This window comes from Pseudomonas sp. Y24-6 (assembly GCF_020295325.1).
GTDB classification, from domain to species: domain Bacteria; phylum Pseudomonadota; class Gammaproteobacteria; order Pseudomonadales; family Pseudomonadaceae; genus Aquipseudomonas; species Aquipseudomonas gregormendelii.
In genome coordinates this window covers 1-230,686 of the sequence record NZ_JACBXG010000004.1, presented here as the reverse complement: position 1 = coordinate 230,686, position 230,686 = coordinate 1, and the positions used below count along the sequence as shown (strand labels likewise).

Sequence of the window (230,686 nt, the reverse complement as noted above, 5' to 3'; positions counted from 1 at the left end):
AGTCCTTCCGCTACCGGCGGCCTGGATGAGCCGGTTGCAGACGAACATCGCGATCCCGCTCATTCTCACGTTCGGCATCGTGCAAATCGACGTCCATAGCGCCATGGCCAGCCTTGGCTGGGGGCAGCTGGCAGCATTGCTGGTGTTGCCGATAGCCAGCAAATTGCTGGGCAACTGGCTGGGCCTGGGCTGGGCCGGTGCTTCGTTTGAAGGCGCCAGTCGCTGGCGCGAAAGCGTCCTGCTGAATATTCGCGGTTTGAGCGAGATCGTCTTTCTCAACCTGCTGCTGCAACAACATCTCATCAGCCCGGCGCTGTATTTTGCGCTGATGCTGATGGGACTGATCGCGACATTGCTGCCGGCACTGGTCGGCATGCACCGAATCCCCATGAACATCGCCGCCCCGGCAAGGAACCCCCATGCCAACAGTTGAAACGGAATGTCGCCAGGTGGTTGTCATCGGCGCAGGCCCTTCGGGTGCCATCGCCGCCGCTTTGCTTAAACGCAAAGGGCATGATGTGCTGATGATCGAGCGTCAGCATTTCCCGAGGTTTTCCATTGGCGAAAGCCTGCTGTCCCACTGCCTGGACTTCGTCGAGGAAGCGGGCATGCTCGATGCAGTAAACGCCGCCGGTTTCCAACTGAAAACCGGTGCGGCCTTCGCCTGGGGCGAGCAGTACAGCACGTTCGATTTTGGCGACACCTTCAGCAACGGCAAACCGACCACCTTCCAGGTGCTGCGTGCCGATTTCGACAAGCTGCTGGCGGACCAGGCAGCGCTGCAAGGCGTCGAAATCCGCTACGGTGAAACCATCGTCAGCGTGGTGCCCGACCTGGCCAAACCGCAGCTCGGCGTGCTGCGCGAAGATGGCAGCGAGTACCGCATAGAAGCCCAATTCATACTCGATGCCAGCGGCTACGGGCGGGTCCTGCCGCGCCTGCTCGACCTCGAAGCGCCGTCGAACTTTCCGGTGCGCCAGGCCGTGTTCACCCATGTCGAAGACCATATCGACAATCCGGCCTTCGATCGCAGCAAAATCCTCGTCACCACCCATCCCACCCAGCGCGACATCTGGTTCTGGACCATCCCGTTCAGCAATGGCCGGTGCTCTGTGGGCGTGGTCGCGGCGGCGGAACATTTCGCGGGGCGCGCGGACAATCTGGACGACTGCCTGCGTGGTTTTATCGCCGAAACCCCAAGCCTGTCGGCCGTGCTCGACAACGCAGTCTGGGACACCCCCGCGCGCACCATCGGTGGTTATTCGGCCAACGTCAAATCCCTGCACGGGCCCGGCTTCGCGCTGCTGGGTAACGCCGCCGAGTTCCTGGACCCGGTGTTTTCCTCCGGCGTGACCATTGCCATGCGCTCGGCGAGCATGGCCACTGCGGTACTGCATCGCCAACTGCAGGGTGAAAATGTCGACTGGGAAAGCGAGTTCGCCGTCCCGCTCAAGCGTGGCGTCGATACGTTTCGCTGCTACGTGGAAGGCTGGTATGCCGGAACCTTCCAGGACGTGATCTACCATCCGGGCAGTTCACCGGACATTCGCCGCATGATCAGCGCGATCCTCGCCGGTTATGCCTGGGACGAACGCAACCCGTTCGTCGCCGAACCCAAACGCCGGCTGCGGATGCTCTCGGAACTGTGCGCAAGGGACGCCACATGAGTTTCCTGAGCGACAATTACGTCGAGGAAACCCGCTTCGGTTTCTGGTTCCTGCGCAGCCACACCTGGCAGCACCACGTGTTGCGGGTGGCGATCAATGACCTGCGCAGCCTGTTCAGCGAACCACCACCCGCTCATCCCGTGCTGCTCGATGCCGGTTGTGGCCAGGGTAAGTCGTTCCAGCTGTTGCACCAGACCTTTGCACCACAACGCCTGACTGGCCTGGATGCCGACCCTCACAGTCTCGAACTCAGCCGTGAAGAAGCCGCTCGCCAGTGCATCGAAGTGGAATTGATCGGCAGTGACTGCGCGAGCATTCAACTGCCGGACGCCAGTGTCGACCTGTTGTTCTGTCACCAGACGTTCCATCATCTGGTAGAGCAGGACCTGGCCCTGGCCGAGTTCTATCGGGTATTGAAACCTGGAGGGTATCTGCTGTTCGCCGAATCCACCGAGGCTTACATTGATACCTGGGTGATTCGCTGGTTGTTTCGCCATCCCATGCATGTGCAAAAAAGTGCCGCCGGGTATCTGCAGATGATTCGCCAACAGGGTTTCGAGTTCGGCCCGCAGAACGTGTCCTACCCCTACCTGTGGTGGAGTCGCGCCAGGGATTTCGGCCTGCTGGAGCGCCTGGGCCTGCACCGGCCAAAAGCCGTCGGTGAGCGGGAAGAAACCCTGGTCAATGTGGTTGCGCGCAAACCGCTTGAAGGTGCCGTTTGATGAGTATTTTCAACACCGCGCAATTCACCTCCTGCAGGCTGGCTCCCACATGTTTGCTGCTCGGTACACTGCTGCTGAGCGCCTGCACCAGCCGGGCGCCGCTGCCCGAGCAAACGCCTGACCTGGCACTGCCCATGCAACTGCATATCCAGCGCCTGCAAGCCGACCAGCGCCTGGACTGGGTGCTGGTGATCCAGCGCGAAGGGCCGGGCATTCGCTGGTCGATGATGGACCTGCTGGGCATTCCCCAGGCCCGGCAGAAACTGGTCGACGGCGCCTGGCACGCCGACGGCCTGCTGCCACCCAATGCCGAAGCGCGGGAACTGTTCGCCGCGTTGCTGTTTGCGCTGACCCCCAGGGATCAATTGCAAGGCAACTACCCGACCGCCTGGCAACACGGTACGCAACGGTCATTGCCCGAGCGTTGGGACGTGCGCTACAGGCAACCGCAAAACTTCGATCTGACCCTGCCCAAAGGTCCGAAATACCAGGTCACGCCCCTGAGCGGGGACACGCCATGACTGCCTATTTAAACGCCCTAGGGGTGATTTGCGCCCTGGGCCGGGGCAAGGAGGAGGTCAGCCGCAACCTGTTTGCCGGCGACTGCTCCGGAATGCGCGACGAAGCCGGCTGGATTGTCGATCGTACGGTGCCGGTGGCGGCTGTGCGCGGCGAACTCGCGGCCATCCCTGTCGAACTCGCGGAGCAAGCCAGCCGCAACAATCAGCTGCTGCTGGAAGCCGCCCTGCAGATTCGCGAGGACATTGACCAGGCGATTGCGACCTACGGCCGCCATCGCATTGGCGTGGTCCTGGGCACCAGCACTTCAGGCATAGACGAAGCCAGCCGCGGCCTGGCCCATTACATTCGCGAGGACGTGTTTCCCGCTGACTACAACTACCAGCAACAGGAACTCGGCGCGCCGGCGAATTTCCTCGCCGACTGGCTGCAAACCAGCGGTCCGGCCTATGTCATCTCTACCGCGTGCACCTCCAGTGCCCGGGCACTGATGAGCGCCCAGCGCCTGTTGAACATGGGGTTGTGCGATGCGGTGCTGTGCGGCGGAGTCGACAGCCTGTGCAAACTGACCCTCAACGGTTTCTCTGCGCTGGAGGCCGTGTCCGGTCAGCGCTGCAACCCCTTTTCAGTCAATCGCAACGGCATCAACATCGGCGAAGCGGCCGTACTGTTCCTGATGACCAGACAGCCCGGCGGCAGCCCGTCGATTGCGCTGCTGGGCAGCGGTGCAAGTTCCGATGCACACCATATTTCCGCGCCGGAACCGGCTGGCCGCGGCGCCCTGCAGGCCATGCGCAAGGCCCTGGATCGTGCGAATCTGCAACCGGGCCAGATTGCCTACCTGAACCTGCACGGCACGGCCACACACCATAATGATTCGATGGAAAGCCTGGCGGTGACCACCCTGTTCCCGGCGGGCGTGCCCTGCTCGTCGACCAAACCGCTGACCGGCCACACCCTCGGCGCAGCGGGCGCCCTGGAAGCTGCGTTCTGCTGGCTGAGCCTGTGCAAGGACAATCTGCAGCACGCCTTGGCGCCGCATGTCTGGGATGGCCAACCCGACCCGGACCTGCCACCGCTGAATTGGGTGACCGGCACGGATCGCCTGTCGTCCATTGCACCGCGCTACCTGATGAGCAATTCCTTCGCCTTCGGTGGCAACAACGTCAGCCTGATAATCGGAGACGCACCATGATCGACTGGCCGCTCGCCGAACTGCTGCCGCACGCTGGCGACATGATCCTGATCGAACAGATCCTGTCGTTCGACGAGGAGCAGATCCACACCCGCCTGGTGGTCAGGCCTGAAGGCCTGTTCAGCCGCCCCGACGGCAGCTTGCCGGCCTGGGTCGGCATCGAGCTGATGGCCCAGAGCGTCGCCGCCTATGCCGGTTGCCACGCCCGCCAGCGCGGCGATGCGGTCGAGTTGGGTTTCCTGCTCGGTACCCGCAAGTTCGAATGCAATGTCGAACACTTCCCGGTTGGCACCGAGCTGACCATACACGGGCTGCGCTCACTGGAAGATGAGAACGGCATGGGTGTATTCGAATGTCATATCAATGCCCCCGGCATCCACGCTACCGCTCGTCTGAACGTGTTCCGCCCGCCTCAGGCCGCGCAATATCTTGATGAATCAAAGGAGTCCAGTCATGACTGAATCCATACTGGTCACCGGCTCCAGCCGTGGTATCGGCCGCGCCATTGCCCTGCGCCTGGCCCAGGCCGGCCATGACATCGTGCTGCATTGCCGCAGTGGCCTGGCGGAAGCTGGCGCGGTCAAGAAAGAGGTCGAAGCCTTGGGGCGAAAAGCCCGCATACTGCAATTCGATGTGTCCGACCGCCCCAGCTGCAAGGTGATCCTTGAAGCGGACGTAGAAACTCACGGTGCCTATTATGGCGTGGTGCTCAACGCCGGACTGACCCGCGACGGTGCTTTTCCGGCGCTGAGCGAGGATGATTGGGATGTGGTGATGCGCACCAACCTGGACGGTTTCTACAATGTGCTGCACCCGGTGATGATGCCGATGATCCGTCGCCGTGCGGCCGGGCGCATTGTCTGCATTACCTCGGTATCGGGACTGATCGGCAACCGTGGCCAGGTCAACTACAGCGCTTCCAAGGCGGGTTTGATCGGCGCGGCGAAAGCCCTGGCGATCGAGCTGGGCAAACGCAAGATCACCGTCAACTGTGTCGCACCCGGCCTGATCGACACGGCGATGCTCGATGAAAACGTGCCGGTGGAAGAACTGATGAAGATGATCCCCGCACAGCGCATGGGCACCCCAGAAGAGGTGGCCGGCGCGGTGAATTTCCTGATGTCGGCGGAAGCGTCGTACATCACCCGCCAGGTTCTGGCCGTTAATGGAGGCCTGTGCTGATGAAGCGCGTCGTCGTCACCGGCATGGCCGGTATCACCTCATTGGGCAGCAACTGGGAAACCATAGCCGGCAACTTCGCGGCCAACCGCAGCGGCATCCGCCGGATGGACGAGTGGGACCGGTTCACCGAGCTCAACACCCGTCTGGCCGGGCCCATCGATGACTTCAAGGTGCCCGCCCACTGGACCCGCAAGCAACTGCGCAGCATGGGCCGGGTATCGCGCCTGGCGGTAGGTGCTGCGGAGCAGGCGCTGGCCGATGCCGGGCTGCTGGGCGATGAATCGATCAAGGACGGACGCATGGGCGTGGCATGCGGCTCGTCCACTGGCAGCACCGACGAAATCAAAGCGTTTGGCAATATGCTGCTCAACTCGGTGGCCGAGGGGCTCAACGCCAATTCCTACGTGCGCATGATGCCGCACACCACGGCGGCGAACATCAGCATCTTCTTCGGCCTCACAGGACGCCTGATCCCCACGTCCAGTGCCTGTACCAGCGGCAGCCAGGGCATTGGCTACGCCTACGAATCGATCAAGTTCGGCCGCCTGCCGCTGATGCTCGCCGGCGGTGCCGAAGAGCTGTGCCCCACCGAAGCCATGGTCTTCGACGCGCTCTATGCGACCAGCCTGAAAAACGACGCCCCGCAGACCACGCCGCGCCCTTACGACAAGGGTCGCGACGGCCTGGTGATCGGTGAAGGCGGCGGCATGCTGGTGCTCGAAGAACTGGAACACGCACTGGCCCGCGGCGCGCGCATTCACGCCGAACTGGTCGGCTTTGGCAGCAACGCAGACGGTCAGCACACCACCCGTCCGGAGCAGGTCACCATGCGCCGGGCCATGGAACTGGCGCTGGAAGACGCGGGCCTGCAGCCTTGTGACATCGGCTACGTGAACGGCCACGGCACTGCCACGGAACAAGGCGACATCGCCGAGACCCTGGCGACCAGCGCGCTGTTTGGCGAGCACATGCCTATCAGTTCGCAAAAGAGTTTCCTCGGCCACACCCTCGGCGCCTGTGGCGCACTGGAGTCGTGGTTCAGCATCGAAATGATGAACAGAGACCTGTATGCCCACACCTTCAATCTGGACGACATCGACCCGCACTGCGGCAAGCTCGATTACCTGCGCGGCGAATTCCGGCAGATGAGTAATCAGTATGTGATGAACAATAATTTTGCGTTTGGCGGGGTGAATACTTCGCTGATTTTTCGGCGGTGGTCTTGAAACACATATAGATCAAAAGATCGCCGCCTTCGGCAGCTCCTACGGGGTGAACTCAAGCCAAGGCAGTCACGCTTGCAGCGGCTCGACCTTCCTCGTCAACAACTCCACAAACGCCCGCGCCATCGGCGATTTCTGGTCCTTGCGCTGCACCAGCCAGACCGCCGACACCGCCGCCGGATCGAGCAAGGGCCGGTACACCACTCCGTCAATCCGCATCCGCTGATAAGACGCCGGCAGCACCGAGACGCCCAACCCTGCAGCCACCAACCCGATAATGGTCATTGCCTCGCCAGCCTCCTGGGCGAAGTGCGGACTGAAACCGGAGTCGCGGGCCAGGCTCAGCAGTTGCGCGTAAAGGCCGCTGCCGTAGCTGCGCGGGAAAAACACGAAAGGTTCGAGGGCCAAGGCTGACAGGAACACCCCCTCCTCGCTGCCGTTCACCAGCGGATGTTTGGAGCTGAGTACCGCCACCAGCGGTTCACTCATCAGCTCGACTACGCTGAGGGAATCCGGCAGCCCCAGCGGGCGCATGATGCCGACTTCAATCGACTCATCCACCAGCGCATCGGCCACCTGGGTGCTGCTCATTTCCCGCAGGTTCAAATGCACCGCCGGGAAGCGCTGGCGGAATGCGAAAATCGCCTGGGGGATGGTCGAGTTGAATGGCGCCGATGAGGTAAAGCCGATTTTCAGCTCCCCCAGCTCGCCCAATTGCGCCCGACGGGCGACGTCGGCAGCTTTGTCGACCTGCGCCAGCACCAGCCGCGCCTCCTGCAGAAACAACCGACCCGCCTCGCTGAGCTCGACCCGACGATTGGTACGCTCAAACAATCGCGCCCCCACCTCTTGCTCCAGTGCCTGAATCTGCTGGCTCAAGGGCGGTTGCGAGATGCCCAGCACCTGTGCGGCGCGGCCGAAATGCAGTTCTTCGGCGACGGCGATGAAGTACCGCAAATGACGCAATTCCATGAAAACCTCATTAGGTCGCAAAAGCTCTTAAACAGGTCGAATAATATATTGGATTGAATCATTAGGCAGCTATATGCTTTTTCCATTGCCTGACCGGCTACCCGCTCCCGAGGTCCGAAGTGAAAACTGTTGTTGCGCCACTCGCCCATGAAGTCCCACCTTGCGCAGTGGATGATGTCGCTGCCGAGCTCAAGGAGATTTACATCGAGAAAGGCACGCCGATGTTCATGCGCACAGTGCTGGCGTTGTTCTGCGGTGGCTTTGCGACGTTCGCCCTGCTGTATTGCGTGCAGCCGATGATGCCGCTGCTGTCCCACGAATATTCGATCAATGCAGCCCAGAGCAGCCTGATTCTCTCGGTGGCCACTGGCATGCTCGCCATCGGCCTGCTGATCACCGGGCCCATTTCCGATCGGGTCGGACGCAAGCCGGTGATGGTCGCCGCGCTATTTGCAGCGGCGCTGTGCACCATCGCCAGCTCGATGATGCCAAGCTGGCACGGCGTGCTGCTGATGCGCGCGCTGATCGGCCTGTCATTGAGTGGCCTGGCCGCGGTGGCCATGACTTATCTGAGCGAAGAGATCCACCCGCAGCACATCGGGCTCGCCATGGGGCTGTACATCGGCGGCAATGCGATTGGCGGGATGAGCGGACGCCTGATCACCGGGGTGCTGATCGACTTCGTCAGCTGGCATACCGCAATGCTGGTCATCGGGGGCCTGGCGCTGATTGCAGCAGCAGTGTTCTGGAAAATACTTCCCGAATCACGCAACTTCCGTCCACGTTCGCTGCACCCACGCAGCCTGGTCGACGGTTTCACCATGCATTTTCGCGACGCCGGTTTGCCGCTGCTGTTTCTTGAAGCCTTTGTGCTGATGGGGGCCTTTGTCACCTTGTTCAACTACATCGGCTATCGCCTGCTGGCCGAGCCGTACCACATGGAACAAGCCTTCGTCGGGCTGCTGTCGGTGGTGTACCTGTCGGGGATCTACAGTTCGGCAAAAATAGGTTCGCTGGCCGACAAACTGGGGCGCCGCAAAGTGCTCTGGTCGACCATCGTATTGATGATCGGCGGCCTCGCCCTGACGATGTTCACGTCATTGCCGGTGGTGATCATCGGCATGCTGATTTTCACGTTCGGCTTCTTCGGCGCGCATTCGGTAGCGAGCAGCTGGATTGGCCGACGCGCAACCAGGGCAAAGGGCCAGGCGTCGTCGCTGTACCTGTTCAGCTATTACGCCGGGTCTAGCATTGCCGGGACGGCGGGCGGTGTGTTCTGGCACCTGGGTGGCTGGAACGGGATCGGGTTGTTCGTGGGTACCTTGCTGGTGATTGCGCTGCTGGTGGCATTGAAGTTGGCGAAATTGCCGCCGCTGGGTGGTGTTAAAGCTTAAAAGCAGAAGATCGCAGCCTTCGGCAACTCCTACAGTATGGGAGCTGCCGCAGGCTGCGATCTTTTGATCGTGTTCCAAACAAAAACGCCCGGCATCAGCCGGGCGCTTTTTATTGGGCGACGATTACTCGTGATACTGCGCCGACAACTCATGCACCGCGCGCAGGAACGCGCCGGCGTGTTCCGGATTGACCTCCGGTGTAATGCCATGGCCGAGATTAAATACGTGCCCGCTGCCCTTGCCGTAGCTGGCCAGAATCCGTCCGACTTCGGTACGAATGGCTTCAGGCTTGGCGTAGAGCACGGTCGGGTCCATGTTGCCCTGCAGCGCAACTTTGCCGCCGACGCGATCACGGGCACTGCCGATGTCACAGGTCCAGTCCAGACCCAGCGCATCAGCGCCGGCATCGGCGATGCTTTCAAGCCACAGCCCCCCACCCTTGGTGAACAGGATGACTGGTACCTTGCGACCTTCGTGTTCGCGGATCAGGCCGCTGACGATCTTGCGCATGTAGGCCAGGGAGAACTCCTGGTAAGCCGCCGCCGAGAGGTTGCCGCCCCAGCTATCGAAGATCTGCACCGCCTGGGCACCGGCCATGATCTGGCCGTTGAGGTAGCTGGTGACCGACTGAGCCAGCTTGTCCAGTAACAGGTGCAAGGCCTGCGGATTGTCGTAGAGCATGGTTTTGGTCTTGCGGTAGTCTTTCGACGAGCCGCCTTCGACCATGTAGGTGGCCAGGGTCCATGGGCTGCCAGAGAAGCCGATTAGCGGCACACGGCCGTTCAGTTCGCGGCGGATGGTGCTGACCGCGTCCATGACGTAGCCGAGGTCTTTATGCGGGTCAGGAATCGGCAGGGCTTCGATGTCGGCCAGGGTGCTGACGACTTTCTTGAAGCGCGGACCTTCGCCCGTCTCGAAGTACAGGCCCTGGCCCATGGCGTCAGGAATGGTCAGGATGTCGGAGAACAGGATCGCCGCGTCCAGTTGCGGATAGCGGTCGAGCGGCTGCATGGTGACTTCGCAAGCGAACTCCGGGTTCATGCACAGGCTCATGAAATCACCGGCCTTGGCACGGCTGGCGCGGTATTCCGGCAAGTAGCGACCGGCCTGACGCATCATCCACACAGGCGTGACGTCTACGGGTTGCTTGAGCAGGGCGCGAAGGAAACGGTCGTTCTTCAGGGCAGTCATGTCGGCATCCGGAAAAAAAGTGCGGGCATTTTCTCAGAGCGCGAGGCAAAAGGCACGGTTGCAGGTCAGCCTTTTGTCTATCGGGTCAATTTGTCGCGCTGGAGTGCGGTTTTGGCCACACCAAAAAACACTGTGGGAGCTGGCTTGCCTGCGATGCGGACACCTCGGTCGTTCAATTAGACCGAGGCGATGCTATCGCTGGCAAGCCAGCTCCCACAGGAGTTGCATTCCAATGTTGGAATACGGTTAAACGCCCAGGTAATCCAGAATCCCTTCGGCGGCGTTGCGGCCTTCGAAGATCGCCGTCACCACCAGGTCAGAGCCGCGAACCATATCGCCACCGGCGAAGATTTTCGGGTTGCTGGTCTGGTGTTTGTACTGACCTTGCTCCGGGGCCACAACGCGGCCCTGGCTGTCGGTCTGGATGCTGTGCTGTTCGAACCAAGACGCCGGGCTAGGGCGGAAACCAAAGGCGATCACTACGGCGTCGGCCGGGATGATTTCTTCGGAGCCCGGGATCGGCTCGGGGCTGCGACGGCCACGGGCGTCCGGTTCGCCGAGACGGGTCTCAACCACTTTCACGCCTTCGACGCGGTCTTCACCGACAATGGCGATCGGCTGGCGGTTGTAGAGGAATTTCACGCCCTCTTCCTTGGCGTTCTTCACCTCTTTGCGCGAGCCCGGCATGTTGGCTTCGTCGCGACGATAGGCACAGGTCACCGATTTGGCACCCTGGCGAATCGACGTACGGTTGCAGTCCATCGCCGTGTCGCCGCCACCCAGCACCACCACCTTCTTGCCTTTCATGTCGACGAAATCTTCCGGCGACTTTTCAAAGCCCAGGTTGCGATTAACGTTGGCAATCAGGAAGTCGAGCGCGTCATGCACGCCCGGCAGGTCCTCACCGGCAAAGCCGCCCTTCATGTAGGTGTAGGTGCCCATGCCCATGAACACGGCATCGTATTCTTCAAGCAGTTGCTCGACGGTCACGTCCTTGCCCACTTCGGTGTTCAGGCGGAACTCGATGCCCATGCCAGTGAAGACTTCGCGACGATTGCTCAACACAGTCTTTTCCAGCTTGAACTCGGGAATACCGAAGGTCAGCAGGCCGCCGATTTCCGGGTTCTTGTCGAATACCACCGGGGTCACGCCGCCACGCACCAGTACGTCGGCACAGCCCAGACCGGCCGGGCCCGCGCCGATAATCGCAACACGCTTGCCGGTCGGCTTGACCTTGGACATGTCCGGGCGCCAGCCCATGGCGAACGCGGTATCGGTGATGTATTTCTCGACCGAGCCGATGGTCACTGCGCCGAAGCCGTCGTTGAGGGTGCACGCACCCTCGCACAGACGATCCTGCGGGCACACTCGCCCGCACACTTCCGGCAGTGTGTTGGTCTGGTGCGACAGTTCGGCGGCCTGGAGGATGTTGCCCTCGGCCACCAGCTTCAGCCAGTTCGGAATGAAGTTGTGCACCGGGCACTTCCATTCGCAATACGGGTTACCGCAACCCAGGCAGCGGTGGGCCTGATCGGCCGAATGCTGGGGTTTGAAAGGTTCGTAGATCTCCACGAACTCTTTCTTGCGTTGACGCAACAGTTTCTTCTTCGGATCCTTGCGCCCGACCTCGATGAACTGGAAGTCATTATTCAGACGTTCAGCCATTGTTAAAACCTCATCAAACTCTTCAGGCGCATATCACTGCGGGTTGGCACGGGTGCTGGAAAGCAACGATTTCAAGTTGGCAGCCTTGGGCTTGACCAGCCAGAAACGACGCAGATAGTCATCGAGGTTTTCAGCGAGGTTACGACCCCATTCGCTGTCGGTTTCCGCGACGTATTCGTCGAGCACGCGCTGCAGGTGGCTGCGATAGGCTTCCATCGCTTCGCCGCTGATGCGCTGGATTTCCACCAGTTCGTGGTTGACCCGGTCAACGAAGCTGTTGTCCTGGTCGAGCACGTAGGCGAAACCGCCGGTCATGCCTGAACCGAAGTTGTAGCCGGTCTTGCCCAGGACGCAGACGAAACCGCCGGTCATGTACTCGCAGCAGTGATCGCCCGTGCCTTCGACTACGGTATGAGCACCGGAGTTACGCACGGCAAAACGCTCGCCCGCAGTACCGGCGGCGAACAGTTTGCCACCGGTGGCGCCATACAGGCAGGTGTTGCCGATGATGGCACTGTCCTGAGTCTTGTAGATGCTGCCCTTGGGCGGCACGATGACCAGTTTGCCACCGGTCATGCCCTTGCCGACGTAGTCGTTGGCATCGCCTTCCAGGTACATGTTCAAGCCGCCAGCGTTCCACACACCGAAGCTCTGACCGGCCGTTCCTTTGAAGCGGAAGGTGATCGGCGCGTTCGCCATGCCCTGGTTGCCATGCTTGCGCGCGATTTCGCCGGAGATCCGTGCGCCGATCGAACGGTCGCAGTTGCAGATGTCCAGGGCAAAATCGGCGCCGCTCTTGTCGTTGATGGCAGAGGTGGCCATGTCGACCATTTTCTCGGCCAGCAAACCTTTGTCGAACGGCGGGTTGCGCTCAACCTGGCAGAACTGAGGCTTGTCCGCCGGGATGTGATCGCTGCCGAGCAACGGGGTCAGGTCCAGGTGTTGCTGCTTGGCGGTCTGGCCTTCGAGGATGTCCAGCAGATCGGTACGACCGATCAGCTCTTCGAGGGAGCGCACGCCCAGCTTGGCCAGCCACTCACGGGTTTCTTCGGCGACGTAGGTGAAGAAGTTCACCACCATGTCGACGGTGCCGATGTAGTGATCCTTGCGCAGCTTCTCGTTTTGGGTCGCGACGCCGGTGGCGCAGTTGTTCAGGTGGCAGATGCGCAGGTATTTGCAGCCCAGGGCGATCATTGGCGCGGTACCGAAGCCAAAGCTTTCAGCGCCGAGGATTGCGGCCTTGATCACGTCGAGCCCGGTTTTCAGGCCGCCGTCGGTTTGTACCCGCACTTTTCCGCGCAGGTCGTTGCCACGCAGGGTCTGGTGGGTTTCGGCCAGGCCGAGTTCCCACGGTGCGCCCGCGTATTTGATCGAGGTCAGCGGCGATGCGCCGGTGCCGCCGTCGTAGCCGGAGATAGTGATCAAGTCCGCATAGGCCTTGGCCACACCGGCAGCAATGGTGCCGACGCCGGCTTCTGCTACCAGCTTCACCGAGACCAGCGCCTTCGGATTGACTTGCTTGAGGTCGAAAATCAGCTGCGACAAATCTTCGATCGAGTAGATGTCGTGGTGCGGCGGCGGCGAGATCAGGGTCACGCCCGGCACTGCGTAGCGCAGCTTGGCGATCAGGCCGTTGACCTTGCCACCTGGCAGTTGACCGCCTTCGCCGGGCTTGGCGCCTTGGGCGACCTTGATCTGCAGCACTTCAGCGTTGACCAGGTATTCCGGGGTCACACCAAAGCGACCAGTCGCCACCTGCTTGATTTTCGAGCTCTTGATGGTGCCGTAGCGCGCCGGGTCTTCGCCGCCTTCGCCGGAGTTGGAACGCGCACCAAGGCGGTTCATCGCTTCAGCCAGGGCTTCGTGAGCTTCCGGCGACAATGCACCGAGGGAGATGCCCGCGGAATCGAAGCGCTTGAGCACCGATTCCAGCGGTTCGATCTCGCTGATGTCCAGCGGCGTGTCCAGGGTCTTGACCTTGAACATGTCGCGAATCATCGACACCGGACGGTTGTCCACCAGCGCCGTGTATTCCTTGAACTTGCTGTAGTCGCCCTGCTGCACAGCGGCTTGCAGGGTGTTGACCACGTCCGGGTTGTACGCGTGATATTCGCCACCGTGGACGAACTTCAGCAAACCGCCCTGCTGGATTGGCTTGCGCGGGCTCCAGGCTTCGGCAGCCAGGGCTTTCTGCTCGGCTTCGATGTCGACGAAACGCGCACCCTTGATGCGGCTTGGCACGCCACGGAAGCTCAGCTCGCACACTTCTTCGGACAGGCCGATGGCTTCGAACAGCTGCGCACCGCGGTACGAGGTAATGGTGGAGATACCCATCTTCGACAGGATTTTCAACAGACCTTTGGTGATGCCTTTGCGGTAGTTCTTGAACACCTCATAGAGGTCGCCCAGCACTTCACCGGTACGGATCAGGTCGCCCAGCACTTCGTAGGCCAGGAACGGATAGACCGCCGAGGCGCCGAAACCGATCAACACTGCGAAGTGGTGCGGATCGCGCGCAGTCGCGGTCTCCACCAGGATGTTGGAGTCGCAACGCAGGCCTTTCTCGGTCAGGCGGTGGTGTACCGCGCCGGTGGCGAGCGAAGCGTGGATCGGCAACTTGCCAGGGGCAATGTGCCGGTCACTCAGCACAACCTGGGTACGACCGGCGCGCACAGCTTCTTCAGCCTGGTCGGCAACGTTGCGGATCGCCGCTTCGAGGCCGACGCTTTCGTCGTAGTTAAGGTCGATGATCTGGCGTTCGAAGCCCGGACGATCGAGGTTCATCAGCGAACGCCACTTGGCCGGGGAAATGACCGGCGAGCTGAGGATCACGCGCGAAGCGTGTTCCGGCGACTCCTGGAAAATGTTGCGCTCGGCACCGAGGCAGATTTCCAGCGACATGACGATGGCTTCCCGCAGCGGATCGATCGGCGGGTTGGTGACCTGTGCGAATTGCTGGCGGAAATAGTCGTACGGCGTGCGCACGCGCTGGGACAGCACGGCCATCGGCGTGTCGTCGCCCATCGAGCCGACGGCTTCATAACCTTGCTCGCCAAGCGGTCGCAGCACCTGGTCGCGCTCTTCGAACGTGACCTGATACATCTTCATGTATTGCTTGAGCTGGTCAACGTCGTAGAACGCCGAGCCGTGGTCGTTATCTTCCATGGTTGCCTGGATGCGCAGGGCATTCTTGCGCAGCCATTGCTTGTACGGATGACGCGACTTCAAGCGGTTGTCGATGGCGTCGGTGTCGAGGATCTGCCCGGTTTCGGTGTCCACGGCAAAGATCTGGCCCGGACCAACGCGGCCCTTGGCGATGACATCTTCAGGCTGGTAGTTCCAGACGCCGATTTCCGAGGCCAGGGTGATGAAACCGTTCTTGGTGGTCACCCAACGCGCCGGACGCAAACCGTTGCGGTCGAGCAGGCACACCGCGTAACGACCGTCGGTCATTACCACGCCGGCCGGGCCGTCCCACGGTTCCATGTGCATCGAGTTGTATTCGTAGAACGCACGCAGATCCGGGTCCATGGTCTCGACGTTCTGCCACGCAGGCGGAATGATCATCCGCACACCACGGAACAGGTCGATGCCACCGGTTACCATCAGTTCGAGCATGTTATCCATGCTGGAAGAATCTGAACCGACGCGGTTGACCAGCGGGCCGAGCTCTTCCAGATCGGGCATCAGGTCGTTGGCAAACTTTGTACGACGTGCCACGGCCCAGTTGCGGTTGCCGGTGATGGTGTTGATTTCACCGTTGTGCGCCAGGAAGCGGAACGGTTGCGCCAGCGGCCATTTCGGCAGGGTGTTGGTGGAGAAGCGCTGGTGAAACACGCAAATCGCGGTTTGCAGGCGCTGGTCGCTCAGGTCTGGATAGAAGGCGGTGAGGTCCGCCGGCATCATCAGGCCTTTGTAGATAATGGTCTTGTGGGAAAAGCTGCAGATGTAGTGATCGGTGTCGGCAGCGTTGGCCACGGACGAACGACGACGGGAACTGAACAGCTTGATCGCCATGTCCTGATCGCTCAGGCCTTCACCGCCGATGAACACTTGCTCGATCTGCGGCAGGCGCTCAAGGGCCAGGCGGCCGAGGACGCTGGTGTCGATCGGCACTTTGCGCCAGCCGACGAGTTGCAGGCCCGCCGCCAGGATCTCGCGGTTCATGTTCTCGCGTGCGGCTTCGGCTTTGACCGGGTCCTGATTGAAGAACACCATGCCCACCGCATATTGCTTGGGCAGTTCGACGCCGAATGTTTCCTGGGCGATCGCTCGCAGGAACACGTCCGGCTTTTGAATCAGCAGACCGCAACCGTCACCGGTCTTGCCGTCGGCGTTGATCCCACCGCGGTGGGTCATGCAGGTCAGGGCCTCGATGGCCGTTTGCAAAAGGGTATGACTGGGCTCGCCCTGCATATGGGCTATCAGGCCGAAACCGCAGTTATCCTTGAATTCATCTGGTTGGTACAGACCTGCTTTCATAGACACTTTCTCACCAGGCTGCCTCTTATCGAGGCAAATTTCTTTTCAATTCAACCACTTGCGACCCGCGCCGAACGTACGCCAGCTTTGCGGGAGCAAAAGGGAGGTCATTGTACACACCGACACAGAGGCTCACAAATTTGACGACGAACTGTCGCAAATCTATGTCGCATTTGTGAAAGGTTTAAAGCGATATGCTGTGCTAGTCAAAACTTTTTTGATTTTTGACCGCAACCACTCAAAGACTACTGTGACGCAGACACCACAAGGCACGCGATCTGTAGAGAAGGCGCGCACAGGCGGAAATATTGAGGTGCCGGGAGAGGCGGCCTGGGTAAGGCCGCCGAATCTTCAGCGAGTTGTTGCCAGTTCCTGTTGGACGCTGGCGACAGTGCGAGGCCAAGGTTTACCAGCCTGAACCTTCGCTGGCAAGGCCTTGATGGCGCTAAGGGCTGCATCACGGTTGGCGAAGTTACCGTAGGTGATGACGTACAGCGGCTTGCCGTTGAGCACTTTCTTGAAATAACGGTACTCGCCGCCCTGCTCTTTCACGAAGTTTTGCGCAGACGCTTCGGAGCTGGTGCCAAGGATCTGCACCACGTAGTTGCTGGTCGGTTGCCCGGCGTACCAGGTACCACCAGCGCCTTTGGCAGCGGTAGCGGCCGGTTTCTCGGCAGGCTTGGCGGTCGCCACGGCGGCAGGTTTGGCCGGCACAGGCGCGGGTTTGGCGACAGGTGCGGGAGCCGGCTTGGCAGTGGCCACCTGGGTCGGTGCGGGCGCAGGCTTGGCGGCCGGCGTCGGCGCTGGGCCAGGCTGGATTCCGGCCGGCGGCGCAGAAGTGGTCACGGTCGGCGGTGTGGCGCTGGAGCCTTCAACCGGCACGCCATCGTCACCTTCAGTGATGCCACCCGCCGCTTCGGCCAGCGGGCCACGCATGACCGGTTGCGAGTTGCCGACAAGCGGCAACGGCATCGGCTGCGAATTACCGGCGAACTCCACGGCTGGAGCACCGTTGCTGTTAGGTTGCGGTGCACCCTCGCCGAGCGGCAATTGCGCCTGCTCGTTGGCAGGAGCGCCAGTGGTCGGTGCTTTGCTGCGACCTGGCATCAACCAGGCGGCGGCTACCGCGACCACGACTACGGCGGAAATCGCCAATACGTGTTTCTTCGGCATGTTGAACCCCATACTTGGACGCTTGACCGCTGAGCGGCTGGCAATCATGGCTTCGATCATCGCATCGCGGGCGACCTGGTTGATATTGCCAGGCCAACCGTCGGAGCTTTCATGAATATCAGAGATCTGATTAGCGGTGAAAAGTTCGATACCCCGGCCAGCGCCTTCGAGCCGCTGATCCAGATACTCGCGGGTTTCCTCTTCGGTGTAAGGCTGCAATTCGATGACGTGAAAGCGCTCTTCTTCAAGGCTCAACGCATCGAGTTGGGCAATCAACGACGACTCGCCGAACAGGAACACATGCGGACGGCCTTCGGGAGCACCCGCGGCCAGTGCCAGCAAGGCTTCCAGCGCTGACTCGTCAAGCTGCTCGGCGTCATCCACCAGCAGATAGACTTCCTGCCCGGTCAAGGCCAGCTGTACGACCTGTGACAGGATCGAGCCGATTTCCGGCTGGGCGACATTCAGCGCCTGGGCCACCTGGCGCAGCACGCCGGCGGCATCACCGGCACCGCGGGCGGAAACCACCACACTCTGCACCGATTGCTTGTTGGTACTGGCCACCAGGGCCTGGCGCAACAGGGTCTTGCCGCTGCCTTGCGGGCCAGTGACCACCAGCAGCAACTGGCTATAGCGCGCCAGGTGATGCAGTTGTCCCAGCACCGGCTTGCGCTGGGCAGGGAAAAATTTGAAGCCAGGTACCCGCGGAGCGAAAGGGTCGTGACTCAACTGGTAATGGCCGAGGAAAGCCTCGTCGGCGTGCAAACTAGTCATCGGGATCTTATTAACCTTTAAGCTGAGCCAGGGCGCGGTAATCCGCTCCCAGCGTGGCCTGTAGAACCTCTTTCGGATAATCGTCGGTCACCACCGCTTCGCCCATGTGGCGCAGCAGCACCAGGCGCAAACGACCGTCGATCACTTTCTTGTCAATTGCCATGTGTTCGAGAAAATCGGCTTCAGTCATCTCTTCAGGCGGGATAACCGGCAGGCCGGCGCGCTGGAACAGACGGATGCCACGATCACGCTCCTGCTCGCTGATCCAGCCCAGGCGTGCGGACATTTCCAGCGCCATTACAGTGCCAGCAGCCACCGCCTCACCATGCAGCCACACACCATAGCCCATATGCGTTTCGATGGCGTGGCCGAAGGTATGCCCCAGGTTCAACGTGGCGCGTACGCCCGTTTCCTTCTCGTCGGCGCCCACCACGGCAGCCTTGGCTGCACAGGAGCGCTGAATCGCGTAAGTCAGGGCAGTCTGGTCCAGGGCGCGCAGGCGATCGACGTTCTCTTCGAGCCAGGTGAGGAATGGCTCGTCGCAGATCAGCCCGTATTTGATCACTTCAGCCAGCCCGGCAGAGAGTTCGCGGGCCGGCAAAGTGTTCAGGGAGGTCGTGTCGATCAGCACCACGTTCGGCTGATAGAAGGCGCCGACCATGTTCTTGCCCAATGGATGGTTGATACCGGTCTTGCCGCCCACCGAGGAGTCGACTTGCGACAGCAGCGTGGTCGGGACCTGAATGAAATCGACACCACGCTGATAACAGGCGGCGGCAAAACCGGCCATGTCACCAATCACCCCGCCGCCCAAGGCGATCACGGTGGTGCGGCGATCGTGACGTGCCGTCAGCAGCCCGTCGAAGATCAGTTGCAGGGTTTCCCAGGTCTTGAAGGCTTCGCCGTCGGGCAGCACCACGGAAATGACCGAGAATTGCCCCAGGCTGCGGGTCAGACGTTCGAGATAGAGCGGCGCGACAGTCTCGTTGGAAATGATCGCCACTTGCCGTCCGCGAATATGCGGGGCCAGCAGCTCAGGCTGATCCAACAAACCTTCGCCAATATGAATCGGGTAGCTGCGCTCGCCTAGATCGACCTTGAGTGTCTGCATGTGTCCCCACAGTGAAGATGGAATCAGGCATCGTGCCTTGAATTATCGATGTCCGCGGCCTCTGTTGGTGTGACGCCGTTCGGTAGCCATCCGCCACACTCCAGAGCGGCGGCGACTGGAGGCCGAGGATAGCGCATTTCGCGCCGCGCTTTAACGGGGAGGCAGTTGCTGCAAGCGTTCGAGAATATCCAGCACCACCATTCGCGGCGGCCGCTCATCGGTTTCCACCACCAGATCGGCGATTTCCCGATAGAGCGGATCGCGAATCGCCAGCAGATCCCGAAGGGTCTTGGCCGGATCTGCCGTGCGCAATAGCGGCCGATTGCGGTCGCGGGACGTTCGCCCCACCTGCTGCTCGACGGAAGCATGCAGGTACACGACCCGACCACCGGCATGCAGCGCCCGACGATTGGCTTCGCGCATGACTGCACCGCCGCCGGTCGCCAACACCACGCCATCGCACGCGCACAGCTCGGCAATCATCGCCTGCTCGCGATCACGGAAGCCTGGCTCGCCTTCCTTATCGAAAATCCATGGGATATTGGCGCCCGTGCGCAATTCAATTTCCTTGTCGGAATCTTTGAACGGCAGGCGCAGCTCTTTGGCCAGTAACCGGCCGATGGTGCTTTTTCCAGCCCCCATCGGTCCTACAAGAATCAAATTTCGCACAGAATCAACGACTCACAGCAATCGCCTGGTTATTCATGATACGCGGTGTGAGAAACACCAACAGCTCGGATTTTTTCTCCGAAACCACGTCACGCCGGAAAAGGCGGCCAAGATACGGCACATCGCCGAGAAATGGCACCTTATCTACAACCTTGCTTTGAGTATTTGAGAAAACGCCACCGATGACGATGGTCTCGCCATCGTTGACCAACACCTTGGCATTGACCTCGTTTTTCTTGATCGGCGGTACGTCCTGCACCTTGTTCAGGTAATCCGGCTCATCCTTGGTGACCTTGACCTCCATGATAATCCGGTTGTCCGGGGTGATCTGCGGGGTCACTTCCAGCGACAGCGATGCCTCCTTGAAGGACACGGATGTGGCACCGCTGGAACTGGCTTCCTGATACGGAATCTCGGTGCCCTTGAGGATCTTCGCGGTTTCCTTGTCGGAGGTGACGACCTTGGGTTGCGAGACGATTTCGCCGTTGCCGGTTTTTTCCATCGCCGTCAGTTCCAGGTCGAGCAACACGTTATCGGTAATGAACGCGATGCCGATTCCCGAGGTATTAGCCGAGGTGCCCAGGTCGACGAAAGGCGAATTGGTGCCCGTGCTGCCCGGTGTACCAATAGTGGTGGACGAGCCGTTGACCCCCGAGGAGTTCCAGTTGCCCTTCTGCACCGAACCACCCCAGCGCACGCCGAGACTCTTGTCGTAATCGACGTTGGCCTCGACAATTCGCGCCTCGATCATCACCTGACGCACCGGAATATCCAGCTGCGCCACGATGCGACGAAGTTCGTCGAGACGATTCTGGGTCTGGTAGGCAATGATGTTGTTGGTGCGCTCATCGACGGTGATCGAACCACGCTCGTCGACTTTCGCTTCGGCACTGGTGACCGACTGGAACAGCTTGGCGATATCGGCAGCCTTGGCGTAGTTGACCTGCAGCAGCTCGCGACGCAGGGGGGCCAGTTCGGCGATCTGCTTTTGCGACTCCAGCTCCTGGCGCTCGCGAGCGGCAATTTCCTCCGCCGGCGCAACCAGCAAGACGTTGCCGACCATGCGCTTGTCCAGGCCCTTTGTCTTCAGCACCAGGTCCAGCGCCTGGTCCCACGGCACATTTTGCAGGCGCAGGGTAATGCCGCCCTGGACCGTGTCACTGGCCACCAGATTGAGGTTGGTGAAGTCGGCAATCAACTGCAGCACCGAGCGCACATCGATGTCCTGGAAATTCAGCGAAAGTTTCTCGCCACTGTAGGCGAAGCGTTCGGCATTGCGTTTTTGCAGGTCGTCGACGGTCATCGCCCGAATGCTGACGGTGAGCTTGTTGTCGGTCTGATAGGTCGAGTAGTCGAACGCGCCACTGGGTTCGATGCTGATGGTCGCACGGTCCCCGGTGGCACTGGCATTAACGAATTGCACCGGCGTGGCGAAATCCTTCACGTCCAGGCGGACTCGCAGGGACTCTGGCAGCTGGGTTCGGGCGAAGCCAAGGATGATCTTGCCCTCGCGCTCTTGAATGTCCGGGGCGATGGATGGATCGGACAGGTCGATGACCACATTGCCCTCGCCCTGGGTGCCACGCTGGAAGTCAACGCTGCGAATAGCCTTGGCTACCGGCGCGTAGGCTTTCGCCGGGGCCGGCGAAGTGACGGCACGCGGCGCGCTGGCGACCGGTCGCGATGCAGCCTTGCTCGCGCCCTGGCCGACAACCACAAACAGGGTGTTGCCTTCGACCCGCGAGGTGTAGGGGGACAACTGCGTCAGGTTGATGATCAGACGCGTCCGGTCCTTGGCTTCCACCACCGTGGCACTGCGGGCATTGCCGCCACCCAGGTCGCGGGTCTTGCTCGACAGCTGGCTGACCACCCCGGGCAGGTCGAGTGCGATCCGCGCCGGTGACTCGGTGGTGTAGCCCTTGGGCGTGGGAGGCGTGCCATCGAACGACAGCTTCAACTCGATCCGGTCCCCAGGCAGTGCGGCAACGTCCAGCGTCTTCAGATTGGCCGCTTGTGCCATCGGCGAAAGCAGCGCTATCCATAGCGAAATACCGAGGGCTGAGAAAATCCTGTTCATGATTCGAGTCCCACTATGAATGCTCTTTCAAAGGTATGGTTCGCGGCCGTTCCAGCCAGGCTCCCTGGCCGTCGGGGACGATTTCGATCACGTCGACCTGTGAGCCGCTGATGGCGACAATGCGCCCATCGTTGCGCCCAAGGTAGTCACCGACTTTCAGTCGATGCACGCCGCCAGCCCCGCGCAGCAGCGCAAAGGAGCCGGTTGCATTGGAAATCGTGCCGACCATTTCAAACTGCTCGATGTTGAAACCTTCCAGGTACTGCTTGGCCCGGGCAGGATCAGGCTTGACGTTACGCGAGCCGTGCTTCTGGCCAGCCAGGTCCACCCTGACCTGCCGGGAAAACGGGCTTCGCAGGTTGGCGGCGCTGTAGGTGAACGTCGGGTAGGAGCGGAAAATCGGCGTTGGCTCTATCTTCCCCGGTGGGCGCAGGCGAACTTCGTTCATGTAGGCATCGAGGTCGCTGACGTCGTCGCCCTTCCCACAGCCGGCCAACCCGAGCACGACGAGCACCATGGCCAAACAACGGATCGGGCTCATTTCGGCGCCCCCTTGTCGTTATAGCGGTAGGTCTTGGCGAGGATACTCATGCGTAACTTCGTCCCGCCATCCGGGTCGGCCGCAGCAATGTCGAAGTCATGCAGCGTGACGATCCGGGGCAGGCCGGCCACACCGCTGACGAAGGTCGCCAGGTCGTGATAGGCCCCGGTCACGGTGATCTGGATCGGCAGTTCGATGTAGAACTGCTGGGTAACTTCCGGCAGCAACTTGATCTCTTCGAACTCCAGCCCACTCCCGAGCCCGGTGCGAGTGATGTCCTCCAGCAGGCCCGGCACCTCGGTGTCGCTGGGCAGTTGGCGCAGCAACACGCCAAAGGAGTTTTCCATCTCTTTCATCTGCTGGGTGTACAGCTCGAGATTGGCGGCCATGCGGGCCTTGGAGGTGAATTGCTCCTTGAGTGTCAGCTCCTCCTCACGCTTGCTGTCCAGCTGGGTTTCCAGGTCGCTGAGGTAAAAGTGATACCCCAGGGCCAGTACCAGCACCATCAGCAGCCCACCCGCGATCGCCTTGATCGCCGGCGGCCATGAGCCGATGTTGTTGGTGTCCAAGTCGTTGATATCAACGTTGCGCAGTCCGGCAAACCATTCCGATGGACTCATTGACCGTCCTCCACAGCGGCGGGCTGGGTCTGTCGAACCGTCAACTGGAAGATGTTCGCCTGGTCGAGCTGACCCGCCGTAGTGGCCTTGACCTCGGTCAGGCTGGGGGCATCGAACCAGTCGGAGCCGTCAAGATTGCGCATCAGGTCAGACACGCGATTATTGGACTCGGCAGCACCGGTAATGGACAAGGTAGTGCCGACCATTTTGACTTCGGTGAAATACACCCCGTCCGGCAAGGTGCGCGCCAGCTGGTCGAATATCCGCCCGCTGATTGGCCGATTGCCCTGCAGGTCCTGGATGATACGCATGCGCTCGATGAGCTGCTGGCGGCGTGCCTTCAAGTCGCTGATCTGCTTGATCCGCTCATCGACTACGGCAATCTGCTTGCCGATGTAATCGTTGCGTGCGAGCTGACGGTCAACGGCCGCTGTGATGACCTGGTCCGCAATCAGCACCGCCCCCACGGAGCCTACCAGGACCCCAACGAGGGTCACCAGGAAGCGTTTGCGGCGTTCCTCGCGCAGTTCCTCGCGCCAGGGTAGAAGATTGATCCGCGCCATCAGTCAAAACTCCTGAGTGCCAGCCCGCAAGCGATCATCAGTGCCGGCGCATCACTGGCCAGGGCACCGGCGTTGACCTTGCTGCTCAGGGTCATGTCGGAAAATGGGTTGGCCACCTGGGTCGGCGTATTCAGGCGCTGCTCGATCAAGCGGTCCAGCCCCGGAACTGACGCCGTGCCGCCGGCCAGCAGAATGTGGTCGACCGCATTGTATTGGCCAGACGCGAAGAAAAACTGCAACGAACGGGAGACCTGTTGCACCAGCGCCTCGCGAAACGGTTGCAACACCTCACTGACGTAATCGTCCGGCAGGCCACCCTGTTTTTTCGCCAGCCCTGCCTGCTCAAGGGTCAGGCCGTAGCGACGCTGGATTTCTTCGGTCAACTGACGCCCCCCGAACAACTGCTCGCGGGTGTAGATAATTCGCCCCTTGTGCAAAACACTGAGGGTGGTCATGGTTGCACCGATGTCGACCACGGCCACGGTCAACTGCCCCTGGGGGCTGGCCAGATGGCCAGTCAGCAGGCCGAACGAGCGCTCCAGCGCATAGGCCTCGACATCGACCACCCGCGCGGTAAGGCCGGCCAGTGCCAGGGCAGCCTCACGGACTTCGACATTTTCCTTGCGGCAGGCGGCCAGCAGCACATTGACTCGTGCCGGGTTTCGCACCGAAGGCCCCTGGACTTCGAAGTCGATGGCGACTTCGTCCAGGGGATAGGGAATGTATTGATCGGCCTCGATCTTCAGCTGGTTTTCCAGCTCGTCGTCGGAGAGGCCGGCATCCATCTCGATTGTCTTGGTGATCACCGCCGAACCGGCCACCGCCACCGCCACATTCCTGAGATTGGTCCTGGCCTTGATCAGCACGCGCGACAATGCCTGCCCGACACCTTCGAGTTCAGCGATATTCTTTTCGATGACTGCATTGGCGGGCAGCGGCTCGACTGCATAGGCCTCAACCCGGTAGCGCTCGCCTTGACGACTTAACTCCAGAAGCTTCACCGACGTGGAGCTGATGTCGATCCCCAGAAGCGTGTTGGCCTTTTTATTGAAGAGTCCTAGCACTACCCATTCCCTATGACTATCCGTGAGTTACGGACTCTGTAATGTCCATTGCGTTCAACCCGCCCGTCTTGACAACAGCGCAAATGACGCCCCGCGACGGAAAAATGCTTATAATGCCCAGCGATTTTTTACCAGTTTTTACTCCAAGCTCGGGACATTACTCTTTTCACCAGTCCCTGGCGTCAAATTCATTCTTTGCCTGGATATCCAAACGCCTTGATTCGTCTGCTGAAATTTTTCGGTTGGTCCGTCGTCGCCGTTTTCTGCGGACTGCTCCTGAGTCTGAGTGGCGCCTATCTTTACCTTAGCCCCGGATTGCCGTCTGTGGAGGCACTGAGAAGCATTCAGTTGCAGATTCCGCTACGGGTATACAGCAGTGACGACAAGTTGATTGCAGAATTCGGCGAAATGCGCCGGACTCCGATCCGTTTCGCCGACATTCCGCCGAATTTCATTAATGCGTTGCTAAGCGCTGAAGACGATAACTTCGCCAACCACTATGGCGTCGATCCGAGCAGCCTGATGCGTGCCGCCACCCAGCTGGTGAAGAGCGGCCATATCCAGTCCGGCGGCAGCACCATCACCATGCAGGTGGCAAAGAATTTCTTCCTGACCAGCGAGCGCAGCTTCTCACGCAAGACCACCGAAATTCTCCTGGCCCTGCAAATTGAACGCCAGCTGACCAAGGACGAGATCCTCGAGCTGTACGTTAACAAAATCTACCTGGGTAACCGCGCCTATGGCATCGAAGCCGCTGCGCAGGTGTACTACGGCAAGTCGATCCGTGACGTCAGCCTGGCGCAGATGGCGATGATTGCGGGCCTGCCCAAGGCCCCTTCGCGCTTCAATCCGCTGGCCAACCCGGCGCGCAGCAAAGAGCGGCGTGACTGGATCCTGGGCCGCATGTACAAGCTGGGCAAGATCACCGAAGCCGACTACACCGCCGCGATCAACGAGCCGCTCAACGCCAGTTATCACGTCCCGACACCGGAAGTGAACGCCCCCTACATTGCCGAGATGGCCCGCGCCGAAATGGTCGGCCGCTATGGCAGCGACGCTTATACCGAAGGGTTCCGCGTGACCACCACGGTGCCAAGCAACCTGCAGGAAATGGCCAACACGGCGCTTCACGAAGGCCTGATCACTTACGATCAGCGCCACGGTTATCGCGGCCCTGAATCGCGCCTGCCGGGCAAAACCCGCGAAGCCTGGGCAACCGAACTGACCAAGCAACGCACCATCAGCAGCCTCGAGCCGGCCATCGTCATCCAGGTCGACAAGAACGGCCTGCAGGTGCTGACCCGCACCGGCGAGGAGCACGTCAGCTGGGACACGATGAAATGGGCGCGACCGTTCCTCAATACCAACAGCATGGGCGCCAATCCCAAGCAGCCAGCTGATGTAGCCCAGGTCGGCGACCTGGTGCGCGTGCAGCGCCAGCCTGACAACTCGCTGAAGTTCAGCCAGATTCCCCAGGCCCAGGGCGCACTGGTGTCCCTCGACCCGCAAAACGGCGCCATTCGCTCGCTGGTAGGTGGTTTTGCTTTCGAACAGAGCAATTACAACCGCGCCATGCAAGCCAAGCGTCAGCCAGGCTCGAGTTTCAAGCCGTTCGTCTACAGCGCCGCGCTGGATAATGGCTACACCGCCGCCAGCCTGGTGAACGATGCACCGATCGTGTTCGTTGACGAATACCTGGACAAGGTCTGGCGCCCGAAGAACGACACCAACACGTTCCTCGGCCCGATTCGCCTGCGTGAAGGCCTGTACAAGTCGCGCAACCTGGTGTCGATCCGCCTGGTGCAGGCATTGGGTATCGACCGTACCATCGACTACATCAGCAGGTTCGGCTTCAAGAAAGAAGACTTGCCGCGCAACCTGTCCCTGGCCCTGGGCACCGCGACCCTGACGCCAATGGAAATTGCCACCGGCTGGAGCACCTTTGCCAACGGCGGCTATAAAGTGAGCCCGTACCTGATCGAAAAGGTCGAGAGCCGTAACGGTGACCTGCTGTTCGCTGCCAACCCGCCAAGCGTGCCCAAGGGCGAAGTCGTCAGCGATGGCATCGCGGCACCAGCGGCCAGCGCTTTCACGGTCAATGCAACGCCTGCGGACGCCTCAAGTACCCAGCCTGCGCAGTCACCTGCAGTGGCTGAACGCATCGTCGATGGCCGCACCACCTATATTCTCAACAGCATGCTCGAAGACGTGATCAAACGCGGCACCGGTCGCCGCGCACTGGCTTTGGGCCGCAGTGACATTGCAGGCAAAACCGGTACCACCAACGAATCCAAGGACGCCTGGTTCTCCGGCTACAACGCCGACTACGTGACCACCGTCTGGACCGGCTTCGACCAACCTGAGAGCCTGGGTCGCAAGGAATTCGGCGGCACCGTAGCACTGCCGATCTGGATGAACTACATGGCCGCCGCGCTAAAGGACAAGCCGCCGCACACCCAACCTGAACCGGAAGGCATCCTGAGCCTGCGGGTTGACCCGGTCAGCGGCCGGGCAGCCTCGCCAGGCACGCCTGGCGCCTACTTCGAGCTGTTCAAGGCCGAAGATACGCCACCGACCGGCAGCGAGCTGGGAAGCGGTTCTGCGCCAGGCAGCCCGTTGCCTGCGGATGAAGGTGCGCCGATCGATTTGTTCTGATCTATTAGCGCAAACCAAAAGCCCCGCCTTCGAGAGAAGCGCGGGGCTTTTTTACAGCCAGGATCAAAAGATCGCAGCCTTCGGCAGCGCCTACAGGGGAACGTGATCTCCCGCAGGACCTGCCGAAGGCTGTGATCCTTTGATTGTCCGGGCAATAAAAAACCCGGCCACTGACCGGGTTTTCCTGAGTACTACGGCTTAGCCGTTGAACACATCATCCACGCTTTTCAGCGGGTAGTTCTTCGGATACGGCAGGGTCGCTACGCCGGTCTCGATCGCGGCCTTGGCCACGGCATCGGAGATGACGGTGATCAGGCGAGCATCCATTGGTTTAGGGATGATGTACTCACGACCGAATTCCAGCTTGATGCCGCCATAGGCGTCACACACTTCCTGAGGCACCGGCAATTTGGCCAGTTCACGCAGGGCATTGGCAGCCGCCACTTTCATTTCTTCGTTGATGCGCTTGGCGCGAACGTCCAGGGCACCGCGGAAGATGAACGGGAAGCCCAGTACGTTGTTGACCTGGTTCGGGTAGTCCGAACGGCCGGTGGCCATGATCACGTCGTCACGGGTAGCGTGCGCCAGTTCCGGGGAGATTTCCGGATCAGGGTTCGAGCACGCGAACACGATCGGGTTGGCCGCCATGGATTTCAGGCCTTCAGCGCTCAACAGGTTCGGACCAGACAGGCCCACGAACACATCAGCACCGGCCAGGGCGTCAGCCAAGGTGCGCTTTTCGGTAGCGTGGGCAAACACGGCCTTGTACTGGTTCAGGTCGTCACGGCCGGAGTGGATTACACCGGTACGGTCAACCATATAAATGTTTTCGATGTTGGCGCCCATGCTCACTAGCAATTTCATGCAGGAGATGGCGGCCGCACCGGCGCCCAGGCAGACGATCTTGGCTTCTGCCAGGGTCTTGCCGGCGATTTCCAGTGCGTTGATCATGCCGGCCGCAGTAACGATCGCGGTGCCGTGCTGGTCATCGTGGAATACTGGAATGTCGCACTGTTCGATCAGCGCGCGCTCGATCTCAAAGCATTCAGGTGCCTTGATGTCTTCCAGGTTGATGCCACCGAAAGTGATGGAGATGCGCTTGACGGTGTCGATGAAGGCTTGCGGGCTTTCGGAGTCGACTTCGATGTCGAAAACGTCGATGCCGGCGAAGCGCTTGAACAGTACACCCTTGCCTTCCATCACTGGCTTGGAAGCCAATGGACCCAGGTTACCCAGGCCCAGAATCGCGGTGCCGTCGGAAATCACTGCAACCAGGTTGCCCTTGCCGGTGTATTTGTAGGCCAGTTCAGGATCGCGGGCGATTTCGCGCACTGGTTCGGCTACGCCGGGGCTGTAGGCCAGCGACAGGTCGCGGGCGGTAGCAGTGGCCTTGGTGAGCTCGACACTCAGCTTACCTGGACGTGGATGGGCGTGATATTCGAGAGCGGCAGTTTTCAGATCAGACATGGGGGCATTCCGCTTTTTACTGTTGGACAGACTGGTCAGCGAGGATACGCGCCTCGTAAAGTCCCCACAAGACTGACCAGTCACCCCTGTCAAGCACCGCGCCTTACGACTTTGGGCCAAGAGCCACGGAACACAAGGGATAGACTGTTCACAATCGACTGAAAAAATGTCTACAATTTTTTTCAGGGCGCCATCTGAAGCATCACCGGATCGCTCAATGGCAATAACCAGCGCGCCTGTCCGTTTTTCAGTTCGCCACGTCTTGACCTGTCAACGACCCAACCTCGAGCCTCGACCTGTCTGCCCTGCAGTTGCTCCAGCGCCGACAGGTCGAAGCGCTTCAGTAGATTGGGCGCAACCCGCAGCACAACTGAATCCTGCAACTCGATCCAGATTCCGCCGCCATTGCGCTGTACCTTGCTCACAACGCCACCCACAACGGCAAACCCGGAACCTCTGATTTGCCCTGCTTCAATCACAGGGGACTGGCGCCACAACCCGAGTCTGGCCTGACGAGCACTTTGCTCGGCGGCTTGCTGGCAGGCCGCCAGATCGACATTAGGGGCCACCGCCACCTGGAAACCCAGGCCCTCGGCAAGCATTTGCGCTTCAAGATTGGCACCATCGGCACCGTAGACATGGGCCAGGGTTCGGCCATAGCGGTCTTTACGCTCTTTTCCGGGAAGCAGACCGACCCGCCCGGCGCTCGCCGCTACCAGGGCCTCCAGACGCTTGCGCGCCGCGACAGCAAAGGGCTCGTCAGTGCGGCCTTTCTTGCCAAGCTCTGGAGTGTTCAGGCCGATCATCCGCACATTGCGGCCATCGGTCAGCCGCAACGTGTCACCGTCGACGACTCGCTGTACCTGAGCCGGTGCCAGGCTGCTGGGTGCAGGGCAGAAGGCCTGGGCGCCGGAAAGCCAAATCGCGGACACAAAAAAGGCGCCCGCGAGGGACGCCTTTTTCAACAGCAAGGAAAGGCCCAAAGGGCGTTTCAACCTTACTCTGCAGCAGCAGGAGCTTTCTTGCCGAAAGCGCCGAAACGGTCTGCGAAGCGCTGTACACGGCCGCCAGTATCCAGAGTCTTCTGCTTACCGGTGTAGAACGGGTGGCACTCGTTGCATACGTCAGTGCCCAGTGGCTTGCACAGGTTCGAACGGGTTTCGAACTTGTTACCGCAGCTGCAAGTTACCTGGATGGTTTCGTATGCTGGATGGATATCGGCTTTCATGGTGTATTCCTCAGGCTAGCGTGCCGCCACTCAACACTATTGTTGAATACCGCACGTAATTAGGCCGCGGATTCTACCAGACAATCCCGATCACGCAAGCTGTCCCTTCTACCGACCGTCTGCTAGGCTCGCGACTTAAAGCACCCTTCCTGCAGGAGCGGGCTTGCTCGCGAAAGCGCTGTATCCGTTAGCACCATGGCGTCTGAGTCAACGCTTTCGCGAGCAAGCCTGCCCACACAGGTTTCATGCCCAGCCTGCATTTATTGCTCGCCCACAGAGACTCCCCCGCGTGCCCGACGCCATTTTGCGCCTAGCCCTGCCTTCGCCCCTGCGCCGCCTGTTCGATTACCGTGCTCCCGCCGGGGTCTTGCGTGCCCAGTTGCAACCGGGCATGCGCCTGAGGGTGCCGTTCGGCAGGCGGGAGATGATCGGGATCCTGGTAGAAGTCACCGATACCAGCGAAGTGCCTGTCGACAAGCTCAAGCCGGCCCTGGCCCTGCTCGACGTCACCGCGCCTTTGCCGCCGGCACTGTTCAAGCTGTGCCTGTGGACCTCCCAGTACTACCAGCATAGCCTCGGCGACACCTTGAGCTGGGCGCTGCCCGTGCTGCTGCGCCAGGGTGAGCTGGCCGAAGCGCGGCAGGAGCGCTTCTGGTCGGCCGCACCCGGGGCCAGCCTCGATGACCCGCGTATCGCTCGCGCCCCGCGACAGCGCGAGGCCCTGGCTACCCTGGCCCAGCATCCCCACGGCGTGGCCCACCAGCTGCTGAGCAAGCTGATGCTGAGCAAGGACAGCCTGGATCTGCTGCTGGCCAAGGACCTGGTGCAGGTGGAAATCCGCAAGCATGCCCCGGGTGCCCGTCACGAACACTGGCTGGCCCAGCCGGAGCTGCCGCTTAACCCCGAGCAACGTGCGGCCTATGAAGCCATTCGCGCCGGCTTCGACAGTTATCACGCGTTCCTGCTCGCGGGCGTTACAGGCAGCGGCAAAACCGAAGTCTATCTGCAACTCATCCGCGAAACCCTTGAAGCCGGAAAGCAGGCATTGGTGCTGATCCCGGAAATCAACCTGGGACCGCAAACCCTCGCGCGCTTCGAGCAACGTTTCAATGCACGCATCGCGCTGATTCACTCGGGGATCAACGACCGCGAACGCCTCGAAGCCTGGCTCGCCGCCCGGGATGGCGATGCCGACATTATTATCGGCACCCGCTCGGCACTGTTCACCCCGATGAAAAACCCCGGGCTGATCATCATCGACGAAGAGCACGACGGCTCCTATAAACAGCAAGAAGGTCTGCGTTATCACGCTCGGGACCTGGCGCTGGTGCGCGCTCGCCAGGAAAACATCCCGATCGTCCTCGGTTCGGCCACGCCTTCGCTGGAGAGCCTGCACAATGCCTACACCGGCCGTTACGGGTTGCTGCGCTTGAACGAGCGCGCCGGTGGCGCCAAGCAACCGCGTTTCCTGCGCCTGGACGTAAAGAGCCGTCCGCTGGATAGTGGTATTTCCGGCCCCATGCAGCAGGCGATCGGCCAGACCCTGGCTGCCGGGCAACAGGTATTGGTATTTCTCAACCGCCGGGGTTTTGCCCCGACTCTGCTGTGCCACGACTGCGGCTGGATGTCTGAATGCCAACGCTGTGATGCGCGAATGACCGTGCACCAACGCTCCGGCGAACTGCGCTGCCACCATTGCGGCTATGTCGAACGCGTGCCTCGGCATTGCCCGAAATGCGCGAAAGTGGATTTGCGCCCGGTAGGGGCTGGCACCGAGCGCGCCGAAGAGCGGCTGGCGATTTTGTTTCCAGAGGTGCCGGTACTGCGCGTAGACCGCGACAGCACTTCGCGCAAGGACGCCATGAACCAGTTGTTCGCGACCATCCAGAAAGGCCAGCCGTGCATTCTGGTGGGCACGCAGATGCTTGCCAAAGGTCATCACTTCCCCAGGGTGACCCTGGTGTCGATCCTGGATGCCGACGGCGGCCTGTTTTCCGGCGACTTCCGCGCCAGCGAGCGCATGGCCCAGCTGATAGTGCAGGTCGCCGGGCGTGCCGGGCGTGCCGAGGAACCAGGCAGGGTGATCATCCAGACTCACCTGGCCGATCATCCGCTGCTGGTGCAACTGACCGAGCAGGGTTATTTCGCCTTTGCCGAGCAAGCATTGAGCGAGCGGCGCTCGGCGGGCCTGCCACCCTTTGCCCACCTGGCGCTTTTGCGCGCAGAGGCACACAAGCCGGGGCAGGCCGAAGGCTTTCTTGACGAAGCATGCAGCGAGGCCGAGCGTTTGCTGGCCGAGCAGAATTTGACCGGCATTGAGCTGCTCGGGCCGGTGCCCGCCCCCATGGAGCGTCGCGCGGGACGGTATCGCGCGCAGCTATTGTTGCAGGCGACAGCCCGCGCGCCGCTGCATCGGCTGCTGAGCAGTTGGTTGTTGGTGCTGGAGCAGATGCCGAGTGGGCGGGCGGTGCGCTGGTCGCTGGATGTCGATCCCGTCGATTTGTATTGAGGGTCAAAAGATCGTCCGAACGCGGCCCGAGCCTTCGGCAGCTCCTACCCCGATTGCGCTTCTCTGCAGGAGCTGCCGAAGGCTGCGATCTTTGCCGCTTTTGTCACCGCATATCCATAACCTGCCCGCTATAGTTGGCAAGCCCGTCTCCGCCACGGATAATGCCCAGTTTTTCCACCCGCGCATCCAGGCGCTGCCGCGCTTGCGGTCGAAAGAGAGCATCATGAAAGACACCATTCGCCAGCTGATCCAACAAGCCATCACCCAACTCGTCAACGAAGGTGTGTTGCCTGAAGGCCTGTCGCCGGCGATCCAGGTGGAAAACTCCCGCGACAAGAAGAACGGCGACTTCGCCAGCAACATCGCCATGATGCTGGCCAAACCGGCAGGCATGAAGCCCCGCGACCTGGCGGAAAAAATCATCGCCGCGCTGCCATCCGATGAAAACATCACCAAGACCGAAATCGCCGGCCCGGGCTTCCTGAACTTTTTCCAGAACACCCAGGCCCTGGCCTCGCGGCTTGACGCAGCATTGGCAGACGCAAACATCGGTGTGCGCAAGGCAGGCCCGACCCAACGCACCGTGGTCGACCTGTCCGCACCCAACCTCGCCAAGGAAATGCACGTCGGCCATTTGCGCTCGACCATCATTGGCGATGGCGTGGCTCGCGTCCTGGAGTTCCTCGGCGACGACGTGATCCGGCAGAACCATGTTGGCGACTGGGGCACCCAGTTCGGCATGCTGATGGCTTATCTGCAGGAAAACCCGATCACCAGTGATGAACTGTCGGACCTGGAAAACTTCTACCGCGCCGCCAAGGGCCGTTTCGACGAATCCGAGGAGTTCGCCGACCGTGCCCGCGGCCTGGTGGTCAAGCTGCAAGCCGGCGACCCGGAATGCCTGGCGTTGTGGACCAAGTTCAAAGACATCTCCTTGTCCCACTGCCAGAAAATCTACGAGTTGCTGAACGTCAAGCTGACCATGGCCGACGTGATGGGCGAAAGCGCCTACAACGACGACCTGATCAATGTGGTCAACGACCTCAAGGCCGCCGGCATGCTGGTGGAGAGCAACGGCGCCCAGTGCGTATTCCTCGACGAATTCAAAAACGCCGACGGCGACCCGCTGCCGGTGATCATCGTCAAGGCCGATGGCGGCTACCTGTACGCCACCACCGACCTGGCGGCCGTGCGCTATCGCAGTGGCAAGCTCAAGGCTGATCGCGCCCTGTACTTCGTCGACCAGCGCCAGGCCCTCCACTTCCAGCAAGTGTTCGCCGTGGCCCGCAAGGCCGGCTTCGTGACCCATCCGATGGAAATGGAACACATGGGCTTCGGCACCATGAACGGCGCTGACGGCCGTCCATTCAAGACCCGCGATGGCGGCACCGTGAAACTGATCGACCTGTTGACCGAGGCCCAGGAACGCGCCTACACCCTGGTCAAGGACAAGAACCCGGAGCTGGCCGAAACCGAGCTGCGCAACATCGCCAAGGTGGTGGGCATCGGCGCGGTAAAATACGCCGACCTGTCCAAGCACCGAACCAGCGACTACAGCTTCAACTTCGACCTGATGCTGAATTTCGAAGGCAACACCGCGCCGTACCTGCTGTACGCCTACACCCGCGTGGCTGGCGTGTTCCGCAAGCTGGGCAAGGATTTCAGCGAAGTCGAAGGCCAGATCACCCTGGAAGCCGTCCATGAGCACGAACTGGCGGCCAAGCTGGCGCAGTTCGGTGAAGTGCTCAATAACGTTTGCGACAAAGGCACGCCGCACATTCTGTGCACCTACCTGTACGATGTCGCGGGCCTGTTCTCCAGCTTCTACGAGAACTGCCCGATTCTCAGCGCCGAAACCCCGGCGCAAATGCAGAGCCGCCTGCGCCTCGCCGCGCTGACCGGTCGCACTCTCAAGCAAGGCCTGGAACTCTTGGGTCTGGAAACTCTGGAGCGTATGTAAGTTGGCTGCCAAGAAAAAACCTGCACCCAAGCGTGGCGCCAGCCGTTACCAGGCACCTGCCAAGCAACCGATCCCGGGATGGCTGTGGATGGCCATCGGCCTGACGGTCGGTGCTTTCATTGTATTTTTGATGAAGCTGGAGCCTGGCAAAGGCAGCGAGAGCGTCAAGCGCGAGAAGATCGAGCAACAGAAAGCCACCCGGATCGCCGAGGCCAACAAGACCCCGCCGAGCCCGACGCAACCGGTGAAGCCAAAGTACGACTTCTACACGTTGCTGCCGGAATCGGAAGTCATCGTGCCTGCCGATGCCGTGCCGGAAAAAACCTTGCCGACACCCCAGGTGCCCGCGATTCCGACCACTCCGGTGACGCCGGAGCAGGCTGCCAAGATCGACACTGCGCGGGCGCAGGCAGCACTGGCCGGGATTACCCCACCGCCAGCGCCGCCGGTGAGCAAGGCCGCACCGGTGACCAAGTTCTTCCTGCAGGCCGGCTCGTTCCGCAAGGAGGCTGACGCAGACAAGGTTCGGGCGCAGATCATCCTGCTGGGCCAGGCCGTGGCGGTTGAGTCCGGCACCGTGAAGGACGAGACCTGGTACCGGGTGCTGGTCGGGCCGTTCAGCAATCGCGAACAACTGACCACCGCGCAGAAACAACTGGCGGGCAGCGGCTTCAGCAACCTGTTGTTACAACAACGCCAAAGCCGCTGAGTTCTTGCCATCGCAGCTCCCTCAGGAGACAACAATCCCTGTAGGAGCTGCCACACCGCTCGTCCTCTCTCCCTCCCCGCAGTTGAAAAACCCGTCACCACCCCCATATGAGTTTCCATAAGGCATTTTCGCCCCGCTGCGTGGAGACTCTCCCTTGACCACCATCGTTTCAGTTCGCCGCCACGGCAAAGTCGTCATGGGCGGCGACGGCCAGGTTTCTCTCGGCAATACCGTGATGAAAGGCAACGCGAAGAAAGTTCGACGCCTGTACCACGGCCAGGTTATCGCCGGTTTTGCCGGGGCCACGGCTGACGCCTTCACCCTTTTCGAGCGGTTTGAAGGTCAGCTTGAGAAACATCAGGGTCACCTGGTTCGCGCTGCTGTCGAACTCGCCAAAGAATGGCGTACCGACCGTACTCTGAGTCGTCTCGAAGCCATGTTGGCAGTGGCCAACAAGGATGCTTCGCTGATCATTACCGGCAACGGCGACGTGGTCGAGCCTGAAGAAGGCCTGATCGCCATGGGTTCCGGTGGCGGTTACGCCCAGGCCGCCGCAAGCGCGCTGCTGAAGAAGACCGACCTGTCCGCCCGGGAAATCGTCGAAACCGCACTCGGCATCGCTGGCGACATCTGCGTATTCACCAACCACACCCAGACCATTGAGGAGCAGGACTGCGCCGAATAAGCCTGTTTCGGCCTTTGTGCCACGGCTCATTCTTGCTTGAGGTCCGCCAATTATTATGTCCATGACTCCCCGTGAAATCGTCCACGAACTCAATCGCCATATCATCGGCCAGGACGATGCCAAACGCGCCGTCGCCATCGCCCTGCGTAATCGCTGGCGCCGGATGCAGCTGCCCGAAGAGCTGCGCGTTGAAGTAACCCCCAAGAACATTTTGATGATCGGCCCGACCGGTGTCGGCAAGACCGAAATCGCCCGTCGCCTGGCCAAGCTCGCCAACGCGCCGTTCATCAAGGTTGAAGCGACCAAGTTCACCGAAGTCGGTTATGTCGGTCGCGATGTCGAATCGATCATTCGTGACCTGGCTGATGCCGCGATGAAACTGCTGCGCGAACAGGAAATGACCAAGGTTCGCCACCGCGCCGAAGATGCCGCCGAAGAGCGCATTCTTGACGCCCTGCTGCCACCGGCACGCGCGGGCTTCAACAGTGACGAAGCGGCTCCGTCTGCCGACTCCAATACCCGCCAGCTGTTCCGCAAGCGCCTGCGTGAAGGCCAGCTGGATGACAAGGAGATTGAAATCGAAGTCGCCGAAACGGCCGGCGTCGATATCTCCGCGCCGCCGGGCATGGAAGAAATGACAAACCAGCTGCAGAGCCTGTTTGCCAACATGGGCAAGGGCAAGAAAAAAGCGCGCAAGCTCAAGGTCAAGGAAGCGCTGAAACTGGTGCGCGACGAAGAGGCCGGGCGCCTGGTCAACGACGAAGAGCTCAAGGCCAAGGCCCTGGAAGCGGTTGAGCAGCACGGTATCGTGTTCATCGACGAAATCGACAAGGTCGCCAAGCGCGGCAACTCCGGCGGCGTCGATGTCTCTCGCGAAGGCGTGCAGCGCGACTTGCTGCCGCTGATCGAAGGCTGCACCGTCAATACCAAGCTGGGCATGGTCAAGACCGATCACATCCTGTTCATCGCCTCGGGTGCGTTCCACCTGAGCAAGCCGAGCGACCTGGTGCCGGAACTGCAAGGTCGCCTGCCGATCCGCGTTGAGCTCAAGGCACTGACGCCAGAAGACTTCGAGCGCATCCTCAGCGAGCCACATGCGTCCCTGACCGAGCAATATTGCGCATTGTTGAAAACCGAAGGCCTGGGCATCGAGTTCCAGCCGGACGGGATCAAGCGCATCGCCGAGATCGCCTGGCAGGTGAACGAAAAGACCGAGAACATCGGTGCCCGTCGCTTGCACACGCTGCTGGAGCGCTTGCTGGAAGAAGTGTCGTTCAGTGCCGGCGACCTCGCCAGCGCCCACGACGACAAGGTGATCATGATCGACGCCGAATACGTCAACAGCCACCTGGGCGAATTGGCGCAGAACGAAGACCTGTCCCGTTATATCCTGTAGGTCACCTGCGGCCCCGTAGGTGCTGCCAAAGGCTGCGATCTTTTGATCTTGATTTTCTCAGGGTCAAAAATCAAAAGATCGCAGCCTGCGGCAGCTCCTACAGGGTGCGTCACCACACGGACATCCGGCCATGATCCCCACCGACATTAAGCTGCACAAAGCCTCGAAAACCCTGTCGCTGAAATACGCGTCCGGCGAGGAACACCACCTGCCCGCAGAATTCCTGCGCGTGCACTCCCCTTCCGCCGAGGTCCAGGGCCACGGCAAACCCATCCTGCAATTTGGCAAGATCGGCGTCGGCCTGAGCAAGGTCGAACCGGCCGGTCAGTACGCACTGAAATTGACCTTCGATGACGGCCACGACAGCGGCCTGTTCACCTGGGAATATCTGTATCAGCTGGGCGTGCGCCAGGAAGACCTCTGGAACGATTATCTTGCAGAGCTCAAGGCTGCCGGAAAAACCCGCGACCCGCAGCAATCCGTCGTCAGGCTGATGCTCTAGTCCGCACCTCTTGCTCATTAGAAGGCATTTTCTAATTTCATCTGTTTGAATGCTCCGCTCCAGGGCCGACGATTAGCCCGCTTGCGAAAAAAATTAAACTCGGGTAACCAATGGAGCTGGCAAGTTCCCTGCAGTGCTCTCTGCATAAAAGCAGTGGTGCAGAACTATCGGTCACCCGAGTAGTAGTACCTGGCATTTGCTGTGTGACTACACAGCTGGACTCAGGTACTCGTCTCAGGACAATGGAGCGTCGTAGATGAGTAACAAGAATAACGATGACCTGAAATCTCAGGCCTCGGAAAATACCTTGGGGCTGAATCCTGTCGTTGGACTGCGTAGAAAGGATCTTCTGGGCTCAGCTCGAATGGTGCTGACCCAAGCCATCAAACAACCGATTCACAGCGTCAAGCACGTTGCCCATTTCGGCCTCGAACTCAAGAATGTCCTGTTCGGTAAATCCGAACTCCAGCCTGCCGGTGATGATCGCCGCTTCGCCGACCCGGCCTGGAGCCAGAACCCGCTCTACAAACGTTATCTGCAAACCTACCTGGCGTGGCGCAAGGAACTCCACGACTGGATCGACGACAGCAGTCTTTCGCCCAAGGATGTCGCCCGCGGGCACTTCGTCATCAACCTCATGACCGAGGCAATGGCCCCGACCAACAGTGCAGCCAACCCGGCGGCGGTCAAACGCTTTTTCGAAACCGGGGGCAAGAGCCTGCTCGACGGCCTCTCGCATCTGGCCAAGGACCTGGTACACAACGGCGGCATGCCCAGCCAGGTCAACATGGGTGCGTTCGAAGTGGGCAAGAGCCTGGGCGTGACCGAAGGCGCGGTAGTGTTTCGCAACGACGTACTGGAGCTGATCCAGTACCGGCCGATCACCGAGCAGGTGCACGAGCGCCCGCTGCTGGTAGTTCCACCGCAAATCAACAAGTTCTATGTATTCGACCTCAGTCCGGACAAGAGCCTGGCGCGGTTCTGCCTGCGCAACAACGTGCAGACCTTCATCGTCAGCTGGCGCAACCCGACCAAGGAGCAGCGCGAGTGGGGCCTGTCGACCTATATCGAAGCACTCAAGGAAGCAGTCGACGTCGTCACCGCTATCACCGGCAGCAAGGATGTGAACATGCTCGGCGCCTGCTCCGGCGGGATCACCTGCACTGCGCTGCTGGGCCACTATGCCGCGATCGGCGAGAAGAAGGTCAATGCCCTGACGCTCCTGGTCAGCGTCCTGGACACGACGCTGGACAGCGACGTGGCGTTGTTCGTCGACGAGCAAACCCTCGAAGCCGCCAAGCGCCACTCCTATCAGGCCGGTGTACTGGAAGGCCGCGACATGGCGAAAGTCTTCGCCTGGATGCGCCCCAACGACCTGATCTGGAACTACTGGGTCAATAACTACCTGCTGGGCAACGAGCCGCCGGTGTTCGACATCCTGTTCTGGAACAACGACACCACGAGATTGCCCGCCGCCTTCCACGGCGACCTGATCGAGATGTTCAAAAACAACCCACTGATCCGCCCGAATGCACTGGAAGTGTGCGGCACCGCCATCGATCTGAAGCAGGTCACGGCCGACATTTTTTCCCTCGCCGGCACCAACGACCACATCACGCCGTGGAAATCCTGCTACAAGTCGGCGCAACTGTTTGGCGGTAACGTCGAGTTCGTGCTGTCGAGCAGCGGCCACATCCAAAGCATCCTGAACCCGCCTGGCAATCCAAAGTCACGTTACATGACCGGCAGCGAAATGGCGGTGAACGCCGAGCAGTGGCAGGAGAATTCCACCAAGCACACGGACTCCTGGTGGCTGCACTGGCAGGCCTGGCAGGCGGAGCGTTCAGGCAAGCTGAAGAAATCGCCGACCAGCCTGGGCAACAAGACCTTCGCCGCCGGCGAAGCTGCACCGGGCACATACGTACACGAGCGGTAACCGATACACCCCGGTCTGCAGGAGCTGCCGCAGGCTGCGATCTTTTGATTCTGGTTTTTCAAAATCAAGATCAAAGATCGCAATCCTGGGCAGCTCCTACGGCGTTCGGGGATGAATTCACCCACAGGGCCTGAAGCATGCCGCAACCGTTCATTTTTCGTACCGTCGACCTGGATGGCCAGACCCTCCGGACCGCCGTACGCCCCGGCAAGCCTCATTTGACGCCCTTGCTGATTTTCAACGGCATCGGCGCCAACCTGGAGCTGGTATTTCCGTTTGTCGCGGCGCTGGACCCGGACCTGGAAGTCATCGCCTTCGATGTTCCGGGAGTGGGTGGCTCGTCGACGCCAAGTCGGCCCTACCGCTTTCCGGGCCTGGCGAAACTCACGGCACGCATGCTCGACTACCTCGACTACGGCCGGGTCAACGTGATCGGCGTGTCCTGGGGCGGCGCCCTGGCCCAACAGTTTGCCTACGACTACCCCGAACGCTGCAAGAAACTCGTCCTGGCTGCGACTGCGGCCGGTGCGGTGATGGTCCCGGGTAAACCCAAAGTACTGTGGATGATGGCCAGCCCCAGGCGCTACATCCAGCCGTCCCATGTGATCCGTATCGCGCCGATGATTTACGGCGGCTCGTTCCGCCGCGACTCGACCCTGGCGGCCAGCCATGCGGCGAAAGTCCGTTCAGCGGGCAAGCTTGGCTATTACTGGCAGCTGTTCGCCGGCCTTGGCTGGACCAGCATTCACTGGCTGCACAAAATTCACCAGCCGACCCTGGTTCTGGCCGGTGATGACGACCCATTGATCCCCCTGGTCAACATGCGCCTGCTGGCCTGGCGGATTCCCAACGCTCAGTTGCACATCATCGATGACGGTCATTTGTTCCTGATCACCAGGGCCGAAGCGGTGGCGCCGATCATCATGAAATTCCTCGAAGAGGAACGCCAGCGCGCAGTGATGCACCCGCATCCGGCGCCATTGGGCGGTTAACCGGCACCGGCGTTTGGTCACAAAAAGGAATCGGCAGGACGCCGTACCGCGCAACAACCCGTTAGTGCGGCTATGGTGTTCTGGTCCAGTGAGTTTGTTTTTGGCCTGAAGACGAAGGAGTGTTGAGTCATGCGCGAAAAACCAGTGCGGGATTCCCTGCCCACTCCCGCCGCGTTCATCAACGCACAAAGTGCGATTACCGGCTTGCGTGGCCGCGATATGCTGTCGACCTTGCGCAGTGTGGCCGCTCACGGCTTGCGCAATCCGCTGCACAGTGCCCGGCACGCGTTGAAGTTCGGCGGCCAGTTGGGTCGCGTGCTGTTGGGCGAAACCCTGCACCCGACCAACCCGCAGGACAATCGGTTTGCCGACCCCGCGTGGAGTCTCAATCCATTTTACCGCCGCAGCCTTCAGGCCTATCTCAGCTGGCAGAAGCAGGTCAAAAGCTGGATCGACGAGAGCAATATGAGCCCCGACGATCGAGCCCGCGCGCACTTCGCGTTCGCCTTGCTCAACGACGCCGTGGCACCTTCCAACTCGTTGCTCAACCCGCTGGCAATCAAGGAAATCTTCAACTCGGGTGGCAACAGCCTGGTGCGCGGAATCAGCCATCTGGTCGATGACTTGCTGCACAACGACGGCCTGCCCCGGCAAGTCACCAAACAGGCCTTCGAAGTCGGTAAAACCGTCGCGACAACCACAGGCTCCGTGGTGTTTCGCAATGAATTGCTGGAGTTGATCCAGTACCGGCCGATGAGCGAGAAACAGTATTCGAAACCCTTGCTGGTGGTGCCGCCGCAGATTAATAAGTACTACATTTTTGACCTGAGCCCCGCCAACAGCTTCGTCCAGTTCGCCCTGAAAAATGGCCTGCAGACCTTCATGATCAGCTGGCGCAACCCCGATGTACGTCACCGTGAATGGGGTCTTTCGACCTACGTTGAAGCTGTCGAGGAAGCGATGAACGTTTGCCGGGCGATCACCGGCGCGCGGGAGGTCAACCTCATGGGCGCCTGCGCCGGGGGCCTGACCATTGCCGCGCTGCAAGGTCACCTGCAGGCCAAGCGCCAGTTGCGCCGGGTCTCCAGCGCTACCTACCTGGTCAGCCTGCTGGACAGTCAGATGGACTCCCCCGCCACCCTGTTCGCCGATGAGCAGACACTGGAAGCGGCCAAGCGTCGCTCTTACCAGAAAGGTGTGCTGGACGGCCGCGACATGGCCAAGGTGTTCGCCTGGATGCGTCCCAACGACCTGATCTGGAGTTACTTCGTCAACAATTACCTGCTGGGCAAAGAACCGCCGGCCTTCGACATTCTCTATTGGAACAACGACAACACCCGTCTGCCAGCGGCGCTGCATGGCGATCTGCTGGACTTCTTCAAACACAATCCGCTGAGTCACCCCGGCGGGCTGGAGGTGTGCGGCACGCCAATCGACCTGCAGAAGGTCACGGTCGACAGCTTCAGCGTGGCCGGCATCAACGATCACATCACGCCGTGGGATGCGGTGTACCGCTCCACCTTGCTGCTTGGCGGCGACAGGCGTTTCGTGCTGTCCAACAGCGGCCACGTGCAGAGCATCCTCAACCCGCCGAGCAACCCGAAAGCCAATTTCGTCGAAGGCGCCAAACTCAGCCTCGACCCACGGGCCTGGTTTTATGACGCCAAGCAGGTCGACGGCAGCTGGTGGACCCAATGGCTGAGTTGGGTCCAGGCACGCTCAGGGGCGCAGAAAGAAACGCACATGGCCCTCGGCAATCAGAACTATCCACCGATGGAGGCTGCACCCGGCACCTATGTGCGAGTGCGCTGACGTTCAACGAACCATTAAGAAGACTGGATGAAGACCCGCGACCGGATTCTCGAATGTGCCTTGCAGTTGTTCAACCAGAAGGGCGAACCGAACGTTTCGACCATGGAAGTGGCCAACGAAATGGGCATCAGCCCGGGCAACCTCTACTACCACTTTCACGGCAAGGAGCCGCTGATACTGGGTTTGTTCGAGCGCTTTCAAAACGAACTGTCGCCGCTGCTCGACCCGCCGCCGGACGCGCATTTGGCACCGGAAGATTACTGGCTGTTCCTGCACCTGATTGTCGAGCGGCTGGCGCATTACCGTTTCCTGTTTCAGGACCTGTCCAATCTGGCAGGCCGCCTGCCCAAGCTGGCCAAGGGGATCCGCAACCTGCTCAACGCGTTGAAGCGCACGCTGGCCTCGCTGTTGGCGCGCTTGAAGGCTCAGGGGCAGCTGGTCAGCGATACCCAGGCACTTGGGCAATTGGTAGAGCAGATCACCATGACCTTGCTGTTTTCACTGGACTACCAGCGGATCCTCGATCGCGAGGGTGAGGTCCGGTTGGTGGTTTACCAGATCATGATGCTGGTGGCGCCGCACTTGTTGCCGCCGATCAAGGTGGCGACCGAGCACCTGGCGATGCAATACCTGGAAGAACACGGGTAAAAGATCACCGTCCACCACCGTAGGAGCTGCCGAGTGAAACGAGGCTGCGATCTTTTGATTTTTAAAGATCAAAAGATCGCAGCCTTCGGCAGCTCCTACAGGGATGATGCTGTGCATAAAAAAACGCCCGACCTTTGCAGGCCGGGCGTTTTTATTGAGTCCTGGAATCAGGACTGACTGGTTGGCGTCGATGGTGCTGGCGCGGCAGTCGGGGTTGCAGCCGGGGTCGGCGCGGCGGCCGAGTTCGACGTGCTGGCCGGGGCCGGGGTCGGCTTGGCGGCAGCCGTTGCGGCTGGTTTTGCTGCAGCGGCTTTCGGCGCCGCCGGCTTCTTCACTGCAGGCTTCTTCGCTGCGGCAGGTTTTGCCGCTGGCTTGGCAGCGGGTTTGGCCGCTGTGCTTTTTGCAGCAGGTTTGGCTGCAGCCGTCTTGGCCGCAGGTTTGGCTGCCGGCTTGGCGGTGGCTTTTGCAGCAGCAGATTTGACGGCTGACTTCGCTGCAGCGGGTTTCGCTGCGGCAGTCTTGGCCACCGACTTGGCGGCAGACGCGGCTTTCGCTGCAGTCTTGGCTACCGGCTTGGCGACAGCTTTGGCCAGTGGCTTGGCAGCCGGTTTGGCCGCTGCGGTTTTAGTCGCCACTGGCGCGACCTTGGCGCCGGTGAGTTTTTCGATCTGCTTGGTCAGGGTATCGACCTTGCTATGCAGTGCCTTGACTTCATTACGGCTCGGCACGCCCAGACGCGAAATGGCGCTATTCAGGCGCTTGTCAAAAGCCCCTTCGAGCTCATCCCACTTGCCCAGTGCACGATCTTTCACGCCGCTGATGCGCGACTTGGCCGACGTGGCGGAGTCTTTTGCCGCATCGACTTTATCGCCGACTGCATTCTTGGCGAGCTTCTCGGCTTTCTCGCCATCTTTTACCAAGGTATCGAAGAGCTTGCTGCCGTCAGTGTCGATCTTCGAGTACACGCCTAAACCGGCCAGCCAGATTTTGCGGGAGTAGTCTTCAACTTTCCCGATCCACGAGCTGCCTTCTTTTTCGGTGTTCTTTTTACCAGCCATCCCGTTCTCCTTAAGATTTACGCGCGACGCGTTCGAGCAATGCCGTCAGCTCATCGAGCTTAGCAGAGAGTGTCTCAACGTCATGTTTAGACGGAATGCCGATACGATTCAAGGCACTTGCAACGCGCGAGTCAAAAGCCTTCTCGACCTTGTCGAGTTGCAGTTCGACTTTGCCTTTGAAACTACTGACTTCACTCTTTGCTTCATCGATCTCGGAGTTGGCGGCTTCAAGTTTTTCCGCAACTACCTTTTTACCTTTCTTTTCAACAGTTTGACCTTCCTTGATCAACTCCTGAAAGTATTCGCTGCCTTCTTGGCCGACCTTGGTGTAGGCCCCCAGGCCTGCCAGCCAGATCTTGCGGGCATAAGATTTGACGTCGCCCAGAGCAGATGTCGAAGCGTCGATTTTTTTCTTCAAAATAACTTTGGCCATGGTGCACCTCACGCGCAGAAGGTTTGAGGAACTGCCCGCGAAAGAGTCGGGCTCAGGCACAAAGTAGTGAGAATAATTAGAAACGGCACCCTAACAACTGACATGAAACGGTGGTGCCTGAATGAAAAGATCGCAGCCCTCGGCAGCGCCTACAGGGGAATGTGGACTCTGCAGGCGCTGCCGAAGGCTGCGATCTTTTGAGCTTCAGGCCAGGGCCTTGTCCAGCGCCTTTTCAATCTCGGCTTTGATCATACCGCTCATGGCCGACATCATCAGGCCCAACTCCACGTCGACCTTGATCGAATCCTCGGCCACATGCACCGCGCCCTTCACCCCCGAGCGCTTGAGATTCAGGGTATCGCCCGCCCACTGCGGCTCCAGGCCATACTGATCGGACAGTTTCTGCGCCAGCTGGTCGGCCTTCTCGCGAGCCGCTTCCTTGCCCAGCGCGTGGGCACGTTCAACACTAATACGGGCCATCAAATGACTCCTGCTTTATGAATGCTTCCTGAAGCATCTTGACCGCCGCTGCGGCAAAACGTCCCGGTGATTGCCTATCTTACCTTTAGCCACTCCAAGACAAAGCAGGCCACCGGGATTAGAATGTCCCGCATTCTCTTCTGGTGACAGCGATATGACTGATCAGCGCAAAGGCAGCGATGCCGAACCCACCACTCACTTCGGTTTCAAAAACGTTCCGGAAAGCCAAAAAGCGGAAAAAGTCGCTGAGGTTTTCCACTCGGTAGCCGCCAAGTACGACCTGATGAACGACCTCCTGTCGGGCGGCATGCACCGGTTGTGGAAGCGTTTTGCGATCGAACTGTCGGGTGTTCGCACCGGTAACCGGGTGCTGGACATCGCTGGCGGCACCGGCGACCTGACCAAAAAATTCTCGCACCTGGTAGGCCCTACCGGCCAGGTCGTGTTGGCCGACATCAACGAATCCATGCTCAAGGTCGGTCGTGACCGCCTGCTGGACCTCGGTGTTGCCGGCAACGTCGAATTCGTCCAGGCCGATGCGGAAAAGCTGCCCTTCCCGGACAACCATTTTGATTGCGTGACCATCGCCTTCGGCCTGCGCAACGTGACGCACAAGGAAGACGCCCTGCGTTCGATGCTGCGCGTACTCAAGCCGGGTGGCCGCCTGCTGGTGCTGGAATTCTCCAAACCGACCAACGCGCTGATGTCCAAAGCCTACGACGCCTACTCGTTCGCCTTCATGCCGTTGATGGGCAAGCTGATCACCAACGACTCGGAAAGCTATCGCTACCTGGCCGAATCGATCCGCATGCACCCGAACCAGGAAACCCTGAAGTCGATGATGGTCGAGGCCGGTTTCGACCGCGTGACCTATCACAACATGACCGCAGGTATCGTTGCCCTGCACCGCGGCATCAAACCCTGATGTTGCTGGCCGGCCTGCTCGCCAGCGTTGAGCTCGGTCTTAACCGGGTGCTGCGCCTCGACAGCACGGCCTTGCCGCGCCTGGCGCATTTGAGTGGCAGAGTGATCGCCGTCGATTGCCGCAGCCCGGCATTCCAGCTGTTCATCCTGCCCAGCGACGAAGGCCTGATGCTCGCCTCCCAGTGGGAGACCGGCGCCGACTGCACCTTGCGTGCCCCGGCCTCAAGCCTGCTGAAACTGGCCATGAGCAAGGACAAGACGGCCGTGCTGCACGGCCCGGAAGTCGAGCTCGACGGCGACAGCGGCGTGCTGCTGGAACTGGCGGCGATCCTCCAGGACCTCGAGCTGGACTGGGAGTACGAACTCTCGCGCTGGCTGGGACCTGTGGCAACACAACTGGTCGGCGGTCATTTGCGCAGTCGCGCGCGCTGGTACCAGCAAGGATTTGTCAGCCTCGGCCAAAACCTGGGCGAATACCTGGCCGAAGAATCGCGCACCCTCGTCGGTCAGCGCGAAGCCGAAGCCCGTTTCAGTGAACTGGACCAGATCAAACTTGATCTGGAACGTCTCGAGGCGCGTTTCGAGCGCCTTTCCCGATCCCTCGACCCAAGCGATAACGCATGAAGCTGCTTGCCGTCCGCCGTTTGTTGCGCATCCAGCGCGTTGTGATTCGCTACCGTCTCGATGACCTGCTGTTCGCCCTGCCGCTGCCATGGTTCCTGCTGGCGCTGCGGTATGCATTGCCGTGGCGCTGGTTCCCGCGCAAAACGCTTGAGCTGAGCCGCGGCGCCCGACTGCGCCTGGCCCTGCAGGACCTGGGACCAATCTTCATCAAGTTCGGGCAGATCCTGTCCACCCGCCGCGACCTGCTGCCGGAAGACATCGCCGATGAATTGATGCTGCTGCAGGACCGTGTCCCGCCGTTCGATTCGCAAGTGTCGATCAAGCTAATTGAAGAGCAGCTGGGCAAGAAGATCAGCGAAGTGTTCAGCCGATTCGACGTCCAACCACTCGCTTCGGCTTCGGTGGCGCAGGTGCATGCCGCGCAGCTCAAGACCGGTGAAGAAGTCGTGGTCAAGGTGATCCGCCCGGGCCTCAAGCCGATCATCGCCCAGGACCTGGCATGGCTGTTCATCCTGGCTCGCGCGGCAGAAAAGCTCTCGGCCGATGCGCGCCTGCTGCATCCGGTGGACGTGGTCCAGGACTACGAGAAAACCATCTACGACGAACTCGACCTGCTGCGCGAAGCCGCCAACGCCAGCCAGCTCAAGCGCAACTTCGAAGGCTCGCCACTGCTCTACGTGCCGCAAGTCTATTGGGATTGGTGCCGGCCCAAAGTGCTGGTGATGGAGCGCATCTACGGGGTTCAGGTGACCGACCTCGCGACCCTGGCCGACCAGCGCACCGACATGAAGATGCTCGCCGAACGCGGCGTCGAAATCTTCTTTACCCAGGTGTTCCGTGACAGCTTTTTCCATGCCGACATGCACCCGGGCAACATCTTCGTCAGCACCGTCAACCCGTGGAGCCCGCAGTACATTGCGATCGACTGCGGCATCGTTGGCAGCCTGACCCCGGAAGACCAGGACTATCTGGCCCGCAACCTGTTCGCTTTCTTCAAACGCGACTATCGGCGAGTGGCCCAGCTGCATATCGATTCGGGCTGGGTACCGGCGGAAACCAAACTCAACGAATTCGAAGCGGCGATCCGCACAGTATGCGAACCGATCTTCGAAAAACCGTTAAAAGATATTTCATTCGGCCAGGTGCTGATGCGCCTGTTCCAGACCGCTCGACGCTTCAACATGGAAGTACAGCCGCAGCTTGTCCTGTTGCAGAAAACCCTGCTGAACATCGAAGGCCTGGGCCGCCAGCTGTACCCGGACCTCGATCTGTGGAACACCGCGCAACCGTTCCTCGAACGCTGGATGCGCGAGCGCGTCAGCCCCAAAGCCTTGCTGGGCAACGTGCAGAGCCAGTTTGAACAGCTACCGCACCTGGCCAACATGGCCCGCGACCTGCTCGAACGCATGTCCCAGCCTCACGCCTACGACCCGCCGCCACCCTGGCACCGGCGACGTGACGACTGGTTCCTGCGCCTGCTCGGCACCGCTCACCTGGCGGGCGGCGCGGTACTCGCGATCGGCGGCCCGCTGAACGACCTGGCCTATTGGCCAGCCGGAATCATGATGGCGGTCGGTTTGTATCTGGTCGTTCGCCGATAGCCAGTTGTGTGATCCGCTGGCACACTGTTTCAACGTTGGACTCCGCTAATGAAGTGCGGAGCCCGCTGTCGGAGTCGAAGATGAAAAACTGGCTGGACGAAATCAAGTGGGACGCCGATGGCCTGGTGCCCGCGATTGCCCAGGATCACAAGACCGGGCGCGTCCTGATGATGGCCTGGATGAACCGTGAAGCGCTGCAGCTGACTGCCGCAGAGAATCGTGCCATCTACTGGTCACGTTCCCGAGGCAAGCTGTGGCGCAAGGGTGAGGAGTCCGGGCATGTGCAGACCCTGCATGAGATGCGCCTGGACTGTGACGCCGACGTGATCATTCTGATGGTCGAGCAGATCGGCGACATCGCCTGCCATACCGGCCGCCAGAGCTGCTTCTATCGAGTCTTCGAGAACGGCGACTGGAAAACCGTCGACCCGGTACTTAAAGACCCGCACGCCATTTACTCCGCAGGACACACCCATGAGTGACACCCTGACCCGCCTGGCCGAAGTGCTGGAAGAGCGCAAAGGCGCCGCTGCCGACAGCTCGTATGTTGCCAGCCTGTACCACAAGGGCCTGAACAAGATTCTGGAAAAAGTTGGCGAAGAATCCGTCGAAACCATCATTGCCGCCAAGGACGCTGCCATCAGCGGCGACTGCAGCGATGTGATCTACGAAACTGCTGACTTGTGGTTCCACAGCATGGTCATGCTCGCCCAACTGGGGCAGCATCCACAGGCTGTACTCGATGAACTCGACCGTCGCTTCGGTCTGTCCGGACACGTCGAGAAAGCCTCGCGCCCGTCCGCCTGAACAACTATTAGAGAGGAGCAGCAACATGGGCATTTTTGACTGGAAACACTGGGTCGTCATCCTGGTCGTTGTCGTGCTGGTATTCGGCACCAAGAAACTGAAAAACCTCGGCACCGACGTCGGCGAATCGATCAAGGGCTTCCGCAAAGCCATGAACGATGACGAAAAGCCCGCTGATCCAAGCGTGACCCCGGCGCAACCGGTACCACCTGTGCAGCCACAGGCCACCCCGGTCAACCCGCCGCACACCATCGACGTGCAGGCACAAAAAGTCGAAGAGCCGATTCGCAAAGACGTGTGAGCACTGACTAATGTTTGGTATCAGCTTCTCTGAACTGCTGCTCGTCGGCCTCGTCGCCCTGCTGGTGCTGGGCCCCGAACGCCTGCCGGGTGCTGCGCGCACTGCCGGCCTGTGGGTCGGTCGTCTGAAGCGCAGCTTCAACGCGATCAAACAGGAAGTTGAACGTGAAATCGGTGCCGACGAAATTCGCCGGCAGCTGCACAACGAGCATATCCTGTCCCTGGAGCAGGAGGCGCGGAAGATCTTCACGCCGACCCAGCAGGAGCCGACTCCGGTGCAGCCTGTCGCGGAGCCGACCCTTCATGCCCCGGCGCCTAACGTCGAGCCGACTGCCGGTCCTGAACCTGAGCCTGTCGCTGCTCCTGCGGCGCAGCCTCTGGCCGAATCTGCAACACCTGCGGCTGCGCCTGTTGCGTCTGCCCCTCATGTCCCAACACTGCCGCCGCGAGCCCCATGAGCGATCTTCCTGAAAATGACCAGCACATGCCGCTGGTTTCGCACCTCACCGAGTTGCGCACCCGCCTGCTGCGCTGCGTAGCGGCGATCTTCATCGTCTTCGCCGGGTTGTTCGCCTTCACCCAGCAAATCTATACCTTCGTCTCCACGCCGCTGCGCCAGTATTTGCCGGAAGGCGCGACAATGATCGCCACCGATGTGTCGTCGCCCTTCCTGACGCCACTGAAGCTGACGATGATGGTTTCGCTGTTCCTGGCGATTCCGGTGATCCTGCATCAGATCTGGGGCTTCATCGCACCAGGCCTGTACAAGCACGAGAAGCGCATCGCCGTGCCACTGCTGATGTCCAGCATCCTGCTGTTCTATACCGGCATGGCGTTCGCCTACTACCTGGTGTTCCCGTTGATCTTCAAATTCTTCGCTGCCGCTACGCCGGCCGGTGTGGAAATGATGACCGACATCACCAGCTACCTCGATTTCGTCATGACGCTGTTCTTCGCCTTCGGCGTGGCGTTCGAAATCCCGGTGGCCGTGGTATTGCTGGTGTGGATCGGCGTGGTTGACGTCAAGTACCTGAAGAAAATCCGCCCGTACGTGATCATTGGCTGCTTCGTGGTCGGCATGATCTTGACCCCGCCGGACATTTTCTCGCAGACCCTGCTGGCCGTACCGATGTGGCTGCTGTTTGAAATCGGCATCCTGTTCGGCAGCCTGATCAGCAAGCGTGGCGAGCACCCGGACGACCAGCCGGCTGACGACTCCAACGACCAGCCGCCAGCGACCCAGCCGTGAACCTGCTGCTTCTCGAAGAGGCCGATTTCATTGCGGCCGATCGGGTGATCCTGCGTGATCGCCGCCTGACCCACATGCAGGAAGTCCACCGTTCGCAAGTCGGTGACAGCCTGCGGGTCGGCAGGATTGGCGGTCTGATGGGGTCTGCCGAGCTGCTGCGCCTGGACACCACAGAAGCCGAATTGCGCGTCACCCTTGATCAGCCCCCTCCGAGCAAGCTGCCGCTGACCATGGTATTGGCCCTGCCACGCCCGAAAATGCTGCGCCGGGTGTTTCAGACCGTTGCGGCCATGGGCGTGCCGCGAATCATCCTGGTGAACAGCTATCGCGTCGAGAAGAGCTTCTGGCAAACGCCGTTCCTGGAACCAGACGCCATTCGCGAACAATTGATCCTCGGCCTTGAACAGGCCAGGGACAGCGTGTTGCCGGAAATTATTATCGAGAAGCGCTTCAAGCCGTTCGTCGAAGACCGGCTTCCCGCGATCACCGAAGGGACTCTGGGCCTGGTCGGCCATCCGGGCAACTACCCACCCTGCCCTCGCGGCCTGAACGAGCCGGTGACCCTGGCCATCGGTCCGGAAGGCGGCTGGATCCCCTACGAGATCGACCTGCTGGCCAAAGCCGGGCTGCAACCGGTACAACTGGGCGAGCGCATCCTGCGGGTCGAAACGGCCGTCACCGCCCTGCTGGCCCGACTCTTCTAGACAACGTGAATCCCCCGTAGGAGCTGCCGCAGGCTGCGATCTTTTGATCCTGGCGTTTGTAAGGCCGCCAAAAGATCAAGATCAAAAGATCGCAGCCTTCGGCAGCTCCTACAGGTTCCGCAGAAGCTGCCGATACAACTCTCATAAAACCTACGTGTGGTTCGAGGGAGTTGCAGCATGTACCAATCGCTAGCCGATAAACTGGGGAACGTCAGCGTCAATCGCAAACTGGGAGTCGGTTTCGGATTGGTGTTGCTGCTGACCTGCCTGATCACCTTCACTGGCTGGACGGGCCTCAGCGGCGTCATGAGCCGGGGCGACAAGCTCGGTTTCATCTCCGGCCTGATCGAGCTGAGCAAAGACCTGCGCATCGCCCGCCAAGACTACGACATGCATCGCGGCGAACAGGGTCCCGGGACAGTCAACGACTTGCTCGGGCAACTGGAAACCGGCCTGAAAACCGCCCGCTCCCTGATCGAACAGCCTGCCGATGCAGCCATGGTCGACCAGCAACTGGTCGCCGTCGCTGAGTACAAGCGCGCCTTTGCCGACATGACCCAGGCAACCGCTGCTCGTGAAGACGCCCGAAGCAAACTGGGGGTAAACGCTGACAACGCCGTGGCGCAAGTCAGCACGGTCGAAAAATCCATGCTGCAGGGCGAAAGCGTTGCCGACTACAGCCAGGTGATCGAACTGAGCAAGCTGCTCCAGCAAGCGCGCTACCAGGTTCGCGGCTACACCTACAGCGGCAAGGCCGAAGCCCAGCAACCGGCACTGGACGCCATCGACACCACCCTGAAAAACCTCGGCAGCCTCGCGGCGAAACTGCCTGAGCAGCACCTCGCCAACCTGCAACAGGCTACCGAATCGCTGAAGGCTTACCGCGCCGCAGTCAGCCAGTTCCGCGACTCCCAGGTGGCAAACGCTACGGCGCTCACGCGCATGACCGCTCAGGGCGACATCCTGATCGACCTCAGCAAGAAGCTGACGGCCTCGCAGACCATTGTTCGCGACACCGATGCCGCGCACGCCAAGAACTTGTTGCTGCTGGCCACCCTGCTCGCCCTGGCCTTCGGGCTGCTGGCGGCCTGGGCCATTACCCGCCAGATCGTCATACCCCTGAGCCAGACCCTCAAAGTCGCCGAACGCATTGCAGCCGGCGACCTGACCCACAATCTGGTGTCTCGCCGCCAGGACGAACTGGGCCAGTTGCAGCGTGCTATCCAGAGCATGACCCAGGGCTTGCGCGAGTTGATTGGCGGCATCAGTGATGGCGTCACGCAAATCGCCAGCGCCGCCGAGGAGTTATCGGCAGTCACTGAGCAGACCAGCGCCGGTGTCAACAGCCAGAAGGTCGAGACCGATCAGGTGGCAACCGCCATGAACGAGATGACCGCTACCGTGCAAGAAGTCGCACGCAATGCGGAAGAAGCCTCGGAGGCCGCTGTGGCCGCCGACCAGCAGGCCCGTGAAGGGGACAAGGTGGTGGGTGAAGCCATCGCCCAGATCGAGCGCCTGGCGCTCGAAGTAGGCCACTCGACCGAGGCCATGGGCCATCTCAAGCGCGAGAGCGACAAGATCGGCAGCGTGCTCGACGTGATCAAGTCGGTAGCCCAGCAAACCAACCTGCTGGCCCTCAACGCCGCCATCGAAGCCGCCCGTGCCGGTGAAGCAGGCCGCGGTTTTGCCGTGGTTGCCGACGAAGTCCGCAGCCTCGCCCAGCGCACCCAGAAGTCGACCGAAGAAATCGAAGAGCTGATCGTTGGCCTGCAAGCCGGCACCCAGCAGGTAGCGACAATAATGGACAACAGCCGCAGCCTGACCGAAAGCAGCGTCGAACTGACCCGCCGCGCCGGTGGTTCGCTGGAAAGCATTACTCGCACAGTGTCAGCGATCCAGTCGATGAACCAGCAGATCGCCGCGGCGGCCGAGCAACAAAGCGCGGTGGCCGAAGAAATCAATCGCAGCGTGCTGAATGTGCGCGATGTGTCCGAGCAGACCTCGGCCGCCAGTGAAGAGACGGCGGCGTCGAGTGTCGAACTGGCACGGCTCGGTACTCATCTGCAGACGCTGGTGGGGCGGTTCAGGGTCTGAGTTGATGCGAATGCGTCGGTTCACACAGGACCAAGGTGATGCTATCGCGGGCAAGCCCGCTCCCACAGGGTTCAACGGTGTTACGCAGATTGCATGAACACTGAACATACTGTGAGAGCGGGCTTGCCCGCGATGGCGGCCGGATGGCCGCCGCGATCAGAGAACCTGGCGCAGGAACGCCTGTGCCCGAGGATCCTTCGGCGCAGCGAAAAACTCGGCCGGCGAAGCATCTTCCAACAGCTTGCCGTGATCAAAGAACAGCACCCGGTCCGCCACTTCCCGGGCAAAGCCCATTTCATGGGTGACGCAGACCATCGTCATGCCTTCCATGGCCAGGGTCTTCATCACATCCAGCACTTCACCGACCATTTCCGGATCAAGCGCCGAGGTCGGTTCATCGAACAGCATCACCTTCGGTTCCATCGCCAGCGCCCGGGCAATCGCCACGCGCTGTTGCTGACCGCCGGACAGGCGTGATGGAAACTCGTTAGCCTTCTGCGCGATACCGACCTTCTCCAGCAACGCCAGGGCCTTGGCCTCGCGCTCCTTTTTGCCGCGCTTGCGCACGACTTTTTGCGCCAGGCAGAGGTTCTCCAGTACGGTCATGTGCGGGAACAGGTTGAAATGCTGGAACACCATGCCGACTTCACGGCGGTAGGCATTCACGTCGGTTTTCGGGTCGGCCAGCTCCAGGCCGTCGATGCTCACCGAGCCCGAATCGAATTCTTCCAGGCCGTTGAGGCAGCGCAGGAACGTCGACTTGCCGGAGCCGGACGGACCGATCACCACCAGCACTTCACCCCTGGCCACTTGCGTGGTGACGTTATCCACCGCGCGCACCACCTGGCCACGGGTATCGAAGACTTTTACCAGATCGCGGACTTCAATCACTTTGCGCGAGCCTCCGCTCTAGCCGGCTGGCGATTTTCGACAGCGGCAGGTTGATCAACAGGTACAGGCCGGCGACGCAGAACAGGATTTCGAACGGCGAGAACGAGGTAGTGATGACTTCCCGGCCGCTTTTTAGCAATTCGGTAATTGCGATGACCGAGACCAGCGAAGTGTCCTTGACCAGGCTGATGAACTGCCCGGCCAGTGGCGGCAGCACGCGCTTGAATGCCTGCGGCAGGACTACATGACGCATCGACTGGCCAGCGCTCAGCCCCAGAGATCGCGCGGCTTCGTTCTGGCCGCGGGCGATCGACTGCACGCCAGAGCGAATGATTTCCGCGACATAGGCGCCGGTGAACAGCGACAGCGCGGCGATCCCGGCGAATTCCCGGGACAGGTTCATCACGGTGCCGATGAAGAAGTAGAAGATGAAGATCTGCACCAGCAGCGGCGTGCCGCGCACCAACTCGACATAAATGGTCGAGAGATCGCGCAGGGTCGGGTTGCTGGACAGCCGGCACAGGCCGGTTGCCAGGCCAATCAGCAGGCCGAGCACACCCGAGACCACCGACAGCCACAACGTCGTCCACAAGCCCCACAACAGCGGCCCTGCCGCCCAATGGCGAGTCACGCCCACAACATCGCCTTCTGCCACGTCATCGCCCTGGGCGACTTGCAGGCTGTTGTCATCGACGATCAGGTGCTGCTCGTCGCCACCGTCGTTGCGCAGGGTGACTTCAGCCTTGTCACCCTTGCGCACCAGTTCGCTGACGGTGGAAATGTCGGCAGCACGCTGGGACTCTTCGGCGTGGTAGGCGAAGTACTGCGGCACACGGTTCCAGCGCCATTCGTAGGACATCAGCGAGGTGGCGTAATACAAGGCGCCGGCCAGGCCGATCAGCACCAGCACGGTTAAAACGTGCCAGGGCCATTGGGCTTTTCTCTGTTTCATCTGTTTTACAGTTTCCGAATTCTGTGTCGCCTGGAAGGGCCCCATCGCGGGCAAGCCCGCTCCCACAGGGTTTTAGGTGTGCACAAAAAATTTGTGTTCGGCGCTAAACCTGTGGGAGCGGGCTTGCCCGCGATTGGAGCGGCGCGGTCTTACTGACCGAGCCTTATTCCATATCCTTGAGCCAGGCGGTGTCCTTGAACCACTTGTCATGGATGCGATCGTAGGTGCCGTCTTCGTGGATCTGGTGCAGGAAGTTGTTGATGAAGTTGAGGCTGTCGTAATCACCCTTCTTCAGGCCAAAGGCCAGCGGCTCGTAGGTGAACGGCTTGTCGAGGAATACCAGCTTGCCGGCGCCGACCTTGTTCACGGCAACAACGTTGTATGGCGCGTCGTAGATGAAGGCATCGGCCTTGCCGTTGACCACGTCCAGCACAGCTTCCTGCTCGTTGTCGTAGCCGTGGTACTTGGCCTTGGAAATCAGCTTCTTGGCAACCATTTCGCCCGTGGTGCCGAGCTTGGAGGTGATGCGGTAGTCGGCGGTGTTCAGGTCCTTGTAGGACTTGATGGTGCCTTCCAGCTCCTTGCGGATCAGCAGTGTCTGGCCGACGACGATGAAGGGGTCGCTGAAGTTCAGGCGCAGGTTACGCTCCTGGGTCAGGGTCATGCCGCTGCCGATCATGTCGAATTTGTCGGTCATCAGCGCCGGGATGATGCCGTCGTAGCCGGTGGACACCAGCTCCAGCTTGACGCCCATGGCCTTGGTCATGGCTTTGAGGATGTCGACTTCGAAACCGATGATCTCGCCGCGCTTGTTGGTCATTTCGAAGGGCATGTAGGTCGGGTCCATCCCGACTTTCAGCGTGCCGCGCTTGACCGCGTCATCGATGGCACCGGCCTGCGCCGTGCTGACTGCAACCAATGCCGTGACGCCGACCAGCAGCATCGAAAGATACTTCTTCATCATCAAGTCCCCAAAACCATTGCGGTGTGAGGCGCGCAAACAGCAGATTTCCCTGGGGAAACCGACAGATACGAACAGAAAGTTGTCCGGGCGCACCAATTCGGGGACGGATGCTATCTCAGCCTTGAGGGATTTGTTAGACGCAAAAGCAAAAGATCGTCCGACCGCGGACCGAGCCTGCGGCAGTTCCTAAAGGTTATCCAGTAGGAGCTGCCGCAGGCTCGGGCCGCTGTCGGACGATCTTGTAAAAGCAGGCGCTTACTTCAGTAAGCGGCGCTTTGCACTACATCAGGCCAACTGAGGCTGCGCACTCAGCGGTTTAAGCGGCAGCAACGGAGCATGTGGATCGGCTTTCACCGACTTGCGCCACGCTCCCAGCCACTCAGGATGACCTTCGTTCCAGATTTGCTCGTGCAGGCGAGCCAAGGCCACCGGATCACTGAGCAGCTGCACGCGCTCATTGTTGTTCAGGCCATCCGGCCCGACTTTCAATGCGTGCCGCACTCGCTCGATACGCAGCCATTCGATCGGCTCCGCATGACCGTGACGGGAGGTCGCCAGCGAACACGCCAGGGCGTTCTGCTGCGGGTCCACCACCGACCGGACAAAGCCGTCGTTCAGCGCGTGGTAGCGGTTTTCGTGGGTGTACTGGTCAGTCGCCAGCAACGCCTGTGGCGGATTGTATTCCTCAGGGATCAGGAACAGGCTCTCGTCACGGGATTTGAGGCCCAGGCCAACCCGGCTGGAAATCACCGACACCGGAATCGACAGCATCAACGAACCGACGATCGGCACCAGCCACCACAGGAAGCTCGGGTTCAGCCAGATCACCAGCAGCGCCCAGAGGAAGCCCAGCAGCGTTTGCGGACCGTGGCGCTTGACCGCTTCACTCCAAGGCGTCGAGTCATCGTCACGCTGGGGCGAGTTCCAGGTCGCGGCCCAGCCGAGGAACGCGGCGAGCACGAAACGCGTGTGGAAAATCATCCGCACCGGCGCCAGCAGCACGGAGAACAGCATCTCCAGCAGCATCGACAGGGTCACCTTGAACTTGCCACCGAACTCTTTCGCGCCCTTGGCCCAGATCAGGATGATGCTCAGCAGCTTCGGCAGGAACAGCAGCACGATGGTGGTCGAGAACAGCGCGACGGCCTTGTCCGGGTGCCACTGTGGCCACAACGGATACAGCTGTCGCGGCTCCATGAAGTACTGCGGTTCCATTAGCGTGTTGACCGCCAGCAGCGCCGTCGACAGCACGAGGAAGAAGAACCACAACGGGGCCGACAGGTAAGACATCACGCCAGTGAGGAATACCGCGCGGTGAACCGGGTGCATGCCCTTGACCAGGAACAGCCGGAAGTTCATCAGGTTACCGTGGCACCAGCGACGGTCACGCTTGAGTTCGTCCAGCAGGTTCGGCGGCAGTTCTTCGTAGCTGCCTGGCAAATCGTAGGCAATCCATACGCCCCAGCCGGCACGGCGCATCAGCGCAGCTTCGACGAAGTCGTGGGACAGAATCGCACCTGCAAACGCGCCTTTACCCGGCAACGGCGCCAGGGCGCAGTGCTCGATGAACGGCTTCATGCGAATGATCGCGTTGTGGCCCCAATAATGGGATTCGCCCAACTGCCAGAAGTGCAGGCCGGCGGTGAACAGCGGCCCATAGACTCGCGTGGCGAACTGCTGCATGCGTGCATACAGCGTGTCCATGCCCGATGCGCGCGGCGCAGTCTGGATGATCCCGGCGTCCGGGGTGGCTTCCATCAGGCGTACCAGGCTGGTCAGGCATTCGCCGCTCATCACGGAGTCCGCGTCGAGCACCACCATGTACTTGTAGTCACCCCCCCAGCGACGGCAGAAGTCGTCGAGGTTACCGCTCTTGCGCTTGACGCGACGACGGCGGCGGCGATAGAAAATCTTGCCGAAGCCCTTGGCTTCGCGGCAGACGTCGAGCCAGGCCTGTTGCTCGGCGACGCAGATGTCGGCATCGTTACTGTCGCTGAGCACGAAGAAGTCGAAGCGATCGAGGTCACCTGTGGCCGCTACCGATTCGAAGGTCGCCCGCAACCCGGCAAATACCCGCGGCACGTCTTCGTTGCAGATCGGCATCACCAGCGCAGTGCGCGCGTCCTTGGCGATCGGCTCATTACCCGCGCTTTTACCGGAAATACGGTACTTGTCGTGGCCGGTGAGCAGCTCGAGGAAGCCCATCAGCGCCGTCCAGAACCCGGCAGACACCCAGCAGAACAGAATCCCGAACAGAATCAGGATGCTGGTTTGCAGCGCATACGGCAGTACTTGCGTAGCCGTCTGCAGCAGCGGTTGGTGCAGGACTTCGTTGAGATCGACGAACGACCAGCCCTGATACGGCATGATGCCTTTCATGTACCAGCCGGCAACGATGGTCTGGCCGAGCATCAGCACCAGCAGGATGTAGCGACGGATCGAACCGACGGTGCGCCAGCGAGCCGCCGGCAACACGCGTTCATCCTTCGGCGGGGCCGGTGGATTGGTGCGACCGGTCAGCCGGCGCCAGCCACGCACCAGGATATTGGTACGCCATGGCTCCGGCACGACCTTGGTCCGACGGATCGGCGGGGTCGCCTTGAGGCAAACCCGACCGCTGGCGTCGAGCGCCAGCATTTCTGCGTCTTCCAGTTCTTCGGCCGTGCTCAGGGTCAGGCGCTTGCCGACCGAGGCCTGGGCGGCCTCGCTCGGCGCGTCGAACGTCGAAGACGACAGCCGCTGGTGCAGCTCGCTGAAAGACTGGCAGCCCGCGAGTTCCGCGCGCTGCTGGTCGGTCATCGGCAGATGCGCCAGATACTCGGCAAGCGTCTCTGGCTGTACTTGAGAATTACTCATCGGCAGGCAACTGGTAGCTCCAGGTCTCGGTCAGGACTTCTTCAGTCGGCGCCGATTCCGGTGTGGCTGGGGCCGCGTCGGCAGCTGCGGGCTGCTTGGCGTCTTTGTTGTCCTTGTTGGCGGTATCCGCTACTGGCTTGGCATCAGCCTGCTTGGCCTCTGCCAGCTTGGTTTCCTTGTCCGCCTTCTCCTGCTGCTTGGCGGCAACCTTGTCGGCCTTGGCCACGGAGGAGCTGGAAACAGGCAACGAAGTCTTTGCCAGGTCCTCGGGTACGATGTTCTGCACCAGTGCAGCACGCATCTCGGTGGCTTTACCCGGATCCTTGATCTTCATCCGCAGGGTCAGGCGCCAGCCTTTGGTGACAGGGTTGTAACGCACGCTGTTCTCGACCAGTTCGGCGTTGTCACCGACGCTGACCTGGCTGCGAACGTCAGTCTCAGGCGGCAGGGCTGCCAGCGACGGGCCTTCGAAGTCCACCAGGTAGGCAACGCTGCCGTCCGGCTGACGGATCAGGTTGGACTGCTTGACGTCACCGGTGGAACGCAGGGTCTGGCTGACCCATGCGCTATCGGGTGCGTGCAGCGCCGCTTCGTCGATCGTCCAGTGCAGGCGATAGGCGACATCCAGCGGCTGGCCTGGCTCAGGCAGTTTTTCCGGACTCCAGAACGCCACGATGTTGTCGTTGGTTTCATCGGCAGTCGGGATTTCCACCAGGTCGACAGAACCCTTGCCCCAATCGCCTTTTGGCTCGATCCAGGCACTTGGGCGCTTGTCGTAGCGGTCGTCCAGGTCTTCATAGTGGCTGAAGTCGCGACCACGTTGCAGCAGACCAAAACCGCGCGGGTTCTCGACGGCGAAGTTGCTGACGGACAGGTGCTTAGGGTTGTTCAGCGGGCGCCAGATCCACTCGCCGTTGCCGGCGTGGATCGCCAGGCCGCTGGAGTCGTGCAGTTCACGACGGTAGTTGAGCACCTTGGATGGCTGGTTGGCGCCGAACAGGAACATGCTGGTCAGCGGGGCGATGCCCAGCTTGGTGACCTTGTCGCGCAGGAACATCTGCGCCTTGACGTCGACGATGGTATCGCTGCCCGGACGCAGGGTCAGGCGGTAGGCACCGGTCGCACGCGGGGAATCGAGCAGCGCAAAGATCACCAGGTGCTTGTCACCCGGTTTTGGCTGTTGAATCCAGAACTCGGTGAAACGCGGGAATTCTTCGCCGGAAGGCAAAGCGGTATCGATGGCCATGCCACGCGCGGACAAACCATAGGTGTGACCCTTGCCGACGACGCGGAAGTAGCTCGCGCCCAGCATGGTCATGATTTCGTCCTGCTTGTCGGCCTTGTTGATCGGGTACAGCACGCGGAAGCCGGCATAACCCAGCTGCTCAGTGGCCTTGGGATCAAACTTGACGTCGCCGAAATCAAAACGACTTGGGTCGTATTTGATCTCCTCGACCGTATTGGCCGTGATTTCGTTGATTTTCACCGGGGTATCGAAGTGCATGCCCTGGTGATAGAACGACAGCTTGAACGGGGTTTTCTGATCGGCCCATTCGGCTTTTTCGGTGAGGAAACGAATTTTTTGATAGTCCGCGAACTTCATTTCGCGGAATTCGTTCGGCAGATTACTGCGCGGGGCTTCGTATTTCTGCCCGGCCAGCTCTTTTGCCTTGACCGACACATCATCCAGACTGAATGCCCAAAGCTGGCCGGCGCTGAGCAGGCAAAGCAGTGCAGAGCCCGCTACCAGAGCGCTTCGTAGCCGTTTGGCAGACAATTTTGGTGCAATACAGGGACTAACAATCACGAGCAACCCTCGCCGAAAACAGATCAAAAAACCAACGGCCAGCTATCTATATGCCAGGTTGGCGAGCATTGTTCCGACTCCCATGGGGCAAAATGATTCCCCAACAGGTCCAGGACAAGTCTCTACCTAAGTCAAAATGGACCAACGAACGCTGATCCCCGTAGCGCGCGATTATCTAGTAGGCCGCGTTACAACGCATCAGGGGTAACAAAGTATTTATCGCGAAAACCCCCTGTTTCCGCTCGAAATGCGCCTAAAAAGATGTTTCAAGCGCTTTCAGGCCTGTAACAGGAAGGTGACCGGGCCATCATTGACCAGATACACCTGCATATCCGCGCCGAATCTACCTGATGTCACTGTGACATGCATTTGTTTCGCTTTGCCTAATAGATAGTCAAAAAGCTCTTCGCCGAGTGCCGGAGGGGCAGCAGTCGAGAAGCTGGGGCGCAACCCGCTCTTGGTATCAGCGGCCAGGGTGAACTGAGAGACCAGCAGCAACCCACCGCACACATCCACCAAGGACAAGTTCATCTTGCCCTCGGCGTCACTGAACACCCGATAGTTAAGCAGCTTATGCAGAAGTTTGTCGGCGCTGGCCCGCGTATCGTCGGGTTCGACCGCCACCAGCACCAGCAAACCCTGGTCGATTGCACCGACCACTTCACCCTCCACCTCGACTCGCGCGCTGCTCACGCGTTGCAGCAGAGCCTTCATGCTTCTTCAGGCGACAGGTCGAGCATGCGGCGCGCCATCAGATCGGCGGCGCGCACCAGCGCATCGGTAATGCCCGGCTCGGAGGCGGCATGGCCGGCGTCACGAATCACCTGCAGTTCACTGTTCGGCCAGTTCTGGTGCAGTTCCCAGGCGTTATCCAGTGGGCAGATCACGTCGTAGCGGCCATGAACAATCACGCCGGGCAGATGGGCGATCTTGCCCATGTCGCGGATCAGTTGGTTAGGCTCGAGAAAAGCGTTGTTGGTGAAATAATGGCACTCGATCCGGGCGATCGACAAGGCTCGCTGGGGCTCCGAGAAGCGGTCGACGACCAGTGGGTTCGGGCGCAGGGTCGCAGTCCGGCCTTCCCAGGTGGACCAGGCCTTCGCCGCGTGCATCTGGGCAATCTGGTCATTGCCGGTCAGGCGCCGGTGGAACGCGCCGAGCAGATCCTCGCGTTCGTCCAGCGGGATCGGTGCAATGTAATCCTGCCAATAGTCAGGGAATAACCGGCTGGCGCCCGCCTGATAGAACCATTCGATTTCCTGCGGCCGGCAGAGAAAAATCCCGCGCAGGATCAGGCCGTGAACACGTTCCGGATGGGTCTGCGCATAGGCCAGCGCCAGGGTAGAGCCCCATGAGCCACCGAACAGCACCCATTTGTCGATGCCCAGGTGCTTGCGAATTCGCTCCAGGTCGGCGACCAGATCCCAGGTGGTGTTGTTTTCCAGGCTGGCGTGGGGCGTGGAGCGACCACAGCCACGCTGGTCGAAGGTGACAATGCGATACAGGTTCGGGTCGAAGTACCGACGGCTCTGGGCATCACACCCGGCGCCCGGGCCACCGTGGATAAACACCACAGGCAACCCTTGCGGCGAACCGCTTTCGTCGACATACAGCGTGTGGGTTCCATCGACGGCCAGATCGTGCCGGGCGTAGGGTTTGATCTGCGGGTACAAAGTCTGCATTGCGCGCTCCGTAAGGGGTCGAGGTCATCCCTGTGGGGACTTCTATTATTCTGCCGTCTGGCATCATAAACCCGAATTACGTGATTGAGCATGTCCCGGCGACAGTGGTTGTTTCCAGAAGAGGCATTTCAGCAGTCCTGATCACTCTGTAGGAGCTGTCGAGTGAAACGAGGCTGCAATCTGTTGATCTCAAAAACCAGATCAAAAGATAGTCCGAACGCGGCCCGAGCCTGCGGGATCGCGATGGGCGTTGCAGGGTTAGGCCCTTGCACCGGGTTATGCGTTGTAGTGCTTTGCGCCCCACGCCAGCAACCCTTGCAACAGTTCCTTGAGCACCACTTGCGTCGGCGCTGCCAGGTCCGGCCGATAGCGGAACGGCTCAAACTCTTCCATGTACGTGCACTGGCCCAGCTCCAGCTGCACGGCATGTATGTTTTGCGCCGGGTTGCCGTAATGCCGGGTGATGTGGCCGCCCTTGAAGCGACCATTGAGCACATGGCTGTAATCGGTGTGGCGAGCGCAGATCGCTTCCAGTTCGGTGGCCAGCTGTGGGTCGCAACTGGCGCCGTTGAAGGTGCCCAGGTTGAAGTCCGGTAACTTGCCGTCGAACAGGTGCGGGATGATCGTGCGAATCGAGTGCGCATCGAACAGCAGCGCGTAGCCGAACTCGGCCTTCAGGCGCGCCAGTTCGTTCTGCAAGGTGCGGTGATACGGCGTCCAGATCTGTTCCAGATAGGTCGCCCGCTCTGCCGCTGACGGTTCCATGCCTTTGCTGAACAACGGGATGCCGTCGAACAGCGTGGCCGGGAACAGACCGGTGGTCGCCCCGGCGTACAACGGCTTGTCGTCAGACGGTCGATTCAGGTCGATGACAAAGCGCGAGTACTCGGCCGCCAGCGTGCTGGCGCCCAATTCAGCGGCAAACTCATAGAGCCTGGGAATGTGCCAGTCGGTATCCGGCAGGCTGCGCGCGTCAGGAATCAACCCGGCCTCGACCGCGGGAGTCAGGCGCAGGCCCGCATGAGGCATGCTGATCAGCAGCGGCACACGACCTTGTTGGAAATTCAGAACCTTGTCCACAGCTGCTCTCCTATACGCTCGTTTCGACGCCGTGGCGCACGACGCGTTTTTCCAGATCGCCGCCCAGCCAGTACGACAGGTCGGCAGGACGATCGATTTGCCAGGCCACGAAGTCTGCGACCTTGCCGGCTTCCAGCGAACCATGGGTGTCGGCCATGCCCAATGCCGTAGCGGCATGGATGGTCGCGCCGGCCAGGGCTTCTTCGGGGGTCATACGCAAGCAGGTGCAGGCCATGTTGAGCATCAGGCGCAACGACAGCGCCGGCGAAGTGCCCGGGTTGAGGTCGCTGGCGATGGCGATTTTCACGCCGTGCTTGCGCAGGGCTTCCATGGGCGGCAATTGGGTTTCGCGCAGGAAGTAGAACGCGCCCGGCAGCAGCACCGCGACGGTGCCGGAAGCCGCCATGGCGATGGCGTCTTCCTCGTCCATGAACTCCAGGTGGTCGGCGGACAGCGCGTGGTAACGCGCGGCCAGGCTGGAGCCGTGCAGGGACGACAATTGCTCGGCATGCAGCTTGACTGGCAGGCCGAGCTCCTGAGCTGTAACGAACACACGCTCGACCTGCTTTGGCGAGAACGCCAGGTATTCGCAGAACGCGTCGACTGCGTCCACCAGGCCTTCTGCGGCCAGGGCCGGAAGCATTTCAGTGCAGATGTGCTCGATGTAGGCGTCGGCGCGATCGGCATATTCGGGTGGCAGGGCGTGAGCGGCCAGGCAGGTGCTGCGCACGCTGATCGGCAATTCGGCGCCCAGACGGCGGATCACCCGCAGGATCTTGCGTTCGCTGGCCAGGTCCAGGCCGTAGCCGGATTTCATCTCTACCGTAGTAACGCCGTCGCGCATCAGGCTTTTGAGTCGCTTGGCCGCGCTGGCGAACAGTTCGTCTTCACTCGCGGCACGGGTGGCGCGCACAGTGCTGGCGATGCCCCCGCCCTGGTTGGCGATTTCGGCATAGCTCACGCCTTGCAGGCGCTGTTCGAACTCGCCGCTGCGGTTACCGCCGAACACCGTATGGGTGTGGCAGTCGATCAGGCCGGGCGTCACCCAGGCCCCATTCAAATCGTTGACCGCCGGGTAGTCGCCCGCCGGCAGGTCGGCACGTGGGCCAATCCACTCTATGAGCGCACCGGACGTCACGATGGCCGCGTCCTCGATGACCGAGTAGACGCCTTGCGCCATGGTTGCGACGTGGCAGTGTTGCCAGAGCGTTTTCATCCCGAATCTCCATCAAATGCAAAATCGAATCGCTGGCAAGCCAGCTCCCACAGGAACAGTGGTGGATACATAACATGCACACCACCCAAATCCCTGTGGTACCTGGCTTGCCAGCCCCCACAGCAACGGTGGTGGATACATGACATGCACACCACACAAATCCCTGTGGGAGCTGGCTTGCCAGCGATGAGGCCCTTACAGGCTCGGCAGCAACTTCACCGAGACCAGATCATTCAAACAACGCGTCGCCAACAACTCAGTCGCCGCGTTGATGTCCGGCGCAAAGAACCGGTCCTTCTCATAAAACGCCACTTCAGCACGCAAAATGGCGCGAGCTTTTTCCAGCTTCGCCGAGGTCTTCAATCCTTCACGCAAATCCAGGCCCTGGCACGCTGCCAGCCACTCCACCGCCAGCACCCCACGGGTATTCTCGGCCATTTCCCACAGACGTTTGCCCGCAGCCGGCGCCATCGACACGTGGTCTTCCTGGTTGGCCGAAGTCGGCAGGCTGTCGACCGAATGCGGATGGGACAGCGCCTTGTTCTCGCTGGCCAGCGCCGCCGCCGTCACCTGGGCGATCATGAACCCGGAGTTGACACCGCCATTGGCCACAAGGAATGGCGGCAGTTGCGACATGTGCTTGTCCATCATCAGCGAAATGCGGCGTTCACTCAGGGAACCGATTTCAGCGATGGCCAGGGCCATGTTGTCCGCAGCCATGGCCACCGGCTCGGCGTGGAAGTTGCCGCCGGAAATCACGTCGCCTTCGGCGGCGAACACCAGCGGGTTATCCGACACCGCGTTGGCTTCGACGGCCAGCACTTCGGCAGCCTGGCGCAATTGCGTCAGGCAGGCGCCCATGACTTGCGGCTGGCAGCGCAGGGAGTATGGGTCCTGGACCTTATCGCAGTTCTGGTGCGAGTCAGACACTTCACTGCGCTCGCCGAGCAAATCGCGGTAAGCAGCAGCGGCGTCGATCTGGCCTTTTTGCCCGCGAGCGGCGTGGATGCGTGCGTCAAATGGCGAGCGCGAGCCCAGTACCGCTTCGACCGTCAGGGCCCCCAGCGCCACGGCGCCGGCGAACAGGTCCTCACCTTCAAACAGGCCGCGCAGGGCGTAGGCGGTGGACACCTGGGTACCGTTGAGCAACGCCAGGCCTTCCTTCGCCGCCAAGGTCAGCGGGGTCAGGCCGGCGACTTTCAGCGCTTCGGTCGCCTCCAGCCATTCGCCCTTGTAGCGTGCCTTGCCCTCACCCAGCAGCACCAGGGACATATGCGCCAGCGGCGCCAGGTCACCGGAAGCACCGACCGAACCTTTCAACGGAATGTGCGGGTAAACCTCGGCGTTGATCAGCGCGATCAACGCGTCGATCACCACCCGGCGAATGCCGGAAAAACCACGACTCAGGCTGTTGACCTTGAGCACCATGACCAGCCGCACCAGGGCGTCGCTGATCGGCTCGCCAACACCGGCGGCATGGGACAGCACCAGTGAGCGCTGCAGGTTCTCCAGGTCTTCGCTGGCGATGCGAGTCGAGGCCAGCAGGCCGAAACCGGTGTTGATGCCGTAGGCGGTGCGGTTCTCGGCGAGTATCTGCTCAACGCAGGCAACGCTGGCCTCGATCTGCGCAGAGGCGCTGTCGTCAAGGCTGATTTTGACCGGCTGCTGATAAACATCGCGCAGTTGGGCAAGGCTCAGTTGGCCGGGAATCAGGTTTAGCGCAGTCATTCAAATGCTCCTCATGAGAGTTTGTTATTAACTACCAGTCGCTCCGGAGCATTCCGTTATCCGTCGCCTCTCGTCTTCTGGACGATCCGCGCCTTGGCACGCTGGTGTGGGTATTGGTCAGTGCAGATTCGGTAACGCGTCGTGCAGCCGCTGCGGATCTTTCAGCACGCTGGCGGCGGCGGCAATGTCCGGAGCCAGCCAACGATCCTGATCGTAGGCCGGAACCTGTTCGCGCAGCAGGCGCCAGGCGATATCGGTGCCGACGCCAAAACGTTGCGCCTTGAGGAATTCGAACGCCTGGGCGGCCAGCAAGTACTCGATCGCCAGGATCTGCGTGCAGTTTTCCAGCGCGCGATGCAGCTTCAGCGCGGCATTGGTGCCCATGCTCAGGTGATCTTCCTGCAGACCCGAGGTGACGTAGTTGTCGAGCACCGCCGGCTGCGCCAACTGACGGTTCTCCGCGCACAGCGAAGCGGCAACGTACTGGACGATCATCATCCCGGAGTTCACCCCGGGATTGGCCACCAGGAATGCCGGAAGGCCGCTGACATGCGGATTGATCAAGCGGTCCAGGCGCCGCTCGGCGATGGAGCCGATTTCCGCCATGGCAATGGCCAGCAAATCAGCGGCCAGGGCCACGGATTGACCATGCGGGTTGGCCTGGGACATGATGCGGAAATCGTCCGGTGTGCCCAGCAGCATCGGGTTATCGGTGACCGAGTTGAGCTCGGTTTCAATCTGCTTCCTGGCGTGCTCCAGCTGATCGCGGGCGGCGCCGTGAACCTGCGGGATCGAGCGAATGCTCAGCGCATCCTGCGTGCGCACGCCCTTGCTCGACGCGATCACTTCACTGCCTTCCAGCAACGCTCGCAGGTTGAGACCAACCTGCTGCATGCCCGGATGCGGTTTAAGCGCAATGATCTCGGCATCGAACGCCGCGATCTGGCCACGCTGGGCTTCAAAGCTCATCGCACCGATCACATCAGCCCACTGCAGCAGGCGCGTGGCATCAGCAATCGCCAGGCAGCTCAGGCCGGTCATGCACGGCGTGCCGTTGACCAGGCACAGGCCATCCTTGGCACCGAGCTGGACCGGTTGCAGGCCTTCTTCGGCCAGGGCTTGCTGCGCAGAAATTATTTTCCCGCGATAGCTCACAGTGCCGACACCCAACAGCACGATGCCGATGTGCGCCATGTGGGTCAGGTAACCGACCGAACCCTGGGAGGGGACTTGCGGGGTAATGCCCCGATTGAGCAGCGCCAGCAGCGCTTCGATCACTCGACGGTGAATGCCGGATTTGCCCTGACTGAAATTACGGATCGCCGCACACATGATTGCGCGGGTCTGCTCGTCGGCCAATGGAGCGCCGACGCCACAGGCGTGGCTGAGCAACGTGTTGCGCGACAGCTGGCTGAGTTGCTCGTCTTTCAGCGAGACGTTGCACAGCGCCCCCAAGCCAGTATTGACGCCGTAGGCGCGCTCGCCGCCGGCGACGATACGCTGGACGATGGCCTGGGCGTTTTCGATCCGCGCCCAGACCTGCGCCGACAGCTCAAGCTGTGCGCCGTGACGGGCGACCGCGACCACATCCTGCCAACGCATCGGGGCGTCGGCGATAACGATTGTTTCAGCCTGGGACATCTCTACCTCATACCTGAATATTGATGCAGCATCGCCGACGCCATCGCTGGCAAGCCAGCTCCCACAGGTTCCGAGGTGTGCACACAAACCGTGGAACAAACCCCATCCCTGTAGAAGCAAGGCTTGCCCGCGATGGGGCCAGCACTTACACCGCAAATATCTTCAAACCACCGCTGCCCGCCGCTGTACGAACCGGTCGACATACTCATCCGCCGGCGAATGCAGGATCTCGCGCGGCGTCCCCACCTGGATCAACCGCCCATCCTTGAGGATCGCAATGCGGTTACCAATGCGCACCGCCTCATCCAGGTCGTGCGTGATGAACACGATGGTCTTGTGCAAAGTCTTCTGCAGCTCCAGCAACTGGTCCTGCATCTCCGCGCGGATCAGCGGGTCGAGAGCGCTGAACGCTTCGTCCATCAGGATGATGTCCGTGTCTGCGGCCAAGGCGCGGGCCAGGCCCACCCGTTGGCGCATGCCGCCCGAGAGCTGATGCGGGTATTTGTTTTCGTAGCCCTTGAGGCCCACGGTGTTGATCCAGTGCAGCGCGCGCTCGGAGCACATCTGCTTGCTCTCGCCGCGCACTTTGAGGCCGTAGGCGACGTTCTCCACCACGGTCTTGTGCGGCAGCAGGCCGAAGCTCTGGAACACCATGCTGATCTTGTGCCGGCGAAACTCGCGCAGGGCTTCCATGTCGTATTGCAGGATGTCCACACCGTCCACCAGGATCGCGCCGCTGGTCGGGTCGATCAGGCGATTGAAGTGACGCACCAGCGTCGACTTGCCCGAACCGGACAGGCCCATGATCACGAAAATCTCGCCCGTGCCGATGCTCAACGACAGGTCGTTGACCCCGACCACGCAGCCGGTGTCGGCCAGCACCTGGTCCTTGGTCTTGCCTTGGCCAACCATGGCCAGCGCCTCCTGGGCACGGTTGCCGAAAATCTTGAAGACGTTTTTGACTTCGATTTTGCTCACGGTTACGTCGTTCATTTGCTCACCTCATGCCGTGGCCGACCATACGCCTGAGTAATGCGGTCGATGACCACTGCCAGAATCACGATCGCCAGGCCGGCCTCCAGGCCTCTTCCGACGTTGAGGGTCTGAATCCCCACCAGCACGTCCTCTCCCAGGCCACGGGCACCGATCATCGAGGCGATTACCACCATCGACAGGGCCATCATGGTGGTCTGGTTGATCCCGGCCATGATGCTCGGCAGGGCCAGCGGCAGTTGCACGCCGAACAGTTGCTGCCAGCGGTTGGCACCGAAGGCGTTGATCGCTTCCATCACTTCACCGTCAACCTGGCGAATGCCCAGGTCGGTCAGACGGATCAGCGGCGGCGCGGCGTAGATCACCGTGGCGAAAATCGCCGGGACCTTGCCCAGGCCGAACAACATCAATACCGGAATCAGGTACACGAAACTGGGCATGGTCTGCATGATGTCGAGCAATGGCATCAGCACCGAACGCAGGCGATTGCTGCGCGCCGAGAGGATGCCCAGCGGTATGCCGATCAGTACCGATATCACCGTCGCGACCATCATCAGCGCGAGGGTTTGCATCAGCTTGTCCCAGAGACCGACGGCGCCGACCAGGAACAGCAAGCCAACGATAACGGCAGTGGTCACGACCTTGCGGGTCGCGTGCCAGGCAACGCCCGCCACGATCGCCAGCATCAGCCACCAGGGCGCAGCACGCAGCAGCCCCTCAAGATTGACGATGGCCCACAACAGGGTGTCGGAGATGTGCCGGAACACATCGCCGTAGTTGGTGACCAGCGAATCGACCCAACCGTTGACCCAGTCGGCGATGGAAAAGGTAAAGCTTTCGGGAAACATAAGAGACTCTCGATCAAGGGGGGTTGAGATGCAGCACCCGACTGCCGGGCTCGACAGTCGGAACGCTGGACCTACAAGGCCGCGTCGATTTTCCTGGCTGCGTCTTCGCTCACCCATGCATGCCAGACTTCAGGATGTTCCTTGAGGAAGATTTTCGCCAGTTTCGGCGAAGCAATCCGCTCCTTGGCCATGCGCCCCAGGTTCTGGTTCAGCAAGTCGATTGGCAGGTTGACTTTTTCCAGCACCGCCACCAGTTCCGGAGCTTCGTCGTGGAAGGTCTTGGACAGGCCGACCTTGATGGTCACACTCTTGTCCACGCCCGGTTTTTCTTCGAGCTTGACCAGGTCGACCTGGCCCATCAGCGGAGTTGGCGACCAGTAGTAGAACAGGATCGGCTCGCCGCGCTTGTAGCTCGACAGCACTGCCGCATCCAGCGCCGGGCCGGTGCCTGGGCGGAAGTTGGTGTAGGTGCTTTCCAGGCCGTAGCTCTTGAGCATCTCGCTGTTGTCCAGCTCGCATGTCCAGCCAGCCGGGCAGTTGTAGAAACGACCTTTGGCCGGCTCTTCCTGATCCTTGAACACTGCAGAGTACTTGGCCAGGTCGGCGATGTTCTTCAGGTCCGGGGCCTTGGGTTCCAGCTTGCGGCTGGCGTCGCCCTCGATGACGTAACGCGGCACATACCAGCCTTCTACAGCGCCGGTAACAGGAGCGCCGACACCGACGACCTTGCCGGCCTTCTCGGCCTTGTTCCAGACCTCGCTACGGCCCACCCACTCCTCGGCGAAAACCTGGATATCGTTGCTGCTCAAGGCGTTTTCCATGGTGATGGAGTTGCCCGGCAGGCTGTCGGTCTTGCAGTCGTAGCCTTTCTCCAGCACGACCTGCAGCACGTCGGTGAGCAACATGCCGCTTTCCCAGTTCAGGCCGGCAAATTTCACCGGTTTGCCCGACTCGCACCAGCCGGCTGCCTGGGTGGCGCCGGCACTGGCGAGCAGGCCCATGGAAAGTAGTGCGGTCAGCAGGGTCTTGTTCGATTTCATTGTCGTGACGCTCCTAATCATGAATGGGCTTACGGCAGTCAAGAGGCATCCAGCCCTGTCCACGTCCAATCAGGCCTGCGCCGCAGCGCGACCGGCCCCGCTGGTTTTTGGTGGTGCAACGCTGTCCTGCTCGACTGGCAGGATCAGTTGATCGGGTACGGTGCCATGCCATTTTTTGGCGCACACGTAATATAGAGCGGCTGGCAGCACCAGGCCGATGATCCAGGAAATATCCACACCGCCCATGGCTTCCACCAGCGGACCGGTATAGAACTTGGTGGCGATGAACGGCAGCTGCACCAGTACACCGAACACATAGATGCTGATACCCAGGGCGTTCCAGCGACCGTAGCGGCCATTCGGATCGGCCAGCGCCGGCACGTCATAACGCTCGCGGGTGATGCAGTAGTAGTCCACCAGGTTGATCGCGCTCCAGGGCGTGAAGAACGCCAGCAGGAACAGGATGAAGGACTTGAACGCACCGAGGAACGAGTGCTGGCCGAGCAGCGCGATCAAGGTCGCAGCACCCACGATGACCAACACGAACACCAGCCGCTGCAAGCGCGACACCTGCAGGTGACCACGAAAACCGCTGATGATGGTCGCGATGCACATGAAGCTGCCATAGGAGTTCAGCGTGGAGATGGTGACCTTGCCGAATGCGATGCTGAAGTACAGCAACGCAGCGGTGGCACCGGTACCGCCCAGGCCCACAATGTAGGCCACTTCATGGCCGGCGAACTGCCCATTGGCCGAAGCGGCGGCAAACACGCCGAGAATCATCGCCACTTGTGCGCCAATTACCGAACCCGCGCCGGCGGCGAAGAAGGTTTTCACCGAAGACGTGCTGCTTGGCAGGTAGCGAGAATAGTCAGCCACGTACGGGCCGAACGCGATCTGCCAAGACGCTGCGAGTGATACCGCCAGCAGGAAGCTGCTCCAGCTGAAGTGGCGAATTTGCAGGAGTGCGCCGACGTCTGTCTGGCTCATCAAACGGTAGAACAGGTAGACAAAGGCAATCACGCCGATGACGCTGGCGACACGGCCAATCCAGTGGATCACCCGATAACCGAGCACCGTGACCAGCACGATGACACTGGCGAAGATAAGGATGCCGACGCTGTCGCTGACCCCAAACAACTGGCCCAGCGCCTGGCCGGACAGCACGGTCCCGGTGGCGGTGAAGCCCAGGTACATCAGGCACACCAGCACGATCGGGATCGCCGCGCCATACACGCCGAACTGCACCCGGCTGGAAATCATCTGCGGCAAGCCCAGCTTGGGCCCTTGCGCCGCATGCAATGCCATCACCCCACCGCCCAGCAATTGCCCGATCAACAGACCGATCAACGACCAGAACACATCACCGCCCAGCACCACGGCCAGGGCCCCGGTGACAATCGCGGTGATTTGCAGGTTGGCACCCATCCACAGGGTGAACTGGCTCAACAGACGACCGTGTCTTTCCGCTTCCGGGATGTAATCGATCGAGCGCTTCTCGATCAAGGGTTTACTGCCTGCACGATCGTTGTTAACAGCCATGATTCAACCTCTGTGGATTGTTATTCGGTGTTGTTGTGATCTCTACAGGAGCTGCCGAGTGAAACGAGGCTGCGATCTTTTGATCTTGATCTGCGGCGTCAGTAACGACGCCAAAGATCGCAGCCTGCGGCAGCTCCTACAGGTTGGCTCAAGCCAAAGCCGACTTTATTTACCGGTAATCATCGGCAGGTTCAGCCCCTGCTCCTTGGCGCAGTCGATCGCAATCTGGTACCCCGCATCGGCGTGACGCATGACCCCGGTTGCCGGGTCGTTGTGCAGCACGCGGGCAATTCGCTCAGCCGCCTCGTCAGTACCGTCGCAGACAATCACCATGCCCGAGTGCTGGGAGAAGCCCATGCCGACGCCGCCGCCGTGGTGCAGGGAAACCCAGGTCGCGCCGCTCGCGGTGTTCAGCAGAGCGTTGAGCAGTGGCCAGTCGGACACGGCGTCGGAACCGTCCTGCATCGATTCGGTTTCGCGGTTCGGGCTGGCAACTGAGCCGGAATCCAGGTGGTCACGACCGATCACGATCGGTGCCGACAGCTCACCGCTGCGCACCATTTCGTTGAACGCCAGGCCAAGCTTGGCGCGCAGGCCCAGGCCAACCCAGCAGATACGTGCCGGCAGACCCTGGAAGCTGATGCGCTCGCGCGCCATGTCCAGCCAGTTGTGCAGGTGGGCGTCGTCCGGGATCAGCTCTTTTACTTTCGCGTCGGTCTTGTAGATGTCTTCAGCGTTACCCGACAGTGCCGCCCAACGGAACGGACCAATGCCACGGCAGAACAGCGGACGGATGTAGGCCGGTACGAAGCCAGGGAAGTCGAAGGCATTTTCCACACCCTCTTCCTGGGCCATCTGGCGGATGTTGTTGCCGTAGTCGAAGGTCGGGATGCCTTGCTTCTGGAACTCGAGCATCGCTTTGACGTGCACGGCCATCGATTGCTTGGCAGCCTTGACCACCGCAGCAGGCTCGGTCTTGGCGCGAGCGCGGTACTCTTCCCAGGTCCAGCCGGCTGGCAGGTAACCATTGAGCGGATCGTGGGCGCTGGTCTGGTCGGTGACCATGTCCGGGCGCACGCCGCGCTTGACCAGTTCCGGCAGGATCTCGGCCGCGTTACCCAGCAAGGCGATGGAAATGGCCTTGCCCTCCTTGGTGTATTTGTCGATACGCGCCAGCGCGTCGTCGAGGTCAGTGGCCTGTTCGTCGACGTAACGGCTGTTCAGGCGGAAATCGATGCTCACCTGCTGGCACTCGATGTTCAGCGAGCACGCGCCGGCCAGGGTTGCCGCCAATGGCTGGGCGCCACCCATGCCGCCCAAGCCTGCGGTCAGTACCCAACGCCCCTTGAGGTCATCGTTGTAGTGTTGGCGACCGGCTTCGACGAAGGTTTCGTAGGTGCCCTGGACGATGCCCTGGCTGCCGATGTAGATCCAGCTGCCGGCGGTCATCTGGCCGTACATGGCCAGGCCTTTGGCGTCGAGTTCGTTGAAGTGTTCCCAGCTCGCCCAGTGGGGCACCAGGTTGGAGTTGGCGATCAGTACCCGCGGTGCGTTGCTGTGGGTCTTGAACACGCCGACCGGCTTGCCGGATTGCACCAGCAGGGTCTCGTCGTCGTTCAGGTTGGTCAGGCTTTCGACGATCTTGTCGTAGCACTCCCAGTTACGTGCCGCACGCCCGATACCACCGTAAACCACCAGTTCTTTAGGGTTCTCGGCAACTTCCGGGTCGAGGTTATTCATCAACATGCGCAGCGGCGCTTCGGTCAGCCAGCTCTTGGCGGTCAGCTTGTTACCGCGGGCGGCACGGATTTCTACGTCACGAAACTTAGTGGTTTTGTTGTCAGTCACGAAAAAGACTCCTCAGCGATCAATTCAAACCAACCCTGGCAGTGGGCAAGCCAGCCTGTGCGCGTCGTTGCGCCGCAAGCGAATCAGTTGACGCTGCGAGGAGTCCTGATCGACTCATACGCATACGTCTTTACTTGTACATACAAGCATATGCAATCAAGCGGCCAACTTGCTGGATGGCTGTTCAAGAAAAATCCTGAACGGGGCGCAGAGCCTGTAGATCAAGGGCTTTGAGGAAGATGAAATTTTTCGCGAGGATTTTTCGAGAGAGGGATAGCTTGTTACTTCAACCGGGACTTGCGCCACGCTGGGGCGTTCGGTAACAAAGTGGTGCGCGATTTGGAACGTTGAAAAGCAAAAGATCGTCCGAAGGCCCGGGCCGCGATCGGACGATCTTTTAAGGATTGCGAATCAGCGTGCGATCAGCTCGATCACACAGCACGGCCCGTTACTGAAGACTTCCATTAGACCGGCATTCCCATCAAGTTGCAGGCAATCATGGCGCCCCAACTGCGCGTCACTGCTACCAACCTTCACTTGCAGCGCTTCGGCAATGCTGAACACCAGCAACGTCCCGGCCGCACTGAAAAACCGCTGTTCGCCATCCAGCCACTGCAACCGCGCGCTGTAACGCTCTGGCGCATAAATCAGGTTGAAGTCGCGGATCGGCCCGTCGAGCAACGTACAGGACACCTGGCTCTCGCCGCTAAAGGCAAACGGGTCCAGCGGTAACAATGGCCGTGTGTCCTGGCCATCAACGCGCAGGGTCATGCCCTCGCCTTGCAGCACGGTGATCACGCGCTCGTAACCGGCGAACATCGAGAAACCGCCCGACTCGGCAATATCGGCAATCGACAGGCGCCAGCCGAAACCATCCAGGCCCGTACCCGAATCCCGGGTAATTTCCTCAGTGCTGCCACCGCCGTTTTTCCACGGCATGCGTGGGTAATCTTTAGCGCGTAAAACCTTCATGTTCATTTATGGAACCGACCTTCCAGACGATGACGGGAACCGGGGTGGATCAACCGGGCGGCAGTCACCGGCTGACGCCCCGACCAGGTCCGGCGACGAATCAGCAGGCATGGCTCACCCTTTTCAATTTGCAGCAACTTGCATTCGCTGGCCTCAGCCAGTATCGCCTCGACCACGTGCTCGCCTTCGGTCAGCGGTGCGACCTGGTTCAGGTAGGCGTACGGCGTTTGCAGGGTGAAGTCCTGCTTGAGGTAATCCGGGGCCACCAGCGCGTTAACAAAACGGTCTTCGATCTGCACCGGAATATCATTCTCGAAGTGCACGATCAGCGAGTGAAATACCTTCTGGCCTTCGCGCATATCCAGCGCCAGTGCACGCTCGGAGCCGGCAGCCTCTTCTTCCAGGGTGATCACCTTGCAGGTGTGACGATGGCCGCGAGAGGCGATTTCGTCGGCGATGTTGTGCACTTCAAACAAGGCCGACTGGCTTTTCGGCTCGGCAACGAACGTACCCACACCCTGCATACGCACCAACAGGCCGTCGGCGGTCATCTCGCGCAGGGCACGGTTGATGGTCATGCGGCTGAAACCCAGCTGGCTGACCAGTTCGCTTTCCGACGGCACGCGGTAATGCGGCGGCCAGTTACCACTGTCGATTTGCTGGGTGATCATCTGTTTGACGCGGGCGTACAGGGGCGCCGGACTGTCGCCCATGTTCGCGGCCAACGGAGAGACAGCAGGCGGAGTCGGCACGGTTAATCCTTGTTCATCTGGATGAGATTGCTAGCTTGCCGGAGTTTACCGACGAGGCAAACGTCTGTATATGTATATACAAATAACACACGATGGGGTGCTGAACCATGTCCGCCTTCTTTGCCGAACGCGCGCTGCTGCCTAACGGATGGGCCAATGATGTACGTCTTGAGGTCAGCGCCGATGGCGTGCTGACCCATGTCCAGGCCAATTCTCAAGCAGATGGCGCCGAACGGATAAAGGGGCCGCTGCTGCCGGGCATGCCAAATCTGCACTCCCACGCATTCCAGCGGGCGATGGCCGGGCTGGCGGAAGTGGCAGGCAACCCGAACGACAGTTTCTGGACCTGGCGCGACCTGATGTACCGTCTCGTCGGAAAAATCAGCCCGGAGCAGCTCGGCGTCATCGCTCGTCAGCTGTACATCGAGATGCTCAAGGCGGGCTATACGTCGGTCGCCGAATTTCATTACGTGCATCACGACACCAGCGGCCAGGCCTATGCCGATCCTGCAGAACTGGCGCTGCGTATCAGCCAGGCGGCGGCGTCCGCCGGCATCGGCCTGACGTTGTTGCCCGTACTCTACAGCCATTCCGGCTTCGGCGGCCTGGCGCCGAACGAGGGTCAGCGGCGCTTTATCAACAGCACCGAGAACTACCTCAAGCTGCAGTCGCGCCTGCAGCCGATCCTGGCCGGGCAGCCGGCGCAGTCCCTGGGTTTGTGTTTCCACTCGTTACGCGCCGTCACGCCCCAGCAGATCAGCGAAGTACTGGCCGCCAGCGACACCCAATGCCCGGTGCACATTCATATTGCCGAGCAGCAGAAGGAAGTCGATGACTGCCTGGCCTGGAGCGGTCGTCGGCCACTGCAATGGCTATACGACAACACCGAAGTCGACCAACGCTGGTGCCTGGTCCACGCGACCCACGCCAACTTGGAAGAGGTCACGTTGATGGCCAGGAGTCGCGCCATTGCCGGCCTGTGCCTGACGACTGAAGCCAATCTGGGCGACGGTATTTTCCCGGCGGTGGACTTCCTTGCCCGGGGCGGGCGCCTGGGGATCGGTTCCGACAGCCACGTGTCATTGAGCGTGGTGGAGGAGTTGCGTTGGCTGGAATACGGTCAGCGTCTGCGTGACCAGCGGCGTAACCGCCTGTATGGCGCCGATCAACCGATGGTTGGCCGCACGCTATATGACGCGGCACTGGATGGCGGCGCCCAGGCCCTGGGTCAGCCAATTGGCGCACTGGAAGTCGGCAAGCGGGCGGACTGGCTGGTGCTCGATGGCAACGATCCGTACCTGGCAACAGCCAGCGGTGACGCCATTCTCAATCGCTGGCTGTTTGCCGGTGGCGATCGCCAGGTGCGCGATGTGCTGGTCAATGGCCAGTGGGTCGTGCGCGACGGGCGCCATGCCGGCGAAGAAGAAAGCAGCCGTGCGTTCACCCAAGTCCTGCGCGATCTATTGGGTTAACGCAAAACGAAATATGGGAGCGAGCCTGCTCGCGATGAGGCCGTCATATCCAACAGAGATATTGGCTGACAGACCGCTATAGCGAGCAGGCTCGCTCCCACAGTTTTGATCTTCGGTGCCCGCTAGTTCGAAGTCTTCGCCATCTGCCTGTCGGAAGCACGCCAGATCAATCGCGTGGTGTCGTACCCCTGCTGTCGTGCCTTGCTCAGCAGCTCTTCGCGCGTTACGCCGTTGACGGTGGGGCTGCGTGACAGCAACCACAGGTAACGACGGCTCGGATCGCCAACAATGGCAGTCTTGTAGTCGTCGCTGACGTACAGCACCCAGTAATTGCCCTTCGCTACACCCGGCAGCAAGCGCGAAAACCAGTTGTCGAATTCGACCCACAGCTTGTCGGTCTTGCCTGGCACTTGTGGCCAGGCGGTGCCTTTGGCCTCTTCCCATTGCCAATCCGCCGTCAGGCAGCGGTTCAGCACCAGCACATTACCGTCGGGCTTGAGGGTGTAACGGGCTTCGGATTGCGCACAGTTGCGCTGGAAGTACATCGGCAGGCGCGCCAGCTCATACCAAGTGCCTTGATATTTCTTCAGGTTGACGCTGTCGACCGTTTTCGGCGCCAGCGACTCATCGCCAGAAGTGGCGCAGCCGGCCAATACCAGGCCGGCCAAAAGAACAAATAATAACCGCTTCATTGTTTTTCTCCCGTGGGCGCGAAGCCCCGGTTTACTTCAGGCCTTGGCCAGAAAACATCAACACTTTGTCACCGGCGTACTGCACGCTGATAAAGCTGTTCTTGTCGCCCCAGGTGCAACTGGACATACCGAGCGCGCCGGAGCAATCGGTAGGCTTGCCCAGCAAGGATTCAACCTCGGCCTTAGGCATGCCCGAGGACAACTTCGAATAGTTTTCCTGATTGACCTTGCTGCATGCGGCCAACAGCACGCAGAACGAAAGCAGGGCGATAGAGCGCAGCGACATGGTGTAGCTCCTGGGGCGAAGGGGGTTGGCATGGCTGCCAAGCAGAAGCTTAGAAGAGAAAACCCCAATCTGGTTCCCCGGCCGGCAGGCTATTTGTCGAGCCACTCGTCTGCCATGTTCCGAAAAATCAGCGACTTTGCCGCGCCATTTATCATTTCGTCAATTTTGCACCAGCACGCCTAATCTTTGGCGCGGTGCGGTCGACACATCATGTAGGAGCGAGCTTGCTCGCGATGGATGCCAACGATAACGCGGTTCGATTAACGACACGCGATTATCAAACTCCCTCGCACGAGCAAATCGCGACCACACCAGTCCCTCCGCGGTAGCTCACTTAATGACCAGAAACATGAAGTTCAGCCACAAGATCCTGCTGGCTGCCGCCCTCGTGGTGGCCGTTGCATTCGCCTGTTTCATCCTGTTCAACGACTACCGCCAGCGCCAGACCCTGCGCAGCAGTACCGAAGCGTCGATGCAGGAACTGGGCAGCCTGACCACCAGTAATATCCAGACCTGGCTGGAAAGCCGCATTCAGTTGCTGCAATCGCTGTCCCAGCAGATTGCAATCGACGGCTCAGCGCCCGCCAGCCTCAAGCGCGCTATCGACCTGCCGGCCTATACCAGCAATTTCCAGCTGAGCTATTTCGGCGGCAGCGACGGCGTGATGTTCTCGGTCCCGGCCGGCAATCGCGCCGCCGACTACGATCCCCGCGCCCGCGGCTGGTACAAAGCGGCCAACAGTGCACAACAAACAGTGGTCACTGAACCCTACATCGCAGCGTCCTCAGGCAAACTGGTGATCACGGTGGCAACGCCAGTGCAACGCCAGGGCCAGATGATTGGCGTCGCCGGTGCAGACATCGACCTGTCCAGCGTCAGCGCGATCATCAACTCGCTGAACTTCGGTGGCCACGGCCATGCGTTTATCGTCAGCGCCGACGGCAAGATCCTGATCCATCCGGACAGCAACTTTGTCCTCAAGAGCCTGGCCGACGCCTACCCCAATGGGGCACCGACCGTGAGCCCGGGCCTGAAAGAGGTCGAGATCGACGGTAAAAGCCAGTTCATCTCCTTCACTCACGTCAACGGTGTGCCTTCGGCGGACTGGTACGTGGCACTGGTGCTCGACCAGGAAACCGCGTTCGCGATGCTCAGCGAATTCCGCACCTCGGCGATCATTGCCATGGTGATTGCGGTGGTGATCATCATTGCGCTGCTGGGCATGCTCATCAGCTTCCTGATGCAACCGCTGCTGACCATGGGCCGTGCCATGCACGACATCGCCGAAGGTGAAGGCGACCTGACCCGGCGCCTGACTATCCACGGTCATGACGAATTCGGCGCGCTGGGCACTTCTTTCAACCGCTTCGTGGAACGTATCCATACTTCCATCACTGAAGTGGCGTCCGCAACCGGCCAGGTCAACGAAGTCGCCCTGCGCGTAGTGGCAGCTTCGAACTCGTCGATGTTCAACTCCGACCAGCAAGCATCGCGCACCAGCAGTGTGGCTGCGGCGATCAACGAATTGGGGGCCGCCGCCCAGGAAATCGCCCAGAATGCCGCCCTCGCCTCGCAACATTCGAGCGATGCACGGGCCCTGGCCGAAGACGGCCAGCAGGTGGTCGACAGGACCATTGCCGCGATGCAACAGCTGTCGGCGAAGATCAGCGACTCCTGCGGCAACATCGAAACGCTTAACAGCAACACGGTGAACATCGGGCAGATTCTGGAAGTGATCACCAGCATCTCCCAGCAGACCAATCTGCTGGCCCTGAACGCAGCTATCGAAGCGGCACGTGCCGGTGAAGCCGGGCGTGGGTTTGCCGTGGTCGCCGATGAGGTACGTAACCTGGCGCACCGCACCCAGGACTCGGCGCAGCAGGTACAGAAGATGATCGAGGAACTGCAGGTCGGCGCCCGGGAAGCGGTGAGCACCATGACCGATAGCCAGCGTCAGAGCGAAAGCAGCGTCGGCATCGCCAACCAGGCCGGGGAGCGCCTGGGTAGCGTGACCCAGCGTATCGGTGAGATCGATGGCATGAACCAGTCGGTAGCGACGGCCACTGAGGAACAGACGGCGGTCGTGGAGTCGATCAATGTCGACATTACCGAGATCAACATGCTGAATCAGGAAGGTGTGGAAAACTTGCAGTCGACGTTGCGGGCATGCTCGGATCTGGAGCAGCAGGCGGCGCGGCTTAAACAGTTGGTGGGTAGCTTCAGGATTTAAACTGCTTTCACGGGCCCCATCGCCAGCAGGCTGGCTCCCACAGGGGATTGTGAACGACACAAACCCAATGTGGGAGCCAGCCTGCTGGCGATGACGGCATCAGCCGCAAGGAAAATCTAGAACCTTGAACCAGGCCCCGAAAGAAACGCCAACTCTTCAGCCGTCGAATCCCTTCCCAACACTGCATTGCGATGCGGAAACCGCCCAAACCGCGCAATCACCTTCTGATGCTTCTCGGCGTAATTCAGGTAATCGGTAAACAACGCCTGATCACCCTCCGGTTGTTGGTTAACCAGATCGATGTACCGCGAAACCGCCTCGTTCTGCACCGCCAGATTCTCGCAATGCTCAAACACCAGGTAGATGAATACCCGCTGAATCGGCTGCAACTGCCGATCAAAATCCGCAGCAATGCCTTGGGCCACCAAGGCTTGAGCCCTGAGGTCACCGCAAAAGGCTTTGGGAGAGTCGCGATAGATCATGCGTGGCAGCTGATCGAGCAACAGCACCAGGGCCAGCCAACCGTCGGGGCGTTGCGCCCAGTCAGTCAATCCGCCGGCCAGCGCCTGCTCGACCCAGTCCCCGAAACGCGTCTGCGCCTCGAGGTCCTGGCGGTCGTGCTTGCCGAACCATAACTTGCCCTTGTCAGCCGCTACATCGCTGGGGGCCTGGGCTGAGCCAAACCACCATTCGAGCAACGGCTGCCAAGGCGCGGTCATGTTTATTCCTTGTGGTAAGCCGTTACGCGGGCGACTTCTTCTTTCGAACCCAGGTACACCGCTACGCGCTGGTGCAGGCCTTCCGGCTGGATGTCGAGAATGCGCTGGTGACCATCGGTGGAAGCGCCGCCGGCCTGTTCCACCAGGAACGACATCGGGTTGGCTTCATACATCAGGCGCAATTTGCCCGGCTTCGACGGCTCGCGGCTGTCGCGTGGGTACATGAACAGGCCGCCACGGGTCAGGATACGGTGCACATCGGCCACCATCGCGGCAACCCAGCGCATGTTGTAGTTCTTTTTCAGCGGGCCCTCATCGCCAGCCAGCAGTTCGCCAACGTAGCGCTGTACCGGAGCTTCCCAGTGACGCTGGTTGGAGGCATTGATCGCGAATTCCTGGGTGCTTTCAGGAATCGTGATGTCTTCGTGGGTCAGGACAAAGCTGCCCATTTCACGGTCCAGGGTAAAGCCCTTGACGCCATCACCCAGGGTCAGCACCAGCATGGTTTGCGGGCCGTAGATCGCGTAACCGGCAGCAACCTGCTGGGTACCTGGCTGCAGGAAGGCCTTTTCGTTCAGGGCTTCGTTCTGGCTCAGGTATTCAGTTGGGCAACGCAGTACCGAGAAGATGGTGCCGACTGGCGCGTTGATATCGATGTTGGACGAACCGTCCAGTGGGTCGAATACCAGCAGGTAGGCGCCTTTCGGGTATTTGCCCGGGATCTGGTAGGCATTGTCCATTTCCTCGGACGCCATGCCGGCCAGGTGACCACCCCACTCGTTGGCTTCGAGCAGGATCTCGTTGGAGATCACGTCGAGTTTCTTCTGCACTTCGCCCTGGACGTTTTCAGTGCCCATGCTGCCCAGAACACCACCCAGGGCGCCTTTGGATACGGCGTGGCTGATTTCTTTACAAGCGCGCGCCACCACTTCAATCAGGAAACGCAGATCGGCAGGAGTGTTGTTGCTGCGGGTCTGCTCAATCAGATAGCGACTCAGGGTAACGCGGGACATGGAAGGCTCCGGTGGAATGGGGGGGCTGGAAACCCGCGCAGTTTAACGCGAGTCGGGGCGCATTTCCTCCTATCAGACGTGAGATGCCCAATAGAGTTCATGCGCGGGGTTTAGCGTAGTTCGAAACGGGTAAGGATGTGAGCTTGGACAGGTTGGCCGTTTAGAGAATTTCTTTGTCGGAAAGTCAGTCTTCTCAGGAATTCGCCGGCGGTTTGCGCAACAGGCTGAACGCCATCGCCGCCAGAAACACCACACTCAAGAGCAACACCGCCCACAGCCCGAATGTCTTCCAGTTGGTGGCAGCGGTGGCCGCAGTAGTCACTGTAGACGTCGGCGCCACCACCACTCCGGCATCTACGGATGCCTTGCCCAGCGCCGCCAACTTTTGCGCGCTGTAATCCGGGATCAGCGTCGACAACGGCAGGTTCGCCGCCTTCGCCGTCGCACTGCCAAGCGCCAGGGTGTAAGGCCCCTCCCCGCGTGCCAGGAACACCAGCAGCGTAGAGCGCACGGCAAATTTCAGGGTCGGCGCCTGCGCGCCCAAGCCACCGCCGCGCTCGTCGACGACCAGCTTCAACTGCTGGACGGTCTGCCCGGCCAACTGCAACTCGTTCTGCACCACATCCTGGCCATTCTGGGTCAGGCGGTACAACAAACCGCTGCCCAACGGCCGCCACGGCAGGCTGCTTTCCCGACGCCCGGACACCGTCACCGGCGCCAGGCTGTTGGCCTGATCCAACTCGACCTGGATGCGCTCCACGTTCAGCCCCGTCGGCAACTGCCAGATGTACTCACCAGCCTTGGCGCTGCTGGCGCCCATCGGCTGCGACCAGACCAACGGCAGCGGCAAGCTGCGCCCGCTGGCGCTTTCCAGTTGCGCCGAGGTCAGGACAGGCGCCGACTGCGCCGTGTTCCAGAGCAGGCGCAGGTACCGCGCCGATTGCCCCGGCAACCCCACCTCACGCTGCTCCACCCGCTCGTCGGCAAAGGTCAGCCGAGCCACCTGCCCTTCTCCCCAGGATTGCCAGTGCTGCAAGTCGTCGCTGGCCTCAATGGTGAAACGCTGGAAGCCGTCGCGCTCACTGGTCCAGTCGAGTATCAACTGCTGCAGGGGCGCCTTGATCCCGCTGGCATCCAGCAACCAGCCGCGCAGCACTTCTTCGCCCGCCTCGAGTTGACCGGCTGGTTGCACTTCCACCAGCGTACCGTCACCGCTCGACCGCACCTTCACGCTCGGAGCGCGCTCAGTGGAGTCGGCGGAGGCGTACAGCGGGAACCATTTAACGTCGGTCAGCACAGGCTTCTCGCTGGCCTGCGCCGATTCCCGAGCCAGGGCATAGGCCTGGGGCTCGCCTGCGGCATTGAACACCCGTACATCTGCGAGATCGGTCTGGCGTGCATTCAATTGCACGCTCATCGGTAGATCAAGGCGATACCACGGCCCCTCACCGCTGATCGACAACGGCACCTGGGTGCTGAAGTCTGCCGGTTTTTCCTGGGCGCCGGCCGACAGCGTCACGCCCAGCGCAACAACGCCCAACCAACCCAGGCTCAGCTTCTGACTCAAGACGAAACTCCTTCGGTTTGCGGGGCCGGTTTATCCGCCTCCGCCGCAGCTTCGGCGCGCTTGGGCGGCAGCGGGGCGAAATAGCCCACCACCAGCAGCAACACCCCGACCCCAATGAACGACACAATCCGCGCCAACCCGCCACGGTTGCTCAGCTCAACAAAGAACAACTTGGCAACCACCACACCGATCAGCGCGGCGCCGATCAACCAGACCTCGCGCCGATGACGCAGGTGACCACCAATCATCAGGCTCAGTGCCATCAAGGTCCAGACGATCGACAGCCCGGCCTGCACCCGCATGGATTCAAGCAATGCATCGAGCTGGAATGGCACGTCAGCCCAATGATGGGCGGTGCGCATCACCAGGACGGTGAAGAAGGCGAACAGCGAGACGCCTGCGATCATCTGCGCAGCCTGGTTGAAATAGTTGCTGCGCAGCGCCAGTTGCGCCACTGCACTGCGCGCCCAGATGAATACGCCGAACAGCGCAAACAACAGGCCCAACTCCAGCGGATTGATCAACGGTACATAGGGCAAAGGGTCGGCCGAACCGTCGCTGACACTGTTCGCCAGCCAGAACCAGCCAAGCATCAACAGCGCCAGTGGCGCGGCCGCATAGACCCGGTACTCGCGGGGATAGGCCGCCACCGGCCATGGCCAGCTGCGCGGCGCCGCCATCAGCACCAGGTAGACGCTCGGCAGAATCGCCCAACCCAGCCAGCGCCAGGCATTGTACTGCTCGGACAACAGCAGCAAGGCGTAGCGCAACTCCAGGGCCAGCACGCCGATCAGCAGCCAGCAGCCGAGCACGTGGGCGATGCCGAGTGCGCGCTCGGGCACCCGCGCAGCCAGTCGCCGCAGCGTGATGAAATGCACGGCGAACACCGCGATCCACACCAGCCAGCCAAAATCGGCAGCCGGATGAAAGCGGCCATGCAGCGCGTCCAGCAGCACCAGGGCGGCAGCAGGAATCAGCGTGAGACAGAGCAACCCCAGCGAGGCCCACTGCAGGCGCAGAGCGAGCACCGTCCACAGCGCGACGCTCACCGCCAGGACGGCCAGCAACAATGTCGCTTGCAGGTCCACTGCAGCGAAACGCTGGATGTCCATACCCCAGGCGATCGCCCACCAACCCGCGCCCCACACCAGCAATACGTCGGACAACCGCTTCAGGCTGAACGCACCGAACCTCGCTGCAGGGTTGCCAAACTGCAGGCACCAGGCCCCGACGAACGCTGCCAGGCCCAAAGCCATTGGCGTCCAGAACCCGGTGTGCGCCAGTGGACGCAAACCTTCGCTGGCGAACTGAGCGAAAAATCCCGCAGCCGACAGCGCGAAACCCGCGCCACCCAGCAACTGGACGGCAAATGCCGTGAACAGGAACGTGCGCGACGGCAGGCGCAGGCCGACAACCAAGGTCGCCAGGCCGGCCAACGCCCAACTGATCGCCGTACCCTGGGTCAGGAAAAACAGCGGCGCCAACAGATAGAGGAAGATCAGGCCCAGGCACGCGAGCACCGGCAGCCCCTTACGTTCCCAAGGTGCAGTGTGCGCAGCAGAGGCTGTGCGCAATTGGTGGAAGCTGAACAACAGCGCCGCGCCAAGCATCAACGCGCCCAGCATTGCGCCTTGGAGCAAACTGCTATCACCGAATCGCAGCTCGCTGAGAAACATCAGCGCCGAGCCCAGCTGCAAGAGCAAGGCAAAGGCGCGGGCCAATGTTCGCTGCTGACGCAGGCCAAGCCAGAGGATACCGGCCCCCTCAATAGCCCAGGCCGCAGACGTCCAGCGTGCATCCAGCCCCAGGGGAATCGCCAGGCTGGCGAAGATCACCCCGAGGGCGAGACAGGTTTCCGCCAACAACAGCGCCCGGGCCCCCATCAGCCAGCGGGCCAGGCCCATGTAGATCATGCCCAATGCCAGGGCACTGAACGCAGCGGCCAACTCCAGATGCTGGACCAGCACAAACTGCAGGCCAAAGCCCACCAGCGGCGGGCCGAAGAGCAGGGTGCCGTCGACGTAATCGCCCTTGCGCGCCGACCAGCGCAACAGCGCATCGCGACTGTCGTCCTCGGGAGTGTCGCTCATCTCCTGCAATTTGCGACGGGCGAACAGCAGGCCGATGGCCAGGTACATCAGGAAGAACAGGATCAGGAACGGCTCGGTGCTCCACAGCAGCTCCGGCGTATAGGAACGCAGGCCCCAGGTGAAGCCAATGCCGAAGGTGCCAACAAAGCCGATCACGTTGAGTAACCGCCAGGCCTTGAACCAGGCGATGGCGAGGATGCCGGCATTGAGCAGCGCGAAGTAGCTGAACAACGCGACGTGGCTGCCGGCGCCGGTCGAGGTTAGCAGTGGCGCAGCAAAACCGCCCAGTGCCGCAGCGGCGGCCAGGCCCAGGGAGTCCTGCCTGATGGCGAGGATGGCGGAAAATACTGTCACCGCCACCAGCAGGCCCAGGGCCGCGGTCGGGTCCAGCAGCGGATGCAGGCGCATCGCGGCGAACACCGTGAGGTACAGCACCGCGATCCCGGTGCCTTGGAGTATCAGCGCATAGTTACTGTTGCGCGTGCGCAACCACCAACCCAGCCCAAGCAGGCTCAACGCAGCCGCCGCCACCCCGGCGTACCGCAACTCGATCGGCACTACCATGCCTTCGGTGGCGTACCGCAGCAGGAACGCCAGCCCGAGGAACAACAGCACCACGCCGACCCGCAGCACGGTGTTGCCGCCGAATAACCAGGCACGGGCACCATCGATAGCCCGTTCGATGAAGGTGGGGCCGCGTGGAATCGCTGGCTCCAGGGGTTCGCGGGCGACCGGTTCGGCCCTCCAGGCATCGACGGGCGGCGGACGCCTCGCTTCAGAGGCTGCGACGGTAATCGGCTCGAGCTCGGGTGGAAGCTCCCAGACAAGTTCGGGCGCTTCAACAGGGATGTCGTCAAGCATGAACTCAGGAGCAGGCTCCGGTGCCTGCGGCGCCCTCGTGCCGGACGTTTCGAGCGAAGCCAGACGTTGCTGCAGCGCCAGCAGGTCGACTTGCGCCTTCTGTAGCTGCAACTGTTGCTCGGTGGCTTGCAAGGCCAGACGGCCGATACGAATGGCCTGCCCGATACCCAGGCCGAGCAACGCACCCAATAGCGCATCGCCGAACGACTCGTCGAGCACCCAGCCGAGCACCAGCCCTATGAGCATGAAAATCCATTGCATGGTCGATATCCCTAAGCGCAGTGGCCAATCCGGGAAGATTAGCGCAGCCCGACACGAAAAGATCGCAGCCTTCGGCAGCGCCTACACAGGAATACGTCCCCCTGTAGGAGCTGCCGAAGGCTGCGATCTTTCCGGCGCCATTATATCCAGCCGGGCGGCTACTTACTCCAACGCTTTCCAGATATCAGTGGCGTACTCGCGAATCGTCCGGTCGGACGAGAACCAGCCCATTCGCGAGGTGTTCAGCACTGCCGAACGCCACCATTCGTTGGAATCGTGCCAATGCGCTTCGACCCGCATCTGCGCGTCCCAGTAGGAGTCGAAATCGGCGCAGACCAGGAAGCGGTCGTAGTCGATCAGCGAATCGATAAAGCCCGCGTAACGGGATGGATCATCCGGCGAGAACACCCCGCCGCGAATCGCCTGCAGCACATCGTTGAGTCGATGGGACGCTGCAATGTCCGGCGTCGCATTGAACTCGTGGTTCTGCTTGCGCGCTTCAACCTGCTGGGCACTGAGGCCGAAGATGAACATGTGCTCGGCACCGATGCGCTCGCACATCTCCACGTTGGCACCGTCGAGGGTACCGATGGTCAGCGCGCCGTTCAGGCCGAACTTCATGTTGCTGGTACCCGACGCCTCGAAGCCCGCCGTGGAAATCTGCTCCGACAAGTCCGCCGCCGGAATAATGCTTTCCGCCAGGCTGACGTTGTAGTTGGGCAGGAACACCACCTTGAGCAGACCGCGCACGGTCGGGTCGTTGTTGACCACACGAGCGATGTCGTTGGTCAGCTTGATGATCAACTTGGCCTGGTGATAACTGGCAGCCGCCTTGCCGGCGAAAATTTTCACCCGGGGTACCCAGTCGATTTCCGGCTCGGCACGAATCGCCTGATAAAGCGCCACGGTGTGCAGCAGGTTGAGCAGCTGGCGTTTGTACTCGTGGATCCGCTTGACCTGCACGTCGAACATCGCCGCCGGGTTGACGGCGATGCCCAGGCGCTCGTGAATGATATAAGCCAGGGCCTTCTTGCTGTGCAGGCGCTGCTCGGCGAACGCCTTGCGGAAGGCGGCTTTCTCGGCGAAGGGTTCAAGCTCGAGCAAGCGCTCTTCCGGGTTGTCCAGCAGGTCCGGACCCAGGGCATTCACCAGCATTGAAGTCAGCTCGGAGTTGGCCTGGTAGAGCCAGCGGCGGAAGGTGATGCCGTTGGTCTTGTTGTTGATGCGCTCCGGGTACAGCTTGTGCAGCTCGGAGAACACGGTTTTGCGCATCAGCTGGGTGTGCAGGCCGGACACGCCATTGACGCTATGGGAACCGAGGAACGCCAGGTTGCCCATGCGCACGCGGCGGCCATTGTCTTCCTCGATCAGCGACACCGCGCGCAACACGTCGAAGTCGTGTATGCCCTTGGCCCGCAACGAGTCGATGTGCTGGGCGTTGATCAGGTAGATGATCTGCATGTGTCGCGGCAGCATGCGTTCCATCAGGCCGACCGGCCAGGTCTCCAGCGCCTCGGGCAGCAGCGTGTGGTTGGTGTACGAGAGCGTATCGACCGTCACCTGCCATGCGGCGTCCCATGCCACGTCATAGACGTCGACCAGTTGGCGCATCAGTTCGGCTACGGCGATCGATGGGTGCGTATCGTTGAGCTGGATCGCCGCGTGGTCACCCAGGGTCAGCACCGAGGTGTGCATGTTGCGGTGGCGGCGCAGCAGGTCCTGCAAGGAAGCAGCCACGAAAAAGTATTCCTGGCGTAAACGCAGTTCCTGACCGGCTTCGGTGCTGTCCGCCGGGTAAAGCACACGGGAAATACTTTCGGCCCGGGCAACCTCGGCAACGGCGCCCAGGTGGTCACCGGCGTTGAAGCGCTCCAGGTGCAGATCTTCCATGGCGCGGGCGCGCCACAACCGCAGGGTGTTGACGCTCGCCCCGCGCCAGCCGACAACCGGGGTGTCGTAGGCAATGGCGCGAACGGTTTCTGCCGGTGTCCAGACCTGCTTGGTCTTGCCGTTCTCGTCAGTGACGGTCTCGACACTGCCACCAAAGCCGATCGGGTAAACCACTTCCGGGCGCTCGAACTCCCACGGGTTGCCGAAGTCCAGCCAATGCTCGGTTTGCTCCTGCTGCCAGCCATCCACGATGGCCTGGCGGAACAAACCATGCTCGTAACGAATGCCGTAGCCATGGCCGGCGATGCCGAGCGTCGACATGCTTTCCATGAAGCACGCGGCCAGCCGCCCAAGGCCGCCGTTACCCAGCGCCGCGTCAGGCTCCAGCAGGCGGATACGTTCAAGGTCGACACCCAGCTCGGTCAGCGCTTCGCGCGCAACATCAAGCAGGCCGAGGTTGCTCAGGCTGTCATAGAGCAGACGGCCGATGAGGAATTCCAGCGAGAGGTAATAAACGCGCTTCTGGCCTTTACGGTAGATCTGCCGGGTGTGATCCATCCAGTGCTCGACCATGTGATCGCGCGCCGCCAGGGCAATGGCTTCGAACCAGTCGTGGTCGAAGGCGTGATCCGGGTCTTTGCCCACCGCGTAGGTGAGTTTGGTCAAGACGGCGTCGCGGAATGCGGCCACCTCTGCTTCGCGAACAAGTGGTTCTTGAGTCATCGATAAGACCTCGAGCGAGCGTGGAGTAGTTGAGCCTAGACGGTCTGACAGGCCGTGGAGAGTCTGGTTCGGCAGTTTTTCCCGTTAGTGCGAGATAGGTCGACATTACCTTGTCGTATGCCGGAAAGAATGCAGGGCCCGTGCCGGATTAACGAAGCCGATAAGCCGCGCAGGAAAAAAACTGGCGAAAGGTTGTTCAAAAATCCACCAGTCCCGGTATGATCGCGCGCCCTGATGCACACGCTGGTAACAACCGATGATGAAACCCAACCTGATCGCCGCTGCGGAGATCGATCGCCTCGATACCTGGGCCAAGTATTCTGCACCGATGTGCGGCTCTTGTGTGTCCAGCTGCTGCACCCTGCCGGTCGAGGTCAAGATCAAGGACCTGATCCGGATCGGCATCGTCGACGAATTCGAGCGCGGCGAGCCGGCGAAAAACATTGCCAAGCGTCTGCAGAAGGAAGGGATCGTAGAGCGTTACAGCCAGAAGACCGAGATCTTCACCCTTCAGCGCATGAGCAACAACGATTGCCTGTACCTGGATCGTAAGAGCCGTCTGTGCACTATTTATGAAAAGCGCCCGGATACTTGCCGCAATCACCCCAAGATCGGGCCGCGGCCAGGGTATTGCGCTTACAAGCCCAAGGAAGTGGTGCGCGAGACCAGCAGCTCGCGGCGTACCCTTGAGAAGTTCTGATCCAGAGTCTCGCTGACTGACCGGGCCTCATCGCTGGCAAGCCAGCTCCCACAGTAATTGCGGTGTTTGACGCTGAACACTGTGGGAGCTGGCTTGCCAGCGATGGCATCGGCCCTGACAACATCGAAATCCCAGACAAACAAAAACGCCCCCGACCTTGCGATCGGGGGCGTTTTTTTGTCTGCTAACTAAATAACTTAGTTACCGGACTTCTTGGCAGCGCGGGTACGCTCGCTTTCGCCCAGGATCTTCTTACGAAGACGGATGGACTTAGGAGTGACTTCGCACAATTCGTCTTCTTGAACGAATTCCAGAGCTTGTTCCAGGGTGAAACGGATAGGCGGAACCAGAGCGATGGTTTCGTCTTTACCCGAAGCACGCATGTTGTCGAGCTTCTTGCCTTTGGTTGGGTTGACGCCCAGGTCGTTGTCGCGGCTGTTGATGCCGACGATTTGACCTTCGTACACGTCTTCACCGTGACCCAGGAACAGTTTGCCGCGAGCTTGCAGGGTTTCCAGCGAGTAAGTCAGAGCCTTACCGGTAGCAACCGAAACCAGCACGCCGTTCTGACGGCCGGACATGTCGCCGGACTTCATCACGTCGTAACGGTCGAAGATCGAGGTCAGGATGCCTGCACCGGAGGTCAGGGTCAGGAACTCGTTACGGAAACCGATCAGGCCACGTGCCGGGATGTTGTACTCAAGGCGCACACGGCCCTTGCCATCCGGAACCATGTTGGTCAGGTCGCCTTTACGGATACCGATCTGCTCCATGATCGAACCTTGCGATTCTTCCGGCAGGTCGATGGTCACGTTTTCGTACGGTTCGTGCTTCACGCCGTCAACCATGCGGATGATCACTTCCGGACGACCAACACCCATTTCGAAGCCTTCGCGACGCATGGTTTCGATCAGTACGGACAAGTGCAGCTCACCACGGCCGGAGACCTTGAACTTGTCGGCGGTGTCGCCTTCTTCAACGCGCAGGGCAACGTTGTAGAGCAGTTCCTTGTCCAGACGTTCTTTGATGTTACGGCTGGTGACGAACTTGCCTTCACGGCCGCAGAACGGCGAGTCGTTAACCTGGAAGGTCATCGAAACGGTTGGTTCATCAACGGTCAGCGGCTTCATCGCTTCAACGTTCTGTGGGTCGCACAGGGTGTCGGAGATGAACAGCGACTCGAAGCCGCTGATGCAGACGATGTCGCCGGCAGCTGCTTCTTCAACGTCAATGCGGTGCAGACCGTGGTGACCCATCAGTTTCAGGATACGGCCGTTACGGCGCTTGCCGTCAGCGTCGATCGCAACAACCTGGGTGTTCGGCTTGACGCGACCACGAGCGATACGGCCAACGCCGATAATGCCCAGGAAGCTGTTGTAGTCCAGTGCCGAGATTTGCATCTGGAACGGGCCGTCACGGTCAACTTTCGGTGCTGGTACGTTGTCGACGATCGACTGGTACAGCGGAGTCATGTCTTCAGCCATGTCGGTGTGATCCAGACCGGCAATGCCGTTCAGGGCCGAGGCGTAGACGACTTTGAAGTCCAGCTGTTCTTCGGTGGCACCGAGGTTGTCGAACAGGTCGAAGATCTGGTCCAGAACCCAGTCCGGACGCGCGCCTGGACGGTCAACCTTGTTGATGACCACGATCGGACGCAGGCCGGCTTCGAAAGCCTTCTTGGTCACGAAACGGGTTTGCGGCATAGGGCCGTCTTGAGCGTCAACCAGCAGCAGAACGGAGTCAACCATCGACATTACGCGTTCAACTTCGCCGCCGAAGTCGGCGTGGCCCGGGGTGTCCACGATGTTGATGTGGTAGCCGTTCCAGTTGATGGCGGTGTTTTTCGCCAGAATGGTAATACCGCGCTCTTTCTCCTGGTCGTTGGAGTCCATCACGCGCTCGTCGTTGAGCTCGTTGCGCTCCAGGGTGCCGGATTGACGCAAGAGTTTGTCTACCAGGGTGGTTTTACCATGGTCAACGTGAGCAATGATGGCGATGTTGCGTAGATTTTCGATCACTTGTGTATCTCGATCAGAGGATTCGGTGTGCTGACAAGTCTTGGCAGCGATTAACAGTAGAGTCAGGCCTTGCCGTTACAGCTTGACGGCAGAGTCGGGGGGCCGGTGACGCAGGCCACAGGCAAACAGCCCCGGGCTCTTAGCTCGGTCGATAAACGCGCACATTGGCATGCCCCTCACTGAGCAAATGGTGGGCATGCAGGCGACTCATCACGCCTTTGTCGCAATACAGCAGGTACTGGCGAGTAGGGTCCAGTTCCTTGAAACGAGCGTTCAATGCATAAAACGGCATCGTTTGTACCTCAATGCCCGCGAGGTCCAGCGGCTCGTCTTCAGCGGCATCCGGATGACGGATGTCGATAACGATCTGACCTGCCAGTGCTTCGCCGACTTCTTCGATTTGCAAGTCCTGGCCCAATTCGTCGATCACGCGATCGATCGGTACCAGCTTGGCGTTCTCAAGCGCACGCTCGAGAACCGCCATGTCGAATTCTTTCTCTTCGTGCTCCACGCGCGGACGCTTGGCGTGGGTCTTGGGGTTCACCGAGATGACCCCGCAATATTCCGGCATGTGCTTGGCAAAATCGGCCGTACCGATTTCGTTGGCCAGATCGATGATGTCCTGCTTGTGGCTGGCGATCAGCGGTCGCAAGACCAGCTTGTCAGTCACGCAGTCGATCACGGACAGGTTCGGCAGCGTCTGGCTCGACACCTGGGAAATCGCTTCACCGGTGACCAGCGCCTCGATCTCCAGCCGATCGGCAATACGGGAAGCAGCGCGCAACATCATACGCTTCAAAACTACGCCCATATGACTGTTATCGACTTTCCCGAGAATTTCTCCCAGTACTTCCTCGAACGGCACACTGACAAATAACACGCGTTGGGAGCTGCCGTACTTCTTCCAGATGAAGTGCGCGACCTCCATCACCCCCAATTCATGGGCCCGCCCGCCCAGGTTGAAGAAGCAGAAATGGCTCATCAGCCCGCGGCGCATGATCTGGTAGGCGGCCACCGTTGAATCGAAGCCACCGGACATCAGCACAAGCGTCTGCTCCAGGGCACCCAGCGGATAACCGCCGATGCTGTTGTGCTGGTTGTGAATCACGAACAACCGTTTGTCGCGAATTTCGATACGAACTTCGATTTGCGGCTCTTTCAGCGAGATTCCGGCGGCGCCGCACTGACGACGCAGCTGGCTGCCGACGTATTTCTCGACATCCATGGAGCTGAATTCATGCTTGCCGGCGCGCTTGCAGCGCACCGAAAAAATCTTCCCGGCCAGGGCATCACCAAAGTGCAGCTTGCACTTGGCGACGATGTCGTCGAAGTCACCCAATGGGTACTCGTCGACCTGCAGGAAATGCGCAATGCCCGGCATGCAGCTCAGGCGCTCGGTCATCTCCTTCAGGGCCTTGGGCTCGCTCACGCGGGTTTCCAGCTCGAGATTGTCCCACACACCGTTCACCACCACGGCCGGGTCCAGGTCGCGGAGCACGGTGCGGATGTTCTTGGCCAACTGGCGGATGAAACGCATCCGTACCGGGCGGCTCTTGATGGTGATCTCGGGGAAGACTTTTACGATTAGTTTCATGAAAACAGCGCGCGCTGGGCCAGCCGAAAAAGGGGGGCGCGGATTATAGCGGAAATTGCTCAAGGTTTAACCAGTTAATATGCAGAACCTTTGCCGCGCACCAAAACGGGTCATTTGTGTGATTATGCGCCACATAAAGGGGCGAGTTTTGCCGCTTATGAACGCCATACATCTATATAAGCGTGAATATGGGGCGAAAAACCCATGCTGGGGCACTGGCATGCAATTTGCTCCCTTGTGAGGCAGGTTGCCTTGGCAGAGTATTCGCGCCGGCATCACCCACATTCCAAGGGCCATCCACTACCAAAGCCCGAAGCCACCCGGAGGACACTATGTCGAAGTCGGTTCAACTCATCAAAGATCATGACGTCAAGTGGATTGATCTGCGCTTCACAGACACCAAAGGCACTCAGCACCACGTGACCATGCCGGCTCGCGACGCGCTGGATGAAGCTTTCTTCGAAGAAGGCAAAATGTTCGACGGTTCCTCCATCGCTGGCTGGAAAGGCATCGAAGCCTCCGACATGATCCTGCTGCCAGACGACAGCACGGCCGTTCTCGACCCGTTCACCGAAGACCCAACGCTGATCCTGGTCTGCAACGTGATCGACCCGTCGACCATGCAAGGCTATGACCGCGACCCGCGCGCCATCGCCCACCGCGCCGAGGAATACCTGAAGTCGACCGGTATCGGCGACACCGTATTCGTTGGCCCGGAGCCAGAATTCTTCATCTTCGACCAAGTGAAGTTCAAGTCCGACATCTCCGGCTCGATGTTCAAGATTTACTCCGAACAAGGTTCGTGGATGTCCGACCAGGACATCGAAGGCGGCAACCATGGCCACCGTCCAGGTATCAAAGGCGGCTACTTCCCGGTTCCACCGTTCGACCATGACCACGAAATCCGTACCTCCATGTGCAACGCCATGGAAGAAATGGGCCTGACCATCGAAGTTCACCACCACGAAGTGGCGACTGCCGGCCAGAACGAAATCGGTGTGAAGTTCAACACCCTGGTAGCCAAGGCTGACGAAGTTCAGACCCTGAAATACTGCGTACACAACGTTGCTGTCGCCTACGGCCGCACCGCGACCTTCATGCCTAAGCCACTGTACGGCGATAACGGCTCGGGTATGCACGTTCACCTGTCCATCGCCAAAGATGGCAAGAACACCTTCGCAGGTGAAGGCTATGCCGGCCTGTCCGACACCGCCCTGTACTTCATCGGCGGCATCATCAAGCACGGTAAGGCCCTGAACGGCTTCACCAACCCGTCGACCAACTCCTACAAGCGTCTGGTCCCAGGTTTCGAAGCACCGGTCATGCTGGCCTACTCGGCTCGCAACCGTTCCGCTTCGATCCGTATTCCTTACGTGTCGAGCCCGCGCGCTCGCCGTATCGAAGCCCGCTTCCCGGATCCAGCAGCCAACCCGTACCTGGGCTTCGCTGCACTGCTGATGGCTGGCCTGGACGGCATCCAGAACAAGATCCACCCTGGCGACGCAGCTGACAAAAACCTGTACGACCTGCCGCCTGAAGAGGCCAAAGAGATCCCACAAGTTTGCGGCAGCCTGAAAGAAGCCCTGGAAGAGCTGGACAAAGGTCGCGCGTTCCTGACCAAAGGCGGCGTGTTCTCCGACGACTTCATCGACGCTTACATCGCTTTGAAAAGCGAAGAAGAAATCAAGGTCCGCACCTTCGTACACCCACTGGAATACGAGCTGTACTACAGCTGCTGATCCGGTAGCGCCAGCACTCGCGGCGTGACAAAAAGAGGCCTCCTTCGGGAGGCCTTTTTTATGCGTACAAGATCAAAAGATCGCAGCCTTCGGCAGCGCCCACAGGCGCGTAGGAGCTGCCGAAGGCTGCGATCTTTGCTCCTGCTTTTTCATACCGAAATATTAACGAGTTGGGTCAAGCGCCAGCCCTGACCTATGCTGCACCCCAACGCCTTCGCTTCTGGTCGATTTTATGGGTCGTGTTTTTTTACTGTTGTGGCTGCTGATTGCCCTGCCCGCCGCAGCGCAGATCTACAAGTACACCGACGCCAATGGCAACGCCGCCTACAGCAACCAACCGCCCGATGGCGTCGTGGCGCAGCCGGTCGAGCTACCTCCGCTAAACAGCGTCGAATCACAACCACCTGCTGCGCCGCCTGTTGACGCCGTCACTGACGAACAGCCGCGCAGCGCATACGAAGTGCTGGAATTGACCAACCTGCCCACGAGCGAAGCGTTACGCGCCAATAACGGCACCTTCACCGTGAGCGTGTTGATCAAACCACGCCTGCAGGGCCCGCATCTGTTCCGGCTGCTGCTGGATGACCAGCCCTACGGCCAGCCTGGCAACGTGCCAGTCCTGCAGTTGGTAAACATCGATCGTGGCACCCACAGCCTCGCGGTACAGGTGATCAGCGGGGAAAACGTCGTGCAGCAAAGCCCGACCGTGACCTTCACCGTGCAGCGAGTTCACAAGCCTTGAAAGGGTGGCTGTTGGCCGGACTGCTGATTGCGCTGCCCGCGTCGGCCGAAATATTTACCTACGTCGATGCCCAGGGCAATCGGGTCTTCACCGATCAGCCCGGCTCCGGCAACGCGAAGCGCGTACCGCTGGTGCCGGGTAATCGCATGTCCGCCAATCCGGGCAACGCCAAACCGGCGACACCCAGACAACAAGCCGAAGCGCCCTCCCTTTTTCGCTACGACCTGCTGAGGGTGCTGGTACCCGAACCTGACGCCACGCTGCGCAGCAGCGCCGGTGAACTGATCGTCAGCGTGACAAGCGAGCCCGGCCTGCAACGGGGTCACCGCTACCGCCTGCTGCTGGACGGCAAACCCACCGCCGAACCCGGCCTCAGCCCGGTTTTTGCCCTGACCAACGTCGATCGCGGCAGTCACAACCTGTCCGTTGAAATCCTCGACCAGCAAGGACGCACCGTAGAGCGCACCGCCAACCAGCCCTTTCATATGCTGCGAATTTCCCTTGCCCAAAAACGCCAGGTCAAACCCTGCGCCCTTACCGACTTCGGCCAGCGCCCGGAGTGCCCGCTCAAGGACAAACCCGAAGAGGAGAAAAATCCCTTTCTGAAGTTCTTTTAGCCCTCAGCCTGCTTGCGCACTATATTGGTGCGCGCAGAGGCGCAGTACCCACTTCTCATCCCATTTTGGTTCGAAACTACCCGTTGAAGCTGGCAAAACGCCACGCAAAAGAGCGTCAAACGCCTGTTTCAGGCGATCGACGCTTCTTTTCAGAGCCTTGGTTTGTTTTTTGCATTTTCCAGTCACAAACGCTTTTTTCTTGCGCACGCCCTGCTCCAAAAGAGGTCCTGATGACCATTAGCGACGCACTGCACCGCTTGCTGCTCGACAACCTGACTACCGCCACCATCCTGCTCGACGCACAACTGCGCCTGGAGTACATGAACCCGGCGGCAGAAATGCTCCTGGCAATCAGCGGGCAGCGCAGTCACGGGCAATTCATCAGTGAATTGTTCACCGAGTCCACCGAAGCGCTGAATTCCCTGCGCCAGGCTGTTGAACAGGCTCACCCATTCACCAAGCGCGAAGCGATGCTCACCGCCCTCACCGGCCAGACCCTGACCGTCGATTACGCAGTGACGCCGATCCTCTCCAACGGCGATACCATGCTGCTGCTCGAGGTCCACCCGCGGGATCGCCTGTTGCGCATCACCAAGGAAGAGGCGCAACTGTCGAAACAGGAGACCAGCAAGATGCTGGTGCGTGGCCTGGCGCACGAGATCAAGAACCCGCTGGGCGGGATTCGTGGCGCAGCGCAACTGCTGGCCCGTGAACTGCCCGAGGAAAGCCTGCGCGACTACACCAACGTGATCATCGAAGAAGCCGATCGCTTGCGCAACCTGGTGGATCGCATGCTCGGCTCGAACAAGCTGCCATCGCTGGCCATGTGCAACATTCACGAAGTGCTCGAGCGCGTCTGCCATCTGGTGGAAGCCGAAAGCCAGGGTTGCATCAACCTGGTGCGCGACTATGACCCAAGCATTCCCGATGTCCTGATCGATCGTGAGCAGATGATTCAGGCGGTATTGAACATCGTGCGCAATGCGATGCAGGCCATCAGCAGCCAGAATGAGCTGCGCCTTGGCCGCATCAGCCTGCGTACCCGGGCCATGCGCCAGTTCACCATCGGCCACGTGCGTCACCGCCTGGTCACCAAGATCGAGATCATCGACAACGGTCCCGGCATACCGGCGGAACTTCAGGAAACCATCTTCTTTCCCATGGTCAGCGGCCGCCCGGACGGTACCGGGCTGGGCCTGGCCATTACCCAGAACATCATCAGCCAGCACCAGGGCCTGATCGAGTGTGACAGCCACCCAGGCCACACCACCTTCTCGATCTTTCTGCCACTGGAACAAGGAGCCACATCGACATGAGCCGTAGTGAAACCGTGTGGATCGTCGATGACGACCGTTCTATCCGTTGGGTCCTGGAAAAAGCCTTGCAGCAGGAAGGCATGACCACGCAAAGCTTCGACAGCGCCGATGGCGTGATGAGCCGCCTGGCGCGCCAGCAGCCGGACGTGATCATCTCTGACATTCGCATGCCCGGCGCCAGCGGTCTGGACCTTCTGGCGCGGATTCGCGAACAGCACCCACGGCTGCCAGTGATCATCATGACCGCTCACTCCGATCTGGACAGCGCTGTCGCGTCCTATCAGGGCGGCGCGTTCGAGTACCTGCCAAAACCGTTCGACGTCGACGAAGCCGTATCGCTGGTCAAGCGGGCGAACCAGCACGCCCAGGAGCAGCAAGGTCTTGAAGTCGTTCCGACCCTGACCCGCACTCCGGAAATCATCGGTGAAGCGCCGGCGATGCAGGAAGTGTTTCGCGCCATCGGACGCTTGAGCCACTCCAACATCACCGTGCTGATCAACGGCGAATCCGGCACCGGCAAGGAACTGGTCGCCCACGCCCTGCATCGCCACAGCCCACGGGCAGCCTCGCCGTTCATCGCGCTGAACATGGCGGCAATCCCCAAGGATTTGATGGAATCGGAGTTGTTCGGCCATGAGAAAGGCGCCTTCACCGGCGCCGCCAATCTGCGCCGCGGGCGTTTCGAACAGGCAGATGGCGGCACGCTGTTCCTCGATGAAATCGGGGACATGCCGGCGGATACCCAGACCCGTTTGCTGCGGGTTCTGGCCGACGGCGAGTTTTATCGGGTAGGGGGGCACACGCCGGTCAAGGTGGATGTACGCATCATCGCCGCGACTCACCAGAATCTGGAAACCCTGGTGCACGCGGGTAAATTCCGCGAAGACTTGTTCCACCGCCTCAACGTCATCCGCATCCACATTCCACGACTGTCGGACCGCCGCGAAGACATCCCGACCCTGGCCAAGCACTTCCTCGCCCGCGCTGCCCAGGAACTGGCAGTGGAGCCCAAGCTGCTCAAGAGCGAGACCGAGGAGTACCTGAAGAACCTGCCGTGGGGCGGCAACGTGCGTCAGCTGGAGAACACCTGCCGCTGGATTACGGTGATGGCTTCCGGTCGCGAAGTGCACATCAGCGACCTGCCGCCGGAACTGTTGAACCTGCCTCAGGATTCGGCCCCGGTGACCAACTGGGAGCAGGCGCTGCGCCAGTGGGCAGACCAGGCACTGGCCCGTGGCCAGTCGAGCCTGCTCGACAGCGCGGTGCCGGCGTTTGAACGGATCATGATCGAGACCGCCCTCAAGCACACGGCTGGCCGCCGGCGTGATGCCGCGGTATTGCTGGGCTGGGGGCGCAACACCCTGACTCGCAAGATCAAGGAATTGGGGATGAAGGTTGATGGTGGGGATGATGATGAGGGGGAAGAGGGCTAAGTACCCTGTAAATCAACGTCGCTGCATAGATCCATTCGCGGGCAAGCCCGCTCCCACAGAGAACCCGGTGTTTTCACGATTGCGTGAACAACACTGGCCCCTGTGGGAGCGGGCTTGCCCGCGATGCTTTTGGCCCCACCGTGCACCGACTGAATGCACCGTGAACCGCAATCGCGCACGAATGCTGATTTAAAACCTCGCCTGCTTTCGCAATCGAACCCTGACCGAAAAAACACGAAAGCCCCGGAATACGGGGCTTTCGACGTTTCAACTCGGCTTTCTGTTTCAACTTGTTAAAAACTGGCACGCCCCCTGCAATAGTCCATTCAGTGAATCAGTTCACTACCCAGTTTCGGGGACCTTGGTACAGGCAGGCCGGGGATTCCCCTCTTTACACCGGGCTCACACCGCACAAGCGACGAGCCCAAACAGTTTTGGGGCCCTTGATACAGGCAGGTCAGGGGTTCCTTCTTTACACCGGGCTCTCTTCGCCACGCGTGAGCCCTGCCGTTTTGGGAACCTTGGTACAGGCAGGCCGGGGATTCCTTCTTTACACCGGGCTCACGTCGCCATGCGCGAGCCCTGCCGTTTCGGGAACCTTGGTACAGGCAGGCCGGGGATTCCCTCTTTTATTGCTCCCGGAGATGGATCTCCAGCCGCCAGCGGTCATCGACCTCGCTACCGACCCACTCGCCCTGCAGTGGCCGGGCAGCCACCAAGGTCAGCAACAATCCCCCATCACTCAAACGCACTCGCCAGTTCACGCTTTTATCATTGAGCTTGAGCTGCCCTTTCTGCGCCTTGCCTTCGGCCGCGAACAGCAGCGCAAGGCTGCCGTCGACGATCTCGCCATGGGTCTTGGGTTCGTTGCTGAACCACACGACCAATCCGTCACTCGTCACCTCGACCTGCTGCAGTTCACTGGGGTCGGGTGTGGTCAGGCGGCCAATCATCAGCCCGACCATGACACCGACTATCGCCAAGGAACCCATCACGCGCGGGAATAGTTTCGAACGCCGATCCTCGGGCGGCGTAGAATGCCGGTCATCTTTATCTTCGGAGCCGTGCATGTTTCACGTCATCCTCTTCCAACCAGAAATTCCGCCGAATACCGGCAACGTTATCAGGCTGTGCGCCAACAGTGGCTGCCACCTGCATTTGATCGAGCCGCTGGGCTTCGAGATGGACGACAAGCGTCTGCGCAGGGCGGGCCTCGACTACCACGAGTATGCCACCCTGCAACGTCACGCCGACCTCGCCAGCTGCCTGGAAAGCCTCGGTCACCCGCGCCTGTTCGCCTTCACCACCAAGGGCTCGCGACCGTTCCACGATGCCAGCTTCGCCGAGGGCGACGCCTTCCTGTTCGGTCCGGAGAGCCGGGGCCTGCCGGCCGAGGTGCTGGACGCCCTGCCCGGCGAGCAACGCCTTCGGTTACCGATGCGCGAAGGCTGCCGCAGCCTGAACCTGTCGAACACCGTGGCGGTGGCCGTGTACGAAGGCTGGCGCCAGCTCGGCTTCAAGTAACCCGAAGATTATTTTCGCCTGACAGAAACAATCGCGGGCAAGCCCGCTCCCACAGGTTTTGCTCAATCCTGTGGGAGCGGGCTTGCCCGCGATTTGCAGCAGCGCCGCTTATTGAACGGTCGGAGTCTCGCCAGCTGCCTGCATGCGCTGCAGCTCTTGCGCGTACAGCGCATCGAAGTTCACCGGAGCCAGCATCAGGGCCGGGAACGAGCCGCGGGTTACCAGGCTGTCCAGGGTTTCGCGAGCGTACGGGAACAGGATGTTCGGGCAGAACGCACCCAGGGTGTGGCTCATCGAAGCGTCGTCCAGGTTCTTGATCAGGAAGATCCCGGCCTGTTGCACTTCAGCGATAAAGGCGACTTCGCCGCTCTCACCGTTCTTCACGGTCACCGACAAGGTCAGCACGACTTCGTGGAAGTCACCTTCCAGGGCCTTCTGGCGAGTGTTCAGATCCAGACCGACGCTCGGCTCCCACTGCTGGCGGAAGATCGCCGGGCTTTTCGGGGCTTCGAAGGACAAGTCACGTACATAGATGCGCTGCAAGGAGAATTGCGGTGCGGTTTCTTCTTCGCTAGCTGCAGTGTTCTGTTGGTCAGTCATCTCAGATCCTTTCTGATCTTGGGTCTTATAGGGAAGGCGTCAGGCCTTGAGCAGGGCGTCGAGCTTGCCAGCGCGCTCAAGGGCAAATAAATCATCACAGCCACCGATGTGGCGCTCGCCGATCCAGATCTGCGGGACGGAGGTCCGTCCGGCTTTCTGGGCCATGGCGGCGCGAACCTGCGGCTTGCCATCGACCTTGATCTCTTCGAAGGCCACGCCTTTGTTCTCGAGCAGGTACTTGGCGCGCGAGCAGTAAGGGCAGTAATCGCTGGAATAGACGACGACGTTGCTCATATCACTTCACCAGCGGCAGGTTGTCGCCTTTCCAGCTGGAGATCCCGCCGGACAGCTTGGCGGCGGTGAAGCCGGATTTCATCAGTTCGCGGGCGTGAGTGCCAGCGGTCTGACCCATGGCGTCGACCAGGATGATGGTCTTGGCCTTGTGCTTTTCCAGTTCGCCGACACGAGCAGTCAGTTTGTCGTGAGGAATATTCAGCGCGCCGACAATGTGACCGGCGGCGAAGTCCTTGGCCGGACGAATGTCGATCACCACGCCTGCGTCCTTGTTGACCAGCCCGGTCAGTTCACCGGTGCTCAGGCTACGACCGCCGCCCTTCATTTCATGGGCGATCAGCAGAGCCAGCAGAACGGCGAAGATACCGACAAGCAGATAGTGAGTGGTGGCAAATGCAATCAGGTGATCAACCATTGAAGGAGGTTCCAGGGCGTTAAAATGTCGGCCAGTATACACAGCCCCTATGGTGGGCCAAACCCCGTCCGGCGGTGACGCAGCAGGAACTTACCTTTAAACTGCCACTCCCTTTTCCATTGCCCTCTTTTAACTCAGCCACGAGTGGAATCCATGACTACCACGCCTAAACCTTTGGTCCTGATCATCCTCGACGGCTTCGGTCACAGTGAGAGCCCTGAATCCAACGCCGTATTCGCCGCGAAGAAGCCTGTGCTGGACCGCCTGACGGCCTCCGTACCCAACGGCCTGATCTCCGGCAGCGGCATGGACGTCGGCTTGCCGGATGGCCAGATGGGCAACTCCGAAGTCGGTCACATGAACCTGGGTGCTGGCCGCGTTGTGTATCAGGACTTCACTCGCGTGACCAAATCGATTCGGGACGGCGAGTTCTTTGAAAACCCGACCATCTGCGCTGCCGTGGATAAAGCCGTTGCTGCCGGCAAGGCCGTGCACTTCATGGGCCTGCTGTCTGACGGCGGCGTTCACAGCCACCAGGACCACCTGGTGGCCATGGCCGAACTGGCCTACAAGCGCGGCGCCGAGAAAATCTACCTGCATGCCTTCCTCGACGGCCGCGACACCCCGCCGAAAAGTGCCCAGTCGTCCATCGAATTGCTCGATGCCAGCTTCCAGGCCCTCGGTAAAGGCCGCATCGCCAGCATCATCGGCCGTTATTTCGCCATGGACCGCGACAATCGCTGGGACCGCGTAGCCCAGGCTTACAACCTGATCGTCGATGGCAACGGCGAGTTCAATGCCGCCACTGCCCAGGAAGGTCTGCAAGCCGCCTACGACCGTGGCGAGAGCGACGAATTCGTCAAGGCCACCTCCATCGGTGAGCCGGTCAAGGTCGAAGACGGCGATGCCGTGGTGTTCATGAACTTCCGCGCCGACCGCGCCCGGGAACTGACCCGAGTGTTCGTCGAGGACGATTTCAAGGAATTTGCCCGCGCCCGCCAGCCGAAACTGTCCGGTTTTGTCATGCTGACCCAATATGCCGCCAGCATCCCTGCCCCATCGGCTTTCGCCGCAGGCAGCCTGGACAACGTACTGGGCGATTACCTGGCGAAAAACGGCAAGACCCAGCTGCGCATCGCCGAAACCGAGAAATATGCTCACGTGACCTTCTTCTTCTCCGGCGGGCGCGAAGAACCGTTCCCGGGCGAAGAGCGCATCCTGATCCCGTCGCCCAAAGTCGCCACCTACGACCTGCAGCCGGAAATGAGCGCACCGGAAGTCACAGACCGGATCGTCGACGCCATTGAAAACCAGCGTTATGACGTGATCGTGGTCAACTACGCCAACGGCGACATGGTCGGCCATAGCGGCGTATTCGATGCAGCAGTCAAGGCGGTTGAGTGCCTGGACCTGTGCGTGGGCCGCATCGTGGACGCGCTGGAAAAAGTGGGCGGCGAAGCGCTGATCACCGCCGACCACGGCAACGTCGAGAAAATGGCCGACGAAGAAACCCACCAGGCTCACACGGCGCACACCACCGAGCCGGTGCCGTTCATTTATGTCGGCAAACGTGACTTCAAGGTACGTGATGGCGGCGTACTGGCGGATGTGGCGCCAACCATGTTGATGCTGATGGGCCTGGAAAAACCGGCCGAAATGACCGGCACATCGATACTGGTGTAATCCGTCCGCACAAACACCGCAAAACCCTGTGGGAGCTGGCTTGCCAGCGGTAGCGATCTGACACCAACCTCAATGTTGAATGTTCAGACGCCATCGCCGGCAAGCCAGCTCCCACAGTGGCTTATGGCGTTTTCGCAACGGAATCTGGCCTGTTGCTTGTCCCGGTTATCACACAGCCCCAATTGGGCATTTTTTTTGCCGCGCTTGGCGGGCATACTAGGCCGTCCCTTTCCCTGGTGTCGCCCGCCTTTATGCTTCGCGTCCTGATAGCCCTTGCCCTGACTTGCCTGCTCCAACCGGCCTTCGCTGACGAGCGCGCGCAAACCCAACAGCAGTTGGACGCCACGCGTCAGGACATTGCCGAGCTGAAGAAACTGCTGGGCAAGCTCCAGCAGGAAAAATCCGGCGTGCAAAAGGACCTCAAAGGCACCGAGACGGAAATGGGCAAGCTCGAAAAGCAGGTCGATGCCCTGCAAAAAGAGCTGAAGAAAAGCGAATCCGAGCTGCAGCGACTCGATGCCGAGAAAAAAAAACTCCAGAGCGCGCGCATTGAACAGCAACGACTGATTGCCATCCAGGCCCGAGCGGCCTATCAGAACGGGCGCCAGGAGTACCTCAAGCTGCTGCTTAACCAGCAGAACCCGGAAAGATTCGCCCGCACCCTCACCTATTACGACTACCTGAGCCAGGCCCGCCTGGAGCAGTTGAAAAACTTCAACGAAACCTTGCGCCAGCTGGCCAATGTCGAAAAAGACATCGACATGCAGCAGGCTCAACTGCTGGTGCAAAAAAGTAGCCTGGACAGCCAGCGAGACGAGCTCGAAAAGGTTCGCCAGGAGCGCCAGCAAGTGCTCGCCAAGCTCAACCTCGACGTCAAGGCCCGCGACCAGAAGCTGGCGGCACGGGAGCAGGATCAGGCAGACCTGTCTAAAGTCCTTAAAACCATCGAAGAAACCCTGGCCCGTCAGGCCCGAGAGGCAGAAGAAGCGCGGCAAAAAGCGCTGATCGCCCAGCAGGAAGCCGAAAAAAAGCGTTTACGTGAGGCCCAGGCAGCAGCAGAAGACAACACTGACGCCCCACGCAAACAGGTCAAATCAACACCCGGCGCGCTGGTCTCAAGCTCAGGCGAAACCTTCGGTGGTGCTTTTGCTTCCACTCGGGGAAAACTTCCATGGCCTGTTGATGGTCGATTGCTGGCACGCTTTGGCGAATCCCGTGGTGATGACGCTCGAACCAAGTGGGACGGCGTAATGATCAGTGCTTCCGCCGGCAGCCAGGTGCATGCCGTGCACGGTGGTCGTGTGGTGTTTGCCGATTGGCTGCGCGGTGCCGGACTGCTGGTTATCCTAGATCACGGCAACGGTTTCCTGAGTCTTTATGGTCACAACCAGACGCTGTTGAAGTCTGCAGGTGACGTGGTTAAAGCCGGTGAGTCCATCTCCACTGTCGGTAGCAGTGGCGGGCAGGACACTCCGGCGTTGTATTTCGCTATTCGTCAGCAGGGTCACCCGAGTGATCCCGCGCAATGGTGCCGCGCGCAAGGATAAGCACGCCATCTACTTCAGGAGTTCGTTCGACATGCTGCATCTGTCCCGCCTTACCTCGCTGGCCCTGACGATCGCCCTGGTGATCGGCGCGCCTCTGGCGTTTGCCGCTCAACCGGCCCCGGTAGTCGCGCCTGCGGGCACTGCTGCGACCACCAAGGCGCCTTTGCCGCTGGAAGAGTTGCGCACCTTTGCCGAGGTCATGGACCGGATCAAGGCCGCCTATGTCGAACCTGTTGACGACAAGACCCTGCTGGAAAATGCCATCAAGGGCATGCTCAGCAACCTTGACCCGCACTCCGCCTACCTGGGCCCGGAAGATTTTGCCGAGCTGCAGGAAAGCACCAGCGGCGAATTTGGCGGCCTGGGTATCGAAGTCGGCGCCGAGGACGGTTTCATCAAGGTGGTTTCGCCGATCGATGACACCCCTGCGTCCAAGGCCGGCATCCAGGCTGGCGACTTCATCGTCAAAATCAACGGCCAGCCCACCCGCGGCCAGAGCATGACAGAAGCCGTGGATCTGATGCGCGGCAAAATCGGCCAGAAAATCACCCTGACCCTGGTGCGCGACGGCGGCACGCCGTTCGACGTGACCCTTGCCCGCGCCATCATCCAGGTCAAGAGCGTCAAGGCACAGCTGCTGGAGTCGGGCTACGGCTATATCCGCATTACCCAGTTCCAGGTCAAGACCGGCGAAGAGGTCTCCAAGGCCCTGGCCAAGCTGCGCAAGGACAACGGCAAGAAACTCAAGGGCGTCATTCTCGACCTGCGCAACAACCCGGGCGGCGTACTGCAATCGGCGGTGGAAGTGGTCGACCACTTCATCACCAAAGGCCTGATCGTCTACACCAAGGGCCGCATCGCCAACTCCGAGCTGCGCTTCTCGGCCACTGGCAAGGATGAAAGCGAAGCCGTGCCAATGGTCGTGCTGATCAACGGCGGCAGCGCCTCGGCCTCGGAGATTGTCGCCGGCGCCCTGCAGGATCAGAAACGTGCAGTCATCATGGGCACCACCAGTTTCGGCAAAGGCTCGGTGCAAACCGTGCTGCCGCTGAACAACGATCGCGCCCTGAAGATCACCACGGCGCTGTACTACACGCCGAACGGCCGCTCGATCCAGGCCCAGGGCATCGTCCCGGACATCGAAGTGCGCAAGGCGAAGATCACCAGCGAGCAGGACGGCGACTACTTCAAAGAAGCCGATCTGCAAGGTCACCTGGGCAACGGCAATGGCGGCGAAGACAAGCCGACCGGCTCCGGCGGCAAAGCCAAGGCGATGCCGCAGGATGATGATTACCAGCTGGCCCAGGCGCTCAGCCTGCTCAAGGGTTTGAGCATCACTTCTGGCCGCTGAGATGTGCGTGCGGTTGCTGCTCGCCCTGTTGTGCTGCCTGGCGGGTGTTGCTCACGCGACGCCCGCCACTACCACGGCGCATAAGGCCTACATCAGCCTGATCATTGACGACCTGGGGCAGAACCTGCCCCGGGACCGTCGAGTGCTTGCCCTGCCCGGCCCCGTGACGGCGGCGATCATGCCCGACACGCCCCACGCCACCGAGTTTGCCCGTGAAGCCCACCGCGCCGGCAAGATCGTGATCCTGCACATGCCCATGGACCCGGCCACAGGCCCGTTCGCCTGGCATCCCGAGCTGCCCATCGAAGAACTTGAGAAACGCCTCAATGCGGCGCTCAAGGTCGTGCCTTATACCGCCGGCATCAACAACCATATGGGCAGCCGCATGACCGCTCAGCGACCGGCCATGGCCTGGTTGATGGCGCACTTGCAGCGCCGGCACAAGCTGTTCGTCGACAGCCGCACCAGCGCGCAGACGGTTGCGGCGGCCGAGGCGCAGAAGATTGGGTTGGCGAGCGTTTCGCGGGATGTGTTTCTGGACGATGAGCGCACTGAAGCGGCTATTTTCACCCAGCTACAGACGGCGATCAGCCTGGCGCGCAAGCAGGGTTCGGCGGTGATGATCGGGCATCCGTATCCGCAGACGCTGGCGGTACTGGAGCGGGAATTGCCGAAACTCAAGGCTCAGGGGATTGAGTGGATCGACATCAAGCAGATGATCAGCGTGCGCGGCAATCGCGCGACGGCGGCTCACGGCAATGATGGCGTGTACCGCTAAAAGATCGCAGCCTTCGGCAGCTCCTACACGTCGGGGCGTTCGGCAGCTCCTAAACGGGGTGCGTTCGGCAACTCCTACACGTGGGTGCGCTCGGCAGCTCCTACACGTGGGTGCGCTCGGCCGCACCTGCAGGGTGGTGCGTTCGGCGTAGGAGCTGCCGAAGGCTGCGATCTTTTGATTTACCTAGAGATAACGAGCCATGATCTCATCCACCACGCCTTCCTTGCGCAACTGATCCAGCGCGGCCTGCAGTTTGGCAACGGTGGTATCCGGAACGTCTTTGTTCAACGCCAGATAGAGCTCGGCACTGTTGAAGCGCAGTACTGTCTTGAGCCCGTTCACACCCTCCTGACGTGCCAGATAACGCCCGGCCGGGTCACCCGTGGCCCACAGGTCGATCTGGCCATTGACCAGCTTCTTCGCGTTGTCCTGATCGCGCAGCACCACGATTGGCTTTAGGCCCTGCTTGGTCAGCGTCTCGGCAATCGCATCGCCCTTGTAGGCACCGATCCGGTATTTGCTGGCCTGTTCCAGCGTCTCCAGGCTGATCTTGCTGTCTGCCTTGGCGAGCATGATCCAGTCGTCCGGACCAATGGGGCCAACCCACTTGAAGAGATTTTCGCGATCAGGCAGTCGCGCCATCACGAACACGCCGTAACCTGGTTTTTCGAGGGCGAGTTTATACACGCGCTCCCAGGGGAAACGCAGCGTCAGGCTGTAGGTGATATCAGCACGCTTGAACATCTCGCGAACGATGTCGGTGGCGATGCCATTGATGTTTTCGTCCTGGGCGAAATTCTTGCCGTTCTTCGCCATGTTGTAGGGCGGGAAGTTTTCAGTCAGCAGCACCAGGTCGGTGGCGGGACTTTCTGCGGCAGGCACGTTGTTGGAGAGCAATACGGCTGCGCTGGCGAGGACAAGAAGAAAGCGTTTCAGCATGTCTGGCTACCGAGATCCATGGCGTACCCAAGAGTGCCTTGAGCCCGCCATGATGTCCACTGGCCTGTACCGTTTGTTCAGCGCATCACGATGCCGCGATGAGCCATGTAGGCCTTGGCTTCCTGCACGGTGTATTCGCCGAAGTGGAAGATACTCGCCGCCAGCACGGCACTGGCGTGACCTTCGATGATGCCATCGGCCAGATGCTGCAGGTTGCCGACGCCACCCGAGGCGATCACCGGGATCCCCAGTGCATCGCTGATGGCGCGGGTCACGCCCAGGTCGAAGCCGCTTTTCATGCCGTCCTGGTCCATGCTGGTCAGCAGGATTTCACCGGCGCCCAGGCCTTCCATCTTCTTCGCCCACTCCACCGCGTCGAGGCCGGTAGGTTTGCGCCCGCCGTGGGTGAAGATTTCCCAGCGCGGGGTTTCGCCCGGGCCGGAGACTTTCTTCGCGTCAATGGCGACAACGATGCACTGCGAACCAAAATGCTGGGCAGCTTCGCCGACGAACTCCGGGTTGAACACGGCTGCGGTATTGATCGAGACCTTGTCCGCGCCGGCATTGAGCAAGTTGCGAATGTCCTGCACGGTACGCACGCCGCCGCCCACGGTCAGCGGGATGAATACCTGGCTGGCCATGCGCTCGACGGTATGCAGCGTGGTGTCGCGGCCATCGACGCTGGCGGTGATGTCGAGAAAGGTAATCTCGTCGGCACCCTGCTCGTCGTAACGACGGGCGATTTCCACCGGATCACCGGCGTCGCGGATGTTCTCGAACTTCACACCCTTGACGACCCGGCCGTTGTCCACGTCCAGGCAAGGGATGATGCGTTTGGCCAGCGCCATAGTCAGTCCTCAGCCTTTATACGAATCGCAGAAAGCTTGCGCTTCGGCGACGTCGAGGGTGCCTTCGTAGATCGCCCGGCCGGTGATGGCGCCGATGATGCCTGGCGCCTTGGCGTCGAGCAGCGACTTGATGTCACCCAGGTTGTGGATGCCGCCGGAAGCGATCACCGGAATGCGCGTGGCAGCCGCCAGCGCAGCGGTGTACGAAACGTTGCAGCCCTGCATCATGCCGTCTTTGGCAATGTCGGTATAAACGATGGCAGACACACCGTCGGATTCGAATTGCTTGGCCAGGTCGATGACGTTCACGGTGCTGATCTCAGCCCAGCCATCGGTGGCGACGAAGCCGTCCTTGGCATCCAGGCCAACGATTACCTTGCCAGGGAATGCGCGGCAGGCTTCGGCGACAAACGCGGGGTCTTTCACGGCCTTGGTACCGATGATCACGTAGCTCACGCCGGCTTTCACGTAGTGCTCGATGGTTTCCAGCGAACGGATACCGCCGCCGATCTGGATCGGCAGATTGGGGTAGCGCCTGGCGATCGCAGTGACAACCTCGCCATTGACCGGCTGGCCTTCAAAAGCACCGTTCAGGTCGACCAGATGCAGACGGCGGCAACCGCCCTCCACCCACTTGGCGGCCATGCTCACCGGGTCATCGGAGAACACCGTGGAATCTTCCATGCGGCCCTGGCGCAGACGAACACAGGCACCGTCTTTGAGATCGATAGCGGGGATAATCAGCATCTGGCAAACCTTCAAATTCGATTGTTCAGCTTCGCTCGGAAATCAGTTTTTCTCGAGCGCCCACAAGTCGCTTTCGATGCTCTCGAACCTTTCTTTAAGGTGCGCCTGCACATCGAAAATCGCCCTGTTGTAATAGTGCGGAGCAATTTCGCGGGTAAACAGCTCAAGGATTTCGGCCGCTTCGAACGAACCCAGGTCCAGTTCGAAGCGATCCTCCATGAAGCGCTTGATCTTGTGATTGGCCTCATTCTCCTGTTCGGGAGTGAGGGTCAGGATCGGCGGCTTTTTCCTGGCCATCTACCAGCGACCATCCCACGCAGCGAAGTTCTGCAACAATTGCAGGCCATGGGTATGGCTCTTCTCCGGGTGGAACTGCACGGCGAAACGCGAGCCATCGGCCAGCGCCGCGGCGAAATCGACACCGTAGTGACCGCCACCCACCACCTGCCGCGCGTTGCCGGCAGCAATGTAGTAGCTGTGCACGAAGTAGAAACGCGCCAGGTCCGGAATGTTGTGCCACAGCGGATGCGAGATCGTCTGCTTCACTTCGTTCCAGCCCATGTGCGGGACCTTCAGGTGCTCGCCATCTTCATGCAGGTCCTTGCCGAAGAACTTCACCGCGCCGGGAAACAGGCCAATGCAGTCAACGCCGTCGTTCTCTTCACTGCTATCGAGCAGGGCTTGCATGCCGACGCAGATGCCGAGGAACGGACGGTCCTGGCTGACTTCGCGAACCAGCGAATCGAAGCCCAGGCGCCGGATCTCGGCCATGCAGTCGCGAATCGCGCCGACGCCGGGAAAAACCACCCGGTCAGCTTCGCGAATCACATTGGCATCGCTGGTGATCAGGACCTTGCCGGCACCGACGTGCTCGAGGGCCTTGGCCACCGAGTGCAGGTTGCCCATGCCGTAATCGATTACCGCGACCGTCTGCATTACAGAACGCCCTTGGTCGACGGCATTTGGCCGGCCATGCGGTCATCGAGCTCGACGGCCATGCGCAGGGCGCGGCCGAATGCCTTGAACACGGTTTCGATCTGGTGGTGGGTGTTGGTGCCACGCAGATTGTCGATGTGCAGGCTGACCAGTGCGTGGTTGACGAAGCCCTGGAAGAATTCCTGGAACAGGTCAACATCGAAACCGCCAACGGTGGCGCGGGTATAGGGAACATGCATCTGCAGGCCAGGACGGCCGGAGAAGTCGATGACTACCCGCGACAGTGCTTCATCCAGCGGGACATAGGCGTGGCCGTAGCGACGGATGCCTTTTTTGTCACCAATGGCTTTGGCAAAAGCCTGGCCCAGGGTGATGCCGACGTCTTCCACGGTGTGGTGGTCGTCGATATGCAGGTCGCCCTTGCTGACGATATCCAGGTCGATCAGCCCGTGACGGGCGATCTGGTCCAGCATGTGCTCAAGAAAAGGTACACCGATATCAAATCGGGCCTTTCCGGTGCCATCCAGGTTGATCGAGGCTTTAATCTGGGTTTCCAGAGTGTCGCGCTCGACTGACGCCATACGTTCGGCCATCACCAGCTCCGCAAATCATTGGGCGAAAAAGGCAACCATTATAGGGGCGCGGGCGGGAAACAGAAACACGAGAGGTGATATCACTGACGGAGTGAATTCAGGGGTGAGGCGGGTAGACATGTGCATACAAGCGATATTTGGAGACACATGAATCAAGTGTGGGAGTGAGCCTGCTCGCAATAGGGCCCGCACATTCGACATTTCTGCCGACTGCCAGGCCGCAATCGCGGGCAAGCCCGCTCCCACAGGGTTGGGTGTTGGCCTGAAATTCAGGCCTGTCCCTTAGTGAAACAGCACCGCCGTTTTCTGCAGGGTCACCCAGACACCCCACGCCAACGGAATACCCACCACCAGCCAGGCGGCAATCGCCAGCGGCTTGGTACCCGGGGCAGCTTTCCACTCCAGCACGGTAGTGCTGTCAGCGCCCTTGTCGTGCCCCAGCGCCTGTTCGGCGGCCAGTTCGGCATCGGTCATGAAGTACTTGTCGGCCACCGGCCGCACCAGCAGGTTGCACAGGAAGCCCAACACCAGCAGGCCCGCCAGGATGTACAAGGTGATGTCATACGCTGCCGCGCGCTCCACCCCAATGCTCAGCTGATACTCACGCAGGTAGTTCACCAGCACCGGCCCCAACACACCCGCCGCTGCCCATGCGGTCAGCAGGCGACCGTGAATCGCCCCCACCATCTGGGTGCCGAACAGGTCCGCCAGGTAAGCCGGCACCGTCGCAAAACCACCGCCGTACATCGACAGGATGATGCAAAACGCCGCCACGAACAGCGCGACATTGCCCAGGTGACCCAGGTTCGGGATCAGCGCGTACAGTGCGAAACCCAGGGCAAAGAACACGAAATAAGTGTTTTTGCGGCCCAGGTAATCCGAGAACGACGCCCAGAAGAAACGACCGCCGATGTTGAACAGGCTCAGCAATCCGGTAAAACCTGCCGCGATCGCAGCGATGGAAGCCAGTTGCCCGGCGTCCAGTTGGCCAAATGGCAGGTCGACACCGATCAGTCTGCCGCCAAACACTTCCTGCAACAGCGGCGACGCCATGCCCAGGATGCCGATACCGGCAGACACGTTGAGGCACAGAACCAGCCACACCAGGCGGAATTGCGGGGTTTTCCACGCCACATTCACGTGCACATGGCGATGGGTGATCATCGCATTCGCAGCTTTCCTGGCCGGAGCAGTCCAGCCTTCAGGCTTCCAGCCCGTTGGCGGAACGCGGTAGGACAGTGCGCCGCCGATCATGAACACGAAGTAGATCGCGGCCATTACCAGGAAGCTTTGCCACACCCCGACGCTGGTCGGCGAAGCAAAATGCCCCATCAGCGCGGCAGCGAGCGGAGCCCCCACCATTGCGCCACCACCGAAGCCCATGATCGCCATGCCAGTGGCCATGCCGCGTTTGTCCGGGAACCACTTGATCAGGGTCGAGACCGGCGAAATGTAGCCCAAACCAAGGCCGATACCGCCAATGACCCCGGAACCGATCCACATCAGCCAGATCTGGTGGGTATAAATCCCCAGCGCCGATATCAGCAGACCACCACACCAGCACAGTGCCGACACTACGCCGGCCTTGCGCGGCCCGGCGTGTTCCAGCCAGCCACCCCAGATCGCCGCCGAGCAGCCGAGGAAAATGAAGAACAGGGTGTAGATCCAGCCGAGCATCGAGATCGGCCAGTCGCACTGGGAGGAGAAGATTTGCGAGATAAAACTCATGTCCGGCGCGCAAGCCACAGGTGCGGTCACACCCAGGGCTTTGGACAACGGCAGCCAGAACACCGAAAAGCCGTAGGCCATGCCGATGCACAGGTGGATCGCAAGTGCGGCTGGCGGTACCAGCCAACGGTTGAAACCGGGCTTGGCGATGATGCGTTCCTTGGACAGGAACGCAGGCTGTCCGGCGAAGCCGTCAGCCGTGATGCTCGTGGTCATTGTGTATCCCCCAATTATTAGTATTGTTCGCCAGCCACTGCTCATCCCCAGCCTTTATGCACGCAGGCATGACTGTCTTGTCAGATGAAGCTCCATTTTGATGCGACATCAAGTCGCAGAAGGACGGACGTACCAGCAGAGGTTACCATCTGCGCGTGGCAGAAAAATCAATCTGACATCACCTTTTGCACGTCATCTGATCTCTTTCCCGCTGGAGCCGCCATGCCGATCGTTGTCGAGTCGCTCAAAGAAGCCAACTATCAGGATCAGCAAGACCTGCAGAAGATCTATCGGGATGCCCCGCCGTGGCTCTTCGCACCCTTTGCCTCGCAGCAGCAGTTGATCGAAGCCTGCCTGGGCGATGGCTCGCTGATCGCCGGGCGCTTCAATGACCGCTTGCTGGGTGCCGCCCGCCTGCAACGGCACCAGAACGTCTGGCACCTGTCCCAATTGTGCGTGCGCAAGATCACCCGTCGACGCGGCGTCGCCGAGCGCCTGGTGGACGAGGCGCGGAAAATGGCCCGCGACGCCGGCGCCACCTTGCACCTGCTGGCCCCCGCCGGCCATCTTGAAGCCCAGGCGCTCGCCGCCAAGCTGAAAGTATCGCTGGATGAACTGACAACGTGATCGCCGACCGATCGTCGTCCCCGGGGCGCTATACTCCCCGGCTGTATTTCGAATTTGACTAACTACAAGGACTCGCCCATGAAAGCGTTCGGCAAAATCCTGGGTCTGGTACTTCTCGGGCTATTGCTGATCATTGTGGCCCTGGGTTTTGCCCTGACCCACCTCTTTGATCCCAATGACTATAAAGACGAGATTCGCCAGATAGCCCGCGACAAGGCTCACATCGAGCTGACGCTCAATGGCGACATCGGCTGGAGCCTGTTCCCGTGGCTGGGCCTGGAATTGCACGAAGCCAGTGTCGCGACCCTGGCCAAACCCGCCGAACCCTTCGCCGACCTGCAAATGCTCGGCCTGTCCGTTCGCGTGCTGCCCCTGCTGCGCCGCGAAGTCCAAATGAGCGATGTGCGGGTCGAAGGCCTGAACCTGCGCCTGAACCGCGACAAGGACGGCCACGGCAACTGGGAAGACATCGGCAAGGTGCCTGCCACTCAGGCCACGCCACCTGCCACCCCCGGTGAGCCTGCCAGCGAGACCACGGCCCAGGCGGAAAAACCCGCCCAGCCCATTCGCCTGGACATCGACAGCCTGACCGTCAATAACGCCCGGGTTGAATACAGCGACGAAAAGACCGGCAAGCAGTTCAGCGCCGAAAGCATCCAGCTCAGCACCGGCGCCGTGCATGACTCGACCAATATTCCGGTCAAACTCACGGCGTTCCTTGGCACCAATCAGCCAGTCCTGCGGGTTCGCACTGAACTGAACGGCGAACTGCGTTTCGAACGCGCCCTGCAGCGCTACAAGTTCGAAGACATGAAACTGACCGGGGAAGTGGCTGGCGATCCGCTGCAAGGCAAGACCATGACCTTCGCCGCCCAGGGCCAGCTGTTGCTGGATAAAGCGGCGAACGTCGCCGAATGGACCGGCATCAAGATTTCCGCCAACCAGCTTCGCGCACTCGGCGAGCTGAAGGTCAACGACCTCGACAAGACACCTCAGGTTAACGGCGCGCTATCGATCGCCCAGTTCGACCTGGCCAAGTTCGTCGACAGCATCGGCCAGACCCTGCCGGCCATGGCCGAAGGCAGCCTGAGCAAGGTCGAGCTGGTCAGTCGCGTCAGCGCAACGCCCACCAGCGTGGCCTTCGACAACATCAACCTGAAAGTCGACGACAGCACCTTCAGCGGTCGCATCGCCGTCGAAGACTTCGCCAGGCAATCGCTGCGTGCGGTGCTCAAGGCTGACACCTTCAACGTCGACCGTTACCTGAAACCAAAATCTGCCGAAGCCAATAGCGCAACTCAGGTGCGCCAGGCCGAAGTGGCCAGCACCGAAGCCAATGCCATGGCCGGCGCAGGCAGCACGCCGTTGCCGGATGCGCCGACCAAGACAGCCTGGAGCAACGATCGGCTGTTGCCCGTGGAGCGCCTGAGCAAACTCGATCTCGACGCCGACCTGACGTTCGGCCAACTCACCCTCGACAAACTGCCGATCCGCAACGCGGCCCTCAAGGCCACTGGCCAAAATGGCCTGCTGACCCTGGAAAACCTGCGCGGCGAATTGTACGAAGGTAACTTCGAAGCCAAAGGCACCCTCGATGTGCGCCAGCAGGTCCCGTCGCTGAACCTGCAGACCCAGATCAACAAAGTGCCGGTGGAAAAAATCCTTGAAAGCCAGGGTAAAAACCCGCCGGTCAAAGGCCTGGTGACCCTCAACAGCAACCTGACCGGCAGCGGTAACAGCCAGAAAGCCCTGGTCGATACCCTCAACGGCACCGCCAGTTTCGCGATCAATAATGGCGTGCTGCTCAATGCCAACCTTGAACAGCAGCTGTGCAAAGGCATCGCCACGCTCAACCGCAAGACCCTCAGTGGCGAGCCGCGCGGCAAGGACACGCCCTTCCAGGAGCTCAAGGGCAACCTGACCTTTCGTAACGGCGTGGCCAGCAACCCGGACCTGAAAGTGCGCATCCCCGGGATGACCGTCAATGGCGACGGCGATGTCGACCTGCGCGTGCTGGGCATGGATTACCGCGTCGGCATCATCGTCGAAGGCGACAAGAGCGACATGCCGGACCCGGCCTGTCAGGTCGGCGAGAAGTTCGTCGGCATCGAGTGGCCATTGCGCTGCCGCGGCCCACTGGAACTGGGTGCCAAGGCTTGCCGCCTCGATAACGAACGCATGGGCCAGGTCGCGACCCGGCTCGCGGGAGACAAGCTCAGTGAAAAAATCGACGAAAAACTCGGCGACAAAGTCAGTCCTGAACTGAAAAACGCACTCAAAGGGCTGTTCAAGCGATGAGATCCGAGCAGTTTTCGGCAGCAGTGCTGGATTGGTACGACCGCCACGGCCGCCACGATTTGCCTTGGCAGCAGGGCATCACGCCGTATCGGGTGTGGGTCTCGGAGATCATGCTGCAGCAGACCCAGGTCAGCACAGTGCTGAACTACTTCGACCGCTTCATGGCCTCGTTGCCGACGGTCGAAGCCCTGGCTGCCGCGCCGGAAGACGAAGTGCTGCACCTGTGGACCGGCCTGGGCTACTACACCCGGGCGCGCAATCTGCAGAAAACCGCGAAAATCATTGTGGCCGACTACGCCGGTGAATTTCCGCGGGACGTCGACAAGCTGGTCGAGTTGCCAGGTATCGGCCTGTCTACCGCCGGCGCCATCGCCAGCCTGAGCATGGGCATGCGTGCGCCGATCCTCGATGGCAACGTCAAACGCGTCCTGGCGCGCTTTACGGCCCAGGAGGGCTATCCCGGCGAGCCGAAGGTGGCCAAACAGCTGTGGGCCACCGCAGAGCGCTTCACGCCCCATGACCGGGTCAACGCCTACACCCAGGCCATGATGGACCTGGGCGCCACGCTTTGTACTCGCAGCAAGCCCAGTTGCCTGCTGTGTCCGCTGGAAAAAGGCTGTGAAGCGCACATGCTTGGCCTGGAAACCCGCTACCCGATCCCCAAGCCGCGCAAAGCCGTGCCCCAGAAGCGCACGCTGATGCCGATGCTGGCCAATGGCGAAGGCGCGATTCTGCTCTACCGTCGGCCTTCGACGGGCTTGTGGGGCGGCTTGTGGAGCCTTCCGGAGCTCGATGACCTGGACGACCTGCAACACCTGGCCACTCAACACTCACTGGAGCTGGGCCAGCAACAAGCCTTGCCGAGCCTGGTGCACACTTTCAGCCACTTCCAGTTATCCATCGAACCCTGGCTGGTCCAGGTCCAGGAGGCGGCCCATCACGTGGCCGAGGCCGACTGGCTCTGGTATAACCTCGCCACCCCGCCGCGCCTGGGCCTTGCCGCCCCGGTCAAGACCTTGCTCGAACGCGCGGCCGCCGTATTGAACGCAGGAGAGTCGTCATGACCCGCACCATCATGTGCCGCAAGTACAAAGAAGAATTGCCTGCCCTGGAGCGCGCTCCATTCCCGGGCGCCAAAGGCCAGGACATTTTTGACCACGTCTCGGCCAAGGCCTGGGCCGACTGGCAGAAACACCAGACCCTGCTCATCAACGAAAAACGCCTGAACATGATGAACGCCGAAGACCGCAAATATCTTCAGGGCGAGATGGACAAGTACTTCTCCGGCGAGGAATACGCCAAGGCTGACGGCTACGTTCCGCCGGCTGAATAATCCCGATTTCCCGGGGGTCGGATCGTAAGCGACGGTAATAATTAAATATTTTTTGAAAACTTGCTTGACGACCCCCTGAAAAACCAGTTTAATGCGCCCCGTTGCCCAGATAGCTCAGTCGGTAGAGCAGGGGATTGAAAATCCCCGTGTCGGCGGTTCGATTCCGTCTCTGGGCACCAAATACCGAAAACCCTGAATCGCAAGATTCAGGGTTTTTTTATGCCTGGGATTTGACCGGCGCAGCCGTGATGTACTTTCCCGCACACCCCGGCCTCGGCCTGGATTGTCCAAGTGCCGCCCGAAGACTATCGTTGTCAGCTACCCGCACTGGTAAGACGCCGATGAATCTGCAGGACATGCCGTCACTGGCACCCAGCCAAATCGAGTTGCCGCTGCCCGCGTTCGCGCCCGGCGAACCGTTCAAGGAACCCGCCGCCGACGGTTTTATCCTCGGCGGCTTTACGTGGCGCCATGCCTCCCATGACAGCGCGCGCCCGATTGTGATCATCAACGCCGCCACTTCCGTGCGCTGCCGCCACTACGCGCGGTTTGCCGACTATCTGCATGCCAATGGTTTCGACGTCATCACCTACGATTACCGCGGCATCGGAGAATCGCGCCCCGCTTCGATGAAAGGCCTGAGGGCGTCATGGTCCGACTGGGGCACCCTGGACTTCGAGGCGATGCTCAAGCGCGCCCAGCGCGAATTCCCTGGCCAACCCATCGATGTGGTGGCTCACAGCTTTGGCGGCTGTGCAGCGGGCCTGGGAGCGTCGGGGCCGGTGATTCGTCGCCTGGTGACGGTAGGGGCGCAATTCGCTTACTGGCGCGACTACGCGCCCGCCCATCGCTGGCGCATGTTGGGCAAGTGGCACCTGGTGATGCCGTTGCTGACGATGCTGTACGGTTATTTTCCCGGCAAGCGCCTGGGCTGGCTGGAAGACACCCCTGCCGGCGTCGTCCGAGACTGGAGCACACCCACCGCCCGTTACGAAAAGCGCCCCAGCGGCCGCGACCTGCATGTGAAAACCTTTGCGGCAGTCAAGGCGCAAGTCCTGGCCATCAGCATCAGCGACGACCCCTATGGCACAATTCCCGCCATAGAACGCCTGCTCGGCTACTTCACCCACAGCCGCAAAACCCACTTGCGCATCGCGCCTGAAGACATTGATCAGACAGACGTGGGACATTTCGCCTTTTTTCGCAGCGCATACCAAGCCACACTATGGCCCATTGCATTGTCCTGGCTGCAAAGCGGCGAACTGGCCCCCGGCACTCCGGGGCGGCTGGTACCCCGCAGCTGACTGATGCGCCCACTCAACGCAATACGGAACGACGCCCATGGCCTCCGCCAACAAGCAGCAAAAACGCGCCACCCGCGCCAAAGCCAAGGCCAAGCAGAACCGCACCCAGCGAGCGGCTGCGCCGGTCGAGCTGGACCCGAACGACGATCGCATCGATTTTGACTCGGTGGACCTGACCGAACTGTTCAAGGAAATGCTCGACGCGCAGAAAATCAGCCAGCAAGCGATGTGCACGGCCTTCCTCGAACACCCGCTGCTCGCACTGGTGCTGGAACAGGAAGGCGAGGAAATCGCCACTGACTTCATCATCGGCGCGCTGATCGAGTACCGCCAGTGGTCCACCGAAACCGACGAAGCCGGCGCCCTGGCGTGGATCGAATCCCCCGCCTTCCAGGTCGATTACGTGGCAGCCTCCGAAGCCATCGCCGCCCAAAACCCACAGACACCCAACTGAGTTCCCATGGCCTCCCTGAACAAGCAGCAGAAACGCGCCAAGCGCGCAAAAATCAAAGCCAAGCAAATCAACATCCACGGCCGCAAACCCGCAGCGCTGGATGATGACCTGGGCGAACCGGGCGAGCCGATCCCGGAATACACCCTGGCGATGTTCAGCAAAATGCACGACGCCGAAGCAGTCGGCCGCAACGACATGCTGCAGGTACTGCTGTCGGAGCTCGCGGTTATCATCTCGGACCATCCCGAGCTGCTCGACATGGAAAACGCCGACAACGAAGCCATGGCCGCCACCCACCTGGCCGCCGACATGCTGATCGACTACCGCATGTGGGCCGACGGCATGGACCGCGAAACCGCCCAGGCCTGGCTCACCGAGCCGCAGTTCATCACCGACTTCGGTCATGCACTGGACCAATACCGCCAGGCGCTGGATGCGCAGGAAGAAAAGGCCGAGTAACGCTCTGCCCCCCCCCTGAAACAAAAACGGCCGCCTGTCATTCCTGACAGCGGCCGTTTTGCTAAAAATCCACAGCGTGTCCTTCCCCTTACCCCACACTCTCAGTTACGTATATCCCGTTGACATATCCCGACAAGGATTTATCCTTGGGTTTATCAACGAAAGCCAAAGCTGAGGAGGCCAATATGGAACAGACCACTCTTTTCATGAGCAATCGAAGCCAAGCCGTTCGTCTTCCGAAAGCCGTCGCAATGCCAAGTGATGTGAAGCGAGTCGACGTAGTTGCTATTGGAAGGTCCCGAATCATTACTCCTGCAGGTGAAACCTGGGACAGCTGGTTTGATGGAGACGATGTGAGTAACGATTTCATGGCAAACCGCGCTCAACCAGCCGATCAGGAGCGCGAGTCGTTCTGATGCTTAAGTTCATGCTCGATACCAACATTTGTATCTTTACGATCAAGAACAAGCCACAAATCGTACGAGAAGCTTTCAACCTTCATAACGGCCAGCTGTGCATTAGTGCTGTTACTTTGATGGAGCTGATCTATGGGGCTGAAAAGTCAGCAGCCCCCGAGAAAAATCTTGCGGTAGTCGAGGGTTTAGCGGCCCGTCTTGAAGTCTTACCTTTCGATAAAGACGCGGCGGCGCACACCGGAATGATTCGCTCAGAGCTGGCAAAGGCAGGCACGCCTATTGGCCCGTACGATCAAATGATTGCAGGGCACGCGCGTTCGCGAGGATTCATTGTGGTGACCAACAATCTGAGGGAGTTCGAAAGAGTACCTGGACTGCGCGTAGAAGACTGGGTGACCGCCGACTGAACGCCGATGACCGCACAAAAAAAAACGGCCGCCTGTCATCCCTGACAGCGGCCGTTTTGCGTTACCCGCTACCTATCAGTTCAGCACTGCAGCGCCCAGCTTCTGCTGCTTGCGACGGCGCGCCACGAACAGCCCGGCGGCCACCACCAGCACGCTGAGCAAGCCGGTCGCGAGGATCTCCACGCGATGGGCTTCCTGGAACAGCATGATCGTCAGCACGCCAACGATGAACACGATGACCGCGTAGGTCAGGCCCGGGAACAGCCACATGCGGAAGGCGATTTTCTCGCCGGCGATGGCGCGCTGCTTGCGCATGCGCAGTTGCGACACCGCGATGACCAGGTACACCAGCAAGGCGATTGCACCGGAGCTGGCCAGCAGGAATTCGAACACCGCAGCAGGCGCTACGTAGTTGGCGAATACCGCAAGGAACGCAGCAGCCGTCGACAGCATCACGGCCCAGTACGGCGTGCCGCTGCCGTTGGTGCGCTTGGACACCGCCGGCGCATCGCCGCGCTTGCCCAAGGAGAACATCATGCGCGAGGCGGTGTACAGCGCCGAGTTCAGGCAACTGGTCACCGCAACCAGGACCACGATATCGACGATCATCTTGGCGTTTGGAATGCCCATGCGCTCAAGGACGGTCTGGTAGGAACCCACGCTGGCCAGGACTGGATCGTTCCATGGCACCAGGGATACCACGATGAAGATCGACACCAGGTAGAACAAGCCGATCCGCCAGATCACCGAATTGGTGGCCTTGGAGATTTGCTGGCCCGGGTTCTTCGATTCTGCGGCGGCAATGGTGACGATCTCGGTGCCCATGAAGGAGAACATGGTGGTCAGAATAGCCGCCAGTACTGCGCCCATACCGTTAGGCATGAAGCCCTGGGTGTCGAACAGGTGGGACACACCACTGACCTGACTGGTCGGCAGGAAGCCGAAAATCGCCAGGATACCCAGGACCACGAAACCGACAATCGCAATGACCTTGATCAGCGCGAACCAGAATTCGAACTCACCGTAATTCTTCACACTGAACAGGTTGGTCGCTGTCAGCAACAGCGTAATGATCAGCGTAAACGCCCAGATCGCTATATTCGGGAACCAGGCGTGCAGGATGGTCGCGGCGGCGTTGGCCTCCAGCGGTATCACCAGCACCCAGAACCACCAGTACAGCCAGCCGATGGTGAAGCCGGCCCAGTGACCGATCGCCCGATCGGCATAGGTCGAAAATGAACCGGTGTCCGGTGAAGCAACCGCCATCTCACCCAGCATGCGCATCACCAGCACCACCAGGGTACCGGCGGCGGCGTAGGCCAGCAGCACGGCCGGGCCTGCTGCAGCAATGGCATGACCGGAACCGACGAACAGCCCGGCACCGATAACCCCGGCGATCGACAGCATGGTCACATGACGCGGTTTGAGCCCCTGTTCGAGGCCATTGGAACTTGGGGTACTGCTCATTGAAACTACCTTTGTAAGGAAAAGCGAAAGCATTGAGCTCGCCGTTTGTTCTCTCTCGTAAAAAGAAACCAACGGGGCGTTCCTTATTCTGCACGCAATAATTGCGCCAAAATGTTACAAACTCCCAAGGCCCGGGGCTCTCCGCCTGACCGGACAGTCATCGCAAGTGCTTGAGATTAATGGCAATTTGCCAGAGCGTTACCCTGCGACTCACTTTCAGGACGATTTGCCGCACCAGAAACACAACAAAAAATGCCCGTTGCACAATAAAAGTGCAGATCAGGAACGTTTGTCCGGTTAACGCTTCCAACCCCCCGGCAAAGCTGGCAACATCGCGCCTTTTTTTACGGCAGGACGTCGTTTTTCCATCGCCGGGCAGGTTCAAACACCTGTTCGTTTGATAGCAGCGCGACAGTCTGCTGTGACGATGCGACAACCTGCCACATGACATCCGTTTACTGCCCGTAGCGCTGTTGGCTGCCATTCAGACGCTATGCTAGCTTGGCCGCCTCGCCAGGAAGGCCGCCAACAGCAGGAGCAACACACTATGAGGAACGCACATGGCTGAGGCCACGCCCGCGCTTGAAATCCGCAACCTGCATAAACGCTACGGTTCGCTGGAGGTGCTCAAAGGCATCTCGCTGACCGCCCGCGACGGCGATGTGATCTCGATCCTGGGCTCCTCCGGTTCCGGCAAATCCACGTTCCTTCGTTGCATCAACCTGCTGGAAAACCCGCACCAGGGCCAGATCCTGGTGGCCGGTGAAGAACTCAAGCTCAAGGCCGCCAAGAACGGCGAACTGGTCGCTGCCGATGGCAAGCAGATCAATCGCCTGCGCAGCGAGATTGGTTTTGTGTTTCAAAACTTTAATCTGTGGCCGCACATGAGTGTGCTCGACAACATCATCGAAGCGCCGCGCCGGGTGCTCGGGCAAAGCAAGGCCGAAGCCATCGAAGTCGCCGAAGCCTTGCTGGCCAAGGTCGGCATCGCGGACAAGCGCCACGCCTACCCCGCCGAACTGTCCGGCGGCCAGCAGCAACGCGCGGCCATCGCCCGCACGCTGGCGATGCAGCCCAAGGTGATTCTGTTCGACGAGCCCACCTCCGCCCTTGACCCGGAAATGGTCCAGGAAGTACTTAATGTCATCCGCGCATTGGCCGAGGAAGGCCGTACCATGCTGCTGGTCACCCACGAAATGGGCTTTGCCCGCCAGGTGTCCAGCGAAGTGGTGTTCCTTCACCAAGGCCTGGTAGAAGAGCAAGGATCGCCACAGCAGGTGTTCGAAAACCCGCTTTCGGCGCGCTGCAAACAATTCATGTCCAGCAACCGCTAACGGAGCTACAGCATGCAGAACTACAAAAAGGTCTTCCTGGCTGCCGCCGTCACCCTGGCGTTCAGCGCCGGTGCCATGGCCGAAACCTTGAAGATGGGCATCGAAGCGGCCTACCCGCCGTTCAACAACAAGGATGCCAGCGGTAATGTCGTCGGCTTCGACAAGGAAATCGGCGACGCCCTGTGCGCCAAGATGAAAGTCGAGTGCACCGTGGTGACCTCCGACTGGGACGGGATCATTCCGGCCCTGAACGCCAAGAAATTCGATTTCCTGATCTCCTCGATGTCGATCACCGACGAGCGCAAACAGGCGGTGGACTTCACCGACCCGTACTACAGCAACAAGCTGCAATTCATCGCCCCGAAAGACAAAGACTTCAAGACCGACAAGGCTTCCCTGCAAGGCAAAGTGATCGGCGCACAACGTGCGACCCTCGCCGGCACCTGGATGGAAGACAACATGGAAGGCGTTGAAGTCAAACTCTACGACACCCAGGAAAACGCCTACCTGGACCTGACCTCCGGTCGTCTGGACGGCATCCTGGCGGACAAGTACGTCAACTACGAGTGGCTCAAAAGCGACGCCGGCCGTTCTTACGAGTTCAAGGGTGACCCGGTGGAAGAAAGCGACAAGATCGGTATCGCTGTACGTAAAGGCGACCCGGTCCGCGAGAAGCTGAACGCCGCACTGAAAGAGATCGTTGCCGACGGCACCTACAAGAAGATCAACGACAAGTACTTCCCTTTCAGCATCTATTGATTCTGACTTGCCTGGCAGGCGCCGTTCGCTAAAGGCGCCCGCCCCTGGCATTGCCTGCCGCGATTTGAAAAGAAATCCATGACTATCGATCTCTACGGATTCGGCCCGGCGCTTGCCGCTGGTGCGCTGATGACTGTGAAACTGGCACTCTCGGCCCTGTGCCTGGGGCTGGTGCTCGGTCTGCTCGGCGCCTTGGCCAAGACTTCCCCGTACAAGCCGTTGCAATGGCTTGGCGGCACTTATTCGACCCTGGTGCGTGGCATTCCGGAATTGCTCTGGGTGCTGTTGATCTACTTCGGTACGGTCAACCTGATGCGCGAACTGGGCGAGTTCTTCGGCAAACCCGACCTGGAACTCAACGCCTTCGCCGCTGGCGTGATTGCCCTTGGCCTGTGCTTCGGCGCCTACGCCACGGAAGTGTTCCGCGGCGCGATCCTGGCCATCCCCAAAGGCCACCGTGAAGCGGGCGTGGCCCTGGGCCTGTCGAAATTTCGCATCTTCACCAAGCTGATCATGCCGCAGATGTGGCGCATCGCCCTGCCGGGCCTTGGCAACCTGTTCATGATCCTGATGAAAGACACGGCGCTGGTGTCCGTGATCGGCCTGGAAGAAATCATGCGTCATGCGCAAATCGGCGTCACCGTCTCCAAGCAACCGTTCACCTTCTATATGGTGGCCGCGTTCATGTACCTGGGCCTGACGATTCTCGCCATGACCGGCATGCACTTCATGGAAAAACGCGCCGGTCGCGGGTTCGCAAGGAGCACCCAATGAACTGGGAAGTCATCATCAAGTGGCTGCCGAAGCTCGCCCAGGGCGCAACCCTGACGCTGGAGCTGGTGGCCATCGCCGTGATCGCCGGGTTGTTGCTGGCCATTCCGCTGGGCATCGCCCGTTCATCGCGCCTGTGGTACGTGCGCGCATTCCCCTACGCCTACATCTTCTTTTTCCGTGGCACGCCGCTGCTGGTCCAGCTGTTCCTGGTCTATTACGGCCTGGCGCAGTTCGATGCGGTGCGTAACAGCTCGATGTGGCCCTACCTGCGCGATCCGTTCTGGTGCGCCACCGCCACCATGACCCTGCACACCGCCGCCTACATCGCGGAAATCCTGCGCGGTTCGATCCAGGCGATTCCCAAGGGCGAAATCGAAGCGGCCCGGGCGCTGGGCATGTCACGGGCCAAGGCGATGTTCTACATCATCCTGCCCCGCGCCGCGCGCATCGGCCTGCCGGCCTACAGCAACGAAGTCATCCTGATGCTCAAGGCCAGCGCCCTGGCCAGCACCGTGACCTTGCTCGAACTCACCGGCATGGCCCGCACCATCATTGCCCGGACCTACCTGCCGGTGGAGATCTTCTTCGCGGCGGGCATGTTCTACCTGCTGATGGCCTTCGTTCTGGTGCGCGGCTTCAAGCTGCTGGAGCGCTGGCTGCGCGTCGATGCCTGCCAAGGGCGTTGAGGGGCACGTGCTGACGGGCGAGGCGCTGCTCGCCCGCTTCGCCGCGCTGGATGCTTTTCTGATCGAGCATCAAGCGCTGTGGAAGCCGCGACCGTTCACCCATCTGCAACTTCCCTGGGAAGCGTCCTGCCCGGAGCTGGCGCAGTGGCTGCGCGGCCGCTCCCTGGAAGAGGCCGAACTCGCCCACAACCACCCCGCCCTGCTGCACGCGCCCGAGCCTTTCGCGTCGCTGGCCGCGCAGTCACTGCATCTCAGCGCCATCGGCGAACTGCCGGCCCATGCGCTGGAAGAGGCCGGGCACCGCCTGAATGTCGATGTGCCGGGGCGCAAATGGCAGCAGATCGAAGCGTTCGCCAGCCGCCTGGAATTCACCCAGCCGGCAAAACACTGGCTCGACTGGTGTGCCGGCAAAGGACACCTGGGCCGACGCCTGTTGCAGGCCGGCCAGCAACTCACCTGCCTGGAATACGACCCGGCACTGGTCGCCAGCGGTCAGGCACTCAGCCAGCGCCATCACCTGCACGCCCTGCATGTTGAACAGGATGTGCTCGCCGCCGACGCCGCCACTCTGCTAAACGGCGGCCATACCCCGGTCGCGCTGCACGCTTGCGGAGACCTGCACGTCAGGCTGATCCAGCTCGCCAGCGCCGCAGGCTGCAAGCAGCTGGCTGTCGCCCCCTGCTGCTACAACCGGATCAGTCTCACAGCCCATCAGGCGCTTTCCTCACCGGGCCAGCAATCCGCCCTGCAGCTGTCCCTGGATGACCTGGCGCTGCCTGCCAGCGAAACCGTCACCGCCGGCGCCCGGGTCCGCCATCAGCGCGACACTTCCATGGCCCGCCGCCTGGGCTTTGACCTGCTGCAAAGGCAACTGCGCGGAGTCGATCAATACCTGCCCACGCCGTCACTTCCCAGCGCCTGGCTGGATAAACCCTTCGCCGAATACTGCCATCATCTGGCCGCGCTCAAGGACTTATCCACAATCGGGCCGCAGAACTGGCCCGCCCTGGAAGCCGCCGGCTGGCAACGCCTGGCACAGGTGCGCAACCTTGAGCTGCTGCGCGGACTGTTCCGGCGTCCGCTGGAGCTTTGGCTGGTGCTCGACAGGGCCATTTTCCTCTTCGAGCAGGATTACACCGTTCGCCTCGGAACCTTCTGCGAAAGCCCCCTCACTCCGCGTAATCTGCTGATCCTGGGTGAGCGCTGCTGAAGCACCCAGCCTGTGGATAACTCTGTTGATGGAATTATCCTGGATCCAATGTATACAGCTGTTTCCTCCCTGAAACACCAGTGTTCATTTTTCGTACACATGGATAAAAAACCATAAAAACAGGCATTTGCGGACTAATGAGAACGGGTCCACAAAATCGGTAATGAGTAGTAACGGCCATCACGCCCGTTGTGCATAAGCAATTCGCGAAAAGGACATAACCGCCGAATACGGGACCACGCCCGCAGGCATTTGCACCCCGACCGCGACCCTTGCTATACAGGCAAACAAAGCGCCGACACTGCGGCCGTAACAATAAAAACAAAACACAGGACTCGACTCGTGACGTTCATTTCCTACGCACAGAACTTCGAAGACATCCGCCTGTGGCGCGCCCTCAGAAACGTCGAAAATGGCTTCTACATCGATGTAGGCGCCAACGACCCCGTCCACGACTCGGTCACCAAGGCTTTTTATGACCACGGCTGGACCGGCATCAACGTCGAGCCCGTCGCCAATTACCACCAGGCCCTGTGCGACCAACGCCCCAAAGACACCAACCTGCAATGCGTCGCCGGCGAAAACGCCCAGGACCTGACGTTCTACAGCATCGCCGACACCGGCCTGTCGACACTGGAACCCACCGTAGCCCAACAGCGCAAAGACGCCGGCATGGACGTGCGCAGCCACACCGTGCAATCGCGCACCCTGACCGCCATCTGCGAACAACACGCCCAAGGCAAGCCCATCCACTTCCTGAAAATCGACGTCGAAGGCCACGAAGAAACCGTGCTGCGCGGCATGGACTTCAGCCAGTGGCGCCCCTGGATCATCCTCATCGAGACCCCGTGGGAGCGCAACCAGACCTGGGAAACCCTGCTCATCGACGCCGGCTACCAGTCCATCCTCTTCGACGGCCTCAACACCTACTACCTCGCCGAAGAACACCTGAACCTCAAACCCGCCTTCGACATCCCGCCCTGCAACCTGGACAACTTCCAGCTCTGCCGCGGCCACACATTCAGCCACCCCCTCAGCGACGCCGACCAACACCTCGCCGCCGCTCTACAACGCGCCGAACAGGCCGAAGCGCAACTGCACGCCATCCAAAACAGCCGCACCTGGAAAGCCCTGCACAAACTCCGAACAGCACTGCGCCGCGCCTGACCCAAGGCCCGCGCAAAAATAGTCTGAATTCAGGGGTTTACAGAACCATTCCAATCGCTATAATCGTCGCCCAACACGCCGGTATAGCTCAGTTGGTAGAGCAACTGACTTGTAATCAGTAGGTCCCGGGTTCGACTCCTGGTGCCGGCACCATATCAAGCTCCATCGCGTTCCACTGAATGCCTTGGAAGCCCCTAAAACCCGCCCTTTGGCGGGTTTTTTCGTTCCGGGACCCTCCGTCGGGATCCAACAAAATACCCCATCCCCGGGGGTATTTTTAGGGTACAGCGTCTTGCCTGCATGGAGAACGTACCCTTATGCCACGTCTAGCCGTTCCTCTCAGCGACCTCAAATGCCGTACGGCGAAACCTCGCGAACGCGCCTACAAGCTGTTCGACGGTGGCGGCATGTACCTCTTCGTGAAACCCAATGGCGTGAAACGTGGCGATTACGCTACTTCAAGCCCAGCTGCAAGGAAGGCACGCTGATCATCGGCAACTACCCCGTCATCTCCCTGGCCGTCGCGAGGACCAAGCGCGATGAAGCCAAGGCCCTGTTGATCGACAACCTAGACCCGATGGAAGAGAAGAAGAAAGCGAAGCTAGCTGCTCAACGAGCTTCCCTGCTTTTCGAAACCGTCGCCCTGGAGTGGCACGCCGAAATGTCTCGGCGCTGGACGGAGGGACACGCCAAGACCGTCATGAGTCGATTGCGCACCCACGTCTTCCCCTTGATAGGCCAACGCCCCATCGCTGAACTCGATACTCATGATCTGCTCGAGGTCACTCTGCGTATCAAAGAACGCGGCACCATGGACGTTGCTCTGCGCGTACAAAATTATCTCTCCACGATCATGCGGGGCGCGAAGCGGGCGCGGCATATCAGCCAAAATCCGGCGCTCGATCTGGCAGGGTCGATTCATGCCCCGCGTACCGTGCACCGCCCTGCCCTCTGACTCAACCGCCTCCCCGAACTACTAGACCGGATCGACAACTACAATGGCCGTGAGCTAACCAAGCTGGCTGTACTGCTGACGCTGAACGTGTTCGTGCGCTCCAGCGAACTGCGCTTTGCGCGCTGGGATGAGTTCGACCTGCAAAGGGCGATGTGGGAAATTCCTGACACCCGCAAGCCCATCGACGGCGTACGCAATTCCACCCGTGGCACCAAGATGAGCGGAGACATACAGATGGTGCCGCTCTCTCCCCAAGTCATTGCGATCCTTGAACGGCTGCGCGGCTTGAGTCGCTTCTCCGAACTGGTGTTGCCCGGTGACCACAAGTACTGGAAGCCAATGTCAGAGAACACGGTTAATCAGGTACTGCGCAACGTCGGCTACGACACATCCAAGGAAGTATGCGGGCATGGATTCAGGACCATGGCCTGTAGCGCCTTGCTGGAATCAGGGCTGTGGACAGACGCGGCTATTGAGCGGCAGATGAGCCACAAGGAACGCAATCGCGTGCGCGCCGCCTATATCCACAAGGCCGAATTTCTGGAGCAGCGTCGGCTGATCATGGCGTGGTGGAGCAATTACATCGATGCCAACAGATCGGGGCATGTCACACCACATGAGTTCGCCCATCCAGCTGGCGACAACATCACCCCCTTGCCAAGTGGGCGTGGCGCATTCAATCGTCGGTGAACCCTCCAGAACACCGTTGGCCGCTCTTTAATTTGGGTCCATCCAAACAGGGCTGCAAAGCCGCCCTGTTTGGATGGACCTCGCTTTGCAAAGCTAAAAGCCGACACAAATCCTTTGGATACCAATGATTTCCACCGGTGGATAATTTCATGCACAGCTCCAGAGGCCACGAGGAATGGGGCGTTGACCAAAATTATCCACAGGCGTAGAACTGTTGTTGCAAATGCTGTCGTTGACAGCACCCTAGGTGACCCGAGCCTTCAAGGTCACGCCGCTCCCGCGGTGGTTCTCCCCAAGGGCGATTCGCATCCGGCAGCTCACCCGGTCACTACCCATGTGATGGATGCTCTTACACATACGGCGCTCGTGCGCCAATACACCGTACCCAGCTGCCCTGCAGCAACCTATCCGCTTGGCCGACTATTGCGCCAACCTGTGCCCGTCTCTTTCTGTGGAAAGAGACGGGCACTTCTACCACTGCTGCAGCCCTTATCGCACATGGCTTTGCGGCAATCCCCCTCGTGACAATCGGCGTGACAAACGCCGATGTCACCAGCAACAGCCATGTAGATGATGGTGCCGCAGACCAGGGAATGGACTGCACCTGACTGACAGTCAGGCATGCCCCGGTCATCGCATTGCTGCGTTCACCCGGCTCAGGATCTTCAGGCGCTGGTTTAGTCAGCCAGCGCTGCCTCCACCCGCCCACCGGCAACGGTGTTAAGGAGGCTAGATCATGAGATGCCCTTGCTCCCGGACGTAAGGAGCCGCCAGTCCCGCGTAGTGGACATTCCCCACAGGTCGCAGGGGCCTTGATCCCTGATAACACTCAACATTCTTGGCGGGATGACGTGGGGCGAGGATCGTAGAACGGTAGATGAGGTGACCGACTTGGCATTGGTGGGTAGACGCGACGGCCGTAATTTCGGCTACGGCAGGCAATTGAGCTATGCAGGGCCGCAGGCACTGAAAGACATGTTCGGCGGTGGCCACTACGGTACGGTCAAGGCGCACAGTGGTCGATGGCAGGCATTCGTGAAGTGGTGCCGCTCAGAACAGGGGCCGGGTATCAATGATGCGCGGCAGATTGATCGGAAGGTGTTGGCGGACTATGCGGCGTACCTACGCGACGTGGTTAGCCGCGGTGACCTTGCTGTCAGCACCGCACAAAACCGCCTATCCAGCGTTAACAGGACCATGGCAGCGCTTCGCGGTGATCAGTACGTGACATTGCCCAGTCCGAGCAAGGCGTTGGGTATGCAGCGCACCGGGGTTCGACAGTCGGTGCCGCAGGGCCAAGACCGCGAACAGGTTAGCAGATCGTCGATGTGCTTTGCCGCCATCATCAACTGCGGGCCGCCACGATCGTTCTGTTGGCGCGAGCCACCGGCATGCGCTTGCGTGAGGCCATCCTAGCCGACTTGCCACGGCTGAGCCTTGAGGCTAACGGCCTAGGCAGGATCAACATCCAGGATGGCACCAAAGGCGGCCGAGCTGGCGCCTCAGCGCCACGATGGATTGCGGTGGACCACCATATTCAAGACGCACTTGGGTTTGCACGGCAGGTGTCGCCTAGTGGTAGCCGTAGCCTGATTGCGCCAGACGAAAGCTATCTGAATGTTCTGCAGGAAATCATCCGCCCAGCACGGGACATCCTGCATGCGCACAACCTCAAAGGCTTTCATGAGCTAAGGGCGGCGTACGCATGTGAACGCTATGAGCAAATCACCCAACACCCCGCGCCTATCAACGGCGGCCAATGTTGCCAGGTAGATGGGAAACTTGATCATGAAGCTCGGAGGCAGATCAGCTATGAGCTGGGGCACGGGCGTATCGATGTGGTCGCGGCCTACATTGGAGGACGCATATGAGTAAGCCATTCGATATGGAACTGTTCTTGGCTGCGGTACTGACGGGATCGTAAGCAACGCGGCAGCGCCATTTACGGCAAGCAAAGCTCATCCAAGCGGAGATATCTGAACGCTGGCAGCTAGAAACACCTTGGGGTTGGAAGAAAAAGCATGTTGTTTGGTTTCTCAACCATCGACTAGCGAGACGATGCAAGGCGACTCGATATTACTACTTGCTAACAGTGCGGCTGCTGGCTCGTCGTTTAGAAAGAGCATGGGTCTTCAAGTGCTAAGAAGATCTGACTTTAACGACCGACCGCAACCGACCCAGGCTGTGTGAAAACTCCCGCAATTGTCTAATCTTCTGATCGTCGAGATCGTAGCGGGGGCGATCATGAAGCGATTTACTGAAGGTGAGGCTCGGACGCAAGTCACCTTGCTGCCGGAGTGTCTGGACGATTACGTAGCCGAAGAAAATCCAGTGCGCGTGGTCGATGTTTTCGTCGATGAACTCGACCTGGGCGCACTTGGTTTTGAGGGCGTCGATCCTGCCGCAACTGGTCGTCCGGCCTATCACCCAGCGGTGTTGCTGAAGATCTATATCTACGGCTGTCTCAATCGGATTCAGTCCAGCCGCCGGCTTGAGCGTGAGGCCGAGCGCAACGTCGAGTTGATGTGGCTAACGGGGCGTTTGGCTCCGGACTTCAAAACCATTGCCGACTTTCGCAAAGACAACGGCAAAGCCATTCGCAGCGTATGCCGCCAGTTCGTAGTTCTTTGCCGCAACCTCAATCTCTTCTCTCAGTCGATCATCGCCATCGACGGCAGCAAATTCAAAGCCGTCAATAATCGCGACCGCAACTTCACTCAGGGCAAGGTGAAGGCACGCATGCAGCAGATCGAGCAGAGCATTGATCGCTATCTGGCGGCGATGGATTCGGCGGATCGGGCAACGCCCGAAGTGGCCGAGGCCAAAGCAGAGCGGCTTAAAGAAAAGATAGAAACACTGAAAAAGCAGATGCAGAAACTCAAGGACATCGAGGTGCAGCTCCACGGAAGTCCAGACCAGCAGATCTCCCTCACAGACCCAGATGCACGCTCAATGGCCACGAGCGGCCGAGGCACCGGAACGGTTGGCTACAACGTACAAACAGCTGTCGACGACAAACACCATCTGATCATTGCCCATGAGGTGACCAACGTTGGTAATGATCGTGGGCAACTGAGCAATATGGCGAACCAGGCGCGTGAAGAAATCGAGGCTGAATCGCTAACGGTGGTAGCCGACCGAGGCTATTACAAAGGTCTGGAAATCCTTGCTTGCGAGCAAGCCGGCCTCACTACCTACGTACCGAAACCCCTCACATCTGGCAGCAAAGCCGAAGGCAGATTCGGCAAGCAGGATTTCATCTATCTTATTGCGTCGGACGAGTATCGATGCCCTGCGGGGCAGTTACTGACCCGGCGGCATTCGTCGATGGAAGACGGCATGTTATTGCATTGTTGCTACTTCTCGGGCTGCCAGTCCTGCTCAATGCAAAAGCAATGTACGACGGGAAAGGAGCGCCGTCTGAAGCGCTGGGAACATGAAGCTGTAGTCGACGCGATGCAGGTTCGGCTAGAACATGATCCAGCGATGATGAGGGTTCGTCGACAGACCGTTGAACATCCTTTTGGAACGCTCAAGTACTGGATGGGAAGTACCCACTTCCTGACCAAAACCCTGCCGAGGGTGAGCACTGAGATGAGCCTTCATGTGCTCGCCTACAACCTCAAACGAATGATGAGCATCTTCGGCATCGCAGGACTGCTTGAGGCGATCAGGGCGTGAATCCAGCCGTTTGGCTCGCCAGTTAGTAGCCGTTTGGGCCGCTGACGCGGCCCAAACGGCATTACGAACGTCTATGTCACTGACTAAGCTAATTCGCGCTTCCGCCCGCTGATTCCACAGGCAACCCTCGCAACTTTCAGTTTTCGACGTATTTAGTGCGTTTTCACACAGCCTGGACCCATAGCGGACATTAACGGGAGGATCTCTATACCTAGCGACGGCGGGCATATCGACCATCATCTCTGATGACTGGGCCATTGCTCAACAACGTTTTTCGCGATCCAACCGTTCATCAATCACTCGATCGTCAAGCGCGATAGCTTAGAAAAGCGCACGAAGGATGTCGGCGTCGACAACGCGACGCTCTATCGGTGGATCGACCGGTTTCGTAATTGGCATGAGGTGCTAGCGCTGATTCCCCGTGAAAGCTGGTACCGCTGATCTCGACCCAAGTGCGTGAGCAGGACGATCAATCTGAAAACAATGTTTTATTGTTATGTCATAACATATTTATCATGTGACGCCGCCTGAATCTATGGAGCTTGCCCTCCAGTGGTTGCATAGCCCTAGCGTCAAATCGACCCTTGCTTACCACAGATCAGTACCGCCGCAGGCCATAGCTTGCGGACATTAGAAGCTTTTATGAAAACCGCTTCAACCTCATTCGCTTTTCTCACAGCCCTGGCCGCCCCGACCTTTCGGCTTCACAACCTGGGAACTCGACCATCGCCCTAGGCGAATTGAGCGCTTCAGGTCAGGCCGGCGTAGCACTTCACACCGAGAATGTACTGACATCCGTCGATGTGCTGGGCGAGGATCAGGTTGAGGGAAAAAACGTGATGAATAGCTGGCAGTTGCTGGGCCAGATGCCTGGTATCCAACTAGCGGAGACAGGCCGGGGGGCCGAGTCGGGTACCCCCAAGCTTGCGAGCAGTGCCTTGCTTAGCTCAGCAAGCACGCAAAGCAAGGCTTGCCAAAAATACTGTATGCACAAACAGTAAATACCCATGACGTGGATGACCCGCGAGAGGGCCCGGCAGCCCACTTCCGCAAACCTGGAGGAAAGCGTAAAACCGCTGGATGGCATTTTGCTTCCACCCGTGTAGCTGTATAATTTTCACCACCGCCACAGAATCACCGGCGATCGAGAAGTTCAAATTATTCCAAATAATCTGAACCTCAAGGAAATTATATAACTGCTTTAATATTTAAGTGATACCTCCAATGCCGATGCGGAAAAGGATTGCCCAGCTACTCAAAGGAAACCCAGGGCTGAAAGCTCGCGATATTGCGAAAGCTCTGGAGTGCGACCGGAAAGAGGTAACTAAATGCTTATACGACCATCTAGATGTTTTTGTCCAGGATGATAATTTCGTATGGCAGCTAAAGAAGGATGCAAGTTTTGTTTTGGAGTTTACCTCTACAGGGACATGGATAACCCAAGAACACTTTGAGAAGTCACTCTTAAAGTCCGGATCACCGCTAGATGCTATTCATGGGCATGTAGTATTAAAAATTCAGAAGGAACGAAAAGTCCTTCTTTGTGCAGCCGCGCGAATCCTAGCGCTTGCCAATCAACTGATTTTTTCAAAAAAAACAGTTGAGATTGATTTCACAGAGAACAAATCGACGCTCTCTTACTTGAATCGGTCGGGCTTTATCGATCGGCTGGATCGGGCGGTTAAAGTTCTTCCTCGCCGACCGCCTACCTCGGCAGCCCAACAGTACAAAGCCAATAATGCTGGATTGGTAGAGCTGCTAGAGATCAAGCCTAGCAACAGCGATAACCCAGCGAATGAGAGCGTACCTGAGAGTATCAAGCACAGCTTCGTCGAGGCGTTTGGCGAGCAACATGCCAATAAGCTGTTTACCCTCGTCAGCGAGTTTGTGGGCAATGTAGAGGAACACTCAGACACCCAAATACCTGGGTTTGCTGGGCTACAAAGCTACAGACGTAACGGTTCAACGTGCCTGGTGGCGGTGATTTCGGATTCAGGCAAAGGTATCTGCGCGACACTACGCCCTGCGCTTGATGTGCATTTTCCTGAGATAGCCAACCAGTTCCCAGGCTCGCAAAAAATCTCAGACCCTATGTTGATTATTCATGCGATGAGATATAGAGGGCTGAGCAGACTGGGCAAAGGCAGGGGTGCCGGCTTGAATGCTAGCCAATATCAAGCGGAGAAGTTGAATGCTACGATTAAAATTAGGCAGCAAAATTTTTCTGTAGCGCTTACTTTCAAAAATCATAGCCTTTATGGTCATGAGTGGTCCTTAGACTTACCGAAACTTTCGGGAACACATGTTGTCTTTGAATTCACCCTTGACATTTAAATTCACTCTTGACATTTAAGATATTTCTGGTTAAACTGAAGATATGAACGAGAATATTAGCATTATAGACCTTCGGGATTTCACGGACGGAAGCAACCCCTACGGCACAGCTAGGGGTAGGAAGGCTCATGCTGAATTAATTGATTTTATTGATTCAAAGATAAAATCAAAAACAATTGGTATATCCCTCAAGAGAATTGAAGGCGCTGATGTTTCCTTTCTCCGTGAATGTTTAATCTACACTTTTAAACGATACGCTAAACAGATAGCGTTTTTCGTTAGAGATATTGCAGATGAAGACATAATCGATAATCTAAATGGTGCAGCTTTATCAGGTGACTACATAGTTACGTGCTGGACCAGCAACAAATGCTTCTTCGTCGGCCCTAAGCCATCCGAGTCCAGCAGAGCCCTTCTGGACGCCGTTACCCAAAAGCGATCAGCGACCACTGTCCAAATCGCCCAAGCTCTAGATATGAGTGTTCAGAACGCTAGCACCCGCCTCAAACGCCTATCCGAGGACGGCTTCTTGGTGAGAGCTGAGATGACCGCTGAAAGCGGCGGGAAAGAGTTCGTCTACCACGTGATTGGCAATTCTGCTTAAATGGGTTGCTTTATCGAGAAAAGGAGGTATGCTCTTGGCATGTCTCCTTTTTTTTGGATTCTGGTTAAACCTGATCATTGATCGAGACGGGTACGGTGACCAGGAGGACCCCGCATGAAAGCGCACTACGAGATTCACGAGTCGAAAAATGGCGAAATGCGCTTTCAGCTCAAAGACGCCAAAGGAATGGTGATCCTCTCCAGCACCGTGTACACCAGTCGGGCCAGCTGCGGTAAGGGAATTGAGTCCTGTCGTGAGCACTCTCCATTCGACCGGTTCTACAGCAGGAGCGAGACAGGGGAGCATTCATTTAGCTTGAGGTCGTCCAACAACAGGATCATCGGCCACGGAGGCAAGCAAGCCACCGCTAATGATCGGGACGCAGTGATTTCAGCAGTTAAGAAATATGCGCCGACAGCGCAAATCGTCAACTACAGCGAAGAAGGAGAGGAAAAATGTAAAGCCACCTGACCGAAGAAAAACTTCGTAGATGAGATACCGGAAAGCGAGTGCAATCGCCGTACGGTGGAGTGGAATGCTTCAAGCGAACAACAGTATTCCCATGTTCCGCACATCAGTCAAGCATCGACTGCAGAACTTCTCAGCTACGGCAATGAACTGGATCGCCCCTCGGCGACCCGAAGCCGCTATGCGCGGAATTCAAAGGAAATACTGAAATATGAACACTGAAAATCAGCATCATCAACACCATATCACCGTTCAAATTGCTGGCGATGACCTGCAGTTCCGTCCGGTTCATCTGGAAGATCGCACTCCCACTGGAGCGCAAATTGCGGCGGCGGCAGGCTTCACGCCTGATCAATTGCCGGTCATCCTCCAACTGCTGCCCTCGGGGGCTCTCGAAGACATTCGCCCGGACGAGATCGCCAAGATCACTGATGGCCTGAACCGTTTCATCGTGGTCGAGTCGGATCGGAAATACCTTCTGACCGTGGATGGCGCCCGATTTGAATGGCCATGTCACCATATCTCCGGTCAAACCATCCGCATCCTGGCAGACATCGCAGACAACAAGCGGCTGCTGCTCGAACGTGAAGACGAAGCTGACAAAGATATCGAGAACAACGAGTTCGTTGACTTGGACGAGCCGGGGGTCGAGCGCTTCATCACCCGTAAAGCCATCTGGAAGCTGAATGTCCAGGGTGTGGTTTACGAGTTCGAGACGCACACGGTGAGCGTTCGTGAGGCCATGATCAAAGCCAAACTCGACACGAACCAAGCCTGGCAGATCTTCCTCATGGTCAGTGACCAGCCGAAGAAGGAGCTCACCATCAATGACGTGATCGATCTGCGCGCCCCAGGTATCGAAAAGCTTCGGTTGACTCAAAAGGACGTGAGTAACGGCGAGGTCCCGCAGGTACCACGCCGTGAGTTCAGTCTGCTGCCACAGGACGAGCAGTATCTAAACGCGGCGGGCCATCAATGGGAAACCCGCTTGAACACTGACGGTGGTCGCTGGCTGGTGATCAACGACTACCAACTTCCTCCTGGTTACTCCCACGCAGTGGTTCAGCTGGCACTGAACGTGCCGGCTGGCTATCCAGCCGCCATGCTCGACATGTTCTACGTCCATCCAGCAGTGCGACTGGCGAACGGGGCAGAGATCGCTCAGACCCAAGTGGTGGGCCACATCGATGGCGTCACGTTCCAAGGCTGGTCGCGTCACCGGGCTTGGAATCCGGCAACGGACAACATCACCACCCAACTCGCGATGGCAGACGGTTGCATCATGAAGGAGGTAGGCCTGTGAAAGCCCATTCTCGTCTGGTGCTGACGGACGAGATCCATACCTCGCTTCGGGAACACCTGTTCCCGGGCGACGGTAAGGAAGCCGCAGCCATCCTCATTTGCACTCGCTCGCCTGGCAGCAACCTGAAACTTCTCAGCCAAGAGCTGATTTTGGTACCGCACAAGGAGTGCTCAGTCCGTACTCCTGACTCACTCACCTGGCCAGGCAAGTACCTAGAGGACGCCATCGATAGAGCGCTCGTGGGGGCGCGCTCAATCATTTTGATCCACTCCCATCCTGGCGGTTTGTACGAGTTTTCTTGGGTCGACGATGCGAGCGATGCCGGCACTATGGTTTCGCTAGCTCAGGGGGTGGAGTCCATTCACGGCTCGGCCATCATGGTGCCGTGCGGAGCTATGCGCGCGCGCATTTATCATCCTGACCAAACGTGCGAAGGCATTGAGCTGGTCACGGTCCCCGGAGACACGATCCTTTTCTGGTCGATCGACGCGGAAGAGCACCTGACGCCTCCTATGGCATTTACTTCGCAGATGACCCACGCACTCCAGCGACTGACGGTCGCGGTGATTGGGGTCTCAGGCACCGGCTCGATCGTCGCGGAGCAAGTGACCCGCTTGGGGTTTGGCAAAGTCATCCTGGTTGATCATGACCATGTTGAAGAGAAAAACCTCAATCGTATCCTCAACTCGACTATCGCCGATGCCCAGTCAAAACGCCCTAAAGTTGAGATGTTTGCAGAGGCCATCGAGCGGATCCGTGGCCCCAACGTCGCCGAGCCAATTAACAACTCGGTGCTCTCGCGCGAAGCTGTTTTAGCGGTTGCTAACGCTGATGTCATTTTTTGCTGCGTCGATACGCACCAAGGCCGGATGATCTGTGATCTGATGGCATCAAGCTTCCTAACGCCATTGTTCGACGTAGGGGTAAAAATTCCTACCCGTCCCACCGAGTCAGATGGAAGAGCAATTCACGACGTTCAGGGGCGAATTGACTACGTCAAGCCAGGCGGCGCCACACTGGCCGACCGTAAAATCTACACCCCAGACTCGCTCTACGCTGAGGCACTGCGGAGCACTAACCCCGACGCACATCGTGATCAAGTGGAGCATGGCTACATCTCCGGTGTTCAGGAGGAAGCCCCTTCTGTGATCACGCTGAACATGCGAGCAGCCAGTGCTTGCGTGAACGAGTTCATTGCCCGGGCGTTCCCGTTTCGCGAAGAACACAACTCCAAATATGCCCAAACAAATTTCACGCTGTCTGGGTGCCTGGAGGACTTCGAACACGAGGACTCATTCAGAAAAGCGCCTAACCCTAAACTGGCGCAAGGAGGGAAAGAACCCCTTCTGGGGCTGCCTGACCTCGGAGTACGGCCATGACCTTCTTCCGAAATCTGCTAGCCAACACACTGCTCTGGCTTGAGCCATACCTCCCTCCTCGAAGACTGATCGTCGTCAAGGGAGATTCTCTTCCGGTCAAGATGCCAATTCGCTCGCTCGTACTTGCCAGGGACGGCAGAGAAGACTGGTGCATCGGTTTTCGATGCCCATGTGGCTGCGGCCGAACCATTGAACTGCTTGTGATTGAGGAGGCCAATCCTCGCTGGAGTTACACGTTGAATCCAGCTGGCCAGCCGTCCCTTCATCCGTCCGTATGGTTGAACAATGGTTGCCGGTCTCATTTCTGGGTCAAAGACGGCCGCATCAAATGGGTGTGATCGCCCTCACGAGTAAAAACTAACGAATGGACGAGGTTAGACCATGACCATACACATGAGCGGCTTGGAAAAACTGGGTAAAAGCATGCAAGCCCAAAACCTGGACATCCAAAAATTCAGGTTCAAAACCGGGGCAGTGGAGTTTGACTGCTTATTTTCCATGCGAGGAGACTACGAGCTTTCACTGACGACACGTGGCGCGAATCCGAGTTTTTTCCTGTTCCCCATCACGAAAACATTTCAGATGGCGACCTATCTCAAAGGAGAAAATTCGAACTTGGTAAATGTGCTGCGCGCACATGGCCTCTCAATGAAGGGCTTCAGCAGCACACAGTTTTTCAAGGACTTGGACAAAATCGTCCCAAGCGTCGCCCATACGAACAATGTACCGACGACATCCGAAATCCTTCAGTTGCGACATGACATGGAGGAGCGGGATCGGCCATTCTTTGACACGTGGATACCTTGGACAACTGGAGGCCCATCCGCTAAGAACAAGAAAAAAACGTTACTGCTGCTGGGTCCTGCTGCCCTCATCTATAGCGAGAAAAACAGCGCATCGTCGAGATGGAGCTCCGTCGAGCCTGATCGGTAGTGCCAATAGACAACGCTATAGACACGAAGGCTGCCGACAAGATCATTTTCAGCGGAGACGCTCTGTGAAAAGCCACACTGCGGGCCCTCATGAAGCACTGTCATAGTTACGGCGACGACTCTGACGGTCATCATAAAGCCCCTTTCGCTTGGGGCTTTACCACTTGGCATCCGCTAACTTAACCCTGATCAGTACCGTAATTCTGAGGTATCGAGAGTGGGAAGGGCAGCTTCGAGACACTTTGTGCCCCTCCCCAGCTATTATTCGAAAGCGGTGATCTCACTGAAGCGTTCAAAATGTCTTCAGCAGCAGACGTCCTCTTGCATAGCAGCAATCGATAGGGCCCCAATATTCCCGATTCGATTCCACAGAAGGCCATAGCTAGCTGATTTTTTTATAGATACCCTTTGAGGTACGTCGAAAAATCCACCAAATTCCAGTCCCGCCAAAATCGGGGCCTCACAGCAAACAACCGTTCGTCTGATGCCGCACCAGACAAAACAAAGCCCCTGCAGAAATGCAGGGGCTTTGTTGTTTCTGGGTCGCTTACTTTTAGCCTACACCTGAAACCTCAGGGGCTTGGCTGCTCGGGACTATCCTATGTATGAGGAGATTATCGCACACAGGGAACTGACAGGAGCTGCAGCCGTAAGGCATCCACATACGATGTTTTTTGTAGCTGATCGAACCCGCTTTCGCGGGAGAAAAACATAGCATTAACCAATTCTCAAATGGCGTTATTATTAGCTACAACCTTCAGATTTACGCTTATAACATCACAAAATCAAGGTCGACAAGTCTGCTTTGACCGAGGCAACATTGTTTAAATGTTAAATTTTGAACAAGCTTATAGAAAGACTAGCTCTTACAAAAAGGCATACAAATATAAAATTCTCATAACGCACTAAAAAATCTGGTTTTTCCCAAGGAACTTTTATATATTCATCGCGGGCTTCGGCTCAACACCGCCAACCCACGATTGTGGCGAGGCAAAACCCAAAAGCTTTGGATTATATGCCATGAGCGCAATAATGCTAGAACGGAGACTTTTCTATGAGCACAGCGGTAAAAAAGAAAGAAAGCGATGTACCTAATCAAGCAGCAGAGACGCTGACCAAATACCCTGAGTTGGTACGGGAAATAGCCTCCGATGTGATACTACATCGTAAGCAACCTTCCGAGCACGATGACAGCCCCGTTTACTATAATCCTGATTCAGATACGCGTTATTCTGACCCAGAGAAAAAAGTCGGGGTCATGTATTTGGGCTTCAGTAAGGAAGTTGCGCTTGCCGAGTCCTTCCAGGCCGGCCAAGGCGTAGACGATCAGCCAGTAACCCTCTCCGCACTGGAGAGCAGTTCACTGCATCAGCTGAAGCCAGCTCGTATTTTGAACGTAGTGGACGTAGCCGGTCTGGCAAACCGTGCGACGCACCACAAGCTTCGGGATATCGTTCAGGCTAAGGGACAAGGTAAAGAGGGGTATGCACTAACCCAGGAATTCAGCGGGGCGTGCATGCAGTTGGGTATGAAGATTGATGGGATCCTCTACCCGTCTGCGGTCTACTCTGTTACCGGAACTATGGACGGATGCAATCTTGTTCTCTTCGCAGGACGAGGCACCCAAGTTGAACCTATCGACCATATACCTGTGACAAAGGTTGTGTTGTCGAATGGCGAAACAGCCATAGAGTTTTTGGATAGCCTAGGTGTTGCCCTAGAGTGATGTAAAACCGGGCCTCCAATTGGAGGCTCGGTTCACTGCCCTGACTCAAACGCGTTTATAAAGTCACGTTTGATAATTTCAATGGCTGCGCTGTTATCTAGAAGCTCATAACGAGGTACCACATTCTCAGTCTCGCCAGGATTGGAGTAATCCATTTTGCTGACCAGATGCTGAACCAAAAAGTTCATGGCCTCCGTATTGGCAGGATCAATATTGAGTTCGTTGATTAGTTTTGCAATCACCGGCTTCGTCTTGTTATCAGAAAACTGAAACGACGGGTAGTATTTCCGGCGATTGCTTGTGTTTGTATACGCCAAGACTAATTTAGCTTTAGTCTTTTGACTCAACGCTTGCTTGGATATACCGAGAATATCGTGAGCTTCTTGGGCTGTAAGCAATTCACATCGACTGCTAACTCGCTCAAATGCGCGTGCGCGCATATTAGCCACGGCCTTTTGATTGCGCGTTTCGATGCTCAGATTCTTATCAGAGTCCACTTTAGAGACTGCGGTAAAGGCTTTTTCATCCGGGAGGGCAACAGCCTTCAACACAACGGATTCCGGAGCAGAATCGAGTCTTATCTCAAAGCGCCTGCGCAATTCTGCCTTGGCCGCTTCGACGGTGAACTGAGTTATCTCGTGGGTTGCTACTGACATGGTCTCTCCTGGTCTTTCGGTCTTTCGGTCTTTCGGTCTTTCGGTCTTTCGGTCTTTCGGTCTTTCGGTCTTTCGGTCTTTCAGGTCTTGCTCGTGTGCGGTGATTCTGGTGTGCGGTGTATTTGAGGATCAGGCTACCAGGAGGCGCCACTCTTGTCAATCTGTCAATTTGTCCGATCGTCTACTTGTCTACTTGTCGACTCATATGCCGGTACGAAAGGCAGTGTCTTTCAGTCATAGGTAATCCGAATAGCTACTGATCCCAACGATAGAGACTCAGGGACTACAGTTGTAGTAGGTAAGAGACTGCAACTCTCAGCAATACCGTCCTTAAGACCGACATGGGTGGAGAACGGAAATGCGCATTTTGCTGATTGATGACATGGCATTTTGAGAGCGGGTGTCCGCAGCCTCATTCAGGGTGGGGGTTCATCCAGGTGCCGCGGTGTTTGAAGCCTCTTGCAAGGAGGAAGTACTTGATCATGTTCGCGCAAAAATTTTCGACGTGATCTTTCTGGACTTGTGCATCCCCACATCCAGCTACAGCGATGAGTTGAGTGCTGAGCATGGATTGAGCTTGCTGTCCTTGTTCAAAGGCAGCCGAGAAGAGCCGCAGGACGACGACCTGGCCAAAAGGATTACCGCACCCGTGATAGTGATGTATGGGGAGTCAGAACGACGCTTTGTCGATGATGTGATGCGCCGCAGCGCCTCGTCCTTTGTGCCCAAAAGCGCGTCGCACGAGGTCATGCTTGAAGCAATACAGCGAGCGCTTCACGGTGGGGTCTACCTACCCAGCGCCACGATCGGAAAGGGAGGGATCGACCCTGATCCTGTCATAGACCTGCGCCCAGCAGATGTTGCCGCGATTTCTCATAAAGACCTGGGCATTACGCAGAGAGAATTTGTCGTTCTGCGCTTAGCCCTACAGGGCAACGCACCGTGGAAAATCGCTGCAATCCTAGAAATCAATCCAGTCAATGTAAGGCAGTATTCGAGCAAGCTGTATGGAAAATTTGGTGTCGTTGACCTCTCTATCGCCTGCAAGGGGTGATGCGAAGCGCTGCATAGCGCGGTTGAAGAAGAACCAGGGTTAAGTAGCGCATCTGGGTTGCTGCACAAATTACGTCTTAGTAGCTGGGGAATCTACTGATCGCCTCCGGCCGAGAACTACGTTTCGCCAATCTCGGTTTTGGGATCTTAGCGGTCTTATCAAGGCCATCGATGAGCCAAAAGGAGCGCAGATGACCTTATCCAGCGGATTTCAGAAGTCAGTCCAAAGTTGTCGGTGGTTGCAGGGGGAGGAACGCTCGCGATACCCTGACGCCGTCGCTGCCAATTCAGCGACCGGGCTTGGTAACCCGAGGTAAATCACTGCGCAACAGTGCTATGCGTTCGCAGGCGCTTTTTTTTCGCCTGCGACATGCGTTATGGCGGCTGTGCGTGGGACGTCTTCGGACGTGCCGGTTTCCTTGATTTCCCGGTTTACCAACCTGCGCACAGCTGTCACCCATTCGCTTGGTAACGAATTGTGGCAGCTCTTCAAATTAAGGAGCTTCACTATGCGCAGCAAAAATCCGTTCGAAACTTGGCTTTCCCCTTTACGCGGCTCCCGGTTGCGTGACGTCCCACCATATGCCCTCCTCCACTGCATCTCCATCAACGGAGGTGGCAAATGACCGACAATCCCGAACTCAAAACCATCGGCTTCACCCCCGCGATCTACCTCGGTAATCAAGCGATGTTTCACGTCATTGGTGGTGTGCCCATTACCGATGCGTTATCGATGGCTTCGGATTTTCTTTGCCTTGCCAAGTCGCTGACTGAGGATGCGGCTTATGCGAAGGACAATGGGCGGCATGCTTGGGCTGCGCATTATCTGGTGGCTATGGGTAAGGCGTTGGTTGATGATTCGGTGAAGGTTTTGATGCGAGAGCGAGGGGGTTCTGGGGGTTAGTCGAAGGTGGGCTTGCGATGGTGCTGGGTCATTTGGGTTTGTAGTGGATGATCTGGCGCTATCGCGGGCAAGCCTTGCTCCCACAGGGGTAGTTCTCACAGAGTAATTTCCCACAGGAGGTCTTCCACAGGGGGTCATCCAAATCGGGCCTTCTGCAGCGGGGCTCCTGCTGATTCGGGGTCGATCGCGAATGATGCCTGGACCGATCGTTTTCGGGGAATTGCACCCGCTCAGAGCAGATGCTCGCTCAGGCGATTTAAAGTGAACAGGCCATCGAAGTTCGCTTTTGGCCGACTGATGCCCTGGGCGATGGGCAGTAAACAGCCAAAAGCGAACGGTGCGTAAATAATGTCTGCGGCGCTCGGCTTAAAACGCAAAGCATATCCCCGGGGTCTACCAAAACAGCCCCTCGCCGACGATTAGTGGATCCCCAAAAGACAAAAATCCAATCCGACCGATAATCGAACACTTTCAATAACAAGATAAAGTATTGATTTAAAAAAGTTTTATTCGTAGTTTAAAAATTTACAGATAACATTTTTCTGAAACCCACTTCTCAATGGATCCATAAATTGATTGACTGCCACCACACGGTGTCAGGTACCCCACCTGCCCGCCCATAAAAATAACAAGGGTGTCTGTCGTGATGAGTGACTTCTCAATCTGGCTCAAGCCTTGGCTTGCAGCCCCTTACGTCTGCTATTCCAGCCTTACCTGTGCACAGCCTCGTTTCGAGGGCCGACCATGACCGTCGATCTCAAGAGAGTGGTGGACGAGCGCCCCATGGCGCCATTCCAGTGGCTGGCCGTGGGCATCTGTATTGTCCTGAACATGATTGATGGCTTCGACGTGCTGGTCATGGCCTTCACGGCCTCTTCGGTGTCTGCCGAATGGGGCCTGAACGGTGCGCAGATCGGCCTGTTGTTGAGCGCCGGGCTGTTTGGCATGGCGGCAGGCTCTTTGTTCATTGCCCCGTGGGCGGATCGCTTTGGTCGTCGCCCTTTGATTCTGTTTTGTCTGCTGCTCTCGGGTGTCGGCATGCTGTTGTCAGCGCTGACCCAGACGCCCTTGCAACTCGCGCTAATGCGCGGGCTGACCGGCCTGGGTATTGGCGGGATCCTGGCCAGCAGTAATGTGATTGCCAGTGAGTACGCCAACAAGCGCTGGCGAGGATTGGCGGTGAGCCTGCAGTCCACCGGTTATGCCTTGGGCGCGACGCTTGGCGGCTTGTTGTCGGTGTGGCTGCTGACGCACTTTGGCTGGCGCTCGGTGTTTATCTTCGGTGGCGTGGTGACCCTGGCGGTGATTCCACTGGTGCTGCTGTATTTGCCTGAGTCGCTGGATTTTCTGATCGCCCGCCGTCCCGTCAATGCCTTGGCCCGGATCAATCGTCTGGCCACCCGCCTCGGCCAGCCGGCGCTGGGCGCCCTGCCCCTCGCCATGACAGCGCCAACTTCAGGCCGCGGACGCCTGGCGCAGTTGCTCTCCCCGGCATCGCGGCGCACCACGCTGCTGATCTGGTTGCTGTTCTTCCTGGTGATGTTCGGCTTCTACTTCGTGATGAGCTGGACGCCGAAGCTGCTGGTCGCCGCAGGGCTGTCGGCACAACAAGGTATCAGCGGCGGGGTGTTGCTGAGTGTTGGCGGTATTTTTGGCGCGGCATTGATTGGCGCCATGGCCTCGCGCTGGCGGCTGACTCGGGTGCTGTCGCTGTTCATGTTGGTGACCGCAGGCTTGCTGGTGTTGTTCGTCGGCTCGGCTTCATCGGTGTCAATGGCGCTAGGCCTGGGGCTGTTGATCGGCCTGTTTGCCAACGGCTGTGTGGCGGGCCTGTATGCGTTGTCGCCGATTGTCTATGACGCTTCGGTGCGCGCGACGGGGGTGGGTTGGGGCATCGGTATCGGCCGCATTGGCGCGATTCTTTCGCCTACGGTGGCCGGCCTGTTGCTGGACGGCGGCTGGCAACCCCTGCACCTGTATGGGGTGTTTGCCGTGGTTTTCGTCATCGCCGCTGCTGTGCTTTTGGCACTGCGGCCTGCCGCACAACCACAGCCTGGCACCCAGCTCAGCCAGGCCTGACACCCGTGCAAAGAGGTAGCGGGGTCGGTCCCCGCTACTGACTACATCCTTCAGGAAAACAACAATAATGACGTACCTCTCCTTCCCTCCCCGGGCGCTGCTCGGCGGTGCAATAGCGCTTGCCCTGATTCCTTCGGCGCTGGCTGAAAGCAGCGGTTTTTTCGAGGACTCGAAGACCAGCCTGACGCTGCGAAATTACTATTTCAATCGGGATTTCAACGATCCCGGCGCCAGCAAGAGCAAGATCGAGGAATGGGCCCAGGGCGCGATCCTCAAGTTCAGTTCCGGTTATACCCCGGGTGTGGTCGGCTTTGGCCTGGACGGTATAGCGATGTTTGGCGTCAAGCTCGACAGCGGCCCTCAACGCTCCGGATCGGAGCTGCTGCCGGTGCACGACGATGGTCACGCCGCCGACGACTATGGGCGCGCGGGGGTGGCGGCAAAAATGCGTGTGTCCGACACTGAACTGATGCTCGGCGAGCTCATGCCGGATATTCCGCTGCTGCGCTACGATGACGGGCGCCTGCTGCCACAGACCTTCCAGGGCACCACGCTGGTGTCCCGAGAGCTCCCTGGCCTGAGCCTGCAGGCAGGCCAATACACCGCCGTGAGCCTGCGTAACTCCTCGGACATGCAAGACCTCTCGGCCTGGGCGGCTCCCACCGTCATGTCGGACAGTTTCAACTACGCGGGCGCCGAATACCGTTTCAACGAACAACAAACGCTGATTGGCGCCTGGCACTCGCAACTCGAAGACATCTATCAGCAAAGCTATCTGAACCTGCTGCATAAACAGAAGTTCGGTGACTGGACCTTCGGCGCGAACCTGGGCTACTTCATCGACAAGGACGACGGCAGCGCGCGTATCGGCAACGTGCAAAGCCATACCGCCTACGGGCTGTTCTCGGCCAACCTGGGGGGCCATACCCTGTATCTGGGGCTGCAGAAAGTCAGCGGCGATACCGGCTGGATGTCCGTGTATGGCAGCAGTGGGCGCACCCTGGGCAATGACATGTTCAACGGCAACTTCAGCAACGCCGATGAACGTTCCTGGCAGGCTCGTTATGACTACAACTTCGTCGCCGTGGGTATTCCCGGCCTGCAGCTGATGACCCGCTATGGTCATGGCGACAACGCGACGACCAAGGCTGGCAGCAATGGCAAGGAATGGGAGCGCGACACCGAGCTCAGCTATACCCTGCAAAGTGGCCCGCTGAAGAACCTCAGCCTGCGGGTCAACAACGCCACCAACCGCCGCAGTTTCAACAGTGACTTCGATCAGACCCGTGTGATCGTCAGCTACCCACTGTCACTCTGACCTGCGCCCAGGGGCGCCTGGCGCCCCTGCATCTCCCCCTCTCCTTGCGTTACTATGGCGACCCCTCACTGGAAGTCGCCTGCATGAGCAAACCAGGTCAAATGGTGCTGGTCGCACTGCGCAAAATGATCGCCTCGGGCGAGCTGGCGGCCGGCGAACGGCTGATGGAGATTCCGACGGCGGAACGCTTCGGCGTCTCGCGCATGCCGGTGCGCATGGCCTTTTTGACCCTGGAACAGGAAGGCTTGCTGGTGCGCCATGGCGGGCGGGGCTATCAGGTACGCTCGGTGAGCGCCGACGATATCGCCGGCGCCGTGGAGGTACGCGGGGTGCTGGAGGGGCTGGCGGCGCGGCAGAGCGCCGAGCGCGGGTTGAGTGAACAGGCGCAGGCGGCGCTGCTCGAATGCCTGGTGCAGGGCGATGCACTGTTCGACAAAGGCTTTGTGACCGAAGAAGACCTTGAGGTATTCCATGACCTCAATATGCGTTTTCATCAGGTGATCGTCGCCAGCAGCGCCAACCCGGCCATTGCCGAAGCCCTGTCGCGCAACGACCATCGCCCTTTCGCCTCCGTGTCAGCGCTGGCGATCGATCGTGAAGACATGGCGCGTGAATACCGGCGCTTCAACTTCGCGCACATGCAACACCACTCGGTCTACGACGCGCTGGTCAGCCGCCAGGGCGCACGCGCTGAAGCCATCATGCGTGAACACGCCAACGCCACGCTGCGCTACGCCGAAGTGTTCGGAGCAATCGGCAATGGCGAGCGGGTAAAAGTCATCGCGCGCGGCGAATGACCGGCTCGTTCAGAGATCCAGCACCAATAACGCGGATTTGGCCCTCGAACAGCAGGGCGTGAACTGATCATTGGCCGCTTGCTCGTCTTCGGTGAGGAACAGGTCACGGTGATCCGGCACCCCCTCCAGCACACGGGTCAGGCAGGTTCCGCAGACGCCCTGCTCACAGGAAATGGCAATCTCGACACCGTGGCTTTCCAGCACCTGGACCACCGTCTTGTCGGCAGGAATGTCGAACACCTGCCCGCTGCTGCCTAGCTTGACCTGGAACGTCCCGTCGCCGGCGGTATCCACCGGCGCCGCGGCGAAGTATTCACGGTGCAACTGCCCATCGCTCCAGCCCTGAGCCTTCGCGCTGTCGAGTACATGCTGCATGAAGCCTGAGGGGCCGCAGACATACAGGTGCACGTCAGCCTGCGGGTTGGCCAGAACCCCGGCGGCGTCCAGGCGAGAATCGGCTTGTTCATCGAAGTGCAGGTGCACACGATCGGCAAAGGATGCCCCTTTGAGTCGCTCGACAAACGCCGCACGTTCACTGGAGCGAGCACAGTAATGCAGCTCGAAATCGGCGCCGCTCTGGGCCAGTTGCTCGGCCATGCACAGAATCGGGGTGATGCCGATGCCGCCGGCGAACAACAGGCTGCGTCGTCCCTCGGCCACCAGCGGGAACAGATTGCGCGGCTCACTGATCATCAGCCGATCGCCACTGTTGATCTGCTCATGCAGGCTCTGGGAACCACCGCGCGAGGCGGCGTCCCTGAGTACGCCAATCACGTAGCGATGACGCTCTTGCGGGTGATTGCACAGCGAGTACTGGCGGATCAGTCCGCCGGGCAGGTGCACGTCGATATGGGCCCCGGCACTGAACTCGGGCAATGCCCCGCCTTGGGCACAGGTCAACTCGTAGCTGCAGATATCCAACGCTTCGTTGTTGCGGGATGACACGACGACTTCAATCATGGCGCACCTTCAAGACCGGCCACCGCAGTGGCCGCGAACAGGATCTTTGGGAGGGGACTGGCGTAGCGCTAAAGGGCAATGCCCTTGGCTATTTGGCCGCCGCAATCAGCTCGACCGCCGGTGCTCGTTCAAGGGCGATGAGACGTTCCAGCACGCGCCTGGACTGCACGCCCCCAGCATCGATGTTGAGCTTGAGCAAGTTACGTTCGGGATGGGCCAGCAGGTTTTTCTGCTGCTGCTCGAGCATGTCGAGGTCTTCGCTGAAAATCTTGCCCTGGCCCTCACGAATGCTGGCGGTCAGGGCTTCGTCGCCGGGATTGAAATTGCGTGCCATGCCCCAGAAGTACCAGATCGACGTTTCGGTCTCCGGGGTGATGAAGTCGACCACGATGCTCGCGGCCTTGTGTTGCGGCTCGGCGTGGTAACCGCCCTTGCCGGCGTGGGCCACGCCCACCTCGATCAACACGTGGCTGGGCGGGCTGAAGCGGCAGATCTGCCAACGGTCTACCGGCACGTCGTCAGCTAGATTGTTGCCACGCAGGGCCATTCGCCAGAACGGCGGCGCCATGATGTTTTCCATGTGCCGCTCGGTGACCACCTCGTTGCCCTGGACAGTGGTGACCGGCGCCGCTTCATCGATCTCTTTCTGGCCGATGCTCGAGGCGTGTACGTAGGTTTCGTGGGTGAGATCCATCAAGTTATCGATCATCAGTCGATAGTCGCAATTGATATGGAACAGCCCACCGCCGTAGGCCCACTCATCACTCACAGCCCATTCCAGGTGGTGGATCAGTGCAGGATCAGCCTTGTCCTGCTCCCCGGGCCAGACCCAGATGAAGCCGTAACGCTCTTCAACCGCGTAAGTCTTGTTGCACGGAAAGCCCCGTACGCGCTGACCCGGCATTTCGACGGTCTTGCCGTCGCAGCCCATGACCAGGCCATGGTATCCACACACCAGGTTGCCGTTGTCGACATAACCAAGCGAGAGGGGAGCGCCGCGATGAGGACAAAAATCCTCGACAGCGGCAACGCGCCCCTCAAGGCCTCGATAGAAAACGATTTTCTCACCGCATATTTGCCGCCCCAGAGGCTTGGAAGCGATCTCGTCAGGGGTGCAGGCGACATACCAGGTGTTTTTCGGATACATGAAGATCTCCAGCGCAGGCTTGTTTTTATGGATCCATTAAATATGAGTATTCTCAAATCAGTCAAGCATTAAGCCTGATACAGACATCAATGGATCCATTGAGTACTGGAAAGCTCTGCAGTAAAGCGTTGTCCGAGTTCGAAATACCAAGGCCGCATTCTCGGATCGCAATACACACTGAGCACCGAATAACGCGTTCGAAGCTGTGAGCGTGAAGCGTTATCGGAGCAAGTGCAGGCCCGACTGGCGCAGGGGTCCGAGACCTGGGCGTTAGGTATGTTCGCTGGAAGCTACGATCGTCAGAGGTACGGCCTGGATATCCAGTCCACCCCCCGCACCCCTTCCACGATGTACACCATCAACCCGACAGTCGATATCCAAACCCTCCTGGGCTCCGTCAGCGAATCCCTGGCATCCGCCAGCGTCATCACCATGGACATCGCCGACCGCGAAAACGGGCCGAGCCGCAACGCCCTGCTGGGCGTTCACCAGATTCTCATGCTGGCAGAGCTCTCGGTGAACCGGGCTCTGGATCAACTCGATCCGGTCGCCTAAGCGTTCCGTTGCGGGAGATAGGGTCTGCAGGTGAACCTGTTTCGACCCCGCAAAACAAAGCCCTCAATCGAGGGCTTTGTTTGTCGAAGGCTAAAAGCACCAAACCTCAGTGCCCAGCGCTCTGCCCACCATCAACATGCAAAATCTCGCCAGTAACAAACTTGGCGCTGTCCAGATACACCACAGCCTGCGAAATATCATCGATCTCGCCCATGTGCCCCATCGGGTGCAGGCTCCCCAACGCCGCATGAGTCTCCTCACCATGCATCGGCGTCTTGATGATGCCGGGCGAGACCGCATTCACCCGAATCCCGCGTTTGGCGTACTCGATGGCCAGGGATTTGGTAGCCGCGTTCAAGCCGCCTTTGGTCAACGACGCCAGTACCGAAGGCACGCCATCGATCGCATGATCGACCAGGCTGGTGGTGATGTTGACCACGTGCCCTTTACCTTGCTTTTCCATCTCGGTGATGGCGAGTTGGGTGATGTAGAAGAAGCCATTGAGGTTCACCGACAGCACGGCGGCGTAATCTTCGGCGGTGTAGTCCGTGAACGGTTTGGCGACGAAGATCCCGGCGTTGTTGACCAGGGTGTCGATGCGGCCGAAACGGGCGATGGTTTCGCGGATGACGTGTTGAGCGACTTCAGGTTCGCCGATGTCGCCGGCCACGGTGAGGATGTCCGGATCGGTGGAGGGTTTGATCGACCGCGAAGTGGCAACCACCTGGTAGTCCAGATCAAGGAAGGCTTTGACCATGCCGGCGCCGAGGCCTTGGGATGCGCCAGTAATAACGATGACTTTTCTCGAATTGCTCATGATGAACCTCTACTCAGAAATGATGGTTTGAAAAGTAAGTAATCAGGCTTCAGCGGGGGCGTTGGCCATTTGTCGCAACATCTGTTCGTAGTACTCGACCGACTGTGAACCGGACACCAGGTGACGACCGTTGAGCACCATGGCCGGCACCGAGTTGATGCCGTGCTGGCGGTAAAAACCTTCCAGCTCGCGCACTTCGCTTGCGAAGGCGCCGGACGTCAGTACTTCACGTGCTCCGTCCTCATCCAGCCCGGCTTCCAGCGCGAGGCGCACCAGGGTTTGCTGATCGCTGGGGTTCTGGCCCTCGGCGAAGTAGGCGCGCAGCAGGATCTTCTTCAGTGCGATTTGCCGCCCTTGCTGCAAGGCCCACAACAGCAGGCGGTGTGCATCGAAGGTGTTGTAGAAGTGGCTGCGTTTCTCCAGGTCGAACTTGAAGCCGATGGCTTCGCCGCGAGCGATTTGCATGGCCTTGCCGGCGGCGACTTCCTCGGCGGTGCGGCCATATTTGCGCATCAGGTGCTCTACGGCTTTCTCGCCGGCTGCCGGCATGTCCGGGTTCAACTCGAAGGGTTTGTAGGTGAGCTGCACCGAGACTTCACCCGCCACATTCGCGATCGCTTGCTCCAGCGCCGTGGCACCCAAGGCGCACCAGGGGCACACCACGTCGGAGACGAAATCGACGGTGACCGACGCGGTCATGACTTGCCCTCCTCTTCGGCCAGTTGTTTTCGGTACGCAGTGGTGGTCATGCCGGCGTAGCCCCAGTTATCGGTGTCGACTTCCTCGGTCACGATGTGGGTCAGGTCCGGGCGTTTATTGAGGACGCGTTCCAGGGTTTCAGTGATTTCGGCGATCACCTGAGCTTTCTGCTCTGGGGTAACGCCATCGCGGGTAATGCGAACGCTGACGAAAGGCATGAGGAATCTCCAGTGACCTGCCCTCGGAATGATGGGTAGGTGTTGGAGCTCAATGTAGGGAGTTGGGTGGAGGGGATAAAGATGGGGGCGGGAACATCATTAGTTACGTGGGGTAATCAATGAGATCGAGGGTGCATGACGTTTTGGCCGCTCTACTGGAATTGACGGGAATATGAAAAATTATGGCTGGGCAATAATTATCGCCCAGCCATAAAAATCACTAAATCTCGGAGCTGCCTGCATAGCGCCGGAATTCGTTGCTATCGCGAACCAGCAATTGCATCAGTTTCGGATGGATAAAGAGTTTCTCTTTACCCACCTGAACCTCTTCCAGCACTCCGATAGCCACCAGATCCTTGAGGTGACGAGACGCCGCCTGGCGCTGGGCAATTTTCTTTTCGACCACGTTACTGATCCGGCAGTAAGGCTGCTCGAAAATCACATCGACCAGCTCGCGCGTATAGGCCTTGGGCAGTTGTTCTCGGACAAATTGAGTGGTGTGTTCGGACAGGGCTCGAATTGCCGCGATCTTGGCCGTCGTCCAGCGAGCGGTCTCTTCCACAGCACTCAGCATGAACAGCAGCCATGGCTCCCAAGCTTGTTTGGTCGTTACTTCCAGCAAGAGTCGATAGTAGTCCGCGCGGTAAGCAATGATGTAGCGGCTTAGATAGAGGATTGGCAGGTTGAGGAGGCCTTCCTGTATCAGAAACAAGGTATTCAGGACTCGTCCGGTGCGACCGTTACCGTCGATAAACGGGTGGATGGCTTCAAATTGGTAGTGTCCTACCGCCATGCGCACAAGCGGATCAAGTTCTGTTTCGTTGTGCAGAAAGCGCTCCCAGTTGGCGAGCAGGTTACGCAGGTGCTCCTCCCCTTCAGGCGGGGTGTAAATCACTTCTCCGGTTCGATCGTTCGCGAGCTGCGTACCTGGCGTGCGACGAATACCCAGCTCTGCGCCCTTGAGGGTGCGGCAGATTTCTACGGCTGTGTTGGTGGATAGTGGCCGTTGAGCCAGGGATTGAAAGCCTTGGCTCAGCGCCGTTCGATAGCGCAGTGCCTCTTTGGTCGCTGGGTCCGCATGATTTTCAGTGTCTTGGGCATGCTGGAACAGCAGGTCCGTAGTGGTCACGATACTTTCAATTTCCGAGCTGTCCTTCGCCTCCAGCAAGGGAATTGTGTTGATCAGGACTGTCTGATTCGGAATCAACTCTGCGGCTTGTTTCAACTCGGCCAGCGCTGTACGAGCAGAAATACACTTCTTAAGGACAGCGCGTGTCTCCAGTTCAATGCCTGGCGGTAGCAAGGGAAGCTGGTTGTACGGCCTGTCAGCCTGCCACGGCAATGATTCAGTCATGGTTCGCCCCTGCTGATTTGTACGTTTTTTGAGCAAAAAAGCTTTATTCATGTCGCCAGTGTAGACATGAGCCGACAACGTGTCGCAATTTTCCACTTTTTGCGACACGTTATTGGAACGTGTCGCCGGCGACGACATGTTCGCGACACGTGTTCTCGAAATACGATTTCAGCGACATGACACCCTACGGACAAAAACCCAACGCCCGGAAATAAAAAAACCCCGAACCAGTCGGGGTTTTTTGATGTTCGAAAACTCAAATCCGCATCAGAAGATGTTGATCGGGTAATCCACGAACACACGCACTTCGTTGCCGCTGACGTTGTACTCGCTCGACTTCTGCGATACCCGCAGGATTGAGCTGCGCAGTTTCACGCTGAGGTCTTTGGCCGGGCCGCTTTGGACGACGTATTTGAACTGGTTGAAGATTTCGCGCTCGGTGCCGCCTTCGCTGGTGGAAGTGGTGATGTTGTCGCCGCGCACGTAGGCGAAGTTGTAGCTCAGGCCTGGCACGCCGAAGGTGCCGAAGTCGAGGCCGTAGCCCAGCTGCCAGCTGCGTTCGTCTTCAGCATTGAAGTCGGACCAGTAGGAGTTCGCCAGGTAGATGGTGTTGCCGCCGTCACCCACACGACCTTGGCCGCGCTGATAGCCGCCGTAGGCGTAGCCCAGGTTGCTGTCGCCGGTGCTGCGCTGGTGGGCGATGGTGAACGAGTGCGGGCCGGTGGCGAAAGTGGCCGCCAGGCTCCAGATCTTGTTGTCGTCGCCGGTGGCGCCGCTGTCACGGACGTAGGAGTCTTCCAGCTTGGTGCGATAGCCGTTGAAGTCCAGGGTCAGGGACTGATCCTTGTCGATCGGGAACACATAGTTGGCGTTGAGGTACTGTTTCTTCAACACGTCTTCAACGTCGGAAGCGTAGACCGCAGCCTTGAACTGCTCGGTGAACTGGTAGCTGCCGCCCAATACGTTGATCGACTTCAGGCCACCGCTGTCACGGCCTTCAGCGCTCTTGCGCGATTCGGCGGTGAAACGACCGGCGTTCAGCTCCAGGCCCTTGATCTCCTTGGAGGTGATCAGGGTGCCGGTGTAGCTTTCCGGCAGCAGGCGCGAGTTGTCGTAGCTCAGTACCGGCAGGGCCGGCATCTGGTCGCCGTAGGTCAGCGTGGTGCTGGACAGACGGAATTTGACCGCAGCACCCGCCTTGGACAGGTCGTCAGCCGCAGCGCCGCTGTCGCCTTGTTTAAAGAAATCGATACCGCCAGCGCCGCTGCGGCCTTTGCCGCCGTCCAGGCGCAGTGCGTACAGGCCGAAGGCGTCAACACCGACACCAACGGTGCCTTGGGTGAAGCCGGACGAGAAGGTGCCGATGGCCGCTTGGCCCCATTCGGCCTTGTCCGGGTTGCCGTCTTTGTAGTCACGATTGATGTAGGCGTTGCGCAGCAGCACTTTGAGGCTGCTGTCTTCAACAAAACCCTTGGATTCGGCCTGGTCATTAGCCATGGCCTGTGTAGCACTCAACATCCCCAGAGCGATCAGGCTGATACGCTTGTTCAACATTTTGTTCTTTTCCTTATAAGCGGTTGGTACGCGCTGTGCCGAACGGCTGAAACGGCGCTGTTGCGCTCTTTTTTCAACGCAAAACAAAAAGGCCCGCCCACGAGAAATCGAGGCGGGCCTTTTATTATTTTGTCAGTCATGGCGGTTGGCCACAGGCGTTGGGGCGAATCCTAGCCGCGCCCTTGACGGTGTGTCAATTTGAAGAATCGTCTGTGAATAGGCGAAAAAAGTCTAAGGAATCATCAATGTAATGTTTCCGACATGATTAGTAACAATCGAACCAGGGTACTTTTCAGGAATAATTATCGAAAGTAAATAGCACGCATTATCATTCGCGCCGTTTTAGCCACATCCCAAAAATCCTACGGACGCGCCCTCCAAAATGCCTGCCCCTTTTCGCCTTGTGCCCTTCAGCTTGGGTCTCTCAGCTGTGCTTTCTGCCGGTTTTTCCTACGCCGCACCGACCACATTACCGGCGACTTCCATCAGCGCTGAAACTGAGGCCGATGACCCGCGAGTGAAGGAAACCAGCACGGCGACCCGCACGGCGACACCGGTGCGCTACGTTCCCCAGGCCATCGACTCGGTGAAAACCGCGAACGTGATGGACTACGGCACCAACGACCTGGGCACGGCACTCAGTGGCATTCCCAACGTCAGCAGTGGCGCTGACACCCGTTTCGATAGCCTGCGCATTCGCGGCTTCGACGCCAGCAATGACTTCTACCTCGACGGCATTCGTGACGACAGCCAGTACGTGCGCGACCTGCACAATATCGAGAAGATCGAGGTACTCAAAGGCCCGGCAGCGGTGCTGTATGGCCGTGGTAGCCAGGGCGGGATCGTCAATCGAGTCAGCAAACAGCCGGAATTCGGCCGCCGCTCGACCATTGAAGCGCAAGGCGGCAGCGAAGACCTGCGCAGCCTGTACGCCGACCTGAGCACCGATCCAACCGATAACATCAGCCTGCGCCTGAACATGGGCAATATGGACGAAAACAGCTTCCGCGATGGCGTCAGCGGCAATCGCCAACTGTTCGCGCCATCGATGAGCTGGCAGTTGACCCCGGACCTCAACTGGCTGGTGCAGTACGAGTACAGCCGTTACAACCGCACCCCGGATCGTGGCGTGCCTGGGGTAAATGGCCGCCCGGCAGATGTAGGACGGGATACCACCTACGGCAGCGATCACGATTTCATCGACGACAAGGCGCAATCCCTGCGCTCCAAACTCAGCTACGAACTCAGCGATAACTGGCAGCTTCGCCATACCCTGGGCGTATTCAAGCTCAACAGTGATTTTGATAACACCTACCAGACCGGCTACACCCCGGCCACTAACCAGGTCACGCGCCAGCACTGGCAACAGGACCTGACCACCCGTAACGTTTTCAACAACGTCGAACTGGAGGGTGGGTTCGACACCTTCGGCCTGGAACACCGGTTGCTCACCGGTATTGAAGTGGGCAGCCAGCGCCGTGATCCGACGCTGTACACCGCTGCTACCTCCGGGCCAGGCAGCTCACCGGTGCCGGCACTCGACCTGTTTAACCCCAACCGTGAACTGCGCCATACCGGGCGCATGCAGGTGGCGAGCAACAACCACACCGAAGTCGAGAGCCGCGCGGTGTACGTGCAGGATCAGCTGCGCCTGAACGACCAATGGCAGGTATTGGCCGGCCTGCGCTACGACACCTTCGATATCGAATCGACCAACCAGCTGCGCAACATTTCCGAAGACCGTGACAGCCACAGCACCAGCCCACGTGTAGGCCTGGTGTGGACGCCGCTGCGGGATCATTCCTTCTATGCGTCCTGGTCCAAGACCTTCTCGCCGGTGGGCGGAGGTTTGATCGGCATCACGCCGGGCGCCAGCGGTAACGGCAATGACCTGAGTCCAGAGCTGACCAAACAAAAGGAAATCGGCGTGAAGTCCGACTGGCTCGACGACCGGCTGAGCACCACCCTGGCGATCTACGAACTGGAACTCTACAACCGGCGCACCAGCGACCCGCTGGACCCGACCATCACTTTGCTCACCGGCAAGCAACGGTCCCGCGGCATCGAGCTGACCGGTACCGGCCGTATCACCGGCAACTGGTATGTGCGCGGTGGTGTGGGCATTCAGGATGCGACGGTGGAGAAGGACAACAACGGCTTCGAGGGCAAGCGCATCAGTGACGTGGCCAAGCGTAACGGCAGCCTGTTCGTGACCTGGAAACCGGAGATGGGTTGGTACGCGGAAACCGGTTTGACGCTGGTGGGTGATCGGTATGCCGATAACCTCAACACCGTGATGATGCCGGGCTATGGTCGGTGGGATGCATTGGCCGGGTTCCGGCAGAAGGATTGGGATCTGCGGGCGGCGCTGAACAATATTGCGGATAAGGAATATTACGAGTCAGCGACGAGTCAGTGACGAGTCAGTTTCAGATTCAGCCGGGGGCGCCGCGTAGCCTGGTTGTGACGGGGACCTACAGTTTTTAAACACTGCGCAACCTGTGGGAGCGAGCAGGCTCGCTCCCACACTTGATCTTCTGCGTTTAAAAAGCAAAAAAAAGCGCCGCCATCCCGGCAGCGCTTTTATCAATCCGTTGTTTTCTTCTTATCCTTCCATCACATCCCACAACGCTTCCAGTTCCGCTTCGCTGAATAAACCAGCGGGGTAGCGCTCGATCATCATCCGGCGCGGATCAGGTTCCCTGATCTGACGCGTTCCATTGGATTTCAACCAGTGCGCCAGGAGCTGGAGCGATTCGTTGTTGACTGCCAGGGGATGCGACGCCTGCTCGCTCACTACATTTACTTCGGCGTTCATCTCCGCGCTCTCTCCCGGTATATGAGCGGCTAACTTATCCAAGGTTTGTGACAGAACATCGCAGTTCTCCCCTCCTTGTTTAACCCCATAACCGATACAAGAGCTGTGCCAATGTGTTGACGTTGTCGATGAGCGGACATAAAAAAGCCCGCGGTCCTGATGGACGGCGGGCCTCTCGTGTAAGTCAGCAGGAAAATCGTCGAGTTGAAATTTTTCCAGTCAACTCAATCTGTTACAACCCCACTCACTCGTTGTGCGGCGCCGGCTGCTGTTGGGTAAGGCAGTGAATGTTGCCGCCGCCCAGTAACAACTCACGCCCCGGCACCATCACCACTTCGTGCTGGGGGAACAGGCTCTGCAGGATTTCCCGCGCGGGACCATCCAGCGGGTCGTCGAAACTTGGGGCGATGATGCCGCCGTTGACGATCAGGAAGTTCACATAGGAACCCGCCAGGCGAACGCCTGGATTTCGTTCCTGGCTGCCGTCGACCGGATCCACGCCCGCGCACTCTTCCTCGGTCGCGTACAGCGGCCCCGGAATCGGCATCTTGTGCACCATGAATGGGCGCCCCTTGGCATCAGTGGCGCTTTCCAGCACTTTCATTGCGGCCTGGCAGCGCGGGTAGTTCGGGTCTTGCGGATCGTCGGTCCAGGCCAACAGCACTTCACCCGGACGGATGTAGCAGCAGAAGTTATCCACATGACCGTCGGTTTCGTCGTTGAACAAACCGTCCGGCAGCCAGATGATTTTATCCACAGCCAGGTTGGCGCTCAGCACCGCTTCGATGTCAGCGCGGTTCAGGTGTGGATTGCGGTTGCGATTGAGCAGGCACTCTTCGGTGGTGATGAGCGTGCCTTCGCCGTCGACGTGAATCGAGCCGCCTTCGAGCACAAAACCTTCGGTGCGATAGCGCGGGCTGCGTTCGATCTCGAGGATCTTGCCGCCGACCTGCGAGTCGCGGTTCCACGGCGAATAGAGGCCGCCGTCGAAGCCGCCCCAGGAGTTGAAGTCCCAGTTCACGCCGCGAACTTCGCCACTGTTGTTGATCACGAAAGTCGGACCGGTGTCGCGGACCCAGGCGTCGTCGCTGGACATCTCGACGACCCGGATATTCGGCACGTCCAGGCGCGCACGGGCATTTTCATACTGGCCGGCGGAGACCGCCACGGTCACCGGTTCGAAACGCGCGATGGCCTTGGCCACTGCAACGTGGGCGGCCTGCGCCGGCTTGCCGCCCAGACGCCAGTTGTCGGGGCGCTCTGGCCAGATCATCCAGGTTTGGGTTTGTGGCGCCCACTCGGCCGGCATGTAGAAGCCATCGGCGCGGGGCGTGCTGTTTAAAGTGGTCATGACGATCAGGACTCCAGGGCACCGTCTAGGGTTTTGATAGCACCATACAGGTTGGGGCGGCGGTCACGGAAGGAGCCCCATGCACTGCGGGTATGTTCCAGCAGGTCCAGATCGAAGCTGTGGACCAATACGCCTTCTTCGGTTTGATTGAGTTCCTGCACTTTTTCGCCGAACTGGTTGGCGATAAACGACGAACCGTAGAAGGTGATGTCGTAGCCGTCCTGCTCTTCATTGCCGATACGGTTACTGGCGATCAGCGGCATCAGGTTGGCGCCGGCATGGCCTTGTTGCACACGCTGCCAGTGGTCGCGGGACGAGATGGTCTTGTCGTGCGGCTCGCTGCCGATGGCGGTCGGGTAGAACAGGATTTCCGCGCCTTGCAGCGCCATGCTGCGGGCACACTCGGGGAACCACTGGTCCCAGCAGATGCCCACGCCGATTTTCGCGTAGCGGGTATTCCACACCTTGAAGCCGGTATCGCCCGGGTTGAAGTAATACTTTTCATGGTAACCGGGGCCGTCCGGGATGTGGCTTTTCCGATAAATCCCGAGGTTGCTGCCGTCTGCATCAATGATGGCGATGCTGTTGAAGCGCGCGCGGCCGGCCAGCTCGTAGAAGCTGATGGGCAGCACGACTTGCAGCTCCCTGGCGATTTTCTGGAAGTGCTTGATGGCGACGTTGTCTTCGACCGGGGTGGCCAGTTGCAGGTAATCGGCGTTGGGCTTCTGGCAGAAGTACGGTGCTTCGAACAATTCCTGGATCAGGATGATTTGCGCACCCTTGGCTGCAGCCTCGCGGACCAGCCTTTCAGCGGTCTCGAGGTTGGCCTCGAGGTCCCAGGAACAAGCCATCTGGGTGGCGGCGACGGTAACGATACGACTCATGAATCATCTCCTGGGCAAGCGGCTGGGGTCGAGTGTGACGACGACCCATGACAGAAAGCGGAAGCCCAGGCGGAATTTCACCATGCCGAGGCAATGGCGACTTTATAGCCGATAAAAATCGGCTTTCAAAGCAAATATTTTTAAAAAATATGAATGAATACGCTTAAAACACCGATAGAAATCGATGTTCATGGATTACCCCACACCCGTACTCCCCCAACACACCCCCAACAGCGCAATGGCCATCGGGCTCAAAGGCCCTCTGCAAGCACCTTCGAAAGCATATCCACGAAGAAATCCACACTCCGGCGCGACGTCACCATCGGCGGTTTGATTTTCAGCACGTTCAGATAATCCCCCGTCGGCTGCATGAAAATCCCCAGCTCGCGCAGGCGATCACACAGCGCCGTAGTCTCCTGCGTCGCCGGCTCCAGGGTCTCGCGGTTACGGATCAGCTCCACCCCAAGATAAAACCCGGAGCCATGCACCGCGCCCACCAGCGGATGAATATCGATCAGGGCCTCAAGTCGCTCCTTGAAGTACCCGCCCACGACCTGCGCGTTCTCCCAGAGTTTTTCTTCCTCCATCACATCCAGCACCGCCATGCCGATCTGACAGCTCACCGGACTACCACCTGCCGACGAGAAGAAATAGCCCTCGGCCTCCAGCGCCTCGGCGATTTCCCGGCGAGTGATCACCGCGCCCAAGGGCTGGCCGTTGCCCATGCCCTTGGCCATGGTGATGATGTCCGGCACCACGCCCTGCTCCTCAAACCCCCAGAAAAAGTGGCCCATACGACCGTAGCCGACCTGCACTTCATCGGCGATGCACACGCCACCCTGGGCGCGTACCAGGGCGTAGACCTGCTTCAAATAACCCGGCGGCAACGAGATTCCGCCCGCGTTGCCATAGACCGGTTCGCAAATGAACCCGGCAAGCTGGCGCTGCTGCCCGGCGATTTTCGCCAGGTGGTGCTCGACGCTGCGCACGTAATCGGGAGCGCTGTCGGGGCCGCGGAATTCGCCGCGATAGGTGTTCGGCGCCGTCACCGGATGCACCCAGTCCGGGCGGCTGCTCAAGGCTTGCGGGTTGTCGGCGATCGAGGTCGAAACGGCGTCCGCGCCCACCGTCCAGCCGTGGTAAGCCTCCAGCACGCTGAGCATGTCGCGCCCGCCGCTGTAGGCCCAGGCCAGGCGGATGGCCAGGTCATTGGCCTCGCTGCCGCTGTTGACCAGGAACACCCGGTCCATGGAGTCTGGCGCCAGCTTGAGCAGTCGCTCGGAAAACTCGGCGACCGCCGCGTAGTTGAAACGCGAGTTGGTATTGAGCAGCGACCACTGGCGACTGGCGACCGCCGCCATGCGCGGATGGCCATGGCCCAAGACTGCAACGTTGTTGAGCATGTCGAGGTAGGAGCGGCCCTGCATGTCGATCAGGTGATTGCGCCAGCCGCGCTCGATGCGCGGCGGGTCGACGTAGTAGTGTTTTTGCGTACGGGCGAAACTGGCCTCGCGACGCGCCAGCAGGGTCTGCGAGTCCAGCTCCTGCTCCGCATCGCAGGCCAGCCCCAGCAGGCTTGCCGGCGACGGGCATAGCGCCTGCCAGGCGGCAGCCCGGGAAGGTGTGCAGAACAACGGCGCGTTTAGCGAAGCGCCACGACACAGCTGCACCCGCAGCGGCCCGTTTACCGCACCCAACACCTGGCCTTTGACCAGTGCCGCGCCCGTGTGCAGCGACGGCTGGACGCCCCACAACCGCAGGCTCAATTGCGGGCCATCGAGTTGCAGCACGCCTGGTTCAGGCTCATGAACCATGCCGGCAAATGGCGACTCGACCGCCGTGCCCATGGGCACCCTTAATTCGACGTGCAGCGGGCAAGTGTCCGGCTCGCGAAACGAATCCGGCTGGGTGCGCGACAGGCGATATTGCCCGTAGCGACTGGCCGCCAGCTCATGCACGGCGGCTGCCTCGTCCAGCAGACGCTGATCGATGCCTGGCTGCTCCCAGTTGCCGGCTTCGAAATGCGGGCTCAGGACGCCCAGGTCAATCAGGGCAAACTCCCGTCCGACCAGGCCCGGCAGCAGCGGGGCAAACCCTTCGCTGCCAATGCCCGGCAGGTGCTGACCGACCGCAGACAGGATCGCCGCCTCCATCAATTCCAACGGTACCGAAGTGGCCACGCGAAAGATTTCCCATTCGTGGGTCAGGTTGTCACGGCTGTAGGCATTGCCCGGATCGATGCTCACCTGCTGCTCACCACTGAGCACCAGCACGGCGGCGCGGGCCACGATCAGCGGCCACAGCGCCAGGAGCTCTGCGTGCGCCAGTGGATTGACCGCGTGATACGCCTGCACCGCCGGCAGGATGTAAAACGGATCGCCACCGGCATGATGCAACAGCGCCGCGCAGGTCACCGACAGATCGGTGATGCGCCAGGTGCGGATCAGGTCGCCGAAATCGATCACGCCCTGCAATTGCCACAGGCGATCAGCATCGCGTTGCCAGACTACGTTGTCGTCGGTGATGTCCATGTGAATGGCCTGCACCGGCAGCTTGTCCACCAGCGGTTGCAGATGCCGTTCGGCGCGTTCCGCTGCATCGGCGATTTGCCGGCGCTGGGTGTCATCCTTGATCACCGGCAGCAAGTGCGCAATCAGCGCATTGGCGTGACGGGCATCCCATTGCAGCGTGCGGGTCAGGCCGGGGTGATCGAAGTCGGCCAGCGCCAGGTCCATTTCGCCGCAGAGCCGCCCGAACCCGGCAACGACGGCACCGGGCAGGTGATCGAGGTCTGTCAGCGGCTGGCCGTCGATGTAACCCAGCAGACGCACATGCACGGTCTGATCGGCCACTTGCAGGGTCAGCAGGTCCGCGCCGCTCCTGGCGCCAATAACCCGTGGCACGTGCACCCCGGCTTTTTCGGCCAGGTGCTTGAGGCCCGCATGCTGGGCTTGCAGCTCTTGCACGGCATAGTCGCCGCGGCAGATTTTCAGGACGAAGCGCCCCTGATCGCTGTCCACGCGGTAATTAAGATCCTGCTGACTGCCCAGGGCCCGCAGCGTTCCGCTCAACCCGTAATGCTCTGCGAGCAGCCCAAGCGCAAGCTCGGCCGACACTTGTGGGCTGGGCAAACTGGCGCGATGAATCAACGTGGCGAGCGGCATACAACGACCCCTGAGAATTTGATCAGGCGCTTATATCGCCATTGCTCGGGGCGATACGCAACCCCCCACAATCACACACCCCTCGCGCCACCCGGCACTTTGCGCAAGAATGCCGACCATCAACGCGACAGGCGCTCGACCTCATGACCCCGACTCTCCCCCGCAGACCCCGCTGGCGCAGCCTCGCACTGCTCGCGCTATGCCTGGCGCCGTTGCTGTGGCCGCTGGAGCATCTGGCCGAACGCTATTACCGCAGCGAACTGGCCGGGCAGAACCGCCAGACGCTCGACCTGTACGTCGCCAACCTGTTGGGCACCCTGCACCGTTATGAGGTGCTGCCGCAAATTCTCGGCGAGCTTCCAGCCCTGCGCGCCGTCCTGGGCGCGCCGGACGACGGCGTGAGCCAAGGCAACGCCAACCGCCTGCTGAAAAACATCAGTGCCCAGACCGGCGCCGAAGTCATGTACCTGATGGACACCACCGGCAAAACCCTGGCGGCGTCCAACTGGGACAAACACGACAGCTTCGTGGGGCGCAATTTTTCCTTCCGCCCCTACTTCAGCGAAGCCATGGCCGGTCGCCTTGGGCGCTTCTTCGGCCTGGGCACGACCTCGGCCAAGCGTGGCTATTTTTTTGCGGCGGCGGTTCGCCAAGGCGAAAAGATCATCGGCGTACTGGTGGTCAAGGTTGACCTCGACCATACCGAGAGCCTGTGGGGCAACACCCCGGAACAGCTGCTGGCCACCGATCAAAATGGCGTGGTCATTCTCACCTCACGGCCGGAATGGCGCTTTCGTTCGACCCGCACGTTGAGCGAGGCGGAGAACAAGGCGATCACGGCGATCCAACCCTACCCCACTCGCGATCCCCAGCCGCTCAAGCTCAACCCCAATGCGTGGCTGACCCAGTCCCACCAGATCGACGAGACGGGCTGGACGGTGAACATCCTCGCGCCGCGCACCCTGATCGACCGCCCGGTGCGCACGGTCGTTGCCATTGGCGGCGCCACCCTGCTGGTGTTGATGCTGCTGCTCGGCCTGATGATGCAGCGCCGCCGCCATTACCTGGAGCGGATCGCCTTCGAGGCCAAGGCCCGTCGTGAACTGGAAGGCCGGGTTGCCGAGCGCACCAGCGACCTCGAAGGGCTCAACCGGCGTCTCAAGGAGGAAGTGCTGGAACGCGAACAGGCCCAGCAGGAATTGGTGCGCGCCCAGGATGACCTGGTGCAGGCCGGCAAGCTGTCGGCACTGGGGACGATGTCTGCCAGCATCAGTCACGAGTTGAATCAGCCACTGGCGGCGATCCGCAGCTACGCGGAAAACGCCGAAGTGCTGCTCGATCACCAGCGCACCGACGACGCCCGTGGCAACCTCAAGCTGATCAGTGAACTGACTGCACGCATGGCCTCGATTATCGCCCACCTGCGCGCGTTCGCCCGCCGCGATCGCCATGCGCCGGAGAGCGTGGCCCTGCAACCGGCGCTGGACGACGCACTGGCCCTGCTCGCCAAGCGCCGGCGCAGCATGGAGGTCGAACTGATCCGCGATTTGCCGGCCGCCACCTTGTGGGTCGAAGCCGGCGAAACCCGCCTGCGCCAGGTGCTGGGCAATTTGCTGGCGAACGCCCTGGACGCCCTTACGGAAAAAGGCCCGCCGCGTAAACTGTGGCTGAGTGCCCAATCCACTGCCGAAGGCGTCAACCTGTACATTCGCGACAACGGCCCGGGGTTTTGCATGGAAGCACTGGGTCGCGCCAGCGAACCTTTCTACACCACCAAGACCCGCACCCAGGGCCTGGGGCTGGGGCTGGCGATCTGCGAAACACTGATGCGCGCCTTCGGTGGTGAACTGTCGTTCTCCAACCACAAGGAAGGCGGCGCGCTGATTACCTTGAAATTGCGCGCAGGCGCACCGGGCGTGAGCCTGCAACCGTCCGAGGACCGAAGTGCATGACCATCGACAACCGCATCCAGGTCGTGCTGATCGACGACGATCCGCACTTGCGCCAGGCCCTGAGCCAGACGCTGGACCTTGCCGGCCTGAAGATCCTGCCGCTGGCCGAAGCCAAGGGCCTGGCTGCGCAGCTGGAGCGAGACTGGCCGGGCGTGGTGGTCAGCGATATTCGCATGCCGGGCATGGACGGTCTCGAACTGCTGACCGAACTGCATGCCCAGGACCCGGAGCTGCCGGTGTTGTTGATCACCGGCCATGGCGACGTACCGCTGGCGGTGCAAGCGATGCGCGCCGGGGCCTACGACTTCCTGGAAAAACCCTTTGCCAGCGATGCCCTGCTCGACAGCGTGCGCCGGGCGCTGGCCCTGCGCCGGTTGGTGCTGGATAACCGCAGCCTGCGCCTGGCACTGAGCGATCGCAACGAGTTGAGCGCACGGCTGGTTGGACATTCAGCGCCAATGGCGCGCCTGCGCGAGCAGATCGGCGCCTTGGCGGCCACCCGGGCGGACGTGCTGATCCTTGGCGAAACCGGCGCGGGCAAGGAAGTGGTCGCCCGCGCGCTGCACGATCTGTCGAGTCGTCGCAACGGGCCATTCGTGGCAATCAATGCCGGCGCCCTGGCTGAATCGGTGGTGGAGAGCGAGCTGTTCGGGCACGAGCCCGGCGCTTTCACCGGGGCGCAGAAGCGCCGCATTGGCAAGTTCGAATTCGCCAACGGCGGCACGCTGTTTCTCGATGAAATCGAGAGCATGAGTCTGGATGTGCAGGTCAAGCTGCTGCGCCTGCTGCAAGAGCGCGTGGTTGAGCGGCTTGGCGGCAACCAGCAAATCCCGCTGGACATCCGTGTCATCGCTGCGACCAAGGAAGACCTGCGCCAGTCTGCCGACCAAGGCCGTTTTCGGGCCGACCTGTACTACCGCCTCAATGTGGCGCCGCTGCGCATCCCGCCTTTGCGCGAGCGCGGCGAAGATGCCCTGATGCTGTTCCAGCATTTCGCCAACGAGGCCAGCACCCGCCACGGTCTGCCGCCCCACGAACTGCAACCGGGTCAACGCGCTCTGCTACTGCGCCACAGCTGGCCAGGCAACGTACGGGAGCTGCAAAACGCCGCCGAGCGCTTCGCCCTGGGCCTGGAACTGGCCCTGGACAACAGCGCACCGGATGGCACATCCGGGGTCACGGTTGAGGTGATCAGTGGCGGGTTGAGCGAACAGGTGGAAAACTTCGAGAAGAGCCTGATCGCCGCCGAGCTCGCGCGCTCCCACAGCTCGGTCCGCAGCCTGGCGGAAGCACTGGGCATCCCGCGCAAAACCCTGCACGACAAACTACGCAAGCACGGGCTCAACTTTGCCGATGGCGGCGCCCACAACGCCACCGACGAACTCGACTGAGCCACCGTCCAATCACCGCCCACAGACAAGAGAGCGTTCATGAGCCGCGACAGTCGTCACCTGGAAAGCATCCTGCACCACGACATTCCCCTGACACGGGACATGGGCCTCAAGGTGCTCGACTGGCACGATCAGCAGTTACGTCTGCACCTGCCGCTGGAGGCCAACGTCAACCACAAGAGCACGATGTTTGGCGGCAGCCTGTATTGCGCCGCCGTACTGGCGGGGTGGGGCTGGTTGCACCTGCGGTTGCGCGAGGAAGGCATTGAAGACGGGCACATCGTGATTCAGGAAGGGCAAATCAGTTATCCGCTGCCGGTGACCATGGACGCGATTGCGATTTGCCAGGCACCCGGTGCGGCGCAGTGGAAGAAATTTTTGGCGATGTACCGGCGGTATGGACGGGCGAGACTGACCCTGCAATCGCGGATTGTGAATGCGGAGGGTGCCGAGGATGCGGTGACGTTTAGCGGGCAGTACGTTTTGCACCGTTAAGATCAAAAGATCGCAGCCTCGTTGCACTCGGCAGCTCCTACGGTGCGGACAGGCTGCGCTTTTTCGATCGTTAACCCTGGGCCAGTTTCAACAACTGCTGTCGCCAGGATGCCTGGGCCGGCAGCGCCAGGAAAAACCCGTTCAACAACGATTCCCGCGCCGGGTAACTGAACGTTTTACCGCTCAACTCCAGCACTTCGCCCCCAGCACCTTCCAGCACTCCCTGGGCCGCCGCCGTGTCCCACTGCGAAGTCGGCGCCAGGCGCGGGTAACAATCCGCCGCGCCTTCGGCCAGCAGGCAAAACTTCAATGAGCTGCCGATGTTGGCCAACTCCAGCTCACCCAGGCTCGCGCTCAAGCCTGCAAGCAAGCGTTCCTGCTCGGGGCTCGAATGGCGGCGGCTGGCGACTACGGTAAAAGCTTCACCTGCCGGCGGGACCTGGCGGACCTGAATAGGCAAAGGCTCGGCACCTTTATCCGAACGCCATGCCCCCAGGCCTGCGCCTCCGACATAAACGCGCCCATTGGTCGGCATCGATACCACCCCAAACACCACGCGGCCTTGCTCGATCAAGGCGATGTTGACGGTGAACTCCTCGCTGCCCGAGATGAATTCCTTGGTCCCGTCCAGCGGATCGACCAGCCACCAGCGCTGCCAGCCGGCGCGCACGCTTTGGGGGATGTTGGCGTCTTCTTCCGAGAGCACCGGGATGCTTGGGTCCAGAGCGGTCAGCCCGTCCAGAATCAGATGGTGAGCCGCCAGGTCAGCGGCTGTGACGGGTGAATCGTCGGCCTTGGCAGTCACGGCCGTGCCGGTGCGCCAGAACGGCAAAATGGCGTCGCCTGCCAGCAAGGCCAGTTCGATCACGGGCGCCATCAATGGATGCGGGAAATTCATGGCTGGTACACCCCGCGCTGTGTCAGCAGATCCCGGGCCAGATAGAGCGCGGCCAACGCACGGCCTTCGGTGAATTGCGGGTTCTGCGCCAGCGCCGACAGCTCGCGCAGGTTGACCTTGCTTACGCCCATCGGCTCGGGCTCGTCGCCTTCCAGGCGTTCCTCGTACAAGTCCGTGGCCAGCACCACCTGGATCTTCTGGCTCATGTAGCCGGGCGACAAGGACAATTCGGTCAGGTGTTCCAGCTGCCGCGCGCCATACCCGGCTTCCTCCTTGAGCTCGCGCTCGGCCGCCGCCAGCACGTCTTCGCCGGGTTCGATCAAACCCTTGGGCAACGACATCTCGTACTCATCGGTACCGCCGCAGTATTCCTCGACCAGCACCGCATGATCCGCATCCAGCATCGCCACGATCATCACCGCGCCATAGCCGGCGCCCTTGCCGACCAGTCGCTCATAAGTGCGCTCGACGCCATTGGAAAAGCGCAACTTCAGCTCTTCGACGCAGAACAGGCGGCTGGTGGCGACGATCTCGCGAGCGAGGATGGTAGGTTTTTGGCGCATGAGCGGCTCCTGGGTGATAGCGAGTTACTATACCCGGCCTATCCTGAATGTTGACCCCGGATATCCTTTTTACCGCTGGAGAAGTTTTTTATGTCCCTGCTGCCCTGGCATGACATCGATACCGTTTTGCTGGACATGGACGGCACCTTGCTGGACCTGCATTTTGACAACCATTTCTGGCTGGAGCACCTGCCGCAACGCTATGCGCAGCTGCACGGAGTCAGCCTGGCAATGGCCGAGATGGAGTTGCAGCCGCTGTTCGAACGCCACGCCGGACAGTTGCAGTGGTATTGCCTGGATTTCTGGAGCACCGAGCTGAAGTTATCGGTTCGCGAGTTGAAACTGGAGACCGCGCACCTGATCGCCCTGCGCCCGGACGCGGACACGTTCCTGGCGGCGATCAAACAAGCCGGCAAGCGTGTGGTGATGATCACCAACGCCCACCGCGATTCCCTTTCACTCAAGCTTGAACGGATTGAACTGGCGCCTTACTTCGAGCGGCTGATCAGCTCCCACGATTACGGCTATCCCAAGGAAAATCCGCAGTTCTGGGACGCCCTGCAGGCGGACATCGGCTTCGATCCGGCGCGCAGCCTGTTTATTGACGACACGCTGCCGATTTTGCGCAGTGCGCGGGATTTTGGCGTGGCACATCTGCTGGCCGTGCGGGAGCCGGACAGTCGCAAGGGCCCAAAGGACACGGCTGAGTTTGCGGCGGTTGAGGATTATCGGGATCTGGTTGCCGGTCTCTAGACCGATTCGGCTGCATCGCGGGCAACGCTTGCCCGCGATGGCGATCTAAAGCTTTACTCAGGAATCCGCAACGACTGCCCCGGATAGATCTTGTTCACGTCCTTGAGCATCGGTTTGTTGGCCTCGAAAATCTTGTTGTACAGGTTGGCATTGCCATACACCCGCAGGGAGATCGCGCTCAGCGTATCGCCCTTCTCCACCACCACAAACTTCGCAGCCACCATCACTGGCCCGGTCACGGTAATCTGGTCTTCAACACCACTGACGCCCGCCACGTTGCCCAGGGACAACAGGATCTTTTCTTTCTCTTCCTGGGTGGCGGCTTCACCACTGGCGATCACCTTGTCGCCCTCGACCTTGACCTGGATCTTCGAAGTATCGATCCCCGTCAGCGCATCCTTGACGTGCTTGGTCAGCGCCTCGCTGTTGGCTTCGGCCTTGTCCGGCGTCAGTGCGTCGAGGATTTTTTCACCGGCTTCTTTGAGAAAACTGAAAAGGCTCATCGTGTGCTCTCCATGGTAATAAAAGGGTCCAGACGCAAAAGCCTAGACCAAGCTTGCACACTGCGGTTCCAACCCGACCAATGACGCCGCTTCCCGCCAGGGGCTAGAATCGGCGCCTTCCTGCGCCCTGGAGCGAAGATGGACATCAAGCAGCTGAAATTCCTCATCGCACTCGACGAAACGCGACACTTCGGCCAGGCCGCCGCACGCTGCCACATCACCCAACCGACCTTGTCGATGCGTTTACGCAGCCTGGAAGAAGAGCTCGAATTACCGCTGGTCAACCGTGGCCAACGCTTTGAAGGCTTTACCGCGCCGGGCGAGCGAGTGCTGGCGTGGGCGCGCACGGTGCTGGCGGCCTACGACGGGCTGCAAGCCGAGGCGGCCGCCTGTCGCGGCAATCTGGTCGGCACCCTGCGCCTGGGGGTGGTGCCGTTATCGAGTTTCGATCCATTGCCGTTGATGCAGCGCCTGCATGCCGAACACCCGAACCTGCGGTTCGAGTTGTCTGCATTGAGCTCCGAGCAAATTCTCGAACAGCTGGCGAACAACCGCCTGGACCTCGGCGTGTCTTACCTGGAACGCCTCGACGGCGAGCGTTTCGACTCCCTGGCCTTCAGCGAAACCCGCATGGGCCTGCTTTACGATCAGCGCTTCTACAGTTTCAGCGAGGCGCCGCTGAGTTGGGAGTCGTTGATCGAATTACCGCTGGGCATGCTCACCAGCGGCATGCACTTTCGCCAATCCATCGACCACAATTTCCACAGTCGTGGCCTCAGTCCCCAGCCTCTGCTGCAGACCGACGCCGTGCATCAACTGTTACAAGCTGTGCACGGCGGCTTGTGTTGCGCCGTGATGCCGCTGGACGGCGGCCTGGAAAACCTCACCGATCATCTGCGCCTGCAACCCATTGAAAACGCCCAGACGCTCGCGCGCCTGGGCTTGATCATGCGGCGCAGCGCACCTCGATCGGCACTGGCAGAGGCGTGTTTTGCGATTTATCAAAAATCATCCACGGACGCTTGATCGACGCCGTCTATCGGCACATCAGTATTAGCGATTAGACGCGACCGTTTGACGCGCCTAGGCTTAAAGCTGATCAAACCGTGGTGATGCCATGAACGCCAAGCGCCCAGCCTGCGCGGCGCCTGCCCTCGAAACGCCCGCGCCCGCTGCGAGTCAAACCTACAGCTACAGCAACCTTGATGCGTCCGGATCGGCCCATACCGAGCTGGCCGAGGAAGTTGCGCTGGCGATTGCCTACAACGGCATCAGCCAGGCCGTGATGCTGGTGACTCCAACCGACCTGGAAGACTTCATCGTCGGTTTCAGCCTCGGCAGCGGCATCATCAACGACCCCGCCGACATCTACGACCTGCAACTCAGCGGCTCCGGCTCGGCGCAGTACGCGCAAGTCACTATCGCCAACCGTGCATTCTGGAACCTCAAGCAGCAACGCCGGCAACTGGCCGGAACCAGCGGTTGCGGGTTGTGCGGAGTGGAGGCGGTCGAGCAGGCACTGCCAGACCTGAAAGTATTGCCTGGGGCGCCATTGCCGCCGATTGCCTGGCTCGACGGCTTGCGCCAGCGCATCGGTGCTTTCCAGCCCCTTGGCCAACACTGCGGAGCGGTACATGCCGCGGTGTTCATGAATGATCGGGGCGAGTTGCTGCTGGGTCGCGAAGATATCGGCCGGCACAACGCCCTCGACAAGCTGATTGGCGGCCTGATCCGCCAGGACATCCCGATTGGCGCGGGGCTGGCGATCGTCACCAGTCGTTGCAGCCTCGAACTGATCCAGAAAGTGTTGCGCGCAGGCATCCAGACCCTCGTCAGCCTCTCTTCGCCGACAGGCCTTGCTGTGCAATGGGCGCGCCGACACAACCTCAATCTCATCCACCTGCCGCAGAAAAGTGCGCCGCGGGTCTACAGCCCTGCGATGGAGAACCTCACGTGAGCCAACATCATCAAGCCGACCAGAAACCCGTCCCCCGCTACAAGCCCTACAAAGGCCCGGCCGGTGGCTGGGGCGCGCTGATCAGTGTGGCCCAGGCGTGGCTGACCAGCGACAACGCGCTGAAGAACCTGCGCATGATGCTCAAGACCAACCAGAACGGCGGCTTTGACTGCCCGGGTTGCGCCTGGGGCGACTCGCCGGAAAGCGGCATGGTGAAGTTCTGCGAAAACGGCGCCAAGGCTGTGAACTGGGAAGCGACCAAGCGCCGGGTGGATGCTGCATTCTTCGCCAAACACAGCGTCAGCTCGCTGCTGGAGCAAAGCGACTACTGGCTGGAGTATCAGGGCCGCCTGACCGAACCGATGAGCTACGACGCCGAGACCGATCGCTACAAGCCGATCAGCTGGGAAGCGGCCTTCGCCCTGATCGGCAAACACCTGCAGGGCCTGTCGAGCCCGGATCAGGCCGAGTTCTACACTTCGGGGCGCGCCAGTAACGAAGCGGCCTACCTGTATCAACTGTTTGTGCGCGCCTATGGCACCAACAACTTCCCCGATTGTTCGAACATGTGCCACGAGGCCAGCGGCGTGGCGTTGGCGCAAAGTGTCGGCGTGGGTAAAGGCACGGTGACGTTCGACGATTTCGAACACGCCGATGCGATATTTGTCTGGGGCCAGAACCCCGGCACCAACCACCCCCGGATGCTGGAGCCGCTGCGTGAAGCGGTCAAGCGCGGCGCCCAGGTGGTGTGCGTCAACCCGTTGAAAGAGCGTGGGCTGGAACGTTTCCAGCATCCGCAGCACCCGATCGAAATGCTGACCAATGGCGACAAGCCGACCAATACCGCGTACTTCCGGCCAGCGCTTGGCGGCGACATGGCCTTGCTGCGCGGCATGGCCAAATTCCTGCTGCAATGGGAGCGCGACGCGCAGAAGACTGGCGGGCCCGCGGTGTTCGACCATGACTTCCTCAATGAGCACAGCGTCAATGTGCTGGAGTACATGGGCGCCATCGATGACACACCTTGGGAGCAGATCGTCGAGCAATCCGGCCTTGCCCTGGTGGAAATCGAGCAAGCGGCGCGCATGTACGCCTCGGGCAAGAACGTGATCATGTGCTGGGCAATGGGCATTACCCAGCACCGTCATTCCGTGCCGACGATTCAGGAAATCGCCAACCTGATGCTGCTGCGCGGCAACATCGGTCGCCCAGGCGCCGGCCTGTGTCCGGTGCGTGGCCACAGCAACGTGCAAGGCGACCGGACCATGGGCATCAACGAACGTCCGCCGGTGGCGTTCCTCGATTCCCTCGAACGTCGCTTCCAGTTCAAGGTGCCGCGCGCGAGCGGCCACAACGTGGTCGAGGCGATTCATGCGATGGCCGAGGGTCGTGCCAAGGTGTTCATCGGCCTGGGCGGCAACTTCGCCCAAGCCACGCCGGACAGCCCACGCACCTTCAAGGCGCTGAGCAGCTGCGACCTGACCGTGCAGATCAGCACCAAGCTCAACCGCAGCCATCTGGCCCACGGCAAGGACGCGCTGATCCTGCCGTGCCTGGGTCGCACCGATATCGATATCCAGACCGAAGGCCCGCAAGCGGTGACCGTTGAAGACTCGTTCAGCATGGTCCACGCCTCCAACGGCCAGTTGCAGCCGCTGTCCAACCAGATGCGCTCGGAGCCGTCGATCATCGCCGGTATCGCCGCCGCTACCCTGGGCAGCCGGCCCGTGGACTGGAGCTGGCTGGTGGCCGACTACGACCGCATTCGCGACCTGATCGCCGATACCATTCCGGGTTTCAAGGACTTTAACGAGAAAGTGAAGAATCCAGGCGGTTTTTACCTGGGCAACAGCGCCGGTGCGCGCAAGTGGAATACGGCGTCGGGCCGGGCCAGCTTCCGCCCCAATATCCTGCCCAAGGACCTGGTTCACGAACGAACGCGCGCCACGGGCGTGTTGCCGGATCTGATCATGCAGTCGATGCGTTCCCACGATCAGTACAACACCACTATTTACGGGCTCGATGACCGGTATCGCGGGGTCAAGGGGCAGCGCGACGTGCTGTTTGTCAACGAAGCCGACATCATTCGCCTGGGCTTCAAGCCTGGACAGAAGGCGGACATCGTTTCAATCTGGGACGATGGGCGTGAGCGCCGGGTGAAGGGTTTTACGTTGCTGGCGTTTGATATTCCGGCGGGACAGGCAGCCGCTTACTATCCGGAGGTGAATCCTCTGGTACCGTTGGAAAGCACGGGAGATGGCAGCCACACGCCGACGTCGAAGTTCGTGGCGATTCGACTCGAAGCGGCAAGCGAAAATGGTCTGATCATGGCCAGGTCAGCGTAGCTGCCCTACCCACTCATCACCCACAAAAAAGGCCGTTTCCGGGTGGAAACGGCCTGTCTTAAGTAGATAAAGACCAGCGAAAAAGCATTAAGTTCCGCCCAAAAAACAGTAACTTACGCAATTGTGTACAAGTCGTGTCACTCGTCGGATTTCGATTGTAACCAGTACCTCCCAGCCTCAGGATCGCGCCGTCATCCCCTTGAGGTTCCTCTATGAAGTTCTCCTCGATTCTCTTGTTGTCCCTTGGCCTGGTCAGTGGCTTCGCTTCTGCCGGAGGCACCACCGAAGCAGGCGTGGGCGGCGCATTGGGCGGGGTTTTGGGCTCAGTCGTCGGTCAATCGTTAGGCGGCAATACAGGTTCAACCATCGGCGCAGCCCTGGGTGGCGCGGGTGGTAGTGCCGTCGGCGCAGACAAACGCAGCCGTGGCGAAGCCGCCATCGGTGGTGCGCTGGGCGCAGCCGGCGGTAACGTGGTCGGTCGCAGCGTAGGCGGCACCACAGGCAGCCTGATCGGCTCCGCAGCAGGCGGTGGCGCGGGTGGCGCACTCGGCAACTACATGGGCAACAAGAGCGATGAGGACGATAATCGTCGCTCTTATCGCGGTGGCCGTGATGATCGTCGCTACTATCGCGATGATCATCGGGGTCGCGGCCATGCCTACGGCCACCGCAAGCACAAACATCGCTATCGCGACTGAGGCATCAATCGCCTCGTTTACCGGTAGATCAAAAAATCGCGGCCCCAGGGCCGCGATTTTTTTTGCCAGTCAAACCACCAACCGCTCCAGCGCCCCGCGCAACCCGCCCGGAATCGCCACCGGCTGATTCGACCCGCGATCGACAAACACATGCACAAAGCGCCCTGCTGCACAGGCCTCGTCTTCCCCTGCCTTGAACACCGCCAGTTCGTACTGCACCGAACTGTTGCCCAGCTTGCCCACGCGCAGGCCGATTTCAATCCGGTCCGGAAACGCAATCGAGGCGAAATAATCGCAGGCCGAACTCACGACAAAACCGACGACTTCGCCGTCATGGATATCCAGGCCGCCGACTTCGATCAGGTAGGTGTTCACCGCGGTATCGAAGAAGCTGTAGTAGGTCACGTTGTTGACGTGCCCGTAGGCATCGTTGTCATGCCAGCGCGTGGTGATGGGCTGGAAGTGCGGGTATTCGCAGCGTTGGGGCATTGGCGTCGTTTCCTTGGATTGAATTCCAATTCTAAAGCTAATTCTGCTTCAGCATTCTTCGCCAGCAGGCTGGCTCCCACAGTCAATCGGGTTTCAACTCAAAGTTTAAGAACACCCACAATTCCATGTGGGAGCCAGCCTGCTGGCGATGGCGCTCGCAAGAACACTGTAGTGATCACCTGTCGGCAAACCCCTTGCCGGTCGCCGCCAACTCACCAATCAACCGGGCCGGATTCCAGTGATCGCCCTGGCGAGTCTCCAACGCCAGCAACCGCTGATGAATATCCGTCAGCCCCTGCTGATCGGCCCAGGCCATCGGGCCGCCCTTGTCGGCCGGGAAGCCATAGCCGTTGAGGTAGACCAGATCGATATCGTGGGCCGATCCGGCGATACCTTCCTCAATAATCTTCGCGCCTTCATTGACCAATGCCAGCAAGGAGCGCTCCAGCACCTCCTCAGGCGAGATCTCACGGCGTTGATAGCCCAATCCCTCGCTGACCTCCAGCACCAGCGCATCGACCTCTACGTCGCGCTCAGCCTGGCGGCTACCGGCTTCGTAGTGATAGTAACCATTGCCGCTCTTCTGACCGAAGCGACCCAGTTCGCACAAGCGGTTATCGACCTGCACCTCGGGCGCATCCTGGCCAACACCCGCCAACTGCCGGGCGCGCCATCCCAGATCGACGCCAACCACGTCGTACATGCGAAAAGGGCCCATGGCAAAACCAAAACCTTGCAGCGCCGCATCGACCTGATGGGGATAGGCGCCCTCCAGCAGCATCTTGCGTGCTTCGTGCACGTAGGTATTGAGCATGCGGTTGCCGATGAAACCGTCGCAGTTACCGGCCACCACGCTGACCTTGCCCATGCGCTTACCCAGCGCCAGCGCCGCCTCCAGTACCGCCGGCGCAGTCTTCGCACCGCGGACGATTTCCAGCAGTTTCATGATGTGCGCCGGGCTGAAGAAATGCAGCCCCAATACCTGCCCGGGGCGGCCGGTGACTGCAGCGATGGCGTCGATATCCAGCGCCGAGGTATTACTCGCCAGAATCGCTTCAGGCTTGAGCAGAGCGTCCAGCTCGCGGAAGATCTTTTGCTTGAGCTCAAGGTTCTCGTACACCGCTTCGATCACCAGGTCTACATCAGCAATGGCCGCATAGTCTGCAACGGCAGTGACCCGCGCGACACGCGCATCCGCTTCGGCCTGATCGATACGGCCCTGGCGAACATTGTGAGCGCAGGTGTCTGCCACACTTGCCAGGGCTTGCTCAAGCATCTGCGGATTATTATCGACCCACTGCACTGGCACCCCGGCATTCACCAGGCACATCACAATGCCCCGGCCCATGGTGCCCGCGCCAATCACGGCGGCACGCTGAATGTTGAACGGTGTCTGGCTCATGGTTGTTCTCTTGTTGGCGATCCAAAGACAGCCCTCACCATAGTCAGCCACCGTTCATTTTTGAAATTTATTCCTGTGATGGGAGACATTCAGCGGATGGATACGCTGTTTGCCAAGACGCCAACCCCCCCTGTAGGAGCGAGCTTGCTCGCGATGATCTTGAGGTCTCGCAAATTAAGCTGTTGCCCCGCGTCATCGTTGACGACCATCGCGAGCAAGCTCGCGCCTACAGATATCACGCTCAGGCTTGGAGGTGAGTTTCGACCCACTCCCGCACTTCGCCATACGGATATTCCTCCAGCACCGCATACCCCGCAATTGACCGCGCCTTGAGCTTGGTAAACAACGGCACACTGATGCCACACAGGAATCGGGTCACCCGCTCGGTCGAAGGAATGGAGCCGGTGTGCTGCTCGTGCTTGTGGATAAATTCACCGCACAACGCCTCGAAATTCTTATCCATAAGCGCCGGCAGCTCAGGCGGTGCCGGCAGTCGTGCGATATTCCCGTGACACACTGAACAATGCCCGCACTGCCGGGGAGCATGTTCATCCCCGAAGTACTCGGCCAGCCGATAACCCAGGCAGCGGTCGGTGGCAAACAGATCCAGCATTGCGTGAATTCGGGCGACCTCGGTTTGCTCGTGCCGGGTGAAGTAGGCATGCAGTTCCGTGGCCAGTGCCTGACTGTCAAAGCCTGCTTGCAGCACGCTGTAGACCTCGGTCATCTGCTTGCTTTCGAGCTCGATCCAGCCCTTTTCCTGGAAATAATCCAGGGCCTTGACCACCCGATTACGCTCGGCCTGGTAGCGTTCGTACAGCGCGTCAAAGCTCACCGTGGCCCAGGCTCGCGCAAGGGTGGAGGTCTGAATGATCGCCGCCACGAAATCCTTGCGCTCCCCCTCGAACCGGGCCAGAAAGGCGGCAGGCTCCTGCAGGTATTTGAATCGGTACTCGGCGTAGTAGGCGTAACGCGGGGCGATGATCCGGCGCAGCTCCAGCTGAACCAGCAAGGTCTTGAGCGGCAGCTGCCGGATGTTGCTCTGGTCCGCCAGCGGCCCCAGCAGAAACTCCCATTGCCCATCAGCCGCGCACGCCTTTAACTCATCCAGCACGTGCCGGATGCCATCCAGCTCCGGCGTGTCGCCGTAGACGAAGTTTTCCAGCACATTGAGGCTGTCGCGGTTGGCCAGCACCAGACAGTCCGACGGCTGCCCGTCGCGCCCGGCACGACCGATTTCCTGACTGTAGTTCTCGATGGACTTGGGCAGGTCGAAATGCACCACGTTGCGTATGTCGCTTTTGTCGATGCCCATGCCAAATGCGATGGTGGCGACGATGCAATTGGATTGCCCGCCCATGAAGCGCTTCTGGATCGCCTCGCGTTTTTCGTGGGGCAACCCGGCGTGATAGGCCTCGGCCTGTATGCCATTGCGACCCAGGTGCTCGGCGATCTGCTCGGCGGTTTTCTGCAGGGTGACGTAGACGATGCTGGGCTGACCCGGCCGCTCGCTCATCCATTCAACCAGTCGCCGGCGCTTGTCCTGGCCACGCACCGGCTCCACCAGCAAACTGAGATTAGGCCGGTAGAAACCGGTAGTCACGACGTCTTCTGGCGCAATGGCGAACTTGGCCTGCATGTCCGCGATCACCTTCGGCGTCGCAGTGGCCGTCAGCAGCAGCGCCTGGGGGATGTTGAACTGGCGCTGGTAGTCCGGAAGCTTGAGGTAATCAGGCCGGAAGTTATGGCCCCACTCGGAAATGCAGTGCGCCTCGTCCACGACCAGTAACGAGATTGGCACCTGCTGGAGGAAGTTGCGAAAGCGCTCATTTTTCAGCCGCTCCACGGACACCATCAGGATCTTGAGCTCACCCGATTTCGCCCGAGCCATCACATCGGCGGCGTCGTCGCGACTCTGCGCCGAATCGATACTGCCTGCCGAGATACCGTGACGCTGCAGAAATGCCAGCTGGTCCTGCATCAGCGCCAGCAGTGGCGAGACCACCAGCGTCAGGTGTGGCAACAGCATGGCCGCGATCTGGTAGCACAGGGACTTACCTGAACCCGTGGGAAAGATCGCCGCCGCCGAGCGCCCGGCCAGTACCGCGCTGATCGCAGCCTCCTGGCCGGGACGAAATTGTGGATAACCGAAAACCTGTTCCAGGGTGTTGTGCATAAGCTGTCACTCCGTTGACCGCTGGCAAAGCCCAAAGCCTAGCTGGCGATCGCCGCGAGTCGAGAAAAGGTCGGGGGTAAAAAGATACCGGATGATACCGCGCAGGGGCTGGCAGGGCGTGGGGAATCAAGACAGGGGGAACGAACCGAGCTGCGATGGCGCCGATACGCGGCATCTGATGAAAGCGTTGGAAGATCAGCTTGTGATCAACAGCGCCGTGCTACTGAAACAATGGAGGGTCTCAAGTAAATGCTATAAGTGCCATTATTCTGGCTATTTACCACGAACTTCGTTGAAATAATGCCAGTTTTAATGCCAAGAATGATGCTGGGACGCGCAGGAGCTGGCTCCAGAGTCTGCAGCGAACACCTATAAGGACATAGCGTGAGGGACAAAGCATGGACGTACTGATGGGCTTGCTTGCTGCCTTGTTGTGGGGCGGCACGGATTTTCTGGTGGGCTTGAATGCCCGGGCGGTAGGCGTCAAGCGAGCGGTGTATTTCGGCCAGGCTCTGGGCTTCAGCATAATGAGTTTGCTGCTGATCGCTTTTCCTGCGTTCATTCTCAAAGCCATGTCGGCATCTATCAATGTGTGGCTGATTGGCGTTGCTGCAGCAGGGCTGACTGTGTCCGGTGCGCTCGCGCTGTCGAAGGCTTTTGCTCTGGGCAAAGCATCCATCGTTGCGCCGGTGGTGACGTCCTACGGGGTGGTGACGACGTTGCTGTCCTGGGCCGCAGGGGAGCAAATCGGTTTGCTCCAGCTGCTGTGTATCGCCCTGTGTGTGGTCGGGGTCATACTTTCCAGCATTCATGGCGACTCGAAGATTCCCCACGCCACCCAACCCAGTAGTTCCGTGGCCTACGCTCTGCTGGCGGCGTTGTTTTATGGCACCAGTTTCTGGTTGCAGGGCCAGTTCGTACTGCCGGTTCTTGGACCGGTGACGATGCTGTGGCTCGCCTATCTGATCGGGCTGATCGTACTGCTAGCCATCGTCTTGAGAATCAAGGACGGGCTGAAGATGCCACCGCTGAAAAACTGCATGACGCTGACCGGTGCCAGCCTGATGAACCTCGGCGGGTTTTCGTCATTTGCCTGGGGCGCGGTGGCGGGATCGGTTTCGGTGGTGACGGTAATCAGCACCCTGTCGGGCGGGATAGCGGCGATCCTCGGATATCTGTTCTTCAAGGAGCGGCTGGGCAAAATCCAGGTGCTCGGGGTAATTCTGGTGTTGCTCGGTGCATTTGTCCTGCACCTCAAGACCTGAAGCCCACGCCCACGAAAAAGCCGCCCTGAAGGCGGCTTTTTCGTTACATCAAGCCAATCCTTACAACTTCGGACCAGCAGCCTTGATGGCGTCGCTCACGTCGAACTTCTTGAAGTTCTCGACGAACAGGCCGGCCAGTGCTTTAGCCGATTCATCGTAGGCAGCCTTGTCAGCCCAGGTATTACGTGGGTTCAACAGGCCAGTCTCAACGCCCGGTACGGCCAATGGCACGTCGAGGTTGATGGTGTCGAGGTGTTCGGTTTCAGCACCGATCAACGCGCCGCTCTGGATCGCTGCGATGACGCCGCGAGTGGTCGGAATGTTGAAGCGCTTGCCAACGCCGTAGCCACCGCCGGTCCAGCCGGTGTTGACCAGGTAGACCTTGGAACCGAAGCCGCGGATGCGCTTGATCAGCAGCTCTGCGTATTCGCCAGCCGGACGCGGGAAGAACGGTGCGCCGAAGCAGGTGGAGAACGTCGACTTGATGCCGCTGCCGGAGCCCATTTCGGTCGAGCCCACCAAAGCGGTGTAGCCGGACAGGAAGTGGTAGGCCGCTTGTTCTTCGCTGAGGATCGAAACTGGCGGCAGTACGCCGGTCAGGTCGCAGGTCAGGAAGATCACCGCGTTGGGCTCACCGCCGAGGTTCTTCTCGGAACGCTTGGCAACGTGCTCCAGCGGGTAAGCTGCGCGGCTGTTCTGGGTCAGGCTCACATCGGCGTAGTCGGCGTGCTTGGCGTCATCGATGACGACGTTTTCCAGGACTGCGCCGTGCTTGATGGCTTTCCAGATGACCGGCTCGTTCTTCTCGGACAAGTCGATGCACTTGGCGTAGCAGCCGCCTTCGATGTTGAACACAACGCCTTCGCCCCAGCCGTGCTCGTCGTCACCGATCAGGTAACGGCTTTCGTCGGCGGACAGGGTGGTTTTACCGGTGCCGGACAACCCGAAGAACAGGGTCACGTCGCCCGCTTCACCGATGTTGGCCGCGCAGTGCATTGGCAGCACGTCGGCGGCAGGCAGCAGGAAGTTCTGCACCGAGAACATGGCTTTCTTCATTTCACCGGCGTAACGCATGCCGGCGATCAGTACCTTCTTCTGGGCGAAGTTGAGGATCACGCAGCCGTCGGAGTTGGTGCCATCACGCTCAGGCACGCACTCGAAGTTGGCCACGTTCAGTACTTGCCACTCTTCGCGACCTGCCGGGTTGTACTGGGCAGGATTGATGAACAGGCAACGACCGAACAGATTCTGCCAGGCAGTCTGGGTGGTCATTTTCACAGCCAGGTAGTGGTCTTCGGACGCACCTACATGCACATGGGAAACGAAATGCTCTTGCGCGTTGTTGAACGCCTCGACGCGGTCCCACAGGGCATCGAACTTGTCGGCCGGGAACTTGCGGTTGATCGGGCCCCAGGCGATGGCTGCCTGGGTGGTTGGCTCTTCCACGATGAAACGATCGACTGGCGAGCGGCCGGTACGGTGACCGGTACGAACAACCAGCGCGCCGGTATCGGCAAGCTCGCCTTCACCACGATTCAGAGCTTCTTTTACCAGATCATCAACACTCAGATCGGTGTACACGGCGTTATTGGCTTGCGTCATGAGATTCCCCGTCGGCCAGTGGCCGAGTGTGCTCCAAACGTTTTGTAGTAGAAAGTCGTGCACTACTACCGCGACAAAAAGTGGGCCGGATTATGCCAGAAACGACCAAAAATAGTAGGGCCCTCCCGTCGTAACGGCGCTAATGCGGCGCCAAGCAGTGAATTTACCTGCGCTGAACCGTTTTAGTGCCGGGTATCTGACGGGGTATCCACACCGGCTCCAGCGAACAATTGAGTGATATCGGCGGCATCGAACAGGTAGCGCTGATTGCAAAACTGGCAGTCGATCTCGATGTTGCCACCGTGTTCCACGACCAGGTCCTGAGCGTCTTCCAGGCCCAGGCTGACCAGCGCATTCGCCGAGCGCTCGCGCGAGCAACTGCAACGGAAGCGCAGTCGCTGGACATCGAACAGGCGCACCTGCTCTTCGTGGTACAAGCGGTGCAGCACGGTTTCGTTGTCCAGGCTGAGCAGCTCATCGGCCGTCAGCGTACTGCCCAGGGCGGTGATGTGCTGCCAGCTGGCGGCGCGCTCTTCTTCATCCCTGAGGCGATCAGCGGGCAGTTGCTGCAGCAGCAGACCTCGGGCACGACGGCCGTCGGCGTACAGCCAGAAGCGCGTGCCGACCTGCTGGGACATGACGAAATAGTTGGTGAAGCACTCCGACAGGGTTTCGCCGTCCAGGTCTACGATGCCCTGGTAGCGCTGGCCTTGGGTCGGATCGACCGTCAGCGCGAGGACACCGTTGGGCATCAGGTCGGCGAGCGTCGCATCAGGTGCGATGCGGTCAGCCTCATAACGGGCCAGGCCACGGATTTCGCGTTCGCTGGAGCACTCGATCATCAGCAGCGGGATCGGCCCTTCGGAACGGGCCTGGAGGATCAGCAGGCCATCGAACTTCAAGGTGCCGACCAGCAACGACGCCGCGGCCATCAATTCGCCGAGCAATTGCGCAACCGGTTCCGGATAAGCATGTTTAGCCAGGACTTCGGCGTAGCTGAGTTCCAACGAAACCAGTTCGCCGCGGGTATCACTGTCATCGAAGATGAAGCGTTGGGTGTAGTCGGTATCCGTTAGATCGGTCATAGGTTTGGGTATCTGAATTAATGTCAAAAGATTTCAAAGAGTAAGCTGCGCAGGGTTTGCGCAAGCAAAGTCTGGCCATGGCAGGCATTTTAGGAACAATCCGGTCGGGTTCCAAGCTCAGACAGGCCAGCGCACAAACACCTGCTTCACTCGTCGTTGCTGTTCCCACGAAACTTAAACAGATCCCGCCGCTGTTTTTTGCTCGGCTTGCCGTCGGTGGTCATGCCCAGCGAACCCGCCTTGCGCATCTCGGCAGCAGCCTCGCGCTTGGCGACGCTGGCTTCGGTCTCGGCGTACAAGGCCTGCGCCTCGGGAGCCCCCCGGCGCACGATCGACAGTGCCTGAACTACTACCGTACGCTCTTCGAACCCCTGGCGAATCTGAAATTCGTCGCCAATGCGCGGTTCCTTGCCGGGTTTGCAGCGCTCGCCCCGACAATGCACCTTGCCACTTTCGATCGCCGTCTTGGCCAAGGCACGTGTTTTATAGAAACGCGCAGCCCACAACCACTTATCGAGACGGACCTTGTCCTCCTCATCCTTTTTTTGTGTCACCGGAATTCCTCTTTTAGCCCATAGTCGGAACTGTACTACCGTTTCTGTCGGGCGCAAGAACCCGCCCCTCCAGATAGAATGTGATCCAGGTCGGCTCATCGCAGTGGAGTGTTCGAGTGACAATATTTCCGTCTTCATTGACTTCATCCAGTGGCGATTGCCAGGGATGTCAACAAAGCGAACCGTTGGGCTTTGATTTTGCCTTTGCCTACCAACCCATCGTGGACCTGCGAGACCGATCGATCTTTGCCCATGAGGCACTGGTGCGCGGCACCGGCGGTGAAGGCGCGTTATCGGTGCTTGACCAGGTCACCGAGGCCAATCGCTACCGATTCGACCAGCTCTGCCGCACCAAGGCGATCGAAGGTGCTGCGCAACTGGGCATGCAAACCAACTTGTCGATCAACTTCATGCCTAACGCCGTGTACCGCCCGGAGCTGTGTATTCGCAGCACGCTGAAGGCCGCCAAAAAACACAATTTCCCCATAGACAGGCTGATTTTCGAAACCCTGGAAAGCGAGCATGTAGATAACTATCGCCATTTGACCAATATTCTGCGTGAATACCGCGAATTCGGCTTCAAGACCGCCATCGATGACTTCGGTGCGGGGTACTCGGGGCTCAATCTGCTCGCTGACTTCCAACCCGACCTGATCAAACTCGACATGGCGCTGATCCGTGATGTCGATCGCGATCGTGTTCGTCAGGCTATCGTGCGGGGGATTGTCACAATCTGTGCGGATCTGGACGTTACAGTCATTGCCGAAGGCATCGAAAGCGCTGGAGAACGGGATTTCCTGGCGGACTGTGGAATTTTTCTGATGCAAGGCTATTGGTTCGCCAAGCCTGCATTCAAAGCGTTGGCCCAGGTACCAGCGGGTACCTGGACGCGTTAATCGCCGGTTTATTCCTATTGAAGACATTTGACCATTTGACCGTTGTCGGTCTGCGCGAGTGGGTGGCGCTTCCGGATTTGGGAGTGGCAGGCCTGCGGGCAAAAATCGACACCGGTGCCAGCACCTCGAGCCTGCATGCCACCGACATCGAGCCGTTTGAGCGCGATGGCGAAAAATGGGTGCGTTTTACCGCGCATCTGGGCACGGTAGTGCAACTGCGTCACCGACGTTGCGAAGCCCCGCTGGTGACCATGAAAACCATCAAGAGCTCCAATGGCCATGCGCAGAAGCGCTATGTGGTCAGCACCACCCTGGCCCTCGGTGATCGGGTCTGGCGGGTCGAGTTCACCCTCGCCTGCCGTAAATCCATGCGATATCGCCTGCTACTGGGTTCCAAAGCCCTTATCGACGGCCAACTGGTCGTCAATCCGGGCATCAAATACGTACAAGACAAGCCGGTGTTCCCGGTATCTACCCTTTCCACAGGTGTTGCATGAAGATCGCTGTGCTGTCGCGGAACCCGCGTCTGTATTCCACTCGTCGTCTGGTCGAAGCCGGAACCGAGCGTGGCCACGAAATGGTCGTGGTCGACACCTTGCGCGCCTACATGAACATCGCCAGCCACAAGCCGCAGATCCACTACAGGGGCCGGCCGCTGGAAGGTTTCGATGCGGTCATCCCGCGTATCGGGGCATCGGTGACGTTTTATGGCTGCGCGGTCCTGCGCCAGTTCGAGATGATGGGGGTATTTCCGCTCAACGAATCGGTGGCCATCGCGCGTTCGCGGGACAAACTGCGTTCACTGCAACTGCTCTCGCGCCGAGGGATCGGCTTGCCGGTCACCGGGTTTGCGCACTCCCCGGATGACATTCCCGACCTGATCGAAATGGTCAACGGCGCCCCTCTGGTGATCAAAGTACTGGAAGGCACCCAGGGCATCGGCGTGGTGCTGTGTGAGACCGCGACTGCGGCGGAGTCGGTGATCGAGGCGTTCATGGGTCTCAAGCAGAACATCATGGTTCAGGAATACATCAAGGAAGCCGGTGGGGCGGACATTCGCTGCTTCGTGGTAGGCGACAAAGTGATTGCTGCGATGAAACGCCAGGCCAAACCCGGGGAGTTCCGCTCCAACCTGCACCGGGGCGGCAGCGCAAGCCTGATCAAGATCACTCCGGAAGAACGCATGACGGCCTTGCGCGCGGCCAAGGTAATGGGGCTGGCCGTTGCAGGCGTGGATATCCTGCGTTCCAATCACGGGCCGCTGGTGATGGAAGTCAACTCGTCGCCGGGGCTGGAAGGCATCGAGACCACCACCGGCAAGAACGTGGCGGGGATCATCATCGAGCATCTTGAAAAGAATGGTGGGCCGAATATGACGCGCACCAAAGGAAAAGGCTAAAGCGGGAAGATCAAAAGATCGTCCGACGGCTCGGGCCGCGTTCGGACGATCTTTTTTTCAGCCGTTACACCGCATCGCGCGGCAACATCAACCCCAACGGCAAGCGCACCCGCGCCTCCAGCCCGCCACCCTCACGGTTGCGCAGTTCGACATTGCCGCCATGCATCGAAGCAATCCGCTTGACGATCGCCAGGCCCAATCCGGTGCCCTTGCCGCCCCGGGCACGATCACCACGGGTGAACGGATTGAAAATGGCTTCCAGCTCCGACGGATCGATCCCGGCGCCACGGTCCATGACGCTCAGCACCACGTAAGGCGCGCTGGTATCTCCGGATACGTAAGCCGCCACCTCCACACCGCTGCCGGCGTGATGCAGCGCATTGCCGATCAGGTTGTTCAACAGTCGTTTCATCGACACCCGCCGTAGCGGGAACGGCTGAATCGGCTCCAGGCGCAAACGCACTTTTTCTTCGTTCTGGTTGTAAGGAGCAGCGACTTCGCGCACGAGATCGATCAGGTCGACTTCTTCCACCGATTCATCGCGCCCATCACGGATAAACGCCAGGAACTGGTCAAGAATCGCGTCCATGTCCTCGATGTCACGCACCATATCGTCGGTCAGGTCGCTGTGGTCGCCCATCAGCTCCAGGGACAGGCGCAAACGGGTGAGCGGGGTTCGCAGGTCGTGGGATACCCCGGCCAGCATCAGCTCACGCTCACGGCCCGCTTGCTCGACGTCCTCGGCCATCTGGTTGAAGGCGCGGTACACCTCGGTCATTTCGCTCGGCGTGTCGCTGATCGGCAAGCGCACGCTGCGCCCCTGGCCGAGCTGTCTGGCCGCATAGACCAGGCGTTTCAAAGGTTGATTGAGCTGACTGACAAAAATCCAGGCCGAAGCCGTGGACAGCAACCCGATGGCGAGGAACCAGCCGAGCACGTTCCAGATTTTCTGACCGCGCAGCGGATGCGGGTAAAGCGGTACTTTCAGCCAGCCGTCACCCAGGCTCGGCGCCCGCACCCAGAGGGCCGGGGGCGAGTGCATACGTAACCGGACTTCGGTATCGGCACCGAGTTCTGCCTGCATCTGTCGCTGGTAGATTTCACTGTAGGGCCAATGCTGCTCACCTTCCGGCACACCGGTGCCAACCACACGAATCAACGTTGCCGCTTCGGCGATCTTGTCTCGATTGTTTTCATCAGCCGCCCAATAGGCGCGCAGCGTCAAGGCGACGCCGTGGCTGTACTGGCGATCCACAAGCACGTCTTCGTTCATCAGCAGATAAACGAGGGTCAGCGCCTTGGAAAACAGCACAACGATCAGCACCAGCCACAGGGTGCGAGAGAAGAAACTTTGGGGGAACCACACGGGCGTTTTCATGGATAACCGCTAAACACTTGCAAGAGCGAGCGATGCTCGCATATTGCGGTTTGCGAGTCTGCGGACAAAATCATCCGCATGACCCGCTCCTACAAATCGCCAATCACTTGGTGGCTGCGCCATCCGGCACGAATACGTAACCCACGCCCCAAACCGTCTGGATGTAACGCGGTTTGGATGGATCAGGTTCGATCATCCGGCGCAGACGCGAGATTTGCACATCGATGGAGCGTTCGAGCGCATCCCATTCACGACCACGAGCCAGGTTCATCAGCTTGTCGCGAGTCAATGGCTGACGCGCGTTCATTACCAACGCCTTGAGCACGGCGAACTCGCCAGTGGTAAGCATGTGCACTTCTTCGCCACGCTTGAGCTCACGGGTGGCCAGCGACAGTTCGTAGTCACCAAACGTCACGCTCTCGTCTTCGCTGCCCGGTGCGCCTGGCACTGGCGTCGACTGGCGACGCAGCACCGCCTTGACCCGCGCCATCAGCTCGTCCGGGTTGAACGGCTTGGCCAGGTAGTCGTCGGCACCCAGCTCCAGACCCTTGATCCGGCTCAGCTCATCGCCCTTGGCGGTCAGCATGATGATTGGAATCTGGTTGTTCGCGGTACGCAGGCGGCGGCAGGCGGTCAGGCCGTCTTCGCCTGGCAGCATCAGGTCGAGAACGACCAGGTTGAACACTTCACGCGCCAGCAGGCGGTCCATTTGCTCCGTGTTCGGTACCGTGCGGGCACGGTAGCCCTTGCTGACGAAAAAGCGCTCCAGCAGGCTGCTCAGCCCCGGGTCGTCATCAACAATAAGAATTTTTTCGCCTTCAGCAATGTTTGCAGTGCTGCTCATTAGATGCTCCTTTTAGCTCCGCGCGCATTATGGCGTAGCTGCCGTTATACGCACCGTGTGCATTGTTAGCAGATTTTTCCTCCACCGCCAGTAAACCGGGTGGGTAGCGGGAGCCTGCGATGCCCCGAATGACCGATGCTGGTTATAATGCGCGGCCTTTTGTGTCAGGCAACGTCTGATCGTTTACAGCAGCAGCCAATTTTTATTTTCATGGCGCTGGCAGTAATTGTTCGATTTCACGGGTCAACGGGATGCCTGTTGATCCAGGTAGCGGCGCAGGCCAGGCCGCTCAACCAGACTCGCCGAGCCTTTAATCCTGTGCCTGCGAGCCTGCTTTCACAATTTGTCAGGTGGTTTTATGGACAGCATCAACAGCCGCATCGCCGAGGAACTCGGTGTACGCCCACAACAGGTCGAAGCGGCCGTCGCGCTACTCGATGAAGGTTCTACCGTGCCTTTCATCGCCCGCTACCGGAAAGAAGTGACCGGCAGCCTCGATGACATCCAGTTGCGTCATCTGGAAGAGCGTCTGCGCTACCTGCGAGAACTCGACGAACGGCGCATCAGCATCCTGGCCAGTATTCAGGAACAAGGCAAGCTGACCCCTCAGCTGGAGCGCGACATCAAGCTCGCCGACACCAAGACCCGCCTCGAAGACTTGTACCTGCCGTACAAGCAGAAGCGCCGCACCAAGGGCCAGATCGCCCTGGAAGCCGGCCTCGGCGAGCTGGCCGACGGCCTGTTCAACGACCCGACCCTGGCCCCGGACGTCGAAGCTGCACGCTTCATCGACGCGGAAAAAGGCGTCGCCGATGTGAAGGCGGCCCTTGAAGGCGCCAAGTACATCCTGATGGAGCGCTTCGCCGAAGACGCCGGCCTGCTGGACAAACTGCGCAGCTACCTCAAGCAGGAGGCCATCCTCAGTGCCCGCGTGATCGCCGGTAAAGAAGAGGAAGGCGCCAAGTTCCGCGACTACTTCGAACACGACGAACCGCTCAAAAGCATGCCATCGCACCGCGCCCTGGCGATTTTCCGTGGCCGCAACGAAGGCATTCTCAGTTCCTCGCTGAAAGTCGGCGACGAGCTGCCGGGCACCATGCACCCCTGCGAAGGCATGATCGGCCAGCAGTTCGGCATTCAGAACCAGAACCGCGCCGCCGACAAATGGCTGGGCGAAGTGGTGCGCTGGACCTGGAAGGTCAAGCTCTATACCCATCTCGAAACCGACCTGCTCGGCGAGTTGCGCGATGGCGCGGAAACCGAGGCGATCAATGTGTTCGCCCACAACCTCCACGACCTGCTGCTGTCGGCCCCGGCCGGCCCGCGCGCCACACTGGGCCTGGACCCGGGCCTGCGTACCGGTTGCAAGGTCGCCGTGGTCGATTCCACCGGCAAACTGCTGGATCACGCCACGGTTTACCCCCACGTACCGCACAACAAGTGGGACCAGACCATTGCGATCCTTGCAGCCCTTTGCGCCAAGCATTCGGTCGACCTGATCGCCATCGGCAACGGCACCGCCAGCCGTGAAACCGACAAGCTCGCCGCTGAGCTGATCAAGAAATACCCGGCGATGAAAATGACCAAGGTCATGGTCTCCGAGGCCGGCGCATCGGTTTACTCGGCGTCGGAATTGGCTTCCAGGGAATTCCCGGACCTCGACGTGTCGATCCGTGGCGCGGTGTCCATCGCTCGTCGCCTGCAGGACCCGCTGGCCGAACTGGTGAAGATCGATCCGAAATCCATCGGCGTCGGCCAGTATCAGCACGACGTATCACAGCTGAAACTGGCCCGCGGCCTGGACGCCGTGGTCGAGGACTGCGTGAACGCCGTGGGCGTGGACGTCAACACTGCTTCCGTGGCACTGCTGGCCCGCATCTCCGGCCTCAATGCGACCCTGGCGCAGAACATCGTCAGCCACCGCGACGAACACGGTGCGTTCAAGACCCGCGCCGCATTGAAAAAAGTCGCACGCCTGGGTGAAAAAACTTTCGAACAGGCCGCCGGCTTCCTGCGGGTCATGAACGGTGACAACCCGCTGGATTCGTCCGCCGTTCACCCGGAAGCCTATCCACTGGTGCAGCGCATTGCCGCCGAAACCGACCGCGACATCCGCTCACTGATTGGCGACGCCAGCTTTCTCAAGCGCCTGGATCCGAAGAAGTACACCGACGAGACGTTCGGTCTGCCAACGGTCACCGACATTCTGCAAGAGCTGGAAAAACCCGGTCGCGACCCGCGTCCCGAGTTCAAGACTGCCGAGTTCCAGGAAGGCGTCGAAGACCTCAAGGACCTGCAGCTGGGCATGATCCTCGAAGGCGTGGTCACCAACGTGACCAACTTCGGCGCATTCGTTGACATCGGCGTGCATCAGGACGGTTTGGTGCATATCTCTGCACTTTCGGAGAAGTTCATCAAGGACCCCCGTGAAGCGGTAAAGGCCGGTGACGTGGTGAAAGTGAAGGTCATGGAAGTCGATATTCCGCGTAAGCGCGTGGGCCTGTCGATGCGCATGAGCGACACCCCTGGCGAGAAAATCGATGGCGCTCGTGGTGCGCGTCCTGGTTCGGCACCGCGCCAGTCCCAGAACACTGCACCACGCAAGGAAACCACGGCGCCGGCCCCTGCCAACAATGCCATGGCCTCGCTGTTCGCCAACGCCAAGCAACTGAAGAAGCGTTGATGGAGATCCCGCCAGGGTTGACCGAAAGCGCGTTCTTCAAGCTGCTTGGTTGTCGTTTGCACAGCCTGGAGACCGGGGTGGCGCAAGTCGCCCTGGCACTGCAGCCCGAACTGCGCAACCGCGGCGGCAAGCTGCACGGCGGCGCCTTGTTCAGCCTGGTGGACATTGCCATGGGCCTGGCCTGTTCCAGCACCCATGGCTTCGACCAGCAGAGCGCGACCATCGAATGCAAGATCAACTACATTCGCGCGGTGTCTGAGGGCGAGGTGATGTGCACGGCACGGGTGATCCACCCGGGCCGTCGCACGCTAGTGGTCGAGGCCGAGGTGATGCAAGGCGAAAAATTGGTCGCAAAAGCGCAAGGCACGTTCGCTGTCCTGTAGCTACCGATCATCATTTTGAGGTAATTTCGGCGCTATGAAAGCGGCGCCGGGATTTTCTGTGGGAGCGCGCTTGCCCGCGATGGCGGTGTGTCAGGCAACATAAATGGTGACTGACACTCCCTCATCGCGGGCAAGCCCGCTCCCACAGGGTTCGCGGCGAAGGGTCCTTGACCGACTGGCATGAAGTCCGTGCTGCTAAAAAACCAGGCGAAAACGCCAGTTTCAACTTCACCCTTGTAGACCGTCTTGCCCACCCCCATATTGGGGCGACTGACGCGTGAAGGAATCCAACTTGAGCGAAATTCTCAACCGCCGCCTGGCTCTGCTTGGCGAGCGCGCTAACCTCTCTCTGCTCGAACAGTGCCTTCACGGCATCGAACGTGAATGCCTGCGCGTAACCAGCGAAGGTCGCCTGGCGCAAACGCCCCACCCCGAAGAATTGGGTTCCGCGCTGACCAATGAACAAATCACCACCGACTATTCCGAGTCGCTGCTGGAGTTCATCACGCCCGCCCTGCCGGACCCGGCCGATACGCTGGCGAGCCTGGACAGCATTCACCGCTTTGCCTACAGCAAGCTCGGCAGCGAGTACCTGTGGAGTCCTTCCATGCCGTGCCCGTTGCCGGCTGAGGAAGACATCCCGATTGCCTACTACGGCACCTCGAACATCGGTCAGCTCAAGTACGTTTACCGCAAGGGCCTGGCCCTGCGCTACGGCAAGACGATGCAATGCATCGCCGGGATTCACTACAATTTTTCCCTGCCGGAACAACTCTGGCCGCTGCTCAAGGAAGCTGAAGGCTTTGTCGGCACCGATCGCGACTATCAGTCCTCGGCCTACATCGCGCTGATCCGTAACTTCCGTCGCTACAGCTGGCTGCTGATGTACCTGTTTGGCGCTTCACCAGCCCTGGATGCGGGCTTCCTGCGAGGGCGCTCCCATCAGCTGGAGCAACTGGACCCGGACACGCTCTACCTGCCTTACGCCACCAGCCTGCGCATGAGTGACCTGGGTTACCAGAGTAACGCCCAGGCCGGTCTGACGCCTTGCTATAACGACCTGGTCAGCTACACCGACAGCCTGCGCAAAGCGGTAGCCACTCCCTACGCCCCGTACGTGGAGATCGGCACCCATCAGGATGGAGAGTGGGTTCAGCTCAACACCAACATCCTGCAGATCGAAAACGAGTACTACTCCAACATTCGCCCCAAGCGCGTGACCTACACCGGCGAGCGCCCGATCCAGGCGCTGGTGGCACGTGGTATCCAGTACGTCGAAGTGCGCTGCCTGGACATCAACCCGTTCCTGCCGATGGGCATCGACCTCACCGAGTCGCGCTTCCTCGACGCGTTCCTGCTGTACTGCGCGCTCAACGACAGCCCGCTGCTGACCAACACCTCGTGCGGCAACGCGACCTCGAACTTCCTTAGCGTGGTCAAGGAAGGTCGCCGCCCGGGCCTGCAACTGCAGCGCGACGGCCAGCCGGTGGACCTCAAGGAGTGGGCCAGCGAGTTGCTGGAGCACATTGCGCCCCTCGCGGCGATACTGGACCAGAGCCACGGCGGCGATGCTCACAGCAAGGCGCTGGATGCCCAGCTGGCCAAGGTCAAGGACCCGTCCCTGACCCCATCGGCCCAGGTGCTGGCAGCGATGGCGGAGCATAAGGAGAGTTTCAGTCAGTTCTCGTTGCGTCAGAGCCAGGCGCATGCGGAATATTTCCGCAGCGAACCGCTTTCTGCCGAAGACCAGGCGAAATTTGAAGACCGTGCACGCTCGTCGCTGGCGGAACAGGTGGAGCTGGAGAAGAACGAAGTCGGCGATTTCGATGTGTTCGTCGGGTCGTATCAAGCAAGCATTCTGGCGATCAGTAATTAATCGGCAGCTTTAAAAAGATCGCAGCCTGCGGCAGCTCCTACAGGGATCGGCTGGAGTCTGCGATTTTTTTTTGCCGCGCCACGCAGTCCCCCGAGCCTGCACGCGACCTGTGTAGGCGCTGCCGCAGGCTGTGATCTTTTGATCCTTCGCTTTTTCCGCTCATAAGCTAATGCGAAAAAGTTATTTATTTCAGCATTCTTAGATCATTTAGTCTCCTCACACGCCAACTCCCGGCCGCCTGTTGAGGAGCTTCTCCGATGAAACTGCATTTCCCCCTTCGCCTCCTGGCGGCCGCTTCGCTGGCTGCGGCGAGCTTCTTCGCCCAGGCCGCCGACGTCACCGTTGCTTACCAGACCACCGTAGACCCGGCGAAAGTCGCCCAGGCCGATGGCGCCTATGAAAAAGCCACCAACGCCAAGATCGACTGGCGCAAATTCGATAATGGCGCCGACATCATTGCCGCCATTGCCTCCGGCGACGTACAGATCGGCTACCTCGGCTCCAGCCCCCTGACTGCTGCGATCACCCGCAAAGTACCGGTGGAAACCTTCCTGATCGCCACCCAGATCGGTGCAGCCGAAGCCCTGGTGGCCCGCGACGGTTCCGGGATCAAGACCCCGCAAGACCTGATCGGCAAGAAGATCGCCGTGCCATTCGTTTCCACCGGCCACTACAGCCTGCTGGCCGCGCTGAAGCACTGGAACATCGACCCCTCGAAAGTCACCGTATTGAACCTGGCCCCGCCAGCCATCATCGCCGCGTGGAAACGGGGTGACATCGACGCTACCTACGTGTGGGATCCGGCCCTGGGCGTTGCCAAGGAAAACGGCAAAGTGCTGATTACCTCTGGCGAACTGGCCAAGTTTGGCGCACCGACTTTCGATGCCTGGATCGTGCGTAAAGATTTCGCTGAAAAACACCCGGAAATCGTCACCGCCTTCGCCAAAGTTACCCTCGACGCCTACGCCGACTACCGCAAAGACCCAACAGCCTGGCTCGCCAATCAAGCCAACGTCGACAAGCTGGTGAAACTCTCCGGCGCCAAGGCCAGCGACATTCCACTGCTGTTGCAAGGCAACGTCTACCCGCTGGCGGCTGATCAGGTGATCACCCTCGGCGCGCCGACCACCAAAGCCATCACCGACACCGCCGTGTTCCTCAAGGAGCAAGGCAAGGTCGAAGCTGTACTTGCGGACTACGCGCCTTACGTCAGCGCCAAGTTCATCACTAACTGATCGGGAGCTCATCGCGATGGCCTTGCTACAGCTGGAGCGCATCAGCGCACAGTACCCCGGCGCCGCCGAACCGGTACTGGCGGATATTTCCTTGAGCCTCGGGCCTCAGCAGTTGCTGGTGGCTCTAGGCCCGTCCGGCAGTGGCAAGACTTCGCTGTTGAACCTGATTGCCGGTTTCGTCGAGCCCAGCGCAGGGCGCATCACCCTCGACGGCGTGCCCGTTAAGGGACCGAGCGCCGAACGCGGCGTAGTGTTTCAGGACGACGCCCTGCTGCCTTGGCAGGACGTGCTGGCTAACGTCGGCTTCGGCCTGGAACTGGCAGGCGTCTCGAAAGACAAGCGCGAAATCCGTGCGCGGGAAATGCTCACGCTGGTGGACCTTTCCGGTTTCGAACACCGGCGCATCTGGCAGCTTTCGGGCGGCCAGAAACAGCGTGTCGGCCTAGCCCGTGCGCTGGCGGCCGACCCGCGGGTACTGCTGATGGACGAACCCTTCGGCGCGCTCGATGCGTTCACCCGCGAACAGATGCAGGAACTGCTGCTGCAAGTCTGGCAGCGCACCGCCAAACCAGTATTCCTGATTACCCACGACATTGAGGAAGCCGTATTCCTCGCCACAGACCTGATTCTGCTGGCGCCAAATCCGGGGCAAATCGTCGAACGTCTGAGCCTGGACTTCGGTCAGCGTTACGCCGCCGGCGAGTCGGCGCGGGCGATCAAATCCGACCCACGCTTTATCGAAACCCGCGAACACGTGCTCGCCAAGGTGTTCTCCCAACGCAGCGCCGCACAACGGCAGGAGCGCGCATGAGCAGCTACGAAATTCCTGCCGTTACGGTAAAAACCGCTTCAACGGTGATTCCCGTACGGCGCAGCTTGAGCACACGCTGGATCAGCGTCCTGACACTGGTCGCACTGCTAGCGCTTTGGTGGGCTGTGACGGCAACCGGCATGATCGAGCCGCTGTTCCTGCCACCACCGTCGGCCGTCCTGCAGAAGGGCTGGTTGCTGGTAACCACCGGCTACATGGACTCGACGTTGTGGCAGCATTTGGGCGCGAGCCTCAGCCGTATCGGCCTGGGCCTGGGCTTTGCCGTGCTGACCGCCGTTCCGGTGGGTATCGCCATCGGTCACAACCGCATCGCCCGTGGCATTCTCGATCCGCTGATCGAGTTTTACCGCCCTATCCCACCGCTGGCGTATCTGCCACTGATCGTGATCTGGTGCGGCATCGGTGAGCTGTCCAAAGTCCTGCTGATCTACCTGGCGATCTTCGCCCCGATTGCCATTGCCACCGCCACCGGCGTGCGCACCGTCGATCCGGCCAAATTGCGTGCTGCACAGTCCCTGGGCGCTACCCGCGCGCAGCTGATTCGCCATGTGATTCTGCCGAGCGCGTTGCCGGACATCCTGACCGGCGTGCGCATTGGCCTGGGGGTTGGCTGGTCAACGCTGGTCGCCGCCGAGCTGATCGCCGCCACCAGCGGTTTGGGCTTCATGGTGCAGTCGGCCGCGCAGTTCCTGGTCACTGACGTGGTGGTACTCGGGATCCTGGTTATCGCGCTGATCGCCTTCGCCATGGAAATGGGCCTGCGCGCCCTGCAACGCAAGCTGGTGCCGTGGCACGGCCAGGCCCACTGAAAAATTTGAATACCCCCTTTTTGGACCCAGCCCTGTAGGAGCTGTCGAGGGAACCGAGGCTGCGATCTTTTGATCTTGCGTCTAAAAAACAACATCAAAAGATCGCAGCCTCCGACAGCGCCTACAGGTGCCGTGTCGTTCACCAAACATAGACGACACTCAGAATTGAAGAGAATCACGATGAGTAACCTGACAATAGTCCCTTTAAGCTCGGCCCTCGGCGCGCAGATCAGCGGTGTCGACGTGAGCCAGCCACTGACTCCGGAACAACGCGACGCTATCGAACAGGCATTGCTCAAGCACCAGGTGCTGTTCTTCCGCGACCAACCGATCACGCCACAACAACAGGCACGATTCGCCGCGTATTTCGGCGACCTGCACATTCATCCGATCTACCCCAATGTGCCGGAACAGCCGGAGGTGCTGATCCTTGATACCGCCGTCACTGACGTGCGCGACAACGCTATTTGGCACACCGACGTGACCTTCCTGCCCACCCCGGCAATGGGCGCGGTGCTCAGTGCCAAGCTGCTGCCCGAATTTGGCGGCGACACCTTGTGGGCCAGTGGTATTGCAGCCTACGAGGCGCTGTCCGCCCCCATGAAATCCATGCTCGAAGGGCTGACAGCCACTCACGATTTCACCCGGTCATTCCCGGTGGAGCGCTATGGCAACACCCCTGACGCGTTCGCCCAATGGGAAGAGGCCCGACGCAAGAACCCGCCGTTATCGCACCCGGTGGTTCGCACGCACCCGGCGAGCGGGCGTCGGTCACTGTTCGTCAACGAGGGCTTCACCTCGAAGATCAACGAGCTGTCAGACACCGAGAGCGAGGCGGTGCTGAAACTGCTGTTCGCCCATGCCACTCGCCCGGAGTTCACCATTCGCTGGCGGTGGCAGAAGGACGACGTGGCGTTCTGGGATAACCGCGTGACGCAGCATTACGCGGTAGACGATTACCGACCGGCGCGGCGGGTGATGCAGCGGGCTACGGTGTTGGGGGATGTTCCGTTCTTTCGGTAGTTGCCCAGTTTTTGCCGCGAATTTGATGGCCCCTACGCGAGCAAGTCCGCTCCCACAGGAGTCCATGCCATGCACAGAACTGACTGTGGGAGCGGGCTTGCTCGCGAAGGCGATCTGACAGGCGCCAGATAACCTGACGCCTGACGCTTACTCAGCCGTCGAAGGCTTCTCCCAAAGATTGATCCCGCCTTCCTGGGCAAACCGGTCGATCTCCGCCAACTCTTCAGCACTGAAACTCAGATTTTTCAACGCCCCGACGTTCTCGATAATCTGCTCCGGCCGGCTTGCACCGATCAGCGCCGAAGTCACCCGCGGGTCCCGCAGTGTCCAGGCCAGTGCCAACTGCGCGAGGCTCTGGCCACGACGCTTGGCAATTTCGTTCAGCGCGCGCACATGAGCGATGTTGGCTTCAGACAAATGCGAGGCCTGCAACGAGCCACCCCCCGGACGATTTACCCGCGCATCCGCCGGGACGCCGTTGAGGTACTTGTCAGTCAGCAGACCCTGGGCCAGCGGCGTGAAGGCGATCACCCCGGTGCCGAGCTCGTCGGTGGTATCCAGCAGGTCCTTTTCCACCCAGCGATTGAGCAAGTTATAAGCCGGTTGATGGATCAGCAGCGGCACTTTCCATTCTTTCAACAGTTCGGCCATTTCGCGGGTTTTCACCCCGGAATAGGACGAGATGCCAATGTACAGGGCCTTGCCTTGCTGCACCGCTGTTGCCAGTGCGCTGGCAGTTTCTTCCAGTGGCGTGTCCGGGTCGAAACGGTGCGAGTAGAAGATATCAACGTAGTCCAGGCCCAGGCGCTGCAAGCTCTGGTCGAGGCTGGCCAGCACATACTTGCGCGACCCGCCGCCCTGGCCATAGGGGCCGGGCCACATGTCCCAGCCGGCCTTGCTCGAGATGATCAGTTCATCGCGGTACTGCTTGAAGTCTTCACGCAGCAAACGACCGAAGTTGATCTCGGCACTGCCGTAGGGCGGGCCATAGTTGTTAGCCAGGTCGAAGTGGTTGATGCCCAGGTCAAACGCCGTGCGCAACAACGAGCGCTGGGTGTCGATCGGCGTGCTGTCGCCGAAGTTGTGCCACAGGCCCAGCGACAACGCCGGCAGCACCAGCCCGCTGCGGCCTACGCGGCGGTATGGGATCGAGTCGTAGCGATTTTCAGCAGCGGTATAGATCATCGAATCCTCTCTCGTTGATTTCTGTGGGAGCAAAGCTTGCTCCCGATGACGCCCTCACCTTTCCTGATCAACGTACCAAATGCAGGAACTGCATGTGCCGCTCGTACTGATCGAGGATGTCGTTGATGATCTGCTCCTTGGTGTAGCCGACCAGATCATAGTCCTGACTGCCCTCGGCCAAATGCACTTCAGCCCTGTAGTAACGGCGATTGTTGAGCTGCTTGGAGCCCATGCCACCCCGGGCGAAGGACGGGGTGAAGTAACCGCGCATCTGCACTTGATAGATGAACGGGTGCTCCTCGCCATGACCGATTTCCAGGCTGACGCTGTCGTTGGCCGGGTCGGGTTGAGTGACCACGCTCAAGCCCTTCTCGACGAACACGGCCGTCACTTCTTCAATCGCCGGGCGCACCGTCGTATCAAGGAAGCGATAGACTTCGTCACGCGACGGGAAATGCACGGCCTGAGTCAAGCGTTGACGCCATCCGCCACGCCGCGAGCCGGATACCGGCGCAAGGGAATGCAGCTGCGCAATCTGCTTCTGCGACTCCAGGTAAAACGCCTTGTGCAGGCCCCACATCATCAGCAGCAGAATCAGCGAGAACGGCAGCGAGGTCAGCACCACCGCTGACTTGAGCGCATCGATACTGCCGGAAAACAGCAACGCACTGGTCACCAGCGCCGTCATCGCGCCCCAGAACACTCGCAGCCATTTCGGGCCATCCTCATCGGGATTGCCCCCCTTGGCCGATAGCGTCGACAGCACCACCGTGCCGGAGTCGGCCGAGGTGACGAAAAACACGAAGCTGATGAACACGGTGACCGCGATCACCGTCTTGCTCCACGGATAGGTTTCCAGCAGCAGGTACAACGTCATCGACGGGTTGTCGATGGCGGACATGCCCAGTGCACTCATGCCGTGATTGAGCACCTGATCGATCGCGCTGTTACCGAAGATCGACATCCACGCCAGGGTGAAACCCAGCGGAATCAGCAATACGCCAAAGACGAACTCGCGGATGGTCCGGCCACGGGAAATCCGTGCGATGAACAGCCCCACGAACGGCGACCACGCAATCCACCAGGCCCAGTAGAACACCGTCCAGCCACCCAGCCAGTCGCTTGGTTTGTCATAGGCGTACAGGTCGAAGCTCTTCATCGGCAAGGCGCCGAGATAGTCGCCGATGTTCTGGATCAAGGTATTGAGCAAGTGCTGGGTAGGACCGGCGAACAACACAAACAGCAGCAACGCGCAGGCCAGCAGCATGTTGATATCGGACATCACCCGCACGCCTTTGTCGACGCCGGACACCGCAACGATGATTGCCGCGCCCATCATCAGCGTGATCAAGCCGACCTGAATCCACTGGGTATGGGCGATACCGAACAGGTAGTCGAGGCCGGAATTGAGGTGCAACACCCCAAAACCCATGTCGGCACCCAGCCCGAACACCGTGGCGATGATGCCAAAGCCATCCACCGCGTAGCCGATCGGGCCGTTGATGCGCTTGCCAATCAGCGGGTACAGCGCCGAACGCAAGGCCAGGGGCAGGTTATGCCGGTAGGCGAAGTAAGCCAGCGCCATGCCCACGAACGCGAACACACCCCAACCGTGCAGACCCCAGTGCAGGAACAGAATCTGCATTGCCTGGCGTGCGGCATCCGCCGTGCCCGCTTCCCCTTGAGGCGGTTGCGCCAGGTGAGTCAGCGGTTCGGACACGCAAAAGAAGAACAGTGTGATGCTGATCCCGGCGGCGAACAGCATGCCGGCCCAGGACAGGTAACTGAATTCGGGTTCGTCGTGGTCGGCACCGAGCTTGATCTTGCCGTAGCCGGACAAGGCGGTGACCACCACGAAGACCAGATACAGGGTCATCGCGAGCATGTAATACCAGCCGACCGTGTTGGCCGCCCAGTTTTGCGCTTCCAGAAGCCAGGCACCGGCCTGTTCAGGCATGGCGATGACGACAATGCCAAACAGCAGGATAAACGTCGCCGCGAAGTAGAACACCGGCGGATTCATGCGGACCTGGCCGCTTGGAGGGAGAGACGATGCACTCATGAAGCGTGCACCTCAACGGTTGCGGATGTGGCTGTAAAAATCGGACTCAGCAAAGGCAAGCCTCCTGTTGTGAGCGGGCAGCGAACCAAGGTTTTAACTTGAATGAACGTTCAAGTTAAACATGAATAGGGCGCTAAGGACTAATCGCAAGGCTCGGCGGTACTGTCTGTACGCTAGCTCAAGGAAGGGTATGACGCGGGGCTGGAGGTATTCGTTCAGCAAGAAAGTAGCGATAAATGCCATTATCTCGGTCGGCTTGAAATCCTTCGCGGGCAAGCCACGCTCCCACAGGAGTTGTGTCGTACGGTAATTACGCGAATGACATCAATCCTGTGGGAGCGTGGCTTGCCCGCGAAGGCGTTAGCAAGATCACTGAGGATTTCAGCCCTTACTTCTGCGTCCCGTCGTCGTGCTGCAGATTCGCCTGTGTCAGGTTGCACCCCGCCGGCACACTGCGAGTCAGCCAGACATTGCCGCCAATGGTCGAGCCCTTGCCAATGGTTATCCGCCCCAGGATCGTCGCACCGGCATAGATCACCACGTCATCCTCGACAATCGGATGCCGGGCATGGCCCTTCTGCAACTGCCCGTCCTCATCCGCCGGAAACCTCTTGGCGCCTAGCGTCACCGCCTGATAAATCCGCACGCGCTCGCCAATGATGGCCGTCTCGCCAATCACCACGCCCGTCCCGTGATCAATAAAGAAGCTGCGGCCAATCTGCGCCCCAGGGTGAATATCGATCCCGGTGGCCGAGTGCGCGATTTCCGCGCTGATCCGCGCCAGCAAGGGCAAGCCGGCGCGATACAAATGGTGCGCCAGGCGATGGTGAATCACCGCCAGGATGCCGGGATAGCACAGCAGCACTTCATCGACACTGCGTGCCGCCGGGTCGCCGTGATAAGCCGCCAGTACGTCGGTGTCCAGCAAACTGCGCAGGCCCGGCAAGGCGAGTGCGAAATCCTGGATGATCTGAATCGTCCGCGCCTCGACCTCGGTATCGGCCTGCGCACTGTGGCGCGCGGCGTAACGCAGTTCGAGGCGTGCCTGGGCAAGCAACGCGTTTAAGGCGACATCCAGGGTGTGGCCGACGTAGAAGTCCTCGCTCTCCTCGCGCAGGTCCACAGGGCCCAGGCGCATCGGGAACAATGCTCCACACAGCGCTTCAAGAATTTCCGCCATGGCCGCCCGGGAAGGTAATTCCCGACCGCCCTGCTCTCCGCTGACACGGCCATTCTGGGTGCGCCACTGATCACGCGCTGTACGCAGTTGGCTGACGATGGTCTGCAACTGCCAATGGCTGGAACGCTCGCTCACGGTAAAAACTCCTCTCGGGCGGCCGGACTGTCTGGCCGCCTTGACGGCAATTACTTTACGGCAAGGTCTCAAAATCGAATTAAGAACCAATAGTGCTGTACTCAGTACTTTCAGCTATAAGAGATTCACGGTTGCCCACGGATTTGGGGCTGCCTATAGTCCTGACACCTTCCTCCGCCAGTACGGAACCATGATCAAACAACAGCTCGCCCGTTTTGACCGCCTCGACCTGCTCGGCCAGCCCACGCCCCTGGAAAAACTCGAACGCCTCTCGACCTGGCTGGGCCGTGATGTCTACGTCAAGCGCGACGACCTGACGCCACTGGCGATGGGCGGCAACAAGCTGCGCAAGCTCGAGTACCTGGCAGCCGACGCATTGTCCCAGGGTGCCGATACCTTGATCACCGCCGGGGCGCTGCAATCCAATCACGTGCGGCAAACGGCAGCCCTGGCCGCCAAGCTGGGACTGGGCTGCGTCGCCCTGTTGGAAGATCCCCTGGGCACGGATGACCAAAATTACCTGGGCAATGGCAATCGCCTGCTACTGGACCTGTTCGACGCCAAGGTTGAACGGGTGGAAAACCTCGACAATGCCGACGGCCAACTGCAGGCCCTGGCAGATCGCCTGCGTAACAATGGCAAGAACCCATATGTAGTGCCGATTGGCGGTTCGAATGCCCTGGGTGCACTGGGCTACGTGCGCGCCGGCCTTGAGTTGGCCGAGCAGATCAAGGACACCGGCCTGACCTTTGCCGCCGTGGTCCTTGCCTCCGGGAGCGCCGGGACCCACAGCGGTCTGGCCTTGGCTTTGAGCGAAGTACTGCCGGATTTGCCAGTGATCGGGGTGACCGTATCGCGCAGCGATGAAGAGCAGCGCCCCAAGGTGCAGGGGCTGGCCGAGCGCACGGCAGAGCTGTTGGGTATGAGCCTGCCACCAGCCTTCAAAGTGCAACTGTGGGACGAGTATTTCGGCCCGCGTTATGGCGAGCCCAACGCCGGTACCTTGTCGGCCGTGAAACTGCTGGCGAGTCAGGAAGGCTTGTTGCTGGACCCGGTGTACACCGGCAAGGCCATGGCTGGCATGCTCGATGGGATTGGACGGCAGCGTTTTGATGAGGGACCGATCATTTTCCTGCACACGGGTGGGGCGCCGGCGTTGTTTGCTTACAAGGATTTCCTTTGACGGGTTGCAAGATCAAAAGATCGCAGCCTTCGGCAGCTCCTGCAATGGCATGCCTCTTATTCTTTTAACGAATAAAAGAAGCGATATTTATTATTTTATTATCTATCGCCGTCATCATATAGTCGCGCCGCAGGCGAATTTGTGGCAAAACACATATGCTGCTTCAGGGCAGCATCATGCAGTCGCTTCAATCCCGAATTTGCCAACTTTCCTAAAGCGTCTTCCCATAAGAAACCACAGGGGCTTGTCATGAATTTTTCCGTACTACGTCGAAATCTGCTGGTAGGTTCGCTGGGCCTGGCGCTGAGCGCCGGCCTGATCGGCCAGGCCGTTGCCGGTGAGCAACTGCAAAAAATCAAGGACGCAGGCGTGATCAACGTCGGCCTGGAAGGCACCTACCCACCGTTCAGTTTCGTCGACGCCGACGGCAAACTGGCCGGCTTCGAAGTTGAATTCTCCGAAGCCCTGGCCAAAGAACTGGGCGTGAAAGTGAAGCTGCAACCGACCAAATGGGACGGGATCCTCGCGGCCCTGGAATCCAAGCGCCTCGACGCCGTGGTCAACCAGGTAACCATTTCCGAAGAGCGCAAGAAGAAGTACGACTTCTCCGAACCGTACACGGTTTCCGGGATTCAGGCGCTGGTTCTGACCAAGAACAAGGACACCATCAAAACCGCCAATGACCTCGCTGGCAAGAAAGTCGGCGTGGGCCTGGGCACCAACTACGAACAGTGGGTAAAAGCCAACGTACCGGGCGCCGACGTGCGCACTTACGAAGATGATCCGACCAAGTTCCAGGACCTGCGAGTGGGTCGTATCGACGCCATCCTGATCGACCGCCTTGCAGCGCTGGAATACGCCAAAAAGGCCAAGGACACCACCGCCGCCGGTGAACCGTTCTCCCGTCAGGAAGCCGGTATTGCCCTGCGTAAAGGCGAACCTGAACTGCTGGCGGCCGTGAACAAGGCGATCGACAAGCTGCGTGCCGACGGCACACTGACCAAGCTTTCGGAAAAGTACTTCAACGCTGACGTCACTAAATAATGGAAGAGGCTTTCCAACTCGCGCTGGATTCCGCGCCTTTCCTGCTGAAGGGCGCGTACTACACGGTGATCTTGAGCCTGGGCGGCATGTTTTTCGGCCTGCTGATGGGCTTTGGCCTGGCCTTGATGCGCTTGTCGCGCTTCAAGCTGGTGAGCTGGATCGCCCGGATCTACGTGTCGTTCTTTCGCGGCACACCGTTGCTGGTGCAACTGTTCGTGATCTATTACGGCTTGCCGCAACTGGGTGTCGAACTTGATCCGTTGCCAGCGGCCCTGATTGGCTTCTCGCTGAACATGGCCGCCTACGCCTGCGAAATCCTGCGGGCCGCGATCAGCTCCATCGAACGCGGCCAATGGGAAGCCGCCGCGAGTATCGGCATGACCCGTGCGCAGACCTTGCGCCGGGCCATTCTTCCGCAAGCGATGCGCACGGCCCTGCCGCCACTGGGCAACAGCTTCATTTCGCTGGTCAAGGACACCGCCCTGGCAGCCACCATCCAGGTGCCGGAACTGTTCCGCCAGGCGCAGCTGATCACCGCTCGTACCTTCGAAATCTTCACCATGTATCTTGCCGCCGCACTGATCTACTGGATTCTAGCCACGGTGCTGTCGCACCTGCAGAACAAGTTGGAAGAGCGGGTCAATCGGCACGACCAGGAGTCCTGACCCAATGATTGTCGTGGAAAAACTGACAAAGCAGTTCAAGGGTCAGGTGGTGCTCAACGGCATCGACCTGCAGGTGAAGGCCGGCGAGGTGGTGGCGATCATCGGGCCTAGCGGCTCGGGCAAAACCACCTTCCTGCGCTGCCTGAACTTTCTTGAAGAACCCACCAGCGGCCGGATCAAGGTCGGCGACATCGAAATCGATGGCAGCCGTCCACTGAACCAGCAGCAAAGCCTGGTGCGCCGCCTGCGCCAGCACGTGGGTTTCGTGTTTCAGAACTTCAACCTGTTCCCCCATCGCACCGCCCTGGAAAATGTCATCGAAGGGCCGATCGTGGTGAAAAAAATCCCCCAGGCCGAGGCTGTCGCCTTGGGTAAGAAACTCTTGGCCAAGGTCGGCCTGGCCGGCAAGGAAGACGCCTATCCAAGGCGCCTCTCCGGTGGCCAGCAACAGCGCGTGGCAATTGCCCGGGCGCTGGCGATGGAGCCGGAAGTGATTTTGTTCGATGAACCGACTTCAGCGCTGGACCCGGAGCTGGTGGGTGAAGTGCTGTCGACCATCCGCGGTCTGGCCGAGGAGAAGCGCACCATGGTTATCGTGACTCATGAAATGGGGTTCGCCCGGGATGTCGCCAACCGCGTGGTGTTTTTCGACAAGGGCGTGATCGTGGAACAAGGTGAGGCGAAAGCATTGTTTGCCAATCCTCAAGAAGAACGGACTAAACAATTCCTTAGCAAGTTTCTGAACAACACCCACGCATAACCTCCCCGCAATACTTTAACTTCCAAGGATGGAAGTCTCCCTTGCGTTACAAACTCAAAACCTGTGTGCGGCTCAAACCGAGACGTCTGCGTGGGAGTGAGAGTCAGCCATACCTTCTATGCATATTCCTAAAAGTTAGTTTATTTATTATTTATACACGCTTACGGTATATGCACCGGACCACCGGACATTCTTGATTTCGTTCGCCGCCATCTCGCGCGGCGTTTCCATGAAGATGTGAGGTAGGTATGGTCCGGAACACAATCACCCCAGTGCAGAACGCCAGGGCATTGCGTGCAGCCAAGGAGTGGCACTGATGTCCAGTCTGGCAGATGCACTCGTCCAGAGTGATCTGGACATCGCCCCGTTGGTATTGCCAGCACAAGTGCTGCGCAACGATGCGCAAGCCATCAAGGCCGCTCGTGAACTCGCGCAGGTCGCGCGCCTGCAAGCAGCCAGGCGCGACCAGCAGCGCAAGCTGCCCTGGTCGGAAATCGAACAGTTCACCCGTAGCGGCCTGGGCAGTATTTCCATTCCCCGCGAATACGGCGGCCCGCAGGTTTCCTTCGTGACCCTGGCCGAGGTGTTCGCGATTATTTCCGCGGCCGACCCGGCATTGGGTCAAATCCCGCAGAACCAGTTCGGCATCCTTCATCTACTGCTCGGCAGCGCCACCGATGCGCAAAAAAAGCAGTTGTTCACCAGCGTGCTTCAAGGCTGGCGGATCGGTAATGCCGGTCCCGAGCGCGGCACCAAAAACACTCTGGAACTCAAGGCGCGAATCACCCCGAGCGGCGACGATTTCGTGATCAACGGGCAGAAATTCTACTCAACCGGCGCGCTGTTCGCCCATTGGGTAGCGGTCAAGGCGCTCAACGACGACGGCAAGCAAGTCCTGGCCTTCGTTCGTCGCGGCACGCCGGGTTTGCGCATCGTTGATGACTGGTCGGGTTTTGGCCAGCGCACTACCGCCAGCGGCACCATCCTGCTGAACAACGTGCAGGTTGAACCTGAACTGGTCGTGGATAACTGGAAGATCAATGACACGCCCAATATCCAGGGCGCCGTCTCGCAGTTGATTCAGGCAGCGATTGACGCCGGTATCGCCCGGGGCGCCATCGACGACGCCATCGAGTTCGTGAAAACCCGTGCCCGGCCATGGATCGATGCCCAGGTCGAACGAGCCAGCGACGACCTCTATGTGATCGCCGACATCGGCAAGCTGAAAATCGAACTGCACGCAGCCGAAGCGCTGTTGCGCAAAGCCGGCAAGGTCCTTGATCAGGTCAGCGCCACGCCGCTGACTGCCGAGTCTGCGGCCCGAGCCTCGATAGCCGTGGCCGAAGCCAAAGTGCTGACCACCGAGATCTCGTTACAGGCCAGTGAAAAACTCTTCGAACTGGCTGGCAGTCGCGCCACCCTCGCCGAATTCAATCTCGACCGCCACTGGCGTAATGCGCGGGTGCACACGCTGCACGATCCGGTGCGCTGGAAATATCACGCGGTCGGCACTTACCACTTGAACGGCACCCTGCCGGCTCGTCATTCCTGGATTTGACCCCCGGAACACTTTTGACCAGATCTCTGGAGAAGCACATGCCTCTTTCTCAACACGTCGCGGTCATAACCAGCGATGAGCAAGCCTTGGTCGTCGCCAGTGACCTGGCCGATGATTTCAAACGCGACAGCGCCCTGCGCGACCGCGAACGCCGTTTGCCACACCCGGAACTTGAAGTGTTTTCGCGCTCGGGCCTCTGGGGCATCAGCGTGCCTGAAGAATATGGCGGCGCCGGCGTGTCCAACGTCACATTGGCCAAGGTCATCGCTCTGATCGCCCAGGCAGATGGCTCCCTGGGGCAAATTCCGCAAAACCATTTCTACGCCCTCGAAGTGCTGCGTGTAAACGGCAGTGAAGAGCAGAAAAAACGCCTGTACGCAGAAGTATTGGCCGGCCAGCGCTTCGGCAATGCGCTCGCCGAACTGGGCACCAAAACCGCCCACGACCGCGTCACTCGCCTCACCAGAGAGGGCGACGACTATCGCATCAACGGTCGCAAGTTCTACGCCACCGGCGCAATCTATGCCCAGCGCATCCCCACCTCGGTGGTGGATGAGCATGGGGTGCAGCAACTGGCGTTCGTGCCGCGCCACAGCAAAGGCCTGACGGTGATCGACGACTGGAGCGGGTTCGGCCAGCGCACCACCGGCAGCGGCTCAGTAGTATTCGAAGATGTGTTCGTCGCGGCCGAGGACGTGATCCCGTTTCAAAGCGCTTTCGAGCGGCCAACGCCAGTCGGCCCCCTGGCGCAGATTCTCCACGCGGCCATCGACACCGGTATCGCCCGCGCCGCCTACGAAGATGCGCTGCACTTCGTGCGCACCAAGACCCGGCCATGGATTGACGCCACCCACGAAAAGGCCACTGAAGACCCGCTGACCATCAAAAGCTTCGGCCACTTGAGCATTCGCCTGCACGCTGCCGAAGCGCTGCTGGAACGCGCCGGTGAATACCTCGACAAGGCCCAGGCCGACACCCAGGCCGCAACCGTCGCGGCAGCCTCGATTGCCGTCGCCGAAGCCCGCGCCATCAGCACCGAAATCTCTCTCGCGGCGGGCAGCACACTGTTCGAATTGGCAGGCAGCCAGGCGACCCTGATCGAACATGGCCTGGATCGCCACTGGCGCAACGCCCGGGTACATACCCTGCACGACCCGGTGCGCTGGAAATACCACGCCGTGGGCAACTACTACCTCAACGATGAAAACCCGCCACTACGGGGGACCATCTGATGACCGTTGCGAAGAAGAAGATCCTGCTCAATGCATTCAACATGAACTGCATCGGGCACATCAATCACGGCCTGTGGACCCATCCACGGGACAACTCAACCGAATATAAAACCGTCGAATACTGGACCGAACTGGCGCAACTGCTCGAGCGCGGGCTGTTCGATGGCTTGTTCATCGCCGACATCGTCGGGGTGTATGACGTCTACCAGAATTCGGTGGACGTGCCGCTCAAAGAATCAATCCAGCTGCCCGTCAACGATCCCCTGCTGCTGGTTTCGGCCATGGCCGCCGTCACCCGCAATCTTGGTTTCGGCCTGACGGCAAACCTCACTTACGAGCCGCCGTACCTGTTCGCCCGGCGCATGTCCACGCTCGACCACCTGAGCCGAGGCCGGGTTGGCTGGAACATCGTCACCGGTTATCTCGACAGCGCGGCCAAAGCCATGGGCTTGCGCGAACAGGTCGAACACGACCGTCGCTACGACCAGGCTGATGAGTACCTGCAAGTGCTCTACAAGCTCTGGGAAGGCAGCTGGGAGGACGGTGCAGTGGTGAACGACCCCGTGCAACGCGTCTATGCGCAACCAGACAAAGTGCACAAGGTCGAGCACAAGGGCGAGTTCTATCAGGTCGAGGGTTATCACCTCTGCGAACCCTCACCGCAACGCACGCCGGTGCTGTTCCAGGCTGGCAGCTCGGATCGCGGGCTGCTGTTTGCCGGGCGTCACGCCGAGTGCGTGTTCATCAGCGGCCACAACAAACCGTCGACCAGGGCCCAGGTGGACAAGGTGCGCGCCAGTGCCGTCGAGGCCGGACGCAAGCCCGAGGACATCAAGGTGTTCATGGGGTTGAACGTGATCGTCGGCGCCACCGAAGAACTTGCCTGGAACAAGCACGCCGAGTACCTGAGCTACGCCAGCGCTGAAGCCGGCGTGGCGCACTTCTCGGCGTCTACCGGGATCGATTTTGCCGATTACGAAATCGATGAGCCGATCCAGTACGTAAAGAGCAACGCCATCCAGTCAGCGACCAAAAACCTGCAGAACAATGACTGGACCCGACGCAAATTGCTCGAACAACACGCCCTCGGTGGCCGCTACATCACCGTGGTCGGTTCGCCGGAGCAAGTGGCCGATGAACTCGAATCGTGGATCGCCGAGACCGGTCTCGACGGCTTCAACCTGACGCGCATCGTCACACCGGAAAGCTATGTGGATTTCATCGAGCTGGTGATTCCGGAGTTGCAGCGTCGAGGGTCGTACAAGACCGCTTACGACGACGGCAGCCTGCGGGAGAAGCTGTTCCACGCGCAGGCGCATTTGCCAGCGCAACACATCGGCGCCGAGTTCCGCCGCTAAGAGCAAAGCTTGCTCGCGATGACATTCGACCCAACACCCCAATTTCATGCACTGACTGGAAAAACCATCATGACCAAAAAGCTCATCTCTCACCCAGTCAAAGTACTGGCCCTGGCCCTCGGCCTCTTCAGCTCGGTGACCTTCGCCGCTGACGCCCCACTGAAGATCGGTACCACCGCCGCCTTTGCCATTCCCCTGGAAGCCGCTGTCGAAGAGGCCAACAAGCAGGGCCTGAAAGTCGAACTCGTCGAATTCAGCGACTGGATCGCCCCCAACGTCAGCCTCGCCGCCGGCGACATCGACGTGAACTACTTCCAGCACATCCCTTTCCTGGAAAACGCCAAGGCCGCCGCAGGGTTTGACCTGGTGCCGTTCGCGCCAGGAATCATCAATAACGTCGGTCTCTACTCGAAAAAATACAAAAGCTTCGATGAGCTGCCAGAAGGCGCCACCGTCGCGATCGCCAACGACCCGATCAACAGCGGCCGCGGCCTGCAGCTGTTGGCCAAGGCCGGCCTGATCACCCTCAAGCAGGGTGTCGGCTACAAGGCCACCGAAGAAGACATCGTCGCCAACCCGAAGAAAATCAAGATTCTCCAGGTCGAAGCGGTGCAACTGGTACGCGCATACGATGACGCCGACCTGGTACAGGGCTACCCGGCCTACATCCGCCTGTCCAAGACTTTTGATGCTGGCTCTGCCCTGCTGTTCGACGGCCTTGATCACAAGGAATACGTGATCCAGTTCGTGATCCAGCCCAAGAGCAAAACCGACCCGCGCCTGATCAAGTTCGTCGACATCTACCAGCATTCGCCAGCCGTTCGCGCCGCCCTGGACCAGGCCCACGGCAAGCTCTATCAAGCTGGCTGGGAAAGCTGAGCATGAGCGCTGCCACCCAGCTGCGACTGGATATTCCAGAGCAACGTAATGCGCAACAAGCCCAACTGCACCCGGAACTGAACCGCGCCCACGTGCGCTTCGTTGGCCTGGGCAAAACCTACAATGGCCAGCAGGGTCCGGTTGCGGCCCTGCACGGCATCGACCTGGCGATCCAGCGCGGCGAAGTATTCGGCATCATCGGCCGCAGCGGCGCCGGCAAATCGTCGCTGATCCGCACCATCAACCGCCTCGAACAACCGAGTAGCGGGCGGGTGCTGATTGATCAGGTCGACATCGGCGAGTTCGATGAAGACCGCCTGGTGGCGCTGCGGCGACGCATCGGCATGATCTTCCAGCATTTCAACCTGATGTCCGCCAAGACGGTGTGGCAGAACGTCGAGTTGCCGCTGAAAGTGGCGGGTGTACCGAAGGAAAAACGCGAGCGCAAAGTGCGCGAACTGCTGGAGCTGGTCGGCCTGGAAGGCAAGCACAAGGCCTACCCGGCACAGTTGTCCGGGGGGCAGAAACAGCGAGTCGGCATCGCCCGGGCCCTGGTGCACGACCCGCAGATTCTGCTGTGCGACGAAGCCACCTCGGCACTGGACCCGGAGACCACCCAATCGATCCTCGGCCTGCTGCGCGAGATCAATCAGCGCCTGGGCCTGACCATCGTGCTGATCACCCACGAGATGGCGGTGATCCGCGACATCTGCGACCGCGTCGTGGTGCTGGAGCATGGACACATCGTCGAGCAGGGCCCGGTCTGGGAAGTGTTTGGCAACCCGCAGCACGAAGTCAGCAAGACCCTGCTTGCGCCGCTGCAACACACCTTGCCGCAGGAACTGCAAAGCCGTTTGCAGCCGCAACCACCATCGCCGGATGCAGCGGTGGTGCTGCGTCTGCAGTTCACCGGCAGCGCCACCGACGAGCCCGACCTGGCTGCGCTGTTCAGCGCACTCGGCGGTCGAGTGCGCCTGCTGCAAGGTGGTGTGGAACGGATTCAGGGACATGCCCTGGGGCAACTGCTGCTGGCGGTGTCAGGCTCGTCTCTGGGCGCTCAGCAACTGCGCCAACGCGCCGGGCAATGGGCGCAACAGGTAGAGGTGCTTGGCTATGTGGTTTGATCGCTTGCTGCAAGGCTTTATCGACACCTTCCTGATGGTGGGTGTCTCGTCATTGATCGCGCTGCTGGCGGGCATTCCGCTGGCGGTCATTCTGGTCACCAGCGCCAAGGGCGGCATCTACGAAGCGCCGGCGCTCAACCGTGCATTGGGCGCGTTCGTGAACCTGTTTCGCTCGATCCCGTTCCTGATTCTGATGGTGGCCCTGATTCCATTCACCCGGCTGATCGTCGGCACCACCTACGGTGTCTGGGCGGCCGTAGTGCCCCTGACGATTGCCGCCACGCCATTCTTCGCGCGCATTGCCGAGGTCAGCCTGCGCGAGGTGGATCATGGGCTGATCGAAGCGGCGCAAGCGATGGGCTGCCGGCGCTGGCACATTGTCTGGCACGTGCTGTTGCCTGAAGCGCTGCCGGGGATTGTTGGCGGGTTCACCATCACCCTGGTCACCATGATCAACTCATCGGCGATGGCCGGCGCGATCGGTGCCGGTGGGCTGGGTGACATCGCGTATCGGTACGGCTATCAGCGCTTTGACAGCCAGATCATGTTGACGGTGATCGTGCTGCTGGTGGTCTTGGTGGCGATTATCCAGCTGGGCGGGGATCGCCTGGCGCGGGGGTTGAACAAGCGCTGAATCAAGATCAAAAGATCGTCCGATCGCGGCCCGAGCCTACGGCAGCTCCTACAGTGATAGATGTTCACCGAGGATGTGCGGATCACCACGCTCCTGTAGGAGCTGCCGAAGGCTGCGATCCTGGAGATCGGAAAAACGCTGCAAACCGGGAATTCGCGGGGCTTGAACAAGTGCTGAATCAAGATCAAAAGATCGCAGCCTGCGGCAGCTCCTACAGGGATAGATGTTCACCGAGGATGTTGTGGATGACCACGTCCCCGGTAGGAGCTGCCGAAGGCTGCGATCCTGGCGATCGGAAAAACGCTACAAACCGGGAAGATTTCTGACAGAAAAATCAGCGTTCCTACACGCATGTTCCCTTCCCTTTGCAGGAAATTTCCTAGATTATTTCGCCCGCTTGCGCCTACTGATTTCCGTGTCTAATCTCGGCCCGTCACTGCTCATCAGTGACCGGGTTTAGTAGCCCGAACAATAGGTGCATAGCGTCCCATGCTCATGCCGGCATTTTTTGCCGGGTATTGAATATGGCGGCTGTGCGTGGGGCACCTCCGGGTGCGCCGGGTTTCCTATTGACCGGTCTACTAACCTGCGCACAGCTGCCACCCTCGTTTTAGTAGGCGAGAAGTGTCGGCTCCCACGTGTCAATAGGAGCAACGCGGATGAAAAAGCCTGTCCCCGATCCACCCTCCAATGCAACCAGGAACGATGACCTCCAAAGAGACCGCTCCGCACTCTACCGTGCCATCGATTTCTACCTGGCCGGCGAATAACCGTCGGCTCCCGATGAGCTCAGGTTCTACAACGTCAGCAACGATGTAAGCTTTGAAGACACCCAGCTCTACATCGCCGATTTGTTGCGGTGCGCATCGGTCACGGCCTATCAGTGTGGCGACCACCTCAAGGGTGCCGACCGAGCCATGGTGTATTCGATTTGGCATTTGCTGGAGATCGCCAAGGCGATGGTTGACCGGTCGATTGATTGTCTGGGGATGAATCAGGCGAAAGACTGACTTGACGGGTTTTGCTTGAGGCCGCCTTCGCGAGCAAGCTCGCTCCCACAAGGTTGTGCGGCGCACACAGAATCACTGTAGGAGCGAGCTTGCTCGCGATGGACGTCAACGATTACGCGGGCTTACAGAATGCACGCGTCGTTCTTGAATTTTTCGCGAGCACGCTCGCTCCTACAGAGAATGCGGCTTGCTCGCGAATGGCTGCGCGGCAGCCACCAGCCTGATGGCGTATATTTGGCGCATCCCCATTGCCGCGCAGCCCACCATGAAGCAGACCCCTGACGACCTGGAAAAAATCACCGCCACCACCCTGGGCCATTACAACTCGGTGGCCGAGGGGTTTCGCGAAGGCACTCGCGATCATGATGTCAGCCAGAATATCGACGCTCTGCTGCGGCATATCCAGGGTAGCGCGCCTTTCGACATTCTCGATTTCGGCTGTGGCCCGGGGCGCGATCTGCAGACGTTTTCCCGCATGGGCCACACGGCTGTGGGCCTGGACGGCTCGGAGCAGTTCGCGCAGATGGCCCGTGCAGACAGTGGCTGTGAGGTCTGGCAGCAGGACTTTCTGAAGCTGGATTTGCCCGGTGAACGCTTTGACGGGATTTTTGCCAATGCCGTGCTGTTTCACATCCCGCGCCAGGAGCTGCCGAGGGTGCTGAAGGAGTTGCGCGGGGCGTTGAAGCCAGGTGGCGTGTTGTTCAGCTCAAATCCTCGCGGGGAGAACGAGGAAGGTTGGAACGGGCCGCGGTATGGGGCCTATCACGACTGGCAGGCGTGGCAGCAATTGCTGGCCGAGGCGGGGTTTGTGGAGTTGGAGCATTACTATCGCCCGGCAGGGCTGCCGCAGGAGCAGCAGCCGTGGTTGGCGAGTGTGTGGCGTAAGCCCGGGTAATCTGGCAGGACGCCATCGCGGGCAAGCCCGCTCCCACAGTGATTCAGGTCGGACCACAAATTGTGATCCTCCCTGATACCTGTGCATTAAGGCAGGACCACAAATTGTGATCCTCCCTGATACCTGTGCATTAAGGCAGGACCACAAATTGTGTGATCCTCCCTGATACCTGTGGGAGCGGGCTTGCCCGCGATGAGCGCGGAGCGCTCGCTTTACTGCGCTTCCGGTTTCGGCTCGCGAATCTTGTACCAGGCCACATACAGTGCCGGCAAAAACAGCAGCGTCAGCAAGGTCGCAATGATGATCCCGCCAATCATCGCGTAGGCCATGGGCCCCCAGAATACTTCCCGGGCAATCGGGATCATCCCCAGGCTCGCTGCCGCTGCCGTGAGCAGAATCGGCCGGCGCCGATGCTCCGTGGCTTGCACTACCGAGTCCCACGGCGAGTAGCCGTCTTTCTCAAAAGCCTCGATCTGCGTCACCAGGATCACCGAGTTACGGATGATGATACCGATCAGCGCAAGAATCCCCAGGATCGCCACGAAACCCATGGGCGTGCCGGTGGGGATCAGCGCCAGTACCACGCCGATCAATCCGAGCGGCGCGACGCTGGCCACCAGAAACAGCTTCTGCACGCTGTGCAACTGGATCATCAGGAACGTCGCCATCAGGAACAGCATCAGCGGCACGACCTTGGCGATCGGGCCCTGGGCCTTGCCGCTTTCCTCGACCGTACCACCGGTGGCGACCTTGTAGCCGACCGGCAATGTCGAGGCGAACTGCTCGATGGCCGGCTTGAGTTGCTTGACCAGGTCGGTGGGCTGAATCTCGTCCCTCACCGCCGCCTTGATGGTGATGGTCGGCTTGCGATCGCGACGCCACACCAGCGGCTGCTCAAGTTCATAGCGCACGGTGGCGAACGACAGCAGCGGAATCGACGTACCACTGGACGTCACGATCTGCAGGTTCTGCAGGGTCTCCGGCGTGCCGCGTTCGGCGTCCACTGCGCGTCCCACCACGTTGATCAGATAGATATCGTCATCTACCTGGGTCACGGGGGCGCCCACTACGATGCTGTTCATCAGGTTGGCCACGTCTTCCGAGGACAGCCCCAGCTGCCGTGCCTTGTCCTGGGCGATGTCGATGCGCAGGACTTTACCCGGCTCGTTCCAGTCGTAAATGATCTCGCCAATGTGCGAATTCTTGTCCAGCTCGGTGGCCAGCGCGATCGCATGCTTGCGTACTTGATCGATGTCCTTGCCGCTAACCCGGTACTGGATCGGCCGCCCGACCGGCGGGCCCATTTCCAGGGCCTGGACGTAGCTGCCGATGCCGACGAAATCCTTACGCAGGCGTTCACGCAAGCGCTGGCTCAGGGCCTCGCGCGACTCCAGGCCCTTGCTGACGATGACCAGTTGCGCGTAGTACGGGTTCTGCAATTGCTGGTCGAGGGGCAGGTAGAAACGGATCGCACCTTCGCCGATATACGTGCTCCAGCGCACGATATCCGGGTCGCCCTTGAGCGTTTCTTCGAGCTTGTTCACCGCCTTGCGGGTTTCGGCGATGGAAGCGTTTTGCGGCAGGTTCAGGTCGACGAGAATTTCCGGACGGTCCGAGGACGGGAAGAACTGGTTCTGCACGAATTGCATGCAGAACACCGACGCCGCGAACAGCGCAATGGTGATGCCGATCGCCCACCAGCGATTGCGCATGGCCCACAACATGCCGCCATTGAACGCCCGCCCGATACGGCCGGGTTCGGCGTTGTGCGGCTTCACATTGGCACTGAGAATATGCACGCCGATCACCGGGGCAAACAGCACCGCCACCACCCATGACACCAGCATCGCTACCGCGATCACCGCGAACAGCGTGAAGGTGTACTCACCCGCCGAGCTGGCGTTGAGGCCGATCGGCACGAAGCCGGCTACGGTTACCAGCGTACCGGTGAGCATCGGGAAAGCCGTAGAGGTATAGGCGAAGGTCGCCGCCTGCTCCTTGGTTTCGCCCATCTCCAGGCGCGTGACCATCATCTCCACCGTGATCATGGCGTCGTCCACCAGCAGGCCAAGGGCGATGATCAAGGCGCCCAGGGAAATCCGCTGCATGGTGATACCGCTGTACTCCATGAAGACGAAGACCATCGCCAGCACCAGCGGAATCGAACACGCCACCACCAGCCCGGCACGCACGCCGAGGCTGATGAAGCTGACGATCAGCACGATGACCACCGCCTCGAACAATGCGCTGGTGAAACCGCCGACGGCTTTTTCTACCACTTCGGCCTGGTCGGAGACGCTGTGAACGCCCACGCCGACCGGCAGGTCAGCGGTCAGTTCTTCCATGCGTTGATGCAGGGCCTTGCCGAACTCCTGGATGTTGCCACCCTTCTTCATGGCGATGGCCAGGCCGATGGCGGTCTGGCCATTAAAACGGAATTCGGGCGTCGCCGGGTCGACGTAGCCGCGGCTTATGTCCGCGATGTCAGCCAGGCGATAGAAACGATCGTTGAGCTTGAGATTGACGTCAGCCAGGTCTTTTTCCGAAGCGAACTGGCCGGACGTGCGCACCGAAATCCGCTCAGGGCCTGCCTCGATCACACCGGCAGGCGTCACCGCGTTCTGTGATTGCAGGCTCTGCACCACCTGGCGCTGATCGATGCCCAGGGCCGCGAGTTTGCGCGTGGAGAAGTTCAGGTAAATCACTTCGTCCTGCTCGCCCACCATTTCGACCTTGCCCAACCCCGGCACGTCGCGGATCTGCGCGCGGACCTGCTCGACGTAATCGCGCAGCTGGCGCAGCGACAAACCATCAGAGGTGAAGGCGTACACCGAGCCGAACACATCACCGAACTCGTCGTTGAATCCCGGCCCTTGAATACCCTGCGGAAAATCACCGCGGATGTCGTTGATCTTTTTGCGCACCTGGTACCAGATTTCCGGGATGTCTTTGGCACTGGTGGTGTCGCGCAGGTAGACGAACACCGTGGATTCGCCGGGCCGGGTGTAGCTTTTGACGTAGTCGAGGGAATCAAGCTCTTCGAGTTTTTTCTCGATGCGGTCAGTGACCTGCTTGAGGGTTTCCTCCTGGGTCGCACCCGGCCAGTTGGTCTGGATGACCATGGTCTTGATGGTGAACGAGGGGTCTTCCTCGCGGCCCAGGTTCATGTAGGAGAACACGCCCATCAGCAGCGCGACGAACATCAGATACCAGACAAACGACTGATGCTTGAGGGCCCATTCGGATAAATTGAAACTCCCTTTCATTGTGGGCTTTCCTCGTCGATTTTCACTTTTTGCCCGGGCTTCAGGCTGTTCACGCCGGCACTGACCACACGCTCACCAGATTTCACGCCATCGGCCAGCACCACCGAGTCGTCCGTACGGCTGATCACATTGACGTCTCGCGGGGAAACGGTTTGGCTTTGTGCATCGATCACCCAGATTCGCGTCTTGCCATCGACTTCCTGCAAGGCGGTGACCGGCAATTCGATACGCGGCTTGATCGCCGAACTGAGCGTCACGCTGATGGCCGTGCCCAGGCGAAAGCCAGGGGGTGAATCGGCCAGGGTCAGGCGCGCGCGCCGGGTGCGGGTTGCGCTCTGCGCCTGAGGTTCGATTTCGCGAACGATGGCGGTGCTGGTGATACTCGGGTCCAGCTGCGAGGCCACCTGGAACACCACGTCCGGTGGCAACTGGTCGACCAGGGTGTCCGGCAGGTCAATCACTGCCTCCTTGATATCCGGTTGGGCCAGTGTGACCACTTGCTGACCTGCGGTGACGACCTGGCCTGCTTCGGCATTCCAAGCGGTGACGATGGCCCTGTGATCGGTGCGCAGCTCGACGTAGCCGAGTTGGTCCTTGGCCTGATTGACGGCGGCCTTGGCTTGATCAAGGGACGCCTGGGTGGTTTTCAGGTCGGTCTGGGCAATGTCCAGCTGAGCCTGCGCGCCGACGCCGCGATTGAACAGCTCCTGCTGGCGCCGGGCATTGGCCTGGGCGTTGATGAGCTGGGCCTGGATCTTCGCCAGATCACCCTGGGCAGCGCGCAACTGGTTCTGCTGATCCGTGGGGTCGAGCGTGGCGAGCAAAGCGCCTTTCTCGACTTCGGCGCCGACATCCACATTACGGCTGGCGATGCGCCCGGGCACGCGGAACCCGACGTTACTCTCGTAGCGCGCCTGGATACTGCCGGCGAAGCGACCGAGGGTTTCCTCGTTGAGCGCCTGGACCTTGATCGACAACACCGGGCGCACCGGCTCCGGCGGTGGCTCTTTCTTCGAGCAGGCTGCCAACATGACCCCGGCCATTACCAGCAACAGGCGCTTCATGGCTGGTTCCCCACTTCCAGATCCTTGTAGGTGTTCTCGGCGATTTCCACTTTTACCCCAGGGTGCAACAATTGCCCGCCGGCGATGATGACTTTGTCGCCCGCATTCAAGCCGTCGCTGATGATGACTTTACCGGTCAGGTATCGGCCGACAGTGACCGTGTGCAGTTGCGCCTTGCCCTCACCGTCCACTCGCCATACGGCAGGCTCGCTGATGTTTTTGGTCAGCGCCGACCACGGCAGCACCACGGCAGACTTGCCCGGGGTCTTGGCCGTGGCACTCACCACAGAACCCAATTGCATGCCATCAGGCAAACCATGAAGCGTGACCTTGACCTGTACGGTGCCGGTTTGTGCAGAGACCGCAGGCGTGACTTCGCGAACGGTGCCGGTGGTCTTGATTGCCGGGTTGTCCAGCAGGCTGACGACCACCGTCTTGTCTTCCGGGGCTTCGGTCAGCAGCGATTCATAGACGTTGAACACCGCATCGCGCTCGCCATCCCGGGCCAGGCTGAAAATCGGCACCGTGGCCTGCACCACCTGGCCGACTTCAGCCTGGCGCGCAGTAATGACGCCCGGTGCGTCAGCGATCAACGAGGTGTAGCTCAGTTGTTCACGCGCATTGGCCAACTGAGCCTGGGCGGCCGTCAACGCGCTCTGGCTGCTGCGTAAGGCGGCCTGGGCGGAATCGTATTCGCTTTGGCTGGTGTAACCCTTGGGCAGGAGCTTTTGCTGGCGCACGAATGCCGCAGCAGTCTGTTTGACCCGCGCCTGTTCGGCGGTGACCTGGGCCTGCGCCGAGTCGACATTGGTCTGCAGGTCCTTGGGGTCCAGCTTGGCCAACACTTGCCTAGCCGTCACGCGGTCCCCGACATCGACCATGCGCTGGATGATCTTGCCGCCGACCCGAAACGAAAGTTCGGTCTGCACCCGTGCCTGGACATCCCCCGTCAGGGTCACCGAGGCCGCGTAATCCGCCGGTTTGACCTCTTGCACGAACACCCGCGGGCGGTCCTTCTCGACCGGTTTTTCGTCACCGCAGGCAGTCAGCAAAGCCAACAGGCTCAGCCCAACCACCAGTTTTATTCCAGGACCAGCCATGCAGACTCCTTTGCGTAGTACGGGCGTGCGAATGTCGATACGACTGTGAGCTTAGAACAGGGTTCCAAGGGTGCCTCTGATGGGCGTCAAATAAACCGATTATGCTACTGCCGCGCCGGGCTGTTGAACCGCATCAGCACCGGGTTGAAGGCCCGATGTCCATTCCCGCACTCAAATCCAATGGCTGACACCTGTCAGAGATGCTTTTCGGGGGCATAAAAAAACGCCGACGCTCTATCAGCCGTCGGCGTTTGCAACCGTAATGCGGTTAGCGGACAAATCAGAACGCAGGCAGTACCGCGCCGCTGTATTTCTTCGCAATGAAAGCTTTCACTTCAGGACTGGTCAACGCCTTGGCCAGCTTCTGAATGGCAACGCTGTCCTTGTTGTCCGGACGGGCCACCAGGAAGTTCACGTAAGGCGAATCGGCACCTTCGATGACCAGGGCGTCTTTAGCCGGATTCAGGCCGGCTTCCAGCGCGTAGTTGGTGTTGATCATGTCCAGATCGACCTGATCCAGAACCCGCGGCAGCATGGCCGATTCGAGTTCCTTGAACTTGAAGTTATGCGGGTTCTTGGCAATGTCCTTCGGGGTGGCCAGAGCGTTTTTCGGGTCTTTCAACTCGATCAGGCCAGCCTTCTGCAGCAGGATCAGGGCACGGCCGCTGTTGCTGCCTTCGTTCGGGATAGCGATGGTCGCGCCGTCTTTCAGTTCAGCCAGGCTTTTGACCTTCTTGGAGTAGCCACCGAACGGTTCGACGTGCACGCCGATCACGGTCACCAGGTTAGTGCCTTTGCCTTCGTTGAAGCTGTTCAGGTACGGCAGGGTCTGGAAGTAGTTGGCGTCCAGACGCTTCTGATCGACTTGTACGTTGGGTTGAACGTAGTCGGTGAAGACCTTGATTTCCAGGTCCACGCCTTCTTTGGCGAGGGTCGGCTTGATCAGTTCCAGAATCTCGGCGTGTGGAACCGGAGTCGCCGCCACTACCAGTTTTTCGCCGGCCTGGGCCAGGCCCGCGGTCAGGGCAGCCGCCAATGCGGTGAACAACAGAACCTTTTTCATGCAGTGTCCTTATCGAAAATCGCGATCGTCATCGACGACGGCTAAGAGTACGAGTGCCAGTGAAGTGCTACCGCTGGCGTGACGCGGACAATACCGGGATTTTTTATTCCTTAACAATATCTTTTATTCACTTTGATATTCCATTTTGTTCATACAGGAAATCACGCACTTTTCTGTAGGAGCCCGCTTTGCTGGAGCAATAGCTTCAAGGCAGCCTTCTCGTTATCGGAACCCTTTGCGAGAACATGCCTGAGCTGCCGTTCAATTTGCTCAAGCGCACTCGGCACCGTCGGCAAATTCAAATGCTCCGGCAGAATCTCGTCGCCCGTACTCACCAGCAACGCGAAATGAATAACGTTCTCCAGCTCCCGGGTATTGCCCGGCCAACTGTGCTGCTCCAGCACTTGCTGCGCCGCCTCGCTGATCAACGGCACCGGCAAGTCCAGGCGCTGGCTATAGATGCCGAGGAAGTATTCGGACAATGACAGAATATCGCCCACTCGATCACGTAACGCCGGTAGCTCCAGCTGGCCTTCGCTGAGGTAGTGATACAAACGTTCGTGGAATTTCCCGGCAGCTACGGCTTGCGCCAGGTCAATGCTGGTGGCGGCCACCAATCGCACGTCCACCGGGCTTGGCTGATGAGCGCCCACACGAGTGACCTCATGATTTTCCAGGGCCGCCAGCAATTTGATCTGAATAGGCAGCGGCAGGTCGCCGATCTCATCCAGGTACAAGGTGCCGCCGTTCGCCGACCCAAACCAGCCCGCGCGGCTGCTCGCTGCCCCGGTGTAGCTGCCGGCGGCGTAACCGAACAATTCGGCATCCGCATAGGTCGGGCTGATTGCACCGCAATTGACCGACACGAAAAGCCCGCTGCGATCGCTGGCGCGATGGATGTGCCGCGCCAGCAGCTCCTTGCCGCTACCGGTCTCGCCACGAATCAGCACGCAAATCGCACGCGGCGCCAATTGCTCGAGCTCTTGGCGCAACTGCCGCGAGCGTGGATCGACAAACACCAGCGCCTTGGCGCGGATACTCAGCGGGCTTTTTTCTGCGTCGGGGAAGGTCAGCAGCGGCTGACCGAAGGCTTCAAAACTCATGGCAGACTCCCGCCCAAAACCGCCGTAGGGCGGGGGCGTTAAAAAAGAGGAAAAATCAGGCGCGACGCAGGGCGTGATGTTCCATACGGTTCTGCAGGCGATACAGGTAGGCAAAACCCTGCTCCCAGCGCTGGTGGCCGGACTTCACATTGATGTGCCCTGCCCCCGCCAGGATCCCCGCCTCGGCGCCCCAGTTACGCGCCAGTTCCAGCGCTCGCGGGGCACTGACGGCACTGTCGTTGTCGGAGCTGACGACCTGACTCGGAAACGGCAGCAGGTCGGTCGGAATCGGTGCGAAGTTGCGCAAGGCGGGCACGCAGGCCGGACGCTCCACGTCTGCCGGAGCGACGAGCAACGCGCCGCGCACCTGACGCAAAAACTGCACGGGCGCGGCAGCCGCCCAATGGGCGACCGTGATGCAGCCCAGGCTGTGAGCAATCAGGATAACCGGCGTACTGTCCGCAGCAATCGCCTCGGCCAGCGCCGCGACCCAGTCCTCACGACGGGGCGTCAGCCAGTCGGCCTGCTCCACCCGTGCGCTGTTCGGCAAACTGTTCTGCCAGTGGCTCTGCCAATGATCATCTGGCGATCCTTGCCAGCCCGGCACAATCAGGTAGCGAATTGATTCGTTGCGCATGGGGGAACTCTCCTGCTGCGTGTCTGTTCCTGAACGAGTATAGGGAGTAGAGTTATATCCGTTAAGGAATAAGAAGCTATTTATTAAGATCACTATCGAATAACACCGTAGGAGCTGCCGCAGGCTGCGATCTTTTGATCTTGTTTGTAAAAGACAAAAAAATCGCAGCCTGCGGCAGCTCCTGCGAGGTGTTTTTTCAGAGCAAAAAAAGGGGCCGCACCCTGCCAAGGAGACGGCCCCGGAAAACTTGAATCTGTTAGCGAGCGGTGATCACCGATAGCTTGGTAATACCTGCCCGTTCAATCGATGCCATCGCCCGCGCCACTTCGCCGTAATTCACCCCGTCATCCGCCTGCAATTGCACGCGCACCTCGGGGTCCTTGGCCTTGGCCGACTTTAGGTTGAACTCCAGCAAATCAGGCTGGATTTCATCCTTATTGATAAACAGCTTGCCGGCGCCATCGATGCTCACCACCAGTGGATCTTTCTGCTCTACCGGCGCCACGGCTTCGGTCTTGGGCAGGTTGATCGGAATGGCGTTAGTCAGCAGCGGTGCGGTGACGATAAACACCACCAGCAACACCAGCATGACGTCTACCAGCGGTGTGACGTTGATCTCGCTCAGCACCTCATCACTGTCTTGCGTGGAGAAGGCCATATCAGGACGCCTCCTTCACTTTTTGCGCGTTGCCCGGCGCAGCAGCCTTGTGCGCCGTCGGGTGGACCAGCACACGGAACGAGCTCTTTTGCGCCAGGCTGTAGAAGTCATGGGCGAAGTCGTCCAGGTCCGCCGCCGTCAGTTTCAGGCGCCGCAAAAAGTAGTTGTAAACCAGTACTGCCGGCACCGCGACGGCGATCCCCACACCGGTCGCAACCAGTGCCGCGCCAATCGGCCCTGCCACGGTTTCGAGGCTGGCCGAGCCTGCCGCGCTGATGCCTTTCAACGCTTCCATGATCCCCCACACCGTGCCGAACAAACCAATGAACGGCGACGTACTGCCAATACTTGCCACCACTGCCAGCCCGGTTTCCAGCGAGCGGCGCTCACGCACGATCTGCTGACGCAGGGCCCGCTCGAGGCGATCCTGATGGTTGATCGCCTGGCTCAGATCCGCCGCGTGTGGCGCTTCACCGACCTGGATCGCCGCGTAGCCGGCCTGAGCCACCCGCGCCGCAGCGCCTGGCTGGGTCTCGGCCAACTCCGCCGCTGAATCAAGGCTCGACGCCGCCCAGAACTGCTTGTGGAACTTGCGATCCTGCGCTTTCAGGCGGCCAAACTGCACGCCCTTGAGCAAGGCCAGGCCCCAGGTGGCCACGGAAAAAACCACCAGCAGCCAGATCACCGCGCTTTCGATGGACTCAAGTGGAGATGCCAATAACGTCATGATGAATTCCTCGTGTAAACGTTTCGCGTGAAATAGGTTTCTGTTTAATGAATCTTGAAATCGATGGGCACGCTGACCCAGCCATCCTGGGCGACATCACCCTGCTTGGCGGGCACGAAACTCCAGCGTTTCACAGCGCTCAGGGCCGCCTCATCGAGGGCCTCGCGACCGCTGCTTTTCTGGATCTGGATCTCACCCGGCTTGCCGCTGGCGAGCACATGGACCCGTAACAACACCGTGCCTTCCCAACCGCGCCGCTGAGCCAGCGAGGGGTATTCCGGCGCTGGGTTTTTCAGGTACCCGGCGTTGGCCGATGCCGGCGTCACGGGTGCTGGCGCAGGGGGAGCGGGGGGCGCCGGGGCCGCAACAGGCGCGGCCGGCTGTGGCGGCGCTGGTGGTTGTTGAACCGCTTTGGGCACCGGTTTCGGAATCGGTTTGGCGACCGGTTTCGGCTTGGGAATCGGTTTCGGCGGTGGCGGTTTCACTGCCAGTTCGTCTTCAACCGGCGGGGGTGGTTCGACCACCTCTTGAACAGGTGGCGGTGGTGGTGGCGGCTCGACCACGGGCGGTGCCGGTTGCGAAAACTCGATGGTCATCGGCGGAATTTCCGGCGGCACCACCGGCAACACGGCGGTCGGCTGCTGGTTGACCCAATAGATCACCGCACCGTGCACGAGCAGCGCCAGCACACCCAGCAAAATCGTTTCCCGGCGGCTGAGGATGCCCCTTGGGGCGCGCTGCAAACGCTGCTGCCCCAGAGGCACGCGATGTACCCGGCCGAGGTCGACCAACTCGCCACCTGGACCCTGGCGCCACAGCACCTCTTGTGCACTGGCGGCGGTCTGGACATTACCCATTGCTTTACTCCTGCGGTCTCTTTGCGAATAACCCGATAGGCCGGACCCGACATCCCCCGTGCGACGTATCGATGGGTGAATCATTGGGCTAGACGCTTATCTCTTAAAGTAATCTTTAAAGTTATGGATAGACCGAAAACGAATATACGAAATCTTTGATGGCCTGCAGGCCTTGTTCTGCAAGGACTCCCGTCGACGGGCAGGCTCGCCATGCTTTTCAGGCATTAAAAACATTCCCTGCAAGCATGGTTTTTGGCGCCTTTTTCCAGCATTGATCAGCGACTGGCGCTGGTCTGCCGGGTTATCAGAAGTCATAACGGCCGGTCACACCCAAGGTCCGAGGCGTGCCGAGCAGGCCTTCATAACCGCCGTTGCCGCCGGTCCAGAGGGTGGAGTAATAGGTTTTATCAAAGGCGTTTTTCAGCCACAGCGAGACATCCCACTGGCCTTGCTTGAAGTCGCCGCGCAGGCCGGTAGACAGGTTGACCACGGCGTAGCTTGGGATCTGGCCGTAGTCAGAGTCTTCCACCGTGCCCACCGCTTTGGAGCGGAAGGCATAGCTGGCGGTGACGTACTCTTCAAAGCCGTTACTCAGGTTCCATTTGTATTCGCCGTTGGCGTTGCCGATCCATTTCGAAGCGCCGACAACCTGGTGTCCCGTGAGGTCGCAAGACGCAGGGGCGCCGGGTGCCAGGCTGACTTCAGGCGGGCACGGCGCATCTTTGTAGGAGAGGTAACTGACATCGTTGTACGATCCGTTGATGTTCAGGGTCAGGCCGCGCAAGGGGATCAGCGTGCTTTCGACTTCCACGCCGCGCGAGCGCACGGAACCGGCGTTGGTCAGGTACTGAACGCGGTTATCAGCGTCGTAGGCGTTGGTCTGATAGGCGTTGACCTGGGTCCAGAACACGTTGGCATTGAGTTGCAGGCGTCGGTCCCACAGCGTGCTTTTGAAACCGAGTTCGGCGTTGTTGGCGCGCTCGGTACCGATCAGCAACGAGTCGGCACCCGCCGTTGGAGCGGAGCCTACTGCCAGGTTCACACCCCCCGATTTCTCGCCGTGGGACAACGTGGCGTAACCCAGCAGGTCGTCGTTGAAGCGATAGCTGAGGTTCAACAATCCCGAAGGGCTGGAGCTGTACTGATTCAAATCGCCCGAGTCATAGGCCCCGGCGCGACCGCGTCTTGCCGTTGCCGCGGCGCCTGTCACTGCCGCACCGCCCTCTGGCGCGTCACGGGTCACCCACGCATTTTTCTGCTCATAGGTACCACGCACGCCGGCGGTGAAGTCCAGGCGTTCGCTCAGGTGCCAGGTGCCTTGGGCGAACAGCGCAAAACTGTCGGTCTTGATGTGGCCATTACCGACGCTGTTGACGTTGGCCAGTGCACCGGCTGGCGTGCCGTTCCAGATGTCGGCTTGCGGTCCGTAATTGGCGAAGGTTTTGTTGTCCAGGTCGTTGCCGAAGTAATACGCACCGAGCACGTAATCGAAGAATTCGCCTTTGGGCGAGGCCAGGCGAAATTCCTGGGAGTACTGTTTGTCTTCCACGGAAACCCCGGCGTTGTAAGTCGCCGCGACGTTCAGACCGTCGTCGTTACGCGGGGTGAAATTCCACCAGCGATAGGAGCTGATGGACGTCAACGTGAAGTCACTCGGCAGGGTCCAGTTGGCCTCCACTGACGTGCCGCCCTGATGCACTGTGACGTGCTGATCGTTGTCGAGGTTGACCTTGCGGTGGGAGCCGTTGACCAGTGTGGCACCGGCCGCGTTGGCCCGCGCCTGATAGACGTTGACGCCGTTGATGGTCGGGCCGGTGTTGTAGAGCACGCGCGTGCCGGCGCTGGAATCTTCTTCGTTGTAGTCACCGATCCAGCGCAGGTTGAACGATTCATTGGGTTTGAACAGCAGCTGGCCACGCAAGCCTTCGCGCGACCCGCCGTTCAAGTCGTGTCCATCGAATTCGTTTTTGATGTCGCCATCGCTGCGGGTGCGATAGGCGGAAAACCGCCCGGCGAGCTGGTCATTCAGGGGGCCGGAAACCGTGCCTTTGGTCTGGAAGTATCCGTCCTCGCCCACCGACGTCTCGATGCTGCGCTCCGGCGTGAACGTCGGTGCGCGGGTGCTGATGTTGATGACGCCGGCCGTGGTGTTCTTGCCGAACAGCGTGCCCTGGGGACCGCGCAATACTTCGAGCTGCTCGATGTCCATCAGGTCGAAGACCGCCATGCCCGGCCGTCCCAGGTAAACGTTGTCGATGTACAGGCCGACGCTGCCTTCCAGGCCATCGCTGGCCGGGTTGTTGCCCAGCCCGCGAATCGACACGCTGGACTGGCGCGCATGCATGTAGGCGACGTTGACGCTGGGTACCAGTTGCTGCAAATCCTGGATCCGGTAAACCCTTTGCGTCTCCAGCGCCTGGCCGCTGACCACACTCATTGGCGTCGGCACGTCCTGCGAACTTTCTTCGCGGCGTCGAGTGGTGACGGTCACGGTTTCCAGCTGTGAACCGTCAGCCGTGACTTTGCTGGCAGGCGCCGGTACAGGGTCCGCTGTTGCGGCGGCATAACCCTGGGTCCAACTGGCGCTCCCGGCCAGCAACAAGGCCAGGGGCAGGCGTTTGAGCCGTCGGGGGGCAAGGGGTGAAGCGAGGTTCAACGGACTCATGAAGCGGCTCCTGGTCAAAAATGCGCAATGACATTTCAACGACGCATATTCTTTAAAGTTATTTATTTATGTTTTTACAAACTTTTACTGCATAAGAGATAGCCTTTATAAGGAGTCGGCCTAATGCATATCCAATGCATTTACCCGATATTTTTTATGTGAAAAATGCATATCGACTTGCGTCAACTACGTCACTTCATCGCTCTGGCGGATCAGCGCAGCTTTGTCGCCGGCGCGCTGGCCGTGAACCTCTCGCAATCGGCGTTCAGCCGCAGCATCCAGGCCCTGGAACACAGCGTCGGGTGTCAGCTGGTAGATCGCGGACGTAAGGACCTGGCGCCGACCAAGCAGGGGCAGGTGCTGCTTGAGCACGCACGACGCCTGGTCAGCGGGGCGCAGCAGATGGCTAACGAGATCAACCAGTTCAATGGGCTGGAAGCGGGCGAGCTACGTTTCGGTTGCGGCCCGGCGCCGGCGGCGGGGCTGATACCGAGGGCGATCGGCAGCTTCATTGGCCGCTATCCGAAAGCGCGCGTGCAGTTTCAGGTGGATGACTGGCAAAGCCTGAGCAAGCGTCTGTTGAGCGAGGAATTCGAATTTTTTGTGGCTGACACCCGGCAATTCGAGGCCGACCCGGTTTACCTGACCCATCGCCTGCGCCCGCGTAAATGGCATTTCTGCTGCCGCGTCGGACATCCACTGGCGGGCCGCGACAGCGTCAGTGCAACCCAGTTGATGAGTTATCCGATGGCAGTGACTATCCGCCCGCCGAACCTGCGCAAGGTGATCGTCGACCTCAGCGGCCGCCCGGATTTCACGCCGAATGTGGAGTGCGAAAACAGCTACAGCCTCCTGAGCGTGGTGATGCGTTCAGACGCCATCGGCATTGTCGGCGCCTACGCTGATGCGCTGCATCACGCCAAGGGTGAGCTGGTGTGTTTGAAGGTCGAGGGGCTGGCTGATGACCTGGAGGAGATGTACACGCGCTATGGGATTGTCAGCCGCGCGGGGTATCGGTTATCGCCGCTGGCAGAGGCGATGATCGCGCAGATCAAGGAGGTTGATGAGCAGGATGAAGACGTCTATTCGCTGGAAAATCTTGCCGTTTGAAACACCAACAAGGGCGGTCCGGCCGGTCCGGCGATTACCAGCGCACGTAGATCNTACCTCCCCCCTTTACTGCCCAGCCACGAGCTCCTTTACTGCCGTTTTTTCCTCCACCGGCAGCGCCTCCACTGCCAATTCTACGAAACAGATTCCCATCGACATCGACGGTGGCGCTGTCCTCAACCCAACCCCCCATCAAGTACGGCGTGACAAAACCCAGCGCCCACGGCCCGGCATCCGGGTCCGAGCGCCCCCAAGAGAGACCCGAAGCCTGACAACCGCTGAGAAACAAAGCGCCTAACAAGATCCATGGTGTTCTCATATACGTGACTCCTAGTCGGGTACATGGGGATGCTGCAAGAGGATCCCGTCCGTGGTGGGTGCATTAATGAGCTGTGGGGAT

At 59.9% G+C, this 230,686-nt stretch carries 200 protein-coding genes, 2 tRNA genes and 6 pseudogenes (1 of these 208 cut by a window edge); 113 read left to right on the top strand and 95 right to left on the bottom strand.

Annotated elements, in window-relative coordinates; genetic code table 11:
* The 8 genes in view from HYI44_RS09870 to HYI44_RS09835 are tightly spaced (each overlapping or abutting the next) and all read left to right on the top strand, a layout consistent with a single transcriptional unit that may run on beyond the window.
* Positions 1-433: the 3' end of a sodium:proton antiporter gene (locus tag HYI44_RS09870; protein ID WP_225569309.1), read on the top strand. The gene continues 728 nt to the left of window position 1, outside the view; only the last 433 of its 1,161 coding nucleotides appear in the window; its start codon lies beyond the left edge, outside the window; its stop codon occupies positions 431-433.
* The gene (locus HYI44_RS09865) at positions 420-1,667 is read left to right on the top strand and encodes an NAD(P)/FAD-dependent oxidoreductase (RefSeq protein WP_225569308.1); all 1,248 of its coding nucleotides are present in this window, start codon (positions 420-422) and stop codon (positions 1,665-1,667) included. The genes HYI44_RS09870 and HYI44_RS09865 overlap by 14 nt, the downstream gene beginning before the upstream one ends.
* Positions 1,664-2,389, top strand: a complete 726-nt coding sequence (locus tag HYI44_RS09860) for a class I SAM-dependent methyltransferase (protein ID WP_225569307.1) — start codon at positions 1,664-1,666, stop codon at positions 2,387-2,389. The genes HYI44_RS09865 and HYI44_RS09860 overlap by 4 nt, the downstream gene beginning before the upstream one ends.
* Positions 2,389-2,910 (top strand): hypothetical protein, encoded by a 522-nt coding sequence (locus tag HYI44_RS09855; RefSeq protein WP_225569306.1) that lies wholly within the window; start codon positions 2,389-2,391, stop codon positions 2,908-2,910. The genes HYI44_RS09860 and HYI44_RS09855 overlap by 1 nt, the downstream gene beginning before the upstream one ends.
* Positions 2,907-4,103 (top strand): beta-ketoacyl-[acyl-carrier-protein] synthase family protein, encoded by a 1,197-nt coding sequence (locus HYI44_RS09850; protein ID WP_225569305.1) that lies wholly within the window; start codon positions 2,907-2,909, stop codon positions 4,101-4,103. Before HYI44_RS09855 ends, HYI44_RS09850 begins: the two co-directional genes overlap by 4 nt.
* The gene (locus HYI44_RS09845) at positions 4,100-4,564 is read left to right on the top strand and encodes a hotdog family protein (RefSeq protein WP_122841495.1); all 465 of its coding nucleotides are present in this window, start codon (positions 4,100-4,102) and stop codon (positions 4,562-4,564) included. The genes HYI44_RS09850 and HYI44_RS09845 overlap by 4 nt, the downstream gene beginning before the upstream one ends.
* Complete coding sequence (gene fabG, locus HYI44_RS09840; protein ID WP_122841494.1) at positions 4,557-5,285, top strand: 3-oxoacyl-ACP reductase FabG; 729 nt, start codon at positions 4,557-4,559, stop codon at positions 5,283-5,285. The genes HYI44_RS09845 and fabG overlap by 8 nt, the downstream gene beginning before the upstream one ends.
* A complete protein-coding gene (locus tag HYI44_RS09835) occupies positions 5,285-6,511 on the top strand; it encodes a beta-ketoacyl-ACP synthase (RefSeq protein ID WP_225569304.1) in 1,227 nt (408 codons plus the stop codon). Before fabG ends, HYI44_RS09835 begins: the two co-directional genes overlap by 1 nt.
* Before the next feature lie 66 nt (positions 6,512-6,577).
* On the opposite strand, the gene HYI44_RS09830 is transcribed toward HYI44_RS09835, so the two are convergent.
* Positions 6,578-7,480: a LysR family transcriptional regulator gene (locus tag HYI44_RS09830; protein ID WP_225569303.1), complete on the bottom strand. Its 903-nt coding sequence runs from the start codon at positions 7,478-7,480 to the stop codon at positions 6,578-6,580.
* Positions 7,481-7,599: 119 nt separating this feature from the next.
* Here HYI44_RS09830 and HYI44_RS09825 point away from each other — a divergent pair, with 119 nt between their 5' ends.
* Positions 7,600-8,874, top strand: a complete 1,275-nt coding sequence (locus HYI44_RS09825) for an MFS transporter (RefSeq protein ID WP_122841491.1) — start codon at positions 7,600-7,602, stop codon at positions 8,872-8,874.
* A 123-nt stretch (positions 8,875-8,997) separates the two neighbouring features.
* On the opposite strand, the gene hemE is transcribed toward HYI44_RS09825, so the two are convergent.
* From hemE to HYI44_RS09770, 11 genes are all read right to left on the bottom strand, one after another.
* Positions 8,998-10,065, bottom strand: a complete 1,068-nt coding sequence (gene hemE / locus HYI44_RS09820) for a uroporphyrinogen decarboxylase (protein WP_122841490.1) — start codon at positions 10,063-10,065, stop codon at positions 8,998-9,000.
* 246 nt (positions 10,066-10,311) lie between these two features.
* Positions 10,312-11,730 carry an FAD-dependent oxidoreductase gene (locus tag HYI44_RS09815; protein ID WP_045061932.1) on the bottom strand — a complete coding sequence of 473 codons (1,419 nt, stop codon included), beginning with the start codon at positions 11,728-11,730 and terminating at the stop codon, positions 10,312-10,314.
* A 33-nt stretch (positions 11,731-11,763) separates the two neighbouring features.
* Positions 11,764-16,212, bottom strand: coding sequence for a glutamate synthase large subunit (gene gltB / locus HYI44_RS09810; protein ID WP_122841489.1), 4,449 nt, complete (start codon positions 16,210-16,212; stop codon positions 11,764-11,766).
* 351 nt (positions 16,213-16,563) lie between these two features.
* Positions 16,564-18,159 (bottom strand): AAA family ATPase, encoded by a 1,596-nt coding sequence (locus HYI44_RS09805; RefSeq protein WP_225569302.1) that lies wholly within the window; start codon positions 18,157-18,159, stop codon positions 16,564-16,566.
* Between the two features lie 10 nt (positions 18,160-18,169).
* Positions 18,170-19,270, bottom strand: a complete 1,101-nt coding sequence (gene aroB, locus HYI44_RS09800) for a 3-dehydroquinate synthase (protein WP_122841488.1) — start codon at positions 19,268-19,270, stop codon at positions 18,170-18,172.
* 150 nt (positions 19,271-19,420) lie between these two features.
* Entirely contained in the window at positions 19,421-19,939 is a 519-nt protein-coding gene (aroK, locus tag HYI44_RS09795; protein ID WP_045061936.1) for a shikimate kinase AroK, read from the bottom strand.
* A gap of 4 nt (positions 19,940-19,943) precedes the next feature.
* Complete coding sequence (gene pilQ, locus HYI44_RS09790) at positions 19,944-22,016, bottom strand: type IV pilus secretin PilQ (protein ID WP_122841487.1); 2,073 nt, start codon at positions 22,014-22,016, stop codon at positions 19,944-19,946.
* Positions 22,017-22,029: 13 nt separating this feature from the next.
* On the bottom strand, positions 22,030-22,557 hold the full coding sequence (locus HYI44_RS09785) for a pilus assembly protein PilP (protein ID WP_122841486.1): 528 nt from the start codon (positions 22,555-22,557) through the stop codon (positions 22,030-22,032).
* Positions 22,554-23,177, bottom strand: coding sequence for a type 4a pilus biogenesis protein PilO (gene pilO / locus HYI44_RS09780; RefSeq protein WP_201147807.1), 624 nt, complete (start codon positions 23,175-23,177; stop codon positions 22,554-22,556). Before pilO ends, HYI44_RS09785 begins: the two co-directional genes overlap by 4 nt.
* Positions 23,174-23,740 carry a PilN domain-containing protein gene (locus HYI44_RS09775; RefSeq protein WP_201147806.1) on the bottom strand — a complete coding sequence of 189 codons (567 nt, stop codon included), beginning with the start codon at positions 23,738-23,740 and terminating at the stop codon, positions 23,174-23,176. The genes pilO and HYI44_RS09775 overlap by 4 nt, the downstream gene beginning before the upstream one ends.
* Positions 23,740-24,804 carry a pilus assembly protein PilM gene (locus HYI44_RS09770; RefSeq protein ID WP_045061941.1) on the bottom strand — a complete coding sequence of 355 codons (1,065 nt, stop codon included), beginning with the start codon at positions 24,802-24,804 and terminating at the stop codon, positions 23,740-23,742. Before HYI44_RS09770 ends, HYI44_RS09775 begins: the two co-directional genes overlap by 1 nt.
* Before the next feature lie 219 nt (positions 24,805-25,023).
* Here HYI44_RS09770 and HYI44_RS09765 point away from each other — a divergent pair, with 219 nt between their 5' ends.
* Complete coding sequence (locus tag HYI44_RS09765) at positions 25,024-27,459, top strand: penicillin-binding protein 1A (protein ID WP_412548480.1); 2,436 nt, start codon at positions 25,024-25,026, stop codon at positions 27,457-27,459.
* 198 nt (positions 27,460-27,657) lie between these two features.
* On the opposite strand, the gene HYI44_RS09760 is transcribed toward HYI44_RS09765, so the two are convergent.
* The 3 genes from HYI44_RS09760 to rpmE form a co-directional block, all read right to left on the bottom strand.
* Complete coding sequence (locus HYI44_RS09760) at positions 27,658-28,926, bottom strand: malic enzyme-like NAD(P)-binding protein (protein WP_045061943.1); 1,269 nt, start codon at positions 28,924-28,926, stop codon at positions 27,658-27,660.
* A gap of 182 nt (positions 28,927-29,108) precedes the next feature.
* Positions 29,109-29,897 carry a thermonuclease family protein gene (locus HYI44_RS09755; protein WP_122841673.1) on the bottom strand — a complete coding sequence of 263 codons (789 nt, stop codon included), beginning with the start codon at positions 29,895-29,897 and terminating at the stop codon, positions 29,109-29,111.
* Positions 29,898-29,923: 26 nt separating this feature from the next.
* Entirely contained in the window at positions 29,924-30,154 is a 231-nt protein-coding gene (gene rpmE / locus HYI44_RS09750; protein ID WP_029296053.1) for a 50S ribosomal protein L31, read from the bottom strand.
* 289 nt (positions 30,155-30,443) lie between these two features.
* Between rpmE and HYI44_RS09745 the strand changes: the two genes are divergently transcribed.
* The 10 genes from HYI44_RS09745 to HYI44_RS09695 all read left to right on the top strand — a co-directional run bounded on the left by HYI44_RS09745 (position 30,444) and on the right by HYI44_RS09695 (position 43,303).
* Positions 30,444-32,663 (top strand): primosomal protein N', encoded by a 2,220-nt coding sequence (locus HYI44_RS09745; RefSeq protein ID WP_122841482.1) that lies wholly within the window; start codon positions 30,444-30,446, stop codon positions 32,661-32,663.
* Positions 32,664-32,886: 223 nt separating this feature from the next.
* A complete protein-coding gene (gene argS / locus HYI44_RS09735) occupies positions 32,887-34,623 on the top strand; it encodes an arginine--tRNA ligase (RefSeq protein ID WP_045061947.1) in 1,737 nt (578 codons plus the stop codon).
* A 1-nt stretch (position 34,624) separates the two neighbouring features.
* Positions 34,625-35,332 (top strand): SPOR domain-containing protein, encoded by a 708-nt coding sequence (locus HYI44_RS09730; RefSeq protein WP_045061948.1) that lies wholly within the window; start codon positions 34,625-34,627, stop codon positions 35,330-35,332.
* 154 nt (positions 35,333-35,486) lie between these two features.
* Positions 35,487-36,017, top strand: coding sequence for an ATP-dependent protease subunit HslV (gene hslV / locus HYI44_RS09725; protein WP_007948954.1), 531 nt, complete (start codon positions 35,487-35,489; stop codon positions 36,015-36,017).
* A gap of 55 nt (positions 36,018-36,072) precedes the next feature.
* Positions 36,073-37,413: an ATP-dependent protease ATPase subunit HslU gene (gene hslU, locus HYI44_RS09720; RefSeq protein WP_122841480.1), complete on the top strand. Its 1,341-nt coding sequence runs from the start codon at positions 36,073-36,075 to the stop codon at positions 37,411-37,413.
* A gap of 130 nt (positions 37,414-37,543) precedes the next feature.
* Positions 37,544-37,915, top strand: coding sequence for a gamma-butyrobetaine hydroxylase-like domain-containing protein (locus HYI44_RS09715; RefSeq protein WP_225569301.1), 372 nt, complete (start codon positions 37,544-37,546; stop codon positions 37,913-37,915).
* 256 nt (positions 37,916-38,171) lie between these two features.
* Complete coding sequence (phaC, locus tag HYI44_RS09710) at positions 38,172-39,851, top strand: class II poly(R)-hydroxyalkanoic acid synthase (RefSeq protein WP_225569300.1); 1,680 nt, start codon at positions 38,172-38,174, stop codon at positions 39,849-39,851.
* 137 nt (positions 39,852-39,988) lie between these two features.
* Positions 39,989-40,843 (top strand): poly(3-hydroxyalkanoate) depolymerase, encoded by an 855-nt coding sequence (gene phaZ, locus HYI44_RS09705; RefSeq protein ID WP_045061952.1) that lies wholly within the window; start codon positions 39,989-39,991, stop codon positions 40,841-40,843.
* A 129-nt stretch (positions 40,844-40,972) separates the two neighbouring features.
* The gene (gene phaC / locus HYI44_RS09700) at positions 40,973-42,655 is read left to right on the top strand and encodes a class II poly(R)-hydroxyalkanoic acid synthase (RefSeq protein ID WP_122841477.1); all 1,683 of its coding nucleotides are present in this window, start codon (positions 40,973-40,975) and stop codon (positions 42,653-42,655) included.
* 27 nt (positions 42,656-42,682) lie between these two features.
* Positions 42,683-43,303, top strand: coding sequence for a TetR/AcrR family transcriptional regulator (locus tag HYI44_RS09695; protein ID WP_122841476.1), 621 nt, complete (start codon positions 42,683-42,685; stop codon positions 43,301-43,303).
* A 167-nt stretch (positions 43,304-43,470) separates the two neighbouring features.
* Here HYI44_RS09695 and HYI44_RS09690 read toward each other — a convergent pair whose 3' ends face one another.
* The 3 genes from HYI44_RS09690 to HYI44_RS09680 form a co-directional block, all read right to left on the bottom strand.
* Positions 43,471-44,361 (bottom strand): phasin family protein, encoded by an 891-nt coding sequence (locus HYI44_RS09690; RefSeq protein ID WP_122841475.1) that lies wholly within the window; start codon positions 44,359-44,361, stop codon positions 43,471-43,473.
* A 10-nt stretch (positions 44,362-44,371) separates the two neighbouring features.
* On the bottom strand, positions 44,372-44,794 hold the full coding sequence (locus HYI44_RS09685) for a phasin family protein (RefSeq protein ID WP_045061956.1): 423 nt from the start codon (positions 44,792-44,794) through the stop codon (positions 44,372-44,374).
* Between the two features lie 204 nt (positions 44,795-44,998).
* Positions 44,999-45,274: a polyhydroxyalkanoic acid system family protein gene (locus tag HYI44_RS09680; protein WP_045061957.1), complete on the bottom strand. Its 276-nt coding sequence runs from the start codon at positions 45,272-45,274 to the stop codon at positions 44,999-45,001.
* A gap of 154 nt (positions 45,275-45,428) precedes the next feature.
* On the opposite strand from HYI44_RS09680, the gene ubiE reads away from it, so the two are divergent.
* From ubiE to HYI44_RS09630, 10 genes are all read left to right on the top strand, one after another.
* A complete protein-coding gene (gene ubiE / locus HYI44_RS09675) occupies positions 45,429-46,199 on the top strand; it encodes a bifunctional demethylmenaquinone methyltransferase/2-methoxy-6-polyprenyl-1,4-benzoquinol methylase UbiE (RefSeq protein WP_007948968.1) in 771 nt (256 codons plus the stop codon).
* Positions 46,199-46,822 carry an SCP2 domain-containing protein gene (locus HYI44_RS09670; RefSeq protein WP_122841474.1) on the top strand — a complete coding sequence of 208 codons (624 nt, stop codon included), beginning with the start codon at positions 46,199-46,201 and terminating at the stop codon, positions 46,820-46,822. Before ubiE ends, HYI44_RS09670 begins: the two co-directional genes overlap by 1 nt.
* The gene (ubiB, locus tag HYI44_RS09665; RefSeq protein ID WP_045061959.1) at positions 46,819-48,423 is read left to right on the top strand and encodes a ubiquinone biosynthesis regulatory protein kinase UbiB; all 1,605 of its coding nucleotides are present in this window, start codon (positions 46,819-46,821) and stop codon (positions 48,421-48,423) included. The genes HYI44_RS09670 and ubiB overlap by 4 nt, the downstream gene beginning before the upstream one ends.
* An 80-nt stretch (positions 48,424-48,503) precedes the next feature.
* On the top strand, positions 48,504-48,905 hold the full coding sequence (hisI, locus tag HYI44_RS09660; RefSeq protein WP_007936797.1) for a phosphoribosyl-AMP cyclohydrolase: 402 nt from the start codon (positions 48,504-48,506) through the stop codon (positions 48,903-48,905).
* Complete coding sequence (locus HYI44_RS09655) at positions 48,898-49,230, top strand: phosphoribosyl-ATP diphosphatase (protein ID WP_007909355.1); 333 nt, start codon at positions 48,898-48,900, stop codon at positions 49,228-49,230. The genes hisI and HYI44_RS09655 overlap by 8 nt, the downstream gene beginning before the upstream one ends.
* A gap of 25 nt (positions 49,231-49,255) precedes the next feature.
* Complete coding sequence (locus HYI44_RS09650) at positions 49,256-49,531, top strand: twin-arginine translocase TatA/TatE family subunit (protein WP_045061961.1); 276 nt, start codon at positions 49,256-49,258, stop codon at positions 49,529-49,531.
* 10 nt (positions 49,532-49,541) lie between these two features.
* On the top strand, positions 49,542-49,988 hold the full coding sequence (gene tatB / locus HYI44_RS09645) for a Sec-independent protein translocase protein TatB (RefSeq protein WP_225569299.1): 447 nt from the start codon (positions 49,542-49,544) through the stop codon (positions 49,986-49,988).
* Positions 49,985-50,779: a twin-arginine translocase subunit TatC gene (gene tatC, locus HYI44_RS09640; RefSeq protein WP_122841470.1), complete on the top strand. Its 795-nt coding sequence runs from the start codon at positions 49,985-49,987 to the stop codon at positions 50,777-50,779. The genes tatB and tatC overlap by 4 nt, the downstream gene beginning before the upstream one ends.
* Entirely contained in the window at positions 50,776-51,483 is a 708-nt protein-coding gene (locus tag HYI44_RS09635; RefSeq protein WP_045061964.1) for a 16S rRNA (uracil(1498)-N(3))-methyltransferase, read from the top strand. The genes tatC and HYI44_RS09635 overlap by 4 nt, the downstream gene beginning before the upstream one ends.
* 177 nt (positions 51,484-51,660) lie before the next feature.
* Positions 51,661-53,577: a methyl-accepting chemotaxis protein gene (locus HYI44_RS09630; RefSeq protein ID WP_225569298.1), complete on the top strand. Its 1,917-nt coding sequence runs from the start codon at positions 51,661-51,663 to the stop codon at positions 53,575-53,577.
* 156 nt (positions 53,578-53,733) lie between these two features.
* On the opposite strand, the gene HYI44_RS09625 is transcribed toward HYI44_RS09630, so the two are convergent.
* The 18 genes from HYI44_RS09625 to hutC form a co-directional block, all read right to left on the bottom strand.
* Entirely contained in the window at positions 53,734-54,468 is a 735-nt protein-coding gene (locus HYI44_RS09625) for an amino acid ABC transporter ATP-binding protein (protein WP_122841468.1), read from the bottom strand.
* On the bottom strand, positions 54,461-55,420 hold the full coding sequence (locus HYI44_RS09620) for an amino acid ABC transporter permease (RefSeq protein WP_225569297.1): 960 nt from the start codon (positions 55,418-55,420) through the stop codon (positions 54,461-54,463). Before HYI44_RS09620 ends, HYI44_RS09625 begins: the two co-directional genes overlap by 8 nt.
* A 163-nt stretch (positions 55,421-55,583) precedes the next feature.
* The gene (locus HYI44_RS09615; protein ID WP_045062031.1) at positions 55,584-56,381 is read right to left on the bottom strand and encodes a transporter substrate-binding domain-containing protein; all 798 of its coding nucleotides are present in this window, start codon (positions 56,379-56,381) and stop codon (positions 55,584-55,586) included.
* Between the two features lie 288 nt (positions 56,382-56,669).
* Complete coding sequence (gene mdoH, locus HYI44_RS09610; RefSeq protein WP_225569296.1) at positions 56,670-59,240, bottom strand: glucans biosynthesis glucosyltransferase MdoH; 2,571 nt, start codon at positions 59,238-59,240, stop codon at positions 56,670-56,672.
* Positions 59,233-61,047: a glucan biosynthesis protein G gene (locus HYI44_RS09605; protein WP_122841466.1), complete on the bottom strand. Its 1,815-nt coding sequence runs from the start codon at positions 61,045-61,047 to the stop codon at positions 59,233-59,235. Before HYI44_RS09605 ends, mdoH begins: the two co-directional genes overlap by 8 nt.
* 276 nt (positions 61,048-61,323) lie before the next feature.
* A complete protein-coding gene (gene dtd / locus HYI44_RS09600) occupies positions 61,324-61,761 on the bottom strand; it encodes a D-aminoacyl-tRNA deacylase (protein ID WP_225569295.1) in 438 nt (145 codons plus the stop codon).
* Positions 61,758-62,729, bottom strand: coding sequence for a prolyl aminopeptidase (gene pip / locus HYI44_RS09595; RefSeq protein ID WP_045061970.1), 972 nt, complete (start codon positions 62,727-62,729; stop codon positions 61,758-61,760). The genes dtd and pip overlap by 4 nt, the downstream gene beginning before the upstream one ends.
* A gap of 276 nt (positions 62,730-63,005) precedes the next feature.
* Complete coding sequence (hutG, locus tag HYI44_RS09590) at positions 63,006-63,809, bottom strand: N-formylglutamate deformylase (protein ID WP_225569294.1); 804 nt, start codon at positions 63,807-63,809, stop codon at positions 63,006-63,008.
* 10 nt (positions 63,810-63,819) lie between these two features.
* On the bottom strand, positions 63,820-65,025 hold the full coding sequence (gene hutI / locus HYI44_RS09585) for an imidazolonepropionase (RefSeq protein WP_225569293.1): 1,206 nt from the start codon (positions 65,023-65,025) through the stop codon (positions 63,820-63,822).
* A gap of 195 nt (positions 65,026-65,220) precedes the next feature.
* Complete coding sequence (gene hutH / locus HYI44_RS09580; protein ID WP_122841462.1) at positions 65,221-66,753, bottom strand: histidine ammonia-lyase; 1,533 nt, start codon at positions 66,751-66,753, stop codon at positions 65,221-65,223.
* 117 nt (positions 66,754-66,870) lie between these two features.
* A complete protein-coding gene (hutH, locus tag HYI44_RS09575; protein WP_225569291.1) occupies positions 66,871-68,394 on the bottom strand; it encodes a histidine ammonia-lyase in 1,524 nt (507 codons plus the stop codon).
* A gap of 162 nt (positions 68,395-68,556) precedes the next feature.
* Complete coding sequence (locus HYI44_RS09570; RefSeq protein ID WP_122841460.1) at positions 68,557-69,387, bottom strand: quaternary amine ABC transporter ATP-binding protein; 831 nt, start codon at positions 69,385-69,387, stop codon at positions 68,557-68,559.
* A complete protein-coding gene (locus HYI44_RS09565) occupies positions 69,384-70,235 on the bottom strand; it encodes an ABC transporter permease (protein WP_010464518.1) in 852 nt (283 codons plus the stop codon). Before HYI44_RS09565 ends, HYI44_RS09570 begins: the two co-directional genes overlap by 4 nt.
* Positions 70,236-70,306: 71 nt before the next feature.
* Entirely contained in the window at positions 70,307-71,275 is a 969-nt protein-coding gene (locus HYI44_RS09560) for an ABC transporter substrate-binding protein (protein ID WP_225569290.1), read from the bottom strand.
* 69 nt (positions 71,276-71,344) lie between these two features.
* Positions 71,345-72,817: a purine-cytosine permease family protein gene (locus HYI44_RS09555; protein WP_122841457.1), complete on the bottom strand. Its 1,473-nt coding sequence runs from the start codon at positions 72,815-72,817 to the stop codon at positions 71,345-71,347.
* A 165-nt stretch (positions 72,818-72,982) separates the two neighbouring features.
* A complete protein-coding gene (hutU, locus tag HYI44_RS09550) occupies positions 72,983-74,665 on the bottom strand; it encodes a urocanate hydratase (RefSeq protein ID WP_045061978.1) in 1,683 nt (560 codons plus the stop codon).
* A 411-nt stretch (positions 74,666-75,076) separates the two neighbouring features.
* Positions 75,077-75,643, bottom strand: a complete 567-nt coding sequence (locus HYI44_RS09545; RefSeq protein ID WP_225569289.1) for a HutD family protein — start codon at positions 75,641-75,643, stop codon at positions 75,077-75,079.
* Positions 75,640-76,350: a histidine utilization repressor gene (gene hutC, locus HYI44_RS09540; RefSeq protein WP_172435301.1), complete on the bottom strand. Its 711-nt coding sequence runs from the start codon at positions 76,348-76,350 to the stop codon at positions 75,640-75,642. The genes HYI44_RS09545 and hutC overlap by 4 nt, the downstream gene beginning before the upstream one ends.
* A 146-nt stretch (positions 76,351-76,496) precedes the next feature.
* Here hutC and HYI44_RS09535 point away from each other — a divergent pair, with 146 nt between their 5' ends.
* On the top strand, positions 76,497-77,861 hold the full coding sequence (locus HYI44_RS09535) for a formimidoylglutamate deiminase (RefSeq protein ID WP_225569288.1): 1,365 nt from the start codon (positions 76,497-76,499) through the stop codon (positions 77,859-77,861).
* Between the two features lie 122 nt (positions 77,862-77,983).
* Here the strand turns inward: HYI44_RS09535 and HYI44_RS09530 are convergent, their stop codons facing one another.
* The gene (locus HYI44_RS09530) at positions 77,984-78,553 is read right to left on the bottom strand and encodes a lipocalin family protein (protein ID WP_122841454.1); all 570 of its coding nucleotides are present in this window, start codon (positions 78,551-78,553) and stop codon (positions 77,984-77,986) included.
* A 31-nt stretch (positions 78,554-78,584) separates the two neighbouring features.
* Positions 78,585-78,839 carry an outer membrane protein assembly factor BamE gene (locus tag HYI44_RS09525; RefSeq protein WP_225569287.1) on the bottom strand — a complete coding sequence of 85 codons (255 nt, stop codon included), beginning with the start codon at positions 78,837-78,839 and terminating at the stop codon, positions 78,585-78,587.
* A gap of 30 nt (positions 78,840-78,869) precedes the next feature.
* Here HYI44_RS09525 and HYI44_RS09520 point away from each other — a divergent pair, with 30 nt between their 5' ends.
* From HYI44_RS09520 to HYI44_RS29540, 3 genes and pseudogenes are all read left to right on the top strand, one after another.
* Positions 78,870-79,022 carry a hypothetical protein gene (locus HYI44_RS09520; protein ID WP_225569285.1) on the top strand — a complete coding sequence of 51 codons (153 nt, stop codon included), beginning with the start codon at positions 78,870-78,872 and terminating at the stop codon, positions 79,020-79,022.
* A 154-nt stretch (positions 79,023-79,176) separates the two neighbouring features.
* Positions 79,177-80,211: pseudogene (locus tag HYI44_RS29545) on the top strand (cache domain-containing protein); the annotation flags it as partial.
* Between the two features lie 93 nt (positions 80,212-80,304).
* Complete coding sequence (locus HYI44_RS29540) at positions 80,305-81,069, top strand: methyl-accepting chemotaxis protein (RefSeq protein ID WP_412548479.1); 765 nt, start codon at positions 80,305-80,307, stop codon at positions 81,067-81,069.
* 116 nt (positions 81,070-81,185) lie between these two features.
* Here the strand turns inward: HYI44_RS29540 and HYI44_RS09510 are convergent, their stop codons facing one another.
* The 5 genes from HYI44_RS09510 to HYI44_RS09490 all read right to left on the bottom strand — a co-directional run bounded on the left by HYI44_RS09510 (position 81,186) and on the right by HYI44_RS09490 (position 90,193).
* Complete coding sequence (locus tag HYI44_RS09510) at positions 81,186-81,788, bottom strand: DUF924 family protein (protein ID WP_122841451.1); 603 nt, start codon at positions 81,786-81,788, stop codon at positions 81,186-81,188.
* A gap of 2 nt (positions 81,789-81,790) precedes the next feature.
* Complete coding sequence (locus tag HYI44_RS09505) at positions 81,791-82,801, bottom strand: class 1 fructose-bisphosphatase (RefSeq protein WP_122841450.1); 1,011 nt, start codon at positions 82,799-82,801, stop codon at positions 81,791-81,793.
* Positions 82,802-82,994: 193 nt separating this feature from the next.
* Positions 82,995-84,368 (bottom strand): DUF3999 domain-containing protein, encoded by a 1,374-nt coding sequence (locus tag HYI44_RS09500; RefSeq protein WP_225569283.1) that lies wholly within the window; start codon positions 84,366-84,368, stop codon positions 82,995-82,997.
* Positions 84,365-87,580 carry a DUF2339 domain-containing protein gene (locus HYI44_RS09495; protein ID WP_225569282.1) on the bottom strand — a complete coding sequence of 1,072 codons (3,216 nt, stop codon included), beginning with the start codon at positions 87,578-87,580 and terminating at the stop codon, positions 84,365-84,367. Before HYI44_RS09495 ends, HYI44_RS09500 begins: the two co-directional genes overlap by 4 nt.
* Positions 87,581-87,742: 162 nt before the next feature.
* Positions 87,743-90,193, bottom strand: coding sequence for a glycogen/starch/alpha-glucan phosphorylase (locus tag HYI44_RS09490; protein WP_122841447.1), 2,451 nt, complete (start codon positions 90,191-90,193; stop codon positions 87,743-87,745).
* 259 nt (positions 90,194-90,452) lie between these two features.
* On the opposite strand from HYI44_RS09490, the gene HYI44_RS09485 reads away from it, so the two are divergent.
* Positions 90,453-90,893: a YkgJ family cysteine cluster protein gene (locus HYI44_RS09485; protein WP_045062033.1), complete on the top strand. Its 441-nt coding sequence runs from the start codon at positions 90,453-90,455 to the stop codon at positions 90,891-90,893.
* Between the two features lie 197 nt (positions 90,894-91,090).
* On the opposite strand, the gene typA is transcribed toward HYI44_RS09485, so the two are convergent.
* Both typA and thiI read right to left on the bottom strand, forming a co-directional pair.
* Positions 91,091-92,911, bottom strand: coding sequence for a translational GTPase TypA (gene typA / locus HYI44_RS09480; RefSeq protein WP_122841446.1), 1,821 nt, complete (start codon positions 92,909-92,911; stop codon positions 91,091-91,093).
* A gap of 139 nt (positions 92,912-93,050) precedes the next feature.
* A complete protein-coding gene (thiI, locus tag HYI44_RS09475; protein ID WP_122841445.1) occupies positions 93,051-94,505 on the bottom strand; it encodes a tRNA uracil 4-sulfurtransferase ThiI in 1,455 nt (484 codons plus the stop codon).
* Between the two features lie 332 nt (positions 94,506-94,837).
* Here thiI and glnA point away from each other — a divergent pair, with 332 nt between their 5' ends.
* From glnA to HYI44_RS09460, 3 genes are all read left to right on the top strand, one after another.
* The gene (glnA, locus tag HYI44_RS09470; RefSeq protein ID WP_045061991.1) at positions 94,838-96,244 is read left to right on the top strand and encodes a type I glutamate--ammonia ligase; all 1,407 of its coding nucleotides are present in this window, start codon (positions 94,838-94,840) and stop codon (positions 96,242-96,244) included.
* A gap of 232 nt (positions 96,245-96,476) precedes the next feature.
* Positions 96,477-96,986 (top strand): DUF4124 domain-containing protein, encoded by a 510-nt coding sequence (locus HYI44_RS09465; RefSeq protein WP_225569280.1) that lies wholly within the window; start codon positions 96,477-96,479, stop codon positions 96,984-96,986.
* Complete coding sequence (locus HYI44_RS09460; protein WP_225569279.1) at positions 96,983-97,603, top strand: DUF4124 domain-containing protein; 621 nt, start codon at positions 96,983-96,985, stop codon at positions 97,601-97,603. The genes HYI44_RS09465 and HYI44_RS09460 overlap by 4 nt, the downstream gene beginning before the upstream one ends.
* Before the next feature lie 3 nt (positions 97,604-97,606).
* Here HYI44_RS09460 and HYI44_RS09455 read toward each other — a convergent pair whose 3' ends face one another.
* Complete coding sequence (locus HYI44_RS09455; protein ID WP_163019553.1) at positions 97,607-97,810, bottom strand: hypothetical protein; 204 nt, start codon at positions 97,808-97,810, stop codon at positions 97,607-97,609.
* 23 nt (positions 97,811-97,833) lie between these two features.
* On the opposite strand from HYI44_RS09455, the gene glnL reads away from it, so the two are divergent.
* Together glnL and ntrC are read left to right on the top strand one after the other, a co-directional pair.
* The gene (glnL, locus tag HYI44_RS09450; RefSeq protein ID WP_122841443.1) at positions 97,834-98,919 is read left to right on the top strand and encodes a nitrogen regulation protein NR(II); all 1,086 of its coding nucleotides are present in this window, start codon (positions 97,834-97,836) and stop codon (positions 98,917-98,919) included.
* Positions 98,916-100,352, top strand: coding sequence for a nitrogen regulation protein NR(I) (gene ntrC / locus HYI44_RS09445; protein ID WP_045061995.1), 1,437 nt, complete (start codon positions 98,916-98,918; stop codon positions 100,350-100,352). The genes glnL and ntrC overlap by 4 nt, the downstream gene beginning before the upstream one ends.
* 629 nt (positions 100,353-100,981) lie before the next feature.
* On the opposite strand, the gene HYI44_RS09440 is transcribed toward ntrC, so the two are convergent.
* Positions 100,982-101,422, bottom strand: coding sequence for a hypothetical protein (locus HYI44_RS09440; protein ID WP_122841442.1), 441 nt, complete (start codon positions 101,420-101,422; stop codon positions 100,982-100,984).
* Between HYI44_RS09440 and HYI44_RS09435 the strand changes: the two genes are divergently transcribed.
* On the top strand, positions 101,421-101,876 hold the full coding sequence (locus HYI44_RS09435; RefSeq protein WP_007949025.1) for a tRNA (cytidine(34)-2'-O)-methyltransferase: 456 nt from the start codon (positions 101,421-101,423) through the stop codon (positions 101,874-101,876). The two genes, HYI44_RS09440 and HYI44_RS09435, sit on opposite strands and share 2 nt — an antisense overlap.
* Before the next feature lie 108 nt (positions 101,877-101,984).
* On the opposite strand, the gene secB is transcribed toward HYI44_RS09435, so the two are convergent.
* The 3 genes from secB to HYI44_RS09420 are packed head-to-tail and all read right to left on the bottom strand — an operon-like array spanning position 101,985 to position 103,185.
* A complete protein-coding gene (gene secB, locus HYI44_RS09430) occupies positions 101,985-102,476 on the bottom strand; it encodes a protein-export chaperone SecB (RefSeq protein ID WP_045061997.1) in 492 nt (163 codons plus the stop codon).
* Between the two features lie 39 nt (positions 102,477-102,515).
* Positions 102,516-102,770 carry a glutaredoxin 3 gene (gene grxC / locus HYI44_RS09425; RefSeq protein ID WP_045061998.1) on the bottom strand — a complete coding sequence of 85 codons (255 nt, stop codon included), beginning with the start codon at positions 102,768-102,770 and terminating at the stop codon, positions 102,516-102,518.
* Between the two features lies 1 nt (position 102,771).
* On the bottom strand, positions 102,772-103,185 hold the full coding sequence (locus HYI44_RS09420; protein WP_045061999.1) for a rhodanese-like domain-containing protein: 414 nt from the start codon (positions 103,183-103,185) through the stop codon (positions 102,772-102,774).
* Positions 103,186-103,338: 153 nt separating this feature from the next.
* On the opposite strand from HYI44_RS09420, the gene gpmI reads away from it, so the two are divergent.
* From gpmI to HYI44_RS09400, 4 genes are all read left to right on the top strand, one after another.
* Entirely contained in the window at positions 103,339-104,868 is a 1,530-nt protein-coding gene (gene gpmI / locus HYI44_RS09415) for a 2,3-bisphosphoglycerate-independent phosphoglycerate mutase (RefSeq protein WP_225569278.1), read from the top strand.
* A 251-nt stretch (positions 104,869-105,119) separates the two neighbouring features.
* On the top strand, positions 105,120-106,415 hold the full coding sequence (locus HYI44_RS09410) for a murein hydrolase activator EnvC family protein (protein WP_122841440.1): 1,296 nt from the start codon (positions 105,120-105,122) through the stop codon (positions 106,413-106,415).
* A gap of 31 nt (positions 106,416-106,446) precedes the next feature.
* Entirely contained in the window at positions 106,447-107,766 is a 1,320-nt protein-coding gene (locus HYI44_RS09405; RefSeq protein ID WP_122841439.1) for a S41 family peptidase, read from the top strand.
* Position 107,767: 1 nt separating this feature from the next.
* Complete coding sequence (locus tag HYI44_RS09400) at positions 107,768-108,544, top strand: divergent polysaccharide deacetylase family protein (protein ID WP_225569276.1); 777 nt, start codon at positions 107,768-107,770, stop codon at positions 108,542-108,544.
* A 183-nt stretch (positions 108,545-108,727) separates the two neighbouring features.
* Here the strand turns inward: HYI44_RS09400 and HYI44_RS09395 are convergent, their stop codons facing one another.
* The 7 genes from HYI44_RS09395 to HYI44_RS09365 all read right to left on the bottom strand — a co-directional run bounded on the left by HYI44_RS09395 (position 108,728) and on the right by HYI44_RS09365 (position 114,551).
* Positions 108,728-109,483 carry a substrate-binding periplasmic protein gene (locus HYI44_RS09395; protein ID WP_122841437.1) on the bottom strand — a complete coding sequence of 252 codons (756 nt, stop codon included), beginning with the start codon at positions 109,481-109,483 and terminating at the stop codon, positions 108,728-108,730.
* Positions 109,484-109,560: 77 nt separating this feature from the next.
* Positions 109,561-110,331, bottom strand: coding sequence for an imidazole glycerol phosphate synthase subunit HisF (hisF, locus tag HYI44_RS09390; protein WP_225569275.1), 771 nt, complete (start codon positions 110,329-110,331; stop codon positions 109,561-109,563).
* Between the two features lie 9 nt (positions 110,332-110,340).
* A complete protein-coding gene (hisA, locus tag HYI44_RS09385; protein WP_045062005.1) occupies positions 110,341-111,078 on the bottom strand; it encodes a 1-(5-phosphoribosyl)-5-[(5-phosphoribosylamino)methylideneamino]imidazole-4-carboxamide isomerase in 738 nt (245 codons plus the stop codon).
* 42 nt (positions 111,079-111,120) lie between these two features.
* Positions 111,121-111,375: a DUF2164 domain-containing protein gene (locus HYI44_RS09380; RefSeq protein WP_122841436.1), complete on the bottom strand. Its 255-nt coding sequence runs from the start codon at positions 111,373-111,375 to the stop codon at positions 111,121-111,123.
* Positions 111,376-112,014 carry an imidazole glycerol phosphate synthase subunit HisH gene (gene hisH, locus HYI44_RS09375; protein WP_122841435.1) on the bottom strand — a complete coding sequence of 213 codons (639 nt, stop codon included), beginning with the start codon at positions 112,012-112,014 and terminating at the stop codon, positions 111,376-111,378. It lies immediately after the preceding gene.
* Positions 112,014-112,607: an imidazoleglycerol-phosphate dehydratase HisB gene (gene hisB / locus HYI44_RS09370; RefSeq protein WP_007897437.1), complete on the bottom strand. Its 594-nt coding sequence runs from the start codon at positions 112,605-112,607 to the stop codon at positions 112,014-112,016. The genes hisH and hisB overlap by 1 nt, the downstream gene beginning before the upstream one ends.
* A gap of 282 nt (positions 112,608-112,889) precedes the next feature.
* The gene (locus tag HYI44_RS09365) at positions 112,890-114,551 is read right to left on the bottom strand and encodes an OFA family MFS transporter (protein WP_122841434.1); all 1,662 of its coding nucleotides are present in this window, start codon (positions 114,549-114,551) and stop codon (positions 112,890-112,892) included.
* A gap of 222 nt (positions 114,552-114,773) precedes the next feature.
* Between HYI44_RS09365 and HYI44_RS09360 the strand changes: the two genes are divergently transcribed.
* From HYI44_RS09360 to vapC, 10 genes are all read left to right on the top strand, one after another.
* A complete protein-coding gene (locus HYI44_RS09360) occupies positions 114,774-115,178 on the top strand; it encodes an acetyl-CoA sensor PanZ family protein (protein WP_122841433.1) in 405 nt (134 codons plus the stop codon).
* Between the two features lie 78 nt (positions 115,179-115,256).
* Positions 115,257-117,476, top strand: a complete 2,220-nt coding sequence (locus HYI44_RS09355) for an AsmA family protein (RefSeq protein WP_225569273.1) — start codon at positions 115,257-115,259, stop codon at positions 117,474-117,476.
* On the top strand, positions 117,473-118,540 hold the full coding sequence (gene mutY, locus HYI44_RS09350) for an A/G-specific adenine glycosylase (RefSeq protein WP_122841431.1): 1,068 nt from the start codon (positions 117,473-117,475) through the stop codon (positions 118,538-118,540). The genes HYI44_RS09355 and mutY overlap by 4 nt, the downstream gene beginning before the upstream one ends.
* A complete protein-coding gene (locus HYI44_RS09345; RefSeq protein ID WP_010464608.1) occupies positions 118,537-118,809 on the top strand; it encodes an oxidative damage protection protein in 273 nt (90 codons plus the stop codon). Before mutY ends, HYI44_RS09345 begins: the two co-directional genes overlap by 4 nt.
* Positions 118,810-118,912: 103 nt before the next feature.
* Positions 118,913-118,988: transfer RNA gene (locus HYI44_RS09340), tRNA-Phe, on the top strand.
* Between the two features lie 162 nt (positions 118,989-119,150).
* Positions 119,151-120,113 carry an alpha/beta fold hydrolase gene (locus HYI44_RS09335; RefSeq protein ID WP_225569272.1) on the top strand — a complete coding sequence of 321 codons (963 nt, stop codon included), beginning with the start codon at positions 119,151-119,153 and terminating at the stop codon, positions 120,111-120,113.
* A gap of 37 nt (positions 120,114-120,150) precedes the next feature.
* Positions 120,151-120,567 (top strand): hypothetical protein, encoded by a 417-nt coding sequence (locus tag HYI44_RS09330; protein WP_122841429.1) that lies wholly within the window; start codon positions 120,151-120,153, stop codon positions 120,565-120,567.
* Between the two features lie 6 nt (positions 120,568-120,573).
* Entirely contained in the window at positions 120,574-121,026 is a 453-nt protein-coding gene (locus HYI44_RS09325) for a hypothetical protein (RefSeq protein ID WP_225569271.1), read from the top strand.
* 185 nt (positions 121,027-121,211) lie between these two features.
* Positions 121,212-121,442 carry a type II toxin-antitoxin system VapB family antitoxin gene (gene vapB, locus HYI44_RS09320; RefSeq protein ID WP_045062015.1) on the top strand — a complete coding sequence of 77 codons (231 nt, stop codon included), beginning with the start codon at positions 121,212-121,214 and terminating at the stop codon, positions 121,440-121,442.
* Positions 121,442-121,849, top strand: coding sequence for a type II toxin-antitoxin system tRNA(fMet)-specific endonuclease VapC (vapC, locus tag HYI44_RS09315; RefSeq protein WP_045062016.1), 408 nt, complete (start codon positions 121,442-121,444; stop codon positions 121,847-121,849). The genes vapB and vapC overlap by 1 nt, the downstream gene beginning before the upstream one ends.
* A gap of 75 nt (positions 121,850-121,924) precedes the next feature.
* On the opposite strand, the gene gabP is transcribed toward vapC, so the two are convergent.
* Both gabP and HYI44_RS09305 read right to left on the bottom strand, forming a co-directional pair.
* Positions 121,925-123,316: a GABA permease gene (gabP, locus tag HYI44_RS09310; protein WP_045062017.1), complete on the bottom strand. Its 1,392-nt coding sequence runs from the start codon at positions 123,314-123,316 to the stop codon at positions 121,925-121,927.
* A gap of 157 nt (positions 123,317-123,473) precedes the next feature.
* On the bottom strand, positions 123,474-123,701 hold the full coding sequence (locus HYI44_RS09305) for a hypothetical protein (RefSeq protein ID WP_225569270.1): 228 nt from the start codon (positions 123,699-123,701) through the stop codon (positions 123,474-123,476).
* Positions 123,702-123,876: 175 nt separating this feature from the next.
* Here HYI44_RS09305 and HYI44_RS09300 point away from each other — a divergent pair, with 175 nt between their 5' ends.
* From HYI44_RS09300 to HYI44_RS09210, 19 genes and pseudogenes are all read left to right on the top strand, one after another.
* The gene (locus tag HYI44_RS09300; protein WP_045062018.1) at positions 123,877-124,650 is read left to right on the top strand and encodes an ABC transporter ATP-binding protein; all 774 of its coding nucleotides are present in this window, start codon (positions 123,877-123,879) and stop codon (positions 124,648-124,650) included.
* Between the two features lie 12 nt (positions 124,651-124,662).
* On the top strand, positions 124,663-125,409 hold the full coding sequence (locus HYI44_RS09295) for an ABC transporter substrate-binding protein (protein ID WP_045062019.1): 747 nt from the start codon (positions 124,663-124,665) through the stop codon (positions 125,407-125,409).
* Positions 125,410-125,487: 78 nt separating this feature from the next.
* A complete protein-coding gene (locus tag HYI44_RS09290; RefSeq protein ID WP_225569269.1) occupies positions 125,488-126,183 on the top strand; it encodes an ABC transporter permease in 696 nt (231 codons plus the stop codon).
* Positions 126,180-126,869, top strand: coding sequence for an ABC transporter permease (locus HYI44_RS09285; RefSeq protein WP_122841425.1), 690 nt, complete (start codon positions 126,180-126,182; stop codon positions 126,867-126,869). Before HYI44_RS09290 ends, HYI44_RS09285 begins: the two co-directional genes overlap by 4 nt.
* Positions 126,850-128,079 (top strand): methyltransferase, encoded by a 1,230-nt coding sequence (locus HYI44_RS09280; protein WP_225569268.1) that lies wholly within the window; start codon positions 126,850-126,852, stop codon positions 128,077-128,079. The genes HYI44_RS09285 and HYI44_RS09280 overlap by 20 nt, the downstream gene beginning before the upstream one ends.
* Positions 128,080-128,421: 342 nt before the next feature.
* Positions 128,422-129,246 carry an FkbM family methyltransferase gene (locus tag HYI44_RS09275; protein WP_225569267.1) on the top strand — a complete coding sequence of 275 codons (825 nt, stop codon included), beginning with the start codon at positions 128,422-128,424 and terminating at the stop codon, positions 129,244-129,246.
* A gap of 77 nt (positions 129,247-129,323) precedes the next feature.
* Positions 129,324-129,399 (top strand) — tRNA-Thr (locus HYI44_RS09270).
* Positions 129,400-129,563: 164 nt separating this feature from the next.
* Positions 129,564-130,891 (top strand): annotated as a pseudogene (locus HYI44_RS09265) (tyrosine-type recombinase/integrase).
* Positions 130,892-131,782: 891 nt separating this feature from the next.
* Positions 131,783-132,762 (top strand): annotated as a pseudogene (locus HYI44_RS09260) (integrase domain-containing protein).
* Positions 132,759-133,034, top strand: a pseudogene (locus HYI44_RS09255) (hypothetical protein). The pseudogenes HYI44_RS09260 and HYI44_RS09255 overlap by 4 nt, the downstream one beginning before the upstream one ends.
* A gap of 101 nt (positions 133,035-133,135) precedes the next feature.
* Positions 133,136-134,572, top strand: coding sequence for an IS1182 family transposase (locus HYI44_RS09250; RefSeq protein WP_225569266.1), 1,437 nt, complete (start codon positions 133,136-133,138; stop codon positions 134,570-134,572).
* A gap of 1,224 nt (positions 134,573-135,796) precedes the next feature.
* On the top strand, positions 135,797-136,906 hold the full coding sequence (locus tag HYI44_RS09245) for an ATPase (protein WP_225569265.1): 1,110 nt from the start codon (positions 135,797-135,799) through the stop codon (positions 136,904-136,906).
* Positions 136,907-136,949: 43 nt separating this feature from the next.
* On the top strand, positions 136,950-137,510 hold the full coding sequence (locus tag HYI44_RS09240) for a winged helix-turn-helix domain-containing protein (RefSeq protein ID WP_225569264.1): 561 nt from the start codon (positions 136,950-136,952) through the stop codon (positions 137,508-137,510).
* Positions 137,511-137,624: 114 nt separating this feature from the next.
* A complete protein-coding gene (locus tag HYI44_RS09235) occupies positions 137,625-137,981 on the top strand; it encodes a YegP family protein (protein WP_225569262.1) in 357 nt (118 codons plus the stop codon).
* A gap of 208 nt (positions 137,982-138,189) precedes the next feature.
* Positions 138,190-139,281 carry a multiubiquitin domain-containing protein gene (locus HYI44_RS09230; RefSeq protein ID WP_020299877.1) on the top strand — a complete coding sequence of 364 codons (1,092 nt, stop codon included), beginning with the start codon at positions 138,190-138,192 and terminating at the stop codon, positions 139,279-139,281.
* Positions 139,278-140,660, top strand: a complete 1,383-nt coding sequence (locus HYI44_RS09225; protein ID WP_225569261.1) for a ThiF family adenylyltransferase — start codon at positions 139,278-139,280, stop codon at positions 140,658-140,660. The genes HYI44_RS09230 and HYI44_RS09225 overlap by 4 nt, the downstream gene beginning before the upstream one ends.
* Positions 140,657-140,998: a DUF6527 family protein gene (locus HYI44_RS09220; RefSeq protein ID WP_084471758.1), complete on the top strand. Its 342-nt coding sequence runs from the start codon at positions 140,657-140,659 to the stop codon at positions 140,996-140,998. The genes HYI44_RS09225 and HYI44_RS09220 overlap by 4 nt, the downstream gene beginning before the upstream one ends.
* Before the next feature lie 43 nt (positions 140,999-141,041).
* Complete coding sequence (locus HYI44_RS09215; RefSeq protein WP_225569258.1) at positions 141,042-141,593, top strand: DUF6037 family protein; 552 nt, start codon at positions 141,042-141,044, stop codon at positions 141,591-141,593.
* Between the two features lie 1,053 nt (positions 141,594-142,646).
* A complete protein-coding gene (locus HYI44_RS09210) occupies positions 142,647-143,318 on the top strand; it encodes an RES family NAD+ phosphorylase (RefSeq protein WP_225569257.1) in 672 nt (223 codons plus the stop codon).
* Positions 143,319-143,350: 32 nt separating this feature from the next.
* Here HYI44_RS09210 and HYI44_RS09205 read toward each other — a convergent pair whose 3' ends face one another.
* Positions 143,351-143,974, bottom strand: coding sequence for a hypothetical protein (locus HYI44_RS09205; protein WP_225569256.1), 624 nt, complete (start codon positions 143,972-143,974; stop codon positions 143,351-143,353).
* Positions 143,975-144,419: 445 nt separating this feature from the next.
* Between HYI44_RS09205 and HYI44_RS29375 the strand changes: the two genes are divergently transcribed.
* The 5 genes from HYI44_RS29375 to HYI44_RS09180 all read left to right on the top strand — a co-directional run bounded on the left by HYI44_RS29375 (position 144,420) and on the right by HYI44_RS09180 (position 150,125).
* On the top strand, positions 144,420-145,028 hold the full coding sequence (locus tag HYI44_RS29375) for a LuxR C-terminal-related transcriptional regulator (protein ID WP_225569255.1): 609 nt from the start codon (positions 144,420-144,422) through the stop codon (positions 145,026-145,028).
* 621 nt (positions 145,029-145,649) lie between these two features.
* Positions 145,650-145,931 (top strand): DUF3077 domain-containing protein, encoded by a 282-nt coding sequence (locus HYI44_RS09195; RefSeq protein WP_225569254.1) that lies wholly within the window; start codon positions 145,650-145,652, stop codon positions 145,929-145,931.
* Between the two features lie 744 nt (positions 145,932-146,675).
* Positions 146,676-148,010 (top strand): MFS transporter, encoded by a 1,335-nt coding sequence (locus tag HYI44_RS09190; RefSeq protein ID WP_225569253.1) that lies wholly within the window; start codon positions 146,676-146,678, stop codon positions 148,008-148,010.
* Positions 148,011-148,077: 67 nt separating this feature from the next.
* A complete protein-coding gene (locus HYI44_RS09185) occupies positions 148,078-149,328 on the top strand; it encodes an OprD family porin (RefSeq protein ID WP_225569252.1) in 1,251 nt (416 codons plus the stop codon).
* 83 nt (positions 149,329-149,411) lie between these two features.
* On the top strand, positions 149,412-150,125 hold the full coding sequence (locus HYI44_RS09180) for a GntR family transcriptional regulator (protein WP_045061350.1): 714 nt from the start codon (positions 149,412-149,414) through the stop codon (positions 150,123-150,125).
* Between the two features lie 9 nt (positions 150,126-150,134).
* On the opposite strand, the gene HYI44_RS09175 is transcribed toward HYI44_RS09180, so the two are convergent.
* Both HYI44_RS09175 and HYI44_RS09170 read right to left on the bottom strand, forming a co-directional pair.
* Positions 150,135-151,085: a PDR/VanB family oxidoreductase gene (locus tag HYI44_RS09175; protein ID WP_225569251.1), complete on the bottom strand. Its 951-nt coding sequence runs from the start codon at positions 151,083-151,085 to the stop codon at positions 150,135-150,137.
* Between the two features lie 88 nt (positions 151,086-151,173).
* The gene (locus tag HYI44_RS09170) at positions 151,174-152,232 is read right to left on the bottom strand and encodes an aromatic ring-hydroxylating oxygenase subunit alpha (protein ID WP_225569250.1); all 1,059 of its coding nucleotides are present in this window, start codon (positions 152,230-152,232) and stop codon (positions 151,174-151,176) included.
* 276 nt (positions 152,233-152,508) lie between these two features.
* Between HYI44_RS09170 and HYI44_RS09165 the strand changes: the two genes are divergently transcribed.
* Positions 152,509-152,787 carry a DUF6124 family protein gene (locus HYI44_RS09165; RefSeq protein WP_225569249.1) on the top strand — a complete coding sequence of 93 codons (279 nt, stop codon included), beginning with the start codon at positions 152,509-152,511 and terminating at the stop codon, positions 152,785-152,787.
* Positions 152,788-152,893: 106 nt separating this feature from the next.
* Here HYI44_RS09165 and HYI44_RS09160 read toward each other — a convergent pair whose 3' ends face one another.
* From HYI44_RS09160 to HYI44_RS09140, 5 genes are all read right to left on the bottom strand, one after another.
* Entirely contained in the window at positions 152,894-153,604 is a 711-nt protein-coding gene (locus tag HYI44_RS09160; protein ID WP_225569248.1) for an SDR family NAD(P)-dependent oxidoreductase, read from the bottom strand.
* Positions 153,605-153,646: 42 nt separating this feature from the next.
* Positions 153,647-154,303 (bottom strand): DsbA family oxidoreductase, encoded by a 657-nt coding sequence (locus HYI44_RS09155; protein WP_225569247.1) that lies wholly within the window; start codon positions 154,301-154,303, stop codon positions 153,647-153,649.
* A complete protein-coding gene (locus tag HYI44_RS09150) occupies positions 154,300-154,521 on the bottom strand; it encodes a tautomerase family protein (protein ID WP_225569246.1) in 222 nt (73 codons plus the stop codon). Before HYI44_RS09150 ends, HYI44_RS09155 begins: the two co-directional genes overlap by 4 nt.
* Positions 154,522-154,741: 220 nt before the next feature.
* On the bottom strand, positions 154,742-155,875 hold the full coding sequence (gene fic / locus HYI44_RS09145; RefSeq protein WP_318653929.1) for a protein adenylyltransferase Fic: 1,134 nt from the start codon (positions 155,873-155,875) through the stop codon (positions 154,742-154,744).
* A 267-nt stretch (positions 155,876-156,142) separates the two neighbouring features.
* The gene (locus HYI44_RS09140) at positions 156,143-157,429 is read right to left on the bottom strand and encodes an OprD family porin (protein WP_122840730.1); all 1,287 of its coding nucleotides are present in this window, start codon (positions 157,427-157,429) and stop codon (positions 156,143-156,145) included.
* 382 nt (positions 157,430-157,811) lie between these two features.
* Between HYI44_RS09140 and HYI44_RS09135 the strand changes: the two are divergent.
* Positions 157,812-159,916 (top strand): annotated as a pseudogene (locus HYI44_RS09135) (TonB-dependent receptor).
* A 118-nt stretch (positions 159,917-160,034) separates the two neighbouring features.
* On the opposite strand, the gene HYI44_RS09130 reads toward HYI44_RS09135, so the two are convergent.
* The 4 genes from HYI44_RS09130 to HYI44_RS09115 form a co-directional block, all read right to left on the bottom strand.
* Complete coding sequence (locus HYI44_RS09130; RefSeq protein ID WP_045061341.1) at positions 160,035-160,247, bottom strand: hypothetical protein; 213 nt, start codon at positions 160,245-160,247, stop codon at positions 160,035-160,037.
* A 244-nt stretch (positions 160,248-160,491) separates the two neighbouring features.
* Positions 160,492-161,598 (bottom strand): agmatine deiminase, encoded by a 1,107-nt coding sequence (gene aguA, locus HYI44_RS09125; protein ID WP_225569245.1) that lies wholly within the window; start codon positions 161,596-161,598, stop codon positions 160,492-160,494.
* Between the two features lie 5 nt (positions 161,599-161,603).
* Complete coding sequence (gene aguB, locus HYI44_RS09120) at positions 161,604-162,482, bottom strand: N-carbamoylputrescine amidase (protein WP_122840734.1); 879 nt, start codon at positions 162,480-162,482, stop codon at positions 161,604-161,606.
* A gap of 251 nt (positions 162,483-162,733) precedes the next feature.
* Positions 162,734-165,646, bottom strand: coding sequence for an aminotransferase (locus tag HYI44_RS09115; protein ID WP_225569244.1), 2,913 nt, complete (start codon positions 165,644-165,646; stop codon positions 162,734-162,736).
* Positions 165,647-165,789: 143 nt separating this feature from the next.
* Between HYI44_RS09115 and HYI44_RS09110 the strand changes: the two genes are divergently transcribed.
* The 3 genes from HYI44_RS09110 to HYI44_RS09100 are packed head-to-tail and all read left to right on the top strand — an operon-like array spanning position 165,790 to position 169,484.
* A complete protein-coding gene (locus HYI44_RS09110) occupies positions 165,790-167,598 on the top strand; it encodes a sensor histidine kinase (protein WP_225569243.1) in 1,809 nt (602 codons plus the stop codon).
* The gene (locus HYI44_RS09105; RefSeq protein WP_225569242.1) at positions 167,595-168,989 is read left to right on the top strand and encodes a sigma-54-dependent transcriptional regulator; all 1,395 of its coding nucleotides are present in this window, start codon (positions 167,595-167,597) and stop codon (positions 168,987-168,989) included. Before HYI44_RS09110 ends, HYI44_RS09105 begins: the two co-directional genes overlap by 4 nt.
* 39 nt (positions 168,990-169,028) lie before the next feature.
* The gene (locus HYI44_RS09100; RefSeq protein WP_225569241.1) at positions 169,029-169,484 is read left to right on the top strand and encodes a YiiD C-terminal domain-containing protein; all 456 of its coding nucleotides are present in this window, start codon (positions 169,029-169,031) and stop codon (positions 169,482-169,484) included.
* A gap of 70 nt (positions 169,485-169,554) precedes the next feature.
* On the opposite strand, the gene cysQ is transcribed toward HYI44_RS09100, so the two are convergent.
* Positions 169,555-170,382, bottom strand: coding sequence for a 3'(2'),5'-bisphosphate nucleotidase CysQ (gene cysQ / locus HYI44_RS09095; protein ID WP_225569240.1), 828 nt, complete (start codon positions 170,380-170,382; stop codon positions 169,555-169,557).
* Positions 170,379-170,945: an ADP compounds hydrolase NudE gene (gene nudE, locus HYI44_RS09090; RefSeq protein ID WP_045061333.1), complete on the bottom strand. Its 567-nt coding sequence runs from the start codon at positions 170,943-170,945 to the stop codon at positions 170,379-170,381. Before nudE ends, cysQ begins: the two co-directional genes overlap by 4 nt.
* Before the next feature lie 90 nt (positions 170,946-171,035).
* On the opposite strand from nudE, the gene yrfG reads away from it, so the two are divergent.
* The gene (gene yrfG, locus HYI44_RS09085; protein WP_122840740.1) at positions 171,036-171,698 is read left to right on the top strand and encodes a GMP/IMP nucleotidase; all 663 of its coding nucleotides are present in this window, start codon (positions 171,036-171,038) and stop codon (positions 171,696-171,698) included.
* 53 nt (positions 171,699-171,751) lie between these two features.
* Here yrfG and lysM read toward each other — a convergent pair whose 3' ends face one another.
* Positions 171,752-172,201 carry a peptidoglycan-binding protein LysM gene (lysM, locus tag HYI44_RS09080; RefSeq protein ID WP_045061331.1) on the bottom strand — a complete coding sequence of 150 codons (450 nt, stop codon included), beginning with the start codon at positions 172,199-172,201 and terminating at the stop codon, positions 171,752-171,754.
* 138 nt (positions 172,202-172,339) lie between these two features.
* Here lysM and HYI44_RS09075 point away from each other — a divergent pair, with 138 nt between their 5' ends.
* From HYI44_RS09075 to HYI44_RS09060, 4 genes are all read left to right on the top strand, one after another.
* Positions 172,340-173,227 carry a LysR family transcriptional regulator gene (locus HYI44_RS09075; RefSeq protein ID WP_045061330.1) on the top strand — a complete coding sequence of 296 codons (888 nt, stop codon included), beginning with the start codon at positions 172,340-172,342 and terminating at the stop codon, positions 173,225-173,227.
* A gap of 91 nt (positions 173,228-173,318) precedes the next feature.
* Complete coding sequence (gene fdhD, locus HYI44_RS09070; RefSeq protein ID WP_225569239.1) at positions 173,319-174,158, top strand: formate dehydrogenase accessory sulfurtransferase FdhD; 840 nt, start codon at positions 173,319-173,321, stop codon at positions 174,156-174,158.
* Positions 174,155-176,503: an FdhF/YdeP family oxidoreductase gene (locus HYI44_RS09065; protein ID WP_225569238.1), complete on the top strand. Its 2,349-nt coding sequence runs from the start codon at positions 174,155-174,157 to the stop codon at positions 176,501-176,503. The genes fdhD and HYI44_RS09065 overlap by 4 nt, the downstream gene beginning before the upstream one ends.
* A gap of 212 nt (positions 176,504-176,715) precedes the next feature.
* On the top strand, positions 176,716-177,201 hold the full coding sequence (locus HYI44_RS09060; RefSeq protein WP_122840743.1) for a glycine zipper domain-containing protein: 486 nt from the start codon (positions 176,716-176,718) through the stop codon (positions 177,199-177,201).
* A gap of 69 nt (positions 177,202-177,270) precedes the next feature.
* Here HYI44_RS09060 and HYI44_RS09055 read toward each other — a convergent pair whose 3' ends face one another.
* The 3 genes from HYI44_RS09055 to HYI44_RS09045 form a co-directional block, all read right to left on the bottom strand.
* Positions 177,271-177,690, bottom strand: a complete 420-nt coding sequence (locus tag HYI44_RS09055; RefSeq protein WP_045061326.1) for an acyl-CoA thioesterase — start codon at positions 177,688-177,690, stop codon at positions 177,271-177,273.
* Positions 177,691-177,865: 175 nt separating this feature from the next.
* A complete protein-coding gene (locus tag HYI44_RS09050) occupies positions 177,866-179,092 on the bottom strand; it encodes a 3-hydroxyacyl-CoA dehydrogenase (protein WP_225569236.1) in 1,227 nt (408 codons plus the stop codon).
* 241 nt (positions 179,093-179,333) lie between these two features.
* Positions 179,334-181,268, bottom strand: coding sequence for an ATP-dependent DNA helicase RecQ (locus HYI44_RS09045; protein WP_225569235.1), 1,935 nt, complete (start codon positions 181,266-181,268; stop codon positions 179,334-179,336).
* A gap of 410 nt (positions 181,269-181,678) precedes the next feature.
* Between HYI44_RS09045 and HYI44_RS09040 the strand changes: the two genes are divergently transcribed.
* Positions 181,679-182,533: a DMT family transporter gene (locus HYI44_RS09040; protein WP_225569404.1), complete on the top strand. Its 855-nt coding sequence runs from the start codon at positions 181,679-181,681 to the stop codon at positions 182,531-182,533.
* A gap of 60 nt (positions 182,534-182,593) precedes the next feature.
* Here the strand turns inward: HYI44_RS09040 and HYI44_RS09035 are convergent, their stop codons facing one another.
* The 3 genes from HYI44_RS09035 to HYI44_RS09025 all read right to left on the bottom strand — a co-directional run bounded on the left by HYI44_RS09035 (position 182,594) and on the right by HYI44_RS09025 (position 185,774).
* Entirely contained in the window at positions 182,594-184,135 is a 1,542-nt protein-coding gene (locus HYI44_RS09035; protein ID WP_122840747.1) for a phosphoenolpyruvate carboxykinase, read from the bottom strand.
* 182 nt (positions 184,136-184,317) lie between these two features.
* The gene (gene hslO, locus HYI44_RS09030; RefSeq protein ID WP_122840748.1) at positions 184,318-185,220 is read right to left on the bottom strand and encodes an Hsp33 family molecular chaperone HslO; all 903 of its coding nucleotides are present in this window, start codon (positions 185,218-185,220) and stop codon (positions 184,318-184,320) included.
* A 146-nt stretch (positions 185,221-185,366) separates the two neighbouring features.
* Entirely contained in the window at positions 185,367-185,774 is a 408-nt protein-coding gene (locus HYI44_RS09025) for an RNA-binding S4 domain-containing protein (protein ID WP_225569234.1), read from the bottom strand.
* 116 nt (positions 185,775-185,890) lie between these two features.
* Between HYI44_RS09025 and HYI44_RS09020 the strand changes: the two genes are divergently transcribed.
* From HYI44_RS09020 to rimK, 3 genes are read left to right on the top strand one after another with little or no spacing between them, the layout of a single operon-like run.
* Positions 185,891-186,670, top strand: coding sequence for an EAL domain-containing protein (locus HYI44_RS09020; protein WP_122840749.1), 780 nt, complete (start codon positions 185,891-185,893; stop codon positions 186,668-186,670).
* Between the two features lie 35 nt (positions 186,671-186,705).
* Positions 186,706-187,167 carry an ATP-dependent zinc protease gene (locus HYI44_RS09015; RefSeq protein WP_177328584.1) on the top strand — a complete coding sequence of 154 codons (462 nt, stop codon included), beginning with the start codon at positions 186,706-186,708 and terminating at the stop codon, positions 187,165-187,167.
* Positions 187,164-188,069 (top strand): 30S ribosomal protein S6--L-glutamate ligase, encoded by a 906-nt coding sequence (gene rimK / locus HYI44_RS09010; RefSeq protein ID WP_045061318.1) that lies wholly within the window; start codon positions 187,164-187,166, stop codon positions 188,067-188,069. The genes HYI44_RS09015 and rimK overlap by 4 nt, the downstream gene beginning before the upstream one ends.
* A gap of 64 nt (positions 188,070-188,133) precedes the next feature.
* Here rimK and HYI44_RS09005 read toward each other — a convergent pair whose 3' ends face one another.
* On the bottom strand, positions 188,134-189,447 hold the full coding sequence (locus HYI44_RS09005; protein WP_122840750.1) for an ATP-binding protein: 1,314 nt from the start codon (positions 189,445-189,447) through the stop codon (positions 188,134-188,136).
* Between the two features lie 103 nt (positions 189,448-189,550).
* Positions 189,551-190,291, bottom strand: a complete 741-nt coding sequence (gene ompR / locus HYI44_RS09000) for a two-component system response regulator OmpR (RefSeq protein ID WP_045061316.1) — start codon at positions 190,289-190,291, stop codon at positions 189,551-189,553.
* A 358-nt stretch (positions 190,292-190,649) separates the two neighbouring features.
* Between ompR and HYI44_RS08995 the strand changes: the two genes are divergently transcribed.
* The 7 genes from HYI44_RS08995 (at position 190,650) to tauD (ending at position 199,132) form a co-directional block, all read left to right on the top strand.
* On the top strand, positions 190,650-192,974 hold the full coding sequence (locus HYI44_RS08995; protein ID WP_225569233.1) for a Tex family protein: 2,325 nt from the start codon (positions 190,650-190,652) through the stop codon (positions 192,972-192,974).
* On the top strand, positions 192,974-193,357 hold the full coding sequence (locus HYI44_RS08990; protein WP_122840752.1) for a PaaI family thioesterase: 384 nt from the start codon (positions 192,974-192,976) through the stop codon (positions 193,355-193,357). The genes HYI44_RS08995 and HYI44_RS08990 overlap by 1 nt, the downstream gene beginning before the upstream one ends.
* A gap of 292 nt (positions 193,358-193,649) precedes the next feature.
* A complete protein-coding gene (gshA, locus tag HYI44_RS08985) occupies positions 193,650-195,233 on the top strand; it encodes a glutamate--cysteine ligase (RefSeq protein ID WP_225569232.1) in 1,584 nt (527 codons plus the stop codon).
* Between the two features lie 257 nt (positions 195,234-195,490).
* Positions 195,491-196,468: a taurine ABC transporter substrate-binding protein gene (tauA, locus tag HYI44_RS08980; RefSeq protein WP_122840754.1), complete on the top strand. Its 978-nt coding sequence runs from the start codon at positions 195,491-195,493 to the stop codon at positions 196,466-196,468.
* Positions 196,469-196,484: 16 nt separating this feature from the next.
* The gene (gene tauB / locus HYI44_RS08975; protein WP_122840755.1) at positions 196,485-197,279 is read left to right on the top strand and encodes a taurine ABC transporter ATP-binding subunit; all 795 of its coding nucleotides are present in this window, start codon (positions 196,485-196,487) and stop codon (positions 197,277-197,279) included.
* The gene (gene tauC / locus HYI44_RS08970; protein WP_225569231.1) at positions 197,276-198,109 is read left to right on the top strand and encodes a taurine ABC transporter permease TauC; all 834 of its coding nucleotides are present in this window, start codon (positions 197,276-197,278) and stop codon (positions 198,107-198,109) included. Before tauB ends, tauC begins: the two co-directional genes overlap by 4 nt.
* Positions 198,110-198,289: 180 nt before the next feature.
* Positions 198,290-199,132 (top strand): taurine dioxygenase, encoded by an 843-nt coding sequence (gene tauD / locus HYI44_RS08965; protein WP_205893595.1) that lies wholly within the window; start codon positions 198,290-198,292, stop codon positions 199,130-199,132.
* A 147-nt stretch (positions 199,133-199,279) separates the two neighbouring features.
* Here the strand turns inward: tauD and mgrA are convergent, their stop codons facing one another.
* The 3 genes from mgrA to epsC all read right to left on the bottom strand — a co-directional run bounded on the left by mgrA (position 199,280) and on the right by epsC (position 203,694).
* Positions 199,280-200,317 (bottom strand): L-glyceraldehyde 3-phosphate reductase, encoded by a 1,038-nt coding sequence (gene mgrA / locus HYI44_RS08960; RefSeq protein ID WP_122840758.1) that lies wholly within the window; start codon positions 200,315-200,317, stop codon positions 199,280-199,282.
* 67 nt (positions 200,318-200,384) lie between these two features.
* A complete protein-coding gene (betT, locus tag HYI44_RS08955; RefSeq protein ID WP_163019513.1) occupies positions 200,385-202,340 on the bottom strand; it encodes a choline transporter BetT in 1,956 nt (651 codons plus the stop codon).
* A gap of 427 nt (positions 202,341-202,767) precedes the next feature.
* Positions 202,768-203,694: a serine O-acetyltransferase EpsC gene (gene epsC, locus HYI44_RS08950; RefSeq protein ID WP_045061305.1), complete on the bottom strand. Its 927-nt coding sequence runs from the start codon at positions 203,692-203,694 to the stop codon at positions 202,768-202,770.
* Positions 203,695-203,884: 190 nt separating this feature from the next.
* Between epsC and HYI44_RS08945 the strand changes: the two genes are divergently transcribed.
* The 12 genes and pseudogenes from HYI44_RS08945 (at position 203,885) to HYI44_RS08890 (ending at position 216,036) form a co-directional block, all read left to right on the top strand.
* Entirely contained in the window at positions 203,885-204,877 is a 993-nt protein-coding gene (locus HYI44_RS08945; RefSeq protein WP_225569230.1) for a D-cysteine desulfhydrase, read from the top strand.
* Positions 204,878-205,126: 249 nt separating this feature from the next.
* Positions 205,127-205,921, top strand: coding sequence for a cystine ABC transporter substrate-binding protein (gene tcyJ, locus HYI44_RS08940; protein WP_045061303.1), 795 nt, complete (start codon positions 205,127-205,129; stop codon positions 205,919-205,921).
* Entirely contained in the window at positions 205,921-206,586 is a 666-nt protein-coding gene (gene tcyL, locus HYI44_RS08935; RefSeq protein WP_122840762.1) for a cystine ABC transporter permease, read from the top strand. The genes tcyJ and tcyL overlap by 1 nt, the downstream gene beginning before the upstream one ends.
* A gap of 4 nt (positions 206,587-206,590) precedes the next feature.
* Entirely contained in the window at positions 206,591-207,346 is a 756-nt protein-coding gene (gene tcyN / locus HYI44_RS08930; protein ID WP_225569229.1) for an L-cystine ABC transporter ATP-binding protein TcyN, read from the top strand.
* 316 nt (positions 207,347-207,662) lie between these two features.
* On the top strand, positions 207,663-208,904 hold the full coding sequence (locus tag HYI44_RS08925; protein WP_225569228.1) for an SfnB family sulfur acquisition oxidoreductase: 1,242 nt from the start codon (positions 207,663-207,665) through the stop codon (positions 208,902-208,904).
* A 38-nt stretch (positions 208,905-208,942) separates the two neighbouring features.
* Positions 208,943-210,136 (top strand): SfnB family sulfur acquisition oxidoreductase, encoded by a 1,194-nt coding sequence (locus HYI44_RS08920; RefSeq protein ID WP_225569227.1) that lies wholly within the window; start codon positions 208,943-208,945, stop codon positions 210,134-210,136.
* Positions 210,136-211,494: an LLM class flavin-dependent oxidoreductase gene (locus tag HYI44_RS08915; RefSeq protein ID WP_225569226.1), complete on the top strand. Its 1,359-nt coding sequence runs from the start codon at positions 210,136-210,138 to the stop codon at positions 211,492-211,494. The genes HYI44_RS08920 and HYI44_RS08915 overlap by 1 nt, the downstream gene beginning before the upstream one ends.
* Before the next feature lie 69 nt (positions 211,495-211,563).
* The gene (locus HYI44_RS08910) at positions 211,564-212,373 is read left to right on the top strand and encodes a MetQ/NlpA family ABC transporter substrate-binding protein (protein ID WP_122840767.1); all 810 of its coding nucleotides are present in this window, start codon (positions 211,564-211,566) and stop codon (positions 212,371-212,373) included.
* Between the two features lie 2 nt (positions 212,374-212,375).
* Complete coding sequence (locus tag HYI44_RS08905; RefSeq protein WP_122840768.1) at positions 212,376-213,497, top strand: methionine ABC transporter ATP-binding protein; 1,122 nt, start codon at positions 212,376-212,378, stop codon at positions 213,495-213,497.
* A complete protein-coding gene (locus HYI44_RS08900; protein ID WP_045061295.1) occupies positions 213,487-214,131 on the top strand; it encodes a methionine ABC transporter permease in 645 nt (214 codons plus the stop codon). The genes HYI44_RS08905 and HYI44_RS08900 overlap by 11 nt, the downstream gene beginning before the upstream one ends.
* A 659-nt stretch (positions 214,132-214,790) precedes the next feature.
* Positions 214,791-215,141, top strand: a pseudogene (locus tag HYI44_RS08895) (DUF6124 family protein).
* A 265-nt stretch (positions 215,142-215,406) separates the two neighbouring features.
* A complete protein-coding gene (locus tag HYI44_RS08890; protein WP_225569225.1) occupies positions 215,407-216,036 on the top strand; it encodes a class I SAM-dependent methyltransferase in 630 nt (209 codons plus the stop codon).
* A gap of 212 nt (positions 216,037-216,248) precedes the next feature.
* Here HYI44_RS08890 and HYI44_RS08885 read toward each other — a convergent pair whose 3' ends face one another.
* The 10 genes from HYI44_RS08885 to HYI44_RS08840 all read right to left on the bottom strand — a co-directional run bounded on the left by HYI44_RS08885 (position 216,249) and on the right by HYI44_RS08840 (position 229,176).
* A complete protein-coding gene (locus tag HYI44_RS08885) occupies positions 216,249-219,302 on the bottom strand; it encodes an efflux RND transporter permease subunit (RefSeq protein ID WP_225569224.1) in 3,054 nt (1,017 codons plus the stop codon).
* A complete protein-coding gene (locus HYI44_RS08880) occupies positions 219,299-220,366 on the bottom strand; it encodes an efflux RND transporter periplasmic adaptor subunit (RefSeq protein ID WP_201148536.1) in 1,068 nt (355 codons plus the stop codon). Before HYI44_RS08880 ends, HYI44_RS08885 begins: the two co-directional genes overlap by 4 nt.
* Entirely contained in the window at positions 220,363-221,466 is a 1,104-nt protein-coding gene (locus tag HYI44_RS08875) for an efflux RND transporter periplasmic adaptor subunit (protein ID WP_122840773.1), read from the bottom strand. Before HYI44_RS08875 ends, HYI44_RS08880 begins: the two co-directional genes overlap by 4 nt.
* Positions 221,467-221,746: 280 nt before the next feature.
* Positions 221,747-222,529 (bottom strand): MetQ/NlpA family ABC transporter substrate-binding protein, encoded by a 783-nt coding sequence (locus tag HYI44_RS08870; RefSeq protein WP_045061290.1) that lies wholly within the window; start codon positions 222,527-222,529, stop codon positions 221,747-221,749.
* A gap of 161 nt (positions 222,530-222,690) precedes the next feature.
* Positions 222,691-223,632: a sigma 54-interacting transcriptional regulator gene (locus tag HYI44_RS08865; protein ID WP_122840774.1), complete on the bottom strand. Its 942-nt coding sequence runs from the start codon at positions 223,630-223,632 to the stop codon at positions 222,691-222,693.
* A 55-nt stretch (positions 223,633-223,687) separates the two neighbouring features.
* Complete coding sequence (locus HYI44_RS08860) at positions 223,688-224,269, bottom strand: alpha/beta hydrolase (RefSeq protein WP_122840775.1); 582 nt, start codon at positions 224,267-224,269, stop codon at positions 223,688-223,690.
* 256 nt (positions 224,270-224,525) lie between these two features.
* Positions 224,526-224,927 carry an ExbD/TolR family protein gene (locus HYI44_RS08855; protein ID WP_003220570.1) on the bottom strand — a complete coding sequence of 134 codons (402 nt, stop codon included), beginning with the start codon at positions 224,925-224,927 and terminating at the stop codon, positions 224,526-224,528.
* A gap of 1 nt (position 224,928) precedes the next feature.
* Entirely contained in the window at positions 224,929-225,654 is a 726-nt protein-coding gene (locus tag HYI44_RS08850; RefSeq protein ID WP_205893928.1) for a MotA/TolQ/ExbB proton channel family protein, read from the bottom strand.
* 44 nt (positions 225,655-225,698) lie between these two features.
* Positions 225,699-226,511, bottom strand: coding sequence for an energy transducer TonB (locus HYI44_RS08845; RefSeq protein ID WP_225569222.1), 813 nt, complete (start codon positions 226,509-226,511; stop codon positions 225,699-225,701).
* Positions 226,512-226,815: 304 nt separating this feature from the next.
* Entirely contained in the window at positions 226,816-229,176 is a 2,361-nt protein-coding gene (locus HYI44_RS08840) for a TonB-dependent receptor (RefSeq protein WP_225569220.1), read from the bottom strand.
* Between the two features lie 165 nt (positions 229,177-229,341).
* On the opposite strand from HYI44_RS08840, the gene HYI44_RS08835 reads away from it, so the two are divergent.
* The gene (locus HYI44_RS08835; RefSeq protein WP_225569219.1) at positions 229,342-230,286 is read left to right on the top strand and encodes a LysR family transcriptional regulator; all 945 of its coding nucleotides are present in this window, start codon (positions 229,342-229,344) and stop codon (positions 230,284-230,286) included.
* The last annotated feature ends 400 nt before the right edge of the window (positions 230,287-230,686 follow it).

Bases quoted from the DNA above. Each gene is read 5' to 3' on its own strand.
- HYI44_RS09865 (WP_225569308.1), top strand. From the start codon at position 420: ATGCCAACAGTTGAAACGGAATGTCGCCAGGTGGTTGTCATCGGCGCA.
- HYI44_RS09860 (WP_225569307.1), top strand. From the start codon at position 1,664: ATGAGTTTCCTGAGCGACAATTACGTCGAGGAAACCCGCTTCGGTTTC.
- HYI44_RS09855 (WP_225569306.1), top strand. From the start codon at position 2,389: ATGAGTATTTTCAACACCGCGCAATTCACCTCCTGCAGGCTGGCTCCC.
- HYI44_RS09850 (WP_225569305.1), top strand. From the start codon at position 2,907: ATGACTGCCTATTTAAACGCCCTAGGGGTGATTTGCGCCCTGGGCCGG.
- HYI44_RS09845 (WP_122841495.1), top strand. From the start codon at position 4,100: ATGATCGACTGGCCGCTCGCCGAACTGCTGCCGCACGCTGGCGACATG.
- fabG (WP_122841494.1), top strand. From the start codon at position 4,557: ATGACTGAATCCATACTGGTCACCGGCTCCAGCCGTGGTATCGGCCGC.
- HYI44_RS09835 (WP_225569304.1), top strand. From the start codon at position 5,285: ATGAAGCGCGTCGTCGTCACCGGCATGGCCGGTATCACCTCATTGGGC.
- HYI44_RS09830 (WP_225569303.1), bottom strand. From the start codon at position 7,480: ATGGAATTGCGTCATTTGCGGTACTTCATCGCCGTCGCCGAAGAACTG.
- hemE (WP_122841490.1), bottom strand. From the start codon at position 10,065: ATGACTGCCCTGAAGAACGACCGTTTCCTTCGCGCCCTGCTCAAGCAA.
- HYI44_RS09815 (WP_045061932.1), bottom strand. From the start codon at position 11,730: ATGGCTGAACGTCTGAATAATGACTTCCAGTTCATCGAGGTCGGGCGC.
- gltB (WP_122841489.1), bottom strand. From the start codon at position 16,212: ATGAAAGCAGGTCTGTACCAACCAGATGAATTCAAGGATAACTGCGGT.
- HYI44_RS09805 (WP_225569302.1), bottom strand. From the start codon at position 18,159: ATGACTAGTTTGCACGCCGACGAGGCTTTCCTCGGCCATTACCAGTTG.
- aroB (WP_122841488.1), bottom strand. From the start codon at position 19,270: ATGCAGACACTCAAGGTCGATCTAGGCGAGCGCAGCTACCCGATTCAT.
- pilQ (WP_122841487.1), bottom strand. From the start codon at position 22,016: ATGAACAGGATTTTCTCAGCCCTCGGTATTTCGCTATGGATAGCGCTG.
- HYI44_RS09785 (WP_122841486.1), bottom strand. From the start codon at position 22,557: ATGAGCCCGATCCGTTGTTTGGCCATGGTGCTCGTCGTGCTCGGGTTG.
- pilO (WP_201147807.1), bottom strand. From the start codon at position 23,177: ATGAGTCCATCGGAATGGTTTGCCGGACTGCGCAACGTTGATATCAAC.
- HYI44_RS09775 (WP_201147806.1), bottom strand. From the start codon at position 23,740: ATGGCGCGGATCAATCTTCTACCCTGGCGCGAGGAACTGCGCGAGGAA.
- HYI44_RS09760 (WP_045061943.1), bottom strand. From the start codon at position 28,926: ATGTCTGATCTGAAAACTGCCGCTCTCGAATATCACGCCCATCCACGT.
- rpmE (WP_029296053.1), bottom strand. From the start codon at position 30,154: ATGAAAGCCGATATCCATCCAGCATACGAAACCATCCAGGTAACTTGC.
- argS (WP_045061947.1), top strand. From the start codon at position 32,887: ATGAAAGACACCATTCGCCAGCTGATCCAACAAGCCATCACCCAACTC.
- hslU (WP_122841480.1), top strand. From the start codon at position 36,073: ATGTCCATGACTCCCCGTGAAATCGTCCACGAACTCAATCGCCATATC.
- HYI44_RS09715 (WP_225569301.1), top strand. From the start codon at position 37,544: ATGATCCCCACCGACATTAAGCTGCACAAAGCCTCGAAAACCCTGTCG.
- phaC (WP_225569300.1), top strand. From the start codon at position 38,172: ATGAGTAACAAGAATAACGATGACCTGAAATCTCAGGCCTCGGAAAAT.
- phaZ (WP_045061952.1), top strand. From the start codon at position 39,989: ATGCCGCAACCGTTCATTTTTCGTACCGTCGACCTGGATGGCCAGACC.
- phaC (WP_122841477.1), top strand. From the start codon at position 40,973: ATGCGCGAAAAACCAGTGCGGGATTCCCTGCCCACTCCCGCCGCGTTC.
- HYI44_RS09695 (WP_122841476.1), top strand. From the start codon at position 42,683: ATGAAGACCCGCGACCGGATTCTCGAATGTGCCTTGCAGTTGTTCAAC.
- HYI44_RS09690 (WP_122841475.1), bottom strand. From the start codon at position 44,361: ATGGCTGGTAAAAAGAACACCGAAAAAGAAGGCAGCTCGTGGATCGGG.
- HYI44_RS09685 (WP_045061956.1), bottom strand. From the start codon at position 44,794: ATGGCCAAAGTTATTTTGAAGAAAAAAATCGACGCTTCGACATCTGCT.
- HYI44_RS09680 (WP_045061957.1), bottom strand. From the start codon at position 45,274: ATGGCCCGTATTAGTGTTGAACGTGCCCACGCGCTGGGCAAGGAAGCG.
- ubiE (WP_007948968.1), top strand. From the start codon at position 45,429: ATGACTGATCAGCGCAAAGGCAGCGATGCCGAACCCACCACTCACTTC.
- HYI44_RS09670 (WP_122841474.1), top strand. From the start codon at position 46,199: ATGTTGCTGGCCGGCCTGCTCGCCAGCGTTGAGCTCGGTCTTAACCGG.
- ubiB (WP_045061959.1), top strand. From the start codon at position 46,819: ATGAAGCTGCTTGCCGTCCGCCGTTTGTTGCGCATCCAGCGCGTTGTG.
- hisI (WP_007936797.1), top strand. From the start codon at position 48,504: ATGAAAAACTGGCTGGACGAAATCAAGTGGGACGCCGATGGCCTGGTG.
- HYI44_RS09655 (WP_007909355.1), top strand. From the start codon at position 48,898: ATGAGTGACACCCTGACCCGCCTGGCCGAAGTGCTGGAAGAGCGCAAA.
- HYI44_RS09650 (WP_045061961.1), top strand. From the start codon at position 49,256: ATGGGCATTTTTGACTGGAAACACTGGGTCGTCATCCTGGTCGTTGTC.
- tatB (WP_225569299.1), top strand. From the start codon at position 49,542: ATGTTTGGTATCAGCTTCTCTGAACTGCTGCTCGTCGGCCTCGTCGCC.
- tatC (WP_122841470.1), top strand. From the start codon at position 49,985: ATGAGCGATCTTCCTGAAAATGACCAGCACATGCCGCTGGTTTCGCAC.
- HYI44_RS09630 (WP_225569298.1), top strand. From the start codon at position 51,661: ATGTACCAATCGCTAGCCGATAAACTGGGGAACGTCAGCGTCAATCGC.
- HYI44_RS09620 (WP_225569297.1), bottom strand. From the start codon at position 55,420: ATGAAACAGAGAAAAGCCCAATGGCCCTGGCACGTTTTAACCGTGCTG.
- HYI44_RS09615 (WP_045062031.1), bottom strand. From the start codon at position 56,381: ATGAAGAAGTATCTTTCGATGCTGCTGGTCGGCGTCACGGCATTGGTT.
- mdoH (WP_225569296.1), bottom strand. From the start codon at position 59,240: ATGAGTAATTCTCAAGTACAGCCAGAGACGCTTGCCGAGTATCTGGCG.
- dtd (WP_225569295.1), bottom strand. From the start codon at position 61,761: ATGAAGGCTCTGCTGCAACGCGTGAGCAGCGCGCGAGTCGAGGTGGAG.
- pip (WP_045061970.1), bottom strand. From the start codon at position 62,729: ATGCAGACTTTGTACCCGCAGATCAAACCCTACGCCCGGCACGATCTG.
- hutI (WP_225569293.1), bottom strand. From the start codon at position 65,025: ATGAAAACGCTCTGGCAACACTGCCACGTCGCAACCATGGCGCAAGGC.
- hutH (WP_122841462.1), bottom strand. From the start codon at position 66,753: ATGACTGCGCTAAACCTGATTCCCGGCCAACTGAGCCTTGCCCAACTG.
- hutH (WP_225569291.1), bottom strand. From the start codon at position 68,394: ATGTCCCAGGCTGAAACAATCGTTATCGCCGACGCCCCGATGCGTTGG.
- HYI44_RS09570 (WP_122841460.1), bottom strand. From the start codon at position 69,387: ATGAACGACGTAACCGTGAGCAAAATCGAAGTCAAAAACGTCTTCAAG.
- HYI44_RS09565 (WP_010464518.1), bottom strand. From the start codon at position 70,235: ATGTTTCCCGAAAGCTTTACCTTTTCCATCGCCGACTGGGTCAACGGT.
- HYI44_RS09560 (WP_225569290.1), bottom strand. From the start codon at position 71,275: ATGAAATCGAACAAGACCCTGCTGACCGCACTACTTTCCATGGGCCTG.
- HYI44_RS09555 (WP_122841457.1), bottom strand. From the start codon at position 72,817: ATGGCTGTTAACAACGATCGTGCAGGCAGTAAACCCTTGATCGAGAAG.
- HYI44_RS09545 (WP_225569289.1), bottom strand. From the start codon at position 75,643: ATGAACATGAAGGTTTTACGCGCTAAAGATTACCCACGCATGCCGTGG.
- hutC (WP_172435301.1), bottom strand. From the start codon at position 76,350: ATGGGCGACAGTCCGGCGCCCCTGTACGCCCGCGTCAAACAGATGATC.
- HYI44_RS09535 (WP_225569288.1), top strand. From the start codon at position 76,497: ATGTCCGCCTTCTTTGCCGAACGCGCGCTGCTGCCTAACGGATGGGCC.
- HYI44_RS09530 (WP_122841454.1), bottom strand. From the start codon at position 78,553: ATGAAGCGGTTATTATTTGTTCTTTTGGCCGGCCTGGTATTGGCCGGC.
- HYI44_RS09525 (WP_225569287.1), bottom strand. From the start codon at position 78,839: ATGTCGCTGCGCTCTATCGCCCTGCTTTCGTTCTGCGTGCTGTTGGCC.
- HYI44_RS09520 (WP_225569285.1), top strand. From the start codon at position 78,870: ATGGCTGCCAAGCAGAAGCTTAGAAGAGAAAACCCCAATCTGGTTCCC.
- HYI44_RS29540 (WP_412548479.1), top strand. From the start codon at position 80,305: ATGTTCAACTCCGACCAGCAAGCATCGCGCACCAGCAGTGTGGCTGCG.
- HYI44_RS09510 (WP_122841451.1), bottom strand. From the start codon at position 81,788: ATGACCGCGCCTTGGCAGCCGTTGCTCGAATGGTGGTTTGGCTCAGCC.
- HYI44_RS09505 (WP_122841450.1), bottom strand. From the start codon at position 82,801: ATGTCCCGCGTTACCCTGAGTCGCTATCTGATTGAGCAGACCCGCAGC.
- HYI44_RS09495 (WP_225569282.1), bottom strand. From the start codon at position 87,580: ATGCAATGGATTTTCATGCTCATAGGGCTGGTGCTCGGCTGGGTGCTC.
- HYI44_RS09490 (WP_122841447.1), bottom strand. From the start codon at position 90,193: ATGACTCAAGAACCACTTGTTCGCGAAGCAGAGGTGGCCGCATTCCGC.
- HYI44_RS09485 (WP_045062033.1), top strand. From the start codon at position 90,453: ATGAAACCCAACCTGATCGCCGCTGCGGAGATCGATCGCCTCGATACC.
- thiI (WP_122841445.1), bottom strand. From the start codon at position 94,505: ATGAAACTAATCGTAAAAGTCTTCCCCGAGATCACCATCAAGAGCCGC.
- glnA (WP_045061991.1), top strand. From the start codon at position 94,838: ATGTCGAAGTCGGTTCAACTCATCAAAGATCATGACGTCAAGTGGATT.
- HYI44_RS09465 (WP_225569280.1), top strand. From the start codon at position 96,477: ATGGGTCGTGTTTTTTTACTGTTGTGGCTGCTGATTGCCCTGCCCGCC.
- glnL (WP_122841443.1), top strand. From the start codon at position 97,834: ATGACCATTAGCGACGCACTGCACCGCTTGCTGCTCGACAACCTGACT.
- ntrC (WP_045061995.1), top strand. From the start codon at position 98,916: ATGAGCCGTAGTGAAACCGTGTGGATCGTCGATGACGACCGTTCTATC.
- HYI44_RS09435 (WP_007949025.1), top strand. From the start codon at position 101,421: ATGTTTCACGTCATCCTCTTCCAACCAGAAATTCCGCCGAATACCGGC.
- HYI44_RS09440 (WP_122841442.1), bottom strand. From the start codon at position 101,422: ATGCACGGCTCCGAAGATAAAGATGACCGGCATTCTACGCCGCCCGAG.
- secB (WP_045061997.1), bottom strand. From the start codon at position 102,476: ATGACTGACCAACAGAACACTGCAGCTAGCGAAGAAGAAACCGCACCG.
- grxC (WP_045061998.1), bottom strand. From the start codon at position 102,770: ATGAGCAACGTCGTCGTCTATTCCAGCGATTACTGCCCTTACTGCTCG.
- HYI44_RS09420 (WP_045061999.1), bottom strand. From the start codon at position 103,185: ATGGTTGATCACCTGATTGCATTTGCCACCACTCACTATCTGCTTGTC.
- gpmI (WP_225569278.1), top strand. From the start codon at position 103,339: ATGACTACCACGCCTAAACCTTTGGTCCTGATCATCCTCGACGGCTTC.
- HYI44_RS09410 (WP_122841440.1), top strand. From the start codon at position 105,120: ATGCTTCGCGTCCTGATAGCCCTTGCCCTGACTTGCCTGCTCCAACCG.
- HYI44_RS09405 (WP_122841439.1), top strand. From the start codon at position 106,447: ATGCTGCATCTGTCCCGCCTTACCTCGCTGGCCCTGACGATCGCCCTG.
- HYI44_RS09400 (WP_225569276.1), top strand. From the start codon at position 107,768: ATGTGCGTGCGGTTGCTGCTCGCCCTGTTGTGCTGCCTGGCGGGTGTT.
- HYI44_RS09395 (WP_122841437.1), bottom strand. From the start codon at position 109,483: ATGCTGAAACGCTTTCTTCTTGTCCTCGCCAGCGCAGCCGTATTGCTC.
- hisF (WP_225569275.1), bottom strand. From the start codon at position 110,331: ATGGCGCTGGCCAAACGCATCATCCCTTGCCTGGACGTGGACAACGGC.
- hisA (WP_045062005.1), bottom strand. From the start codon at position 111,078: ATGCTGATTATCCCCGCTATCGATCTCAAAGACGGTGCCTGTGTTCGT.
- HYI44_RS09380 (WP_122841436.1), bottom strand. From the start codon at position 111,375: ATGGCCAGGAAAAAGCCGCCGATCCTGACCCTCACTCCCGAACAGGAG.
- hisH (WP_122841435.1), bottom strand. From the start codon at position 112,014: ATGCAGACGGTCGCGGTAATCGATTACGGCATGGGCAACCTGCACTCG.
- hisB (WP_007897437.1), bottom strand. From the start codon at position 112,607: ATGGCCGAACGTATGGCGTCAGTCGAGCGCGACACTCTGGAAACCCAG.
- HYI44_RS09365 (WP_122841434.1), bottom strand. From the start codon at position 114,551: ATGACCACGAGCATCACGGCTGACGGCTTCGCCGGACAGCCTGCGTTC.
- HYI44_RS09360 (WP_122841433.1), top strand. From the start codon at position 114,774: ATGCCGATCGTTGTCGAGTCGCTCAAAGAAGCCAACTATCAGGATCAG.
- HYI44_RS09355 (WP_225569273.1), top strand. From the start codon at position 115,257: ATGAAAGCGTTCGGCAAAATCCTGGGTCTGGTACTTCTCGGGCTATTG.
- mutY (WP_122841431.1), top strand. From the start codon at position 117,473: ATGAGATCCGAGCAGTTTTCGGCAGCAGTGCTGGATTGGTACGACCGC.
- HYI44_RS09345 (WP_010464608.1), top strand. From the start codon at position 118,537: ATGACCCGCACCATCATGTGCCGCAAGTACAAAGAAGAATTGCCTGCC.
- HYI44_RS09335 (WP_225569272.1), top strand. From the start codon at position 119,151: ATGAATCTGCAGGACATGCCGTCACTGGCACCCAGCCAAATCGAGTTG.
- HYI44_RS09330 (WP_122841429.1), top strand. From the start codon at position 120,151: ATGGCCTCCGCCAACAAGCAGCAAAAACGCGCCACCCGCGCCAAAGCC.
- HYI44_RS09325 (WP_225569271.1), top strand. From the start codon at position 120,574: ATGGCCTCCCTGAACAAGCAGCAGAAACGCGCCAAGCGCGCAAAAATC.
- vapB (WP_045062015.1), top strand. From the start codon at position 121,212: ATGGAACAGACCACTCTTTTCATGAGCAATCGAAGCCAAGCCGTTCGT.
- vapC (WP_045062016.1), top strand. From the start codon at position 121,442: ATGCTTAAGTTCATGCTCGATACCAACATTTGTATCTTTACGATCAAG.
- gabP (WP_045062017.1), bottom strand. From the start codon at position 123,316: ATGAGCAGTACCCCAAGTTCCAATGGCCTCGAACAGGGGCTCAAACCG.
- HYI44_RS09300 (WP_045062018.1), top strand. From the start codon at position 123,877: ATGGCTGAGGCCACGCCCGCGCTTGAAATCCGCAACCTGCATAAACGC.
- HYI44_RS09295 (WP_045062019.1), top strand. From the start codon at position 124,663: ATGCAGAACTACAAAAAGGTCTTCCTGGCTGCCGCCGTCACCCTGGCG.
- HYI44_RS09290 (WP_225569269.1), top strand. From the start codon at position 125,488: ATGACTATCGATCTCTACGGATTCGGCCCGGCGCTTGCCGCTGGTGCG.
- HYI44_RS09285 (WP_122841425.1), top strand. From the start codon at position 126,180: ATGAACTGGGAAGTCATCATCAAGTGGCTGCCGAAGCTCGCCCAGGGC.
- HYI44_RS09280 (WP_225569268.1), top strand. From the start codon at position 126,850: ATGCCTGCCAAGGGCGTTGAGGGGCACGTGCTGACGGGCGAGGCGCTG.
- HYI44_RS09250 (WP_225569266.1), top strand. From the start codon at position 133,136: ATGAAGCGATTTACTGAAGGTGAGGCTCGGACGCAAGTCACCTTGCTG.
- HYI44_RS09245 (WP_225569265.1), top strand. From the start codon at position 135,797: ATGCCGATGCGGAAAAGGATTGCCCAGCTACTCAAAGGAAACCCAGGG.
- HYI44_RS09240 (WP_225569264.1), top strand. From the start codon at position 136,950: ATGAACGAGAATATTAGCATTATAGACCTTCGGGATTTCACGGACGGA.
- HYI44_RS09235 (WP_225569262.1), top strand. From the start codon at position 137,625: ATGAAAGCGCACTACGAGATTCACGAGTCGAAAAATGGCGAAATGCGC.
- HYI44_RS09230 (WP_020299877.1), top strand. From the start codon at position 138,190: ATGAACACTGAAAATCAGCATCATCAACACCATATCACCGTTCAAATT.
- HYI44_RS09220 (WP_084471758.1), top strand. From the start codon at position 140,657: ATGACCTTCTTCCGAAATCTGCTAGCCAACACACTGCTCTGGCTTGAG.
- HYI44_RS09215 (WP_225569258.1), top strand. From the start codon at position 141,042: ATGACCATACACATGAGCGGCTTGGAAAAACTGGGTAAAAGCATGCAA.
- HYI44_RS09210 (WP_225569257.1), top strand. From the start codon at position 142,647: ATGAGCACAGCGGTAAAAAAGAAAGAAAGCGATGTACCTAATCAAGCA.
- HYI44_RS09205 (WP_225569256.1), bottom strand. From the start codon at position 143,974: ATGTCAGTAGCAACCCACGAGATAACTCAGTTCACCGTCGAAGCGGCC.
- HYI44_RS09195 (WP_225569254.1), top strand. From the start codon at position 145,650: ATGACCGACAATCCCGAACTCAAAACCATCGGCTTCACCCCCGCGATC.
- HYI44_RS09190 (WP_225569253.1), top strand. From the start codon at position 146,676: ATGACCGTCGATCTCAAGAGAGTGGTGGACGAGCGCCCCATGGCGCCA.
- HYI44_RS09185 (WP_225569252.1), top strand. From the start codon at position 148,078: ATGACGTACCTCTCCTTCCCTCCCCGGGCGCTGCTCGGCGGTGCAATA.
- HYI44_RS09180 (WP_045061350.1), top strand. From the start codon at position 149,412: ATGAGCAAACCAGGTCAAATGGTGCTGGTCGCACTGCGCAAAATGATC.
- HYI44_RS09175 (WP_225569251.1), bottom strand. From the start codon at position 151,085: ATGATTGAAGTCGTCGTGTCATCCCGCAACAACGAAGCGTTGGATATC.
- HYI44_RS09170 (WP_225569250.1), bottom strand. From the start codon at position 152,232: ATGTATCCGAAAAACACCTGGTATGTCGCCTGCACCCCTGACGAGATC.
- HYI44_RS09165 (WP_225569249.1), top strand. From the start codon at position 152,509: ATGTTCGCTGGAAGCTACGATCGTCAGAGGTACGGCCTGGATATCCAG.
- HYI44_RS09160 (WP_225569248.1), bottom strand. From the start codon at position 153,604: ATGAGCAATTCGAGAAAAGTCATCGTTATTACTGGCGCATCCCAAGGC.
- HYI44_RS09155 (WP_225569247.1), bottom strand. From the start codon at position 154,303: ATGACCGCGTCGGTCACCGTCGATTTCGTCTCCGACGTGGTGTGCCCC.
- HYI44_RS09150 (WP_225569246.1), bottom strand. From the start codon at position 154,521: ATGCCTTTCGTCAGCGTTCGCATTACCCGCGATGGCGTTACCCCAGAG.
- fic (WP_318653929.1), bottom strand. From the start codon at position 155,875: ATGACTGAATCATTGCCGTGGCAGGCTGACAGGCCGTACAACCAGCTT.
- HYI44_RS09140 (WP_122840730.1), bottom strand. From the start codon at position 157,429: ATGTTGAACAAGCGTATCAGCCTGATCGCTCTGGGGATGTTGAGTGCT.
- HYI44_RS09130 (WP_045061341.1), bottom strand. From the start codon at position 160,247: ATGAACGCCGAAGTAAATGTAGTGAGCGAGCAGGCGTCGCATCCCCTG.
- aguA (WP_225569245.1), bottom strand. From the start codon at position 161,598: ATGACCACTTTAAACAGCACGCCCCGCGCCGATGGCTTCTACATGCCG.
- aguB (WP_122840734.1), bottom strand. From the start codon at position 162,482: ATGAGTCGTATCGTTACCGTCGCCGCCACCCAGATGGCTTGTTCCTGG.
- HYI44_RS09115 (WP_225569244.1), bottom strand. From the start codon at position 165,646: ATGCCGCTCGCCACGTTGATTCATCGCGCCAGTTTGCCCAGCCCACAA.
- HYI44_RS09110 (WP_225569243.1), top strand. From the start codon at position 165,790: ATGACCCCGACTCTCCCCCGCAGACCCCGCTGGCGCAGCCTCGCACTG.
- HYI44_RS09105 (WP_225569242.1), top strand. From the start codon at position 167,595: ATGACCATCGACAACCGCATCCAGGTCGTGCTGATCGACGACGATCCG.
- HYI44_RS09100 (WP_225569241.1), top strand. From the start codon at position 169,029: ATGAGCCGCGACAGTCGTCACCTGGAAAGCATCCTGCACCACGACATT.
- cysQ (WP_225569240.1), bottom strand. From the start codon at position 170,382: ATGAATTTCCCGCATCCATTGATGGCGCCCGTGATCGAACTGGCCTTG.
- nudE (WP_045061333.1), bottom strand. From the start codon at position 170,945: ATGCGCCAAAAACCTACCATCCTCGCTCGCGAGATCGTCGCCACCAGC.
- yrfG (WP_122840740.1), top strand. From the start codon at position 171,036: ATGTCCCTGCTGCCCTGGCATGACATCGATACCGTTTTGCTGGACATG.
- lysM (WP_045061331.1), bottom strand. From the start codon at position 172,201: ATGAGCCTTTTCAGTTTTCTCAAAGAAGCCGGTGAAAAAATCCTCGAC.
- HYI44_RS09075 (WP_045061330.1), top strand. From the start codon at position 172,340: ATGGACATCAAGCAGCTGAAATTCCTCATCGCACTCGACGAAACGCGA.
- fdhD (WP_225569239.1), top strand. From the start codon at position 173,319: ATGAACGCCAAGCGCCCAGCCTGCGCGGCGCCTGCCCTCGAAACGCCC.
- HYI44_RS09060 (WP_122840743.1), top strand. From the start codon at position 176,716: ATGAAGTTCTCCTCGATTCTCTTGTTGTCCCTTGGCCTGGTCAGTGGC.
- HYI44_RS09055 (WP_045061326.1), bottom strand. From the start codon at position 177,690: ATGCCCCAACGCTGCGAATACCCGCACTTCCAGCCCATCACCACGCGC.
- HYI44_RS09050 (WP_225569236.1), bottom strand. From the start codon at position 179,092: ATGAGCCAGACACCGTTCAACATTCAGCGTGCCGCCGTGATTGGCGCG.
- HYI44_RS09045 (WP_225569235.1), bottom strand. From the start codon at position 181,268: ATGCACAACACCCTGGAACAGGTTTTCGGTTATCCACAATTTCGTCCC.
- HYI44_RS09040 (WP_225569404.1), top strand. From the start codon at position 181,679: ATGGGCTTGCTTGCTGCCTTGTTGTGGGGCGGCACGGATTTTCTGGTG.
- HYI44_RS09035 (WP_122840747.1), bottom strand. From the start codon at position 184,135: ATGACGCAAGCCAATAACGCCGTGTACACCGATCTGAGTGTTGATGAT.
- hslO (WP_122840748.1), bottom strand. From the start codon at position 185,220: ATGACCGATCTAACGGATACCGACTACACCCAACGCTTCATCTTCGAT.
- rimK (WP_045061318.1), top strand. From the start codon at position 187,164: ATGAAGATCGCTGTGCTGTCGCGGAACCCGCGTCTGTATTCCACTCGT.
- HYI44_RS09005 (WP_122840750.1), bottom strand. From the start codon at position 189,447: ATGAAAACGCCCGTGTGGTTCCCCCAAAGTTTCTTCTCTCGCACCCTG.
- ompR (WP_045061316.1), bottom strand. From the start codon at position 190,291: ATGAGCAGCACTGCAAACATTGCTGAAGGCGAAAAAATTCTTATTGTT.
- HYI44_RS08995 (WP_225569233.1), top strand. From the start codon at position 190,650: ATGGACAGCATCAACAGCCGCATCGCCGAGGAACTCGGTGTACGCCCA.
- HYI44_RS08990 (WP_122840752.1), top strand. From the start codon at position 192,974: ATGGAGATCCCGCCAGGGTTGACCGAAAGCGCGTTCTTCAAGCTGCTT.
- tauA (WP_122840754.1), top strand. From the start codon at position 195,491: ATGAAACTGCATTTCCCCCTTCGCCTCCTGGCGGCCGCTTCGCTGGCT.
- tauB (WP_122840755.1), top strand. From the start codon at position 196,485: ATGGCCTTGCTACAGCTGGAGCGCATCAGCGCACAGTACCCCGGCGCC.
- tauC (WP_225569231.1), top strand. From the start codon at position 197,276: ATGAGCAGCTACGAAATTCCTGCCGTTACGGTAAAAACCGCTTCAACG.
- tauD (WP_205893595.1), top strand. From the start codon at position 198,290: ATGAGTAACCTGACAATAGTCCCTTTAAGCTCGGCCCTCGGCGCGCAG.
- mgrA (WP_122840758.1), bottom strand. From the start codon at position 200,317: ATGATCTATACCGCTGCTGAAAATCGCTACGACTCGATCCCATACCGC.
- betT (WP_163019513.1), bottom strand. From the start codon at position 202,340: ATGAATCCGCCGGTGTTCTACTTCGCGGCGACGTTTATCCTGCTGTTT.
- HYI44_RS08945 (WP_225569230.1), top strand. From the start codon at position 203,885: ATGATCAAACAACAGCTCGCCCGTTTTGACCGCCTCGACCTGCTCGGC.
- tcyJ (WP_045061303.1), top strand. From the start codon at position 205,127: ATGAATTTTTCCGTACTACGTCGAAATCTGCTGGTAGGTTCGCTGGGC.
- tcyL (WP_122840762.1), top strand. From the start codon at position 205,921: ATGGAAGAGGCTTTCCAACTCGCGCTGGATTCCGCGCCTTTCCTGCTG.
- tcyN (WP_225569229.1), top strand. From the start codon at position 206,591: ATGATTGTCGTGGAAAAACTGACAAAGCAGTTCAAGGGTCAGGTGGTG.
- HYI44_RS08925 (WP_225569228.1), top strand. From the start codon at position 207,663: ATGTCCAGTCTGGCAGATGCACTCGTCCAGAGTGATCTGGACATCGCC.
- HYI44_RS08920 (WP_225569227.1), top strand. From the start codon at position 208,943: ATGCCTCTTTCTCAACACGTCGCGGTCATAACCAGCGATGAGCAAGCC.
- HYI44_RS08915 (WP_225569226.1), top strand. From the start codon at position 210,136: ATGACCGTTGCGAAGAAGAAGATCCTGCTCAATGCATTCAACATGAAC.
- HYI44_RS08910 (WP_122840767.1), top strand. From the start codon at position 211,564: ATGACCAAAAAGCTCATCTCTCACCCAGTCAAAGTACTGGCCCTGGCC.
- HYI44_RS08905 (WP_122840768.1), top strand. From the start codon at position 212,376: ATGAGCGCTGCCACCCAGCTGCGACTGGATATTCCAGAGCAACGTAAT.
- HYI44_RS08900 (WP_045061295.1), top strand. From the start codon at position 213,487: ATGTGGTTTGATCGCTTGCTGCAAGGCTTTATCGACACCTTCCTGATG.
- HYI44_RS08890 (WP_225569225.1), top strand. From the start codon at position 215,407: ATGAAGCAGACCCCTGACGACCTGGAAAAAATCACCGCCACCACCCTG.
- HYI44_RS08885 (WP_225569224.1), bottom strand. From the start codon at position 219,302: ATGAAAGGGAGTTTCAATTTATCCGAATGGGCCCTCAAGCATCAGTCG.
- HYI44_RS08880 (WP_201148536.1), bottom strand. From the start codon at position 220,366: ATGAAGCGCCTGTTGCTGGTAATGGCCGGGGTCATGTTGGCAGCCTGC.
- HYI44_RS08875 (WP_122840773.1), bottom strand. From the start codon at position 221,466: ATGGCTGGTCCTGGAATAAAACTGGTGGTTGGGCTGAGCCTGTTGGCT.
- HYI44_RS08870 (WP_045061290.1), bottom strand. From the start codon at position 222,529: ATGAAAAAGGTTCTGTTGTTCACCGCATTGGCGGCTGCCCTGACCGCG.
- HYI44_RS08865 (WP_122840774.1), bottom strand. From the start codon at position 223,632: ATGAGTTTTGAAGCCTTCGGTCAGCCGCTGCTGACCTTCCCCGACGCA.
- HYI44_RS08860 (WP_122840775.1), bottom strand. From the start codon at position 224,269: ATGCGCAACGAATCAATTCGCTACCTGATTGTGCCGGGCTGGCAAGGA.
- HYI44_RS08855 (WP_003220570.1), bottom strand. From the start codon at position 224,927: ATGGCCTTCTCCACGCAAGACAGTGATGAGGTGCTGAGCGAGATCAAC.
- HYI44_RS08850 (WP_205893928.1), bottom strand. From the start codon at position 225,654: ATGACGTTATTGGCATCTCCACTTGAGTCCATCGAAAGCGCGGTGATC.
- HYI44_RS08845 (WP_225569222.1), bottom strand. From the start codon at position 226,511: ATGGGTAATGTCCAGACCGCCGCCAGTGCACAAGAGGTGCTGTGGCGC.
- HYI44_RS08840 (WP_225569220.1), bottom strand. From the start codon at position 229,176: ATGAGTCCGTTGAACCTCGCTTCACCCCTTGCCCCCCGACGGCTCAAA.
- HYI44_RS08835 (WP_225569219.1), top strand. From the start codon at position 229,342: ATGCATATCGACTTGCGTCAACTACGTCACTTCATCGCTCTGGCGGAT.